Source organism: Vibrio sp. HS-50-1, from assembly GCF_024747315.1.
Taxonomy (GTDB): Bacteria; Pseudomonadota; Gammaproteobacteria; order Enterobacterales; family Vibrionaceae; genus Vibrio; species Vibrio diabolicus.
Genome location: NZ_JAMPZF010000001.1, coordinates 115343 through 346028 on the forward strand (window position 1 = coordinate 115343; position 230686 = coordinate 346028).

Annotated in this window: 219 protein-coding genes, 2 tRNA genes, 1 pseudogene and 1 riboswitch (2 of these 223 cut by a window edge); of the genes and pseudogenes, 90 read left to right on the forward strand and 132 right to left on the reverse strand. The window is 44.6% G+C overall.

What is annotated here, in order from left to right; translation table 11 throughout:
- Positions 1-328: the 5' portion of an EAL domain-containing protein gene (locus NDJ01_RS00515; RefSeq protein WP_258586065.1), read on the reverse strand. It extends 2129 nt beyond the left edge of the window; only the first 328 of its 2457 coding nucleotides appear in the window; it begins with the start codon at positions 326-328; its stop codon lies beyond the left edge, outside the window.
- A gap of 422 nt (positions 329-750) precedes the next feature.
- Here NDJ01_RS00515 and NDJ01_RS00520 point away from each other — a divergent pair, with 422 nt between their 5' ends.
- From NDJ01_RS00520 to NDJ01_RS00530, 3 genes are all read left to right on the forward strand, one after another.
- Positions 751-3039 carry a YgiQ family radical SAM protein gene (locus NDJ01_RS00520; RefSeq protein WP_253644754.1) on the forward strand — a complete coding sequence of 763 codons (2289 nt, stop codon included), beginning with the start codon at positions 751-753 and terminating at the stop codon, positions 3037-3039.
- Positions 3040-3301: 262 nt separating this feature from the next.
- Positions 3302-6823 carry a T6SS effector BTH_I2691 family protein gene (locus tag NDJ01_RS00525; protein ID WP_258586066.1) on the forward strand — a complete coding sequence of 1174 codons (3522 nt, stop codon included), beginning with the start codon at positions 3302-3304 and terminating at the stop codon, positions 6821-6823.
- A gap of 3 nt (positions 6824-6826) precedes the next feature.
- A complete protein-coding gene (locus NDJ01_RS00530) occupies positions 6827-7780 on the forward strand; it encodes a hypothetical protein (RefSeq protein ID WP_048625730.1) in 954 nt (317 codons plus the stop codon).
- Between the two features lie 101 nt (positions 7781-7881).
- On the opposite strand, the gene NDJ01_RS00535 is transcribed toward NDJ01_RS00530, so the two are convergent.
- Positions 7882-9978: a methyl-accepting chemotaxis protein gene (locus NDJ01_RS00535; protein WP_258586067.1), complete on the reverse strand. Its 2097-nt coding sequence runs from the start codon at positions 9976-9978 to the stop codon at positions 7882-7884.
- A gap of 578 nt (positions 9979-10556) precedes the next feature.
- Here NDJ01_RS00535 and NDJ01_RS00540 point away from each other — a divergent pair.
- The 3 genes from NDJ01_RS00540 (at position 10557) to NDJ01_RS00550 (ending at position 13530) form a co-directional block, all read left to right on the forward strand.
- The gene (locus tag NDJ01_RS00540) at positions 10557-11234 is read left to right on the forward strand and encodes a response regulator transcription factor (protein WP_048625732.1); all 678 of its coding nucleotides are present in this window, start codon (positions 10557-10559) and stop codon (positions 11232-11234) included.
- Entirely contained in the window at positions 11231-12532 is a 1302-nt protein-coding gene (locus NDJ01_RS00545) for a HAMP domain-containing sensor histidine kinase (protein ID WP_258586068.1), read from the forward strand. Before NDJ01_RS00540 ends, NDJ01_RS00545 begins: the two co-directional genes overlap by 4 nt.
- Positions 12533-12633: 101 nt before the next feature.
- Complete coding sequence (locus tag NDJ01_RS00550) at positions 12634-13530, forward strand: 1-aminocyclopropane-1-carboxylate deaminase/D-cysteine desulfhydrase (RefSeq protein WP_258586069.1); 897 nt, start codon at positions 12634-12636, stop codon at positions 13528-13530.
- A 39-nt stretch (positions 13531-13569) separates the two neighbouring features.
- Here NDJ01_RS00550 and NDJ01_RS00555 read toward each other — a convergent pair whose 3' ends face one another.
- Together NDJ01_RS00555 and NDJ01_RS00560 are read right to left on the reverse strand one after the other, a co-directional pair.
- Complete coding sequence (locus NDJ01_RS00555) at positions 13570-14112, reverse strand: hydrolase (protein ID WP_258586070.1); 543 nt, start codon at positions 14110-14112, stop codon at positions 13570-13572.
- A gap of 150 nt (positions 14113-14262) precedes the next feature.
- Positions 14263-15123 (reverse strand): LysR family transcriptional regulator, encoded by an 861-nt coding sequence (locus NDJ01_RS00560; RefSeq protein WP_005376746.1) that lies wholly within the window; start codon positions 15121-15123, stop codon positions 14263-14265.
- Between the two features lie 99 nt (positions 15124-15222).
- Here NDJ01_RS00560 and NDJ01_RS00565 point away from each other — a divergent pair, with 99 nt between their 5' ends.
- Entirely contained in the window at positions 15223-16287 is a 1065-nt protein-coding gene (locus NDJ01_RS00565; RefSeq protein ID WP_258586071.1) for an HlyD family secretion protein, read from the forward strand.
- 9 nt (positions 16288-16296) lie between these two features.
- Positions 16297-17316, forward strand: a complete 1020-nt coding sequence (locus NDJ01_RS00570; protein WP_258586072.1) for a DUF2955 domain-containing protein — start codon at positions 16297-16299, stop codon at positions 17314-17316.
- 635 nt (positions 17317-17951) lie between these two features.
- Here NDJ01_RS00570 and NDJ01_RS00575 read toward each other — a convergent pair.
- Together NDJ01_RS00575 and NDJ01_RS00580 are read right to left on the reverse strand one after the other, a co-directional pair.
- Entirely contained in the window at positions 17952-18980 is a 1029-nt protein-coding gene (locus tag NDJ01_RS00575) for a methionine synthase (protein ID WP_258586073.1), read from the reverse strand.
- Between the two features lie 30 nt (positions 18981-19010).
- Positions 19011-19985: a DUF1852 domain-containing protein gene (locus tag NDJ01_RS00580; RefSeq protein ID WP_258586074.1), complete on the reverse strand. Its 975-nt coding sequence runs from the start codon at positions 19983-19985 to the stop codon at positions 19011-19013.
- Positions 19986-20989: 1004 nt separating this feature from the next.
- Here NDJ01_RS00580 and NDJ01_RS00585 point away from each other — a divergent pair.
- Positions 20990-21907: a leukocidin family pore-forming toxin gene (locus NDJ01_RS00585; RefSeq protein ID WP_053809756.1), complete on the forward strand. Its 918-nt coding sequence runs from the start codon at positions 20990-20992 to the stop codon at positions 21905-21907.
- Between the two features lie 68 nt (positions 21908-21975).
- Positions 21976-22659 carry a topoisomerase I gene (locus NDJ01_RS00590; protein WP_145532930.1) on the forward strand — a complete coding sequence of 228 codons (684 nt, stop codon included), beginning with the start codon at positions 21976-21978 and terminating at the stop codon, positions 22657-22659.
- Positions 22660-22725: 66 nt separating this feature from the next.
- Here NDJ01_RS00590 and NDJ01_RS00595 read toward each other — a convergent pair whose 3' ends face one another.
- From NDJ01_RS00595 to NDJ01_RS00635, 9 genes and pseudogenes are all read right to left on the reverse strand, one after another.
- Positions 22726-23430, reverse strand: a complete 705-nt coding sequence (locus NDJ01_RS00595; RefSeq protein ID WP_130545155.1) for an ABC transporter ATP-binding protein — start codon at positions 23428-23430, stop codon at positions 22726-22728.
- A gap of 22 nt (positions 23431-23452) precedes the next feature.
- A complete protein-coding gene (locus NDJ01_RS00600) occupies positions 23453-24736 on the reverse strand; it encodes an ABC transporter permease (protein WP_145532928.1) in 1284 nt (427 codons plus the stop codon).
- Positions 24737-24738: 2 nt separating this feature from the next.
- A complete protein-coding gene (locus tag NDJ01_RS00605) occupies positions 24739-25953 on the reverse strand; it encodes an ABC transporter permease (protein WP_145532926.1) in 1215 nt (404 codons plus the stop codon).
- A complete protein-coding gene (locus NDJ01_RS00610; protein ID WP_258586075.1) occupies positions 25950-27221 on the reverse strand; it encodes a TolC family protein in 1272 nt (423 codons plus the stop codon). Before NDJ01_RS00610 ends, NDJ01_RS00605 begins: the two co-directional genes overlap by 4 nt.
- A complete protein-coding gene (locus NDJ01_RS00615; protein WP_258586076.1) occupies positions 27214-28347 on the reverse strand; it encodes an efflux RND transporter periplasmic adaptor subunit in 1134 nt (377 codons plus the stop codon). Before NDJ01_RS00615 ends, NDJ01_RS00610 begins: the two co-directional genes overlap by 8 nt.
- Positions 28348-28574: 227 nt before the next feature.
- Positions 28575-29135: a GNAT family N-acetyltransferase gene (locus tag NDJ01_RS00620; RefSeq protein ID WP_258586077.1), complete on the reverse strand. Its 561-nt coding sequence runs from the start codon at positions 29133-29135 to the stop codon at positions 28575-28577.
- Positions 29136-29138: 3 nt separating this feature from the next.
- Complete coding sequence (locus tag NDJ01_RS00625) at positions 29139-29564, reverse strand: GNAT family N-acetyltransferase (RefSeq protein WP_258586078.1); 426 nt, start codon at positions 29562-29564, stop codon at positions 29139-29141.
- 19 nt (positions 29565-29583) lie between these two features.
- On the reverse strand, positions 29584-30339 hold the full coding sequence (locus NDJ01_RS00630; RefSeq protein WP_258586079.1) for a class I SAM-dependent methyltransferase: 756 nt from the start codon (positions 30337-30339) through the stop codon (positions 29584-29586).
- A 25-nt stretch (positions 30340-30364) separates the two neighbouring features.
- Positions 30365-30578: pseudogene (locus NDJ01_RS00635) on the reverse strand (class I SAM-dependent methyltransferase); the annotation flags it as partial.
- Between the two features lie 398 nt (positions 30579-30976).
- On the opposite strand from NDJ01_RS00635, the gene NDJ01_RS00640 reads away from it, so the two are divergent.
- Positions 30977-31510 (forward strand): hypothetical protein, encoded by a 534-nt coding sequence (locus NDJ01_RS00640; protein ID WP_258586080.1) that lies wholly within the window; start codon positions 30977-30979, stop codon positions 31508-31510.
- Between the two features lie 49 nt (positions 31511-31559).
- Here NDJ01_RS00640 and NDJ01_RS00645 read toward each other — a convergent pair whose 3' ends face one another.
- The 5 genes from NDJ01_RS00645 to NDJ01_RS00665 all read right to left on the reverse strand — a co-directional run bounded on the left by NDJ01_RS00645 (position 31560) and on the right by NDJ01_RS00665 (position 37213).
- Positions 31560-32075, reverse strand: a complete 516-nt coding sequence (locus NDJ01_RS00645; protein WP_124008325.1) for a protein disulfide oxidoreductase — start codon at positions 32073-32075, stop codon at positions 31560-31562.
- A complete protein-coding gene (locus tag NDJ01_RS00650; RefSeq protein WP_258586081.1) occupies positions 32072-34183 on the reverse strand; it encodes a protein-disulfide reductase DsbD in 2112 nt (703 codons plus the stop codon). The genes NDJ01_RS00645 and NDJ01_RS00650 overlap by 4 nt, the downstream gene beginning before the upstream one ends.
- Positions 34184-34248: 65 nt before the next feature.
- Complete coding sequence (locus NDJ01_RS00655) at positions 34249-34647, reverse strand: hypothetical protein (RefSeq protein WP_256952928.1); 399 nt, start codon at positions 34645-34647, stop codon at positions 34249-34251.
- Between the two features lie 102 nt (positions 34648-34749).
- Positions 34750-35352: a response regulator transcription factor gene (locus NDJ01_RS00660; RefSeq protein WP_258586082.1), complete on the reverse strand. Its 603-nt coding sequence runs from the start codon at positions 35350-35352 to the stop codon at positions 34750-34752.
- A 25-nt stretch (positions 35353-35377) separates the two neighbouring features.
- Positions 35378-37213 carry a sensor histidine kinase gene (locus NDJ01_RS00665; RefSeq protein ID WP_145532912.1) on the reverse strand — a complete coding sequence of 612 codons (1836 nt, stop codon included), beginning with the start codon at positions 37211-37213 and terminating at the stop codon, positions 35378-35380.
- 179 nt (positions 37214-37392) lie between these two features.
- Between NDJ01_RS00665 and dsrO the strand changes: the two genes are divergently transcribed.
- The 9 genes from dsrO (at position 37393) to NDJ01_RS00710 (ending at position 48531) form a co-directional block, all read left to right on the forward strand.
- The gene (dsrO, locus tag NDJ01_RS00670; RefSeq protein WP_145532910.1) at positions 37393-38160 is read left to right on the forward strand and encodes a sulfate reduction electron transfer complex DsrMKJOP subunit DsrO; all 768 of its coding nucleotides are present in this window, start codon (positions 37393-37395) and stop codon (positions 38158-38160) included.
- A complete protein-coding gene (nrfD, locus tag NDJ01_RS00675; RefSeq protein ID WP_145532908.1) occupies positions 38157-39287 on the forward strand; it encodes an NrfD/PsrC family molybdoenzyme membrane anchor subunit in 1131 nt (376 codons plus the stop codon). The genes dsrO and nrfD overlap by 4 nt, the downstream gene beginning before the upstream one ends.
- A gap of 17 nt (positions 39288-39304) precedes the next feature.
- Positions 39305-42397: a tetrathionate reductase subunit A gene (locus NDJ01_RS00680; RefSeq protein ID WP_258586083.1), complete on the forward strand. Its 3093-nt coding sequence runs from the start codon at positions 39305-39307 to the stop codon at positions 42395-42397.
- 208 nt (positions 42398-42605) lie between these two features.
- Positions 42606-43169, forward strand: coding sequence for a cytochrome c (locus NDJ01_RS00685; RefSeq protein WP_373925339.1), 564 nt, complete (start codon positions 42606-42608; stop codon positions 43167-43169).
- A gap of 8 nt (positions 43170-43177) precedes the next feature.
- Positions 43178-44230, forward strand: coding sequence for a c-type cytochrome (locus NDJ01_RS00690; RefSeq protein WP_258586084.1), 1053 nt, complete (start codon positions 43178-43180; stop codon positions 44228-44230).
- Positions 44231-44534: 304 nt separating this feature from the next.
- A complete protein-coding gene (locus tag NDJ01_RS00695; protein ID WP_258586085.1) occupies positions 44535-45866 on the forward strand; it encodes a paraquat-inducible protein A in 1332 nt (443 codons plus the stop codon).
- Positions 45859-47505, forward strand: a complete 1647-nt coding sequence (gene pqiB, locus NDJ01_RS00700; RefSeq protein WP_047010030.1) for an intermembrane transport protein PqiB — start codon at positions 45859-45861, stop codon at positions 47503-47505. The genes NDJ01_RS00695 and pqiB overlap by 8 nt, the downstream gene beginning before the upstream one ends.
- Positions 47505-48083: a membrane integrity-associated transporter subunit PqiC gene (locus tag NDJ01_RS00705; protein WP_047010031.1), complete on the forward strand. Its 579-nt coding sequence runs from the start codon at positions 47505-47507 to the stop codon at positions 48081-48083. The genes pqiB and NDJ01_RS00705 overlap by 1 nt, the downstream gene beginning before the upstream one ends.
- A gap of 208 nt (positions 48084-48291) precedes the next feature.
- On the forward strand, positions 48292-48531 hold the full coding sequence (locus NDJ01_RS00710) for a hypothetical protein (protein WP_005397103.1): 240 nt from the start codon (positions 48292-48294) through the stop codon (positions 48529-48531).
- 65 nt (positions 48532-48596) lie between these two features.
- Here NDJ01_RS00710 and NDJ01_RS00715 read toward each other — a convergent pair whose 3' ends face one another.
- From NDJ01_RS00715 to sohB, 8 genes are all read right to left on the reverse strand, one after another.
- Complete coding sequence (locus NDJ01_RS00715) at positions 48597-50435, reverse strand: extracellular solute-binding protein (protein ID WP_258586086.1); 1839 nt, start codon at positions 50433-50435, stop codon at positions 48597-48599.
- A 497-nt stretch (positions 50436-50932) separates the two neighbouring features.
- The gene (gene pyrF, locus NDJ01_RS00720) at positions 50933-51634 is read right to left on the reverse strand and encodes an orotidine-5'-phosphate decarboxylase (protein WP_145473689.1); all 702 of its coding nucleotides are present in this window, start codon (positions 51632-51634) and stop codon (positions 50933-50935) included.
- Positions 51635-51717: 83 nt separating this feature from the next.
- The gene (lapB, locus tag NDJ01_RS00725) at positions 51718-52893 is read right to left on the reverse strand and encodes a lipopolysaccharide assembly protein LapB (protein WP_005376665.1); all 1176 of its coding nucleotides are present in this window, start codon (positions 52891-52893) and stop codon (positions 51718-51720) included.
- An 18-nt stretch (positions 52894-52911) separates the two neighbouring features.
- Entirely contained in the window at positions 52912-53208 is a 297-nt protein-coding gene (locus tag NDJ01_RS00730; protein ID WP_258586087.1) for a LapA family protein, read from the reverse strand.
- A 263-nt stretch (positions 53209-53471) separates the two neighbouring features.
- Complete coding sequence (gene ihfB, locus NDJ01_RS00735; protein WP_005385816.1) at positions 53472-53753, reverse strand: integration host factor subunit beta; 282 nt, start codon at positions 53751-53753, stop codon at positions 53472-53474.
- Between the two features lie 213 nt (positions 53754-53966).
- Positions 53967-55637 carry a 30S ribosomal protein S1 gene (rpsA, locus tag NDJ01_RS00740; RefSeq protein WP_005385817.1) on the reverse strand — a complete coding sequence of 557 codons (1671 nt, stop codon included), beginning with the start codon at positions 55635-55637 and terminating at the stop codon, positions 53967-53969.
- A gap of 110 nt (positions 55638-55747) precedes the next feature.
- Positions 55748-56428 (reverse strand): (d)CMP kinase, encoded by a 681-nt coding sequence (gene cmk, locus NDJ01_RS00745; protein WP_005397113.1) that lies wholly within the window; start codon positions 56426-56428, stop codon positions 55748-55750.
- Between the two features lie 208 nt (positions 56429-56636).
- A complete protein-coding gene (gene sohB, locus NDJ01_RS00750; protein WP_005385819.1) occupies positions 56637-57698 on the reverse strand; it encodes a protease SohB in 1062 nt (353 codons plus the stop codon).
- Positions 57699-57952: 254 nt separating this feature from the next.
- On the opposite strand from sohB, the gene NDJ01_RS00755 reads away from it, so the two are divergent.
- From NDJ01_RS00755 to NDJ01_RS00770, 4 genes are all read left to right on the forward strand, one after another.
- A complete protein-coding gene (locus NDJ01_RS00755; RefSeq protein WP_006743161.1) occupies positions 57953-58699 on the forward strand; it encodes a YciK family oxidoreductase in 747 nt (248 codons plus the stop codon).
- Between the two features lie 129 nt (positions 58700-58828).
- Complete coding sequence (gene imuA, locus NDJ01_RS00760) at positions 58829-59521, forward strand: translesion DNA synthesis-associated protein ImuA (protein WP_005397119.1); 693 nt, start codon at positions 58829-58831, stop codon at positions 59519-59521.
- A 4-nt stretch (positions 59522-59525) separates the two neighbouring features.
- Positions 59526-60929, forward strand: a complete 1404-nt coding sequence (locus NDJ01_RS00765; RefSeq protein WP_258586088.1) for a DNA polymerase Y family protein — start codon at positions 59526-59528, stop codon at positions 60927-60929.
- Between the two features lie 27 nt (positions 60930-60956).
- The gene (locus NDJ01_RS00770) at positions 60957-64031 is read left to right on the forward strand and encodes an error-prone DNA polymerase (RefSeq protein ID WP_085343539.1); all 3075 of its coding nucleotides are present in this window, start codon (positions 60957-60959) and stop codon (positions 64029-64031) included.
- A 75-nt stretch (positions 64032-64106) separates the two neighbouring features.
- Here the strand turns inward: NDJ01_RS00770 and NDJ01_RS00775 are convergent, their stop codons facing one another.
- On the reverse strand, positions 64107-65060 hold the full coding sequence (locus tag NDJ01_RS00775) for a chemotaxis protein CheV (protein ID WP_005398212.1): 954 nt from the start codon (positions 65058-65060) through the stop codon (positions 64107-64109).
- Between the two features lie 370 nt (positions 65061-65430).
- The gene (locus tag NDJ01_RS00780) at positions 65431-66648 is read right to left on the reverse strand and encodes an ROK family protein (protein WP_258586089.1); all 1218 of its coding nucleotides are present in this window, start codon (positions 66646-66648) and stop codon (positions 65431-65433) included.
- A 412-nt stretch (positions 66649-67060) separates the two neighbouring features.
- Here NDJ01_RS00780 and pyk point away from each other — a divergent pair, with 412 nt between their 5' ends.
- Complete coding sequence (pyk, locus tag NDJ01_RS00785; RefSeq protein ID WP_258586090.1) at positions 67061-68503, forward strand: pyruvate kinase; 1443 nt, start codon at positions 67061-67063, stop codon at positions 68501-68503.
- A gap of 121 nt (positions 68504-68624) precedes the next feature.
- On the opposite strand, the gene NDJ01_RS00790 is transcribed toward pyk, so the two are convergent.
- Both NDJ01_RS00790 and NDJ01_RS00795 read right to left on the reverse strand, forming a co-directional pair.
- Positions 68625-69776, reverse strand: coding sequence for a patatin family protein (locus NDJ01_RS00790; RefSeq protein ID WP_005398215.1), 1152 nt, complete (start codon positions 69774-69776; stop codon positions 68625-68627).
- A gap of 44 nt (positions 69777-69820) precedes the next feature.
- Positions 69821-69913, reverse strand: coding sequence for a YnhF family membrane protein (locus NDJ01_RS00795; protein ID WP_005372970.1), 93 nt, complete (start codon positions 69911-69913; stop codon positions 69821-69823).
- 127 nt (positions 69914-70040) lie between these two features.
- Here NDJ01_RS00795 and NDJ01_RS00800 point away from each other — a divergent pair, with 127 nt between their 5' ends.
- The 3 genes from NDJ01_RS00800 to NDJ01_RS00810 all read left to right on the forward strand — a co-directional run bounded on the left by NDJ01_RS00800 (position 70041) and on the right by NDJ01_RS00810 (position 72760).
- A complete protein-coding gene (locus NDJ01_RS00800; protein ID WP_047010036.1) occupies positions 70041-70631 on the forward strand; it encodes an outer membrane beta-barrel protein in 591 nt (196 codons plus the stop codon).
- Positions 70632-71201: 570 nt separating this feature from the next.
- Complete coding sequence (locus NDJ01_RS00805; RefSeq protein ID WP_005398219.1) at positions 71202-72668, forward strand: sodium-dependent transporter; 1467 nt, start codon at positions 71202-71204, stop codon at positions 72666-72668.
- Positions 72665-72760: a MetS family NSS transporter small subunit gene (locus NDJ01_RS00810; RefSeq protein WP_005372963.1), complete on the forward strand. Its 96-nt coding sequence runs from the start codon at positions 72665-72667 to the stop codon at positions 72758-72760. The genes NDJ01_RS00805 and NDJ01_RS00810 overlap by 4 nt, the downstream gene beginning before the upstream one ends.
- Positions 72761-72821: 61 nt before the next feature.
- Here the strand turns inward: NDJ01_RS00810 and NDJ01_RS00815 are convergent, their stop codons facing one another.
- The 15 genes from NDJ01_RS00815 to yceD all read right to left on the reverse strand — a co-directional run bounded on the left by NDJ01_RS00815 (position 72822) and on the right by yceD (position 85972).
- Positions 72822-73223, reverse strand: a complete 402-nt coding sequence (locus tag NDJ01_RS00815) for a hypothetical protein (RefSeq protein ID WP_005396996.1) — start codon at positions 73221-73223, stop codon at positions 72822-72824.
- Between the two features lie 210 nt (positions 73224-73433).
- Positions 73434-74864, reverse strand: a complete 1431-nt coding sequence (gene ptsG / locus NDJ01_RS00820) for a PTS glucose transporter subunit IIBC (RefSeq protein ID WP_006743155.1) — start codon at positions 74862-74864, stop codon at positions 73434-73436.
- Positions 74865-75308: 444 nt separating this feature from the next.
- On the reverse strand, positions 75309-76076 hold the full coding sequence (locus tag NDJ01_RS00825) for a TatD family hydrolase (protein ID WP_258586091.1): 768 nt from the start codon (positions 76074-76076) through the stop codon (positions 75309-75311).
- Positions 76067-77029 carry a DNA polymerase III subunit delta' gene (locus tag NDJ01_RS00830; RefSeq protein WP_046874426.1) on the reverse strand — a complete coding sequence of 321 codons (963 nt, stop codon included), beginning with the start codon at positions 77027-77029 and terminating at the stop codon, positions 76067-76069. The genes NDJ01_RS00825 and NDJ01_RS00830 overlap by 10 nt, the downstream gene beginning before the upstream one ends.
- Before the next feature lie 27 nt (positions 77030-77056).
- Complete coding sequence (tmk, locus tag NDJ01_RS00835) at positions 77057-77689, reverse strand: dTMP kinase (RefSeq protein WP_031780597.1); 633 nt, start codon at positions 77687-77689, stop codon at positions 77057-77059.
- Positions 77686-78702, reverse strand: a complete 1017-nt coding sequence (gene mltG, locus NDJ01_RS00840; protein WP_258586092.1) for an endolytic transglycosylase MltG — start codon at positions 78700-78702, stop codon at positions 77686-77688. Before mltG ends, tmk begins: the two co-directional genes overlap by 4 nt.
- Positions 78699-79514, reverse strand: coding sequence for an aminodeoxychorismate lyase (gene pabC, locus NDJ01_RS00845; protein WP_170902938.1), 816 nt, complete (start codon positions 79512-79514; stop codon positions 78699-78701). The genes mltG and pabC overlap by 4 nt, the downstream gene beginning before the upstream one ends.
- A gap of 107 nt (positions 79515-79621) precedes the next feature.
- Positions 79622-80872 (reverse strand): beta-ketoacyl-ACP synthase II, encoded by a 1251-nt coding sequence (gene fabF / locus NDJ01_RS00850; protein WP_005396984.1) that lies wholly within the window; start codon positions 80870-80872, stop codon positions 79622-79624.
- 93 nt (positions 80873-80965) lie between these two features.
- On the reverse strand, positions 80966-81199 hold the full coding sequence (gene acpP / locus NDJ01_RS00855; RefSeq protein ID WP_004406112.1) for an acyl carrier protein: 234 nt from the start codon (positions 81197-81199) through the stop codon (positions 80966-80968).
- A gap of 246 nt (positions 81200-81445) precedes the next feature.
- Positions 81446-82180: a 3-oxoacyl-ACP reductase FabG gene (fabG, locus tag NDJ01_RS00860; protein WP_031780596.1), complete on the reverse strand. Its 735-nt coding sequence runs from the start codon at positions 82178-82180 to the stop codon at positions 81446-81448.
- Positions 82181-82226: 46 nt separating this feature from the next.
- Positions 82227-83150: an ACP S-malonyltransferase gene (fabD, locus tag NDJ01_RS00865; protein WP_012841591.1), complete on the reverse strand. Its 924-nt coding sequence runs from the start codon at positions 83148-83150 to the stop codon at positions 82227-82229.
- Positions 83151-83225: 75 nt separating this feature from the next.
- Positions 83226-84176: a beta-ketoacyl-ACP synthase III gene (locus NDJ01_RS00870; protein WP_005396980.1), complete on the reverse strand. Its 951-nt coding sequence runs from the start codon at positions 84174-84176 to the stop codon at positions 83226-83228.
- 5 nt (positions 84177-84181) lie between these two features.
- The gene (gene plsX, locus NDJ01_RS00875) at positions 84182-85207 is read right to left on the reverse strand and encodes a phosphate acyltransferase PlsX (RefSeq protein WP_012841590.1); all 1026 of its coding nucleotides are present in this window, start codon (positions 85205-85207) and stop codon (positions 84182-84184) included.
- Between the two features lie 10 nt (positions 85208-85217).
- A complete protein-coding gene (rpmF, locus tag NDJ01_RS00880; protein ID WP_005396978.1) occupies positions 85218-85388 on the reverse strand; it encodes a 50S ribosomal protein L32 in 171 nt (56 codons plus the stop codon).
- A gap of 59 nt (positions 85389-85447) precedes the next feature.
- Entirely contained in the window at positions 85448-85972 is a 525-nt protein-coding gene (gene yceD, locus NDJ01_RS00885; protein ID WP_005387307.1) for a 23S rRNA accumulation protein YceD, read from the reverse strand.
- Positions 85973-86121: 149 nt separating this feature from the next.
- On the opposite strand from yceD, the gene NDJ01_RS00890 reads away from it, so the two are divergent.
- Complete coding sequence (locus NDJ01_RS00890; RefSeq protein ID WP_145532880.1) at positions 86122-86703, forward strand: nucleoside triphosphate pyrophosphatase; 582 nt, start codon at positions 86122-86124, stop codon at positions 86701-86703.
- A gap of 59 nt (positions 86704-86762) precedes the next feature.
- On the opposite strand, the gene rluC is transcribed toward NDJ01_RS00890, so the two are convergent.
- Entirely contained in the window at positions 86763-87707 is a 945-nt protein-coding gene (rluC, locus tag NDJ01_RS00895) for a 23S rRNA pseudouridine(955/2504/2580) synthase RluC (protein WP_005396975.1), read from the reverse strand.
- A gap of 639 nt (positions 87708-88346) precedes the next feature.
- On the opposite strand from rluC, the gene rne reads away from it, so the two are divergent.
- Together rne and NDJ01_RS00905 are read left to right on the forward strand one after the other, a co-directional pair.
- Positions 88347-91421, forward strand: a complete 3075-nt coding sequence (gene rne, locus NDJ01_RS00900; RefSeq protein ID WP_258586093.1) for a ribonuclease E — start codon at positions 88347-88349, stop codon at positions 91419-91421.
- Between the two features lie 332 nt (positions 91422-91753).
- Positions 91754-93313 (forward strand): SulP family inorganic anion transporter, encoded by a 1560-nt coding sequence (locus NDJ01_RS00905; RefSeq protein ID WP_005396973.1) that lies wholly within the window; start codon positions 91754-91756, stop codon positions 93311-93313.
- 60 nt (positions 93314-93373) lie between these two features.
- On the opposite strand, the gene NDJ01_RS00910 is transcribed toward NDJ01_RS00905, so the two are convergent.
- Entirely contained in the window at positions 93374-93823 is a 450-nt protein-coding gene (locus tag NDJ01_RS00910; RefSeq protein ID WP_258586094.1) for a low molecular weight protein-tyrosine-phosphatase, read from the reverse strand.
- Between the two features lie 117 nt (positions 93824-93940).
- Here NDJ01_RS00910 and cobO point away from each other — a divergent pair, with 117 nt between their 5' ends.
- A complete protein-coding gene (gene cobO / locus NDJ01_RS00915) occupies positions 93941-94546 on the forward strand; it encodes a cob(I)yrinic acid a,c-diamide adenosyltransferase (protein WP_005396966.1) in 606 nt (201 codons plus the stop codon).
- 62 nt (positions 94547-94608) lie between these two features.
- Here the strand turns inward: cobO and NDJ01_RS00920 are convergent, their stop codons facing one another.
- From NDJ01_RS00920 to apbC, 3 genes are all read right to left on the reverse strand, one after another.
- Positions 94609-96696 (reverse strand): AsmA family protein, encoded by a 2088-nt coding sequence (locus tag NDJ01_RS00920; RefSeq protein WP_258586095.1) that lies wholly within the window; start codon positions 96694-96696, stop codon positions 94609-94611.
- 188 nt (positions 96697-96884) lie between these two features.
- Positions 96885-97526, reverse strand: coding sequence for a uridine kinase (gene udk, locus NDJ01_RS00925; protein ID WP_005396962.1), 642 nt, complete (start codon positions 97524-97526; stop codon positions 96885-96887).
- Positions 97527-97706: 180 nt separating this feature from the next.
- Positions 97707-98783 (reverse strand): iron-sulfur cluster carrier protein ApbC, encoded by a 1077-nt coding sequence (apbC, locus tag NDJ01_RS00930; RefSeq protein ID WP_258586096.1) that lies wholly within the window; start codon positions 98781-98783, stop codon positions 97707-97709.
- 162 nt (positions 98784-98945) lie between these two features.
- On the opposite strand from apbC, the gene metG reads away from it, so the two are divergent.
- Both metG and NDJ01_RS00940 read left to right on the forward strand, forming a co-directional pair.
- Positions 98946-101021 (forward strand): methionine--tRNA ligase, encoded by a 2076-nt coding sequence (gene metG, locus NDJ01_RS00935; RefSeq protein WP_065646637.1) that lies wholly within the window; start codon positions 98946-98948, stop codon positions 101019-101021.
- Between the two features lie 206 nt (positions 101022-101227).
- Positions 101228-102037, forward strand: coding sequence for a hypothetical protein (locus tag NDJ01_RS00940; protein WP_258586097.1), 810 nt, complete (start codon positions 101228-101230; stop codon positions 102035-102037).
- A 118-nt stretch (positions 102038-102155) separates the two neighbouring features.
- Here NDJ01_RS00940 and fadR read toward each other — a convergent pair whose 3' ends face one another.
- Complete coding sequence (gene fadR / locus NDJ01_RS00945; protein ID WP_005396954.1) at positions 102156-102995, reverse strand: fatty acid metabolism transcriptional regulator FadR; 840 nt, start codon at positions 102993-102995, stop codon at positions 102156-102158.
- A 639-nt stretch (positions 102996-103634) separates the two neighbouring features.
- Here fadR and nhaB point away from each other — a divergent pair.
- Positions 103635-105221, forward strand: a complete 1587-nt coding sequence (gene nhaB, locus NDJ01_RS00950) for a Na(+)/H(+) antiporter NhaB (RefSeq protein ID WP_005396952.1) — start codon at positions 103635-103637, stop codon at positions 105219-105221.
- 83 nt (positions 105222-105304) lie between these two features.
- Positions 105305-105841, forward strand: a complete 537-nt coding sequence (gene dsbB, locus NDJ01_RS00955) for a disulfide bond formation protein DsbB (RefSeq protein WP_005396949.1) — start codon at positions 105305-105307, stop codon at positions 105839-105841.
- Positions 105842-105932: 91 nt separating this feature from the next.
- Here dsbB and NDJ01_RS00960 read toward each other — a convergent pair whose 3' ends face one another.
- A complete protein-coding gene (locus NDJ01_RS00960) occupies positions 105933-106550 on the reverse strand; it encodes a YecA family protein (protein WP_005396626.1) in 618 nt (205 codons plus the stop codon).
- 170 nt (positions 106551-106720) lie between these two features.
- On the opposite strand from NDJ01_RS00960, the gene dusC reads away from it, so the two are divergent.
- Positions 106721-107680 (forward strand): tRNA dihydrouridine(16) synthase DusC, encoded by a 960-nt coding sequence (gene dusC, locus NDJ01_RS00965; protein WP_104974980.1) that lies wholly within the window; start codon positions 106721-106723, stop codon positions 107678-107680.
- A 35-nt stretch (positions 107681-107715) separates the two neighbouring features.
- Here the strand turns inward: dusC and NDJ01_RS00970 are convergent, their stop codons facing one another.
- The 6 genes from NDJ01_RS00970 to yfbV all read right to left on the reverse strand — a co-directional run bounded on the left by NDJ01_RS00970 (position 107716) and on the right by yfbV (position 114984).
- Entirely contained in the window at positions 107716-109191 is a 1476-nt protein-coding gene (locus NDJ01_RS00970) for a sensor domain-containing diguanylate cyclase (RefSeq protein WP_145532867.1), read from the reverse strand.
- Between the two features lie 176 nt (positions 109192-109367).
- The gene (malZ, locus tag NDJ01_RS00975; RefSeq protein WP_145532865.1) at positions 109368-111194 is read right to left on the reverse strand and encodes a maltodextrin glucosidase; all 1827 of its coding nucleotides are present in this window, start codon (positions 111192-111194) and stop codon (positions 109368-109370) included.
- Positions 111195-111335: 141 nt separating this feature from the next.
- A complete protein-coding gene (locus NDJ01_RS00980) occupies positions 111336-112130 on the reverse strand; it encodes an ABC transporter ATP-binding protein (protein WP_005396631.1) in 795 nt (264 codons plus the stop codon).
- Positions 112127-113062, reverse strand: coding sequence for an ABC transporter permease (locus NDJ01_RS00985; RefSeq protein WP_012841584.1), 936 nt, complete (start codon positions 113060-113062; stop codon positions 112127-112129). Before NDJ01_RS00985 ends, NDJ01_RS00980 begins: the two co-directional genes overlap by 4 nt.
- 174 nt (positions 113063-113236) lie before the next feature.
- Entirely contained in the window at positions 113237-114202 is a 966-nt protein-coding gene (locus NDJ01_RS00990) for an ABC transporter substrate-binding protein (RefSeq protein WP_012841583.1), read from the reverse strand.
- 329 nt (positions 114203-114531) lie between these two features.
- Positions 114532-114984 (reverse strand): terminus macrodomain insulation protein YfbV, encoded by a 453-nt coding sequence (yfbV, locus tag NDJ01_RS00995; protein WP_005380809.1) that lies wholly within the window; start codon positions 114982-114984, stop codon positions 114532-114534.
- Between the two features lie 346 nt (positions 114985-115330).
- Here yfbV and NDJ01_RS01000 point away from each other — a divergent pair, with 346 nt between their 5' ends.
- Complete coding sequence (locus NDJ01_RS01000; protein ID WP_005396635.1) at positions 115331-116527, forward strand: acetate kinase; 1197 nt, start codon at positions 115331-115333, stop codon at positions 116525-116527.
- Between the two features lie 136 nt (positions 116528-116663).
- Positions 116664-118808, forward strand: a complete 2145-nt coding sequence (pta, locus tag NDJ01_RS01005; RefSeq protein WP_005396636.1) for a phosphate acetyltransferase — start codon at positions 116664-116666, stop codon at positions 118806-118808.
- Positions 118809-118919: 111 nt separating this feature from the next.
- Here the strand turns inward: pta and NDJ01_RS01010 are convergent, their stop codons facing one another.
- Positions 118920-120197 carry a DUF4010 domain-containing protein gene (locus tag NDJ01_RS01010; RefSeq protein ID WP_047010060.1) on the reverse strand — a complete coding sequence of 426 codons (1278 nt, stop codon included), beginning with the start codon at positions 120195-120197 and terminating at the stop codon, positions 118920-118922.
- 300 nt (positions 120198-120497) lie between these two features.
- On the opposite strand from NDJ01_RS01010, the gene NDJ01_RS01015 reads away from it, so the two are divergent.
- Positions 120498-120920, forward strand: coding sequence for a hypothetical protein (locus tag NDJ01_RS01015; protein ID WP_237308107.1), 423 nt, complete (start codon positions 120498-120500; stop codon positions 120918-120920).
- A gap of 114 nt (positions 120921-121034) precedes the next feature.
- Here NDJ01_RS01015 and NDJ01_RS01020 read toward each other — a convergent pair whose 3' ends face one another.
- The 11 genes from NDJ01_RS01020 to moaA all read right to left on the reverse strand — a co-directional run bounded on the left by NDJ01_RS01020 (position 121035) and on the right by moaA (position 131141).
- Positions 121035-121982: a glutathione S-transferase family protein gene (locus NDJ01_RS01020; protein ID WP_258586098.1), complete on the reverse strand. Its 948-nt coding sequence runs from the start codon at positions 121980-121982 to the stop codon at positions 121035-121037.
- Between the two features lie 167 nt (positions 121983-122149).
- Positions 122150-123163, reverse strand: a complete 1014-nt coding sequence (gene oppF / locus NDJ01_RS01025; protein WP_309475419.1) for a murein tripeptide/oligopeptide ABC transporter ATP binding protein OppF — start codon at positions 123161-123163, stop codon at positions 122150-122152.
- Positions 123142-124113 (reverse strand): ABC transporter ATP-binding protein, encoded by a 972-nt coding sequence (locus NDJ01_RS01030; protein ID WP_005396641.1) that lies wholly within the window; start codon positions 124111-124113, stop codon positions 123142-123144. Before NDJ01_RS01030 ends, oppF begins: the two co-directional genes overlap by 22 nt.
- 27 nt (positions 124114-124140) lie before the next feature.
- A complete protein-coding gene (oppC, locus tag NDJ01_RS01035; protein ID WP_005396642.1) occupies positions 124141-125043 on the reverse strand; it encodes an oligopeptide ABC transporter permease OppC in 903 nt (300 codons plus the stop codon).
- A 15-nt stretch (positions 125044-125058) separates the two neighbouring features.
- On the reverse strand, positions 125059-125979 hold the full coding sequence (gene oppB / locus NDJ01_RS01040; protein ID WP_006742810.1) for an oligopeptide ABC transporter permease OppB: 921 nt from the start codon (positions 125977-125979) through the stop codon (positions 125059-125061).
- A gap of 128 nt (positions 125980-126107) precedes the next feature.
- A complete protein-coding gene (locus NDJ01_RS01045; protein WP_005396644.1) occupies positions 126108-127784 on the reverse strand; it encodes an ABC transporter substrate-binding protein in 1677 nt (558 codons plus the stop codon).
- A gap of 532 nt (positions 127785-128316) precedes the next feature.
- On the reverse strand, positions 128317-128772 hold the full coding sequence (gene moaE, locus NDJ01_RS01050; RefSeq protein WP_047010064.1) for a molybdopterin synthase catalytic subunit MoaE: 456 nt from the start codon (positions 128770-128772) through the stop codon (positions 128317-128319).
- A 1-nt stretch (position 128773) separates the two neighbouring features.
- The gene (gene moaD, locus NDJ01_RS01055; RefSeq protein WP_005396646.1) at positions 128774-129031 is read right to left on the reverse strand and encodes a molybdopterin synthase sulfur carrier subunit; all 258 of its coding nucleotides are present in this window, start codon (positions 129029-129031) and stop codon (positions 128774-128776) included.
- Positions 129028-129507, reverse strand: a complete 480-nt coding sequence (gene moaC, locus NDJ01_RS01060) for a cyclic pyranopterin monophosphate synthase MoaC (protein ID WP_005396647.1) — start codon at positions 129505-129507, stop codon at positions 129028-129030. Before moaC ends, moaD begins: the two co-directional genes overlap by 4 nt.
- A 26-nt stretch (positions 129508-129533) precedes the next feature.
- Positions 129534-130046 carry a molybdenum cofactor biosynthesis protein B gene (gene moaB, locus NDJ01_RS01065; RefSeq protein ID WP_005396648.1) on the reverse strand — a complete coding sequence of 171 codons (513 nt, stop codon included), beginning with the start codon at positions 130044-130046 and terminating at the stop codon, positions 129534-129536.
- A gap of 105 nt (positions 130047-130151) precedes the next feature.
- Positions 130152-131141 carry a GTP 3',8-cyclase MoaA gene (gene moaA, locus NDJ01_RS01070; protein WP_006742808.1) on the reverse strand — a complete coding sequence of 330 codons (990 nt, stop codon included), beginning with the start codon at positions 131139-131141 and terminating at the stop codon, positions 130152-130154.
- Positions 131130-131264: riboswitch (molybdenum cofactor riboswitch) on the reverse strand. Its footprint overlaps the gene before it by 12 nt.
- A gap of 175 nt (positions 131265-131439) precedes the next feature.
- On the opposite strand from moaA, the gene NDJ01_RS01075 reads away from it, so the two are divergent.
- Positions 131440-132336 (forward strand): YvcK family protein, encoded by an 897-nt coding sequence (locus NDJ01_RS01075; RefSeq protein ID WP_047010065.1) that lies wholly within the window; start codon positions 131440-131442, stop codon positions 132334-132336.
- A gap of 110 nt (positions 132337-132446) precedes the next feature.
- Here NDJ01_RS01075 and luxU read toward each other — a convergent pair whose 3' ends face one another.
- From luxU to uvrB, 3 genes are all read right to left on the reverse strand, one after another.
- Positions 132447-132791 (reverse strand): quorum-sensing phosphorelay protein LuxU, encoded by a 345-nt coding sequence (gene luxU, locus NDJ01_RS01080; protein ID WP_012841577.1) that lies wholly within the window; start codon positions 132789-132791, stop codon positions 132447-132449.
- Positions 132788-134194: a quorum-sensing sigma-54 dependent transcriptional regulator LuxO gene (gene luxO / locus NDJ01_RS01085; protein WP_005396653.1), complete on the reverse strand. Its 1407-nt coding sequence runs from the start codon at positions 134192-134194 to the stop codon at positions 132788-132790. Before luxO ends, luxU begins: the two co-directional genes overlap by 4 nt.
- Positions 134195-134490: 296 nt before the next feature.
- A complete protein-coding gene (gene uvrB, locus NDJ01_RS01090; protein ID WP_047010067.1) occupies positions 134491-136521 on the reverse strand; it encodes an excinuclease ABC subunit UvrB in 2031 nt (676 codons plus the stop codon).
- Between the two features lie 559 nt (positions 136522-137080).
- Here uvrB and NDJ01_RS01095 point away from each other — a divergent pair.
- The 10 genes from NDJ01_RS01095 to NDJ01_RS01140 all read left to right on the forward strand — a co-directional run bounded on the left by NDJ01_RS01095 (position 137081) and on the right by NDJ01_RS01140 (position 145312).
- Positions 137081-137156, forward strand: a tRNA-Asn gene (locus tag NDJ01_RS01095).
- Positions 137157-137484: 328 nt separating this feature from the next.
- Positions 137485-138063: an electron transport complex subunit RsxA gene (gene rsxA, locus NDJ01_RS01100; RefSeq protein WP_005380762.1), complete on the forward strand. Its 579-nt coding sequence runs from the start codon at positions 137485-137487 to the stop codon at positions 138061-138063.
- Positions 138064-138066: 3 nt separating this feature from the next.
- Positions 138067-138663, forward strand: coding sequence for an electron transport complex subunit RsxB (gene rsxB, locus NDJ01_RS01105; RefSeq protein ID WP_012841575.1), 597 nt, complete (start codon positions 138067-138069; stop codon positions 138661-138663).
- A gap of 8 nt (positions 138664-138671) precedes the next feature.
- Positions 138672-141194 (forward strand): electron transport complex subunit RsxC, encoded by a 2523-nt coding sequence (gene rsxC / locus NDJ01_RS01110; RefSeq protein WP_258586100.1) that lies wholly within the window; start codon positions 138672-138674, stop codon positions 141192-141194.
- Positions 141194-142240, forward strand: coding sequence for an electron transport complex subunit RsxD (rsxD, locus tag NDJ01_RS01115; RefSeq protein ID WP_012841573.1), 1047 nt, complete (start codon positions 141194-141196; stop codon positions 142238-142240). The genes rsxC and rsxD overlap by 1 nt, the downstream gene beginning before the upstream one ends.
- A gap of 7 nt (positions 142241-142247) precedes the next feature.
- Positions 142248-142880: an electron transport complex subunit RsxG gene (gene rsxG / locus NDJ01_RS01120; RefSeq protein WP_258586101.1), complete on the forward strand. Its 633-nt coding sequence runs from the start codon at positions 142248-142250 to the stop codon at positions 142878-142880.
- Positions 142880-143572, forward strand: coding sequence for an electron transport complex subunit E (locus tag NDJ01_RS01125; protein ID WP_005396543.1), 693 nt, complete (start codon positions 142880-142882; stop codon positions 143570-143572). Before rsxG ends, NDJ01_RS01125 begins: the two co-directional genes overlap by 1 nt.
- A 64-nt stretch (positions 143573-143636) precedes the next feature.
- Complete coding sequence (gene nth, locus NDJ01_RS01130; protein WP_005396542.1) at positions 143637-144278, forward strand: endonuclease III; 642 nt, start codon at positions 143637-143639, stop codon at positions 144276-144278.
- Positions 144279-144310: 32 nt separating this feature from the next.
- Entirely contained in the window at positions 144311-144727 is a 417-nt protein-coding gene (gene gloA / locus NDJ01_RS01135) for a lactoylglutathione lyase (RefSeq protein WP_005380739.1), read from the forward strand.
- A gap of 150 nt (positions 144728-144877) precedes the next feature.
- Positions 144878-145312, forward strand: coding sequence for a DUF2753 domain-containing protein (locus tag NDJ01_RS01140; protein ID WP_005384886.1), 435 nt, complete (start codon positions 144878-144880; stop codon positions 145310-145312).
- 120 nt (positions 145313-145432) lie between these two features.
- On the opposite strand, the gene motY is transcribed toward NDJ01_RS01140, so the two are convergent.
- A complete protein-coding gene (gene motY, locus NDJ01_RS01145; RefSeq protein WP_012841571.1) occupies positions 145433-146314 on the reverse strand; it encodes a flagellar protein MotY in 882 nt (293 codons plus the stop codon).
- 263 nt (positions 146315-146577) lie between these two features.
- Here motY and rnt point away from each other — a divergent pair, with 263 nt between their 5' ends.
- Both rnt and NDJ01_RS01155 read left to right on the forward strand, forming a co-directional pair.
- Complete coding sequence (rnt, locus tag NDJ01_RS01150) at positions 146578-147222, forward strand: ribonuclease T (RefSeq protein WP_005396536.1); 645 nt, start codon at positions 146578-146580, stop codon at positions 147220-147222.
- A 28-nt stretch (positions 147223-147250) separates the two neighbouring features.
- Positions 147251-148576 carry a Na+/H+ antiporter family protein gene (locus NDJ01_RS01155; protein WP_258586102.1) on the forward strand — a complete coding sequence of 442 codons (1326 nt, stop codon included), beginning with the start codon at positions 147251-147253 and terminating at the stop codon, positions 148574-148576.
- A gap of 75 nt (positions 148577-148651) precedes the next feature.
- Here NDJ01_RS01155 and NDJ01_RS01160 read toward each other — a convergent pair whose 3' ends face one another.
- The 27 genes from NDJ01_RS01160 to NDJ01_RS01290 all read right to left on the reverse strand — a co-directional run bounded on the left by NDJ01_RS01160 (position 148652) and on the right by NDJ01_RS01290 (position 168043).
- A complete protein-coding gene (locus tag NDJ01_RS01160) occupies positions 148652-149281 on the reverse strand; it encodes a DsbA family protein (protein ID WP_047010070.1) in 630 nt (209 codons plus the stop codon).
- Between the two features lie 779 nt (positions 149282-150060).
- Positions 150061-150594, reverse strand: coding sequence for a hypothetical protein (locus NDJ01_RS01165; protein WP_258586103.1), 534 nt, complete (start codon positions 150592-150594; stop codon positions 150061-150063).
- Positions 150595-150828: 234 nt separating this feature from the next.
- Positions 150829-151143 carry a hypothetical protein gene (locus NDJ01_RS24775; RefSeq protein WP_258586104.1) on the reverse strand — a complete coding sequence of 105 codons (315 nt, stop codon included), beginning with the start codon at positions 151141-151143 and terminating at the stop codon, positions 150829-150831.
- 73 nt (positions 151144-151216) lie between these two features.
- Positions 151217-152470, reverse strand: a complete 1254-nt coding sequence (locus NDJ01_RS01175; protein ID WP_258586105.1) for a hypothetical protein — start codon at positions 152468-152470, stop codon at positions 151217-151219.
- On the reverse strand, positions 152467-152940 hold the full coding sequence (locus NDJ01_RS01180) for a DNA-binding protein (RefSeq protein ID WP_258586106.1): 474 nt from the start codon (positions 152938-152940) through the stop codon (positions 152467-152469). Before NDJ01_RS01180 ends, NDJ01_RS01175 begins: the two co-directional genes overlap by 4 nt.
- Entirely contained in the window at positions 152934-153824 is an 891-nt protein-coding gene (locus NDJ01_RS01185; RefSeq protein WP_053306644.1) for a hypothetical protein, read from the reverse strand. Before NDJ01_RS01185 ends, NDJ01_RS01180 begins: the two co-directional genes overlap by 7 nt.
- Entirely contained in the window at positions 153821-154222 is a 402-nt protein-coding gene (locus NDJ01_RS01190; protein WP_048625789.1) for a hypothetical protein, read from the reverse strand. The genes NDJ01_RS01185 and NDJ01_RS01190 overlap by 4 nt, the downstream gene beginning before the upstream one ends.
- A gap of 3 nt (positions 154223-154225) precedes the next feature.
- Positions 154226-156004, reverse strand: a complete 1779-nt coding sequence (locus NDJ01_RS01195; RefSeq protein ID WP_258586107.1) for a phage tail protein — start codon at positions 156002-156004, stop codon at positions 154226-154228.
- A 6-nt stretch (positions 156005-156010) separates the two neighbouring features.
- Entirely contained in the window at positions 156011-156607 is a 597-nt protein-coding gene (locus NDJ01_RS01200) for a phage tail protein (RefSeq protein ID WP_017635434.1), read from the reverse strand.
- Positions 156600-157805, reverse strand: coding sequence for a baseplate J/gp47 family protein (locus NDJ01_RS01205; protein WP_258586108.1), 1206 nt, complete (start codon positions 157803-157805; stop codon positions 156600-156602). The genes NDJ01_RS01200 and NDJ01_RS01205 overlap by 8 nt, the downstream gene beginning before the upstream one ends.
- Positions 157802-158143, reverse strand: coding sequence for a DUF2590 family protein (locus tag NDJ01_RS01210; protein ID WP_258501052.1), 342 nt, complete (start codon positions 158141-158143; stop codon positions 157802-157804). Before NDJ01_RS01210 ends, NDJ01_RS01205 begins: the two co-directional genes overlap by 4 nt.
- Positions 158133-160112 (reverse strand): phage tail tape measure protein, encoded by a 1980-nt coding sequence (locus tag NDJ01_RS01215; RefSeq protein WP_258501053.1) that lies wholly within the window; start codon positions 160110-160112, stop codon positions 158133-158135. Before NDJ01_RS01215 ends, NDJ01_RS01210 begins: the two co-directional genes overlap by 11 nt.
- Before the next feature lie 30 nt (positions 160113-160142).
- Positions 160143-160295 carry a DUF6890 family protein gene (locus tag NDJ01_RS01220; RefSeq protein ID WP_017821181.1) on the reverse strand — a complete coding sequence of 51 codons (153 nt, stop codon included), beginning with the start codon at positions 160293-160295 and terminating at the stop codon, positions 160143-160145.
- A gap of 32 nt (positions 160296-160327) precedes the next feature.
- A complete protein-coding gene (locus NDJ01_RS01225; protein WP_017821180.1) occupies positions 160328-160609 on the reverse strand; it encodes a putative phage tail assembly chaperone in 282 nt (93 codons plus the stop codon).
- Positions 160602-160790: a hypothetical protein gene (locus tag NDJ01_RS01230; protein WP_017635439.1), complete on the reverse strand. Its 189-nt coding sequence runs from the start codon at positions 160788-160790 to the stop codon at positions 160602-160604. Before NDJ01_RS01230 ends, NDJ01_RS01225 begins: the two co-directional genes overlap by 8 nt.
- A 22-nt stretch (positions 160791-160812) precedes the next feature.
- Positions 160813-161154: a hypothetical protein gene (locus NDJ01_RS01235; protein ID WP_052764199.1), complete on the reverse strand. Its 342-nt coding sequence runs from the start codon at positions 161152-161154 to the stop codon at positions 160813-160815.
- Complete coding sequence (locus tag NDJ01_RS01240) at positions 161129-161719, reverse strand: lysozyme (protein WP_017635441.1); 591 nt, start codon at positions 161717-161719, stop codon at positions 161129-161131. The genes NDJ01_RS01235 and NDJ01_RS01240 overlap by 26 nt, the downstream gene beginning before the upstream one ends.
- Entirely contained in the window at positions 161706-161915 is a 210-nt protein-coding gene (locus tag NDJ01_RS01245; protein WP_017635442.1) for an HP1 family phage holin, read from the reverse strand. Before NDJ01_RS01245 ends, NDJ01_RS01240 begins: the two co-directional genes overlap by 14 nt.
- Positions 161916-161919: 4 nt before the next feature.
- Complete coding sequence (locus NDJ01_RS01250) at positions 161920-162126, reverse strand: TraR/DksA C4-type zinc finger protein (RefSeq protein ID WP_042522474.1); 207 nt, start codon at positions 162124-162126, stop codon at positions 161920-161922.
- 20 nt (positions 162127-162146) lie between these two features.
- Positions 162147-162599 (reverse strand): phage protein, encoded by a 453-nt coding sequence (locus tag NDJ01_RS01255; RefSeq protein WP_017821175.1) that lies wholly within the window; start codon positions 162597-162599, stop codon positions 162147-162149.
- Positions 162600-162602: 3 nt separating this feature from the next.
- On the reverse strand, positions 162603-163733 hold the full coding sequence (locus tag NDJ01_RS01260) for a DUF2586 domain-containing protein (RefSeq protein ID WP_193837614.1): 1131 nt from the start codon (positions 163731-163733) through the stop codon (positions 162603-162605).
- 2 nt (positions 163734-163735) lie between these two features.
- Positions 163736-164395 carry a phage virion morphogenesis protein gene (locus NDJ01_RS01265; RefSeq protein WP_042522476.1) on the reverse strand — a complete coding sequence of 220 codons (660 nt, stop codon included), beginning with the start codon at positions 164393-164395 and terminating at the stop codon, positions 163736-163738.
- Positions 164388-164876 (reverse strand): phage tail protein, encoded by a 489-nt coding sequence (locus NDJ01_RS01270; RefSeq protein WP_042522477.1) that lies wholly within the window; start codon positions 164874-164876, stop codon positions 164388-164390. The genes NDJ01_RS01265 and NDJ01_RS01270 overlap by 8 nt, the downstream gene beginning before the upstream one ends.
- Positions 164873-165337, reverse strand: a complete 465-nt coding sequence (locus NDJ01_RS01275; RefSeq protein ID WP_243328287.1) for a head completion/stabilization protein — start codon at positions 165335-165337, stop codon at positions 164873-164875. Before NDJ01_RS01275 ends, NDJ01_RS01270 begins: the two co-directional genes overlap by 4 nt.
- A gap of 108 nt (positions 165338-165445) precedes the next feature.
- Positions 165446-166162, reverse strand: a complete 717-nt coding sequence (gpM, locus tag NDJ01_RS01280) for a phage terminase small subunit (RefSeq protein ID WP_065646494.1) — start codon at positions 166160-166162, stop codon at positions 165446-165448.
- On the reverse strand, positions 166155-167177 hold the full coding sequence (locus tag NDJ01_RS01285; protein ID WP_258586109.1) for a phage major capsid protein, P2 family: 1023 nt from the start codon (positions 167175-167177) through the stop codon (positions 166155-166157). Before NDJ01_RS01285 ends, gpM begins: the two co-directional genes overlap by 8 nt.
- Complete coding sequence (locus tag NDJ01_RS01290) at positions 167177-168043, reverse strand: GPO family capsid scaffolding protein (protein WP_053808826.1); 867 nt, start codon at positions 168041-168043, stop codon at positions 167177-167179. Before NDJ01_RS01290 ends, NDJ01_RS01285 begins: the two co-directional genes overlap by 1 nt.
- Positions 168044-168208: 165 nt before the next feature.
- On the opposite strand from NDJ01_RS01290, the gene NDJ01_RS01295 reads away from it, so the two are divergent.
- The 3 genes from NDJ01_RS01295 (at position 168209) to NDJ01_RS01305 (ending at position 171341) form a co-directional block, all read left to right on the forward strand.
- A complete protein-coding gene (locus NDJ01_RS01295) occupies positions 168209-169996 on the forward strand; it encodes a terminase large subunit domain-containing protein (RefSeq protein WP_213908080.1) in 1788 nt (595 codons plus the stop codon).
- A complete protein-coding gene (locus NDJ01_RS01300) occupies positions 169993-171024 on the forward strand; it encodes a phage portal protein (protein WP_258586110.1) in 1032 nt (343 codons plus the stop codon). Before NDJ01_RS01295 ends, NDJ01_RS01300 begins: the two co-directional genes overlap by 4 nt.
- 65 nt (positions 171025-171089) lie before the next feature.
- Complete coding sequence (locus NDJ01_RS01305) at positions 171090-171341, forward strand: ogr/Delta-like zinc finger family protein (RefSeq protein ID WP_080773762.1); 252 nt, start codon at positions 171090-171092, stop codon at positions 171339-171341.
- Here NDJ01_RS01305 and NDJ01_RS24745 read toward each other — a convergent pair.
- Positions 171336-171743, reverse strand: a complete 408-nt coding sequence (locus tag NDJ01_RS24745; protein WP_306431717.1) for a hypothetical protein — start codon at positions 171741-171743, stop codon at positions 171336-171338. The two genes, NDJ01_RS01305 and NDJ01_RS24745, sit on opposite strands and share 6 nt — an antisense overlap.
- A gap of 259 nt (positions 171744-172002) precedes the next feature.
- Between NDJ01_RS24745 and NDJ01_RS01315 the strand changes: the two genes are divergently transcribed.
- Both NDJ01_RS01315 and NDJ01_RS01320 read left to right on the forward strand, forming a co-directional pair.
- Positions 172003-172161, forward strand: a complete 159-nt coding sequence (locus tag NDJ01_RS01315) for a hypothetical protein (protein WP_206225608.1) — start codon at positions 172003-172005, stop codon at positions 172159-172161.
- Positions 172139-172669 (forward strand): type II toxin-antitoxin system YafO family toxin, encoded by a 531-nt coding sequence (locus tag NDJ01_RS01320; RefSeq protein WP_258586111.1) that lies wholly within the window; start codon positions 172139-172141, stop codon positions 172667-172669. The genes NDJ01_RS01315 and NDJ01_RS01320 overlap by 23 nt, the downstream gene beginning before the upstream one ends.
- A 511-nt stretch (positions 172670-173180) precedes the next feature.
- Here the strand turns inward: NDJ01_RS01320 and NDJ01_RS01330 are convergent.
- The 10 genes from NDJ01_RS01330 to NDJ01_RS01375 form a co-directional block, all read right to left on the reverse strand.
- Positions 173181-173756 carry a hypothetical protein gene (locus NDJ01_RS01330; RefSeq protein ID WP_025605273.1) on the reverse strand — a complete coding sequence of 192 codons (576 nt, stop codon included), beginning with the start codon at positions 173754-173756 and terminating at the stop codon, positions 173181-173183.
- Positions 173756-174487, reverse strand: coding sequence for an AHH domain-containing protein (locus NDJ01_RS01335; protein WP_258586112.1), 732 nt, complete (start codon positions 174485-174487; stop codon positions 173756-173758). The genes NDJ01_RS01330 and NDJ01_RS01335 overlap by 1 nt, the downstream gene beginning before the upstream one ends.
- Before the next feature lie 184 nt (positions 174488-174671).
- Positions 174672-176759 carry a hypothetical protein gene (locus NDJ01_RS01340; protein WP_258586113.1) on the reverse strand — a complete coding sequence of 696 codons (2088 nt, stop codon included), beginning with the start codon at positions 176757-176759 and terminating at the stop codon, positions 174672-174674.
- Positions 176746-176985, reverse strand: coding sequence for a hypothetical protein (locus NDJ01_RS01345; protein WP_054576242.1), 240 nt, complete (start codon positions 176983-176985; stop codon positions 176746-176748). Before NDJ01_RS01345 ends, NDJ01_RS01340 begins: the two co-directional genes overlap by 14 nt.
- Positions 176982-177209, reverse strand: a complete 228-nt coding sequence (locus tag NDJ01_RS01350) for a hypothetical protein (protein ID WP_054576243.1) — start codon at positions 177207-177209, stop codon at positions 176982-176984. The genes NDJ01_RS01345 and NDJ01_RS01350 overlap by 4 nt, the downstream gene beginning before the upstream one ends.
- Complete coding sequence (locus NDJ01_RS01355) at positions 177191-177412, reverse strand: hypothetical protein (protein WP_258586114.1); 222 nt, start codon at positions 177410-177412, stop codon at positions 177191-177193. The genes NDJ01_RS01350 and NDJ01_RS01355 overlap by 19 nt, the downstream gene beginning before the upstream one ends.
- Positions 177409-177696, reverse strand: coding sequence for a hypothetical protein (locus NDJ01_RS01360; protein WP_225495477.1), 288 nt, complete (start codon positions 177694-177696; stop codon positions 177409-177411). The genes NDJ01_RS01355 and NDJ01_RS01360 overlap by 4 nt, the downstream gene beginning before the upstream one ends.
- 62 nt (positions 177697-177758) lie before the next feature.
- Entirely contained in the window at positions 177759-178094 is a 336-nt protein-coding gene (locus tag NDJ01_RS01365; RefSeq protein ID WP_258586115.1) for a hypothetical protein, read from the reverse strand.
- Between the two features lie 9 nt (positions 178095-178103).
- Positions 178104-178643 carry a phage regulatory CII family protein gene (locus NDJ01_RS01370; protein ID WP_225495479.1) on the reverse strand — a complete coding sequence of 180 codons (540 nt, stop codon included), beginning with the start codon at positions 178641-178643 and terminating at the stop codon, positions 178104-178106.
- 110 nt (positions 178644-178753) lie between these two features.
- Positions 178754-178966, reverse strand: coding sequence for a hypothetical protein (locus NDJ01_RS01375; RefSeq protein ID WP_017821157.1), 213 nt, complete (start codon positions 178964-178966; stop codon positions 178754-178756).
- 148 nt (positions 178967-179114) lie between these two features.
- Here NDJ01_RS01375 and NDJ01_RS01380 point away from each other — a divergent pair, with 148 nt between their 5' ends.
- From NDJ01_RS01380 to NDJ01_RS01395, 4 genes are all read left to right on the forward strand, one after another.
- Positions 179115-179759, forward strand: a complete 645-nt coding sequence (locus NDJ01_RS01380; protein ID WP_258586116.1) for a phage repressor protein CI — start codon at positions 179115-179117, stop codon at positions 179757-179759.
- Positions 179760-179784: 25 nt separating this feature from the next.
- Positions 179785-180288 carry a PH domain-containing protein gene (locus NDJ01_RS01385; protein ID WP_258586117.1) on the forward strand — a complete coding sequence of 168 codons (504 nt, stop codon included), beginning with the start codon at positions 179785-179787 and terminating at the stop codon, positions 180286-180288.
- A 77-nt stretch (positions 180289-180365) separates the two neighbouring features.
- Positions 180366-181484 (forward strand): DUF262 domain-containing protein, encoded by a 1119-nt coding sequence (locus NDJ01_RS01390; protein WP_258586118.1) that lies wholly within the window; start codon positions 180366-180368, stop codon positions 181482-181484.
- Positions 181481-182134, forward strand: coding sequence for an MAE_28990/MAE_18760 family HEPN-like nuclease (locus NDJ01_RS01395; RefSeq protein WP_258586119.1), 654 nt, complete (start codon positions 181481-181483; stop codon positions 182132-182134). The genes NDJ01_RS01390 and NDJ01_RS01395 overlap by 4 nt, the downstream gene beginning before the upstream one ends.
- A gap of 47 nt (positions 182135-182181) precedes the next feature.
- Here the strand turns inward: NDJ01_RS01395 and NDJ01_RS01400 are convergent, their stop codons facing one another.
- Complete coding sequence (locus NDJ01_RS01400) at positions 182182-183459, reverse strand: SAM-dependent methyltransferase (protein ID WP_258586120.1); 1278 nt, start codon at positions 183457-183459, stop codon at positions 182182-182184.
- Between the two features lie 224 nt (positions 183460-183683).
- Between NDJ01_RS01400 and NDJ01_RS01405 the strand changes: the two genes are divergently transcribed.
- The gene (locus tag NDJ01_RS01405) at positions 183684-184706 is read left to right on the forward strand and encodes a tyrosine-type recombinase/integrase (RefSeq protein ID WP_258586121.1); all 1023 of its coding nucleotides are present in this window, start codon (positions 183684-183686) and stop codon (positions 184704-184706) included.
- A gap of 28 nt (positions 184707-184734) precedes the next feature.
- On the opposite strand, the gene NDJ01_RS01410 is transcribed toward NDJ01_RS01405, so the two are convergent.
- Complete coding sequence (locus tag NDJ01_RS01410) at positions 184735-185100, reverse strand: Rap1a/Tai family immunity protein (protein WP_170891184.1); 366 nt, start codon at positions 185098-185100, stop codon at positions 184735-184737.
- Between the two features lie 494 nt (positions 185101-185594).
- Entirely contained in the window at positions 185595-185930 is a 336-nt protein-coding gene (locus tag NDJ01_RS01415; protein ID WP_017635833.1) for a Grx4 family monothiol glutaredoxin, read from the reverse strand.
- Between the two features lie 284 nt (positions 185931-186214).
- On the opposite strand from NDJ01_RS01415, the gene sodB reads away from it, so the two are divergent.
- The 3 genes from sodB (at position 186215) to NDJ01_RS01430 (ending at position 188333) form a co-directional block, all read left to right on the forward strand.
- Positions 186215-186799: a superoxide dismutase [Fe] gene (gene sodB, locus NDJ01_RS01420; protein ID WP_005396533.1), complete on the forward strand. Its 585-nt coding sequence runs from the start codon at positions 186215-186217 to the stop codon at positions 186797-186799.
- Between the two features lie 155 nt (positions 186800-186954).
- Positions 186955-187458 (forward strand): VC2046/SO_2500 family protein, encoded by a 504-nt coding sequence (locus NDJ01_RS01425; protein WP_170891181.1) that lies wholly within the window; start codon positions 186955-186957, stop codon positions 187456-187458.
- A gap of 191 nt (positions 187459-187649) precedes the next feature.
- Positions 187650-188333 (forward strand): SDR family oxidoreductase, encoded by a 684-nt coding sequence (locus tag NDJ01_RS01430; protein ID WP_046874522.1) that lies wholly within the window; start codon positions 187650-187652, stop codon positions 188331-188333.
- Between the two features lie 141 nt (positions 188334-188474).
- On the opposite strand, the gene adhE is transcribed toward NDJ01_RS01430, so the two are convergent.
- Entirely contained in the window at positions 188475-191177 is a 2703-nt protein-coding gene (adhE, locus tag NDJ01_RS01435) for a bifunctional acetaldehyde-CoA/alcohol dehydrogenase (protein WP_046874521.1), read from the reverse strand.
- A 650-nt stretch (positions 191178-191827) separates the two neighbouring features.
- On the opposite strand from adhE, the gene NDJ01_RS01440 reads away from it, so the two are divergent.
- Positions 191828-192466: a YchE family NAAT transporter gene (locus tag NDJ01_RS01440; protein ID WP_139060837.1), complete on the forward strand. Its 639-nt coding sequence runs from the start codon at positions 191828-191830 to the stop codon at positions 192464-192466.
- 35 nt (positions 192467-192501) lie between these two features.
- Entirely contained in the window at positions 192502-193365 is an 864-nt protein-coding gene (locus NDJ01_RS01445) for an ion transporter (protein ID WP_101911794.1), read from the forward strand.
- A gap of 55 nt (positions 193366-193420) precedes the next feature.
- On the opposite strand, the gene asd is transcribed toward NDJ01_RS01445, so the two are convergent.
- Positions 193421-194536 carry an aspartate-semialdehyde dehydrogenase gene (asd, locus tag NDJ01_RS01450; RefSeq protein ID WP_005396526.1) on the reverse strand — a complete coding sequence of 372 codons (1116 nt, stop codon included), beginning with the start codon at positions 194534-194536 and terminating at the stop codon, positions 193421-193423.
- Positions 194537-194966: 430 nt separating this feature from the next.
- Here asd and nhaC point away from each other — a divergent pair, with 430 nt between their 5' ends.
- The gene (nhaC, locus tag NDJ01_RS01455) at positions 194967-196400 is read left to right on the forward strand and encodes a Na+/H+ antiporter NhaC (RefSeq protein WP_005396525.1); all 1434 of its coding nucleotides are present in this window, start codon (positions 194967-194969) and stop codon (positions 196398-196400) included.
- An 88-nt stretch (positions 196401-196488) separates the two neighbouring features.
- Here the strand turns inward: nhaC and NDJ01_RS01460 are convergent, their stop codons facing one another.
- From NDJ01_RS01460 to yejK, 3 genes are all read right to left on the reverse strand, one after another.
- On the reverse strand, positions 196489-197652 hold the full coding sequence (locus NDJ01_RS01460) for a chemotaxis protein (RefSeq protein WP_065645115.1): 1164 nt from the start codon (positions 197650-197652) through the stop codon (positions 196489-196491).
- A 104-nt stretch (positions 197653-197756) separates the two neighbouring features.
- Positions 197757-199073, reverse strand: a complete 1317-nt coding sequence (locus NDJ01_RS01465) for an Hpt domain-containing protein (RefSeq protein WP_258586122.1) — start codon at positions 199071-199073, stop codon at positions 197757-197759.
- Between the two features lie 81 nt (positions 199074-199154).
- On the reverse strand, positions 199155-200153 hold the full coding sequence (gene yejK, locus NDJ01_RS01470) for a nucleoid-associated protein YejK (RefSeq protein ID WP_005396521.1): 999 nt from the start codon (positions 200151-200153) through the stop codon (positions 199155-199157).
- Between the two features lie 85 nt (positions 200154-200238).
- Here yejK and NDJ01_RS01475 point away from each other — a divergent pair, with 85 nt between their 5' ends.
- From NDJ01_RS01475 to NDJ01_RS01485, 3 genes are all read left to right on the forward strand, one after another.
- On the forward strand, positions 200239-200466 hold the full coding sequence (locus NDJ01_RS01475; protein ID WP_005380722.1) for a YejL family protein: 228 nt from the start codon (positions 200239-200241) through the stop codon (positions 200464-200466).
- Between the two features lie 22 nt (positions 200467-200488).
- Complete coding sequence (locus NDJ01_RS01480; RefSeq protein WP_124008368.1) at positions 200489-202297, forward strand: DUF3413 domain-containing protein; 1809 nt, start codon at positions 200489-200491, stop codon at positions 202295-202297.
- Positions 202298-202451: 154 nt separating this feature from the next.
- A tRNA-Ser gene (locus NDJ01_RS01485) sits at positions 202452-202542 on the forward strand.
- A 192-nt stretch (positions 202543-202734) separates the two neighbouring features.
- On the opposite strand, the gene NDJ01_RS01490 is transcribed toward NDJ01_RS01485, so the two are convergent.
- Positions 202735-203658, reverse strand: coding sequence for a histone deacetylase (locus tag NDJ01_RS01490; protein ID WP_258586123.1), 924 nt, complete (start codon positions 203656-203658; stop codon positions 202735-202737).
- Between the two features lie 271 nt (positions 203659-203929).
- Between NDJ01_RS01490 and NDJ01_RS01495 the strand changes: the two genes are divergently transcribed.
- Positions 203930-204619: an SDR family oxidoreductase gene (locus tag NDJ01_RS01495; RefSeq protein WP_005396517.1), complete on the forward strand. Its 690-nt coding sequence runs from the start codon at positions 203930-203932 to the stop codon at positions 204617-204619.
- Positions 204620-204802: 183 nt separating this feature from the next.
- A complete protein-coding gene (locus NDJ01_RS01500; RefSeq protein WP_114323304.1) occupies positions 204803-205009 on the forward strand; it encodes a hypothetical protein in 207 nt (68 codons plus the stop codon).
- 44 nt (positions 205010-205053) lie between these two features.
- Here NDJ01_RS01500 and NDJ01_RS01505 read toward each other — a convergent pair whose 3' ends face one another.
- Both NDJ01_RS01505 and NDJ01_RS01510 read right to left on the reverse strand, forming a co-directional pair.
- Positions 205054-207021 (reverse strand): DNA topoisomerase III, encoded by a 1968-nt coding sequence (locus NDJ01_RS01505; protein ID WP_258586124.1) that lies wholly within the window; start codon positions 207019-207021, stop codon positions 205054-205056.
- A 104-nt stretch (positions 207022-207125) separates the two neighbouring features.
- The gene (locus NDJ01_RS01510; RefSeq protein ID WP_005396515.1) at positions 207126-207674 is read right to left on the reverse strand and encodes an NAD(P)H nitroreductase; all 549 of its coding nucleotides are present in this window, start codon (positions 207672-207674) and stop codon (positions 207126-207128) included.
- A 173-nt stretch (positions 207675-207847) separates the two neighbouring features.
- On the opposite strand from NDJ01_RS01510, the gene NDJ01_RS01515 reads away from it, so the two are divergent.
- Entirely contained in the window at positions 207848-209164 is a 1317-nt protein-coding gene (locus NDJ01_RS01515) for an MFS transporter (RefSeq protein WP_170891171.1), read from the forward strand.
- 60 nt (positions 209165-209224) lie between these two features.
- Here NDJ01_RS01515 and NDJ01_RS01520 read toward each other — a convergent pair whose 3' ends face one another.
- Complete coding sequence (locus NDJ01_RS01520; RefSeq protein ID WP_168187874.1) at positions 209225-211237, reverse strand: NADPH-dependent 2,4-dienoyl-CoA reductase; 2013 nt, start codon at positions 211235-211237, stop codon at positions 209225-209227.
- Positions 211238-211461: 224 nt separating this feature from the next.
- Here NDJ01_RS01520 and sppA point away from each other — a divergent pair, with 224 nt between their 5' ends.
- A complete protein-coding gene (gene sppA / locus NDJ01_RS01525; RefSeq protein ID WP_104974938.1) occupies positions 211462-213312 on the forward strand; it encodes a signal peptide peptidase SppA in 1851 nt (616 codons plus the stop codon).
- Positions 213313-213476: 164 nt separating this feature from the next.
- A complete protein-coding gene (gene ansA, locus NDJ01_RS01530) occupies positions 213477-214490 on the forward strand; it encodes an asparaginase (RefSeq protein WP_258586125.1) in 1014 nt (337 codons plus the stop codon).
- A gap of 105 nt (positions 214491-214595) precedes the next feature.
- Here ansA and NDJ01_RS01535 read toward each other — a convergent pair whose 3' ends face one another.
- On the reverse strand, positions 214596-214880 hold the full coding sequence (locus NDJ01_RS01535; RefSeq protein ID WP_005380700.1) for a YeaC family protein: 285 nt from the start codon (positions 214878-214880) through the stop codon (positions 214596-214598).
- A gap of 101 nt (positions 214881-214981) precedes the next feature.
- Here NDJ01_RS01535 and NDJ01_RS01540 point away from each other — a divergent pair, with 101 nt between their 5' ends.
- Positions 214982-215803 carry a DUF2989 domain-containing protein gene (locus tag NDJ01_RS01540; protein ID WP_047010129.1) on the forward strand — a complete coding sequence of 274 codons (822 nt, stop codon included), beginning with the start codon at positions 214982-214984 and terminating at the stop codon, positions 215801-215803.
- Positions 215804-215918: 115 nt separating this feature from the next.
- On the opposite strand, the gene msrB is transcribed toward NDJ01_RS01540, so the two are convergent.
- Positions 215919-216329 (reverse strand): peptide-methionine (R)-S-oxide reductase MsrB, encoded by a 411-nt coding sequence (gene msrB / locus NDJ01_RS01545; protein ID WP_005396508.1) that lies wholly within the window; start codon positions 216327-216329, stop codon positions 215919-215921.
- A gap of 337 nt (positions 216330-216666) precedes the next feature.
- On the opposite strand from msrB, the gene gap reads away from it, so the two are divergent.
- From gap to NDJ01_RS01595, 10 genes are all read left to right on the forward strand, one after another.
- A complete protein-coding gene (gene gap, locus NDJ01_RS01550) occupies positions 216667-217662 on the forward strand; it encodes a type I glyceraldehyde-3-phosphate dehydrogenase (protein ID WP_012841556.1) in 996 nt (331 codons plus the stop codon).
- 158 nt (positions 217663-217820) lie between these two features.
- Positions 217821-218705, forward strand: a complete 885-nt coding sequence (locus NDJ01_RS01555; RefSeq protein WP_145473610.1) for a D-hexose-6-phosphate mutarotase — start codon at positions 217821-217823, stop codon at positions 218703-218705.
- A 199-nt stretch (positions 218706-218904) separates the two neighbouring features.
- A complete protein-coding gene (locus NDJ01_RS01560; protein ID WP_258586126.1) occupies positions 218905-220941 on the forward strand; it encodes a methyl-accepting chemotaxis protein in 2037 nt (678 codons plus the stop codon).
- Between the two features lie 96 nt (positions 220942-221037).
- Positions 221038-221865, forward strand: a complete 828-nt coding sequence (gene rlmA / locus NDJ01_RS01565) for a 23S rRNA (guanine(745)-N(1))-methyltransferase (RefSeq protein WP_258586127.1) — start codon at positions 221038-221040, stop codon at positions 221863-221865.
- Between the two features lie 97 nt (positions 221866-221962).
- Entirely contained in the window at positions 221963-222910 is a 948-nt protein-coding gene (locus tag NDJ01_RS01570; RefSeq protein WP_258586128.1) for a ChaN family lipoprotein, read from the forward strand.
- 250 nt (positions 222911-223160) lie between these two features.
- Positions 223161-223520 (forward strand): hypothetical protein, encoded by a 360-nt coding sequence (locus NDJ01_RS01575; protein ID WP_258586129.1) that lies wholly within the window; start codon positions 223161-223163, stop codon positions 223518-223520.
- Between the two features lie 397 nt (positions 223521-223917).
- Positions 223918-225495, forward strand: a complete 1578-nt coding sequence (locus tag NDJ01_RS01580) for an alkaline phosphatase (RefSeq protein ID WP_258586130.1) — start codon at positions 223918-223920, stop codon at positions 225493-225495.
- Between the two features lie 136 nt (positions 225496-225631).
- Positions 225632-225931: a ribbon-helix-helix domain-containing protein gene (locus NDJ01_RS01585; protein ID WP_031780613.1), complete on the forward strand. Its 300-nt coding sequence runs from the start codon at positions 225632-225634 to the stop codon at positions 225929-225931.
- A 134-nt stretch (positions 225932-226065) separates the two neighbouring features.
- Positions 226066-226461 carry a VOC family protein gene (locus NDJ01_RS01590; protein WP_258586131.1) on the forward strand — a complete coding sequence of 132 codons (396 nt, stop codon included), beginning with the start codon at positions 226066-226068 and terminating at the stop codon, positions 226459-226461.
- A gap of 17 nt (positions 226462-226478) precedes the next feature.
- On the forward strand, positions 226479-226763 hold the full coding sequence (locus NDJ01_RS01595) for a putative quinol monooxygenase (protein WP_258431452.1): 285 nt from the start codon (positions 226479-226481) through the stop codon (positions 226761-226763).
- A gap of 69 nt (positions 226764-226832) precedes the next feature.
- On the opposite strand, the gene NDJ01_RS01600 is transcribed toward NDJ01_RS01595, so the two are convergent.
- A complete protein-coding gene (locus NDJ01_RS01600) occupies positions 226833-228431 on the reverse strand; it encodes a mechanosensitive ion channel domain-containing protein (RefSeq protein ID WP_374044948.1) in 1599 nt (532 codons plus the stop codon).
- Positions 228432-228702: 271 nt separating this feature from the next.
- Positions 228703-229143, reverse strand: coding sequence for a YcgN family cysteine cluster protein (locus NDJ01_RS01605; protein ID WP_065645037.1), 441 nt, complete (start codon positions 229141-229143; stop codon positions 228703-228705).
- Between the two features lie 188 nt (positions 229144-229331).
- Here NDJ01_RS01605 and NDJ01_RS01610 point away from each other — a divergent pair, with 188 nt between their 5' ends.
- Complete coding sequence (locus NDJ01_RS01610; RefSeq protein WP_005397239.1) at positions 229332-229580, forward strand: GlsB/YeaQ/YmgE family stress response membrane protein; 249 nt, start codon at positions 229332-229334, stop codon at positions 229578-229580.
- A 126-nt stretch (positions 229581-229706) separates the two neighbouring features.
- Positions 229707-229955 carry a YkgJ family cysteine cluster protein gene (locus NDJ01_RS01615; RefSeq protein WP_025574470.1) on the forward strand — a complete coding sequence of 83 codons (249 nt, stop codon included), beginning with the start codon at positions 229707-229709 and terminating at the stop codon, positions 229953-229955.
- Positions 229956-229973: 18 nt separating this feature from the next.
- Here the strand turns inward: NDJ01_RS01615 and NDJ01_RS01620 are convergent, their stop codons facing one another.
- The gene (locus NDJ01_RS01620) at positions 229974-230633 is read right to left on the reverse strand and encodes a transcriptional regulator (protein WP_005397228.1); all 660 of its coding nucleotides are present in this window, start codon (positions 230631-230633) and stop codon (positions 229974-229976) included.
- Between the two features lie 28 nt (positions 230634-230661).
- Positions 230662-230686, reverse strand: the 3' end of a protein-coding gene (locus NDJ01_RS01625) for a serine dehydratase subunit alpha family protein (RefSeq protein WP_203343213.1). 1253 nt of this gene lie beyond the right edge of the window; only the last 25 of its 1278 coding nucleotides appear in the window; its start codon lies beyond the right edge, outside the window; it ends in the stop codon at positions 230662-230664.

Sequence of the window (230686 nt, forward strand, 5' to 3'; positions counted from 1 at the left end):
CAATACGCTCATTGAGCTTTTCAAAGCTAATTGTGACATGTATTAAGCGAGCTTCATTAAGCATCATGCAACAAGAAAAACGACCTTGCCCACCTAGGAGCTCCACTTCTAAAATTCGTTGCCTTAGTGTTTCCTGTTGCCCCATCAGCATGTGCTCAAACAAATCATCTAAGCAGGTGACTGGCGTATTTAACCCAAAAGCATTTGCCATTCCTTGCTGGTCGCATTCGAATTCGCGAGTATCAATCTTGTAAGACCATTCAATCACTGGAGTCGGATTGGATGTCGGTTGCACTTTTTCATGTGCTATTGTTGTTGAGTCACTCATTCCCTAGCCCCCCTTTTAATTAGCCTCATGCTCAGGGCTCGTAGTCAACGTGCCTTATTCCATTTGGGACCTGCTGATCCTCTTGTAAAATAGATTCTGGCAACGTAAGCCAATCGACTTAGAACCTTTTCAGAGCTTGTTCGGCTTTTTGCATTTTCCTATGCATTAATTTGATTATAGGCGTTGTTTTTAATAAGCACATCATTGCTTATTGGTTGTATTAACATTGCGACATTTTTCACGACTCGACCTATAACCATGAGGCTTTCAAGGTGATATTAGACATAAAATCGCCGATATGGCCTTGATATTTTTGCAAACCAAATAAAACTCGATGAACTAAGCTTGAATAGATGAGTTTGGTATAGATACCTGATCCTCAAATCGCTATAATTCGCGCTCCCTGGAACAGAGAGCAAAATATGACCAATAACATCACTCCTATTCATGAGTACAAAAAATACTGGGCAGAGTGTTTTGGTACGGCACCTTTCTTGCCGACCAGTCGCAAAGAAATGGACGCCCTAGGGTGGGATAGCTGTGACATTATCATCGTAACCGGTGACGCTTACGTGGATCACCCAAGCTTTGGTATGGCTATCATTGGCCGTCTGCTAGAAGCACAAGGTTTCCGTGTCGGTATCATTGCTCAACCAGAATGGCAAAACAAAGATGCATTCATGCAGCTTGGTAAGCCAAATCTGTTCTTCGGGATCACTGCGGGTAACATGGACTCCATGATCAACCGTTACACCGCGGATAAAAAACTTCGTCACGATGACGCGTACACCCCCAATAACGAAGGTGGTAAACGCCCAGACCGCGCGACTTTGGTTTACTCTCAGCGTTGTCGTGAAGCCTATAAAGAAGTGCCTATTGTTTTAGGTGGTATCGAAGCCAGCCTACGCCGTGTTGCGCACTACGATTACTGGTCAGACAAAGTTCGCCGTTCGGTACTGTTTGATGCAAAAGCAGACATCCTACTTTTCGGTAACGCAGAGCGTGCACTTGTAGAAGTAGCGCATCGCATCGCAAATGGTGAAGACATCAGCACCATGACTAATATTCGTGGTACAGCCGTGAACCTGCCAGCCGCGCCAGAAGGCTACACGGTTATCGATTCTTCTCGCATTGAAAAACCTCGTAAAGAAGCGTTCGTACCAAAGAACCCATACGAAGTAGAAACTCAGTGTGAAACTAAAAAAGATGAGCCAGTTGCACAACCAATCACGATTCGCCCATCACGCCACGATGCTGCGACAACTGCGGTTCGCTTACCTTCTTTTGAAAAACTAAGAAACGATCGCATTCTTTATGCCCACGCAAGTCGTGTATTGCATTTAGAAACAAACCCGTACTCTGGCCGAGCGTTACTTCAAAGCCATGGTGATCGTGAACTTTGGGTAAACCAAGCCCCAATCCCATTGACAACCGAAGAGATGGATTTTGTGTTTGGCTTGCCTTACGCGCGTGTTCCTCATCCTATGTACGGCAAAGCAAAAATTCCAGCGTATGACATGATCAAAACGTCTGTGAACATCATGCGTGGTTGTTTTGGTGGCTGTTCTTTCTGTTCGATTACCGAGCACGAAGGCCGAATCATTCAAAACCGCTCGAAAGAGTCAATCATTAACGAAATTGAAGAAATTCGCGACAAAGTTCCGGGCTTTACCGGCACAATTTCCGATCTTGGTGGCCCGACTGCAAACATGTACCGTCTGGGCTGTAAAGATCCAAAAGCGGAAGCGAACTGTCGTCGTCCATCCTGTGTATTCCCGGGCATCTGTAACAAGTTAAATACAGACCATAAACACACCATCGATCTATACCGCGAGGCGCGTAAAGTAGAAGGCGTGAAGAAAGTGATGGTCGCATCTGGCGTACGCTATGACCTTGCGATTGAATCACCAGAATACGTGAAAGAGCTCGTGACTCACCACGTAGGTGGTTACTTGAAAATTGCACCGGAACATACAGAGAAAGGCCCTCTTGATCTGATGATGAAACCGGGTATGGGCACGTACGATCGCTTTAAAGAGATGTTCGAGAAGTACAGCGCAGAAGCGGGTAAGAAGCAGTACTTAATCCCTTACTTTATCTCTGCGCACCCAGGCACAGAAGACGAAGACATGCTGAACCTTGCTCTGTGGCTGAAGAAAAACAACTTCGAGTGTGACCAAGTACAAAACTTCTACCCTTCGCCAATGTGTAACGCAACGTCGATGTACTACTCAGAGACAAACCCTCTGAAACGAGTGAAGTATAAGAAACGTGAAGATGTACCTGTAGCAAAAGGTGAACGTCAACGTCGCCTACATAAAGCGCTGTTGCGTTACCACGATCCAGCAAACTGGCCAATGATCCGAGAAGCCCTAATCAGCATGGGTAAAAAACATTTGATTGGTGACAAACAAGGCTGTCTCGTTCCTGCGGAAGACATTGAAGCACAAACACCTGCACAACGTCGTAAATCTGGTCGTCACGGGGCAAACCGCTTTGCAACCAAACATACCAAAAACCAACCGGGCTTCGGTGGTCATTTGAACAAACGCTCTGAAGGCGGTTCAAAAGGTAGTCAACGCCCTGCAAGCAACGGCCAACGTCCTAGCGGCAACGGTGCAAACCGCCCAGCAGGTAGCAAGCCACAAGGTCAAGGTCGCCCACAAGGACAAGGCAAACCAGCTGGTCAACGTAAACCAAAGCGTCGTTAATTCTTCAGCACTTAAATACTAGAAAGGGCTCCAGAGGTAACTCTGGAGCCCTTTTGTTTTGTCGGTTCATTGAGGTATCACTCACAACTCAAACTTTGATTCAATCAATACAAAAAATGGTAAACACCAACCAACTTATTGGAAAAACAAACAATTATTTGATTGAAGAAAAATAATACAAAACTAACTCATTGATTTTTAATTACTTTATTTTGGTGCGATATTTGCGTAATAGAGTAAAACTCTTAAACATGGGCTAACGATGAGTAATCCACTTCCTCCAAAAACTTCGATGTTCTGGCACGACAACAGCTATACCTATGAGGAGGCCGTTCAGGCATTTGAAAGCGATGGTACGCTGAAATCGCTGAATATCGTCCCAACCACGGAATCCGATGATCTTGCTGGCTCCCCCCCAGAGCGCAGTATGTTTTGGGAGGGAGAAACAAAAAAAATCGCCCCGCCACCGCCGTCAGAACCAGAACCTCTCAATTTAAAAAACGAGAAAGAACCAACAGAGGCTTTACCGGCACACTTCATCCCTGTTCGCTACGCCATCGATCAGCTAGAAACGGAAGAAACACAACCTTTTGGTTTGCCTGAAGAATGGAAAGGCCAAGGCCCAGCCAAACTCAATACCGTTGGCTACACCCTGCGTCAACTACGCGATGGTTGGCTGTATGTCTATGATGCAATTAACAAAAGCTTAGACGAATACGAAATCAAAGGAACGCAATTCACGCTCTATAAGTTGGGAGAATCAGAAAGCCCAAAATCAGAACAGCGTGGGACACCACAAGATGCAAGGCCTTTCCTTACTTACGTCAACGGAAGCGTACTATCGATTTGTTTCTCTGAGCACCGGTGGACATGGCACACGTTCATGCGCGTCCTTAACAATCCGAGTAATCATATCGATCGCATGCAAACCATTGTTCTGTCTGCAAACGAGAATCAGCACAACATTGCACCAATCGATAAGTTAACTCAAGTGGCTGATATTGAACCTTCTGCAGTTGATGATGGGCGTTTTGCAGATTCTGGCATCGCTACCAAAGCTGACGAAGATGGTTCTACCTTTAAACCTGTCGCAGCCGAGAGTGACTTAACCTCTGCGATTCCAGAAGAAGAATCGGGCTACTTCGTCGCGATAAAAGATTACGCCGCAGACATTCAAGACATGTCGCTGCATTTTGTTGGCGCAGCAAGCCCCTACCGCCTTTTCATTGATCAGTTTTCAAACCAGTGGAACTTAATGCAGACCGCCATGCAACTGTGCATGTTCGGGGCAAGTGACGAGATAGACATGCCAGCTAGCGTTAAGCGTAACGGCGAAGAGCTATCGTTTTATACCGACATGGCTGAGTATTATGATTCCTCCCACCAACTTGATTTAGCAGAACAAAACAAAAACTCAGTTCAGTCCGGCTATCCTGCCAAGTTTTCTGCCGGAGCGATTGAATCACACCAACATACTCAAAGTGACATTGCCAAAGCGATACAGGACAAATATCGAATTTCAGCAAACCGATTTGGTAAATACGAACAATGGATAGCGACTGAACGCTGGCGCAAGCAGCTGAACTGGAAGCAAATGCTGAGCGAGATGCAAGAGCTGTCAGAACAAAAAGAAACCATGCTTGCCGAAGTTGTTTCAGTAAAAACCGACTTTATCGCTGTAATGGAGTCTTTGACACCGCATCATCTCGAAAGAACCTTCGACCTATACAGTGAAGACACGCAATACAGCTTGTATCAACTTCATAAGCAAGCGGTTGAGTCATTTACTTTGGTGGTGCAAGAAGAAGACCGCCAATGGGCAGAAAGCCAATGGGAGAAACCAACCAGTTTACTCGCTCTCTACACTTCCGGATTTAGTCGTAGTCTCTTTAAACAAGTGGAGAAATTAATTCCTGAACAAGTTTCAAATCAGGTAGGTGAAGTAGGCGTCGCCAAAATTGTTCCAGACACTGAAAGCTCAGACAAACAGTTTATGGACTACGTTTCGGCAGCAAGTAACCGTGTGGGTATGTATGCAAAAGTAATGGACTTTATTTCTAACCCAAATACTGCAGAAACCGAATTTCTAAGAGATATAGCAAAAGGATTCGATGGGCTAGATAGCATATTCAAAGCGACTAACAGCGCTTTACTCAAGGGGGTAATAGAGGTTGGCGTTAGCCTAACAGCCCAAGCGTCTATCTTAATGATATCTCTATTGTCAAAACCGCTCACCCGAACAAGTTTTTACCTAAGAGCTGCCGTTGTAGAACGTTTGTCGATAGACACTCCAATCAATATCAACAAAGGCTACGCACAAAATTTTGGTTCTTGGAAATCCAATCATGATAAAAAACTCATCGCATCGAACCAAAACAAGGAAGTGTTAGCAGCCTTCAACAAGGGTGATAAAACTATATCAAACACGGAGTATAAGAAGGTTCTCCAGCAACAGCGGCACCTTCAAAAAAGCTTGGCCGTTGCGACGTTGGAATACCCTCAGTACATAGAACTTCCAGATGACGTACTTGAGGCAACAATTCGAATGCGTAAAGACATATGGGATAACCGATTAAACAACCTCAAGAAACGGTTTGAAGATGTAGGCGGTTTGGGCTTCTTAGCTCTGATTTTTAACTGCCTCGCACTTGCTGATGCAATGAACAGTATTCAAAAAACTGGGCTCATTACCCAAGATGATTTCTTAGATATTCAACAAAAGCTGTTTTACACGGCCGGTGCTTGGACGGGCATTCGTACTGGGAAACTATGGGATAAGGTTAAGGGCAGTGACGAGCTCAGAGAGCATTCGCTAAAAACTCTTAAAAATTTAGTAGACAGAAATACAAAAGGCTTTGAAAACCTGATTCTAGATGACTTAAAAGTTTTTAATAAATGGCTCGCGATTACAGGTGCTTTAGGAGCGCTGGCTTCAGGTATTGAGGCTTACCGTTCTTGGCAGAGTGTAGATGACGTTTATGGTCTCGAAAGCAAATTGTATTTAGCAAATACCGTAACGCTTGGTTTAACTGGTGCGATTGGTGCGTTTCAGTTCGTAGGAGCCTCTACTGGTACTTTTTCGACTAACTTACTTTTTGGAGGCCCAATAACGGCAGCTTTAGTTATTCTTACAGTTACATACCTAGCCATCAATTATAAACTCAACAAACTGAAACAAGATGATTTCCAAAAATGGTTAGATAAACTGCCTTGGGGTTATCACCCGAGTCGTACTCAGTGGAGCCAATCTGCAAGCTTGCCCGAAAGAGAGAAGCACAATTCAGCATTGGTGCAACAAGCACTGTTTGACTTACAATCTATTATTCAACAGCCAACGGTATACCATCAGCCTATTGAAAAAATACAGGCTTATCCAGGCTATACGCATCATGAGCTAGTTGGCTTGGAAGTGCATATTCAGCTGCCACATCGTGCTGCAACGAATGGTGTTACAGTGAGTACCAACACCAAGGCAACAGAAGATGATTTGACGTCCGGCTCTTGGTATCAAAACGCAGATTTAGTCACGCTACAAACACAGAGCCAAGCTAGCAAAGAGTTACTGGTGTATAAGGTAACATTGCCGATTAAAGAGACCGATCAATACCTTGCCATGCAAGTAGCGTATGATGTGGAAGATGATGCCCCATCAAAGCGTGAGTATTGGTTCCAAAATAGCGTAAAACAGAGTGCAACTCATAGCGTAATTTCAGACAATACCAAACAAAACATCATTAAAAAGTCACTCACCTCAGTTGTTGGCACATTAGGTTTTAAGGAGTAACCCTTGGCATATTCACCATTTTACGTCACCCCAGAAGAATTAGCAGTTTATCAAGAGGCGCAAGAGCAGGAAATACTCGCAGGTGATAATGTAACAACTTGGCATAAGTATGATGTAGAGGAACCATTTCGCTATTACTTTAAACTTTTTGCGTTTCCATTTGTGATCGCCCCATTCCTATTAACTTTGTTTATACACACGAGTGACACGGTTGGCGTAACTATTTTTTCTTTTATTTTGTCGGTGATGGTGTCTGGAGCTTTTTACCTTACGATTGGCCTCGATTATCGATATGACTACATTTTTTCAGATAAAGGCTTTGTGATGAAAAAGCGTCGCAATATGCCTAAATGGGTAAATACCGCTACGCAAGCTGTTGGCTGGATAGGTGCAGTGGTGTGTGTGATTATGGTAGCACTGGTTGGTCCGATGGCATTAGCTGGAGCAGGTGCCTTCATTTTGCTTTCATTTGGTATGTTAAAACGCCAGCCTGATGAACGAACAGAAGTTAAAGTGGGCGAACGAGAAGATTGGCTTTTTGCGGACTACAACAAGAAAAGGAAAGTGATCCAGTTCTATTTTAAGCATGACATATGCAGATATCGAGATACTGCTCATAAGACTATCTTTCGCTCACAAGATCGATTCGATTGTTATGTTTTCTTTAAAACTGAAGCGGATTTAGAATCCATGGTCGCGCAACTGTCAAAGGTCTACAAACTGAATTGTACCGAGGTCGATGACCATAAAAAGTTGTTTGAAGCAAAGCCAGAATCAAGGCTCTTTAGTATTCCTGTTTGTAGTAAAGAATATCAAACCGATGAGGTATTTGATTTAAGGGCGTCAAATGCCCCGCTTCCTGAGCGTGAATACCTTTACAACGGTAAGTGGCAAACTGAATCAGAAATCGAACGCTTAAAAGCAACTGGTGAACAGCAAGCCACTCCCGCTTCATAGTTCAAAACAAGCATTAAAAAGGGCTCCAGAGGTAACTCTGGAGCCTTTTTTTTGTGAGAAGTAAACGTTTTAAGTTGGGTTAAACTCTCTCACTTACTTGATTAAGACAACTTGAACTTACTCAACTCACCGTGAAGATCACTGGCTTTTACTGTCAGTTCATTGCTGATCGCTACAGAAGATGACATGGTATCCATCACTTCCATCGCCGTATCATTAATCACAACCACATTACGGTTGATCTCTTCTGACACCGAGCTTTGCTCTTCTGCCGCTGAAGCGATCTGATTATTCATATCATTAATCACTTCAATAGCTTGGTTGATTTCGGCCAACGCCAACTGCGCTGCTTGTGTTTCTTCTTTGGTATCCACCGCTTGCTTCTGGCTTTGCTCCATTAACAGGACGATTGATTGCGTTTCTTGCTCCAAACGAGCCAACATTGCACGAATTTCTTCTGTCGAGCCTTGTGTGCGCGTTGCAAGGTTGCCGACTTCATCGGCTACCACAGCAAAACCACGACCCGCTTCACCAGCACGCGCAGCTTCAATCGCAGCGTTCAGAGCCAACAAGTTGGTTTGATCGGCAATGCCACCAATCTCACTCAGAATCCCCTGAATCGCCGTGCTTGAAGCCACCAAATTCTGCGTCTGGTGCTGTGCATCATTCACTTGCGAAGCGAGGTTATCCACCGCGCTTGCAGCATTGTCCATACGCGACATGCCATTCGCACTATTGCTTTGAACTTGGCTTGCCGCCGCTGCTGCTTGTACCGCAGAATTTGCCACTTCTTGTGCGGTTGCGCTCATCTCATTAATCGCCGTTGCTAGCGAGTTGACTTCGTTCACTTGAACGTTCAGTTGATCTCTCGAAGCTGCCGCGCGAGCTTGACCTTCACTTGCACTTTTATCGACTTGATCCGCCGTCGCCATTACGGTTAAAAGCATTTCCTGAATGCGAGCGAGGAAGGTATTAAACCAGTGCGCCAGTTGGGCGGTTTCGTCCTTACCTTTCACCTCAATGCGGTAAGTTAGGTCACCCTCGCCTTGTGCTGCGTCTTTAAAACGCTCCACTAAGTTAGTTAACACTTTGCCCAACGAGGTCGCGATCATCGTCATCGCAACAATACCAATCAGAGCCGCAATAATCCCTGCCCACACTCCCTTTTCAAGAGCTTCTGCACTTTGTTCTTCACTCCATCGCTCGTAGTCATCCACGTTCTTTTTAAGGAAGCTACTGGGAACCGACACCATAACGATCCAAGGCGCATCGCTGGTTTCAATTGCAGTAATCGCATACTCATCCCCGCCAAACGTCACAAGGCCTGCGCCCTTTTGTTTCGCAATGGATTGAATACGAGCCCATTGAGACGCCAATTCATGAGAGACTTTTTTGCCCACTTGATCCGCTTGGCTGCTGTTCGCCAGTGTGATGCCTTTCCACGAAGAAATCAGAATACGGCCTTGTCCATCAAACAAGTCGCTCGCGTAATCTTCACTTTGGCTTTGTAACTCGTTCAATGACAAATCAAAACCGAGAGAGCCTATGATCTCGCCACGTAACTTGATTGGTTGGCTGATGGTCGTGATCAGTTCTTGTTTGCCGCGAACCGGATACATGTACGGTTCCATCACGAACGTTTTGCCCGTTTCGAAAGGCATCAAGTGCCAATCGTCTTTACGCTCACCGTTGTTGTTTAATTCAGTATTGCTAAAGCTATCCATCGCCACGACATCAAAACTGTTGTGCGAATTTGGCGAAAAGAATGGTGCTAAGTAGCCTTCGCTATTAAAGCCAAGGCTTTTGTCTTGAATCGTTGGCTCAACCCACGATGGCTTTTCCCATACCATGTAACCAGCAAACACAGCTTTGTTCTGAGCTTCTAGCGACGCAATAAACTGTTTAACAATAATGTCTGGCGTCGCGGTCGTCTCTGCGCTTAATTCGATAATTGAACGCGCTTGCTTTAAGTTCGCCAACACTGGTTCTAACTGGTTGGAAATATTCAGCCCTTGCTGAATCGCCGTATTACTCAGGTCGGTCGTGGTGGCTTCGGTCAGTTGAGATTTTACTTTTGTAGTGATTTGTTCATTCACTTGAGTGAACGCATTGGTTGTCATACCCATTGCAATCAATAGAGTGAAGGCCATTGCCCCACCCGCACTGACAGCAATTCGAGTGCGTATACTGTTAAACATGATCGCCTCACAAATTGATTTTTATCTGGCATTAAGCATTGGAAGGATCATGGATTTTAAACAAGTAAAGTTAATGGAAAGCTTTCATTTATGAACAGAGCAAGAACAGAAAATGTAGTTTTATTAATAAAAATAAAATAATGCAGATTTTCGCTTATACATGAAGCCATTGATTTAATTGAATTATCTCAAAAAGGAGAATCTAAGCGTTTGTATTTAAAAGCAATAGCCATAATTAAAAAAGGGACTTAAGAGAAGTAAGAACTTTTTCTATGAGTGGGTCAGTAAAAATCAGTAATTACTAACAATGTGCTCAAGGTCACATTAATAATTTAGTATCTACATGTTTTATATAGAGTTAACAGAATCAAATAATCCACCCCATTTATACATCAAGAGAAATTGATAGATATGAACAAAAGATCGTAGATTTACTTGGATAATAAGACGGTATTCAAGCTAGACATTGAAAACCGACACAAAGGTGAGAAAATCATCGTCGACAACTTTTTCACACCTATAGTGAATAATGTTCGTTAAGATCAACATTCGAATTTATCGAGATTGGATAAGAATAAATGAAGCGTGTACTTTTGGTAGAAGATAATCGTGAAATAGCGGGAATGTTGTTTGATTATTTTGAGTGTGCTGGCATGCAGCTGGATTATGCCGACAACGGTGAGCTAGGCTTAAAACTGGCGATGGATAATGCGTTTGACATCATTTTGCTCGACCTCATGCTGCCGCGCATGGATGGCCTAACACTGTGCAACAAGCTACGCGATGCAGGTAATAACACTCCGGTGTTGATGCTGACAGCACTTGATAGCCGAGACGACATGCTCAAAGGCTTCCAACACGGCGCCGACGACTACCTCACCAAACCGTTTGATCTCGATATTCTTGAAGCACGCATGACTGCATTGATTAAACGCTACCGCGGTACGGTTGCATCAACCAAACTCCAGTATGGCGAAGTGTCTATCGATCAAAAAACGCATCAAGCCTACCGTCAAGATAAGCTGTTGGCGTTGAATCCAACCACGTACACGATTCTAGAAATGCTGGTGAAAAACGCGCCAGAAGTGGTCACACGTGAGGAGATTGCTTTCCGATTATGGCAAGAAGATGAGCCAAATAACGATGTGTTGCGTAGCCATATTTATCAATTGCGTGGGCAGCTCGACAAACCATTCAAAGAGCACGTTTTGAAAACTATTCCAAAAGTCGGCTTCCGATTGGAGCCCGGGGCATGATTCGCCGCTTATTTAACAATACACAAAGCTTAACCGGACGCCTTGAACTCTTCTTCCTTCTAGTGTCGGTTGTGATTGGCTTGCTATGCTTCGCATTGGTTAGCGGAGCGCTATTATGGTCGGAAGATCGCGTCGGTGAACGACGCATTATGATCGATAAAAAAGAGGCGATTGAGCACTTTCGAAACCATCCTGATAGCGGAATCATCAAACTAGATTTACTGACAACGGCATACAACGACATCAATCTCGTCCCTGAGCTCTATCAACCCTTCATTCAAGATAAAAAGTACTTTCTCGCTGAAGTTGCTGACGAACCAGACACTCGCATGATTTACATGAGCACCTACACGCAAGATGGAGAGGAACATCCTATTATTCTGATCTCTCTGATTGATGAGATAGAAATTACATCTAACGAGTTCATGTTTGTTCTCGTTATGGTGCTTGCGGTTGTAATCGGGTTACTTTTGATTTTTGGCAGCCTATTATCGAGACTTTCTCTGCGTCTCATTGAACCTGTTAGTGCCCTAAAAACGCAACTGGACCGCCATCAAGGTGACACCACACAAAAATTTGTTGTCCCTGAAGGCTCTGCAAATGAATTCCAAACGCTCGCAAATCAGCTTAATGAATATCGACATCAAATCAATCAAGTGATTAAACGTGAACAAGCTTTTGCACGATATGCCAGTCATGAACTGAGAACTCCGCTCACAGTGATGAAAGGTTCAAGCAGCTTGCTAGCCAGAAGCCCAAGTACGTCATTTCAAGAACGTCAGATTGGCCGTATTCAAGATGCAACTCAGCAGATGTCGACCATGGTTGATGCTTTGTTGGGTTTGGTTCGATATGAACGCAACACCGACGACAGCCCCGTTCGAACCCTCTCAGAGCAAGAGCTTCACAACATCTTGGCTCTTAGCCAAGCGCAAGCCGATGAAAAGTCGTTGGAATTTAATGTACAGATATGGGGTCACCCGCAAACCAAAGCGACCACCGCGGTACTCAACATTACATTGAGTAATTTAATTCGCAACGGCATTGCAGCCACGTCAGCGGGAACAATTCATATCACCATGACCGATACCACACTGTCGGTGAGAGATGAAGGCGAAGGCTTCTCTTCCGTGCCAGATGCCGAAGGCCATGGTTTGGGACTCATGATTGTGGACGACTTATGCCGACGCTATGGCTGGCAATTCACTATTGATACACATCCAAATGACGGCTGCGTGGCTACTATCGATCTTTCAACCGAGGTAACTGATGGCGAGTCGCAAGACGAAGAAATGTAGAACACAAGATCTCGATACTTTTGATCTTCATTCAATAACGGGTACACTGTGCCACCTTTTTAAATGGCAAAGGTGACACGGTTTATTCCGTCAGCATCGACATGAAACTCTCAGAAAGTCCTATCACCCAACATAGCTTTAATGGGCGCAAATTTTTCCTTAAACGTGACGACATGCTCCACTCCCACTTTTCCGGGAACAAAGCACGTAAGTTTATGACGTTAATGGAAGAGCAAAATCCCGATATCACCACGTTAATAAGCTTTGGCTCCGCTCAATCTAATGCCATGTACTCGCTAGCGGCTCTCGCCCAGATTAAAGGTTGGGCATTTGAGTTTTGTGTTCATCACATTCCATCTTGGCTAAAAAGCTCCCCCATCGGAAACTATCGCGGCGCTCTCGATTTGGGTATGAAAATCACCGCCATGCAAGACATAGGTAGCGAACTCCACCCTAGTGAATACATCCACCAAGTACGAAGATTAGATGAGTCGACATTGCTGATTCCAGAGGGTGGACGTTCCCACCTCGCTGAAGCTGGCATCAAACAGTTAGCACGAGAAATTCTTGATTGGACACGATTGAGAGGTAAAGAGCAGTTTACCGTCGCCCTGCCATCAGGCACCGGCACGACCGCTTTATATCTTCATAAACATTTAAGCCCACACGGCATAGAAGTGCTAACTTGCCCTTGCGTAGGCGATGCAGATTACTTAACTGAGCAGTTCAACCAGCTCGGTGAAAACAGCCACCCAACCATTTTAACCGTGCGCAACAAACACCATTTTGGTCGCTTGTACGAAGAAGATTACATCACATGGAAAGCGCTCTTTGAGCAAACCGACCTCGAATTTGACCTGTTATACGACCCGTATATGTGGCAATGCCTCACCCCTTGGTTGGAAGAGAACACAGATAAAACGGTGATTTACATTCACCAAGGCGGGTTACTTGGCAACGAGTCGATGTTGCCAAGATATCAACGAGAATTTGAATAGCGTGTTCAAATAAAGTTGTTGCTGATTACAGTGATTACACTATTTGATGAGCGCCAGAATTTCTTTGAATTCAGGTGCTAGGCAATCTTCGACCATTTCATACAAACACATTTCTAGCCCAGTGAGCACCACACCGTTAGCGGTTAGCTTCGCAAGAGCGAGCGCTTTATTGGCAGCGGTTCGGGAAGATACACAATCCGTGACTAATTCAACGCGATAACCGGACTGGCGCAGAGAAACCGCGGTTTGATAGACGCAAATGTGGGATTCAATACCGCAAACCAACCAGGTATCAACTTTCGCGTTCTCCACCGCGACCTTAAACGTCGCCTCTTTGCAACCATCAAACGTGTACTTGGTAATAGGTAAATGCGTGCTTTCAAGCACTTCACGAATCGGCTTCGCGGTTGGGCCCAACCTTTCTGGATTCTGTTCTAGCCACACAATAGGCAAATCTAGTGCTTTGGCACCCTTTACAAGTTTCGTGATATTTTCAATCAGTGAGTCACTTTCATGCATTAATGTAGCGAGTTTGCCCTGAACATCCACCACAATCAGGCCCGTGTTTCCTTTCGATAACATTTCCATCTCCTATCTTGTGCGACCACAAACCATATTCAATAAGTTGAGCAACAGTTAATGTATCAGAACCCTTTCATGTTAGAGCAATAAAACCTAGAAAGATGACCTTCGCTCACACATTTGCCCTTAGGTAAGGGTGGTTTGAACTGACTATTTAAATTTCTCTCGAATTAGTTCAATCAAGGCTTTGACTTTATTGGGCAGAAATAAGGCCGAGGGATAAATCAGAGTAAGATGCTGCTTCGGATGCGCGAATTGAGGCAGCACCTCGACCAACAAACCGTCTCTCAGTGCAGGCTTGGAATGAATTTGAGGAATAAACGCGATGCCGTTTCCTGCTATCGCCATCGAGCGCAGCAAGTTGAGGTCGTCCGAGCGCAACGCCACATGCAGATCTGAATCGAGCAAATCGGCATTGTAACGATTAGTTAAAAGGCGATGCTGCTTAAGATCTTCCACCGTTTTTACTGGCGGATGCGATTCTAGATAGGCTTTTGACGCAACAAAGTGACTACGATAAGGCAAAAGACTGAACTGCACATAGCTGTCATCGGTGACTTTGACCACGCTCGGAAGAAGCTGTAAATCAAACGATTGACGCTTAAGATCGACACTCTCTTGATGGTTTTCAATCTCGACCGAAATCTCCGGATACCGCGTTGTGTACTCGGTGATGATCGCGTTAAACGCGGCAGAGCTCATCAATGCGGAAGGAATGGCTAAACGCACCTTGCCCGTCAGCTCTTGTTGATATTCGTGCATGGCATTTAAACCTTGCTGAATATGGTCAATAGGCTGCCCCACCAACTCAAACAAGCGTTTCCCGTGCTCCGTCAACTCAATGCTGCGTGTTGTGCGGATCAAAAGCTGTACCCCGAGCGATTTCTCTAATTCTTGCAGGCGACGACTCACTTTTGAGCGTTGTAGTTGATTCGCCTCTGCCGCTGCACTTATACCGCCGTGAACCACCGTCTGAGTGAATAGGTAAATATCATCAAAACTAACGTTCATTGTCCTATTTTTAGGTCACTTATGTTCGTATTATCATTCTACTGAATTGTGCGTGACTTCTCTATAATCCGCTATCCAATATGTTTAACGGAACTTGTAATGACGGCTGACCAAAAATTCAAACACTGGATGCGAACTTTGATTGTCCTGTTCATCGTACTATTTTTGTACATTATCATTGCTGACCGCCACGCCCCCATAACGACCGAAGGACGAGTGCAAGGATACGTTGTCCAAGTCGCGCCCGAGGTATCTGGTAAAGTGACCGACGTTCTCATCGAGAATAACCAGTCCGTTCAAAAAGGCGATGTGTTGTTTACGATTGATGATCGTAAATACAAGATAGCGCTTGAACAGGCGGAGCTGTCTCTGCAATCCGCTTATGAAAAAGAAGCAACGCTGTATTCTCAACGCGAAGCCGCTCTTGCCAATATTGCCCGCGCACAAGCAACATTTGATAATGCACACCGCGAATACAACCGCTTACTGACGTTATCGAAGCAGAAAGTCATCTCTCAATCGACACTCGATAATGCCTTTGCCCAAAATCAGGTATCACGCGCAGCGCTTAAAGCAGAACGACAAAACTTAAAAGTCATTGAGGCGCAATTAGGCGATCAAAAAGGTCAAAGCACCGCCGTTCGAATTGCCAAAAACGGCATCGAAAAGGCGCAACTTGATTTGGCAAATACCGCGGTACTCGCTCCCAGTGATGGTGTCGTGACCAACCTGCAACTAGAAGTTGGCACGATGGCAAACACCAACATGCCATTGCTGACATTTGTACCAACAGGATCACTCTGGGTAGCCGCTGATTTTCGTGAAAAGTCCGTCGCGAACGTAGACAAGACTTTCCACGCCTTGGTCACATTTGATGCCAACCCAGGTTCGGTGTACGACTTTGATTTAGCTAGCCGCGATTACGGTGTAGCAGCCGCACAACAAACGCCTAATGGCGCACTAACCAAAGTGGAAGTGAACAACCGCTGGGTACGTGATGCACAGCGTACACGAGTGAACCTAACCAGCAGCGAAGAGTTACCACCAGCACTGTTTGTCGGCTCTCGCGCTACCATTGTTTTGTACCCAGACAACAACATTTTCTGGCAGTGGATGGCGCAAGCACAGATTCACCTCGCAAGCTGGTTCCACTTCATTTACTAGGCGGCGACAATGAAAACCTTACGAATTTGGTTCGGCTGCTCTTTAGGGCTTGCGCTAAGCATGGTCTTCGGTTGGTCTTACGGATTTTTTGCCATCATGATGCCGTTGTTTATTTTGGGCAGAATGGACCACTTTAATCTTTCGGCTTTATTGATCGTGTTTTTCTCTGCGGTGTGGACAACCATACAAGCCACATTTTTGCTGGAATACTTGCAGTTTCATCCAACATTAATGACCGTTGCCGTCGGAATTATGATGCTGTTCAAGTGCATTGCAATGATGAACCAGAAAGCCTATTTGTTTGGTTACATGGGGTTGTTGGTGGGTTCAATTGTGTTGAACTTTGCCAGCTATAACTTCATGGATATTGAAGAGTTCAACGTCAACATGTGGGTGATGGCGTTCAGCAATATTTTTGTTTGCGCATTCGCGTATTGGTTGTTCCCGGAGCCAAAATCCTCCGCCGAGCACATTGAGATGTCGACCCCAGTGAAAAGCGATATTGACTACATCAGCCAAGTTGCCATGGGTTGGGTAGTGGCGATGGCGGCGTTTATCGTATTCCAAGTAGCGGACTTATATGACTCGTTATCCGCACAAGCTTCCATTTTGATCATCCTAACCCCAATGACTTTAGCGGGCTCGCTCGCCATGGCAAAAATTCGCATCATCGGCACCGCACTAGGCTGCATCGCAGGGATGGTTGTTCAGCTCATATTGGGCAGTTGGTATGGGCATGGGCTACTCTTTTGGCTCGCCTTTACCATTGCCATGGGGCCATTCTGCTTGTGGCTCACAAAGGGGCAAATTAAAGCGGCTATCGCGTTTTCTGCCATGTCTGCCCTATCGGTTCCGCTGACGACCTCATTGGTGCCAGAACAAAAAGACGCGTTCTTTTCAATCTTGTACCGTTTCAGCTCGATTTTCGTTGCGGTTCTGCTCACCGCGATGGTGATGTGGGTGGTGCATCACTGGATTCGTGTGATGTTGCTAAAGCATCCTGAGATGAGGAATGTGGAGTTGAATTAAGCCTTGGCCGAGGGCTGAAAACGGAAAACAAACTATGCCGCTCACTTTACTGCGAGTTACTGCGAGCGGCATTTTTATTTAAAACGGTCATCCTAAACATCGAGGAACGAGCGTGATTCAGGATCTACCCACCGAGAGCTTTGAAGTTCCTAGCTTATCGCCATCTCCCAGCGAGTTGTTAGCAGATTCCTAGTCTCGTCTAGACTCGCTGGAATGACCCAACTTTGAATACAAGCCAAATAGTTGAGTACGTGAGTAACGTATCTCTTAACAACCGTCATACTGAACAACGAGGGACGAGGTGATTCAGGAGCTACCCACCGAGTGCTGTGAAGTTCTAAGGTTATCGCCATTTTCCAGTGAGTTGTAATCAGATTCCTAGTTTCGTTTAGACTCGCTGGAATGACCCAATCTTGGATACAAACCAAATAATTGGGTATGTGAGTAACGTATCTCCCAACATCCGTCATCCTGAACAACGAGGGACGAGGTGATTCAGGAGCTACCCACCGAGTGCTGTGAAGTTCTAAGGTTATCGCCATTTTCCAGTGAGTTGTTAGTAGATTCCTAGTCTCGTTTAGACTCGCTGGAATGACCCTAACTTTAGTTTATGGTGTCGAGCCCAAGTCTTAATATCAACCCACCAACTCTTTACGAATGATCTCCGCGCCCGCACTTAGCGCATTAAGCTTAGCGCTCGATACTTCACGAGACAAAGGCGCCATACCGCAGTTGGTACATGGGTAAAGCTTGTCGGCATCAACGTATTTCAATGCCTCTCGCAGTGTATTCGCCACTTCTTCTGGCGTTTCAATTTCGTTGGTTGCAACGTCAATCGCACCAACCATCACTTTCTTACCGCGAATCAACTCAAGTAACTCAATAGGCACTCGTGAGTTATGACATTCGAGCGAGATAATATCGATATTCGATTGCTGCAATTTAGGGAATACTTCTTCGTATTGTCGCCATTCAGTGCCTAGCGTTTGCTTCCAATCCGTGTTCGCTTTGATGCCGTAGCCATAGCAGATATGCACCGCCGTTTCACATTTCAGCCCTTCAATCGCACGCTCTAAACATGCAATGCCCCACTCGTTCACATCATCAAAGAACACATTGAACGCAGGCTCATCAAACTGAATGATGTCGACACCTGCCGCTTCAAGCTCTTTCGCTTCTTGATTGAGGATCTTTGCAAATTCCCAAGCCAGCTTTTCACGGCTACCGTAATGATCATCATAAAGCGTGTCGATCATCGTCATAGGGCCTGGCAGCGCCCACTTGATAGGTTGCTTAGTTTGCTGACGCAAGAACTTTGCGTCTTCAACAAACACGGGCTTTGTGCGGCTTACTGGGCCAACCACCGTCGGAACACTTGCTTCATAACGGTTGCGAATGGTCACCGTTTTACGGTTTTCAAAATCTACGCCGCTTAAATGCTCAATAAAGGTCGTCACAAAATGTTGGCGAGTTTGCTCGCCATCACTGACGATATCAACGCCTGCCAGTTCTTGTTCTTGCAAAGCGACACGTAACGCATCGCGTTTGCCATCAATCAGTTCTTCACCTTGGAGTTTCCACGGTGACCAAAGTTTTTCTGGTTCTGCCAGCCAAGAAGGTTTTGGTAAGCTGCCAGCCGTTGAAGTCGGTAATAGTGTTTTCATCGTCATTCCTTTCTAGATTCTCGTTGTCAATTACGCGTAGTTTGCAGACCATTGTTCAAGCACAGATTGATAAGGTTTGATGAAATACTCCTCGGCAAATTTCCCTTGTTCAATCGCCAGTTGGCTGCGCTCTTCTCGGTCGTAAACGATTTGAGTTAGCGAGTGGTCTAGGTTTTTTAGGTTTGGCTGGTAGCAATTACCGGCAACCGCGTTGGCATTGTAAATCTCAGGTCGGTAAATCTTCTGGAATGTCTCCATCGTGCTGATCGTACTGATAAGCTCTAGGTTTGAGTAGTCGTTCAGCAAGTCACCGAAGAAATAGAATGCCAATGGTGCGACACTGTTTGGTGGCATAAAGTAGCGCACCTGTAAGCCCATCTTTTTGAAGTACTGCTCCGTCAACGAAGATTCGTTCGGCTGATATTCAAAGCCCAAAACAGGATGTTGATTTTCGGTGCGTCGGTATACTTTGTTGTCCGATACGCTCAAACAAATCACAGGCAGCTTTTTGAAATGCTGTTTGTAAGACTCAGAATTAACGAAAGCTTTGAACAGTTTACCATGCAAATCACCAAAGTTCGCAGGGATGCTGAACTGTGGCTGGTTTTTGTTGTGGTCCAACAGCAAAACGCTAAAGTCGTAATCACGCACGTATGAAGAGAAGTTGTTACCCACAATGCCTTCGATGCGCTCGTTAGTGTTGTGGTCAACAATGTTAGTTTTGAGCACTTCAATCGTTGGGAAGGCTTCTCCACTGCCTTGGATACCCATATCAACAGAGATGATTTCAAGCTCTACTGAGTAGCGGTCACCTTGCGCGTTATCCCAATATGCCAACGCATTAAAACGATTGTCGATCATTCGGAGTGCATTGCGCAGATTCTCTCGGCGGTAGTTTCCGCGAGCCAGATTAGCAAAGTTGGTAGTGATTCGCGTGTTGTCTGATGGTTGGTAATTCTCATCAAAGCGAATGCTTTTGATAGCAAATGTGAAATCGTTATTCATCGTGAGTTGGTATCCTATTTCCTTAGATAAAGCAGACTTTTCCTAACTCTGTGCATGGGGACATTTTTGTTTTTTGGTTTTCCCAATCGTTAGGTTCAACAGCACTTACGACGAACAGTTCGTTCTAAAAATGACGGTCGCAGTGCCTAACACTAGAGCAGTCCTTTTTATACTTGCTTCACGAGTTGAGTAATATTGGTATTGCTTCACATTGAACATGAAAGAAATTCATAGTGGGAGTTCCAACCCAGAGGGCACTATCGTAGATACTGTTTTTCATTGACACCAATACACGTAACTTGGCGAGCATATTGCCAATATGTGTAATTAAGAAACTGATAAGGGATTAACAGTACGTAAACCAGTTTTAAGCCTAGAAAACGCATTGTATAAACGAGACGCTACCTGGAATATAGGACAGCGTAGCTTAAATAGCACTTTTCACACTCCATAATTTATTCAAGCATTCGTTTAATTAAAAGCACCTTACATTTTATATCCTCGGAAAGATGATTATTTATTTCTTTCCTATATTTACCATCTCAAACGTAAAGTTTAATTTTTCCGTTTTAAAAGAACATATAATCTCATACACGAATATGACAAATTCATTGACGGACTTTGTCACCCAACTATTACATTAAGCTCGAAAAACCAATAACAAAAACCTCAACAATAACATGGTTAACACTTATAAATTTCACTTCTGTCAATAAGGAAATTTAAACATAATATTAGAAAATAAAAATTAAGTAACAACTTAAAAAGGCAAGACTTAATAACCGAATTCTTATTTATTATAGTTGAGTAGTGAATTTAAAAACTATGAGACATTAATCCCACGAATCTATACTTTTCCTTTTTTTATTAAAAAACAAGATGCAATATTTCACCGCTCAATTATTGAGCACCAATTAATAACCAGTCCATAATTATAAAACACCCATAGAGTTATTGTTAAAACCCAATAATAACCTTTATGGGCTGACTAATAGGAAACAACAATGGAAAAACAGCATCTTTCCGCGAGTATTATCGCGCTCGCATTACTTGGTTCTCTAGCTCCAGCACATGCTGAAGATACATTAAAAGCTTACACTTCGACCTTGCTACAGCTCGATGATAGCGATGCACGCTCGAAGAAAATCCGCTTAATTTACTCATTAGAAAATGTCTGGAACCAATCTTTGCTGCCGAATGGAGCTAAGGAAGCCAAGTTGCTTCTAAACGGAGGCTCTGGTTTCGACATGACTAATGTACCGAATAAAGAGCAGATCTATGGTTTTGCCACCGGTGGAGACTACCGTTACACAATCCCAACAGCCTTTAAACTGGCACTGAGTTATTTAAATGGTGCCCCTTTACGTCATATGAGCCATGCTCCAGAAAACACTATTGCAACAGCATCTGTCAGTGAGTCTTTGGACTTTAATCTTGGCTTCAGTGCTTCTGATTCTCCAAATATTAGCGGTGGTATCTCCTGGAGCAACCGCGTAACTTACGATCAACCAGAATTTCAGACGGTGGCTGATTTTGATCAGACCAATGAGAGCATTAATTGGCTTATCGAAAACCAGACTATCCGCCACAATACTCCACCTAAAGACTGGTTATTGTACCGTTGGACCAGCTGTGACATGGGCAACTTAATTGACTATAGCGAATTACCTGTCGTGATGCGCTCTGACTTTAAACCGCAAGTCGGTGTTGTATATCGAAAAAATGATATTCAAGATGGCCTAGATACATCAGAAGTCAAGCTGGTTGCAGGTTGGCGAAAAACCAATTACTACTTTGGTCGTGACTGGTGTAGCTGGTATACCACCCCAGAAAATACCTGGAAGAAAAATCGTGATAGCAGTCAATGGACAGAGACTAGCCGAGCCGTAACTATCTCTTGGAATGACGCGCTCTACCACTAACTTATTAGCCTGCGGCCACGGAGTGAATAAGTGGCCGCCGTATTTACTAATGAAATAAACGGTAAGACATGACAAGTAATAAAAAACTCTTGACTGGATCGGCGCTAGCACTTGGTGCAGTACTCGCCATATTTCTGATTAATTCAAATAACAAGAATGCCCAGACCGAACCTGTTGCAAGCCTTGACGAGCAAATCAAGACAGAAGACGCTGCGACAATAAGTGTAACGCCTCCTGAGAGCGATGCTGCTCAAAAGGTGGTTACCACTCCAACACCACAAAGTGGCAATGATGATACTTCCGACGTCATTCCAGCTACACCTTGGATATCTGCCCCATTAAATGAACTGAGCAATGAACTGTACGATTTTATTGAAGCTGAACAGGTAAGTTACATCAGTACGACCGACTATCCATTCGACGAGCAAAAGCAAAAACAATTGCGAACATTAGCTAAGCAAGGGGTTCCTATCTTGTTTGACAATACGGAGTCATCCTATTTGGATAGCTACGGTGTCAGCGAAACCAAAGTCGTATCAGAGTATTTTGGTACGGCGTCTGAAGGTGATGTCATCATCGCTACCGGAGTACAGAATGCAGATGGCAGCATTCATTATCTAGTTTTGCCTTTGAAGAGCAAAGATCTCAACGATAACAGTAAATTGATTGAGGACACTAAGCTCGCAATCACTCTACTTAAAGAACAAAAGCATGACTTGATAAAAGAGAGACAAAACGAACATCGCGAATAAAAAGTAAAGGGAGATAGCCTCTGTATCGCTATTTCCCTTAAAACTCAGTTCTCAATTAAGAAAAGCTCATTTCTCCCTACTTACCGGCACCCTATCCGAAATCACCTTGCCGTCTTTGATGGTGATGATGCGTTTAGTGCGCTCTGCCAGAGCGTTATCGTGCGTCACGATGATCAATGTTCTACCTTCGGCGTGGAGTTGGTTGAACAAAGCTTCAATCTCTGCGCCGGATTTTGAATCCAATGCACCCGTTGGTTCATCCGCTAAGATAATTTGCGGATCATTGACCAAGGCTCTGGCGATAGCAACTCTCTGCTTTTGACCACCAGAAAGCTGGTTTGGTTTATGGTCTAAACGATCCCCTAGCCCGACTTGCTCTAGCAATTTAGCTGCGCGCTGGCGACGTTCTTTGGCTTTGATACCAGAGTAAACCAACGGCAGTGCCACGTTATCAAGCGCCGTCGCGTATTCCAATAAGTTAAAGCTTTGGAAGACAAATCCGATCTTTTGGTTACGAATGCCAGCCAGCTCATTCGCACTTAAACTTGCGACGTTTTGGCCGCCAAGTTGGTACTCGCCATCGGTGGGCTTATCTAAACAGCCGAGCATGTTCATCAACGTTGACTTACCCGAACCGGACGGGCCAAGAATCGAAAGAAACTCGCCTTGATTAATGGTTAAGTCAACGCCGTCTAGCGCGCGAACTTCCGCCTCCCCACTAGAGTAGTATTTACAGATGTTGGTCAGCTCAACAAGCGGCTTGTTCGACATGTTCTTTCCAGAGTTATTGTTGTTATTCACTTTGTAGCGCCTCCAACGGGCTGACTTTTGCGGCTCGGTTTGCAGGTAACCATGCAGATGCCACACCAATGATCACTAAGGTGAGGATGACAATCGCGACAACGACCCACGACAACTCAGGGACAGGTTTACCCAGTTGTTCATAAAAGGCATTGCCCTCTAAAGGAATGGAACTGATGGCAGACACCAGCGCGTACGTCACGGCTAATCCAAGCGCGCCCCCCATCATCATTGTCAATAAAGACTGCACTAAATAGTGCATGCGAATGGCCGTTGGGGTTGCACCGACTGCCATGCGCACGCCGATATCACGCGTAGATCGCTTTACGGTGGCATACATCACATTGGCGATGCCAACGCCAGCAACAGCTAACGTCACGAAGCCGATAATGCCAAGAAAACTCTGCAAACCTATCAGAAACTGCTGCATACTCTTTTGCTTAAGGAACATATCATCGACTTGGACGATCTGCTCATCGCTGACACTTGCCCCGTGCTTACGGGCAATCACTTGCCTGATCGTCTTTGCTAAGGCTTCTCGGTCTACATCGGCTTGTGGTTGCACATTGATGCCACCAATTTCACCGTTGACATGAAATCGCTTCCACGTCGCTAACGGCACAAAGCTGGAATAGTTGATAAGATCCCCCAGCTCTATTTGAGCGCTGTTTTTCTCCAATACGCCAACAACAGTGAACTCCTCATTGCCGATTTTTACCTTTTTCCCCACAGGGTTGACTTGCAATGTGACTGTCGCAAACCAACTAAAGTCCTCATTCGGGTTGAATAAGTCGGCTGCCAGTTCATAACCCAGTACAACGACTTTGCGCGTCTCTTTTTGATCGAGTGGGTTTAACCATCGCCCCCCCGCCATCGGCACCAAATTGGCCATGGATTGAAACTCGCTCGTGACCGCTAACGGCTCTTGCCACGAGCTTCTGTCACCAACGGTGATGCGCTCTTTCCACTTCGCCGTTGGCGCAACGCTTTTTACATCGGGTAACGCTCGAACGACCTCTGAATCGTCCATTTTTAGTGTCAGAAACTTACCTTGGTGAAAAGCACCGTGGTCGACGGTGGCCATCCCTCCGGTCAAATAGATCAAGTTGCCGTTACCATTTTGTGCGGTTTTCAATACGCCCTGACGAATACCCTCACCTACCGCCAACATAGCAGCGATACAAAGGGTCGCCCACGCTACAGCCAGAATGGTCAAACCCAATCTCAGCTTTTCTGCGGCCATTTCTTGGAAAATTTGTCTCATCGGTAACAACATGACTAAGCCCTCGCGCTCAAAGCAATGACTGGCGTGAGACGCGATGCTCGCCTTGCTGGGAAATACGATGCCATCAATGCCAAGATAAGCGTCACAAGTAAAGACCAAGCAATGGAATCTGGCGTGATCACAGGTAAACCAATCCATTCCGGTAATGCCATGCTGCTTAGGACAGACACCACGGCATACGAAAACATCAGACCTAATGCCGTGCCCACGGCTACCAGAATAAACCCTTCAAGAATAAACTGACTGAGTATGGATTTTTGAGTCGCCCCGATCGCCAAACGCACACCGATTTCACGCGTGCGCTCAGTGACAGATAAAAACATGATGTTGGCAACGCCAAGCGCACCGACCGCCATGGTCATCGCACCGCTCGCTCCGAGAAAAATCTGAATGCCACGCAAAATGCCACTGATGACCGCCGCACCTTCACTAAAATCGGGTAATTCGACCGCATCTTTATCACTTGGGTCAAAATGAAGCTGCTTGGCGAAAAAGTTCACGATATTTTGTCGAAACGACGGTGCATCCATCCCGTCTCTCGGCTTCATCAATACCATCCAAGGTTTCGTATCCCACAAATCGCGGTACGTTGTTTGAGGAATGAAAACCGTGCGGCTATCGCCGAATGAAATGCCAGTGTCCTCACCGCCGGTTATCCCAATAACCAAAAACGGAATGCCGTTGACTTTGAGCCTATCCCCGATTTGGATTCCGCCCATTTGCGCAATTTGATCGCCTAACACTGCCAGGCGAGTGTGGTTGTTCATATCACTTGGTGACAGGTTTCTCGAACCGGATTGCAGCTTGCGTTGCATTAAAGGAAAGTAAGACGTATCAATACCGCTGACCGTACTCGATAAGTTCTGTCCTTTGAGATTGGTGATATTCGCATCCCATTTGGCGTAAACGCTCGACGCCTGTTGCACGAAGCCCGACTGTTTGATCATGTCGACTTTTTCTTGTGGAATATCAATTTGTCGTCTTGAAGGTAACCCTTGCCACGGTTTACTGGTACTCGACGGAAACATCACTTGCACATTGTTGATCATAAATGAAAACGACTGGGTCTGATGGCGATAAAAGCCTTCGCCAAGTGCGATTAACACCACCACAGAGATCACGCCCCAAGCAATCGCGATAATGGCTAGCACGCTCTTCATGCGGTGCGCCATCAACGTTTGCCAAGTTTGCTGCAACAGGCTGCTCATGAATGAAAAGCCCGAGAGATCAACGCCATGGTATCGTCATCGAGTTTCCCTGCGGTTTGCAGTAAGCCGATTCTCTTACGCCAATAGCTGTACAAGTTGGTTTGCAGACTGTTTTTCGCCTCAAACAAGCTGTTGTGTGCACTGATAACTTCCGACACTTCAAGCAGACCAGCGTCGTAAAGTTTCTCTTTGCTTTGCAACACTCTGGCGCGCGACTCAACCAGCTCGTTCGCTATTAAAACTTGATTCCAATTGATATCGACCTGCGTAAACTGCTGAATAACTCGTTTCTGAATATCAATTTCCACTCTACGCATATCTTGCTTAGCACTTAAAATGTTCAACGATGCTTCGTCCACTTTCGCTCGCACTGCACCATTGAGGTCAATCGGCAAACTCAAACTAATCCCAGCGTTAAACTCACCGCTTGAACGATTGTCACCATCGTTGTAGCCCACACTTCCTTTGACGGTTGGGTAGTATCCACCTTTAGCTGAATCTTTCGCGAACTCGCTCGCTTTCACCATCTGCGCCGCCACCAACAGCTCTGGACTGCTGTCTTTCGCCAGCTTTAGCCATTGCTCCTGAGAGTCCACCAGCATCGGTGGCTGAATCAAAGAATCCGTTCGAATTTGGTCGACACTCTCGGGCATTTGATTAATTAACGCCGCAAGCTCTGCTTTTTTCACTTCGAGATCGGCTTTTGCATTGAGGATACTTGCTTGCTCAGAGACTTGATTCGCTCGCATCTCTTCAACATCAACCGACTTCACTTTGCCTGCTCGATAGCGTTTCTCGATGATGTTGAGAAGTTCTTTCCCCTCCTCCAGCTTGGACTGCGCCAATTTGAGGTCGCCCAGTGCGCTTGCCACATCTAGGTAAGCAGTGAGAAACTTCTGCGCAAGCTCGTTATGCGATTGAGATAGCTCTAACTGTGCTTTGAGATAATTGGCATTCGCTTGATCCAGTTCCGACCACAAGCTGCTATCCCAAATAGTTTGAGATAAGGTAGCACCGTAACTGTTCGAATGGCTTGAGGACTCATTCCAATCCGCTGACGCACTGGCACTTAAACCCGGCAATAACGCACTGCGGCTACTCTGTACGCCAACCTCGCCAAGCTGGACGCCGATTTTCGCTTTTTCGTAATTTGGATCGTTCTGCTTTGCTTGTTGCCAAGCTTGTTCAATAGAAATTGCGTAGGTCGGCAAACTGAGCGTGGAAGCCAACAATGCAAAGGCGATTGTTGATCGTTGCAGCTTAACCATGCGCCGCTCCCATCATACTGTTGTCGATAACCTCTTCATCAAGCTCCACGCCGTCAAGCACTTCGACATTGATGCCATCTGACAGACCGAGTTTCACAGGTTGTTTATGAAACCCTTGTTCTGAGCTATCAGGGATCAGAACATTCGGTGCGTCACCATCAAATTGCAGAGCGCGCTCCGGTAGCGTGAGCACGTTTTCAGACTTCTTCAGAATGATTTGAGCCGTCGAAGAAAAACCAGAACGAAGCAACACATCTTGTGGGATCTTGAGTTCTCCCACTTCAACCTCAAAACCGTTATCAAAACTTTTTGCCGAAGCGTTGCCTTCTGGTGAGTTAAGGTTTTCAGATTGAATCGCCACTTTGGTTAGCGCACCAGAAATCGCCACATCAGGATAAGGCGCAACCGTCAACATAACGGGCATTCCCGGAGACAACTGCGCAGCATCATGCTCACTGACGCTGCCTTTAAAAATCAGACTGTTCATGTCGGCCAATGACATCATTTCAGTCGCGGCTTGGCTTGATTGAGTCGAGATGATCGGCTCTCCGACCTCAACTTTCTGGTTGAGTACCGTGCCATCAATTGGCGCGTAGATCGTCGACGTTAAACGCGCATCACCGATAGACGCCTCACCACTGCGGATGAGTTCGAGATTCTGGCGCTTTTGCAATACGTCCGCTTGCGCAGATTTGACTGCCGAGCGCGCACTTACGTATTCGTCGTAGTTACTTGGAATAATGTCCTGCTTGACCAAGCTTTCTAAGTTGGACAGTTTTTGTTTGGCGGATTCCAGATCGGCTTCACTACGCATGAGTTCTGCCGATGCATCCGTTAATGCTTGGGGGGTTGGGTTTGGACGCACTTTGATCAGCGGCTGGCCTTGCTTCACCTTTTCACCAACTTTCGCGTAAATTTCACCGACGATACCGTCGATTTGTGACTTGATAGACACGGAGTGTGCAGGGACAATTTTACCAACAGCCACCGCTTGTTTTTCAATCGTGCCTTTTTCCACAATCAATGTAGGCAGCAATTCTGGTTGAGCGGCAGATTGGAGATAGAAATACGTACCACCGCCGAGCAGCGCAATGCTCACAGCGGAGACAAGCCAACGTTTCGTCATTATTTATTCCAACAATTATTGGGTAGTCTAATGACTACTCCTAAAACACAAAGTTGAAGGAATAATATCCTGCTTTAATAGCGGTTTGGTTGTCACAGTTGGTATGGTTTTGTCAGTCGCCTCTGACAATCAAAGACTAAAAAATCTCGACGAATCATTCAGCAAAGACGCTGTCTACGATGGCGACTAACATGCTCTGTAACCGCTCATTTCAACCGCCACCTATTTTATTCTGAACAATGTGCAAAATGGCGCAGTTCTGTATCCTCCAATCGCATATCCATACAGTCTTGCGCCTCACGTCCTAGAGCAGGAAAAACCGCATGCGCTTTTAAAATGCCTTGGCTGATAAAGCCACATTTCTCCAACACACGAATACTCGCGTGGTTGCCAATATGCGGGGTAGTGCGAATGCGCGTTATACCCAAGCTTTGCAGGTAAACAACGCCAAGTTTGCAGGCTTGGGTTGCATAGCCTTTTCCCTGATAGCGAGCAGAAATACCAAAATGGATTTCACTGCTGTCTTGCTCAGGTATCAGCACCAGACAACCAATAGGAGTTTGAGAAGTGAGTTCTTCAATAGCGAAGACTAATAGATTGGGAGACTTTTGATCATATAGAGCGCACCATCTTTCGATGGCTTCAAGGGTTTGATTAGAATTTTGGTGGGCTTGGCGATTGAGGAAGCGGTATGCTTGCTCATCGCCTAAATAGTTTTCAAACAGAGGAGCAGAGTCTGTTGTTTTGAGGTGTCTGATTGCCACTTGTTGAGATTCAACTCTCATCATGATTTAGCTCTGATAAACATTCGGTTTCCAGATTTGCATGAAGTTTTCTACTGGAGCAATAGGAGTGAACCCAAACTGTTCGTACAACCCATGAGCATCGCGGGTTGCAAGCATCATACGGCGTAAGCCTTGTAGTTCTGGATGAGCAACAATTTCTGAGATCAACCACTTACTGATGCCTTTACCACGATGTGCCTCCACAACAAACACATCGGCAAGGTACGCAAACGTGGTACGATCGGTAATTAACCGAGCAAAAGCAACGAGTTGATTTTCGTCATCCAAAACCGCGAAACAGAACGAATTTCGCAATGACTTCTCAAAGCGTTCTCTTGGAATACCCTTTCCCCAATAACTGTTTGAAATGAACTCGTAGATAACGCCTAAATCCATGTCATCTAACAATGTAGTAATTCGAAACCCTTGCATTGTATCCCTCAACATTGGTTTATATTTTCTCAGCCACACAGACAAGCGAGTTGGCATTCGCCTCAAATACTTGTGCTGACCAAGATTGGTACTTCTCTATAATTCTGAATCCCGCTTGTTCAAGGAAAACCTCTATGTCTTCCAGCGGGCGATATTTTAAATCAATGCTGGAATGCTCAATCGTTCCACTTTCAAAATGGCGCTCTTTGTTCAAATACATGATGGACGTTTGCAAGTCATACTCGGCCTTCATACCGAAATAATTCACTTCACCATAGGTTGGAGAAACATAGGTTTGCCACAGCGCCATCTCATGATCCAATTCTAGATTCTCTGGCGTTGGTAACCGCGTATCGAAGACAAATCGCCCACCTTTTTCTAGGTGCTTTGATATTGAGCTCAGTGCGCCTGCCAGCATGTCGTCACTTAAAAAGGCTTGGAATGCATTCCCTGTCATTATGGCTAGGTCAAACTTCTTACCTAACGAAAACTGGGTTGCGTCGAGATGAAGAAAACGTAAGTTACTCCTACTTTTGGCTTTGTCCTTTGCGTGTTTGAGCATCCCTTCAGAAATATCAATGCCAATGGCTTCGTTGAGTTGCTCAGAGACTGGAATCGTGACAATGCCGGAACCACAACAGACATCCAGTACACTTCGAGCATTGGTTTCTTCGATTAACCTTGTGATGAAAGCAATGTCGTAATGGTAATGCTGCTCGTATTGGGCATCGTATTCAATGCCCGACCCGAACTTGGTTAAATCTTGTGTTTTCAAAAACAGTCCTTGTTTGTTACTTATTTCAGCGGTGTGACTTTTTCAGCTCTAGCATCAAGTATCGACACACATAACCAACACCAGATACGTAACCAATCACATTTTCTAAGGAAACCACTTCCAACCCCCGCCTGCTGACAGAGTTGTTCAACTTCACTTTCGGTATATGCCTTATGCACGACCGATCCACTATAAGTATTTCGGGGCAAATCTTGTCCATCCGGATCGTGGTATTGAAACATCCATCATTTCGTCCTTGATAACCAGAACGATGCTCGAATGTAACACGCAATACGCACCTAGGCACTTATTAAATAGCTAATTTTCTATGAAACGTAACCGACTGGTTATTCAGCGATAACCAGTAGAAATAGATGAAATTTTGAAAAGTACTAGCCCGTGATTCCGATGGAATTTTTAAGTGCATAAAGAAAAAATATGTCCTGATAATCTGCTTCGATTATTCAGCGAATCTTATTTCCATCATTCTATTCGCTGTATATAAAAACAATATTTAAATTAACATAACAAACCTATCGCTTATTATTTTCCATTTAAATAATGATTCTTATTTTTAATATCATTCTATAATTAAAGTGCTCAAATTCTCATGTTGTATTAACTTGAGGTTTAATTTATGAAATTAACTCCATATTTAACTGCTGTTATTTCGGTCAGCTGCGCTTTTGGCGCATTCGCAGCCGATGATTCAAAAGCACTTTTAGAAGATGCACTGAGTGCTGCACCACCGACTATTCGCGATAAAGTAACAGTGATGGACTGGAACAATAATGTTCTGCAAGAAGGTTCTAGCCAATACACTTGCTTCCCAACGCCACCTCAATTGGAAGGCATTGCTCCAATGTGTATGGATGGTCCTTGGATGGAATGGGCAGACGCTTGGATGAACAAAAAACCTTTCCAAGCCAAAGCATTAGGCATTTCTTACATGTTAGCGGGTGATGGCGGTGCCAGTAACACCGACCCATTTGCAGAAGGGATGACGGACGATAATCAATGGATTGTGGAAGGACCACACTTGATGATTACTACCCCAGACCAAGCGTTGCTGGACTCTCTACCAACCGACCCAAGTTATGGTGGCCCATACGTAATGTGGAAAGGCACTCCATACGCACACATTATGATTCCCGTTGGAGCGAGAAAATAAAAAGAAAAAATCCGATATTCAGTATTTTGAATATCGGATTTTTATTTAGTTATTGAGCTAACCAAATTCTCGCCAATATTCCTATCGGCGTTGTAACGCCTGTCGTAATAGAGGTCACTTCACCATTTCTTAAAATATAAATGGTTGGAGTCACGCTAATTTTCCATTCACGCATAATATCGCTTGAAGGATCGTTTATGTTTTCAAAACGATATTCTTTTGCCTGCATAAACTGCGCCACACGCTCATTTGGCCCTGATGAGCCAGAAACGCCAACTACGGCATAGTCATCACTCAGCCAGCTCACGCTTGGACTTACAAATTTACAAGCGGGACACCAAGTCGCCCAAAAGTAAACAACGACAGGTTGTTCATGACTTTGCGCGATTGCATCGAAATATTCACCATCGCTCAATACGGAGCTCAATGGTGGAGCCTCCTGTTTAGGAATATCTTTAGTGCGATACCAATCCATCACGATGGAAATGACGGTGACAATGAGCACCATCTGTACGATTTGAATGAGCCAATATCGGAATGTTCTACGCTGCTTTGTCGAACTCATTGAATGGTTCCCCCACTCGCTTGTTTCACCGCGCTTAAAACAACATCATCAGTCAGAATCACAGGTAACGGGATACCTTGTGGCGCCGCCGGGCCATAGACGATGTTAAACGGCACACCGTAACGCCCATGAGCTCGTAAAAAGTCCGTTACCGAGCCGTCCGGATGTGTCCAATCCCCTTTTAACGTCGCCACATTAGGGCTTTGCAGCAATGAGTAGACAGGATCTTGCCAGATCACGCCGATCTTGTTCGCTTTACACGTGACACACCAATCCGCAGTCACATCCACAAACACCACTCGCCCATTACTGACGTGCTCTTCAATTGCTGAATTAGAAAGCTTTTGCCAAGCTAGATCATCCGGAAGTGGCGTTGCCCACTGGTCAGCAGTGACACTGCCAAGTAGTAAGCCGCCAGCTATTAACACTAACGATGCGGTCCCTGATACAGCAAGTACTTTCTCACCATACACACGCTTAACTCTTGCCATCATGACGACAAAAGCAACCACAGCGATGAGTGCAATCCATAACATCGGTACATGATTTGCCATTAATGAAAGTAGCCAAACGCTGGTTGCCAACATCATTATGCCAAACACGATCTTAACGACATTCATCCATGGACCAGGCTTTGGTAGTTTTAGCGCGATACTTGGAAACACAGCGACTAAGATCCAAGGCAGTGCCATACCCAATGCTAATGCTGTAAAGGTTGCAAATAACGTTAATACGTCCGCGCCCAAGGCAAAAGCAACGGCAGTGCCTAAAAACGGTGCGGAACAAGGTGTCGCAAGCAAAGTAGCGAACATACCTTGAACGTAGTGACCCACTAGAGAGTTATCACCTTTCGATGCGAGCCATGTATTGGTACCCGATGACAGACGGATTTCAAATAACCCCAACATATTGGCGCCGAACAAAGCAGTGACTAGTACCATCAATCCTAGGAACCAAGGGCTTTGGAACTGCACGCCCCAACCGATCGCGTTACCCGTAAGCTTCAACACCAAAATGAATCCAGCTATCAGCCAGAACGAAGTGAGAATCCCCAGAGAAGAAGCGATAAACTGGGTACGAATTTGACGGCGCTCTACACCATGCGCAGCCACAATACTGCTGAGCTTCATCCCCAAAACCGGAAGAACACACGGCATGATGTTCAAAATCAAACCGCCTAACAGTGCAAATAAGAAAATACTCGCTAAAGAGGTAGTTGGCAGTGACGATGTAACCGCTCCTGCTTGTGCTTGTGTTACCTCTTCGACCAGCAAGTTATCATCTTTGATAGAAACATATAACGATTGTTCATTAAGCTCTACCTCACCCAGCCAGGTATCAACCGAGTAATTTGCTGTGACGATATCACCTTCTTGCTGAAGTCCATCCAACTTAAAGCTGTAGTCACGAATCGCATCACCAACACCATCCACCAACACTTGAGGATTTTGCCAACCTTGCGTGTTCTTTAGTTTGATTTGTAATTTGGATTGAGTCACATCCCAATTTGTTTGCGTGACCTCAACAAAAGGCGAAGATTGAGGAACATTACTCGCCGCTTGGGCGTAACTGAACATCACGTCTTCGTCCACTTTCAGCTCAGAAGGTAAGAACGTCAATTGGATTTGGTAGTCCGTCAGCACACAAATCGTCGTACAGGAAGAAAGCGTGAGCACTGCATCAATCGTGACGGGTTTCGACATATCGTCGATATGCAGCGTCATTGGGAACAAAGTGTCGCCTTTGTAACCGAGAGTCTCAATGCCCAATAACTCGAACTTTTGCGGATATGGCCATTGCCAATCAACCTTGCTCAGGTTTTGCGAGTTTTGCCAATCTATCGATGGCGCGACACCACCCTCGCCCGGCGATCGCCAATAAGTTTTCCAGTCTCCGGTTAACTTGACATCCAAATAACCTGTAAGTGTTTTGGCTTGCGGATCTTGTTGACCCGTTAGTACAAAGCGCGTTTGCACTGGAGGATGTTGCGGGTTAGTCATCCAACCGGTATCGGTAGTTTGTGCTGAAATATTCAGAGAGAACAAACTCAACGCCAGCGTCATAAAGAACATAGACGCGAACTGAGTCAGTTTGGTAATTTGATTCATAGTAATTCCTAATAATAAAAACAAATGTGCTAAATCGCTGACTTTATTGGTCAGAAAGCACGTTTTTATTCTTGGAATACACAGAAAGTCAGATGGACTCGATACTTACGGCCTATCGGTTCCGTCCAATGTTGCGCACCAATATAGGCACTGCACAACCAAATAGCCGATGCCAAAAGACCGACAAACAGAACAACAATAAATGCATCGAGTTGATGTTGAGAAAATTGAATTAATTTTTCAGACAATTCGCATTTGCTGGTTTCTTTAGCATCAATCGACTTGACGCTCGAACCCTCATCAGTAAGTGAAACAGCAGGCGATACCGTCTCGTACTTCATAGAGCATGACGATGCAAAACCTGAATTTTGCATCAGACACACGACAACCACCCAGCCAATAATCGCTAGTAGCCATTTCACCCGTTTATGTGGCGTGTGATGTCGTTTAGTCAATAAACTCATAAGAATTCAGATAAAGTAAGAACGAAGAAGATAATACGCGAGTCGTCATAAAGCTCAAGTTGTATCCACAAAATAGCATTAAGAAGCTTCACTCACTAAGCTCTAATCTAGCTTGCCATAAATATATGCCAACTCTGCGACGGTTTTCGCTGAGAACTTTTTCAATAGGTTGGCGCGGTGTACTTCAACCGTGCGCATTGCAATGCAAAGTTCGTCAGCGATTCGAATGTTGCGCTTGCCTGCAATGATCAAACGTAAAATGTCTTTTTCTCTGGGAGTGAGCGATTCATACGCCGATTTTGCCGCCGCCATATCAAGGTTTACAGCCGACTGCGCTTGTCCCTGCAAAATGGCTTGTGCCAACTCATCTCCTTTGACTGGCTTTTGGAAAAAATTGACCGCGCCAGCTTGTAATGCATCGACCGCCATCGGGACATCACCATGCCCCGTCAGGTAAATAACGGCCAAGGGGCTGTTGGCTTGATTTAAAACTTGATGGACTTGCTGACCACGAAGATTTGGCATTCGACTATCAAGAATGATACACCCCGCTTGCTGAACGTCCACCTCGTCAAGGAAAGACTGCCCATCAGCAAAAGTGGTGACGTTGAAGTCATGTTCTTCCAACATAAAAGCGAGCGAGTCACGTACCGATTCATCATCGTCGACTACAAAAACAGGTAGCTGCTTTTCACCGCTGCTCATTGAATGCTCCTATGCCTAGTTCAGATTAGTTTTGATATGGAAACACGAGCTCAACCAAACAGCCATGTGGCGCTGTCGAGCTGATGAGAAACTCGCCACCATGCATTTCCATTACATCACGACAAATGGCTAACCCCAGCCCGAGTCCCTCTTCTTTGCTACTCACAAACGCTTGAGTTGGATTCTCTTGCTGCAACCCTGTGCCGTTGTCTAATACTCGAATGGAAAGTTGATTGACTTGGTAGTCACTATGCAGGGCAATTTTACCTTGATAACCTGACGAGTGATATTTCTCTTGGAACAAAGTACACGCATCAATCGCGTTACTGATCACATTAACTAAAACCTGTTGAACGCCCACAGCGTCGACAAGTACCGGACGGACGTTCCCTTCTATACTGGTCACAATCGAAATATTTTGCTTCTGCATTCGAAAATGGAGCAACTCAATCGTGTCATCAATGAGTACTTGAGGATCGCACGGCGCTTTGTCGACACTACGCTTGCGGATCAACGTTCTTAAGCGCTGAATAATTGCATCGGCTCGTTCAACTTGCCCCTGTATTTTCTCAAGCACTGGGACAATATCTTCATGAGGGCGCTTTTTGGCCAAGCGAAGTAAACCGCCTTCACTGTAATTGCGAATGGCCGCCAATGGCTGATTGAGCTCATGGGCAAGACTGGTGCCGATTTCACCGACAATCGCGACTCTTTGTGAATGCTCTAACTGTTCACTTTTCTCTTTTAAGCGTAACGATGTCTGCTCCAACGCTTGCTTGCTCTTGCTAAATCGATACTCAAGCCAAAAGTGGTAAGCGTTCAATACAATCACAAAAATGAACAGCGCCCACGCCCATTCCTGATGACTACGCAGCCAGCGCAGTGCCTCACTCCACCAAGGTTGTTGCAACGGGTGGAGGTCTAGAGCCTGATAGAGTTTGTCGATGCTCAGCAAGCTGACGGGTGACGTCCAACCTGACGCGCCAGCGGCAATAATGGCGGGGTGATCTGGCGGCATAGCAAGCAAGACTTGCGCAATCTGTTTGGCGAGCTGAGCTGAGCCACGCTCTGTTTTGGCAAATGACCAGTTTGGATATAACGGCGTAGAAACAGCGCACGAAGAGTGTTCATTTAGCTGTTGATTTAGCACTAGAAAATCCCCTTGCTGTAACAGACCTTCATTTTGCATCTGTTCCAATAAACAAGCAGGGACGACAGCGGCTTCCACATTGCCATCACGCAATTGATACAGGTTGGCATCAATAGGAAAGCCGAGGTAACGGACATCAGCAAAGAAATCGTTCGGATTAAGACCCATTTCCACGATTTGATAGCGCAACGTTAAGTAACCACCAAAGGCTTTTTCTGATACAGCCGCAACGGGAAGCCCTGAGACATCTTGCAATGTTTGATAGCTTGAACTGGCTCGAACCACCAGCGCCGAACCAATGCCGTAGTTCGAATTTTGCGGCGCTCGGCTGGTTAGCGTTGCCATCCACGATAGCGCGTATTGCCTACCCAATCGCACTGCCTGACCTGGGTTAGTTAAGATGAAATCCACGGTCTGAAACTTCACCGCTTCGCCCATTTCATCCAAGTTAAGGGGATGAAGAACAAAATGCACATCGGAAATTTGCTGATTGAGCCAATCAATGGTCGGTTGCCATCTCTGCTCAGCATAAAGGTGACCACGTATCGCTAACACGCCCACTTCGACTTTCTGCTTGGCCTCTGGCTGCACTGCCTTTTGCTGTTGCATTTCTTGCAGATATTCTTGTTCAGAAACAGCGCCCTGAGCTAAAGATGCAAAGACAACCAAGCAAAGAATCCAAAACTGAAGCAACCGTGGCGTTTTGTTCATGATGAGTCGAATCGTTCCTTCGAAAATAATGAAGCAAGAATAACAGCTACCTTCCCTAAACCACATTTGTTTTAGATCAAGTTTGATCTGGGTATGTGGAAATCCACAATATAAGCCTCGCGGTGCATTTCTCACAATGGAATCAGTCAATTCAAATACAACAAAAAAGCAGGTGAGTTATGGATTCCACCAAACGTCGCTTTCTCAGCGCGGTCACAGCTGGAGCCGCGTTAATTCCAGTCGCGGGCATTGGCACGGCAACCGCGGGAAACATTATTCGCAATAACCAGTCCGCCGATCGAAAAGGACAAGTGGGGAAACGTTATGCCATGGTGGTGGATTTACGAAAGTGCGTCGGATGCCAGGCTTGCACCGTGGGTTGCAGCATTGAAAACCAAGCACCTATCGGTCAGTTCCGAACCACAGTAAAGCAGTACGAAGTCACGCTCAATGACGGTTCCACAACCACACAAGAAGCGAAAGCCTTTATGCTCCCTCGCCTTTGTAATCACTGTGAAAACCCGCCGTGCGTAGCCGTTTGTCCAGTTCAAGCAACCTTTCAGCGAGAAGATGGCATCGTCATGGTGGATAACAGTCGCTGCGTAGCGTGTGCGTATTGTGTACAAGCCTGCCCTTACGATGCGCGTTTTATCAATGAGGACACCCTCACCGCAGACAAATGCACCTTCTGCGCTCACCGCCTAGAACAAGGTCTATTGCCTGCCTGCGTGGAAACCTGTGTTGGCGGTGCGCGTGTGATTGGTGATTTGAATGATCCATCAAGTGAAGTCCGCCGCTTAATTGCGAAGCACCAAGACGACATCAAAGTGCTGAAACCCAATGAAGGTACCAATCCACACGTGTTTTATATCGGCATGGATGAACGCTTTACCAGCCATATCGACGGACAACCAGCTATTTACGACCCACAAGGAGATCGCGCATGAACATCACCGAAGTGTTAGTCCAACCTCAAGCGATGGCTTGGCTCCCGTGGGCGGTACAGTATTTCTTCTACATCGGTTCGGCTTATGCGGCTGCTGTTTTATTCCTAATCGCCCTATTATTTGAAAAACACACCAGTCACAGACTGCGCGCTGCGCTTGTGCTGACGCTAGCCATCGGCGCCATCGTGGGACCATTAGCATTAACTGGTGATTTACACCAACCGGGACGCGCATGGCATTTTTACGCGCACATCACGCCGTGGTCATGGATGTCTTTAGGGTCGCTTTTCTTGCCTGTTTTCTCAGGTTTAGCGGTAGTGACTGCATGGCTGTATCTCCGCCAGAATCTGATCAACTTACGTAATCAGCCAGGGAAAGTACTGCCTCTAATTTCAAAGCTGTCACTGGGTGAATGGGCGCTATCTCGTAGAGCCATGCTTATGGTGTCTGCCATCACGGTGCTATCAGGCATAACCATTGCAGTCTACACAGGCGCTGAAATTGCGGTCGTAAAATCACGCTCGTTATGGCACCAACCAGCGTCACCGATTCTTTGGTTTGTTACTGCTTTTATGGGCGCAGTCGGCTTCGCTCTGCTGATTTGGCTCTTGCTGCCTAGTCAGTCAAAGACGCTGACATCTGGCGATACTAATTTACTGAAAAAATCGGTGGTAACGAGCGGTGTATTAACGCTGATACTGCTACCCATTTGGGCATCCAACAATTCCGCATTTTCGCTCTATTCTAGCGAACAATGGATGCACAACATTGCCTTGCTCACTTTTGTCGTTTTAGGTTGTGTTTTGCTCGCCTTCATCTTCTTGCGCGATACCCAAAAGTCCACATCAGCCAGATTTCGTCACGTCATAGGGCTCGGCTTTGTGTCTGCTGCCGCATTGGCAAGCGCGTGGCTGATTCGCTGGTTCACCATCATGGAAGTACAAACCATCGCCAAGTTCGATGCAGGGCTGTATCCATACCAACTCACTATGGATGGAAATGGCTGGATAGGCATTATCGGCATGCTCGGATTATGGCTTGCAATGGCACTGCTCGGATCAGAGCTGGTTCAACCAAAACGAAATATAGAAGTAAAAGCCTCATCACTCACCTTAACTGAACGCTAATCAAAGAGGATTTCATCATGGATAACAAACGCCGTCAGTTTTTGAAATCAGGCATTGCAGTGGGTGGGCTTGGCGCATTCGCTGCAGGTTACGCCACCACCACCAAACACATGGTAGAAGGTGCGCTGGAAGGCACTGCTGGACAAAAGACCCACGATATTCACCACGGCAATTCCCTCGAACCAGAATACGCCGTCAATGACCAAGGTAATCTGATCCCAAATCCAAACCAGCGTGTTGCTCCATCCATGTGCTTTGGCTGTTGGTCACTGTGCGGGTTGCGTGTGCGCATTGATAACCGTAACGACGAGATCTTGCGCATCACTGGCAACCCATATCACCCATTGTCTCATCAGCAACACATTCCATTCGAAACGCCAGTCAAAGATGCTTATTTAAGTTTGGCAGGAGAAGCAGGCCTTGAAGGTCGTTCAACAGCATGCGCACGTGGCAATGGGATGTTAGAAATTCGCAACAGCCCGTACCGCATTACTCAGCCGCTGAAACGAGTTGGCAAACGCGGCGAAGGAAAATGGGTTCCGATCAGCTACGAGCAATTGATAGAAGAAGTCGTTGAAGGTGGTGATTTATTTGGTGAAGGCCATGTTGATGGCTTACGCGATATTCGCGATTTAACAACGCCCGTTGATCCTGAAAACCCAGAATATGGACCGAAAGCCAACCAATTGTTAATGACCAACGCTGGTAACGAAGGCCGAGACGACATATTCAAACGCTTCGCGTTCAACAGCTATGGTACGCGTAACTTTGGGCATCATGGCTCTTACTGCGGCTATGCATTTCGTGCTGGCAGCGGCGCATTTATGAACGATTTAGATAAGAACGCACACTTAAAGCCAGACTTTGATAATGCCGAATACATTATCTTCATCGGTATGTCGCCTGCTCAAGCGGGTAACCCTTTTAAGCGTCAAGCACGCCAACTCGCCAATGCGCGAACAGAAGGTAGCTTGGAATACACCATCATCACACCAAGTTTACCTGCGGGTTCATCGAGCTTGGCTGCCGGTGACAACAACCGCTGGGTACCAATCAAACCAGGCACCGACTCTGCCCTCGTGCTTGGCATGATCCAGTGGATCATCGAAAACCAACGCTACAACAAAACCTTCTTAGCCCAACCGGGGGCGAACGCAATGAAACGAGCTGGCACCGCGCACTGGTGTAATGCTACGCATCTCGTGATAAGCGATAATCAGCACCCGAGAAACGGCACGTTTTTACGCGCATCTGATCTGAACCTGCCATTTGAGGGCGAAGCGTTGTCTGATTCCGATCCGTACGTCATAGTGGATGATCAAAGCGGCGAATTTGGTGTTCATACCCAGACAGGAGAAGCGGCACTGTTTGTCGATAAAACGGTTTCGCTTGCATCAGGCAAAGTGCGCGTAAAATCTTCCCTACAAAGACTCAAAGAAGAGGCGTTCAAATACAGTCTTGAGTTCTACAGCCAACAATGTGAAATCCCTGTCGAACAAATTGTTGAACTAGCAAAGCGCTTCACCAGTCACGGAACAAAAGCGGTGGTCGATACCCACGGTGGCAACATGCACACCAATGGGTTCTATAACTCGTTTACCATCATGATGCTCAATGCGTTGATTGGTAACATAAATATGAAAGGCGGCGCTATGGCTAAAGCGGGTGGCTACCCAACTTCCGCTGCGGGTCCTCGTTACGACTTCACCAAATTTGCTGACAAAGTCGGCCCGAAAGGCGTCTTTTTGTCGCGCAGTAAATTCCCATACCACAAAACCAGCGAATACAAACGTCGCGTTGAGGCAGGAAAATCCCCTTATCCAACTCGCGCCCCTTGGTATCCGTTTGCCGCGCCACTGCTGACAGAACACCTATCTGCGGCTATTGATGGTTATCCATATCGCGTTAAAGCGTGGATCAACCACATGGCGAACCCGATGTATGGTGTACCCGGTTTGAAAACACTGCTGGAAAACAAGCTTAAAGATCCAAAGCAGCTCGGTTTGATTGTGTCTGTTGATGCATTCATTAACGAAACCACCGCGTTGTCGGATTACATTGTGCCAGACACCGTTACTTACGAAAGCTGGGGTATGGCAACGCCTTGGCACGACGTTCCGGTGAAAACCGTCACCGCTCGCTGGCCGATTGTGGAAGCGCGAACAGAGAAAACCGCCGATGGTCGTTCGATTTGCTTAGAAAACTTTTTGATTGATGTCGCCAAGAAAATGCAACTAGGCGGCTTTGGTGACAACGCGATTCAAGATGCGCAAGGGAATTGGCACGCTCTCCACAGCGCTGAAGATTTCTACTTACGTTCCGCGGCAAACTTAGCGTATGTGAAAGGCGGCGTGCCTGAAGTTTCGGCAGAAGACATTGCGTGGTCCGGCCTAGAGCGTTTAATGCCAGCCATGCAGAAGACGCTGACAGCGGATGAGATGAAACGTGTGGCGTTTATTTTTGCTCGCGGTGGACGCTTTGAAAATGCAACCGAAGCGTATCAAGGTGAGCAAATGAAGCACAAATGGACACGACCAGTTGCGATATGGAATGAACATGTCGGCAGCGCAAGAAACACCATGACCGGTGATTTCTACACCGGTTGCCCAACATGGCATCCACAAAAAATGGCCGACGGCACACCAATGGAAGACCACTTCCCAAGCTCAGAATGGCCTTTCAGCCTGACTAACTTTAAATCCAACATTCACAGTGCAGTATCGAACCTATCGCCAAGGTTGAACTCGATAAAAGGCGTAAACCCAGTATACATCCATCCAATCGATGCCGAACGCGCAGGCATTAAAACGGGTGATGAGTTTGTTATCGAGACTCCATCTGCAAGCACCAAAGCACTTGCGATGATAGTCAGCGGGATTCGCCCTGGCACACTAGGATTTGAACATGGGTTTGGTCATACCGAGCTAGGACAACGCTCGCACTGGATCGGCGATAAACAGCAACCCGTAAAAACTCGCAGCCAAGATGGTGTCAACATTAACGACATCGGATTAATTGACCCAACCCGAGAAGGGAAAGGCGTGTTGTTAGACTGGGTGGTAGGAGCCGCGGCTCGTCAATCATTACCAGCCAAAATCCGCAAAGCTTAGTAGACAACCAAACCTGAAGAGCTGCCATTTAGCAGCTCTTCACATCCTCTAAATATGTGGAAATCCACAATACCTTTCCTTATTGACAAGGCCGACAATATCGTCCCAGTGACTACCAAGTAGCACTTGGACATATTAATAACAATTAAAGTGAGTCAGCATGTCAAAGATTCTTCCTGTGGTGACAGCCTGTTTGCTAGCCACCACTATGGGCGCAAGCGCCTCGTCTATTCCGGAAAAAGCCAGCGTGTGTAGTGGTTGTCACGGCCAAGATGGCATGGGGCAGCCAAATATCGCTCCGATGATCGCTGGTTTAAACGCGAATTATCTCAACACTCAAATCGAACTATTCCTTAGTGGTGAACGCCAAAATGTAGTCATGCAAGGCATGGCGAAGGAGCTTAGCGATCCTGCCGTTCGTAAAGAAGTCATGGATTACTTTGCTAACCTTCCAAGCTACGAGTTCACTAACCCAGAGCAACGCGGCGACCAAGCCGACATTCGTAACCCGTATCGTAAATTAATTTTCCAAGGCGATTGGGATAGAAACATTCCAGCTTGCGCGACTTGTCATGGAGCCAGCGGAATGGGCGTCGACAAATTCCCTCGCCTCGCAAGCCAACATGCTGATTACTTAAAAACGCAATTGATGGCATGGAAAAACGACACTCGCAGTGGTGACCCGCTCAATATGATGGGTACTATCGCGAAAAATCTCACTGACGAAGAGATTGAAAACCTTTCCTACTACTTTGCCTCATTACGTTACTAGGAGCAGACATGAAACGTTTCTATTCTTTGTTCGCATTACCTCTCATCTCTGCTGCTACTTTGGCCAACGAGCCACTGCCGGATCGTCAAACTGAACTGCCAGCTGTGAAAAAAGAAAATCACGGTGAATATTTGCAGCCTCGCGATCTGAGTAAAATTCCAAACACCGCATTTGGTGAGCAAGTAAAACGTGGTTACTCGCTCTTTGTTAACTCGCAACAGATGCGCGGCAAATACGTTGGCAATGAGCAAAACTGTGTGAACTGCCATATGGAAGCAGGACGAAAAGCCAATGCAGCACCGCTGTGGGCGGCGTACATGGCCTACCCGGCTTATCGCAAGAAAAACGATCGCGTAAACAGCTACGCAGACCGTATTCAAGGTTGCTTCGAATACTCCATGAACGGCAAAGCCCCCGCTTACGACTCACCCGAAATTGTTGCCCTCAGCGCTTACGCTTATTGGTTAACAATGGGCGGCTTGCTTGACAAACATGGTATGGCGGATGAACCCGTTCCAGAGCTAGACGCAAAAGCGTTGCAAGTAGGTGGAAAAGTAAAAGACTTCCCGTTGCCAGAAGCCATCGCACAAGCATTACCAATTGAAAAGCGAGGTAATCTCTCTGGACGTGGCTACCCAAAAATCGCCGCCCCTGAGCAAGAACCATCACCAGAGCGAGGCGCACTGGTCTACAAAAAGAACTGTGAGGCTTGTCATCGCGCCGACGGCTCGGGTATCAAAAGCACCGACGGTCATTCATACATTCCACCACTTTGGGGCGAATATGCGTATAACTGGGGTGCAGGTATGCACCGGATTAACACCGCGGCCTATTTTATTTACGAAAACATGCCGCTTGGGAAAAGTGTCCAGTTAAGCAAACAAGAAGCGTGGGATGTCGCGGCATATGTCAATAGCCACGAGCGTCCACAAGATCCTCGATTTAAAGGCAACGTGGGCGCAAACGCAGAGAGATATCACCAACATCAAGGCTATTACGGAAAAACAATTAGTGGTAAGCAAGTCGGCTCGAATGCTTTCAAGAGCGGTACCGTCGAGTAAAAGACAACCATTCATCTTAAATACCAGTGCTCCCACCTCCCTGCTCAGGCTCTCTGGGCAGGGTTGTTTTACTCTCCTGAAGCAATCACTGCCCCCCTCCAAACCAGCAACGTTAAGTAGTTTTCGGCTTCCAACATACCAATCTTCGCAGTAAAATAATGCGCCAAACGCGACTTTGTTTATATCTTAGAGCTTCCATATACTATGATGCCAAAAGTAAGAAACTCGTAAACTCCTGAATCAAAACAAGCGTGTCTAATGAAAAAAGAGTATTCTTAGGACAAATGAATCCAAAACCTACCCGATGAGTATTCAACCTAATTCCCGTCAGTTAATTTCATGCGAAGAATGCGGCCTTGTTGTTCGTATTCCCGATATCGATCAAGGGCAAAAAGCTCAATGTCCTCGATGCGCACATTCTCTGACAAAAGTGAATGCTAAGCCCTATCAAAGCGTGATCGCCATTTCATCGGCATGTTTGATCATGTTGGTGTTAAGCATTTCTTTCCCTTTTATGTCGTTCAGTGTGCAAGGGCTATCGCAAGAAATCACCTTACTGCATGCAGCCAAAATGCTGGCTGAATTTCAAAATGTACTTTTAGGTGTGTTACTTCTCGCAACGGTCGTCGTATTGCCTGCTATCTATGTCGGTCTCATACTCTTTCTTCATCTCGAAGCATTAAAAGCGCGTAAACATACGCCATCCAAAAAACAGCAACGAATGGCGAAAGTTTTATGTCGCCTTCTGTTTCGAGTCGAACCCTGGCTGATGGTCGATGTATTCTTGATTGGCCTATTAGTCAGCTTAATTAAAATCGCTTCTCTGGCAGACATTGGAATGGGGACTTCATTCTGGGCGTTCTGCGTTTATACCGTACTGGTAGTCAAATGTATTTCTATGGTTGACAAAAGCTGGCTCTGGGGACACTTCATTCCAGCCATCGTGCTGCCCGATGTAAATGAGGGCGATACGCACCATAACCACAACCATATTGGTTGCCATACGTGTCACCAACTCAACCCAATTGAAGCGAAAAAGCACCAATACTGCATTCGTTGTAAAAGCCCTATTCATAAATACAACCCAGCAGATAATTTACAAAAAGCTTGGGCGCTTTTGTTTGCGTCAGTCATTTTCTATATACCCGCGAATCTTTATCCAATGATGTATACCGTAAGCCTTGGACATTCAGAAGGTTCAACTATCATGGAAGGGGTAATACTGCTTTGGCATTTAGGTTCTTACCCTATTGCGATGGTAATTTTCTTTGCTAGCGTATTCATTCCAATGGCGAAAATGCTGGCACTCGCGTGGCTGTATTACAATGCGCAAAAAGCGCGATATCTTCCTCCTGAAGAAAGTATTTCACGCTTAAAGATATACCGCTTAACTGAGTTTATTGGTCGCTGGTCCATGATCGATATCTTTGTCGTTGCCATCTTAGTTGCACTGGTTCAGTTGCAAAACTTAATGGCGATTTATCCAGGCCCTGCTGCACTCTCTTTCGCGGCAGTGGTCATTTTCACCATGCTTTCTGCAATGATATTTGACTCACGTTTGTTGTGGCAGTTGCCACAAAACGAAGTGCAGGAGCCGATTTCTGACAACTTAAACGAGAAAGCCAAATATGAGTGATGAGAACAACGTAACCGCTCAAATAAAACCGCAAAAGCAGATTTCTGCGATCTGGATTGTACCGATCCTTGCGCTAGCCATGGGAGCGTGGATGCTGTTCCAATACATCAACAGTACAGGCCCACAAATTACTCTCCAACTGCCAACCGCAGATGGGATTGAGGTTGGTAAAACCGAGATCCGAGCATTGAATGTTAAAGTCGGTCTGATTACCGAAGTCACTCTCAGTGAAAACTACGATCACATCATCGCTAAGGCGCAGATGAATAAAGACGCGAAGCGCATGCTGCGAGATGACACCATGTTCTGGGTGGTGAAGCCTCGTATTGGCCGTGATGGTGTTTCAGGTTTAGAGACCTTGCTCTCTGGCGCTTATATCCAACTTCAGCCGGGTAAATCTAAAGTAGAAAAGGAGCACTTTACGGTATTAGATGTGCCACCGGTCGCTTCTCCTGATGCAGAAGGCCTGCGTCTTGTATTAACGCACCGCGAAGCTGGCAAACTAGGTGTTGGTGACCCGGTTATTTATAAAGGCTTTACCGTTGGTCGTGTAGAGAAAACCAGCTTTGATGTTGATACTCGCAAGGCGCTGTATCAACTCTTTATTTTCAAACCTTATGACAGCTTAGTGCGCACTCGTACTAAATTTTGGCTGAATTCTGGTGTTGATTTACAGCTCAATGCCGAAGGGTTTGAAGTTAAGTTTGGCTCGCTAGAGAGCATGCTAACGGGTGGCGTTACCTTCGATACCGTTCCAGGTCTTGAGTCCGGTGAACAACTCACAGAAGACATGGTTAATTTCCGCTTGTACGATGATATTAAGCAGCTGAGAGAGGGTATGTACGATGACTACATTGAGTTCGTCATGTTATTTGATGAATCTGTACGTGGCTTAAAAGCGAATGCGCCTGTTGAGTACCGCGGTCTTCGTATTGGTACCGTAACGAGAGTACCGATGCGTTTACCAACACCAGAAGAAAACTTCTCTGCGAAAAAAATTCCTGTTTTGGTGCGCGTTGAGCTCGGTCGAGTGTACGGAGATTTAGAATCCCAATCTTTATCTATGTTCAAAGAGAAGTTGAAGGAAGAGTTTGCTCGCGGTCTCCGTGGCACCTTAAAGACTGGTAACTTGTTAACTGGTGCGCTTTATATTGATGCAGACTTTTACCCTAATGATGATCAGTACGTTCCAAGTGAATTTGAAGGTTTAGATGTTTTCCCAACCATGCGTGGTGGTTTTGCCCAAGTCCAGCGCCAAGTCAATGACTTCCTAAATAAGATTAATAGCTTACCAATGGAAGAAACGCTTAACTCTCTCAATTCAACGTTAAAAACGTCGGAAAAGACGTTGGCGTCAGCAGAACGTGTCGCGGACAGTATTGATAAACTTTTAAATCAAAAAGAGACGCAAGAGATCCCAACAGATATTCGCCAAAGCTTGCAGCAGTTGCAAAAAACACTCGATGGTTATGGACCAAACTCAACCATGTACAATGAAATGGAAGCCACGCTCAAAGAACTAGAAAGCGTGATGACAGAGTTTAAACCCGTACTTAAACAGCTAAACGAAAAGCCAAACTCTCTCGTGTTTGGAGAAGATGAAATCAGTGACCCAATCCCAGTTAAAGGCCAAAACTAATGAAACGAGTATTCTTTTTGTCTATCGCTCTATTTGTCGGTCTAACGGGTTGCAGTAGCGCTCCAGAAACTAAAGGGGCTTTGTACCTTCTACCTAAGGCGGAACCAGTGACGCTGAGCTCTTCTGATATCTCACAGCGCCCTACTTTAGTTGTTCGTCCAGTAAAACTGGCAAGTTATTTAAACGACAGTGGTATCGTTTACCGAACCTCTGAGACTCAAGTTATCCAGGCAAGAAACAATCAATGGGCGCATAGTATTTCCGAGCAAATCACTCAGAGAGTCGTCACAGAACTACGCCACAAACAGACTCATTACTGGCCGACTGAAATGAACAACCTGTTGGATCAAAATGGTGAAGCCAAACTACAGCTTACGTTAAATAAATTTAATGGTAGCTACAAAGGCAATATCGAAATTGAGGGGGAATGGTTACTCATCAATGCTGAAGGTAAGGTAGAAAACAGTGCACCAATACAAATCTCTCAGCCTCTACAGGACGAAGGCTATGGAGCACTTGTCGACGCACTGTCCGTCGGGTTGGAAGAAATGACTTCGGAGATTGCCAAAAAAATCTAAGATCGATGTTAATTACAGGGAAGCAAGTTGCTTCCCTTTTTTGTGCTGCAAGAAGTTTTTTCGATCGAAATAGATGTAGATAATCAAGCGAGACAAATTGATCTTAGTCAGACTGCAATCCGTTCTTTGGTGCTACTCTACGGCAAAATATAAAGCCCCATCCTATGACCTTATGTAGAGGTCTTGTTGATAAGGTTCTTGAGTAGCAATGTCGATTAACATTTCCGATTTAACCACCGCCCTAAATAAGGTGGAGCATATTCATAAAGTTCAACTTGAAAATGTGCATCAGTTCTTTAAAGCAAACGAAGCTTTCTCGGTAAAAACGTTCAGCCAACTTATATCTAGTGACTCACTTGATGAGCGATTTAAAACCATCGACAAGGCCTTCTCTTTGCTTGGTGATGTGAAAACCTACCTTTTAGAAGCGTCCTACTTAGTTAAGTAAAAATAAAAAAGCCCCTGTAACTTAATTACCGGGGCTTTCATTTTTATCGCCGCTAAGTTGTGGAGTTACAACTTGTAGCGATCATCAATGACCGTTGTCTCTGGGAAGGTTTTACCCTCGTCCATCGCTTCCTCAGTCTCTTCTTTTACTTTGCTATCGATCCAGAAATTACCAATATCCATTGGATGAAGCACCCATTCTGTCGCTTTTGTCATGCCATCTTTAGGAATTTTAACCCAGCGCCAATGCGCAACTCGAGAATAAGGCACCATGTATCCAGGAACGATGATATTCGCTTTGCTGACATAGTTTTGGATTTGATGCGATAAATCGTAACGCTTCTCCTGATCAAACTCAGAGTCATAAGCTTCAATCAACTTGTCCAACTCAGGGCTGCTGTAGTTGGTGTGAGCATTCGTTTGTGGTCGATTAGCATTATCAGAGTGCAGGTATTCCCAATACGCAGGAATCTCACCAGAACCCATATTCAAGAACGCTAACTGATGCTTTTTCTCAAGAATGTATTTAAACGCAGATGAACCATCAACCAAGTTTAACGTGAACTCAAGACCAGCAAGTTTCGCTTGCTCTTTCAAGTACGCAATACGCGGTGTCCAAGAGTTGTATCCATAGGTGATAGCAAAGCTCAGGCGTTGGCCCTTGTCATTGACACGAATACCATCTGCGCCAACTTTGTCAAAGCCCGCTTTTTCGAAATGTTTAACCGCCGCATCGGCATCAAACTTAGGCGGTGTATTGTTAGGATCATCGTATTCGCCATGACCAAAGCCGAGTCCATGTGGTTTACGTGAATAATCTCCACGCATGATATTTTCAATCATGCCGTCATAGTCAGTGGCTGCCATAACGCCTTTGCGCACTTCTAGGTTATCCAACATCGGCATCGCGGTGTTCATCCAAAGGCCACCAGCGCCTTGTGGTGCTTCGTTAAAGCCCCAGTACTTTTGGATATAGCCTTTTTTGTACACATCACTATCGGTTTTGTCATGCCAAAAGCTTGGTAGCACCATCTCAAAGTAATCTAAGTTACCTTTTTCAAAGTGCTTCATGGCAATATCAGGATCGCGAATCACCTTAATGCGGACTTTTTCTACGTTGTAGCGGTTTTTATAGTAGCGGTTGTTATACCCCCACCAATCTTCACCGACGTGTTTGAATGTCACGCTCTTACCTTTCTTCACTTTATCAATGTAGTAAGGCGCTGCAGTTGGCTCAGATTTAAAGTTGAACTTTCTGACAAAGTTATCAGGCATGCCATCGTTATTTGCGTCCTTTTCTCCTTCAAAGAAGTGTTCCGGACGAGGCTGAAAACCATTACTCGGCATGTTAATCATAACCATGAGCGAGTCATGACTTTGAGCTACAGCAAGATTGACTTTGATCGTGTAGTCGTCAATTTTTTCAACACCAACAACGCTGTTCGTGAAGAAGTCGTTATACCACGGGTCGATAATGTCTTTTGACGTGTAGTACTTCATCATAAAGACGTAATCATCTGCCGTAATTTTTTCACCATCTGACCACTCGGCCGTTTCATCAAGCTTAAAGAATACGGTTTTGTTGTCCTCTCCAAATGCCCATGACTTAGCAAGTTGGGGGATCCATTTACCAGTATTTGGATGACGCTGAGCAAGCTTTGGTGAACCATCCATTAAATATTGGCGCAAGCCGGAGTTCGCATCTGGACCAACACTTCGTAATGTCTGAGGAAAGCTCTGAATGTAAGTACGATAAGTACCACTTCGTACCGCTTCTTCAGAGGCGAACAGAGGTTCATTGTTATTTGAAATCCATTCTATATCAGCAGGTAGCTCTGCCGCACTCAGTTGAAAACTGGCAGCGGTCAATGTTGCAAGTACTGAAAATGGCAGTTTTTTAGTCATGTTTCTTCCTTGTTGTGTTTGCGATTAAGGTCGTAGCAAGGAAGACGGCGTGTGAAAGCTGCAAATAGAAAATACGCAGATAGGAAATAATAGGAGCGTAATATGAAGTGACTTCCTGCCAGCTTCTATATTAATTTCAAAGAGTTTCACTAGGTCATCCTAGACCTTACAACGCAGTGAATGCATCTTCGCCATAGTATTCTTTAGGCTTTTGTAACGCAAGTCATCAATAATACATGGTCGCATTTTCTATGCATCACAGTGAGTTATGTTACAAAAGTGTGATCGATATAGTACCAAGCCCTACTTTCCTCATAATAAACCGTAGAACCTTTATCCGAATAAGATCCCCCCTACACCAATTAAAGCAAGCAAGTAAGCGAGCAGATATAACTGGTAAAAATGAGCAGTTGCTTACTACGGTTGGTATTTTTATTAGATACAAAAAAGGTGAGGCATCACAGCCTCACCTTTCTTTATACAATACAAGACTGTGCTTACATACTAGACAAGCTATCATTGATCGATTTCAACACTGCAGCAGGATCCACAGCTTGAGTAATTGGACGCCCAATAACAAGATAGTCAGAGCCTGACTGAATAGCCTCTACTGGTGTCATGATACGGCGCTGGTCACCTTGCTCAGAGCCAGCAGGTCGGATTCCTGGTGTAACTAACTTAAAGTCTTGACCAAGTTCGCTCTTAAGCAATGAAGACTCTTGAGCTGAACATACGACACCATCTAAACCAGCGTTTTTGGTCAATGTCGCCAGACGAATAACTTGATCCTGAGGCGCAACGTTCAAACCAATACCCGCTAAATCACTTTGTTCCATACTGGTTAGTACCGTTACTCCAATCAGAAGTGGGCGATCTTTACCGTATGGCTCAAGAATTTCACGTGATGCCGTCATCATGCGCTCCCCACCGCTCGCATGCACATTCACCATCCAAACCCCTAATTCTGCGGCTGCGCGGACCGCCTTAGAACACGTATTTGGAATATCGTGAAATTTCAAATCCAGGAAGACTGAAAAACCACGTTTGTGGAGTTCACGTACGAAATCAGGACCAAATAGCGTAAACATTTCCTTGCCAACTTTTAGGCGACATGACGCAGGATCAATTCTATCTACAAACGCAAGTGCGTCTGCTTGGTTATCATAATCCAGTGCGACAATAACTTTTTGGTCGATCATTTCATCTCCTAACTATTTTGGTTCTTATTAAATAAAAAGTTAAAAAAATGCAGCGGACAGAAATTCTGCCAGCTGCATTAAAATTATTCACCATCCAATCCGCGGATTGGCTTAATCGTCCCCCACCCTTTACAGGATGGGCAGTGCCAATAAAGGGAATGAGTAGAAAACCCACACTTCCGGCATCGGTAGTGTGGTTTCACTTTTAACTGTTCACCCACCATCGCTTGTAGCGTCGATAGACTGTCCTTCGCGCGCCCGTCTTCTGCTTCAGCAATATGGTAGTCAATTAATCGATAAAAACCCTTCATGGTTGGATTTTTCAGCAGCTGTTTGGTCAGCAGCTCTTGTGCAGCCCCTACGTTCTCGTGGTGAGCAACCAACTGAGCCAACATTAACTCGGCTGATACGCCTGCTTTCTTATCAATACAAGCTCGCAGAAACTCTACAAGTTCATCTTCCTGGCCCAAATGATGGTAGCACTCTGCAATGGTTGGTAAGACATCGCTGATAAAGTCTTTGTCTTGCTCAAGCACACCCGTTAGGTATTTTATCGTGTGTTTATAATCTTCAGACTCTAGATAAATTCGTCCCAAAGCAATACTCGCTCGAACACACTTTGGGTCTTCTGCTAGGGCTTTTTTAAAGTGCTGTATTGCCTTATTAGTATTACCATCGGCTTGGTCGAGCATGGCAATTTCACACCAAAAATGAGCAATATTCGCACGCATTCTGGAGCGTTTATTACCCAACTTAGCCAATTGATTGGCGTAATAAATTGCTTTTTCCCATTCACGCGTTTGTTGGTAAATGGTTACCAATTGCTGAAGGGCCGCTTCTTTGTAATCTGGCTCTTCGACTAACTGTTCGAAGATTTTCTCTGCACGATCGAGAAAACCAGAGACCATGTAATCTTTCGCCAACTGTTGAAGTGCAAGATTCTTTTGATCCAGTGTTAAGCCAGAGCGAGAAATGAGATTTTGGTGAATTCGGATTGCGCGGTCGACTTCGCCACGAGACCGGAACAAATTACCCAACGCAAGGTGAGTATCGATTGTCTCGTTATCAACTTGGAGCAATTCAATAAAGTGATCAACAGCCTTATCTGATTGGTCAGAGAGCAGCAGATTAAGACCCGTCATATACTGACGAGAGATTTGATGAGATTGCTTCTGCTTGTCTTGCTGAGCGCTGCGATGCCCCATATACCAGCCATACGCAGCAGCTATAGGCAATAACAAGAAGAGTAGTTCAAGCATTAAAGTTAAGCCTTATCCTTATGCCTGTTTTTCGATGGCTGGCTTATCAGCAGGTTTTTTTGCATCTGTAGGTTCGTACTTTTTCAGTTTTTTCTTTAAACGACGAACTTGTAGCTGAGTTTTCAGCTGGATACTACCAAAGATAACCCACGCTAAAGCAAAGCCAACCACAAATACCACACCTAATAGTGTAGATAAGTGGAACTCTCCTTTGGCTAGAAGATAGTTAAAAGTCACGAGCTCTTGGTTTTGGGAACCTAACGCCAATGCAATTAAAAAGAGAGCTAAAACAGCAACGATTTTTATAATTTTCATTTACATCACCCTTCTAGGAGTAAGTCGGTAAGATTATGCAGGAAAATGCTTCTTCAGACTACGTATATTAGCAATAATCTATACCCAAGTAACCTCAAGATGCTTAGTTTGTAGACACGCCTAGAAGTTAAAGTTACTTGGGTGTAGAAAGCTGCAAAGAAAACAGCCAGAATCAACAGCTCGCTTCGTAAACTGCTTGGATACATTACAAAAAAGCGGCATACACAAACGTATGCCGCTTTTTTCAAACTAATAAGAGTGCGTTAGCCAATATTTACACGCTCACGAAGCTCTTTACCAGGTTTGAAATGTGGAACGTATTTACCTTCCAATTCCACTTTATCGCCCGTTTTAGGGTTACGACCTACGCGAGGCTCGCGGTAATGAAGAGAAAAACTACCAAAGCCGCGGATCTCGATACGGTCACCGCTCTCTAGCGTAGAGGCCATGTGCTCTAAAATATCTTTTACAGCATCCTCTACCTCTTTCGCTGATAAGTGTGTTTGCTCAGCGCAGAGTCTTTCAATCAGTTCAGACTTAGTCATAGTTGCCCTCTTTGAGTATCTTTATCACTTATTATAGTAAGTAATACTAATTCCAACAAACACTTGCTGACAATTCTAGACAAATTTTATGCAAAATGCGCAATGAAGAAATGCCTTTTATTAAGATAGTTTACCGTCATTAGTATTACTACTTAAATATGCTCAAATATAAAAAAGGAGCCTTGCGGCTCCTTTTTTGCTTAAGCGAGTATATTATTCGCCTTTAGCAGCTTTGAAAGCGTCAGCCATTGCGTTACCGAATGCATTGTCATCTTGCTTGTTGATAGATGCCATTGCTTCTTGCTCGTCAGCTTCGTCTTTAGCTTTGATAGATAGGTTGATTACGCGGTTCTTACGGTCTACACCTGTGAACTTCGCTTCAACAACATCACCAGCGCTTAGGATTAGAGAAGCATCTTCTACGCGATCGCGAGATACTTCAGAAGCACGGATGTAACCTTCAACGCCTTCTGCGATTTCAACAGTAGCGCCTTTAGCGTCAACAGCAGTTACAGTAGCGTTAACTAGAACACCTTTCTTGTTGTCAGCAACGTAAGCATTGAATGGGTCGTTTTCCATTTGCTTGATGCCTAGAGAGATGCGCTCACGCTCAGCGTCTACTGCTAGAACAACTGCAGAGATCTCGTCGCCTTTCTTGTACTCACGTACAGCTTCTTCGCCAGCAACATTCCAAGAAATGTCAGATAGGTGAACTAGACCGTCGATGCCGCCTTCTAGACCGATGAAGATACCGAAGTCAGTGATAGACTTGATCTTACCAGTAACTTTGTCGCCTTTAGCTTGTGCTTCAGCGAATGACTGCCATGGGTTAGCTTTACACTGTTTCAGACCTAGAGAGATACGACGACGTTCTTCGTCGATTTCAAGAACCATAACCTCAACTTCGTCGCCAACATTAACAACTTTAGAAGGGTGGATGTTCTTGTTAGTCCAATCCATTTCTGAAACGTGAACTAGACCTTCAACGCCTTCTTCGATTTCAACGAAGCAGCCGTAGTCAGTTAGGTTAGTTACGCGACCAGTTAGTTTGTGACCTTCTGGGTAACGCTTAGCGATTGCTACCCATGGATCTTCGCCTAGTTGCTTAAGACCTAGTGATACGCGAGTACGCTCACGGTCGAACTTAAGAACTTTAACTTGGATCTCGTCACCAACGTTAACGATTTCAGATGGGTGCTTAACGCGCTTCCAAGCCATATCAGTGATATGTAGAAGACCGTCAACGCCACCTAGGTCAACGAACGCACCGTAGTCAGTAAGGTTCTTAACGATACCTTTAACTTCAGAACCTTCTTGTAGAGTTTCTAGAAGCTCGTCACGCTCAACGCTGTTTTCAGATTCGATAACAGCACGACGTGAAACAACTACGTTGTTACGTTTTTGGTCAAGTTTGATAACTTTGAACTCTAGCTCTTTGTTTTCTAGGTGAGCAGTGTCGCGGATTGGGCGTACGTCTACTAGAGAGCCAGGAAGGAAAGCACGGATACCGTTTAGTTCAACAGTGAAACCGCCTTTAACTTTACCGTTGATGATACCAACAACAGTTTCAGCTTCTTCGTAAGCTTTCTCAAGTACGATCCAAGCTTCGTGACGCTTAGCTTTCTCACGAGAAAGTTGAGTTTCACCGAAACCATCTTCAACAGCGTCTAGAGCTACGTCTACTTCAGCGCCAACTTCAACTTCAAGTTCGCCAGCAGCGTTCTTGAACTGTTCAGCAGGGATAGCAGATTCAGACTTAAGACCAGCGTCAACAAGAACGAAACCGTTCTCGATAGCTACTACAGTACCTTTAACGATGCTGCCTTGTTGGAATTCTGTTTCGTTTAGAAACTCTTCAAAGAGTTGAGCAAAAGATTCAGTCATTTAGTTAATCTTCAATAAATTAAACTTCCACGGGTATCCTACCGCATGGGGTTATTAAATTCGCCAGTCATCATCCTTGCGACCAACGCTCTTAGTCTAGCCGAGTATCATTACTCAGCTAGCTTCGATTCGATATATTGTAGTGCCTTTTCTACTACTTCGTCGATAGTCATCGACGTAGAATCTAGCACAAGCGCATCCTCAGCAGGGCGTAGTGGCGCCACTGGGCGGTTACGATCTCGGTCGTCACGCTCTTGGATCTCGCTTAAAAGGTCAGCAAATTTAACATCTAACCCTTTCTCTTGCAACTGTTTAAGGCGTCGATTTGCACGCTCTTCTGCGCTCGCATCAAGGAAGATTTTCGCTTGTGCACTTGGGAATACAATTGTGCCCATATCACGACCATCAGCCACTAGGCCCGGAGCGGCCTCAAATGCACGCTGACGACGTAATAATGCTTCACGAACACGTGGCAGAGCCGCAACTTTAGATGCTGCCATACCCGTTTCTTCTTTGCGAAGCTCCCCTGACACATCTTCGCCTTCTAGAACGACCTTAACTAAGTCACCCTCTGCGATAAATTGAACGTCTAGGTGTGTTGCCAGTGGGACAAGTGCGTCTTCTGACTCTGTGTCGACACCGTGGTGAATCGCAGCGAGTGCAAGTACACGATAAATTGCGCCAGAATCTAAGAGTTGGAAACCCAACTTTTTCGCCAGCAACATACATAAAGTGCCTTTACCTGCACCACTAGGTCCATCTACGGTTACAACCGGAGTTTGAGAGGACATGTTCTTCTCCACCTATAGTTTCTTTTCAGCAATTTGCTCGGTTTTCGAGGCGCGCATTATACGGGTAATCGCCCTTTGGAGCGAGGAAAAATGTCGTGTAAAGCATTACACCTAATGCGCAATTGGATTCATCAATAAACATAAGGTTCAACAAAAACGGCGAGAGCTTCCACCCTCGCCGTTTCAAATGTCATGATCTTAGGTTCGATTAAACAATCGGTTTTTGACCACGCTCAGCTAACTTTAAGATCACACTGTCAGCAACTTTGCCCGCGACACCTGCTAGCTTGTCTGCCAGCTTTTTCTTCTGCACATAATGCACAGAAAGTACGGTTTTATCTTTGCATGCCGCAACAACGATATCATCAGATGTACTAATGTCATCCACCAAACCAAGCTCTTTCGCTTGTGTACCGAACCAGTGCTCACCTGTGGCTACTTTGTCTAGGTCCAAACTAGGACGACGCTCGCGAATGAAGTCTTTAAACAAGACATGTGTTTCTTCAAGCTCTTGCTTAAACTTATCGCGCGCTTTATCGGTATTCTCACCAAACATCGTTAGCGTGCGTTTATATTCACCCGCGGTTAGTTGTTCGTACTCAATGTCATGTTTCTTCAACAGTTTGTTGAAGTTAGGAATTTGCGCGATAACGCCAATAGAGCCCACAATTGCAAACGGTGCAGAAACAATCTTATCTGCGACACATGCCATCATGTAACCGCCACTTGCCGCAACTTTGTCAACAGAGATGGTCAGAGGAAGACCCGCAGCTTTGATTCGGTCCAGTTGAGAAGAGGCAAGGCCGTAACCATGAACCATACCACCGCCAGATTCTAAACGAAGTAATACTTCATCACCTTCACGTGCGACAGCCAAAATAGCAGTGATCTCTTCACGTAGAGACGCGACTTCTTTTGCGTCTATGCTGCCGTTGAAATCAAGAACGAATAGGTGTGGTTCACGCTTGCTATCTAATGAACCGTCTTTGCTCGCTTGTTTGATCTCTTTTTCACGAGATTTGTTTTTCTCTTTCTCTTCTTTCTTGACCGCTTTATCTCGAGCCTTGATGAAAGCATCGTCATGTAAATGATGTTCTAACTGCTCAACAGATTGTTTGTGTTGCTCTGAAAGGTTGGTAATCTCTAACTCCCCTTTCGCCGCACCCGATTTGCCACCAGCCGATTTTGCAATAATGAGCAGAACAATTATCGCAGCAACCACCGTGATAATTTTGGCCAGAAACAGACCATAATCTAATAAAAATTCCAACGAGAGCTCCTTTATCTCATTTCAGATGACGTTAGTATGTTACGCAGAAACATCAGCGAGAAGGCAGCGCGGTTTGTAACCACTTGTTCTGATTGATAGCATACCTAACGAAAGTTCTGGAATTGGTATAACACATGAATTGGTGTATTGTAACCATCTTGTCACGATTACCAAGATTTTCCATTGAGAAACAGGCGTTTTTTAGCGTCAATTAACTATCATGGACCCTCTTACAATAATAAGGATTTATCGCCGTGAACTACTCCGTTTCAGCTGATGCTCTAAAAGGTAAAGTCATTCTTGTTACTGGCGCTGGTAATGGCATCGGCCGTCAAGCCGCGCTTTCTTATGCCGAGCACGGTGCAACTGTTATTCTCTTGGGTAGAAATGTGCAAAACCTTGAATCTATCTATGATGAGATTGAAGCCGCTGGCTACCCACAAGCTGCTATCATTCCTCTGGATCTCAAGGGCGCAACTAAGCAAAATTACATTGATATGGCAGAGACAATCGAAGGACAGTTTGGTCGTTTGGATGGCCTATTACACAACGCAGGTGTCTTGAGTTCGCTGTGTCCATTTGATCAAATCAAAGAGGAAGATTTCGACGATATCATGCAGATCAACGTGAAAGCAGAAGTGTTAATGACTCAAGCACTACTGCCTGTGATGCGTAAATCAGAAGCTGGGCGTATTATCTTTACCTCTTCGACCGTCGGCCACTCTGGTCGCGCTTTCTGGGGGCCATACGCTATCTCTAAATTTGCCGTAGAAGGCATGATGCAAGTTTTGGCTGACGAGCTGAGTGATACGCCGATCCGTGTTAACGCAATTAACCCTGGTGCAACTCGTACTCGCATGCGTGAAAAAGCATACCCGGGTGAAGATGCAAATACTCTCAAAACGCCATTGGATCTCATGCCGCTATATTTGCACTTAATGGATCCAGCGGTTACCGATGTGAATGGTCAGTGCATCGACGCTCAACCGAAGCGTAAATAACGAATTCAGGTTACCTCACATAATCGATTGAAAAGGCAGCAAACGCTGCCTTTTTTCATTTCTCTCTTCATAAAAATCTTGCGACTTTCTGCCATAGAAATATACTGTACATATATACAGGTATTTATTATGCACGATATTATTCAGCACTTAAAAAGCCAGCACCTTGTTTGGCAAGCAAATTTAACGAAAACAGATCCTCAGCAGTTGCGGACTAGTTCCGGGTTTTCTGAATTAGATGATTTGCTCGGCGGAGGCTTTCCACCTCATGGCGTAGTGGAGATGGAATCTATTGGTAGTATTGGTGAATTGCGTTTGCTCGCTCCTTATTTAAAAGCCACCCAGACCAATGGTGTGACTGCATTTATTCAACCTCCCGCGTTAGTGAATTCTCTGTTCTTACACTACATCGGTTTGGATATAAACCAAGTGTGGGTCGTTAATCCAACTCACCCCAAAGATGCTCTTTGGGCTGCAGAGCAATGTCTGAAAAGTGGGGTATGCAGTAATGTTTTGTTATGGCAAGAGGAGCTTGAAATACATCAAGTGAAACGCTTACAGGTAGCGAGTGAACAAGGTACTTGCCCTCTTTTTATGCTTAAAACAGAGACTATCAACCGCTTGTCTTTGCCTGTGTCACTCAGTTTAAAACTGAAAGGTGACGAGCAAGGGATTAATGTTGAAGTACTAAAAAGGAAAGGAGGCTGGAATAGAGGTAGTGTTAGTATCGGCTTCCAACACCATTACCCGCAACTGGTGAAACCATCATCTAAAACTCTGCACTCGACTGTGGTCAATTTCCCACTGGCGAACCAAGGTTAGTGATATGGCTTTGTGGATTTACTTGCACTTCCCTCGCCTACAGCTAGACGCACTCTTTGGTGATAACCAAGCTCAACCCGTGGTGATTGTCGAAAGCCAACGTTGTCAGATCATTCAATACAACGGCATTGCCGAGCAACAAGGTATTAAGCCTGGTATGGGCTTAGGCAGTGCTGCGTCCTTGTGTCGAGATTTACAAGTGCATCCTTATCATCCACAAACCGAATTAAATAAATTACAAGAGGTAGCTCAGTGGTTGTATTTGATCACATCTGACGTTGTGTTGATGCCAAACCAAGGTATTTTGCTACGTGCCACACCGATGCTCACCCTATATGAAGGGTTGGACAATTACTGGAATAAAGTCAGTGCTCACTTAACTAAACTGCAGTTAAGCTTTCAATTTGGTTGTGGTTTTTCACCTCTGTCAGCCAAGTTAATGGCATTGGCAGGAGCAAATGTTCTTAGTGACGACAAATCTCTTATCGAACAAATGTTATTCCCATTACCTCTGCCTCTAACCGATTTATCGAGCTCTATGGTTGAAAAGCTGCACCGCGTAGGCGTTACTTCCTTAAAAGGGTTACTTGAACTGCCGTTGCAAGACATCGCTCGACGCTTTGATATCGATTTGGTGAACTACGTTGGTCGACTGACTGGGCAGTTTAAGCATCCTGTCGACTTTTATCACCCGACCGAATCCTTCCAAGTTTATTTAGAACTGCTGTTTGAGTTCGAAAACGTTCAGTGGATTGAAAAGCCGCTGGCCAAGTTACTTCGTCAACTCGAAACCTTTCTTAAATTAAGAGATAAGGTCGCTTTTGAGCTGTGTTTAACACTCCACCAGCGTGAGAAACAAGAGCAACACCTTCAACTCACTTCTGCGCAAGGTGATTACCTATGTCAGCGTTGGCAGCAGTTAGCGAGTTTAAGCTTAGAGTCACTCTCGCTCAATGGCCCAGTCACAGGGCTAACGTTAAAAGTCGTCCGTCAAGGTGAGCCTCTTAGTGCATCACGCGATCTCTTTGCTGGGCAAAAAGGGAACATGAATGCTTTAGAACTGCTCTCTTTACTGCAAGCTAAATTGGGGAAAAGTGCCGTGTTAAAACCCAACATCGCTTGCGATCCTAGACCAGAAAAGGCCAGTCAGTATCGCCCTGCTGATGCTCCAGATGAAAAGGAGCACGCCATACCATCCATACTACGCCCCGCAATGCAATTGCCCACTCCCATTGCATTGCAAGAGCAAGTCTCTTTGGTCCACGGACCTGAGCGAATCGTTTCTGGATGGTGGGATGGTGATGAGATCATGCGTGATTACTACATTGCACACACCAAGCAAGGCCGCTGGTTATGGATATTTCGCGATCAGCACAAGCACTGGTTTCTTCATGGCTATTTTTGTTAAATCGACAGTTATTTTTGTTGGATCATTATGAGTTACGCGGAACTATTTTGTCAGTCTAACTTCTCTTTTTTGACTGGGGCTTCTCATGCAGAAGAACTGGTACTCCAAGCTGCTTTCTATCGCTATCAAGCTCTAGCCATAACTGATGAATGTTCGGTCGCGGGCGTTGTCAAAGCCCATGCGACCATCGAACAACATAAACTCGATATCAAACAAATCGTTGGAAGTATGTTTTGGTTAAATGATGAATGCCAAATCGTACTGCTTTGCCCTTGTCGCAAGGCTTATGCCGAGTTGTGTCGTATCATCACAAACGCAAGAAGACGAAGTGAAAAAGGCAACTATCAACTGTTCGAATGGGATTTGATGTCGATTCGACATTGCTTGGTATTGTGGCTGCCCACACATCAAGAGAGTGACCACTATTGGGGACGCTGGCTCAATCAACACCACGCTAATCGTTTGTGGGTAGCGATTCAGCGCCATTTGAGTAACAACGATACTGAGTACATTGCGCACTGCGAGCAGTTAGCACATGAATTTCAATTACCTATAACTGCCTGCGGAGGCGTTCTCATGCATGATGTTGAACGCTTGCCATTACAGCATGTACTTACCGCTATAAAGCATGGGTGTAGCGTCGATAAACTCGGTTTTGATCGTATTTCGAATACAGAACGAGCGCTTCGTCCTTTTAAAAAACTGGTTCGGATTTACAAACCAGAATGGCTGGAAGAAAGTACTTACATCGCCGATTTATGCGAGTTTAAGCTCTCCGATTTAAAATACGAATATCCTACCGAGCTGATCCCAGATGGTTATACACCCGACTCTTACTTACGTATGTTAGTCGAGCGTGGTAAAAAGCTGCGTTTTCCTGAAGGCGTGCCAGCAGAAGTCAATCAAACCATCGAGAATGAACTTGCGCTTATTCAAGAGCTGAAATACCACTACTACTTCCTTACCATCCATGACATCGTAATGTTCGCGAAACAACAAGGCATTCTTTACCAAGGTCGAGGTTCCGCCGCAAACTCTGTGGTGTGCTATTGCCTGGAAATTACCGCCGTCGACCCTCGACAAATCGCAGTCTTATTCGAACGATTTATCAGTAAAGAACGTAAGGAACCGCCGGATATTGATGTGGACTTTGAACACGAGCGCCGTGAAGAGGTTATCCAATATATTTACAAAAAATATGGCCGTGAGCGTGCAGCACTTGCTGCAACAGTGATCAGCTATCGCTTTAAAAGTGCCGTGCGTGAAGTCGGTAAAGCGCTAGGGATTGAAGAGACCCAATTAGATTTTTTCATTAAGAACGTTAATCGCCGAGATCGCAGCCAAGGCTGGCAAGCTCAAATTATTGAACTTGGCTTACAACCAGAATCTCTCAAAGGGCAGCAGTTTATCCAATTGGTCAACGAGATAATTGGCTTCCCACGCCACTTATCTCAGCACGTGGGTGGTTTTGTAATTTCATCTGGCCCTTTATATGAGTTAGTACCTGTTGAAAATGCCTCGATGGAAGATCGCACTATCATTCAATGGGACAAAGACGATTTAGAAAGCTTGAAGCTATTAAAAGTCGATGTGCTCGCACTCGGCATGTTAAACGCCATCAGAAAGTGCTTTCAACTGGTCGAGAAACACCACCAGCGCTCCCTCTCTATTTCCGAGATCACTCGCCGACAAGATGATCCACACGTGTACCGCATGATTCAAAAGGCCGACACGATAGGCGTATTCCAAATTGAATCTCGTGCACAAATGAGCATGCTCCCTCGCTTAAAGCCCGCTTGTTATTACGATTTAGTGATTCAAATTGCGATTGTTCGTCCAGGCCCTATTCAGGGTGATATGGTGCATCCTTTTTTAAAACGGCGTGATCACAAAGAGCCTGTCAGTTATCCATCGGAAGAAGTAAAAAGCGTTCTTGAGCGGACTATGGGCGTCCCAATTTTCCAAGAGCAAGTCATCAAGCTAGCCATGGTAGCAGCTGGGTTTAGCGGCGGCGAGGCCGATCAACTCCGTAGAGCGATGGCATCATGGAAAAAGAATGGCGATCTCGCTAAATTCAGGCCAAAACTGATCAATGGTATGCAAGAGAGAGGTTATGACTTAGCGTTTGCTGAGCGCATTTTCGATCAGATTTGCGGCTTTGGTGAGTACGGCTTCCCTGAAAGTCATTCAGCGTCTTTCGCAGTGCTGGCATATTGTTCTGCATGGTTAAAATATTATTACCCAGCAGAATTTTACACAGCACTGTTGAACAGCCAACCAATGGGGTTTTATAGCCCATCGCAATTAGTACAAGATGCCCGCCGACATGGCGTCGAAGTATTGCCGGTGTGCGTCAATCACTCAAAATATCAGCATCATCTCGTCTCACGCCCGAATGGCAGGCTCGGCGTGCAACTTGGTTTTCGCTTGGTGAAAGGCTTTAACGCAGAAAGTGCGCAAAGGCTTATTGAGCGCAAACCACTTAATGGTTACCGCTCGATTCAAGAAGTAAAGCAGATATTAAGAAGCCGAAGTGACATTGAATTATTGGCTTCAGCCAATGCATTTCAGATCCTATCGGGGAATCGTTATAACGCACGCTGGGCAGCAATGGATTCCTTATCTGACCTACCATTGTTTCACAAGGTCGAAGAACCCAGTGTTAGCTACCAAACTCAGCCCTCAGAATATGAAAATTTAATTGAGGATTACGCGAGCACGGGACTATCTCTTAGCCGCCACCCGATTAAATTATTAGAAGAAACGGGCAAACTCCCTCATTTTACCCGCATGAGGCAACTGGCAGAGAAACCGCATAGGTCATTGGTCACAGTGGTAGGCGTGGTAACGGGAAGACAATCTCCAGGCACCGCCGCTGGCGTGACATTTTTTACGTTAGAAGATGACACAGGCAACATTAATGTGGTCGTTTGGCAAGCGACAGCACGAGCCCAAAAGCAAGCTTATTTAGGCGCTAAAGTATTAATGGTGAAAGGCATTCTTGAAAGAGAGGGAGAAGTCACGCACGTTATTGCTGGCAAGTTGATTGATTGCACGCACTATTTGAATAATCTACAAAGTAAATCTCGCGACTTTCATTAGTACAGAGATATTAATAAGCGAGGCGTTAAAAAATCAGAGGGAGAGCTGCTCCCCCTCTGATTTCACTATATCTAATCATGCACTTTTAGAAAGCATCTGGCGTAATCGGTCTTGAGCAACTTCAACCAGCAGATCCGGTTGGAATTTAGATATAAAGCGATCACAGCCTACTTTTTGCACCATGGCTTCATTAAAACTACCGCTCAGAGAAGTGTTCAATGTGATAAACAACTTAGACATACGTGGATCTTGGCGCACTTCATGAGTCAGTTTATAACCGTCCATTTCAGGCATTTCAGCATCCGTAATCATCATCAACAGCTCTTTTTCTACGTCTTTCCCTTCATCACACCAGCGCTTTAAAACTGTTAGCGCTTCTAGTCCGTCACGACACTCGATGATATTCATACCCAATTGAGAAAGCGTATCGCGAACTTGATTACGAGCTGTAGATGAATCATCCACAATCAGAACATTACGCCCGACCATTGCTTGGGCAAGTTCTTGATCCAGAATGTCCGCTGAAATCGTGACGTCGTAATGCACGATCTCTGCTAAAACTTTTTCAACGTCAATAATTTCGACAATTTGAGAGGCATCCCCCTCTTTGATTTGCGTGATAGCTGTGAGGTAATTCGAGCGACCAGACGTAGAAGGAGGCGGCTGAATTTCAGTCCATGCCGTATTAATAATATTCTTGACCGGACCGACTAAGAAGCCCTGCACCGTGCGGTTGTACTCTGTCACGATCAAATTTTCTTCTTCCGCTTCACCACGCAAAGCTGGGAAACCTATCGCGCCACGCAAATCAATCACTGGCACTGCTTCACCTCGTAGAGAAGCGACCCCACGAATGTTGTAGTGTGAGCCAGGAAGCTTGGTTAACGGTGGCAGCTTGATGACCTCTTTCACTTTGAACACATTAATCGCAAACAATTGGCGACTATTTAAAGTGAACAGCAGAAGCTCTAGTCGGTTTTCACCAACCAAGTTTGTACGCTGGTCAACCGTATTTAACACTCCGGACATACTACTACCTAAATTATGGATAATTCTTATTTTTACTCGAAATCAATACAGACACATCAATGTTCTAAACCCAAATAACCTTAAGATATTTGTTTTTCGAGCATGGCTTGAAAGTACAACGGTTTCAGCGCATTACTTCCCTTCTATTTGTATCAGACACAAAGTCACTCTACACATTGAAAGCCATTTGGGTTTATTTACTTGAGCTTTTTAGGAAATTACATGAATGGCGCAGATATAGCAATGCAGCACAACTCAAATTCACCTTCTAGTAATAGGCGATCAAAAAGGGTGAGCTGTTAAGCCTCACCCTAAATCATCTAAAAATGTATAGGCTCGACACCTAAGCACTTCATCATGTTTGAAGCAATTAGCCTTCCACAACCTTCATCAATAACTGACCATCGTACAACGCTTGCTTGATCAACGCGGCACCAGGCATTGTTGCTTGCTTATAGAAACGAGATTCCACCAGCTCAAGATCTTGGTGATAAACCGGTAAACTCTGCTCTTCGATACAGCGACGCACCGCAGGATAAAGTACATCTTTTGCTTGGTTAATCACACCACCGATCAAGATCTTCTCAGGGTTAAATAAGTTGATCACAATAGCTATTGCAGAGCCTAAATAGCGTCCAAGCTTTTCAATCACATCAACTGCCAACGGATCACCATTCGCTGCCGCTTCACAAATGCTCTCAATACTCATTTCTTCTTGCTCAGCAAGAATAGACTCTTCGCCATCAGCAATTCGTCTTACGACTTCTTCACGAATGGCTTGAGAACTGGCAACGGTTTCCAAACAACCAATGTTGCCACAATGACAACGTTTTCCATTTGGATCGATTTGAATATGCCCAAGCTCACCAATGTTGCCGTGACGGCCTTGCAAAACGCGCCCATCCAGAATGATGCCGGCACCTAAACCATGGTGAATAGAGATAAGAACAGAGTTGTCATTGTCTTGAGAGTGGCCGAAAAGCTTTTCTGCTAATGCCCAAGCTCGCGTGTCATTGGCAATGAAAACTGGCAAGCCCGTTGCTTTATATATCTCTGGTCCAAGAGCAAGATTTTCGACATTGTAATGAGGCATTTGCAGCACGACACCTTGCTCTGAATTCACAAGGCCAGGCAGCGTAATTGCAATACTGGTAACACGGTCAAGTTGATCCGCGTAAGTTTGGAAGAATTCATCAATTTCGTAGAGCAGACGCTCAAGCACATCGTCTTGGTCACGTTCGTGTATCTCGATTTTAGTATCGATCAACACATCGCCACCTAGCTCATGCAGAGCAATAGTTAAATAACCTCGCCCCAAACGCATTGACAGAAATTGCCACCCTTCGTTGTTGACCTGCAAACCGACGGCAGGTCGACCACGACTCGTCGCTTCTTGTACTGTGGTTTCATGAATCAAGTGCGCTTCAATTAATTCTCGAGTGATTTTGGTGATACTGGCAGGAGCAAGCTCACTCTGCTTGGACAAATCAATTCGAGAAATAGGACCTTTTAGGTCAATTAGTTTATATACACGACCAGCATTGACCTGTTTGATATGATCAATATGGCCCGGTTGAGCCATGTACATCTTGCACTCCGAAATTCTATAACGAGACAATTTTTTTACTTTGCGAACTAATTGTGAAGTGAATTAATAAATCCCCGTGACAAGCATCACGTATAAACCTGTTTGTTTGTGTATTCAATCAAATAACGAAGAATCTACTCCTGTTAAATTGTTTGAAAAATAACTTATTTTTATTCACTAAATTATGAAGCAACTCCTGTTACAACAGCGCATTCTCTCCAATAGAGGCTGAAGCCTATGGAATATCTGTCTGTTTTACCGGGATTACTCTTAATGTAAACATTCTGTGCATATACTTATACTCAAGCAGCTTTAAGGTGTGGGCTCAGCAACGAGGCGGACCTTGAGAGCGATTGAGGAAAGTAAGGATAGAGTTCAAGTTACCTTTACACATACATTCATCGGAGAATCTATGACTTCCAAACTAAGACGAACAAAAATTGTCACCACGCTTGGTCCTTCAACGGATAAGGACAATGTACTTGAGGAGATCATCAAAGCCGGTGCAAACGTTGTCCGTATGAATTTCTCACATGGAACCAGTGAAGACCACATTCAACGCGCCAAAAAAGTCCGTACTATTGCGGCAAAGCTTGGGCGTCAAGTTGCTATCCTCGGCGACTTGCAAGGCCCTAAAATCCGCGTATCGACCTTTAAAGACGGCCAAGTCATGTTAAATGTGGGCGATAAATTCACATTAGACAGTGATTTACCAAAAGGTGAAGGCAACCAAGAGTCCGTAGGGCTAGATTATAAAGAACTGCCGCAAGATGTGTCACCAAACGACATTCTGTTACTCGATGATGGACGCGTTCAACTGCAAGTCACCAGCGTCGAAGGCAATAAAGTGCATACCCGTGTGATTGTTGGTGGCCCACTATCTAATAATAAAGGTATCAACAAAAAAGGCGGCGGACTGTCAGCCGATGCGCTCACAGAGAAAGATGAAGCCGACATTCTTACCGCCGCAGAAATTCAAGTGGACTACCTTGCTATTTCGTTCCCACGTAACGGCGAAGACATGCATTATGCTCGACGCCTAGCCAGAGATGCGGGCCTCGAAGCCATGCTGGTGGCCAAAGTCGAACGAGCAGAAACCGTCGCGACCAATGAGTCTATTGACGATATTATTCTCGCATCCGATGTGGTGATGGTAGCGCGTGGCGATCTGGGGGTAGAAATCGGCGATCCTGAACTTATTGGCGTCCAGAAAAAGCTGATTCGCCGCGCACGCAGCTTAAACCGCATCGTGATTACTGCGACACAAATGATGGAGTCCATGATTACTAGCCCGATGCCGACGCGTGCTGAAGTGATGGACGTGGCCAATGCGGTTCTAGACGGCACTGACGCCGTGATGCTGTCTGGAGAGACCGCAGCAGGTAAATACCCTGTAGAAACGGTCAAATCCATGGCCGAGGTATGTGTGGGCGCAGAAAAAATGTCTGAGGCAAGCCTATCCACTTATCGCTTAGATCGCACCTTCGAAACCGCTGAAGAAACCATCGCAATGGCAACCATGTACTCTGCGAATCACATGGAAGGAATTAAAGCGATGATCTCGTTAACAGAATCTGGCAGGACTGCGTTGATGATGTCTCGCTTAAGCTCTGGCTTACCAATATTTGCCTTATCACGTAATGAATCAACGCTCAATCGAGCTGCACTATACCGAGGCGTGACACCGGTATATTTCGAGTCAAAAAGTGATGCAGGTTTACCGACAGCTCAAGCTGCGATTGCCAGCCTTAAAGAACAAGGGTTCTTGCACAAGGGTGATTTAGTCATGATCACTCAAGGCGATGTAATGGATGTCGTTGGTTCAACCAACTGCATGAGAATTCTGCAAGCATAACCTTTATACCTAACCCTATTAACCACAGAGATTAGGTACGCACACGAATGAGGCTCCGAAAACGGAGCCTCATTTATTTACACTTCACTTTGTATTTAGCTTATGTCGTTAATACAAAAGGTTATGCACTCTCTCTGCCATCAATTTCAATATTCAGTTGGTCATAGAGTTGAACCAGATTAAACCCCGCCTGAAGTCCGAGTTGATAATCATGCTCTAGTGATTCTTGGTCACTTAACAAAGAAGAAGAACGAAGCCCCTCTTTAGGCGCGATTTGTAAAATGAAAGTATCGTCAGGTGGAGCAGATATAAAGGCCTGAGTGAGCTCAAATGTTTGATAGTGAATCATCAGCATGTCGGCTAAACCTGAGTCAAAATTCTCACCGATTAAATGGCTTAAACGATACAAATTATCAGCACCGAACAACCAACGGCCTCCATTCAATAGCATTTTTCCGGCAAGCTTCGATTGATGGGCGGCATTAATTTTTTGTTGGAAGAACGAAGCCCAATCCAACTTCCATCGATTCACTTTTTGCTGCCATGATTGCTGCACCGAATTAATAGACTCTCGATACCACTCGACAGGCACATCCCCTACTTCACTTTGCGCTCTCGCTTCAATCTCCGAGAACGGTTCTGTTCGGATGACAATAATGTTGCGAGCATTCTGACGCCACGCTTCTTGAACAGGGATAGAAGCCGACACACCACCATCAACAAACTTATTGCCATTAACGTCGACAGGTCCGTGGTACAACTTAGGAATCGCGCATGTTGCTAACATGGTGTTAAACCACGTGTCACCCAAGATTGGTAAATATTGATCCGATAGCGTCTCCACATTTGTTACCGCTGCAAACGCACCTCGCCCTCCTAGTGCACTGCGGCCTAAATCAAGATCAAGCTTGTAAGGGAAATCTTGAATCCGCTCTAACGCCCACTCTAAACCCAAGTACTGCTGTTTTCGAATATAACGAAACAGATTAAAAAACTCAGGAGACGTTGTCAGTTCGGTAATAAAAGCTTTGCCCATACCGTGTTGACGACATAAGTAAGAGCATAAATTGAGTGCCCCAGCAGAGGTACCGTAGAATTCATCGAAAGGATCAAAGTTGGAAAGTAAAAATGCGTCTAATACGCCAGCGGTAAAAATCCCTCTCTGCCCTCCACCTTGCGTGACTAAAGCAGTTTTTCCGTGCCTGAAATGCTCATAAACTTTGACATCAAGCTCAGTGTGGCTTTCTGTGATTATACCGCTGTTACGTATCATAGGCTCACGCCATTTTGTTAAAACGTTTGGTAAAAGTAGTTATCTTAGGCCGTTGTAATCGCAATGATGCCAAACGACAAAAGTACTGCAAAAACAGTCACCACGATGATTAATGCGGATTTTAGATCGTGTTCCATAAACACCTCCTTAATATGTAACAAATTAATAACACCGGTGTGAAATATGTTCAAGATTTGCTTAATTTAGTCGCGCAATTTTGACTAACCCATCACAATTAGCTTAGTCATAATAAGGAGATAGGACATGAACCAAAAACTCAGCTGGCTGGTAGGAAGCATACTGCTCAGCACCGCGGTAAGTGCACAAGCCAATATTATCGTTACTCCATTCATAGGCTATACAGGTGGCGGTCAAGTAGAAGACGAAGGTGGCAATACATACGACCTCGATCCCGCAGTGAACTACGCACTTTCAATCGAGACGCCTTTTGAGAAAGGAAGAATTGGATTATTTTACTCCAACCAATCAACAGAACTTGAAAAGTTATCAAATTCGGCAGACATCCATTACCTGCAATTTCAAAGCAGCATGTACTACCCTGTTGCAGAAAACTGGCAAACCTATATTGGTGTTGGCTTGGGAGCCTCTTACACCGATGTTGATTGGGTAGACAAAAAATACGGATTTTCGGCGAGCGCTTTTGCAGGGCTGGAATATGAATTTTCAAAGAACTTTGCGTTGACAGCCCAACTGAGATGGTTAGGAACGGTCGTTGATAACGATACCTCTGGAGCCTGTACCCTACCTAATGACGGCTCAAACTGCATCATTAAGTTCGATACCGATTGGATGAACCAATTCCAATCAAATATTGGTTTTAGTTTCCGTTTCTAATTTTTTGTACACTTCACTTCGTAGGGCTCGCCACAAAGAGTGCTGGGCGAGTCCTATACAAAGCAGATAGAGAATATCATCTAAACATCATCGCTTAGAAAAGTAACGGAGCATTCTCTAGCGGGGTGCGCAAAAGATAGCCGTACGCCCTAGTTCATCAAAATAGTTTTAAACACCAAGTAGATTATTGGATTCTAGTCATTTATTCCATACAACCAACCAATTCCCCAAACAAAACCACAATCAAACTCAAATTTAACAAGATTAAAACCAGACAACGCATCTGAGTTAACATTTAGATTCTATTGCGCTAAGTATTATTAGAAGTTAGTCTGATCAGTGAAAACAGATAAATATTTCAGTTTTATCAAACACACATCAAAACTTTAAGATTAATAATCTACTTTCTCTCACAGTAACCAGAATATAGCTCTAGAAAATTATAATAAGCTAGAATTAAGGATAGAAAAGCTGATAGATAACAGCGGTCCTTTCTTCCAACAGTTTGCGCAAATATTACTATGTTACGGAGAGAGCTTCATTCCTCAGGGAGTCGTATAGGAGTCAAATATGAAGCGAGAACAATGGGGATCCCGAGCGGGATTCATCTTAGCAGCAGTCGGTTCTGCTATCGGTTTGGGAAACATTTGGCGTTTTCCATACATGGCCTATGAAAACGGTGGCGGCGCATTTTTTATTCCTTACATTTTTGCCATGATCACGGCCGGTATTCCATTTATGATCCTTGAGTTCAGCATGGGACAAAAGTACCGAGGCTCGGCACCCAAAACGCTAGCGAAAATTCACTCCAAATTTGAATGGCTTGGCTGGTTCCAAGTTGGTGTTGCAGCAGTTATCGCCGTTTACTATGTTGCAGTTATCGGTTGGTCGATTTCTTACTTTGGGTTGTCGTTCACTCAAGGTTGGGGAACCGATACAAACGCATTTTTCTTTAGCGAGTACCTAAAGTTAGGTGATAACTCACCAACAGACTTAGGCAGTATTCAATGGAAGATAGCCTTATCTATGGTGATTGCTTGGGCCATTACTTATACCGCCATTGCCAAAGGCGTGAAATCAGGGATTGAGCGCGCATCTAAAATCATGATGCCAATACTATTCTTGATGGTGATTTTTTTAATCGGACGTATGGTTTTCTTGCCAGGAGCTTTGGATGGCGTTAACTACATGTTTGAACCCGATTTCAGCAAAATTTGGGATGTGAAAGTATGGGCAGCTGCGTACGGTCAGATCTTCTTTACCCTAAGCATCGGCTTCGCGATCATGCTGGCTTACTCTAGTTATCTGCCAGAAAAATCAGACATCACGAATAACGCGTTTATGACCGTGTTGATCAACTGTGGCTTCTCCATCCTAGCTGGTATTATGATCTTCTCTGTCTTGGGTTACATGGCTCAAGAACAAGGTAAACCGCTAACAGAAGTGGTATCTGCAGGCGTTGGCCTTGCTTTTGTTACTTTACCTGCGGCAATTAACTTATTACCCGCACCATATATTCTTGGTCCTCTGTTCTTCTTTGCACTGGTGGTTGCTGGTCTAAGTTCGCACATTTCTATCATGGAAGCCGTAACATCCGCCATCATCGATAAGCTAAAGTGGAGCCGAAAAAAAGCTGCAAACGTTGTAATTGGAACTGGTTTTGTGGTTTCTATGGCGTTCGCAACAAATGGCGGTCTATTGCTGCTAGACCTAGTAGACCACTTTGCAAACAACGTTGGCATTATGGTAGGCGGCTTGGTTGAGATTGTATTGATGGCGTGGCTATTGAAACGCGTGCCTGAAGTACGTAATTACGTAAATGAGCGCTCTGATTTCTCTATTGGTCAATGGTTTGAGATCTGTTTACGCTTCGTAACACCGATTATGCTCGCCATTATCTTAGCGACTAAGCTTTATGCTTTATTTACTGAAGGCTACGGTGGTTATGATCTAACTGTAGGCTGGGCACTTATCGCCGCACTATTTATCTTTGGTCTAGTGATTAACGCAGTGAATCGCAAGGAGACAGCGAAATGACAATCAGCGCAATTATTATGATGGTTATTGGTTTAGGTATCACTTGGGGCGGCGCAGCCGTTTGTATCAAGCGAGCCATGGATAAACAATAGCAGTATTGCATTCCAAACAAAAAACGCCGGTATTTACCGGCGTTTTTATGTTTCTTTTATTCTAGAAACTGTATTTGATGCCAACGGCACCACCAAGTTGTAAGTCAGCACCTTTGTAAAGATCTAGCTCTGGGTGTATTTGACCATAAAGATCCCAGCCGCGTGATAAATCCCAGTTCACACCGAGAGGCACACGCACGCCAAACTCATCATCCCATTCATACCAACCACCAACGCCAACATACCAAGTCACAGGCATGTTTTGATCGAATGTTCCACGTTTAGCGATGTAATCAAACGCCATACCATCGTTACCTATAATGCCGCGATACTTATTATCTAACTCAACAACAACACTCAACTGTTGATCGACAGCCATACCAACAGACAAGTTCGTTGGCTCATTTGCCGCCATTGCGGTACTAGAAACTAGTCCTGCTAATAAAATTAATTTGCTCTTCATACACGTTATCAATTATTAAAAAAACATCATGCGCTATTCAAACATAGTGGTGTTTCAATATGTCAACGATGAGTAAGCGCGATGTATGAAAAGACTGGCAAAAGTAAAGATGAGTTTAGGATCACACTCAGAAAGCACTTTTAGCAATGGGAGAGGAACTAAAAAAGGAGGCCGAAGCCTCCTTTTATTCATTGTTATGAATGACGGTGATTAGCCGTGGTTACGGATCCACTCATCCATTTCAGTTTTTAGGTTGTCAGACTTAGTACCGAAGATAGCCTGTACACCACCTGCAACAACTACAACACCAGCAGCGCCAAGTTGTTTCAGTTTGTCTTGGTCAACAGCTGCTGTATCTGCAACCGCGACACGTAGGCGAGTGATACATGCGTCTAGACCAGTAATGTTAGCTTTACCACCGAACGCTGCAACCAGTTCACCACCCATGTCAGAGCCAGAAGTTGCTGCCGCACTTTCTGTTTCATCTTCACGACCAGGAGTTTTTAGGTCAAGTGCTGTGATTACGCCACGGAACACTACGTAGTAAATCACTGCGTATACTAGACCAACAGCAATCATTAGACCCATCTTCTGAGCGTTACCAGATAGAACTAGGAAGTCGATCAGACCGTGAGAGAAAGAAGTACCGTGTACAAAGCCCAGAGTGTTAGAAACAATGTATGCAGAACCAGCTAGTAGAGCGTGGATACCGTATAGTAGTGGAGCAACGAATAGGAATGAGAATTCGATAGGCTCAGTAATACCAGTTAGGAATGAAGTCAGTGCAGCTGACGCCATGATACCCATTACTTTTGCGCGGTTTTCTGGTTTAGCACAGTGAGCAATTGCGATTGCTGCAGCTGGTAGACCAAACATCTTGAACATGTAACCACCCGCTAGCTGACCGAAGCCATTACCAGCAGCACGAGATGCTTCATCAGCAACTAGGTAACAAGTTAGTACGCCGTTTTGAGCTTCACCAGCAGCGTTAACACAAGAACCAGCTTCGAAGAAGAACGGTACGTTCCATACGTGGTGTAGGCCGAATGGGATTAGAGAACGCTCTACAACACCGTAGATACCGAATGCTAGTTGTGGGTTTTGGTGCGCAGCCCAATCAGAGAATGCAGAGATTGCACCGCCAATTGGTGGCCAAATTACAGAAAGGATAACACCAAGGATGATCGCTGCAAAACCAGTGATGATAGGCACTGCACGCTTACCAGCGAAGAAGCCAAGATACTCTGGAAGTTGAATTTTGAAGAAACGGTTGAATGCCCAAGCAGCCACACCACCGACAAGGATACCACCTAGTACACCTGTATCGATTTTCTCAACACCCATAACACCCGCCATTACACCTAGCGTTGCCGTCATGATGCCGTAACCAACGATTGCTGCAAGACCAGCAACACCGTCGTTATTAGTGAAGCCTAGAGCTACACCTACTGCAAATAGAAGTGCCATTTGGCCGAATACTGAACCACCAGCTTGTTCCATAAGATTAGAAACGATCTCTGGAATAAAGCTTAGATGGGCAGCACCCACACCTAATAAAATACCTGCAACTGGTAAAACTGATACTGGAAGCATCAGCGCCTTACCAACTTTTTGCAGGTTAGCAAAAAGGTTCTTAAACATGTTTATGCTCCTGATAAATTTATAAGTATTATTTGGGCACTAACGGCACACCCCCGTAGCCTAAAGGTTAGCACCCAATGAAAATGTAACCACAACTGCATTATATTTTCCGGCTCTAAATATATATTGATGACCCTCAAACTTTCCACACAGTTACGAAATTTAGTTTCAAAACAAGTCTTGGATCACACCCAAAAACAGCTGATGAAAAGGTTTGCATTGCAGTTATATTACTGTTTTATAAAGAGTTTATTATTTATATAATTAATTTTAAGGCGTAAATAAAATACGCTCCAATGTTATTTTTAGTAACAAAATTACATTTGTGATTTTTGAATGTTATTAAATCAACATTTTTAGTAAACATTAAACTCATGAGTATATCTGTTGTTTTTATCAACAAAAAAGGAGCATGCGCTCCTTTTTTATGCTCTTATTGATTTTTCATCGCAAAAAAAGATTTCGGAAATTTTCGGTGGTTTTTTGTGCCACTTCAGAAAGAGAGCACGATTTGAGTTGCGCAATATAAGAAGCCACCTCGACAACATAAGCAGGTTGATTCTCTTTACCTCGGTGAGGGACTGGAGCCAAGTAAGGAGAATCTGTCTCAATGAGAAGCTTCTCTAGAGGTAGAGTCTTCACCACTTCTTTCAACTCTGTAGCTTGACGGAAAGTGACAATCCCCGAGATAGAAATATAAAACCCCAGCTCAAGTGCAGCTTCAGCAAATGGAAGATCTTCTGTAAAACAGTGGATAACACCACCACATTTCTCCGCCCCACCCTTACGCAAAATATCTAGAGTATCCGCACGTGCGTTTCTAGTATGGATAATTAAAGGTTTGTTAAGCTCCACCGCAAGATCAACGTGTTGCTCAAAACGCTCTTTCTGTAACGCTGCCGTTTCTGGCTTATAATGATAATCCAAGCCTGTTTCACCAATGGCAACGACTTTTTCATTCGATGCGTGGTGACGTAGCACGTCCATCGAAAAGTCGCTTTCAACATCAAGTGGGTGTACACCGCACGAAGCATAAACATTCTCATAAGGCTCAATCATTTCCATCATTTTAGGGAAAGAATCCAGCGTAACTCCCACAGAAATCAGCTCGGTTACCTTTGCTTGTTTAGCTTTGTTAATAACGTCTTCCACATTGATGTGGAGATCGTCGTAATTCAATTTGTCTAAATGACAATGAGAATCTACGAACATAATACCTCTCGTGATTCAATTAACCAGTTCATTGATAGTAGCTCAAGGTTTAGACCAGGAAAGGCTTGCACCTGAGCTTTGAGGTCCATCAGCGCCTTCGCTGATGAGTACAAACCGTTGTAGTTGTTCGGCTGAAACTTTATAGCGCCAGGAAGCATTTGTGCTTCTGATACACCAAACTGCGCTTTCTGAGCGTCTGTCAGTAAATACCACGCCCAGTCTAGTGATTGCTCCGAGTGTTTAGCCATTAAAGAAGCACACTCAGAAATGTCTGAGGCAGGAGAAGACATCGCCTTAATAAAAGTGCGCTCAAAAGCCAAGTAAGCATCGAGATCGCCATTATTTAACGCATCCAATGTTTTTATCGGAGAGCCCATATTCAGTTTTAAGGCGTAAGCAGGAACTTGCTGCGCCCCTTGTTCGCGCATCCATTGCATCGCTTGTTCCGTTGACGGCGGCGCAACAACCCAGTGTTGGCAACGGCTACGAATCGTTGGAAGCAGGCGCTCCTGATTGTGGGTAACGAGCAAAAACAAGCACTTTGCCCCAGGCTCTTCTAGCGTTTTTAACAATGCATTCGATGCCGATTCATTCATAGAGTCCGCTGGCTCTATAACAAATAGGCGATAACCATTAAGCTGTGATGATTCCTGAGCAAGACGGTTGCAAGCTCGAACTTGGTCCACCGTTATCGCTTTTCCTTCTTTTTCTGGTTTGATCCAGTGTAAATCTGGGTGGTTGTGTGATTGATTTAATTGACAGCTATGACAAAAACCGCACGCTTCACTGGCGTAATTTTGGCAAAGAAGTGCTTGGCTAAAAAACTCGATAAGTTTTTCGATGCCTAAGCCTTGCTCGCTTTGCAATAAAAGCGCACCTGGTATTCTGTCCGACTCTAGCCCTACTTTGAGGTTATCCCATACTGGCTGCAACCATGGATAATCATTTAACATGAGTCACCTAAATTTAAGTTTCACTTATTATTGACGAGCTAACCACTCGTTAAGAGCGTCCCGAATATCACGCGACACGTCTTCGATCGCCTGCTCAGCGTTAATGATAATGATAGAAGGATCAGCATGAGCAATCTCCAAATAACGCTCTCGTGTACGTTCAAAGAAGCTGATATCCATCTTCTCGATACGATCGAGCTCACCACGCCCACGCGCACGCTCAAGCCCAACGCGAGGGTCGATATCCATATAGAGAGTGAAAGCAGGTTTAAAGTCACCAAGCGTTGTGTCTCGAAGGTTTTTCATTAGCGACGCGTCAATCTGACGGCCACCACCTTGATAAGCCTGCGACGACATATCGTGGCGGTCACCCACCACCCACTGACCGTTCGCCAAAGCTGGTTTGATCACGTTCTCAACCAACTGGACACGTGCAGCATATAGAAGAAGCAACTCCGTCATGTCTTTAAGTTCTTCGCCTTCATGCTCTTCTTTCACCAGAGCGCGCATCTTTTCTGCTAGCGGCGTGCCTCCTGGCTCACGAGTATTTACGATATTTTCAATACCTGCCGCTTTTAGCGTATCTAAAACGGTTTTAATCGCAGTGCTTTTACCCGCGCCTTCTAGGCCTTCAACGACAATAAAGTTTGCTTTCATCATTTGTTCTTTCTTAGTTCTCTTAAATAGGCTCGAACAGCACGATTGTGCTCTGCAAGGGATTTCGAAAATACGTGTCCGCCCTTTCCACTTGCTACGAAATATAAATAGTTGCTGCTTTCTGGATTCAAAGCCGCTTCAATAGAGGCTTCACCTGCCATCGCGATTGGGGTTGGAGGTAAGCCATTGATGGTATAGGTGTTATATGGTGTCGGCGTGCGCAAATCTTTCTTACGAATATTTCCGTCGTAAGCATCACCCATACCATAAATAACCGTCGGATCCGTTTGTAAACGCATGCGTTTGTTCAATCGGTTGATAAACACAGAAGCGACGCGCTCACGCTCAGAGTCAATGGCCGTCTCTTTCTCGATGATAGACGCCAGAATCAAGGCTTCATATTTGTCTTCCAATGGCAGCTTTTCTTGACGAGCTTCCCAGTTAGCATCCAGAATCTTATTGAGTTTTCGATGCGCTCGTTTTAATAACTGGCTTTCACTTGCACCCGCCGTGTAATGGTAGGTTTCTGCTAAAAACAGTCCTTCCAGCTTTTCTCGCTCAATACCCAACTTTGCTGCCATGTCTTTTTCTGAGAGATCGGTTAAGTCATGCTCTAAATAAGGAGCACTTTTCAATTTCTCTACCCACTCAGAAAAGCGGCTGCCTTCAACAAAAGTGATCGCAAACTGGTATTCTTTTCCGGTATTCAGGTGCTCCAATGCTTGCGAAAGCGACATACCAGGCTCTAGTTGATAAGTACCCGCTCGCACTTGCAACAGTTCTGGATATAAGTGAGGTATTAAACGGATGTACTCCGATGTTTCAATTACCTCATCTTCAACTAAGGCGCGCATGACATGATGAAAGCTTGTACCACTTTCTACAGTAAACAGCTGAGGTTGTTCCAATAGAATAGGCCTTTCAACGTATTGTTTAGCCTGTGAAATTATATAAAAAACAGCTGCTGCGCCTATCACTGCGATCAGCACAACAAAAGCCAACAGTTTTTTAATCACGTAGTTAAATTCCCTTGCAGTCGTTGAGTCAATTTTCCTATCGGAAATATAGTCTTAGAGTTAGATGCCACTATGCTTCGAATTGGTGCGACACCTAATATTGAGTTACACATGAAAGCTTCGTCTGCGCTCAGCAAATCTGGAAGTATAAAACGCCCCTCGATGACTTCAATATGACTTACTTTTAGTAACTCAAGCACCTTACGACGCATTACGCCCGCAACGCCAGATAAGGTGAGATCCGGTGTAAATACTTTATTACCTTTAACCCAAAAAAGGTTGGCCATTGTAGTTTCAATGACATGGTTTTGCACATTTAACGTTATTGCATCTGCAAACTCGGTATCGTCGATTTCAGCCTTGGCGAGAATCTGCTCTAAACGGTTGTTGTGCTTGTGTCCAGCAAGTAAAGGTTGAATCCCGAGACGAGTCTCACAAACGCCCAAATCCACGCCTTTTTCTTGCCAAGAAGAGTAATGAGAAGGAAACGCAAAATTGGAGATCGTCACGATAGGGCCTTCAATCCCATTAGGACTATACCCTCGCCCACCAATACCACGGCTAACGTGAATTTTCACCCCAGCTTGTGCATCAGATAAAGCCGCTTTGCTTGCCCAATCACGCACAACTTGCCAGTCAGGGGAAGAGATCTTCAATACGTCAAGGCAGGACTTCATACGCTCAATGTGTTCTTGCCAGTAAACCAACTCTCCGTTTTGGGTCAGAATGGTGGTAAAACCTCCATCACCGTATTGGAATGAGCGATCACCCAGTTCTACATGCGTTTGTGGAACTCCATTTACCCAAAACATTCGCTTACCTTCAAATTAGCAGACAACAAATAAAACAAAACGGCTCAATGCTAAGCATCGAGCCGTTAGAATACAAGTTTCGCTTATCTAAATAAGGTTAGATAGTGTTACTCAGCGAACTTTTTGAAGATCAAAGAACCGTTTGTACCACCAAAGCCAAACGAGTTACAGATAGCGTATTCCATACCTTCAACTTTGCGCGCAGTGTGCGGCACAAGGTCAATGTCTAGACCTTCTTCTGGATCATCAAGGTTAATCGTTGGTGGAACGATTTGGTCAACCAAAGACATAACCGTGATAATTGCTTCAACAGACCCTGCTGCACCTAATAGGTGACCAGTCATAGACTTAGTTGATGATACAAGTACTTGCTTCGCACCTTCTTCACCAAGAGCACGTTTCACGCCCTTGATTTCTGCAACGTCGCCAGCAGGAGTAGATGTACCGTGAGCATTCACATAACCTACTTGGGTACCTGTGATGTTCGCGTCACGCATTGCCGCTTCCATCGCAAGTGCACCACCAGAGCCATCTTCGCTTGGAGAAGTCATGTGGTAAGCATCACCAGACATACCAAAACCAACCAGTTCTGCGTAAATCTTCGCGCCACGTGCTTTCGCGTGTTCGTACTCTTCAAGCACCATCATGCCAGCACCATCACCTAGAACAAAGCCATCACGGCCTTTATCCCATGGACGAGACGCTTTTTGAGGTTCGTCATTACGAGTAGATAGCGCTTTAGCTGCACCGAAGCCAGCCATGCCAAGAGGCGTAGACGCTTTTTCTGCGCCACCAGCAACCATCGCATCTGCATCGCCGTACGCAATCATTCGTGCAGCATGACCGATGTTATGTAGGCCAGTAGTACATGCTGTAGAAATCGCGATATTTGGACCACGAAGACCACGCATGATAGATAGGTTACCTGCAACCATATTTACGATGGTCGAAGGAACAAAAAATGGGCTAACTTTGCGAGGGCCTTTTTCTACTAATGCAGTGTGACCTGTTTCGATCAGATCTAGACCGCCAATGCCTGAGCCGATAGCAACACCAACTCGAGCCGCATTTTCTTCGGTAATTTGTAAGCCAGAGTTATCAAGAGCTTGAATACCCGCTGCAATGCCGTACTGGATGAAAAGATCCATCTTACGAGCATCTTTTTTAGACATGTACTCTGTGCAATCGAAATCTTTAACAAGACCTGCAAAACGAGTTGAGAAGTTCGTAGCATCAAAGTGCTCGATATTCACGATACCACTTTGACCTTCTAGCAGGGCTTTCCAAGATGATTCTACTGTGTTGCCTACCGGTGACAACATACCCATGCCAGTGACAACTACACGACGCTTGGACACGATATAATTCTCCGGGAATTGAATATTTCTATGAGAGGATAGAAGAAGTTAGAAAGAACACAGGCGGTCTAGGAGACCGCCTGGGAGAGCTAATTACTGAGCGCTGTTTACGTAGTCGATTGCAGCTTGAACAGTAGTGATCTTCTCAGCTTCTTCGTCAGGAATCTCAGTGTCGAATTCCTCTTCTAGAGCCATAACTAGTTCTACAGTGTCTAGAGAATCAGCACCTAGATCGTCAACGAAAGAAGCTTCGTTTTTAACTTCTGCTTCGTCTACACCTAGCTGTTCAACAATGATTTTCTTTACGCGTTCTTCGATGTTGCTCATTTTTCTTTTCCTTTACAGATTTCGCCTAATGCGATGATTCCGTAGTTTATTCGAACTATTGAAAGTTGCAAGGGGGTCCTTGCTGGTCAAACCACAAAATTAGCGAATTTAACCGAATTTCAATACATTTTTGACTTAAATCATGCACAAATCTTGCGCATAAGCATGACAAGTTCATGACAGTTAACTGCAACTATAGGCTATTTTTCACAATGTAAAATAGCTTATTTTGCACAAACTGTCTCATTAAACCATGTACATGCCACCATTTACATGCAAAGTTTCACCAGTAATGTACGCTGCTTCAGGAGAAGCAAGGAAAACTACTGCTGATGCAATTTCACGTGGGTCACCTAAACGACCAGCTGGCACGTTCGACAACGTTGCCGCACGTTGCTCATCATTTAGTGCCTTCGTCATGTCAGTTTCGATGAAACCAGGGGCAACAGTGTTCACTGTTACACCACGAGACGCAACTTCACGAGCCATTGATTTAGTAAAACCAATCACGCCCGCTTTCGCTGCTGCGTAGTTAGTTTGACCTGCGTTACCCATGGTACCAACAACAGAGCCTACGTTGATGATACGACCCGCACGTTTTTTCATCATGCCGCGTAAAACCGCTTTAGACATGCGGTAGATAGGCGTTAGGTTGGTATCGATGATGTCGTTCCACTCATCATCTTTCATACGCATCAATAGGTTGTCACGAGTAATACCAGCGTTATTCACCAGAATATCGATCACACCAAATTCTTCGTTGATCGTTTTTAGTGTCGCTTCGATAGACTCGACATCGGTCACGTTCAGTGCCAGACCTTTACCGTTATCACCAAGATACTCGCTGATAGCAGCAGCGCCACTTTCAGAAGTAGCCGTACCGATAACCGTCGCACCGCGCTCTACAAGAAGTTCCGCGATCGCGCGGCCAATACCACGGCTTGCGCCGGTAACTAGCGCGATCTTACCTTCTAGATTCATCATGTTGTGTTTCCTTTTCTTATCGCAAGTTTTATCGCTTGATGGATTACTTCGCCGCGTCTAGCGACGCAACATCATTCACTGCTGCTGCAGTTAGCGTTTTCACGATACGTTTTGTTAGACCTGTTAAAACCTTACCAGGACCAAGCTCAAGAAGCTGTTCTACCCCTTGCTCGTGCATAAGCTCGACTGTTTCAGTCCAGCGAACTGGGCTATGTAGCTGACGAACAAGCGCATCTTTGATTTTTGCAGGATCTGTCTCAGCGACCACATCAACGTTGTTGATAACTGGAAGCTGTGGTGAGTTAAATTCGATAGACTCAAGAGCTACTGCAAGTTTTTCCGCTGCTGGCTTCATAAGCGCACAGTGTGATGGCACTGAAACAGGAAGAGGAAGCGCACGTTTCGCACCAGCTTCTTTACATAGTGCTCCCGCACGCTCTACTGCATCTTTGCTACCCGCGATAACTACCTGACCAGGCGAGTTAAAGTTTACTGGAGAGACCACTTCACCTTGCGCTGCGTCTTCACACGCTTTTGCAATCGCATCATCAGCCAAACCGATAATCGCGTACATAGCGCCAGTACCTGCTGGTACCGCCTCTTGCATTAGCTTACCGCGTAATTCAACCAGCTTGATTGCTTCTTTAAAGTCAATGACACCCGCACATACAAGTGCTGAGTATTCACCTAGGCTGTGACCGGCTAGGTTTGCTGGTTGCTCTAAACCGAGCTCCTGCCATACACGCCAGATTGCAACAGATGAAGCTAGCAAAGCTGGTTGAGTGCGGAAAGTCTCGTTTAAATCTTCTGCAGGTCCATTTTGAACAAGCGCCCATAGATCGTAACCTAGTGCGTCAGATGCTTCTGCAAATGTTTGTTTTACTACGTCATATTGTTCGCCTAGTTCTGCAAGCATACCTACAGCTTGAGAACCTTGACCTGGAAATACGATAGCAAACTTGCTCATGTTGTTTTCCTTTAAGCAAAGTAAAAAGAAATAAGATGCACCAAGTGCACCTTAAATTTTGAATTCTCGTGAAACTTAGAACTTCACCAGAGCAGAGCCCCAAGTGAAACCGCCACCAAACGCCTCTAGCAATAAAGTCTGCCCGCGTTTAATGCGACCATCGCGCACAGCTTCATCCAGCGCAGACGGTACTGTCGCCGCAGAAGTGTTCCCGTGTCGGTCTAATGTCACTACGACTTGGTCCAAAGACATTGAAAGCTTTTTCGCTGTTGCCGAAATAATTCGATAGTTCGCTTGATGCGGTACTAGCCAGTCTAGTTCAGACTTATGCATGTTGTTGGCTTCAAGCGTATCTTTTACTAGTTTCGATAACTGAGTGACAGCGACTTTGAATACTTCGTTACCTGCCATATGAAGCCATTTGTCAGCATCTTGACCACGCTCAGGTACAGGTAGGCTTAGTAGCTCACCGAATTGACCATCCGAGTATATGTGGGTAGAAATAATACCTGGCTCTTGGCTAGCGCCAACGACAACGGCTCCAGCACCATCACCAAATAGGATAATGGTTGAACGGTCTGTCGGATCACACGTTTTAGACAAAGCATCTGAACCAATAACAAGTACGTTTTTACACATACCCGATTTAATATGTTGGTCTGCAACAGATAATGCGTACACAAAACCAGAACAAGCAGCGGCTAAGTCAAAAGCTGGACAACCTTTAATGCCAAGCTTTGCCTGCACCTGACACGCAGATGAAGGGAAAGTATGGCTACTGCTCGTTGTGGCTACGATAATCAGGTCGATATCGTTTTTATCAATACCCGCCATATCGATAGCGTTTTCAGCTGCGTAGAATGCCATGTCCGCTACAGTCTCATTTTCTGCAGCAATTCGACGCTCTTTAATACCCGTGCGAGCAACGATCCACTCATCACTTGTATCTACCATTTTCTCTAGATCTGCGTTTGTACGCACCTGAGATGGCAGGTAGCTGCCAGTACCTAAAATTTTGCTATACATGAAGACTAATAATGCCTCTCGAGTAAAACCGCTTCCAAACGATCGCTAATACGGCTTGGTACTTGTCGTTTGACCTCGTGTACTGCCTCGCCAAGTGCATTGACAATCGCAGATACATCCGCACTTCCATGGCTTTTTATGACAATGCCGCGCAATCCTAGCAAACTTGCGCCGTTATACTGGTCGGGGTTCAGTGTTTTTAGTTCATTAAATAGCCGAGAAAACAACTTTCTAGCAATCCAACCCTTTATCGTTGACGCCATCATACTGGTTTTAATTTTTTCGATAAAAAGTTGAGCTGTTCCCTCACTGGCTTTTAAGCATACGTTGCCGACAAACCCATCACATACAATGACGTCTGCAACATCATGCAAAATTTGATTACCTTCAATATAACCAACAAAGTTAATCGCGTCGGTCTGAGAAAGCATTTCTGCGCAACGTTTGACTAAATCGTTACCTTTAATCTCTTCTGCGCCAATGTTGAGTACAGCAACGCGAGGAGGACAACCTAAGTGTTCTTCTGCTAATGCACTGCCCATTACAGCAAATTGGAACAAACTATCAGCATCGCACGATACATTCGCACCTAGATCTAGCATCCAAGTACGCTTTCCAGTAATCGTCGGTAAAGCTGAAACTAAAGCAGGACGTTCAATACCAGGAAGTAACTTAAGAATGAAACGCGATAGTGCCATTAATGCACCGGTGTTGCCACCACTAACACAAGCATCCGCCTTCTGCTCAGAAACCAAATCGATAGCCATACGCATGGAACTATTTTGGCTATTACGTAGTGCCAATGAAGGTTTTTCTGAGTTCGAGATAACTTTCTCACTATGAAGAATAGTCAAGCGGGAACTGGTCGAGGTACCGAGTTGAGATAATTGAGACGTGATCAGAGATTGATCACCTATAAGAATCACTTTTAGCTCTGGGAAATGAGACAGTGCCTGCACGGCGGCAGGCACTGTTACGCGTGGACCGAAATCCCCGCCCATTGCATCAAGTGCAACGGTAATACTTTGCAAAGGTTCAACCTTACTTGTTGATAACCTTTTGACCACGGTAGTAACCTTCAGCAGTTACGTTGTGGCGTAGGTGAGTTTCACCAGAAGTCGCGTCTACAGATAGAGCAGCTGTAGTTAGCGCATCGTGTGAACGACGCATACCGCGCTTAGAACGAGTTTTACGGTTTTTCTGTACGGCCATTGACCCTACTCCTATACTATTGGGTTAAAAACCTGAAGAAGAATCGGTTACCACACCTATTACTTTTTCAGACTTTTCAAAACGTCGAATGGATTCGGTTTTTCTTCCTCAATTTCTTCAGGAATCTCACCAAAAACCATGTTATTTGAATCAACGCTACAATCCGCTTCATCGTGCATCGCAATTTGAGGTAATGCTAAGATGAACTCGTCTTCAACCAGTTGTATAAGGTCTAATTCACCATATTCATTTAGATCTACCAAATCATAAATTTCTGGTGCTTCCTGTTCCGTTTTCTCACCATAGTAAGGAGTAGAAAGGAATTCAACTTCGCACTCATGTGCGAATACCTCATTACAACGCTGACACTCTAAATCGACTTCGATGTTAGCTTTACCAGAGATAACAACGAGTCGCTGTTCATCCATCCCAAATGACAATGAGACTTCTGCGTCGCGTTTTACGCCTTCAGTTGTTTCCACTAAGCGCTTGAAAAGACTAGCTTGGATGATGCCATCGTAATCCAATCGTTTCTGTGCAGCTTTAGCTGGGTCAACCGTTCGCGGTATTTTTACCTTTTGCATAGGGCGCGAATATTATCTTCCAAATCAAAATTAGTCAAAGAAAAAGGCAAAAAAGTTGTACTTTTTTACGCTTAACATACAGAGCATTAGCCAGAATCATTTTTGATCGATTATCCTATTGGAAATGCTCCCACGAATTGTAATTCAAAATGAAAAATTACCAACTGGTTTTAGCTTCAACCTCCCCTTTTCGTAAACAACTGCTTGAAAAGCTTTCACTACCGTTCATTTGTTTATCACCTGATTGCGATGAAACACCGTTTGACCAGGAAAGGCCTCTTGAACTGGTGCAAAGATTGGCCCAAGAGAAAGCAACATCTTGCCAGACGGATAAAGCAAGTTTAGTTATCGGCAGTGACCAGGTTTGTGTCATTAATGGTGAAATCGTTGGCAAGCCTTTAAATAGAGACAACGCAATAAATCAACTTTTGTCTCAAAGTGGAAAAGTCATCACGTTCTATACCGGTCTTGCGGTACATAACACCGTCACAAACCATACAGAAGTCGGCTTTGATTCTTTCGAAGTACACTTTAGAGATTTGACGCTTGAACAAATCGAACGCTACGTCGACAGGGAAGAACCTTTTTACTGCGCAGGCAGCTTTAAAAGCGAAGGAATGGGAATTTGTTTGTTTAACAAATTAGTGGGTAAAGATCCGAATACACTTGTCGGGCTACCACTGATTGATTTGATTGATATGTTGCATGTTCAGGGACTCGATGTCCTTTAATCCAAAGACTATAAAAGGGAGCCACAGGCTCCCTTTTTATGTCCGCGAGGAAAACATGGTTACGCGTTTCTTAAACCCGCCAACACTTTTTCTAGCTTCGGTTCCATCGGTGCGTTGATTTCCATCCACTCATCATTTGATGGGTGTTGGAACTTGATGTTCGCCGCGTGTAGGAACAAACGATCTAAACCAACTTGACCTGTGTAAGCATCAAAGCGACGATCACCGTAGCGATCATCCCAAGCGATTGGGTGACCAGTGTATTGCGTATGAACTCGGATTTGGTGAGTTCGACCAGTAATCGGACTCGCTTGAATCAATGTTGCTTGTTCAAACTTTTCCAAAATCTTAAAACGCGTTTCAGACGGCTTACCGTTAGGGTTAACACGAACAATACTGTTCACTTCGTTTTTAAGCAGTGGCGCGTTCACAACCTTACAACTGCTTTTCCATTGTCCCATGACAAGAGCTAAGTAAAACTTCTTCACTGTCTTTTCACGAAACTGGGCTTGCAAGTGACGAAGTGCAGAACGCTTCTTAGCAACCAGCAAGATACCTGAAGTATCACGGTCAATACGATGCACAAGTTCAAGAAAGCGAGCTTGAGGACGAAGAGCTCTAAGCGCTTCAATCGCGCCAAACTTTAAGCCACTGCCACCATGCACAGCGGTACCAGATGGTTTGTTTAGAATCAACATATGATCATCTTCGAAGATGATCATATCTTCCAACTCTGCGACTTTGTTTAGTTTCGTACTTGGCGCGACATCGTCATCTTTTTTCTCGACTGTCACCGGTGGAATACGAACGAGATCGCCTGCTTTTAACTTGTACTCTGCTTTTATACGCTTTTTATTTACACGTACTTCGCCCTTACGCACGATTCGGTAAATCATGCTTTTAGGGATGTCTTTTAATTGGTTGCGCAAAAAATTATCAATGCGCTGACCCGCCATATCTTCGTCAATGTCGACGAACTGGACTTTTGTTCTTATTTCGCTCATGGGCGGTATTGTAAACTCAATTTCGCGCGACTTCACATTATTCTTGTCGTAAAAGAAACACTTGATAGTACAAACTGGTCTAAATTTCGCCAAGCTTTTGTTTAAATTATTAAAACTCTCAATCGAGTTCTCAATTTGTTTTCTGTCTTGATCAGTTTGCACATCTCAATTGCTTATGAAACAGCCAGTTATAAATTAGAAATTTTGAGTTTAGCGGCAAATTTTCTATCGTTTGCGTGAAAGCAGATTGCTGATAGCCACGCGCACTGCTATAGTTCACAGCTGCTAAGGAAGGTTTGGTTACATTTTATTCATTACCAATCATTTATCCTCAAGCAATGTGAGTAGATCGTTGAAGGTCGAGTGCAGCATTGGCGTGAGACACATCGAATTCAACACTCTTGCCACCCTACTCCTCGCATATTCACGTTGAGTACCTACCGCCCAAATAGCGGGTCACAAGTCTACGTTTCCAACAGAAACCACAAGAGGCTTGTGATGACTGAAGTGCCCGAGAGCATCCCCTTCCAGCCGGGAGGCTGCAAAATACAAGCCATGGGATCAGGCACCGTGAAAGAGCGAAAAAACAGTGGCAAGTCGACAAGAAAGATATAAAAGAAAAGACAACGAGAATTTTCAATGAAAAGAATGTTAATTAACGCAACTCAAAAAGAAGAGTTGCGTGTCGCTCTGGTTGATGGCCAGCGACTTTTCGATCTTGATATCGAGAGTCCAGGTCATGAATCTAAAAAAGCGAATATCTACAAAGGACGTATCACACGTATCGAACCAAGCTTAGAAGCCGCATTTGTTGATTACGGCGCCGAGCGTCACGGTTTCCTCCCTCTCAAAGAAATTGCCCGCGAATATTTCCCTGAAGGTTACACCTACCAAGGTCGTCCAAGCATCAAAGAAGTGCTAACGGAAGGCCAAGAAGTTATCGTTCAAGTGGAAAAAGAAGAACGTGGAAGCAAGGGCGCAGCTCTTACTACTTTCATTTCTCTTGCTGGTAGTTACCTTGTTCTGATGCCTAACAACCCTCGCGCAGGCGGTATTTCTCGCCGAATCGAAGGTGACGAGCGTACTCAACTAAAAGCCGCATTAAGTACTTTGGAACTGCCTCAGGGCATGGGCCTAATCGTACGTACTGCTGGCGTTGGCAAGAGTGCTGAAGAACTTGAGTGGGATTTGAATGTACTACTTAACCACTGGGGTGCAATCAAAGGTGCAGCGGACTCGAACCCTGCTCCATTCTTAATCCACCAAGAAAGTAACGTTATCGTTCGTGCAATCCGTGACTATTTGCGTCGTGATATTGGCGAAATCTTAATTGACAGCAACACCATCTACGAACGTGCAAAAGAGCACATTCAATTGGTGCGCCCTGATTTCCTTAACCGCGTTAAGAAATATGAAGGCGAAGTTCCACTATTCAGCCACTACCAAATCGAAAGCCAAATTGAATCAGCTTTCCAACGTGAAGTGCGTCTGCCATCTGGTGGTTCTATTGTTATTGACCCAACCGAAGCACTAACGTCTATCGATATCAACTCTGCTCGTGCAACCAAGGGCGGCGATATTGAAGAAACAGCTCTAAACACGAACCTAGAAGCAGCCGACGAAATTGCTCGCCAGTTACGTCTACGTGACTTGGGTGGCTTAGTGGTTATCGACTTTATCGATATGACACCTGTTCGCCACCAACGAGAAGTAGAAAACCGTCTACGTGAAGCCGTTCGTCTTGATCGCGCTCGTGTACAAATCGGTCGTATTTCTCGCTTTGGTTTATTGGAGATGTCACGTCAACGTTTAAGCCCTTCTCTAGCAGAAGCAAGCCACCACATCTGTCCTCGCTGTAGCGGTACTGGAGTCGTTCGCGACAACGAATCTCTAGCACTTTCTGTACTTCGTTTAATCGAAGAGGAAGCACTGAAAGACAATACAGCGCAAGTTCTCGCAGTTGTACCTGTGCCAATCGCTTCTTACTTGTTGAACGAAAAACGTCGTTCAGTTAACCATATCGAACGCATTCAAGAAGTGAAGATTACGGTTGTTCCAAACTCTGACATGGAAACGCCGCACTTCGAAGTTATCCGTGTTCGTGAAGGTGAAGAGTTCGATCTGATTTCTTACCTACTTCCTAAAAAACTGGAAGCAATGAAAGAAGCGGAAGGTAAAGAGCCAGCGGAAGTTGACGTAAAACCTAAACGAATCGAAGAACCTGTTCTTAAAGGCTTTGCGGCTCCTTCTCAAACGGCACCTGCACCAGCAGCTAAACCTGCCCCTGAGGCGAAGAAGAAAGAACAGAAAGTTGAACAAGAAGAAAAACCTGGACTGTTCAGCCGTTTGTTTAAAGCACTTGGTAGTTTCCTATTCGGCGGTTCTGAAGAAGTAAAAGAAGAACCGAAACCTCAGGAAGAGAAAAAGCCAAATCGCGATAATCGACGTAACAAACGTGATCGCAATGATCGTCGTCGCAATAACAACCAACGCGATAATCGTGAGAACCGCGACAATCGTGATAACCGTGATAACCGACGTCGTCGTAAGCCTCGTGATGAGCAAGCGAATGAGCAAAACGAAGCTCAACAACAAACCAATAAACAGCAAAACCGCAACCAAAAGCGTAAGCCTAAAGCTCAACAAGCAGACAAAGCCCAAGAGCAAAAAGCAAATGCAAAAGTAGCGGAAAAAGGCCTGCAGCTAGCGGCGGAAGCTCGAACTGAAACAAAACCAGAAGAGAGCAAACCAAAGCAACAAAACGCGAAAGCAGAAAAAGTGAAGGAGCGTCGCCAACGTCGCAAACTGAACAAGTCTGTACGCGTTAAAGACCAAGAAGCGGTTGAGAAGAAAGCAGAAGAAACGGCGGTTAAGACTCAAGAAACGGTTGAAACCAAAGTTGAGAAGCCAACAGAAGCAGCGGTAGAAGCACAGCAAGACAACAAGCAAGCAGAGTCTAAGCAACGTCGTAACCGTCGTTCGCCACGTCACCTGCGTGCAAGCGGTCAGCGCCGTCGCCGTGGTCGCGATCGCCGTCCTAACCCGTTCCGCCTGCGTAAAGGTGGTGTAGCTTCTCCTGAGATGGCTATGGGTAAAGTAATGCCGCGCTACATTCCGAAACCAGCACCTAAGAAAGAAGAGCAAGTTAAGGAAGAAGCAATACCTACAATGCAAGGTGGTTTTGCTTGCCCAGAAATGGCTATGGGTAAAGTGATTATTCGCCGCGAGCAACCTGTTGTAACAGAAGCACCAGTTGTTGAATCAAAGGTTCAAGAAACAGTTGAAGCGAAAGTTGAATCTCCAGCAGTAGAAGCACCTGTTGTGGAAGCAGTAATCGCAGAAAAAACTGAATCGGCAGTAGTAGAAACAGCCTCTGTAGAGCCTATCGTTGAAACTCCTGCAACTGAACATGCTGAACCGGTTGATGCCATTGTAGAAACGGCACCAGCTGAAGAGCCTGTGGTTGAAGCAGCAAAAGAGATTGCAGCCGAAGCGCCAGTAGCTAAACCAGAGCCTAAAGTCGAAGCCATTAAAGTTGCGGCTAAGCTAAACGCTAGCGCACCGATGACGAAAGCACCTGGCCCTCAAGAGCTACGCGAAATCACGGTTGCAGCAGCGCCGTTCAAAACCGAACGTTACCAAGCTAAAGGTGCGGGTAGCCAAGTGGCAAAAAACCGCGCATCGGCAGAGATGACAAAGCCTAACTTTAACTAGGCTAAATCATTACGTTCAACTGCTTAACGGCATAAATAAATGAAAGGCTACCATCTGGTAGCCTTTTTTATCTTCATATTTTCCCAATAAATTGTTCATATAAATACCAATTCGTGATCACATTTGTACGCCATTATTCGTATCATTCTTGAACTTAATCACACTTTTCGGTAGCATGCGCCGACTCAAGTTTTCGACACCATTCTGATGCTGCTCTTTTAATACTACGGTTTACACTGCAATGTTTGATTAGAAATCAACCACTCAGTGGCTTGTGCAAATACGAATATGTGTCGGGTTTAACTCATTGCAAAGAGAACTTAAAAACAAACATGTTCGAATTTCCCCAATTTTCTAAGCACTCCGTAAAAAATGATGTGCTATCAGGCTTAACCGTTGCGCTAGCATTGGTTCCTGAAGCTGTCGCATTTGCGTTCGTCGCAGGCGTAGATCCGATGGTCGGTCTTTACGCTGCATTCATCGTTGGTCTTATTACTTCCATTTTCGGTGGTCGTCCCGGCATGATCTCTGGTGCAACAGGTGCCATGGCAGTCGTAATGGTTTCGCTTGTCGCGACTCACGGTGTCCAGTACCTATTCGCAGCCATCATGCTCGCTGGTATTCTTCAAATTGCCGCTGGTATGTTTAAATTGGGTAAGTTCATCCGTATCGTGCCTCACCCTGTGATGATTGGTTTTGTGAACGGTCTGGCTATTGTTATCTTCCTAGCTCAGCTGGGTCAGTTTAAAGCGCCAGATATCAACGGCATGCTTACTTGGCTACCACAAGACCAAATGCTGCTAATGCTTGGTTTGGTTGCGCTAACTATGGCAATCATTCACTTTCTACCAAAAATCACAACGGCTGTACCCTCTTCACTTGTTGCAATCGTAACGGTGACTGCTTTAGTGGTTGGTTTGGATCTGGAAACTCGCACTGTTGTTGACTTCTTGCGTACAATGTCTGGTGATGAAGCGGCAACACTCGCAGGTTCACTGCCGACCTTCTCTATTCCGGCGGTGCCATTTACGCTAGAAACTCTACAAATCATTCTTCCATACGCGATCATTCTAGCGGCCATTGGTCTAATTGAATCTCTGCTAACGCTGACAGTTTTAGATGAGATGACGAACACTCGTGGTCAATCTAACCGCGAATGTATAGGTCAAGGTATGGCAAACATGACGTGTTCTGTGTTTGGTGCTATGGGTGGTTGTGCAATGATTGGTCAGTCGATGATCAACGTAAACTCAGGTGGTCGCGGTCGTCTATCTGGTATCGTTGCTGCTATCGCTCTATTGATGTTTATCTTATTCGCTTCTTCGTTAATTGAAATGATCCCACTCGCTGCTCTGGTTGGTGTGATGTTCATGGTTGTAATTGGTACATTCGAATGGGCAACATTTAAACTAGCGCGTCGCGTACCGAAGCAAGACTTCTTCGTTATTGTTCTTGTGACCGTTGTTACTGTTCTTACTGACCTAGCCGTTGCCGTAGCGGTTGGTGTTATTGTTTCTGCATTAATGTTTGCATGGCAACACGCTAAGCATATCTATGCCGACACGTGCTTAAACGAGGAAGGTTCAAAAGAGTACAAGATTCACGGTCCTATTTTCTTTGGTTCTGCCGCTAACTTCTTGGAGTTGTTTAACGCGCCTGAAGATCCAAAAGATGTGATTGTCGATTTTGCAGACTCTCGCGTGACGGATCACTCCGCAATTGAAGCGATTGAAACACTAGCAGAGCGTTACAACTCTCAAGGTAAAACACTACACCTTCGCCACCTAAGTCCAGATTGCCGCAAGCTTTTAGATAAAGCGGGCAGCTTGGTTGAAATAAATGTGAAGGAAGACCCAAGCTACAAAGTGGCAACCGACATTTTAGCGGGTTAATACAAATAAAAAGGGATGGGCTCAGCTCATCCCTTTTCCTATTGTCTTCAAGCCCGGCGATTATAGCTTCTTCAAAATCTCCTCTGATGCCTCTTCGATTAAATCAAGCACCAGTTCAAAGCCATCTTTTCCACCATAATATGGATCAGGGACTTCATCATAATCTGACCCAGAATGACTTAAAAATAACGATACTTTGTGTCGATACTTCAACGGACAAATATCCAATAAATCGGCTAAATTTGCTTTATCTGCGGCTAATATCAGGTCAAACTTTTCAAAGTCATCCATGGTAACTTGACGCGCACGCATTCCTTTAAAAGAGTAACCTCGCTGCTTTCCTGCGGCCATTGCCCTTGAATCCGGTGGGTTTCCTGCGTGGTAGCCAATCGTACCTGCCGAATCAACCTCCACGGCAATACCCAACTCTTGAGCTTTCGCTCTTAACACTGCTTCTCCGGTTGGTGACCGACAAATGTTTCCCATACAAACAACAAGTATTTTCTTCATTTTATTCCCTGAATTATCGGTGGTTTTTCTTCACGATATGTTGGTCTATCATAGCGAGATAAATCAATGAACCCAAATTAGCTTGGGCACAGCACGAAAAGGAATTGAGGAAGTATTATGTCTATCGAAGAAAATAAAGAAGCACGCCATAAGGCTCGCCAACAAAAAGTCAAAGAACAGGTAGACGCAAAAATTGCTGCTGCTCAAGAGGAAAAAGGTCTGCTACTGATCATTACCGGAAATGGTAAAGGTAAATCGACATCAGGGTTCGGTACGATAGCACGCGCAGTGGGTCATGGTTTGAATTGTGCTGTCGCGCAGTTTATTAAAGGTACTTGGGATAATGGTGAGCGCAACCTACTTGAGAAACTCGGCGTTGAGTTCCAAGTAATGGCGACCGGCTTTACATGGGAAACTCAAAACAAAGCCGCTGATACCGAAGCAGCGCAAGGCGTATGGCAAGAATGTAAGCGCATGCTCAAAGATGAATCTATCGATGTGGTTCTTTTTGACGAGCTGACGTACATGGTGAGCTACGGCTACATTGATTTAGACGAGGTCGTTGAAGCGCTGAACAACCGCCCTAAAATGCAGTCGGTTGTCATTACTGGTCGTGGCGCTCATCGCACTCTGATTGAAATGGCTGATACCGTTTCTGAAGTGAAGAATGTAAAGCATGCATTTGAGTCAGGCGTCAAAGCGCTGAAAGGTGTCGACTGGTAAAGCTCACCAGCAGAATTAAAAAAGGGTTGGCTAATGCCAACCCTTTTTGCTTTGGCTCGAATCTAATTGAATAGATTCTTTATCAAACCATCGACTGCTTCTTTGGTTTTTTCGTCTTTGATCTTGTCCGTTAGCTTCTCTACACCACGGTCAATTTCTTTCTGAGCTTTCTGCTTCAGAACATCATCAAATACGAGCTTGAATTTAGGATCCGCCCACTTACCAGACACATTGATTGGAATCGTGATATCTTTCAGCTCATCTATATCTTTGCCGCCTTGGCCTTCTAGGCTGCCTACAACTGACGTGCTGATAGTAAAGTCGACTGTTTCATTGATGTAGTTTGCGGTACCTTTACCACGAACACGTAACAATGGAGACTGAGCTTGCATATTATCCGTTGATACTACACCTTTGTTGAGTTTCAATGTCGCCGTCATCGCACTAAAGTCTGTTTTCTTAACTTCATTGGTGCCTTCGACTTTTTGCCCTTTAAATTTTGCGTAGTTTTCACGAATCAACTGAGCAACGTTGATGCCATTTACCGCACCGTCAGCAAAATTGATAACAACCGTACCAGAAAGATTCTTCTTGATACCGGTAGGCGTTAGACTCTTACCGGTAACATTCACATCAATGTTACCCGTCCCTTCAAGCTTGTCGTTATCAGCGACATCAATAAGTAACGGTTGAACTTTCACGCCTTTGATTGACTTTTTCACACTGTAAGTCGCTGGTGATTGGCGTGCATCTAACTTCGCTGTCGCTGAGATTGTGCCTTGGTACAGCTTCGAACTAAATGAAGTAAGCTCAAATACGCCACGATTTACAGTGAAGCTCGTTTTTACCGCTTCCATCTTCGCATTTGCCGCTTTGAATTTGTCGATGGTAATGTCACCCTTTACATCTAACGTTTTCAACGCAGACAAATCAGGCTCAACCTCAGACCCAGCTGGAGCACTCTCGCCACCAGAAGCAGGCTTATTACCTTCGGAATCTTGCTGATCTAATCCTAAGAATTCATCAAGATCGATATTTGGGCTATGGAGAGCAAATCGTACTTTAGGAATATCACCAAGTGTCACATCTGCTTTACCATCTAAGGCAATAGCATTCGCTGTTAACTTCTCTAGGACAAAACTCAGGTGGTTTTTCGTCAGGTCGAAAGACAGATCAGACACCATGTCGACTTTCATCGGTGACTGAGGTAATGCATCACCCTCAAAAGTCGATTTAAGAGTTAACTTATCCAACTGCACTTTGCTGATAGCCTTGTCCACGCTAAGTTGACCAGCACCCTGCATATCTAACTTCATACCACCAGCGTCGCCTTTCATTGCATAAGTCAGGTTATTTACTTTATCGAATTCAAAAGTATCTAAACCGATCGTTGCCGATTCAATCTTATTGGCAGGGTCAGAGTATGTCGCATCAAAGTTGATGTTCTTTAGCGCGTAGTTTGCCAAACCTTTTTCTAGCTTAAAGTCGGCCTGACCTTTCGCTGTGAACTTTTGGTCATTCATTTCGCCCTTCACGCCAAAATCAGCCGTTGTCCAGTTGTCAAAAGCGAATTCGGAAAGGTTTAATGAGATATCATAAAGTTTGGTATAACTACCGGCTTGCTTATCCTGCATTTCTAATGAGCCATTAGAAACCGTAACACCAGCAAGATTAATGCTCCAATCAGAGCCAGAAGGCTGCGTTTCACCATTTTGCGTAGGCGCAGTATCGCTCGCTTGCTCTGCTTGTTGTGTTTGGGCTTTCGTCAATGCATCAATATTCTTGCTGCCATCTTTCTTGGTTTCGATATAGAACTCAGCCCCATCAAGCGTGACGTTTCCAATTTCAAGCTGTTGACTAAAAAGTGGCATGACAGAGATATCTACACCAACGGTATCAACTTTGAATAAATTGGGTTTACTAAAGCCTTGTGGGTTTCGCAATTCTGTATGTCCCAACTCAAAGCCGATCGATGGGAAAAATTGCCAACTGATATCTCCTTCAATCACTAGTTCTAAACCGGTTTGCTTTTGCGCTTGCTCAACAATAAGGGGCTTAAACTGGTTAGGATTGACGAAGATGGTTAACGCTAAAATTGCGACTAAAATGACCACAATCGGTATTGCTAGAATTAAGAGCAGTTTCTTCATTTGTTTTTCCTTGCTCGAGTGTTTTTACAATTATAAGCGCAGACTCCATTTACCGCTGACAGTTCCACAAAAGCGTGAAAAATGTCTGGTTTTAACCTGCAACTGACTAATTTAAAAACAAAAAAAGAAGTGGCACTTAAGGTGCCACTTCTTCTCTTAAAAATAAAGCGATATAGCCGTCTAAAGGCTTAAGCTTTCAAAAGTCTTGCAATGTGAGCTTTTAATACATCGATTGCGATACGGTTTTTACCACCGCGAGGAACAATAATGTCCGCATATTGCTTAGAAGGTTCGATAAACTGCATGAACATCGGACGTACTGTTTGTTGATACTGCTTGAGAACAGATTCCATAGTTCGGCCTCGTTCTTCCACGTCACGCTTAACACGACGAAGCAAGCAAATATCTAACGGTGTATCCATAAATACTGTCGCGTGCATCAAATCACGAAGACGAGGGTCAGTAAGAAGAAGGATACCTTCTAGAATGATCACCTTTTTAGGCGTCATTGTAGTCGTGTTACTTGTTCTTGTGTGTTCAGTGTAGCTGTACTCAGGTACTTCTACTGCTTCACCACGTACCAATTTTTCAAGGTGCTCACACAGTAGGTCGTGGTCCAACGCACTCGGGTGATCGTAGTTCGTCTTTACTCGCTCTTCCATGCTTAGGTGGCTTTGGTCGTTGTAGTAGCAATCTTCCGTGATGACACCGATTTGATGATCGCCTACTTTCGCGCGAAGCTCATTATAAATAGTGCTCGCGATCAGACTTTTTCCAGAAGCAGAAGCGCCAGCAATACCTACGATGACGCATTGATTATTATCAGACATTAGTTTGCACCCGATGATGATTTCTAGTCACATAAAAAGATAAACTGCCTGATTATAGGGAGTTCACCCCATAGTTACTAGCTGGAATTAGGGTTTAGTCATAAGTTTCTGCCTGCTCAGAGGATTAACCTCCGAGCAAACGTTAAAATGTGCAATTATCAACCAACAGGCATAGTAAACTTAGTTCACCATTGTAAAGCTAATCACATCTGGTTTTGCCTTGCCTTGCCAAAACATCGTGCTACATACGCGATCGGCAAGCTGCTTATAATACCCTGCATGCTCACTTTCTGGACGCCTTGCTACCGTTGGCACGCCAGCGTCAATATCTTCTCGCATAGAGATATGAAGCGGAATTTGTCCTAGCAGTGCTAAGCCAAACTCTTGCGACATTTTTTCTGCACCACCCATGCCAAAAATATGCTCTTTCGCGCCACATTGACTACAAATGTGATAACTCATGTTTTCCACAACACCGATAACCGGGACATGGACTTTGTTAAACATTGCCGCTCCCTTTCTTGCATCGGCAAGCGCCAAGTCTTGCGGTGTCGTGACTAACACACTACCTGTCACCGGAATCTGTTGTGACAACGTCAACTGTATATCACCCGTACCTGGCGGCATATCAATCACCAAATAATCTAAATCGGGCCAGTCTGTTTCCGTTAATAACTGCGACAACGCTTTTGAAGCCATTGGACCGCGCCATATTGCCGCTTCTGATTTGTCCACTAAATAGCCGATAGAGTGAGTATAGATGCCGTGAGCGAAAATGGGCTCCATCCACTTGCCATCACGAACTTCTGGTTTTGCATCTTCTTGCCCCAACATCATAGGTACAGACGGGCCATAGATATCCGCATCCAACAATCCCACTTTCGCCCCAGATTGAGCAATCGCCAACGCTAAGTTAACCGCAGTCGTTGATTTACCGACCCCACCTTTCGCAGAACTAACGGCAATGATGTTCTTAACACCTTTAACCGGATTGGCCACTTGAGTTTCTAATGCTTTAACTCCAAGGCGAATATTGAATGGGAATTCAGGCACTTTATCTGCGGTTTGTTGCTGTTTAATCCAGTCATGCAATATGGTTTGAAGCTCATTACTTGCGAATGGTAACGTTATCTCAACAGAACCTTGTGCCGTAATCGAAATTGCGCCATGAATATCTGCCCAATTTTCCACCAACTGTGGATGCTGGAATTGGTTAAACCAGTGACAAAAATCTTGTTTTGAAGTGAACTGATGCATAAGTCCTCCTTTTAGATGTCATGCTAACACCGTCCTGCCTCAACCAGAACCCCAAAAAAACTAAGGCATTCCGCAGTTTGACACCTTGGAGTTAGTGAGTTCATGGGGTAGTATTATCCATCAAAATTTATTTATACCTATCAAGAAAAGCGAATATTAAGTATGGCAAACGATCCAAGAAACTTTCCGTCAAGGAAAATGCTGGTAACTTGTGCCCTTCCGTACGCTAACGGTTCGATCCACCTTGGTCATATGCTTGAGCATATCCAAGCGGACATTTGGGTTCGTTACCAACGCCTACGCGGCAACACTGTAAACTTCATCTGTGCTGACGATGCTCACGGCACGCCAATCATGCTTAAAGCGCAACAGATGGGTATTACTCCTGAAGAAATGATTGCCGCAGTTAGCGAAGAGCACCAGAAAGACTTTGCTGGCTTTGATATCAGCTTTGATAACTACCACAGCACACACTCAGATGAGAACCGTGAGCTAGCGTCACACATTTATCTTGAGCTGAAGAAAAACGGCTTTATCTCTAGCCGCACTATCTCTCAGCTGTTCGACCCAGAAAAAGAGATGTTCCTACCGGACCGTTTCGTAAAAGGTACGTGTCCAAAATGTAAGTCAGAAGACCAGTACGGTGACAACTGTGACAACTGTGGTGAGACTTACAGCCCAACAGAACTGATCAATCCTAAATCTGCGGTTTCTGGTGCGACGCCAGTAATGAAAGATTCTGAGCACTTCTTCTTCGACCTACCTCAGTTTGAAAGCATGCTAAAAGAGTGGACTCGCTCTGGCTCGCTACAAGCTGAAACAGCGAACAAAATGCAAGAATGGTTCGAATCTGGTTTGCAGCAATGGGATATCTCACGTGATGCGCCATACTTTGGCTTCGAAATCCCAGGAGAGAAGAACAAATTCTTCTACGTATGGCTAGACGCACCTATCGGCTACATGGGCTCTTTCAAAAACCTATGTGACAAGCGCGACGACCTAGATTTCGACGAGTACTGGAAGAAAGACAGCTCAGCAGAACTGTACCACTTCATCGGTAAAGACATCGTTTACTTCCACAGCCTATTCTGGCCAGCAATGCTAGAAGGTTCCGGCTTCCGTAAACCAAACAACGTATTCGTACATGGCTACGTAACGGTAAACGGCGCGAAAATGTCGAAGTCTAAAGGTACTTTCGTAAAAGCAAGCACTTACCTAGAGCACCTAGACCCTGAGTGTCTACGTTACTACTACGCTGCGAAGCTAAACAGCCGTATCGACGATCTAGATCTTAACCTTGAAGACTTCACTCAGCGCGTAAACGCTGACGTTGTTAACAAGATCGTTAACCTGGCATCTCGTAACGCAGGTTTCATCGCGAAACGTTTTGAAGGCAAACTGTCTGACAACTTTGCAGAGCCTGAACTTTACAACGAATTTGTTGCTGCTGCTGACCGTATCGCTGAGCTTTACGAAACGCGTGAGTTTGGTCGTGCAATCCGTGAAATCACGGCATTGGCAGACAAAGCTAACCAATACGTTGATGAAAAAGCACCGTGGGTTGTAGCAAAAGAAGAAGGCAAAGATCAGGAACTACAAGACATCTGTTCTGTCGGTATCAACCTGTTCCGCGTACTGATGACTTACCTGAAACCAGTAATGCCATCGCTAGCTGCGCGTACTGAAGCGTTCCTAAACCAAGAGCTAACTTGGGAAAACATCGCTGCTCCACTAACAGGCCACGAGATCACTAAGTTCAAAGCACTGTTCAACCGTATCGATCCGAAGAATGTTGAAGCGATGATCGAAGCGTCTAAAGAAGATGCGGCGGCAGAAATGGCGGCGAAAGAGAAAGCAGAAGCGGAAAAGAACAAGGCTAGCCAAACTGAGCTAGACAAAGAGCCAATCGCTGAAGAGATTGAGTTCGACGCTTTTGCAGCAGTAGATATGCGTATCGCTCGTATCATCTCTTGTGAAGAAGTGCCAAAAGCAAACAAACTGCTTAAGTTCCAACTGGACATCGGTGGTGAAACTCGTCAAGTGTTCTCTGGCATCAAGTCAGCGTACAAACCTGAAGAGCTAGAAGGCAAACTAACGGTAATGGTAGCAAACCTAAAACCTCGTAAGATGAAGTTTGGTATGTCAGAAGGCATGATCCTAGCCGCTGGCCCTGGTGGTAGCGACCTATGGATTCTTGAACCGCACGAAGGCGCTCAGCCTGGCATGCGCGTAATGTAAGTCGCATTCCAAATATAACACTATAAAATCCCTGCCAATTTGGCAGGGATTTTTTGATCATATTCACAACTTTGGTGAATCCATGCACCAATAACGACCGTCCCAAAAGAACATTTAATATAACTAATTGTTTTAATTTAATTTTTGTTTGGCATCAAAACTGCAAACCTTCCTTGTTAGGTCCAAACACTAACAAGGAGTGGGTTATGTTTGTTTTGATTTCCACACTATTGTCCATCGCTATTTTAGTCGGAATATATCACTTATCTTCTAAACGAGAGCAGCAACACGCGCGTAAATATCAGCTGTTAACATTATTGCGAGATGTTGTTCATCTGCTGAGACGCCATCGAGCTGCGACACACTACTCACTTCAATTTCAACAAAATAACGAACAAGAATTAGAAGTCCTTCATAACGATCTCACCAACAAACTGCATCTTTTGGTCGAAACCTCACGCTTTGAAAATAAACCCATGTATCGCGTGCTGCAGATCAAAGTAGGAAAACTGCTTGAACAATGGAACGATCACAGTGTTGCAAGGAACCAGATGGAGCATGGTAAGTTAATTCGTCATTGCTTGTTCTTGATGGATGAAGTCACGATTGCTTGGTTAGCGGTAGAACAACGAGATGATCTACATAATGAGTACCACATGAACTGGCAAAACATCATGGATAGCTTAGAAACCCTGACTCAATTGAGAATTAGCATTCAAGACTTGGGAGGGCAAGGGGGGAATGAGCGTTTCAAAAATTACGCATCGGTTATGACACGTAAGCTAAATCAATTAGCAGTTATCGCTCCGCTTAGTATCGTTTCTCCTGCTTCCACACGCTCAATACAGACATTAAATAACTATGTGACAGGAAGTCATGTCGATTTAACAGAAGCAGAGCTTTATGGAGTCACATCAGACTTATCGTTGACCATCTTCAATACTTACGACCACGTCCTTTCAGACATCGTTGAAGCATTGTATCTACCGTTGCCCAAACTCTCTGTAGCAAGATAAGCTCTATACAGTGCCGTGCCAATTGTCACAACAGGAACGTAACTGGTATCTATGGTAAAAACAAAAAAACCGCAGACCTTAGGTTCTGCGGTTTTTCATTCATCTAACTTCTCAGCGCTTAGCTGTCATCTTCTGTGAAGTTCGTTGGTAATTGCTTTTTCATCTCGTTCCAAATTAGCGCGCTTTCCATACCATAGTGACGAATCACAACTGGCAGTTGTTCACGCTGACCACTTTCACAAGTTTCTAGCAACTGATGGTAAAACTTCAGCGCTAGCTCACGAGAGGCTGGGTTTGAGAAGTAATAGCTACCAACGCGATCATAGAGCTTCTTCAAGCCATTAAAAATCAAACCGTAAATCTGATTCCCTGAATGGAATGCTAGGCGTTGGAACAACATGTAGTCGTAAAAGTTGAACGTTTTAGCAATCAAGATTTCTTGACGCTTCGCTTCATCTTTCTCGTTGTCTTCTTTCACGTTCTGTAAGACTTTCTCAGCATAAGGTGAAGAAGCGATGAAATCGTCCCAAGAAGCAGCATTCATTAAAGCTTCACAAGATTCAATTACATTCTTGATCGTGCGCTCAGAGTTCTCTTTATTTGCTTTAAATGCATAACGCATAAAGATAGGGCTGATGTTGGTACGTGCTGCAAGCAAATCTTCTACAATGTTTGTTGCGTTATCTACGTCCAACGTCATCAACGTATCCAAAATATGCAGACCAGAGGTCTCCATAAATTGGTTTACCTTCGTTGGTTTACCGTGTTGGATTGTTAACCAACCATCACGGGCTAGTCGTTGAAGAACCTCTCGTAAAGTCGTTCGAGTAACACCAATTAGCTCAGACAGCTCGCGTTCAGCAGGTAAAATAGAGCCAGGAGGAAAACGGCCGTTCCAAATGCTCTCGATAATATATTTTTCTGCGAATCCCGCAGGGCTTTTCGCCTTTATGACCATTCTACTTTTTATCCAATATTGATTTCTGAGGGTCGATACTACTCATCATACCACTACTTAACGGTTTGAGAAAATTTACGATCAATAATTGAAACGATTCTACAATATAGAGTTAATACTCTATATGTTATGTCAATTTAGGATGGTCTGACGTGCGAGTGAAAGCGGTAAAATCTGATTTTTCGTTTAATTAAACAGCTCACAAATTGCGGAGAAATAAAGACTACTGCGTCACAATTTTATATTCAAAATATGAAAAATTACTTTGTATATCACAGTTAATATTCTTTCTTAATTTGCCTTTTCTCGTCACTGACCGTCATTTAAAATCCAAGAGGATTTTTTTGAGCCTTTCATGATATAGTAACGCCGTTTTGATCGCGTTATTACATTTAAAAAGTCATTTTAGTCGGTAGCATCACGTTTTGTTATTGACTAATAAATGCCTGAGTGTAGAGTTTGCGGTCGAAAGTGAGCGGTGCTTGAGTTCAGGGGAAGTAACTTGGCAAGACTGCAATAAACAAAGGATTGTTGTTTTACTAAGTTATTGTTTTAAAAGACTAGTTAATAAGTCTAACAAACAGATACTTAAGCACTATTGTAGTGTCTATTCATAATTTTGTTATAAAGAGAATTATCATGCCGATATCGCTCGGAAACGCTTTTATCAAGAACTTTCTTGGTAAAGCGCCTGATTGGTACAAAGTTGCCATTATAGCCTTCTTAATAATTAACCCGATTGTATTCTTCCTAATAAACCCATTTGTTGCTGGGTGGTTGCTGGTTGCTGAATTTATTTTCACGCTTGCAATGGCATTAAAATGCTACCCATTACAACCTGGTGGTTTACTTGCTATTGAAGCCATCGCTATCGGCATGACTAGCCCTGCGCAAGTTAAGCACGAGTTGGTGGCAAATATTGAAGTATTACTGCTTCTGGTATTTATGGTTGCGGGCATCTACTTCATGAAGCATTTATTGCTGTTCATTTTTACCAAAATTTTACTTGGCATTCGCTCCAAAACCCTTCTATCACTTGCGTTTTGCTTTGCCGCTGCATTTTTATCTGCGTTTTTGGATGCTTTGACGGTTATCGCCGTTGTTATCAGTGTGGCGATCGGTTTCTACTCTATCTACCACAAAGTGGCGTCAGGCAACCCGATTGGTGACCATGACCACACACAAGATGACACGATCACTGAGCTAACGCGTGATGACTTAGAAAACTACCGCGCCTTTTTACGCTCATTGTTGATGCACGCTGGTGTAGGTACTGCGTTAGGTGGCGTAACCACTATGGTGGGTGAACCTCAGAACTTAATTATTGCAGACCAAGCGGGTTGGTTATTTGGTGAATTCCTAATCCGTATGTCTCCAGTGACGCTACCCGTATTTTTCTGCGGTCTCATCACTTGTGCTCTAGTCGAAAAGCTTAAAGTGTTTGGCTACGGTGCAAAACTTCCTAACAACGTTCGTCAAATCCTCGTTGACTTTGACAATGAAGAGCGCAAAACGCGTACCAATCAAGACGTTGCAAAACTATGGGTTCAAGGGCTTATTGCTGTTTGGTTGATCGTGGCATTAGCCTTGCACCTGGCGGCGGTAGGCTTAATTGGTCTTTCAGTGATCATCTTAGCGACAGCTTTCACTGGCGTCATTGAAGAGCATTCCATGGGTAAAGCGTTTGAAGAGGCTCTGCCTTTCACTGCACTACTTGCGGTATTTTTCTCGATCGTTGCGGTAATCATCGACCAAGAGTTGTTTAAACCAGTTATCGATGCGGTGCTTGCCGTTGAAGATAAAGGCACTCAGTTAGCTCTGTTCTATGTCGCGAATGGCTTACTATCAATGGTGTCGGATAACGTATTCGTCGGTACGGTTTACATCAATGAAGTAAAAACAGCACTCATTGAAGGTCTCATTACTCGCGAGCAGTTCGACTTACTGGCAGTTGCTATCAACACTGGTACTAACCTACCATCTGTTGCTACGCCAAACGGTCAAGCGGCATTCCTATTCCTACTCACCTCGGCTCTCGCTCCATTAATTCGTCTGTCTTACGGTCGAATGGTTATCATGGCGCTGCCTTACACCATCGTTCTTGCGATTGTCGGTCTAATGGGCATTATGTTCTTCCTAGAGCCTGCAACGGCTTCTTTCTACGATGCAGGCTGGATTTTACCTCATAGTGGTGATCTGACTCCCGTAGTCTCCGGCGGTCACTAAAATTTGAGTTGATTAGGAAACTTATCCACGTTAAAAAGCTCTGAGTATTCAGAGCTTTTTCTATTTCAGACAGGAACAAAAACGTGACTATTTTAAATTCACTTAACCAGTTTTCGAAGGGACGCTTATCGTGGCTGCTGCTTCTGCTGTTCGTCGTTTTCTTTGAAGCATGTGCCCTCTATTTTCAGCACGTCATGATGCTTGCACCATGTGTCATGTGTATCTACGAACGAGTCGCGATGATGGGAGTGGGTGTCGCTGCAATCGTTGGTCTTATGGCACCAAATAACCCAGTTTTCCGTTGGCTAGGTTTGATTGGCTGGGGATTAAGCTCTTACAAAGGACTGCTGCTTGCTCAGCAGCACGTTGATTATCAGTTTAACCCATCACCATTCGCGACTTGTGATTTATTCGTAACATTCCCTAGTTGGGCTCCGCTTAATCAGTGGGTTCCTTGGATGTTCGAGGCATACGGCGATTGCTCGAAGATTGTTTGGCAATTCCTCGATTTATCAATGCCACAATGGTTAGTAGTTATTTTCGCGGGCAATTTAATTGCTTTAGCATTAATTGTGATCGCACAATTCTTCCCAGCAAGACGCACTAATCCGATTCGTTAATCCTTCAGAGAAATGATAACGAAAAAAGCCGACCAGATGGTCGGCTTTTTACTGAGTAAACATCGCGGCTATTTAACTTAACCACGTTAACTCAACCACGTGATTGACCACAACACTGCTTGAACTTTTTGCCGCTCTCACAAGGACAAGGATCATTGCGCCCGATACCTTTGAATGGGTTTAGGCTTTGAGCCTTATTGCCTACCATCAACTCATCCGCTCCTAACGCCACTTCACCAACCATCAAATCAAGCTGGTCGACCAAGTCTGCAAGAGCTGGAGGCGTTTCAATACCGGCGTCGCGCATCTGTTGCTGCGTTGCCGACTCATCGATAGCCAGCATCAAAGTGGTCAGTAATGCTTGTAGCATACGTTGCAATCCATCATTGAGCTCAACGTCTTGCCATTGTTCTTCAATCATTGGCCAAACAGACATAAAGCCTTCGGCAAAATCAGCAAGTTGTTCAGGTTCTTTGCCTGTTAGCTCTAGCACGGAATATTCGTTTCGTTGAATTCGGTTGTGCTGCTTGTGAATTTGCTCTTCTACTGCCGGTTGAATCGCTTTGAATCCTTCACCTAATAGCGGCTCTAACCACTTTTCAGGAGCGAGTGGTTTTGTCGTCAGATTAGCAGCGAGCACTGCGCCTTCGATAAATAGGCAAGATTCATCGATGTGAATTTCGCCTTTCTCAATCAATGTGTATTGCATGACATCTGGTTTCCCATAAATTTGGCGGCATTATACCTCAGAGCATAAAAGCACGTAACCGGGAGTTGCGAGTTTGACTGTATTGAGTGCTTTGAGTCTTTTAATGACAAACTTAGCTGACATCGCTACAATCGCCCTCCTTTTTATCACCAAACTGTATTAGGCAAACTATGCGAGTTGTACTAGGCCCAATGGAAGGCGTTTTAGACCATTTGATGCGCCAAATCCTGACCGAGATAAACGACTATGACCTATGTGTTACGGAATTTGTTCGAGTCATCGACCAGTTATTGCCCGATCATGTATTTCACCGTTTATGCCCGGAGCTGTTGCAAGGTTCTCAAACCGCATCAGGTGTGCCAGTACATGTGCAATTGTTAGGACAAGAACCAAACTGGATGGCTGAGAACGCAATTAAAGCGGCAAGCCTTGGCGCTAGAGGCATCGATATAAATTTTGGTTGTCCAGCCAAAATGGTCAATAAAAGTAAGGGCGGTGCTGCTCTACTTCAGCACCCTGAGCTAATTCACCGTGTGGTTAAAGCTTGTCGAGAAGCCGTTCCAGAGGCTATTCCTGTGACCGCAAAAATTCGTCTTGGCTGGGAAAACCCTGAAGATTGCTTTGAAATTGTTGATGCCATTCAATCTGCTGGTGCAAATGAACTCACCGTTCACGCTCGGACTAAGCAGGGTGGTTACAAAGCGTCTGAGATAAAATGGGATTACATCAACCAAATTCGCGAACGTTTTGATATTCCGCTTATTGCGAATGGCGAAATCTGGAATTACCAAGACGGTCAACGTTGCATTGAAACGACTGGCGTTGACTCTTTGATGGTGTGCCGCGGCGCTTTCAATATCCCTAACTTGGGCAATATGGTAAAACACAACCACCAGCCAATGTCATGGCCCGAAGTGGTTGAGCTACTGATCTACTACTCCAAGTTTGAGATGAAAGGCGACAAAGGCTTGTACTATCCAAACCGCGTAAAACAATGGTTCTCTTACTTACGTCAGGCCTATCCTGAAGCAAAAGATCTATTCAGAGAAATCCGAACGTTTAACAAAGCCGCGCCGATTGTTGAGCATATTCAACGTTATCGTGATGAGTTAAATTCTCAGGTTGCATAAAATCTGAGCATTGCAAAGGGCGAACTGCTCGCCCTTTAAGCGCTTAGATCTTCGTAGCAAATCTTATTTTTGCCTGTACTCTTGGCTTGATATAACTTTTCATCCGCCGCTTTAAATAACTCATCAAAGCTTTCCACTCGGTTCTCTTTACTGAACACCACACCGCCAGAGATCGTAAAGCCTTCTTTAGTCACGCGTGTCGAGCGTTCGTCTATGGCTTTTTTTACCCGCTCTAAAATTAGCTTAATGCCTTCCGAGTCTTCGTCGTAAATCGCCAACACAAACTCTTCGCCACCAAATCTTGAGGCGACATCTGTGTGGCGAATATTTTCACGTATACATTTTGCAACTAGCTGAATCGCAGAATCGCCGACATCATGACCATAGGTATCATTGATCTTCTTGAAGTTATCAATATCGAACACTGCTAATGCAACCTGTTTTTTCGTCATCTTATTGCGCCACACGGTTTGCATTCCTCGACGGTTCAACAAGCTCGTCATCGGATCTCTGGCGGCGAGATCTTTAAAATAACGTCGCTCACTATGCATATTCACATAGAACAATACGACTGTGCTCAAAACGTAAATAGAGATCGCAACAATAAGGCTGTATTTTTCGAACACCGCTAGGTTCTTAGCTTCATCCCAAAGGTTGTACTCGTAATACATGCTGTGATTCGCACTCAATCGCTCTAACTCGACTGGTTTGATTCGTGTACTGTTTGAAGGAATGGATTGTAAATTGGAAACCAAATGAAACTTACCAACAAGACCTAGCGACGAAGCCATCAACGCATTGACATCAAAATCAATGGACAGCACACCTTGATGACTCCCTTTTTCGTAAACAGGCACCGTCATACTAATGATTTGACCTTCCATCGAATCCAACATCGGCCCAGGTCCGGCCAAGGTGATGTTCACTTTATCTTGTGCGGTTTTTTGCCAAAATGGGCGCGCTTTTAGCGTTGACCAAAGCTCTCTAGTGAAGTTTTTCGCGTACGTGTCAGGAGACGAAATGACGTAACCACGTTTATCGATGTAATGAATACCAACGATATGGGATTCAATATCGTGCAGAAAAGACAATGACGGCGCAAAACCCGCCTTTTGTTCAGCTAATTGGTTAATCGTTGAACCTTGCTGACATAAGCTTTCATCGCCCACAATCATGTAATCAAGATCAACCGCAGGTAACCCCTCACTGTAGACACTCTCTAGCAACAAGACGTCTATCGGCCAAATATAACAAAGCCCCTTTTTGACTAAAGAATTGTGCTCTTCAGACAATGGGTTAGCGTAATTCGTATAGTTAGTAAAACTATAATCTAAGGCGGTGAGGACTTTAATACCACGGGACATGGCACGATCAATACGTGCATACTCAGAATCAATATAGCGATTGACCGCATCGTAGTAGTTTTTTGTCGTAACAAGCAAAACCACTACAAATAATGCGAGGGGAAAAAAGATGACAAATGAGAGACTAAATCGCCTTTGGTTAACCATTGAGTACCATGTATGTGAAAGGTAGATCGTCTCTTATCAAACAATGGGATTACGCTGTCTTATCAACTGGCAATGCGTAGTGCGCATCGCCAGATAATCAGATAACCAACAAATGTGTACGCATTGTAGGAGACTGTTTATATATTAAAGAAGTTTAATCAATATAGAATGTAGTGTCACTTCAGTTGCCACAATTTGAAGCTCTGTGCAGGTATATTGACAGAAAGATGACCCTTATAATCAATAAGTTCGCGTTCATCAAGCAGTGACGAAAGATGGGTAGCCTCCAAACCAAGTTGCCACAGAGGCAAGTCAATTGAACGCTCATCGCCACTTAGATTCATCACAACAACGATCGCTTCACTTCCAAGTACGCGCGCATAAGCCAGCACGTTGGTATCGCAATGCAGCCATTGAATACTACCAGACTGTAAAGACTTGTACTGTTTACGTATCGAAATCCATTGCTTGTAAATCGACAGCCATGCTGAGTTTTCGATTTCATTCCAAGGGAAACAGCGACGATTATCCGGGTCCAGCCCTCCCTCTAGTCCGACTTCACTCCCATAGTAAATACAAGGTGTACCGACGTATGTCATGAGCAGAGCAAGTGCGATGTTCATTTTACGCTTATCACCATCAACCAGTGTGATAAAACGAGCAGTATCATGACTATCGAGTTGATTTAGCTGCGATAGCTGATTCGAAAATGGAATTTTTGCTCTGGCTTCGTCCAACCATGCTTTAAACTCCAAACCATCAATGTTGATCGGTTCATACATAATATCTTGCTGCGCGATAAAAGCTCGAACTGGATGAGCAAAACCGTAGTAGTTCATCGCCCCATCCTCTTGATCACCTTGCAGCCACTGTGTTGCTTCAAAAAAGTGCTCACCTAGCACATAGGCATTCGGATTGACTGACTTCGTCGCATGGCGAAACGCTTCAACATAATGAGCATTGTTTTTCGCTCCCTCTCCTTCGCCAAGCATATGAATAACATCAAATCGCCAACCATCGACTGAGTATGGAGGCTTAAGCCAGTGCTTAATGACAGATGCTTCGCTTTGATAGATATAGTCACGCACTTGTTCATTTTCGAAGTTCAGAACCGGTAAGTTACCAATGCCCTTCCAACCAATATAGTGATTGGTTTCGCCTTCAAAAAAGTAGTAATCGCGGAACTTTGACTGCGGATTGCTATACGCCCCTTCTCCTTTTTGTTGGATATCAAACCAAGGATGATGCACTGACGTGTGGTTAAACACAGCGTCTAAGACAATCTTCATATTCTTACCGCGAATCTTCTCACACAGTTCCGCAAACTGAGCATTGGTGCCAAACATAGGATCAACAGTGAAGTAATCCGTAGTGTCGTATTTGTGGTTACTTGGTGAAGAAAAAATCGGATTAAAATAAAGCGCAGTAACGCCGAGCTGTTCAAGATAGTCCAACTTTTGTTCCACACCTTTGAGATCGCCGCCAAAAAACTCTCTTGCCCCGGTATTTTTGTGAGACCCCACCGCTTCTCCCCACGATTTAATGATCGCTTCTGAATCATGCTGAGCATAAGCTTTACGAATGTCAGATTCACTTTTACTAGCAGAAAAACGGTCAGGAAAGATTTGATAGAACACTTGCTCTTGGACCCAGCTTGGTGGTTGATGGTTTACATTCAACTTAAAGTGGAACTCTTTGGGTGGAATACGCTTTTGTACGCCTCGTGCATCGAGCCAGTATTGTTGTCCGTCTTTGAGGAGCTTAAACACATAATGTGTGACATCTCGATCTCGATTTGGTCGGAACGATGCTTCCCATAGTAACAATTCCCCAGTTGTTCCAATTTGAGCCATGTCGACCAGATATTCTTCATTGTCCGGCTCAAGACGCACATATACGGAATCAAAATCCAATGTCTCGGTTTTCAGTCTGACTGTGACTTGCTCGTGATTAAAAGCTAAACCATCAATGGTTTGACTATGAAAAATAAATGGCAGGTTCATTATGGGCACTCCTCGTCATCGGATATGCCACTATGTTATTGAAGAATGAGAGACAAGAAATCCTCCTTGCGAGTTGACATATCAGCCAATTTTCCCAAGGAGGATCACACTTAGTAGGCGTAGTAACTAGTAGGATACTGCTTAGTTCAACAAGAGACTGTCATCTGCAAGCTCTTCACCACGCACTTTGGAGAACATATCCAACAAGTCTGGTACTTGCATGTTAGCGCGCTGCTCTCCAGCCACATCTAGCACAATTTCACCTTGGTGAAGCATTACGGTCCTATCGCCACATGCTAATGCGTCTTTCATCGAATGCGTCACCATCATCACGGTTAAATCGAACTCATCGACAATACGCTTAGTTAAGTCGATAACAAACGCCGCCATACGGGGATCAAGCGCAGCCGTGTGTTCATCAAGCAGTAACAACTTACTCTCCGATAACGTCGCCATCACAAGGCTAACGGCTTGTCGTTGCCCACCAGACAGCAACCCAATGCTATCGCCCAAGCGGTCTTCTAAACCAAGCCCTAGGATGCTAATTCGCTCTTGGAACAGCTTGCGACGTTTAGCTGAAAGCGCCAAACCCCAACTGCGTTTTTTACCACGCATGTACGCTAAAGCCATGTTCTCTTCTATCGTTAGCTCTCCACAGGTTCCGGCCAATGGATCTTGAAACACCCGTGCGCATTGCGTCGCACGCTGGGCAACCGTCTGCTTGGTGACGTCTTTGCCATCAATGATCACCTGACCACCTATCATCGGCGTCTCACCTGTCACCGCACCAAGCAACGTCGATTTTCCTGCGCCATTAGAACCAATCACGGTAAGAAATTGATGCTCTGGAACCTCTAAAGAGACGCCTTTCAATGCACGATTTTCTAAAATCGTCCCTGGGTTGAACGTGACCTGAATGTTATTAAGTTCAATCATAACGCCTCCCCCGAACCATTTTTTGATGCCGCTTGTTTAGCATCGGTAACGCGTTGTTTCGCTCTCATGCTCTGTTTTAGCTTTGGAGCAATAAGCGCGACAGCCACCAATACTGCGGTAACAAGGTTGAGGTCTGAAGCTTGTAAACCAAACATGCCAGAGCTCAAAGCGAAAGCCACTGCAAGACGATAAAGTACCGAACCGATGATGACAGCAAATACCGCAACCCAAATTTTTCGCCCGGGAATAAGGGTCTGGCCCAAAATCACAGCAGCCAAACCAACCACAATGGTGCCCACGCCAGAGGTCACATCTGCAAAGCTGTTCGTTTGTGCAAACAACGCGCCTGCGAATCCGACAAAACCGTTGGATAAAGCCAACCCAAAGTAGGTATAAAAACCAGTGCTCGCCCCTTGCGCAGAAACCATACGCGCATTCACGCCCGTGGCTCGTAAACCAAGACCAAAGTCGCTGTTCAGCAGGCGAATGACAAAGAAAGCGGACAGAAGAACTAAGACCCCAACAACCAGAGGGCGAATAAACATCGCATCGCCTAATGCTTCAAACGGAGTGAGAATCGTATCCTCTCCAAGCAACGCCATATTAGGTTTGCCCATAATACGAATATTGATTGAAAATGCCGCGATCATGGTAAGAATGGAAGCTAACAGGTGCAAAATACCACATCGAACAGCCAGAAAAGCGGTTACCCAACCCGTCATACTACCGGCTATCATCGCCATTATTGTCGCAAGCCAAGGATTAATACCTGCGACAATCGCCGTTGCAGCCACCGCCGCTCCCATTGGAAAGCTGCCATCCACACTCAAATCGGGGAAATCGAGAACACGAAACGTAAGATACACACCCAAGGCAACTAGGCCATAAATTAAGCCAATTTCGAGTGCGCCAAAAAAAGCAAATGCAGACATAACTGCTCCTTTCTGCATGTTCAGGCTGACGAATACCAACCTGAACTTAAGACTTCTAACGTATACTCCCATTCTTCTCTAGCAGAATGCTCTACACGAGAAGTCCGGCGAGTATCAATTTTGGGGCAAGCCTCTACCAACCAATGTGACAGGCTTAACCCAAAAAAGCGTTACTTATTGCATGCTTGTCGCACGTTCAACCACAGAACTTGGCAGCTTGATACCGAGCTTAGATGCTGCGCTTTCATTAATTACGAGGTCAGAGCCCGTCGCGACTTTTACATCCAACTTGCCTGGTTCTTGACCATCAAGAATCGCCGCAACGTAATCCGCGGTTTGTACACCAACCTGGTAGTAGTCAAAACCCAGACCGGCGATCGCACCTTTTTCGACATATGACGTCGCACCACCAAAGACAGGTTTTTTCGCTTGATTCGCTGCCACAATCATCCCTTCAATCGCACTTGCAACTGTATTGTCTGTTGGGGCGTAAAGAATGTCTGATTTCGCTGCAATCGCTTGAGTCGCAGACTGAACATCAGCACTTTTTAGTGCGGTCGCTTCAACCACTTGTATGCCTTTTGCTTTTGCGCTTTCTTTTAGTAATTCAACCAAAGTCACGGCATTAGCTTCACCTGGATTAAATACAACCCCGATGCTTTTCACCTGAGGAAGAATTTCTTGGATGAGATCGACATGCTGAGCGACGGGCGAAAGATCAGATAGGCCAGTTACGTTTTTGCCTGGTTGCTCCATCGACTTAACCAATTTCGCACCAACCGGATCTGTTACCGCAGTAAAGACAACAGGAATAGAGCGAGTAGCCGACACCAAGGCTTGTGCCGAAGGCGTCGCGATACCCACTAACACATCAGGGTTTTCTCCGACGTACTGACGGGCAATTTGCACTGCAATCGCAGGGTTACCCTGTGCGGTCTTATAGTCAAATTCTAGATTTTTGCCTTCTTCGTAGCCTTTCGCTTTTAAACCATCAAGCAATCCTTGACGCGTCGCGTCTAACGCGGGGTGTTCGACAATTTGTGAAACTGCAACGGTTGCAGTGGCGGCCAGTACATTGGCAGAAGAGAAAATAGCAGTAGCAGATAGAACGGCAGTGGCTAATAAACGTTTCGTTTTCATCATAACTCCTTGATGTGACTTCGTCCTTGTTTCGCGAGCATTCAACATGAATATCGACTCGTGAATTCAAATGTTTGAAGGGGGTAATGTTGTGTTCGTATAACTGTGCACTTCTTGCGCATCTTGTTTTTATTATTACTACTAAGTCTTAGTAAAGAAAAGAAAGATTTAACACTAAAGCAACATTTGTGATCGGGGGACTTCTTCATCCGGAAAGAATCTTTGGTAAACAAAGCTTCGCTCGCTTCATCAACGACCGTCAAAGTAGGTAATAGAGGCAGGATCAAAAATGGAGCGGCTAGTGCACACTCCATTTCAAACAATTTAAATTAGAACCAACGCTCTAGTGACGATTTATCGAGCTGGCGAAACGCTCGGTTCAGTATTATCGCAAGCTCTTTATAACGAGGGCGAGCTTTAACAGGCTCTAGTGCAAAACCTGTTTCCACAATTTTTTGATGCAGCTCCCGATACCAAGATGCCAGAGAAGGCGGCAGTTTCGTGTTGGATCGAGCACCAAGCCACCAAATCCCTTGGAGTGGCAAACTAATCGCAAACAAGGCGACAACAATAGACTGAGGTAACGCGTGGTAATTGTTGAATGCCATTTGAGTGAGTACGCTGATCGCAGCAACGGCTGGCATGACTTTAATGCCAAAGCGAGTCGCCTTAATGATACGCTGTTCCGGAAATATGGCGCTTAGCTCTTTACGAACCGGCCAGATCTCCATGTAATTCTGGCCATCTTTCAGGCTATGGATCAATCCGACTTTATTACTCATACCGCTCTCTCACTAAAAAATAGTTGAACATTTCAACTGAAGGTACAAAAAATTGATGAAAGTTAATATTCTTTCAAATTTTTTTTGTTATCATTGCTTATTATCGCTATCCTTTGCAGACCCTCAATCTCATTGTTGCTGTTATTTACAATTTAAGCAACTCCGAGATATCTATCTGCACGGATCGCATCATAGTGATGGATGGGTTCATCACTATTTCTTTATATGGAATTAGAACAATTTTTGACCAGGATTAGTACGCAGCCTTCTGGGTATCGGCTATTCTTGTGATTAATTTTTCATTCTTTAACTGATTTTTTATCAGACGAATAACAGGTAGTCATACATGTCTAAGCTAGTTTTAGTTTTAAACTGCGGTAGTTCTTCTCTTAAATTTGCCGTTGTTGATGCCGAGAACGGCGACGAGCACTTATCAGGTCTTGCTGAGTGTCTTCACCTTCCTGAAGCTCGCATCAAGTGGAAACTTGATGGCAAGCACGAAGCTCAACTAGGCAATGGTGCAGCTCACGAAGAAGCACTAGCGTTTATGGTAGAAACTATTCTTGCTTCTAAGCCAGAGCTTAAAGCTAACCTAGGCGCAATCGGTCACCGTATCGTTCACGGCGGCGAGCAGTTCACTCAATCTGCACTAATCACTGATGAAGTTCTAAAAGGTATTCAAGACGCTGCAACATTTGCACCTCTTCACAACCCTGCTCACATCATCGGTATCGAAGCGGCTAAGAAAAACTTCCCAGAGCTGAAAAACGTTGCTGTATTTGACACTGCGTTCCACCAAACTATGCCTGAAGAGTCTTACCTATACGCTCTTCCATACAACCTATACAAAGAACACGGTATCCGTCGTTACGGTATGCACGGTACTTCTCACTTGTTCATCACTCGTGAAGTTGCTGGCCTACTAAACAAACCAGTTGAAGAAGTAAACATCATCAACTGTCACCTAGGTAACGGCGCGTCTGTATGTGCAATCAAGAACGGTCAATCTGTAGACACTTCTATGGGTCTTACTCCACTTGAAGGTCTAGTAATGGGTACTCGCTGTGGCGACATCGACCCTGCGATCATCTTCCACCTGCACGACGCTCTAGGTTACTCTGTTGATCAAATCAACACGATGCTAACTAAAGAGTCTGGTCTTCAAGGTCTAACTGAAGTGACTTCTGATTGTCGTTTCGTTGAAGACAACTACGGTGAGAAAGAAGAAGCAACACGCGCAATGGACGTGTTCTGCCACCGTCTAGCTAAGTACGTAGCTGGCTACACTGCTTCAATGGACGGCCGTCTAGACGCAATCACTTTCACTGGCGGTATCGGCGAGAACTCTGGCCCTATCCGTGAAATGGTTCTAAACCGTCTTGGCATCTTCGGTATCGAAGTAGATAGCGAAGCTAACCTTAAAGCTCGCTTCGGCGGCGAAGGCGTTATCACGACTGAAAACAGCCGTATCCCTGCAATGGTTATCTCTACTAACGAAGAGCTAGTCATCGCTGAAGACACTGCACGCCTGACAGGTCTTTAATTGAATTACTGGCTAGCCACTCGGCTAGCCAGATTTTCATTCAAACGAATTTCTTAGGGGCTCAACTCCTATTCTTCGAGCTTCATGGAATAAGAGTTGAGCTTTTATCCCCCAAATAGCTAAAGGTACTCTACGAATGTCTCGTACTATTATGCTTATCCCTACTAGCGCAGGCGTTGGCCTAACAAGCGTTAGCATGGGTGTTCTTCGCGCTATGGAGCGTAAAGGCGTTAAAGTTTCTTTCTACAAGCCAATCTGTCAGCCACGTTCAGGTGGTGATCAGCCAGATCTGACTTCAACTATCGTTGGCCACAACAGCGATATGAAGATCGGTGAACCAATGGCGATGTCTGTTGCTGAAAGCCTAATCGGTAACGACAACATGGACGAGCTGCTAGAAACCGTTGTTGAACGTTACAACCAAATCAACAAAGACGCAGACGTTACGCTAATCGAAGGTCTTGTACCTACTCGTAAGCACCCATTTGCAAACCAAGTAAACGCGGAAATCGCGGCAACACTTGGTGCAGAAATCGTGCTAGTTGCGACTCCTGGTACTGATAACCCAGCGCAACTGAAAGAGCGTATCGAAGTAGCATGTTCTAACTTCGGCGGCACTAAGAACAAAAACATCTCTGGCGTTATCATCAACAAGCTAAACGCTCCTGTTGACGAAGCTGGCCGTACTCGCCCTGACCTATCTGAAATCTTTGACGATGCAGATAGCGCGAAACAAAACGAATTGAAAGTGATGGAAATCTTCAACACTTCTCCAATTCGTGTACTAGGTTGTGTGCCATGGAGCATTGATCTGATTGCGACTCGTGCAATCGACATGGCTAAGCACCTGAAAGCAGATATCATCAACGAAGGTGACATCAACACTCGTCGCATCAAGAGCATCACTTTCTGTGCACGTTCTCTGCCAAACATGATTGAGCATTTCAAACCTGGCTCTCTACTTGTTACGTCTGCAGACCGTCCTGATGTTATCGTTGCTGCTTCTCTTGCTGCAATGAACGGTGTGGATATTGGTGCTGTACTGCTAACTGGCGGTTACGACATCCCTCGCGAAATCGAAGGTCTATGTAAACCAGCGTTCGACACTGGTCTACCTATCTTCAAAGCACAAGGTAACACTTGGCAGACATCTCTAAACCTACAGAGCTTCAGCATCGAAGTACCTGCAGACGATAAAGAGCGTATCGAGTTCATCAACGAGCACGTTGCTGGTCACATCGACGGTAACTGGATCGAGTCAATGACTGAAGGTACTCAGAAGTCTCGTCGTCTAAGCCCACCAGCGTTCCGTTACCAACTAACTGAACTTGCTCGTAAAGCAGGCAAGCGTATCGTTCTTCCAGAAGGTGACGAACCACGTACTGTTAAAGCGGCAGCCATCTGTGCTGAACGCGGCATTGCAGACTGTGTGCTTCTAGGTAACCCAGATGAAATCCGTCGCGTAGCAGCTCAACAAGGCGTTGAGCTAGGTACTGGCGTAACCATCATCGATGCCGATGCTGTTCGTGAAAACTACGTTGCTCGTCTAGTTGAGCTGCGCGGTGCGAAAGGCATGACTGAAGTTGTGGCTCGTGAGAAGCTACAAGATTCAGTATTCCTAGGCACAATGATGCTTGAGAACGACGAAGTTGACGGCCTAGTTTCTGGTGCTGTTCATACTACAGCGAACACTATCGTTCCTCCGTTCCAAATCATCAAGACTGCACCAAATGCGTCTATCGTATCTTCAGTATTCTTCATGCTTCTGCCTGATCAAGTACTGGTTTACGGTGACTGTGCGATCAACCCAGATCCAACCGCTGAACAGCTTGCTGAAATCGCTATCCAATCTGCTGATTCTGCAGCCGCATTCGGTATCGACCCTCGCGTTGCTATGATCTCTTACTCTACTGGTGAATCAGGTAAGGGTGCAGACGTTGATAAAGTACGTGAAGCAACTCGCATCGCGAAAGAGAAGCGTCCTGATCTAGTGATCGACGGTCCTCTGCAGTACGACGCAGCTATCATGGAAAACGTGGCAGCGTCTAAAGCGCCTAACTCTCCAGTAGCAGGTAAAGCGACAGTATTCGTATTCCCAGACCTAAACACGGGTAACACGACTTACAAAGCGGTACAACGTTCAGCTGACCTAGTTTCTATCGGTCCAATGCTGCAAGGTATGCGCAAGCCTGTAAACGACTTGTCTCGTGGTGCGCTAGTAGACGATATCGTGTACACAATCGCTCTAACAGCAATCCAAGCAGACCAAGAAGCTAAATAATCGCTTCTGACATCTAGTTGGACAACTATCCAAAGCCCTCGATTCGTCGAGGGCTTTTTCTATTGTTGGCCACACAGCAAAGAGGCTATGAGCAATAGCACTAATACGCTCTTATGAATATAGCGCCATAAATACCCCAGCCCCAACCACAACACAACCTGTCATCACGGGTGCGATTCGGTGCCAAAGCTTCTTATCCCCTATCGCGATAACCATCCCCATTTTCACAATGGTATTAACCGAAGCGGCAATCAAAATGCCTAATGCAGCAGTGGTCACGCTTAATGTTTGCGTACTTTGACGTCCGAGGGTTAACGAGATCGCATCAACGTCAGTAATCCCTGATAAAGCAGAAAGGATCAACACCCCCGCATTGCCGAACCAGTCAGACAAAGCGTGAGCGAGCAGCATAATCACCGCCAACACGAGGCCAAAGAACAGTGCCGACTGCAAAGCAAGAGGGTTCGTTTGCTTATTTGATTGCTCAATCTGCTCAACTTCACTTCTGCGCCAAATCCACCATGCCGGAATGTACAGCGCAACCATCATCGCCATCACAATTGGCCAAAGCAGTTTCACTAATTGTGGATTGATAACGGACAGTACGATAAGTAAACGAGGGAACATGGTTCCGCAGCTCAGAAGAATACCACTAGCGAGTAACGGGCTGATGCTCGCTTGCTCACGAGAAAGATGGGAAAACTGCAACGTTAATGCTGTCGAAGAGCTAAGACCAGCAAATACAGACGTAAACAAAATACCTCGCTTCGCCCCGCCGATCTTTATCGCAAAATAACCGACAAAAGAGATACTAGCGATCAGCACAACCATCCACCAAATCTCATACGGGTTAAGTGCATTCCAAGGGCCGTAAGATTGATTTGGTAACAGTGGTAACATGACTATCGAGATAAGTAATAAACGCAGTGCTGCGTCTAACTCATACTCTTGCAGTTTTTGTAGTGCTTGATGTAGCTCTCTTTTGTTATCGAGCACCACAGCGGTTATGACGGCCGCTGCTGCAGCTAAAACAGCCTCACCCGACACGGCAAGGTTACCCAGAACAAACACCACCATGATACTAACCACGCCAGTGATGCTCACATCTCCGCTCTTTTTCTGCTGTATAACAAAAGCGATGCAAGTGAGGATGACTAAAGCGATAAGCGCAAAACCAATGAGTAAAGGTGTATAGATGTTGGCGAGAATGCCAACTAAACCACCGAGTAAACCGACTAAAGAAAAAGTACGAATGCCCGCGACACGACTGCCTTCTACGCTATTGCGCATCACCCAGCCACGTTGGGTGCCAACAATTGCCCCCAGTAATAGAGCAATAAGCAGATTCCAAATTAGATGCTCGCCACTGACAAACTCATTGATATCCATGCATCACCCCCGTTAAAAAGCGGTTGTTATATCATTAGTTTATTTCAATATGGGTAATAAGCTGTGACGATGAGAGGATAATCAGAAAATGGCCCCGGCTCCCGGCTTACCATTGCGTCTTATAATTTCATTATTCTTTTACCTACCACCAAAACGTAATAGAACGAAGCGATCCTCCCTGTTCAATTTATCAGCATTATTTACATTCATTATTTACATTTCAACTGAACTTTCTTACTAGAACTACGTAACGAAGATGGACCGCTATTAAGCAAACTCACACATAAGTAAGGAATACATATGAACAACTCCATCAACAACTCACTGCTAAAGCTTGGTTTAGCTGCATTTCTGTTCAGTTTTTCTTCATTCAGCTTTTCTGCCCCAAGCATTAAAGGCGTTGATCAAGATATGTCCGGAGGAACGGTAACCGCAAAAATGGCTCATGCTGACGACAACGGATGGATGGTAGTCCACCGAACAGACGAATCAATGAAGCCTGGCCCTGTTATCGGCTATGCCCCATTAAAGATGGGACAGAATGAGAACGTGAATGCAATTTTGATGGAACCGGTTGAGTCTGGCGACATGCTGATGCTAATGGTCCACGGAGAAAAAGGGGGAATGAAGACTGGCGTATTTGAATATACACTCGGAGCCAAAGAAGATGGCCCTGTAAAAGTCGACGGAAAACTAGTGATGGACGTCGTACGCGCTAAGTAAGACGAGCGCACACTTAAAAGTCACTCTCCTACTCCTAGTATTTAGTTAGCATAAAAGTACTTAACGACATTGCTAACCGTTAAGTACTTTTTCATTTCTGATGGAGGCAGCAAACTAGCCAATTATTTCTCTTCCATGAGGAGAGTTTAAGTCTAAATCAGGCCCTTTGGGTACGACTTGCGTCGGGTTAATCCCGGTGTGGCTGAAATAGTAGTGACGTTTAATATGGTAGAAATCCGTGGTTTCTTCGACGCCTTCGACTTGATACAACTCTTTTAAGTATCCTTGAATATTCTCGTAGTCTGCGATGCGCTGCTTGTTACATTTGAAGTGGCCCACATACACGGCATCGAAACGGATCAGAGTCGTAAACAAACGCCAATCAGCCTCAGTAATAGTATTCCCCGCTAAATAACGATGCGTCGCTAGGTGCGAATCGATTTTATCTAGCGCAGCGAATAAAGAATCGTATGCTTCTTCATATGCCTCTTGCGTGGTCGCAAAACCACAGCGATACACTCCATTGTTGACGTTTGGATAAACAAAATCGTTCCACTCGTCAATAACATGCTTTAACTGTTCTGGATAATAGTCATCGTGGTTTCCTGTTAACTCATTGAACTCCGTGTTAAACATACGAATAATTTCTGACGACTCATTCGACACAATCGTATTGGTCTTTTTATCCCAAAGCACAGGCACAGTTACACGGCCTGTGTAATCTGGTTTGGCCTGCGTGTAGATTTGGTGCATACGAGTGTGACCAAATAGTGGCTCAGGAAGCCCCATTTGCCAGCCTTGGCTTAACATATCAGGGCAAACAACCGTGACATCAATATGGGGCTCTAAGCCTTTCAGCTTGCGGAAGATGAGCGTTCGGTGTGCCCAAGGACAAGCAAGAGAGACATACAAATGGTATCGACCAGACTCTGGTTTAAACTCCGCATCAGGTTCGTTTTTAACCCAGTTACGGAATCCGGCATCTTCACGCACAAATTTGCCACCATTTGATTTTGTGTCATACCAGACGTCATGCCAAACACCTTCGACCAACTTACCCATGATTGCGCTCCTCTCATTCTGTTTATGTCTATATTAGCGTTTCCTATCAAACAGAAAATCACTGAACTTAGGACATCATGTTCAAGAATTTCGAATGTATAAATCAGATGCATAAAAAAAGCGCGACCCGATGAAGGTGTCGCGCTTAAGCCCGTCACAGGCTGAATTTATACACTAACGTGCAAACAAGATACCGCGTGAACGTCGTTGCCTTGAATCGTTGGCTTCGTCTTCGTACACTCTTCGGTTGCTTGCGGGCAACGAGTGCGGAACACACAACCCGATGGTGGACTGATCGGCGAAGGAAGGTCGCCTTCCAGCATCTGGATTTTCTTACTGCGTTCAATGTTCGGGTCCGGAATCGGAACCGCTGACATCAATGCGCGTGTATATGGGTGCTTAGGATCAGCAAACAGCGCCTCCGCCTCACCAAGCTCGACAGCATTACCTAAGTACATGACCAAAACACGATCTGAGATGTGTTTAACCACTGACAAATCATGCGCAATGAATACCAGAGAAAGGCCTAGTTCTTTTTGAATCTCTTTAAGCAGGTTAACAACCTGAGCTTGAATAGATACATCAAGCGCCGATACTGGCTCGTCACAAATGATCATCTTAGGCTTAAGGATAAGCGCACGCGCAATCCCGATACGCTGACACTGACCACCCGAGAACTCGTGTGGGTAACGGTTAATAACGTTAGGTAATAGGCCAACTTTCGCCATCATCTCTTTAACGCGGTCTTTCACTTCCTGCTTAGACAGTTCTGGGTAGAACGTTTCAAGAGGCTCAGCAATAATGTCGCCAACCGTCATACGTGGGTTAAGAGAAGCCAAAGGATCTTGGAAAATCATCTGAATTTCTTTACGCGTTTCACGACGTTGGACGTCTTTCATCTTAGTTAGATCTTGACCTAACCAAACTACTTCGCCATCCGTCGCTTCAACAAGACCGATGATGGCGCGCGCAAACGTCGATTTACCACAACCTGACTCGCCTACTACACCAAGTGTTTCCCCCTCGTATAGTCGAACGTTCACCCCATCAACCGCTTTTAGGCTTGAAGGCTTTGACCACGGCCATGCCGATTTTGACGCAATGCTGAAGTGAACTTTCAGCTCTGAAATGTCCAGAATTAGCTTTTTATCTACTGCGTTCATTTGTTCCAAGCCTCCCATTCAGAAAAACATGCGCGCTGACGACCATCACCAAATGGAGTCAGAATTGGCGCTTCACGCTTACAACGATCCATCACTCGATGGCAACGCTCTTGATAAGGGCAGCCCGGTGGTAGACGAAGCAAGTTTGGTGGATTACCGGGAATGGTTGGCAGAATTTCACCTTCCGTATCAAGGCGAGGAATCGCCTTCAGCAGACCCTCTGCATAAGGGTGGCTTGGATTATAGAAGATTTCGTTTACGTTGCCGTACTCCATCGTACGACCTGCATACATCACCAGCACTTTGTCACACGAACCTGCAACAACACCAAGGTCGTGCGTGATCATGATGATCGCCGTGTTGAACTCGTCTTTAAGCTCATTAAGCAGGTCCATGATCTGTGCTTGAACCGTCACATCAAGTGCTGTTGTTGGCTCATCGGCAATAAGCAGTTTAGGGCGACATAACAACGCCATCGCGATCATTACACGCTGACGCATACCGCCTGAAAACTCATGCGGGTACATCGTGATACGCTTACGCGCTTCAGGGATTTTCACCGCTTCCAGCATGCGTACTGATTCTTCAAATGCTTCCGCTTTGCCCATGCCTTTATGCAGCATAAGCACTTCCATCAACTGGTCACTTACCTTCATGTAAGGGTTCAGCGATGTCATTGGGTCTTGGAAGATCATGGCGATCTGTTCAGCGCGAACTTTGTTCAGTTCTTTTTCTGGTAAGTTTAAGATTTCTTTGCCTTCAAACTTTGCGCTACCAGAGATAATACCGTTTTTAGCCAACAGGCCCATGATTGCGAATACGGTTTGAGATTTACCTGATCCCGACTCTCCAACGATGCCTAAGGTTTCGCCTTGGTTGAGAGAGAAGTTCAAATCGTTTACTGCGGTTACGATACCATCTTGCGTGGTGAATTCGACGCGCAGATCTTTGACATCTAATAAGCTCATCATTGCTTCCTTAATCTTATCTTTTAATTATCTGTCTTTTGGATCCAGCGCATCGCGCAGGCCGTCACCAACGTAGTTGAAGCAGAATAGCGTCACAACCATGAACACGGCTGGGAATGCCAGCTGCCAGATTGCCACTTCCATTGTCTGTGCACCTTCTTGTAGAAGGGCTCCCCAACTTGTCATCGGTTCCTGAACACCAAGACCAAGGAATGATAGGAATGACTCCGTCAGGATCATGCTCGGGATAAGTAGCGTAGAGTAAACCGCTACGATACCCAGTACGTTCGGCACGATATGACGAGTGATAATTTTCCAGTTGCTAACACCACACACATGTGCAGCTTCGATGAACTCTTTGCTACGTAAGCTGAGTGTCTGACCACGTACGATACGCGCCATATCTAGCCATGCGATAGCACCAATCGCGACAAAGATCAGCATGATGTTACGACCGAAGAATGTCACAAGTACGATAACTAGGAACATAAACGGTACCGCGTACAAAATCTCTAGAATACGCATCATCACACGGTCAACTTTACCGCCGATAAAACCAGATGCTGCGCCATAGAGCGTACCAATCAGTACAGCTACAAATGCACCCATGACCCCCACCATCAACGAAATACGACCGCCGATTAGCGTGCGTACGTATAAGTCACGACCTAAGCTGTCGGTACCAAACCAATGGTCAGCATTCGGTGCAACGTGCATCGCGTACCAGTCAGTATCATCAAAGGTGTGCGGTGCGATCATTGGCAGAATAATCACCGCCAACGTCATTAGAACAAGAAGGAATAAACTCACCATTGCCGCTTTGTTGCGCATAAAACGGATACGAGCATCTTGCCAAAGACTGCGACCTTCAATCTCCAAGTTTTCGGAGAACTTCTCAATCGCTTCTAGGTTTTCTTTTTTCGTTAACATAACCAAACGTCCCTGTTAGTAGCGAATTTTCGGGTCAATCATTGCAAGTAGAATATCTACAATCGCGTTGAATAAAATGAATAGGAAACCAATCAGGATGGTTACACCCATTACTAGCGAGTAGTCACGGTTAAACGCAGCATTAACGAATAGCTTACCAATACCTGGTAGACCAAAAATGGTTTCGATAACAACAGAACCGGTGATGATACCTACGAAAGCAGGACCCATGTAAGAAACAACAGGAAGAAGTGCCGGCTTAAGGGCGTGCTTGATGATGATGTAACGGTAGCTTAGACCTTTAGCACGAGCCGTACGAATAAAGTTACTGTTCAGTGTCTCGATCATCGAGCCACGCGTAATACGAGCGAAGGTTGCAACATACAGTAGTGACATACCAATGACAGGAAGCACTAAATACTGCCAGCTACCATCTTGCCAACCGCCCGCAGGGAAGATATTCCAGTGAAGCGAGAACAGATAGATAAGAGCAGGTGCCAATACAAAAGAAGGCATTACCACGCCGAGCATCGCTGTCGACATGATGGTGTAATCAATCCAAGTATTCTGCTTGAGCGCAGCAATGGTACCGACGGTAACCCCCATAATCAGGGTAAAGATAAAGGCGATGAAGCCCACTTTAGCCGAAACCGGTAAGGCAACCGCGATCAGCTCGTTAACCGAGTAATCAAGGTATTTAAATGACGGTCCGAAATCCCCTTGGATAACATTGGTCAAATACGTGGTGTATTGTTCAAATACAGGTTTATCTAAGCCATATTTAGCTTCGATATTTGCCATTACTTCGGGTGGCAATGGACGCTCTGTCGAGAAAGGGTTTCCCGGTGCAAAGCGCATAAGAAAGAAAGATACGGTGATCAAAACCAACATTGTTGGGATCGCCTCAAATATCCTTTTTGCGATGAATTTAAGCATAAACTCACTCTTTCAGTCTGTGACAGTTAAATTAAAGAAGTCGTCCAATTCTTTTGGACTAAAGATAGGCGCTACATGCAATTTCTCACATGTAGAGCCTCATTTTTATAGTTCTATCGAGTTACGAATTACTCTGTGATGTAGAGATCTTTAGAGTAAATCTTGTCTTCCGCGTTATTGACTGGGAAGCCACCAACTTTCGGTGATAGTAGACGTGATTTCACGTACTGGTAGATAGGTGCGATTGGCATATCTTTTGCCATCAACTTCTCTGCTTCTAGGTAAAGCGCTTGACGCTCTTCGTCAGAAGTTGAAGCAAATGCTTTGTTCATGATTGCATCGTACTCTTTGCTGTCGTAGTGAATACCACCAGTAGTGTTATTACTCATCATCAGCGTTAGGAAAGATGAAGCTTCGTTGTAGTCGCCACACCAACCTGCACGAGCAACCTCAAAGTTGCCAGAATCTTTGGTAGATAGGTAAGTTTTCCACTCTTGGTTTTCTAGCGTAACGTCTAGACCAAGCGTCTTCTTCCACATTGAACCCAGTGCAACCGCAAGTTTCTTGTGGTTCTCTGACGTGTTGTATAGAAGGTTAAATTCAAGAGGGTTGTCTGCACCGTAACCCGCCTCTTCCAATAGACGCGCCGCTTCAGCGTTACGCTCTTCTTGCGTCATTTTGCCGTATGCAGGGATTTCTGGGTTGAAACCCGCCGTGATTTCAGGCGTTAGGAAATAAGCTGGCTTTTGACCCTGTGCTAGGATCGCATCAGTCACGATATTACGGTCAATCGCATAAGAAATCGCTTTACGTACGCGAACATCATCAAACGGCTTTTTCTTCGTGTTGAAGATGTAGTAGTAAGTACACAAGTTACCCGACACAGACACGTCTTCTGGATGCTCTTGCTTCAAACGCTTGAAGTGCTCTGTAGGCAGTTCATTCGTGAAGTCGATTTCACCTGCTAGGAAGCGGTTCATTTCCGCTACTTGGTTTTCGATTGGTAGGAAAGTAACTTGATCAAGCGTCGTGTTTTCGTTGTCCCAGTATTGTTCGTTACGTTTTAGAACTAAACGCTCGTTTACAACCCAGTTGTCAACAACATAAGCACCGTTACCTACAAAGTTCTCAGGCTTCGTCCATTGATCGCCGAACTTTTCAACGGTTGCTTGGTGAACAGGCTTCACTGTTGTGTGGCCCATCATCATCACAAAGTATGGTACAGCAGTGTCTAGCTCAACCACTAACGTGTGGTCGTCAACCGCTTTAACACCCAACTCACTCTTGTCTTTTTTACCCGCAACAATGTCTTTTGCGTTCTTCATCTTGGTGTATTCCATGTACCAAGCGTATGGAGAAGCGGTTGCTGGGTCGACTGCGCGTTGGAAGCTGTATACAAAATCACCTGCAGTAACAGGATCACCGTTAGACCATTTTGCGTCTTCACGTAGGTGGAAAGTGTATGTTTTGTTGTCTTCAGTTTCCCAAGATTCTGCAACACCAGGGATAGTGTTACCGTCCGCATCTTGGTTTACTAGGCCTTCAAGAAGATCGCGAATCACGTGGGATTCTGGAACACCTTGAGATTTATGAGGGTCTATTGTCGCAACTTCTGTACCGTTACCACGCACCAATTCTTGAACAGCAGCAAGTTTTGGCTCTTTAGAATCAGATTTAGCTTCAGGGGCTGGAGCCGGAGCAGGCTCAGCAGCTTGTTTCTCTGCAGGCTTTTCGCCACAACCAGCTAAAGCGAGAGAAAGACCAGCACCAATAAATAAAGCGCGCGTGATTTTATTCTTATACATGCGTAAAACTCCAAATTTTTTCGTTAGCATCCATGACTTCTTTGTAAGGGCCTGGAACGGTCAGAGTTTTAGATTTTTTTAGTGCACTTTCTGAGCACAAAAGCCTAAAACCTTACAAAGACTGCGGCACACATTAGCAATCATTGAAGTAATTTGCCATAAAAATGTAGCAAAAAAACCAATAATCCTGACTAAACCACACATATCTAGCAGTAAACTCTAATCAAAAAGTATTCACCAGCCAAATGGAGACCAGAAGCGACATTCCACAGACAAAACTTTCGATTAATCTACATTTAAACCATTTAATAGCATCTTATGCTAGATATTTACATATTATTTAACATTTATGACAAATGAAGTCTAACAAATAATTGTTTATATATTGGGCTAAAAACTTTTATTGTGAAGAATATCACCAGAGCGAGCACGGGTTGTGTTGAAGTCAAATGAGCAGAATTATGAAGATAAGTACAAAAAAAGCTAAGTGCCATTGACACTTAGCTTTTTTCACTAGAATGAGGAGTGGGTTCTATTTTTCCCAACGCTGTGCAGCTTGGTGATCAGTATCGCGCGACTCAATCCAACGATCTTCACTCGTCGTGCGTTCTTTCTTCCAAAATGGTGCTTTGGTTTTCAAGTAGTCCATGATGAACTCGCAAGCATCAAATGCTGCTCCGCGGTGTGCACTTGAAACACCAACAAAGACGATTTGATCACCGCTATCCATATCACCAACGCGATGAATCACGCGTACGCCCAATAATGGCCAACGTGATTCAGCTTGATCGCAAATGTCGCTCAAGCTCTTCTCAGTCATGCCTGGGTAGTGTTCCAAGTGCAAACCAACAACATTATCGCCAAGGTTCATATCTCGAACTTTACCAATGAATGTTACGACAGCACCAGCAGCCGTACTTTCGGATAAACGTTGATATTCGTGATCAACGGAAAAGTCTTCAACTTGTACAGAGACGCGTGGATCCATCTTAACCTCCTGTTACCGGTGGGAAAAATGCAACTTCATCCCCCGCTTTTACTTCGGTATCAAGTGGGACAATAGATTGATTAACAGCAGCAAGTAGCTTTCCTGGCTCTAAAGCCAAATCCCACTTACCATTTTTATCAGCGCCCTCTTCCACGAGATGTGCGCGAATCGCTTCAACCGTTTCAAATTGATCATCTAATTCGACACTGTCGATACCAATCAGCTCACGAGTCTGAGCAAAAAAAAGTACTTTAATCATGATTCCGCCTTGAAGTGTCCAGATTTTCCACCCGTCTTTTCTAGGAGACGAACTTGACCGATAACCATGTCTTTTTGCACCGCTTTACACATATCGTAAATCGTCAGTGCAGCAACAGAAGCCGCCGTGAGCGCTTCCATTTCTACGCCCGTTTTACCTGCAAGCTTACAAACAGATTCAATACGAACTTTGTTTTCTGACTCAATAGCCTCCAACTGAACTTCGACTTTAGAAAGCAACAGAGGATGACAAAGTGGAATCAAATCCCACGTTTTCTTTGCAGCTTGGATACCAGCAATTCGAGCCGTCGCGAACACATCACCTTTATGATGCTGCCCGGAAACAATCAGTTGCAAGGTTTCTGGGGCCATGTGAACAAATGCTTCTGCACGTGCTTCACGAACCGTTTCTGCTTTTGCAGACACGTCGACCATGTTGGCTTCGCCAGACGCGTTGATATGGGTAAATTGAGTCATTGTTTTTCCTTCGCTTTTAGGAAAGGTTATACAGATAGGTGCGGCATGAAGTTACAAGGGCGATGGCTTGCATCTAACTGCTGCTTGATGATCTTCGTCCAGCCAGTGCGGCACGCGCCAGTTGAACCAGGCATTGCGAAGATAACTGTATGGTTAGCAAAACCTGCAATTGCACGCGATTGGATCGTTGACGTACCAATTTCTTCGTAAGACACCATGCGGAATAACTCACCAAAACCTTCTACTTCTTTATCAAACAGAGGCTTCAGCGCTTCTGGCGTGCTGTCACGTGACGTGAACCCTGTACCACCAGTAATCATGATCGCTTGAACATTGTCGTCCGCAATCCACTGAGAAACAATTGCGCGAATTTTGTACATATCATCAATAACAATTTGCTTATCGACAACATTGTGACCCGCTTCTTGAGCGTGTTCAACAAGGTAGCGACCAGAGGTATCGTTTTCTTCGGTACGAGTGTCAGATACCGTTAGAACGGCAATATTTGCAGGTTGAAATTTGCTTTCAGCGTGACCCATGTGTTCACCTATTCTCTTTTAACTTTGATACGTTTGGTATCGATTCTAGAAAAGCGAGGGAAAGCTAGCCTATAAATAAGCTTTCCCTACAAAATTTGAGTTGATTTAGCCGCCGATAGACGCCAGATGTGGCGTCATACCCGTATTACCATCATGCAAGAAGTGGCTCACCGACTTAGTTTGTAACTGCGCTTGGATGCGTTCAATAAGCTCACTTTCTTGCTCATCACGTTCCAGTAGATCACGCAGTTCTACACCGTGATCTCCAAACAAACACAGATGCAGCTTACCCATCGCAGAGACGCGTAGTCGGTTGCAGCTCTCACAAAAGTCTTTTTCATAAGGCATGATTAGACCAATTTCACCCTTGTAATCTGGATGAACAAACACTTGCGCGGGGCCGTCATTATGAGAGCGCACTTTAAGCAGCCAACCGTTCGCAATCAACTGATTACGAATTGCTACGCCGGACACATGATGCTTATTGAATAAATCATCCATCTCACCCGTTTGCATCAATTCGATGAAGCGCAGTTGGATTGGACGATCTTTTATCCAGTTAAGAAACGCTGGCAGCTCGTGATGGTTCAGATCTTTCATCAACACCACATTAACTTTGACTTGCTCATAACCGACCTCGAACGCACGTTCGATACCATTCATGACTTCAGTAAACTTATTTTCACCTGTGATTTGATGAAACATACGCGGATCAAGGCTGTCCACGCTGACGTTGATGTGAGTTAAGCCCGCTTCACGCCAGTCTGCTACTTGCTTTGCCATGCGGTAACCATTGGTCGTAGTTGCAACTTTTTGGATACCAGGTGTCGTCGCCACTGAGTGGATAATGTCGGTAAAATCTTTGCGTAAACTTGGTTCACCGCCAGTAATGCGCACTTTTGACGTGCCACAATCAGCAAACGCTTTTACGACCCGTTTGATTTCAGGAAGAGATAAAAAAGACGAGTTTTTATTGCCCGAAGGCTTATAGCCATCAGGAAGGCAATAGGTACATTTGAAATTACATACGTCGGTCACAGACAGACGCAAGTAATAGAACTTACGATGAAATTTGTCTTCGAATTGTTGCGCCACGGAACACCTTTCCAAACACGGGAGGCATGGCCATTTCCAATCATGCCCTTGTGACAGTACGCCACTGGCTCAAAACGCTTATCCTCGGACTTAGCAATAGTGAGCTCGGAGTTATGGCAACCAGAGATATGAAACCTCTGATAGCTTTGCGGTGTAAAATACTTAATATTTGTACTGGAATCCAGACTTGAGTGATAAAAAACTCTCTAGAGACACAATTTACCGCTAAGTGAGTACCTTTCAAGCACTCCTTAAGATAAATTGTAGCCGTTTTTTACAAGATTATTAGAAGAACGTAATGAATATCTACACGGATAAAAAAGTGGTCGCTGTTGGCGGTGGTCATGGCTTAGGTCGAATGTTGGCCGCACTACGGGATTTTGGCGGCAATGCAACTGGCATTGTCGCCACAACAGACAATGGTGGCTCAACAGGAAGAATTCGTCACTGCCAAGGTGGAATCGCCTGGGGCGACACACGGAACTGCATTAATCAGCTGATCACAGAACCGTCGATCAGTTCAATGATGTTTGAATATCGCTTCAAAGGTACTGGCGAGCTTGATGGTCATAACCTCGGTAACTTGATGCTTACGGCGCTCGATAACTTATCGGTCAGACCGTTAGATGCCATCAATCTGATTCGAAACATGTTAAAAGTCGACGTTAACATTCTTCCTATGTCTGAACACCCTTCCGATCTTTCCGCGTTATCCGTGGATGGAAAGTGGGTCACGGGAGAAACGAATGTAGACGAGATGGACACCGATTTACGTCGTCTCGATCTATCACCAGAAGTTCCTGCAACTAAAGAAGCAGTGACTGCACTGGCAGAAGCAGACGCTATTATTCTTGGTCCTGGCAGCTTTTTAACCAGCATCATGCCTCCTTTGCTGTTGCCTGAGCTCGGCAAAGCCATTGCCTCCAATGAGAAAGCAAAAGTCATTTTCGTTGCCAACTTGAGTCCAGAGTACGGCCCAGCCGGACGAATGACCATGGCACAAAAATTAGAATGGTGTGAGCGTGCCTGCCAAGGTAGGAAGATAGACGTGGTTCTAGCAGAGGAAACCGAGCAAGAAGTATTGAGCCAGTGGAATGTAGTGACGGAATCGTTAGCTTCGTCGAACCGAGATTGGCGTCACGACCGAGATAAACTCAAGCTCGCTATTGAAAGCCAGCTAAGGCTTTCAATTTAAAAAAGCCCTCTAAAGCTAGGGGATAGCTTCAAGTTTACTCGCTGTCAGCAATGAAAAAACCCTTCACTCAAGTGAAGGGTTTTGTGTAAGAGCCTCATTAGAACAGCGCATTACTGCTGCCAATCACGGTAAGCGTCGCGTGTTTCATGCAAAAGATCGAACATCGTTTTTAACTCGTCTGACTCTTCAGCTAACTCACCTGCTTTGGCTTTTTTATCTATCGACATCGCCAATTGACAAAGACGGTCTGCTCCAAAGCTCGCTGCACTGCTTTTTAACGCGTGACTGATTTCTTTTAGGTAACGCAATCGCTCTGTCCCTTGAAACTGAGATAAATTCTCGATGTAGGTATCCATCTCCCCTAAGAAAATATCGAGTAAAACAGGAACATTATCACTGCCAATCTCCATCGACAGTTCATCGATTTTTTGCTGATTTAATACATTCACACTCATACTTTTTGCCGCTCTTCCTTGCCATTCCAAGCCTGTAACTTGCGGTAAATCGTCGACGGACTGACATCAAGGTATCCCGCCGCTCGGGGGATATTGCCATCACACGCTTCAATCGCTTGCTCTATCGCCATTTTTTCTGTCATCCACAACGGCATAATCTCAGACGCAGTCATCACTTTCGGCTCAATGAATTTCGCCACAGAAGACGGACGGTCAAGCGGTTGATTCAGCGGTGGCGGTAACATATCCAACGTGATTTCTTTACCGTTGTTTAGAACAACGATATTGCGCAGCACGTTTTGTAACTGACGAACGTTGCCTGGCCACTCATAGCTATTAAATCGGTCGATTACATCAGGCGCAAAACGCACGAAGCTTTTTCCTTCTTCGTGCGACATATAGCCTAACAGTGAGTATGCAATTTCAATGACATCTTCACCTCGTTCACGTAAAGGTGGCAAATGCAAAGGAATGACATACAAACGATAGTACAAATCTTCACGGAATCGACCTTCTTGTACCTCTTTCCATGGGTCACGGTTAGTTGCACAAACAAAGCGAACATCCACGCTCTTCATTTTTGAAGAGCCCACTTTTTGGAACGTGCCGGTTTGAATAAATCGTAGCAATTTAGTTTGCAAATCTAAGTCCATCTCACACAGTTCATCAAGGAAAAGTGTGCCACCATCCGCTAATTCCGCTGCCCCCTGACGATCATTTGCTGCGCCGGTAAAAGCACCTTTCACGTGACCAAACAGTTCACTCTCAATCAAATCTTTTGGAATTGCAGCACAGTTAATCGCAATAAAAGGCTTGTCACCACGCTTGCTTGCCGCATGGATTGCCTCGGCGCATACCTCTTTACCCGTACCACTTTCACCAGTGATGAAGATGCTCGCTTTACTGCTCGCTGCTGAATCAATCGTACGGTAGACCTGTTGCATAGTTTGGCTGCTGCCAATAAAGCCTTGATAACTTTGATTACCCGGGTTATCAGCCTCGTTTTTTAACTTAGTCGCTTTACGAATCGCATTGTTAACCGTGACACGTAAGCGGTCAGCTTCACACGGTTTGATCAAAAAGTCTTGAGAGCCATGACGCATTGCTTCTACCGCGGTATCGATAGAACCGTGAGCGGTCATAAAAATAATAGGTACGTCTGGATGACTCTTTTTAACAGCGTGTAAAACGTCCATCCCCGTCATATCTGGCAGACGAAGATCGAGCAGAATAAGATCTGGAATTCTATGGTTGAGACTTTCAATGGCATCCCTACCTGTACCGACAATATTGATATCTATACCAAGCGGTGTCAGGTATGAGCGGTACAGTGCCGCAACAGATGCGGTATCCTCAACCATTAAAAGGTAACGAGATTTAGGACCTTCAGATTTTTGTTGCATAACCTAGCTAATATTTTGTTGTGTTTTAAACAATAATCGCATTACGCTTTGCATTTTGCAAATAACATTAGCTAAATTATGGGTAAAAGAAAGGATTCAAAAATAATATCAATTATTTAAAAAATGGCATAAACCATGCTGATAGTTTAGTGACCCCTCGGGTCACCTAGCCAACTGACGTTGTTAGTGAACGAGATGTTCACAAAACAAGCCAATAGACCCGACTGCCTATTGGCTTCTTTTTTTTCTGCAAGCAATCTAAAACACTTGGCTAAGCTAGATCATTAAGCTTATTTTTAACTATTTGCGATGAACTGCGCTCTTAGTTTTTCAATCTCGTCACGCTTTTGCGCCGCCAATTCAAACTCTAAATCTTGCGCGTGCTGATACATTGCCGCCTCAAGTCGACTGATTTCTTTTTCCAACTGCTGAGGAGACATGACCTCGTATGTTTGCGAAGGCTCCGCCACTTTCGACAACGGTACCTGTTTAGTATTACGCTGACGTTTAGACTTGGTAATATCGCCCAATTCCATAATATCTTTGATATTTCGTTTGAGCGCTTGCGGCGAAATGCCCATTTCTTCGTTGTACGCTTTCTGCTTCTCGCGGCGGCGGTTGGTTTCATCCATCGCCTTTTTCATGGAGTTGGTGATTCGGTCAGCATACAAGATCGCCTTACCTTCAAGATTTCGCGCAGCACGACCAATGGTCTGAATCAGTGAACGCTCGGAGCGCAAGAAGCCCTCTTTATCTGCATCCAATATTGCAACCAGCGAAACTTCAGGCATGTCCAAGCCTTCTCGTAGCAAGTTAATTCCCACCAGCACGTCAAACTCACCAAGACGAAGATCACGGATGATCTCCACACGTTCTACGGTATCAATATCTGAGTGTAAGTAACGTACCCTAACATCATGTTCGTGCAAGTACTCAGTGAGATCTTCGGCCATCCGTTTGGTCAATGTTGTCACTAGAACTCGCTCATCTTTAGCAGAACGGAGACGAATTTCAGACAACAAGTCGTCTACTTGGGTCGCTACTGGGCGAACTTCCAATTCTGGGTCAAGCAAGCCTGTTGGACGAACAACTTGATCCGCCACATCACCAGCCGATTTTTCTAGTTCATAATTTCCTGGCGTCGCAGAGACAAAAATCGTCTGCGGTGCTAACGCTTCAAACTCTTCAAACTTGAGCGGACGATTATCCAACGCAGAAGGTAAGCGAAAACCAAACTCCACCAGCGTTTCTTTACGAGAGCGGTCACCTTTATACATGGCACCAATCTGCGGCACCGTCACGTGAGATTCATCGATGATCAACAAACCGTCATGAGGCAAGTAATCAAACAATGTCGGTGGCGGCTCGCCTTCCGAGCGTCCGCTGAGATAGCGAGAATAGTTTTCGATACCTGAGCAAAAACCTAACTCATTCATCATCTCGATATCGAATTGAGTCCGCTGGCTAATACGCTGTTCTTCCAGTAGCTTGTTGTTGTCTAGAAGCTGTTTTTTGCGTACTTCTAATTCAACCTTAATATTTTCAATCGCTTCAAGAATACGATCTCTTGGTGTCACGTAGTGCGTCTTAGGATAAATGGTGTAGCGTGGTAAATCTCGCTGTTTCACCACACCAGTCAATGGATCAAAAACACTGATGCAGTCAATTTCATCATCAAACATTTCGACACGAACTGCGTCTTGGTCAGATTCCGCTGGAAAGATATCAATCACTTCGCCACGAACCCGAAACTGTCCTCGCTCAAATGCCACGTCATTTCTTGAATATTGTAGCTCTGCCAAACGTCGTAGCATGTCCCGTTGATCAATCACGTCACCACGACGTAAATGCAACATCATTTGCAAGTAAGATTCTGGGTCACCCAAACCATAGATAGCAGAAACAGACGCAACGATAATCGCGTCTTTACGTTCCAATAGTGCTTTCGTTGCGGAAAGGCGCATTTGCTCTATGTGAGCGTTAACTGATGCGTCTTTTTCAATGAAAGTATCCGTCGTCGGGACATAAGCTTCAGGCTGGTAGTAATCGTAGTAGGAAACAAAGTATTCCACCGCATTATTGGGAAAGAATGATTTCATCTCGCCATATAATTGCGCTGCGAGCGTTTTGTTTGGAGCAAGTAATATTGCAGGTCGCTGGGCTTGAGCGATAACATTCGCTAGTGTGAACGTTTTACCCGATCCCGTTACCCCCAATAGTGTTTGATGTGCCAGTCCAGCATCGAGCCCCTCAAGCAGCTGCTTGATCGCTCCCGGCTGGTCACCCGATGGCTGATAATCGGAGACCAATTCATAGACTTTACTCATACCCTTCCTCAACTTTACTGCGCTTTGGCTGTATATATATACACCTTAGCCAATGAAATCTACGTCTATTGAAAATTTACCCACCATTGTTAATAAATTTTCTTGTTTGTCTAGAATGCTATAGCCATACAAAACCTACTCTGATATAGTACTTCGCCCTAGCTGAAGAGCCACACCCATTCTTCACATTGCAGTTTCCACAACTTTTCCCCAAAAATTGGCCTAAACACTCTTTATCCCCAAAAGCTAGATTTTTATCCACCTTGAATACATTTTGCTTAATATCAATAAATCTATGTTTTAATTGCATATTATCTGTATAACCCTGATTAAAAATTCACTGAATAAAAACCAGGTTGCATATAAAAGATCTTTACTCAGATCTCATCAACATAGTTATCCACAAAATTAGTGGATAAGTAACCTCACCCCTTTACGGACAAGCAGTACAGAAAAGTAAAGCCCTTCCCCCAATATTTTTTGCTAAAAATGTATTTTTTTACTGTTGACAGTAGTTTGGCTGCTCGGTAAGATTCGTCCCGCTTTCAAGCAAAGCAATTCCTCCTTAGCTCAGTTGGTAGAGCGACGGACTGTTAATCCGCAGGTCGCTGGTTCGAGCCCAGCAGGAGGAGCCAAATTCCAGAAAAGCCGTGTCGCAAGACACGGCTTTTTTCGTTTTGAAATAAAAAACTTCTTTCACCATCAATATCTCAAATGACGACTTAAAATTACTCGCTAAATGTAATTCCCGCCTTCTGAGCAAAAGATTCTTTGAGGAAAGGCAGCACCAGCGTCTTTGTAAAATCCATTCAGCAAACTGTTCAATTTCTTATTAATTCATCAAAATACCTCACATAGACGACTATTTTTCCATCGTGTATGTAAAACCACATCGTTCACTGGTTGTTATTGGTGTCACAAAACACGATAATATCAAGATCGGATTTTAAGAACGTAATAACTATGACCGAATATGTTTTGTTGTTGGTCGGCACTGTGCTGGTGAACAACTTTGTACTGGTGAAGTTTTTGGGCCTATGTCCTTTTATGGGTGTGTCCAAAAAACTGGAAACAGCAATAGGTATGGGCTTAGCGACAACTTTTGTGCTAACGCTCGCGTCAGTGTGTGCGTATTTAGTGGAAAGCTACATTCTTCGTCCACTGGGTATTGAGTACCTTCGAACCATGAGTTTTATTTTGGTGATAGCCGTTGTGGTGCAGTTCACCGAAATGGTTGTGCACAAAACAAGTCCAACACTTTATCGCTTGCTTGGTATTTTCTTACCGCTGATCACTACAAACTGCGCGGTATTAGGCGTCGCGCTTCTTAATATTAATGAGAACCATAACTTTATCGAATCGATTATCTACGGCTTCGGCGCCGCTGTTGGTTTCTCATTGGTGTTGATACTTTTTGCATCCATGCGTGAGCGCATAGCTGCCGCCGACGTACCAGTGCCTTTTAAAGGTGCATCGATTGCAATGATTACAGCGGGTTTAATGTCACTAGCCTTTATGGGCTTTACAGGTTTGGTGAAGTAAACAATGAGTACGATTTTAATTGCGATCATCGCGTTAGCGGTTCTTGCTGCGATTTTCGGCGCGATACTTGGTTTTGCTTCTATTCGCTTCAAAGTCGAGGCAGACCCAATTGTGGATCAAATCGACGCAATCTTACCTCAAACTCAATGCGGTCAATGTGGCTACCCTGGTTGCCGCCCTTATGCTGAAGCGATTGCAAATGGCGACCACATCAACAAATGTCCGCCAGGCGGTCAAGCAACAATCGAAAAGCTCGCCGACTTAATGGGTGTTGAGCCAGAAGAATCTGCGCACGATCTCGACAACAAAATTCCAACCGTTGCGTTTATCCATGAAGATATGTGCATTGGCTGTACTAAGTGTATTCAAGCGTGTCCAGTGGATGCAATTGTAGGCGGTACAAAAGCGGTTCATACCGTAATTAAAGACGAATGTACGGGGTGTGACTTATGTGTTGCACCATGTCCAACTGATTGTATTGAAATGATTCCTGTGGCAACCACCACGGAAAGCTGGAAGTGGCAACTTAACTCCATTCCAGTACTCAACATTACGGATGCTGCCGACGATGCAGCGAACGTGAAAGATTCAATTAAGTAAGGTTTCGCATGTTGTCTTTGATTGAACAAATTCGTACAGGCTCGCTTTGGGATTTCCCTGGTGGTGTGCATCCGGCAGAAAACAAAAAGCAGTCCAACAAAACTGAGCTCGTTCACGCGGCTATCCCATCAGAAATTGTATTACCGCTAAAACAGCACATTGGTAAGGCTGGTAACTTATTGGTTGCCGAAGGTGACCATGTATTAAAAGGTCAGCCATTAACGCAATCCGAAACTGGTTTTACCGTTCCAGTGCATGCTCCTACATCGGGTACGATCACCGCAATTGAGCCTAGAACCGTTGCTCACCCTTCAGGTCTGAGTGAACTCTGTGCGGTCATTACCCCTGATGGTAACGATACATGGTGTGACAGAAAACCCGTCGCGGATTACAAACAAGAAACACCTGACGCACTGATCGATATTATTCGTCTCGCAGGCATTTCAGGTATGGGTGGCGCAGGTTTCCCTACCGCAAAAAAAATCCAATCAGGTTTTGCTCGCACAGAGATTCTTATCGTCAACGCAGCTGAGTGTGAGCCATACATCACATCAGATGACAAGCTCATGCAAGAGCATGCCGAAGAGCTCATCCAAGGTATCGAGATTGTCGAACATATCCTGACACCAAAGCTCACGATTATTGGTATTGAAGATAACAAACCAGAGGCAATTAAAGCGTTAGAAGCTGCGGCTCTAAACAAAGATATCGTCATTCGCGTTATCCCGACTAAATACCCTTCTGGTGGTGAAAAACAGCTGATCAAAATTTTGACCAATAAAGAAGTACCAAGCGGCGCAATCCCAGCCGATATTGGTATTTTGGTTCAAAATGTCGGTTCTCTTTACTCAATCAAACGCGCAATCATCGATGGTGAACCGATGATAAAACGCGTGGTGACTCTCACCGGTAAAACATTCAAACAACCACGCAATGTTTGGGCATTATTAGGTACACCAGTACAGGCGTTATTGGATGAGTTTGGCTATAAAGCCGATAAGAAGTTACAACGTTTAATCATGGGTGGACCAATGATGGGCTTCACCCTTCCCCACTCTCAAGTGCCGATTACCAAGACAGCAAACTGTATCCTTGCTCCGACTCGTCGTGAGATCTCTCCGCACCAACATGAGATGGAATGTATTCGCTGTAGCCAATGTGCTGAAGCTTGCCCTGCTTCACTACTACCTCAGCAACTGCAATGGCATGCAAAAGCTGAAGAGTATGACAAACTCGAAGAACTAAACCTAAAGGATTGTATCGAGTGCGGTGCTTGCGCGTTTGTGTGTCCAAGTGAAATTCCTCTCGTACAGTACTACCGCCAAGCAAAAGCGGAAATTCGCACCAGAGCACAAGAAGCGGAAGCTGCGGAGCGAGCGAAGCTGCGTTTTGAAGAGAAGAAAGCGCGTATGGAGCGCGAAAAAGCAGAACGTGAAAATCGCTTTAAGAAAACAGCCGATCAGCGCCGTAAAGACATGAAATCTTCTGGTGGTGATGATGCGATTGCAGCAGCGATCGCACGAGTGAAAGCTCAGAAGACAGAAACAACAGAAAAAGCAGAGCCAGCCGTGAAACCTGCCGTCGCTGCAGCCATTGCCAAAGCGAAGGCAAAACAGGCCGCAGCCGCTAAAGCAGGCTCTAGTGAACCTGATAACTCAGAAATGGCAAAACTGCGCGAAGAACGCAAACGTCTAGCCCGCGAACGTAAAGCACAAAAAGAACAAGGCGAAACGCCAGATAACAACGCTGATGATAAGAAATCGGCAGTTACAGCAGCCATCGCCCGAGCTAAAGCGAAAAAAGCACAACAAGAAGATTCAACTGAATCTGTAGAATCAGAAACGTCTGCACAGCAAGACGGCGATCCGAAAAAAGCCGCGGTTGCTGCTGCGATTGCACGTGCCAAAGCGCGTAAAGCGAAGCAAGCAGACTCAACTGAAGCGGAAGAAGCTGAAGCACCTGCTGAGCAAACCGACGATCCGAAGAAAGCCGCCGTTGCTGCTGCCATTGCACGCGCTAAGGCCCGAAAAGCGAAACAAGCAGACTCAACTGAAACCGAAGAAGCTGAAGCGCCCGCTGAGCAAGCTGAAGATCCGAAAAAAGCCGCGGTTGCTGCTGCCATTGCACGCGCTAAGGCCCGAAAAGCGAAACAAGCAGACTCAACTGAAACCGAAGAAGCTGAAGCGCCTACTGAGCAAGCTGCAGACCCGAAAAAAGCCGCGGTTGCTGCTGCCATTGCGCGTGCCAAAGCGCGTAAAGCTAAGCAAGAAGAACCAGCCGAAACGGTAGAAGCTGAAACGCCTGCTGAACAAGCTGAAGATCCGAAAAAAGCGGCTGTCGCTGCGGCTATTGCGCGTGCCAAAGCGCGTAAAGCTAAGCAAGAAGAACCAGCCGAAACGGTAGAAGCTGAAACGCCTGCTGAACAAACTGAAGATCCGAAAAAAGCGGCTGTCGCTGCTGCTATTGCGCGCGCGAAAGCTCGCAAAGCGCAGCAAGAAGCTAATAAAAATAATACTGAGGAGAACGAGTAGTGTCGTTTTTTATTGCCAGTTCACCGCATACCCACAGCCGTCGTAGTACACCTGACTTAATGAAATGGGTGGCACTTTGTGCTCTCCCAGGTTTAGCGGCTCAGACCTACTTCTTTGGGTGGGGAACGCTTATTCAGCTGATTTTTGCCATCGCAGTCGCTGTATCACTTGAAGCCTTAGTTATGGTCTTCCGTAAACGTTCGCCGATGCGAGCACTACGTGATAACAGTGCGATCGTTACCGCTTGGTTATTAGCCGTTGCTATTCCACCATGGTCTCCGTGGTGGATTATGGTGATCGGACTTATTTTCGCGATCGTAATTGCTAAACACCTATATGGTGGCCTTGGTCAAAACTTATTCAATCCTGCCATGGTCGCTTATGTGGTCTTGTTAATCTCATTCCCAGTGCAAATGACGAGTTGGAGTGCCCCGACGTCACTCATACCTGATCACGTAAATTTTGCAGATACACTCTCTTTAATTTTTACGGGCTATGATTACGACGGCTTATCGCTTCAGCAAGTTCGAACAGGGGTTGACGGTGTGACAATGGCGACGCCACTTGATGCATTTAAGACCGGCATTCATACAGGTGCAACCCCAAGCGAAGTACTGTCGCAGCCAATATTCGATGGATTAGCTGGCATTGGTTGGCAATGGGTAAATCTTGCCTACTTACTTGGTGGTTTAGTGATGATCAAAAAACGTATCATCCAATGGTATATCCCCGTAGGCTTCCTAGCGAGCCTGACGCTATTTAGCCTCGTGTTCAGCTTGCTGACCCCAGGGGAAACTGCGTCGCCAATCTTCCACTTGTTATCAGGTGCAACCATGCTTGGCGCATTCTTTATTGCAACCGATCCCGTGTCGGCGTCTACCACCGTTAAAGGACGTTTGATCTTTGGCGCGCTTATTGGTGCTTTGGTCTTTATCATTCGCAGTTGGGGCGGCTTCCCTGATGGTGTTGCATTCGCAGTGTTACTTGCAAATATGTGTGTGCCACTGATCGATTACTACACCAAACCTAGAACTTACGGTCACTGAGGTAAACATGTTAACCGCTATTAGAAAAAATGGTCTGACACTTGCGATCTTTGCCTGTGCAACAACCGGATTAGTCGCCTTTACTCAGTACCTAACAAAAGACCAAATCAAGATACAAGAACAACAACAATTGCTTTCTGTTTTGAATCAAGTCATTCCAGAAAACATGCATGACAACGCACTCACGCAAGCCTGCACTATGGTCACGTCACCAGAACTGGGGACATTGCGTGCGATGCCAGCCTACCTCGCCACAAAGAATGGTGAACCGACAGCAATCGCAATAGAATCCATCGCGCCAGATGGCTACAATGGTGAGATAAAAGTTATTACTGGGATTGACAATCAGGGCAATATTTTGGGGACACGCGTCTTAAGCCATCAAGAAACCCCTGGCCTGGGCGACAAAATTGATCTTCGTGTCACCGACTGGATCCTGAGCTTTACGGGCAAACAAGTCACGGAAAGTAACTGGAACTCATGGAAAGTTCGTAAAGATGGTGGTGATTTCGATCTATTTACTGGTGCAACGATCACGCCTAGAGCCGTCGTAAAAGTGGTGCGAAATACCGTTAACTACGTAAACCAATCTCGTGAAGACATTCTTAGCCAGCCTTTGGGCTGTGAAGGAGAGCAGTAATGAGTGAAAATAAATTGCTGATGAAAAACGGTATGTGGAGCAATAACCCTGCTCTCGTACAGCTGCTGGGTCTGTGTCCACTACTAGCGGTTTCTTCCACGATAACCAATGCCTTAGGTCTTGGTATTGCAACCTTATTAGTGCTGGTCGGCTCCAACGTCACGGTTTCTCTTATTCGTAATTACGTACCAAAAGAGATCCGCATTCCTGTGTTCGTGATGATCATTGCCTCTCTCGTTACCTGTGTTCAGTTATTGATGAATGCCTATGCGTATGGTTTATACCTATCTCTTGGTATCTTTATTCCTCTGATTGTAACCAACTGTATCATTATTGGTCGAGCTGAAGCATATGCTTCAAAAAATGATGTTGCGCCTGCAGCATTAGACGGTTTATGGATGGGGCTTGGTATGACAAGCGTTTTGGTCGTGCTAGGTGCCATGCGTGAGTTAATTGGTAATGGCACACTATTCGACGGGGCAGATCTGCTATTAGGAGACTGGGCATCCGCTCTCCGCATTCAAGTTTTCCAATTTGACAACAGCTTTCTGCTAGCGCTTCTTCCACCCGGTGCATTTATCGGTGTTGGTCTGTTGATAGCGCTTAAAAATGTCATCGATAATTCAGTCCAGGCACGTCAACCAAAAGAAGAAAAACCAACCATAGAACGTGCTCGCGTCACCAACGCATAACAAAATAAGGCTCTGTCATAGGAGCCTTTTTCATAAACCGCAGAGACGGTATTGGAAGTCAGCAATGAACAAAATAAAAAGAATCGAAATTCTTGAGCGATTACGAGAAAACAATCCGAATCCTCAAACTGAGCTTAACTGGAGCTCCCCTTTTGAACTGCTAATCGCGGTATTACTATCAGCGCAAGCAACCGATGTAAGTGTCAATAAAGCCACCGACAAGCTTTTCCCTGTCGCTAATACACCGAAAAGTATTCTCGATTTGGGAGTTGATGGCTTAAAAGAATACATAAAGACCATCGGTTTATTTAACTCAAAAGCAGAAAACACTATCAAGACTTGTAAGATCTTGTTGGAAAAACACAATGGTGAAGTTCCTGAAGATCGTGCAGCGTTAGAAGCGCTACCAGGCGTAGGTCGCAAGACCGCAAACGTCGTGCTCAACACCGCTTTTGGTTGGCCAACCATTGCCGTCGATACGCACATTTATCGCGTGTCGAATCGTACTAAGTTTGCAATGGGCAAAACGGTTGATGATGTCGAGCAAAAGCTATTAAAAGTTGTGCCAAAAGAGTTCAAACTCGATGTGCACCACTGGCTCATTCTTCATGGCCGCTACACGTGCTTGGCGAGAAAGCCTCGCTGCGGTAGCTGCATTATTGAAGATTTGTGCGAATATAAAGAGAAAGTATATCCAGATAGCTAACGCTATTTGAAAATCAAAGCTAGGAGCAAAAAATGTCAAATGGTCGAATTCTCCACACTATGCTTCGCGTAGGTGATCTAGACAAATCCATCAAGTTTTACACTGAAGTTATGGGCATGCAGTTGCTTCGTACGAACGAGAATAAAGAGTACGAATACACACTGGCGTTTCTTGGCTACGGTGACGAATCCCAAGGTGCTGTGATCGAGCTAACTTACAACTGGGGTAAAACTGAATATGACCTAGGTACTGCTTTTGGTCATATCGCCATTGGTGTTGATGATATCTACACAACTTGCGACGCTATCAAAGCGGCGGGCGGTAATGTGACGCGTGAACCAGGTCCAGTAAAAGGCGGAAGCACGCACATTGCATTCGTAAAAGACCCAGATGGTTATATGATTGAGCTTATCCAAAACAAGCAAGCTTCAGCTGGTCTTGAAGGCTAAGCGGCACTTCTAATAATCACTTGTACTGCAAGTTGAACATCGATTACAGGCAGGTCTGCGATCTGCCTGTCCTTTTATAAACAAAACACTTTACTTGATAATAATTATCGTTTAGATTTGTTCGCAACTTCGAGATGCGGGATTACGATAATGATCAGTGAATGGGAAAAACACACACTTCTAGCCGATACGGCACTTCAACTAGATGACCCTGTTCGCAGCATTCTTCATTACCAGCAAGCCCTAAGCCTGAGTGAAGATATTAGCGAATGTGTGGAAATTGAAGCAGACGAGCGATTATTAATTTCTGTGATTTCTTGTCATAACTTAGCTCAGTTCTGGCGTTGGGCCGGAGACACTGACTATGAACTCAAATACCTTCAGCTGGCTTCAGAGAAAGTCTTAACACTCATCCCACAATGCCCAAATAAAGAATGTGCAAGCTTTATCGACTCAATAGGATGTTGCACTAAAGCATTAATAGACTTCATGAAACGTCATCCTAATCCGGCTATTGCCAAACAGGTTGAAAAAATAGATACCGCAACCAATTGCGAAGTCATTGCCAAATTCCGCTTAAACTAACATCCAAATGATACAGCCGGAATCACCGAAAGGTACTTAGCAAAATCCCATTAAAATATTATTAACAACGTCAGTAAATTAAAAACGCCGAAGCTTTCAGCTTCGGCGTTTTTATATTCGTTACACTTGGGTTCGCCCGAGTGATATTACGACTCGGCGGTTTTTGTCTTTTCCTATTGGCGAGCCATTATCTGCAATAGGACGACGCTTGCCGTACCCTTGCACTTGAATTCGATCTTCCGGTAGCCCTAGAGACTGAAAATAATCACGAAGTGACTCTGCACGTCGCTCAGATAAACTTTGGCTCGCACTTTTGCCATCGGTTGAATCGGTGTACGTCGCCACCAGCACGAGATCGATATCTTGATTATGTCGGATATAATCTGCAATTTGTGATAAACGCTTTTTGGAAGCCTTGGTTAACTGATCACCTTGTCTTTCGTAGTGCAAAATCGTAAAGGCAATGTCTTCAAAACTGTATTTCAATAAATTGGAAATACAGTCGCTAAACGCGTTGTACTTATTTTGAAACAGCACGGATGACAATGCGACTTCAATTCTCTGATCTCGGCTCTGCCAATCCTGATAACTAAAGGTCGGATAACGCCCTTTTTCCAGCTCAGACAAAATGCCCCATGCTGTTTGCCCTCCGACATAACCATCAAACTGTTTAAAAAACTTTAGGTTTGTAATTCGATCGGCGTGTTCACCTGGTCGCCAAGGTGGCGGCATAGAGATGAGACTGACGTTACGTGTTTCTCCCATCGGACGACGCATTTTTAACTCAAAGTCTAAATTGATTTTTTTATTCGCACGAGATGAAAATACCGCATCTCCAAAACTTGGAATAGGGTGAACAAGTTGGCATTCTAACGGTGTGTTGACCACCATTTCCCATTGAGATTGCTGTGGAGTGGCAACATAACGTTTGCCCATCACAGCAAAACTGCTTGTGCTAAACAACGAAAATACAACGCCACTAGTAATCAGCCATTTCTTCATCTAAGTACTGTCTCTTAAACGGCAGTCTGTTGCCGTCAATTTGAATCAATAAAACCACTTCACCTGGCATGCAAAAACCTCGCCAACGTGCGAAATATCGTGATATTACGATTAACGTTAATCATGGTAACTCAACCACCCGAAATGCGATCGAGCGTATTGATGAGATGCAAAATAGAATTCCGTTTTTCTCCTAAATTGCGGTTTTTCTCGTCGGTATAATCTGCAATAATGCAGCCTTCGTCACACAAAAATAAGCCGACATGACAATAGAAAATGAAGCTCTGACCTTGAAAAAACGCTTTCGTGGTTATTTCCCTGTGGTAGTAGACGTTGAGACCGCAGGTTTCAATGCTCAAACTGATGCACTTTTAGAAATTTGCGCCGTTACGTTAAAAATGGACGAAGATGGCGTGTTGCATCCGGCCTCCACCATTCATTTTCATGTTGAGCCATTTGAGGGCGCTAACTTAGAAAAAGAAGCGCTAGAATTCAATGGTATTCGTGACCCATATAGCCCTCTTCGTGGTGCAGTTTCTGAGCAAGAAGCGTTAAAAGAGATTTATAAACTTATTCGCAAAGAACAAAAAGCCGCAGATTGCTCGCGTGCAATTATGGTTGCCCATAACGCAGCATTCGACTTAGGTTTTGTAAATGCAGCCAATGAGCGCTGTAAACTAAAAAGAGTCCCTTTTCATCCCTTTGCTACTTTTGACACGGCAACATTGAGTGGCCTTGCTTATGGTCAAACGGTTCTCGCGAAAGCATGCAAAACGGCCGGGATGGAATTCGATAATCGTGAAGCACACTCAGCGCTTTACGATACACAAAAAACAGCAGAATTATTCTGCGGTATTGTCAACAAATGGAAGGCCCTCGGCGGTTGGCCGCTTGCTGACGAAGAATAATAAGTAAACACAACATATTAGGAAAAGTATGAATCCTGTCGTTATATCAGTGTGCGTCATGCTCGTGTTAGCATTGATGCGCGTAAACGTGGTGGTTGCCCTCACGTTTAGTGCCATCGTTGGTGGCCTTGTCGCAGGCATGAGCCTTGGAGACACAGTTGCCGCGTTCGAAAGTGGTTTAGGTGGCGGTGCGACTATCGCTCTAAGCTACGCAATGTTAGGTACTTTCGCCGTTGCCATCTCTAAATCTGGCATCACGGACCTACTGGCAAAAAGTGTTATCAAGCGCTTAAATGGTAAAGAAAACTCGGCGTCAACTACCGGGTTAAAGTACGCGGTGTTAGTCGCGCTCGTTCTTGTCACTATGTCATCTCAGAACGTAATTCCGGTCCATATCGCCTTTATTCCAATTTTGATTCCACCTCTTTTGGGCGTATTTGCGAAACTTAAGCTCGATCGACGTTTGGTTGCGTGTGTTCTTACCTTTGGTTTGATCACACCTTACATGATCTTACCTGTTGGTTTCGGCGGTATTTTCTTAAACAACATTCTATTAAAGAACCTACATGACAACGGTTTGGAAAACGTGGTTGCAAGCCAAGTTCCAACTGCAATGTTACTGCCAGGTGCTGGTATGTTGTTTGGTCTATTGCTGGCAATCTTTGTTAGCTACCGTAAACCACGCATCTACGAAGAAACGGAGTTGACTGTCGTTCACGAGACAGATCATGCTATCAATAAAAAGCACATCTTGGTGGCCGCTCTTGGTATTGTCGCCGCATTGGGTGTTCAGCTTTACACTGGCTCAATGATTATTGGTGCTCTAGCTGGCTTTATGTTGTTTACTTTTGGCGGTGTGATTGCCTGGAAAGAAACGCACGATGTCTTCACAAAAGGCGTGCATATGATGGCTATGATTGGTTTCATCATGATCGCTGCCGCAGGTTTTGCTGCGGTAATGAAGCAAACAGGTGGCGTTGAGACATTAGTACAGTCTCTCTCTACCAGCATTGGTGATAATAAGCCGCTTGCAGCACTACTGATGCTGATCGTTGGCCTGCTAGTAACAATGGGCATTGGTTCATCGTTTTCAACCATTCCAATCTTGGCGACAATCTACGTTCCACTCGCGTTGGCATTTGGTTTTTCGCCAATGGCAACAATCGCGCTAGTTGGTACTGCTGCCGCTTTGGGTGATGCAGGCTCTCCTGCTTCTGACTCTACATTAGGCCCTACATCTGGTCTAAATGCCGACGGTCAGCATGAGCACATTTGGGAAACGGTTGTTCCAACCTTTATTCACTACAACATTCCACTGATCATCTTTGGTTGGATTGCTGCAATGGTGCTTTAGTACCGTTGTTTGATGGATATTCTTAGTTACGAAAAAGCCGCTCATTGAGCGGCTTTTTGTTATTTGAAATCGCGATTATTGCGCTGGCATATTGTCAATAATACGCTCACGTATCAGTTTCAAGGTAGGCTCTGTTGACAGATAATCCACGGCAATCGGGAAATAAGCGTCGTTAATTTGAAGAACCAAGCTAGGGTAAGAATCCACGCCTAGGCTCTTTGCAAGACTCAGTTGATCTTGGAACACACCTTCTAAGAAAGAGCCGTCCATATCGTTCTTGAACTGCTGAACATTCAAACCAATTTCTTTAGCTAGCTGCAAGTGAGTCGCTTCTTCATGAGGAGGCATCGCACGTAAATAATACGCATGTTGAATCGCTTCTAGCATCTGCTCATAAGAATCTTGAAAGCCCGCAGCGATAACTGCGCGACAAGATTGGTAAGTGCTTCTTACTGGCGTACAAAGCTTCCAGAAATCGTAGTTAAACTTGGTGCCCAACTGACGCTCAATCTGCTTCCAAATACCTTCGAGTTTTTGTTGCATCTCTGGTGGCATCGGCAAACTAGTATCTGGCGCAAGACCACCCACCACATACTCAAACTGAATAACGCCTGGCAGTTGCTGTTTCAATTTATCAAGCGTCGGTTTGTAACCCCAACACCAACTGCACATTGGGTCATGCACGTAGTAAAGCTTTATATCCACTTTAATTTTTTAACCTATAAAATCAATTAGTTAAATGAAACAAGAATAATAAATGGCGATAAAGTGGCGACACATTTAAATCTTATTGCTTGGTTTCTGCTTAAGAGTTAACGAGTTTTGCTTGTAACCCTGATAACAATATAGGTCCAGCACTCACTCGTTCCCCTCTTCTTCATCAACACGTAAACAGCGGTTTTGTCCCGTTAACTGCACAGTGATTTTGACATCTGAGTTTAATTATACCGTCTCATAAATTGAAAAACTGCTTTATCTTAATAATTCGCTCTAAAGCCTTATCGAGTAAGGCTCTATGCCCTCTTAATCAGATCTTATCTTCGCTCACCTGATCATCTACATTTCTCACAAAATTCTGAACAACACTTATTTTTCATGCACTTATAAAAGTCACTTTGATCTTTCCAGATCATTAAAATTGGAATTTACTGAAAATATTTTCAATCTTTGAAATTTTCAAAACACTCTCAGTCTAGGCTCTAAGTTGCTCTATTCTCTCGCAAGCCCCGCTATATATATGGTTTCCCACGAGACACTCTAGGAACTCTCCCCACTAAATTTCAGTACACAAAAACTGAAAAAAAACTGATCGAAAAACCTCGCAGGCGGGTGAGGAGAGTGCGGATTTTGTCATCCGCTCAGTCTGTCCCGCGAGTTCATAACCGTTCATCGCCATAGGGCTTGTAGCTTTAGTTTGAGACCAACATAAAAAACGCAGCCGTATGGCTGCGTTGATTGTGTGAAAATCAAGTTCTTTATGTGTGCTAATATGCCTTAAACTTGCTTTCATCATCACCTTGTCCTACGGACTGCATTTCAGAGCAGCTCCATAGCAGCTCGAATTGGTTCAGATCTTCATCGTCTTCGGGAAGAACAATGGTTGAATCTTGAATAACTAGCTTCACGCAACTTGATTGTTTAGTTGGGATACAGTGGTAAAGCTCAGCAACTTTTTTATCATCTTCGACTCCCCCAAGCACAAGCGTTGAAGCGTCTAGAATGAGACACTGGCAAGGTACAAAGTCCGGCAATGCCCCAAACTTAGTTTCTAGATTATTCAATAACTCCGTATCTAAACTATCTCTCTTCAAGCAACCAACGATAGCAAACTGGTAATTTTTCGATTTTCTAACCACCTTACCAGAGAGCCAAGGTTTGTGGTCTTCGTTGACAATTTCTACCCACCAATTCCAGTCCTCAAACATTTTGTAGATCCTCTTATTTTGAGTGTTTTTTTTAAACGCGAGACACAAACCCACCACTACAAATGCTGCAGCTACTAGAGTACTGATTGTCATCCCCTTGCCCCTACTTAATGGTTCTTTAAATACAAAAATAGGAAAGAGAATAACAATAATTTCAAACAGTTATTATTCTTAAAGGAATATTCCAGCGAATCTCCCTACAAAATGGTTATTTTGTCTATCAAAAACATGGCATAAGAAGGTAATAAGCCTAATTAATATATGGATAACAATTGTTAAGCTATCAACATTAAAGTCCAAGTGGGTTATCCCCCACCCGTTGGGCAACTAGCTTGTTTGTGTTATCGGTTCGAGTCTTCCCTTCAATTTCATACTATCCTCCCCATGGCCAACAATATCATTCGCTTGGACTGGTGTTTTGGTGCTTGCTCGTCCTGGTGCTACACCGCTATGTGTATGCGTTGCTAAAGTGTCGGCCAATTCTTTAACCACCTGCATTAGCTCCGATAAAAGAATCAACACATTCTCTTGCTTAGAGCCTATCCAAGTCTTAGGTGATTGAAGCCATTGGTGCTCAGCGGCAATACTTCGGCGAAATTTTCCGATAGTCTCAATCAGTTCGCCAGCGGTAGCCGTTTGCATGTTACCCAAGCTTCCTAACACCAGATCATCTCCTGACAACAAATTAATAGCGCCAAGCGCTTCAATAAGCTTCTTACCAATTCACTTCTTCAGTGCTGTGCTCATTTACAAAAAGCTGATGCTGGCCAAACTCACCTTTATACCGTTCAAATTGGTCTAACTTACCAAACGCTCTCTGATTTTGAGTTTGGTCAGTCTGCAGTGTTGTATTTCCTGCGGCATCGACTCGATAACTCACTTCTTCACGTTGCTGTTGTAGTTGTTCACCAGGCTCTATTGAGGGAAGCGCATATTCACGTCCATAAACGCCACGTATGATGGGTCTATCGCTTCGACCATAAGCGAAAGCAATTTCAACCAATGTCCCTTCTAATGGATACGCTAACAATCCGGACTCATGTCCGCTCATGTTAACCGGCAGTGGAATCGAGCGATAAACCGGTACGTTACTATCTGGTTGCAAATTCTCATCTAGAACTTGCACATCAACAGAGAGTCTTGGCCGAAATGGATCAGATACTTTACCCGCCGTCGCACTGTCTCTGACCGTTTCGACTCGCCCGAACTTTGGCAAGTGAAAGCCCGCAGCTAATTCAGGAAAATGCTGTAGTGTTTCTCGCTTTTTAGGTATGACTTCAGACTGCTCAGCTTTCCAATATGCGGTCATATCATCCTGTATTAAGTCAACCCGATTAACTCGCTTACCATTCACAACACGACCTGGTCTAAGCATAGGAAACGGAACAAAGGTGACACTGTTACCATTTTGACGACTCGTAAACTCTTCAGGTAGTGGCATTGGTTTGCCGTTGAAATGGCTATCTTGATAGGAGCCAAAGTAAACTACCTGGTCAGTATGTTGAAACCAAACACAGTCAGGAATAGAAAAAGCCTTAGCGACCTGATCTAAACATTGATAACCCGTTCCCTGGCAAACAAAGTTTGGGATCGCGGTCTTCATGTATTCTTTATTAGGCAGATGAAACTCAAGACCAGTAAGGTGAGAGAGCGCATCAACAACTTGCTCGGCATTTGGATGCTCTAAGCTGAGAGACCAACGTTTACTCAAAATACCTGTCAGTTCTTTTACTGTGATTTTTTGGTAGCCATTGACTGTAGATTGGATTTTATCAACATAGCCCTCAAACCAAGGCGACGTTTTGTTTTCATATCCAATATCAAAACGCACTGGCTCGAATAATTTCAGGGGTTGCGTTGCTTCAATTTCAAAGATGGCCACACTACCCAAAGAAAGCTTTAAGCTCACCATGTTACTTGTCAATTTGACTTCTTCGCCGCTTATATACAAGCGCTTCTCTAACTTCATTGAGTCGCCTCCTCTGCGGTGATGAGTGCCTGTTTCAACCGAGTATTTTCTCGCTGCTCAGGCTTGCTTTGCGCTTTAATCCGCTGCTCTTTTTGTTCGGCAACACTGTTGTACTCCCGAAGCTCAAAAGAAACATTCCAAGCCTGTAGAGTTTCATGTTCTCTTGCTTGAATACGCCCAGTGAACTTCACATTGCGAATTTTAAGTGCGAGCGCAATGTCATTGCCGATTCGATAAATACGCCTAGCATTCGACTCATCTTTATCTGAAGCAAACGTATAAAGTTGGGTCAGTGTTTCTATACGAATGAAAGGAACACGACCACTAAAGGTAAGCTTTTTGCCTTTGTCACCCTGCTCTGCCACATCAGTACCAGAAGACTGCCCACTCATGTCCTGGTCTTTAAACTCCATGGACATTTCAACGGTCATTGAGTCTAAGTTAATTGGCACACCATCTAGAGCTAGCATAATAGCTCCTCAAAAAACGTCATAGGTTCATAGCTAAGCAATAAGCTTGCTAATGTAAATTGATGATTGTTGGGCGTTCCCGCTTGATTCAATCGTGTCGCTATACTTTCCGCATTGCCCTCCACGGAGAATGCATAGATACTTCCTTTCAAGTTCTTCAGGGCGTTGAGCTGAGCCTTGATTTCTTCCATCTTTTTATTGCGTTTCGCTGCTAGTAACTGCAACTTGTCAATTACGTGATGGTCATCGTCTGCTAATGACTCTAGCGTAGCTACTTGGGCACCTTGCCAATGTAAAGCATCATGTAATGGGTTAGCGTTGAGTAAAGCCATCGGCTTAAAGCGTGGTAGAGCGATCGCTGCAGGTTGATGGAACTTATCAACGTCATTGGTATTTAAAGCATGACTTTGCCTAGCTACTTGGCACCACTCAGGCATTGGAAACAATGATGTAAGCTCAATGAGCTGCCGAGAGAATTGATTCAATTGAGAGGCCGTTACCATTATCGCAATGCCATGAAGATGGCCATTTGGTCGGTGCCTATCAGCGTAATCCCGCAGCTTATTAGATAACGTTTTAATTGCAGTACTAGGATTGAGATAACACCCCGAGTCCAAACGGGTCCCCACTTGAAACTGATATGGCGACACTGTAAGTACGGTTCCTGAGACAAGTAAGGATTGAAGTTCACTACGCAGCTTAAGCAAAGCGCTCGCCTCTTCACTTAAAGAGTGACGCCCGTAATTGGCGTCACTTGTATGGTTGGTTAACCGGTTAATCGCTTCATTCATTACGGCGCCGACTGCGTCTGTCACTGACTCAGTCTTGGTTTGAATGCTCTGCGAGTAACTTGGCCAATTTAATGGGGATAAGTGCCAAGTCATAAGCGGCCTTCAATTGTCATGGAGTTCTCTGTAGGGCGTTGTGGTCGAATGGCCATCGTTACTACACCATCCTTTACGTAGTCGCGCAGCGCTCTCCGGTAACTTCTCCAAACTGAAGCAGTTAGCGTAGAACGAGGATCGGAGTCTTCATGTAATGTGACTTGTCTATCCACATATACCATTTCATGTGCCACCCACTGATTTTCTGCTTCAGCAAAAATGGCTGGCTCTTCTCTACCAGAAACTGCATCTGGATATGTCCATATGCCATTTGATTGCAAGACAGCGGGCAACTTTTCGGGTGGTGAAGGGATCTCTATCCATCCATGCGGAGGGGTACCTCCGATAACTTGAAAGCACCCCGTTCCCACTAATCCATATATTTTCTCTTTATCCATGCCTTACACCTTAACGCCCACAATCTTTCTCAAATAATGCTGACCTGAATAGGCGGTCACACCATCGTATTTTAGAGAAGTACCACCTCTAACTGATTGAACTTCTTTACATGTCAAGGTAAACCCGTACTTGCCATCACTCTGCAAGATGACATAAAACTGGCCCAGCTCCATTGCTAATTGAACATCAACAATCGCGCTCAGACTTAGCCCTGACGCTGCTGCATAACCACCTTCGGCTGTCACTATCAAGAAGTCGAAGTTTGTAATAGGCTCTGACGTTTTTAGCTTCGTATTACCTGGCGCTCTTCCATTCCACAAAATTGACCGCTTTGTATTTGATTTACTACTGAGTGCTTCTTGTAAACCTCTAATAGTAGAAATCGCTTGAGTGCCCGTATGATTAGCTCGGTTCTTTAAATGTGCATCTGTTTGATTTTTCGTAGCTTGAGTGGCAACTCCATCGAGCTTTTTCTTATCTGCTGCCGTCATTACCCCTGCATGAGATGCCGTCACGGCACTTAAAACCGCATCTTTACCTGTAGAACTCTTGATCGTTTGAGTTGTGGCATTGCGAGATGCCGTCAAGTTAGTTGCGATATTCGCTTGCGCTCCAGCTTGTATGCCATCCAGCTTCTTCTTGTCTGCTGCGGTCATCACCCCGGCGCTCGATGTTGTTGCGGCACTTAAAGTGGCATCTTTACCCGTAGAGCTATTAACCGTTTGAGAATTGGCGTTGCGAGACACGCTCAAGTTAGTTGCTACATTGACTTGAGCCCCACTCTGAATCCCGTCTAATTTTTTCTTATCGCTTGCACTCATCCAACCGGAGGCTGTTTTAGTGGCATTCTTAACATTCTTGTTGATGTATGACGCGACAGACTGAAAGACTCGTTTTGCACTCCATAGGCTACGGTGTTCATCCTCACCAGCTTCAGCTTGTTGCTGAGTGATAACATCCCACACGCGCCAATCAGTAACATTGCCATGAGAATCAATGCCAGCAAGTCGGGCGATGTAATGCTGTTGACCGTTTTCATCAACGTAATTACTGAGTTCTGTTTTTGAGCTTTTTACCGTTGCTATGTTTTCCCAACGAGAGAGTGCGCTGCCTTGGCGTACCACATCTAAGTACAAGCCGCAGGGAACGCCATCACTGACCACCACCTCTTTTTTTGACAGCTCAACACGTAACCCTGAGACATAAACAACTCCGGGACTAACAACAAACGTGTTTGACTTTCCTTTAGCGACGACCGAGCAGCCACGAACAAAGGCCGAATGGCCATAATGGTCGAGATTCGCCAAACGTAAATCATCATCAATGCCCATTAAGCGCCCATGAAAATCTATCTGCCAAGTTCCTGGATCAACATGAATATTTGCTATCGCTGCAGCGCCACTGTACTCCTGCGCGACGGACTTAATAGTGGTCATGTTTTCTTCTTTAGTTTCCGTGTTCTTATACACGATCAAGCCACAGGAGTTCTCAACATGCTTGTCATGGAGGTAAATCGCATTGAACTTAAAACTCGGTGTGGTTGACTGAAGAATGACGGAATACACCAACGTATTACTATTAAGTCGCGCAGCCTGGTCCACTTTTTGACGATGCACGATATACGCTTCACTAGGCAGACCTAGGGCACGGTCAATCGGTGATTCAGCGTCTAAGTTAGGAATATGAGCAAACACAAACTCGTTCATGTCTGTTGTACTACCCGCTGTAATTTTATCCACTAAATAGCGCTCAAACTGAGCAGGGATAATGGTTTGGCTCATACTGTATTATTCCTCTAGTTTTGCACTAAATAGCTGCTGACTTTGGCTGAAACAGGCCGTACGAATGTGCACCTGAATGGGATAAACAACTTCAAATCGATATCGACGGCAAGTTCTCCCATACTGCTCTATGAGCACTTGAACCAACTTGCTGTTTTGCGAGATATCGCCATCACTTAGCTCAATAGTACAAACGTCCCACTGAACTTCGCTTTGACGCTCTTTGAACTTAACGATGCCAATGCCTAGCCTTTCAAAAATCCGCTTGAAACCCGCTACGCTACCTGCGTCTTTGGCGTTCACTTCTGCGTATTTCACTCGCTTTCGAAACAGTGAAAGTGGCTCACTCTCAAACCTTTTGATATCTCTATCCCATGCCATTAATTCCAATGCTTTTTCGTTACAGGTCAACGCATCCATTTGGCGAAGCGGAAATAGCAGACTGCTCCAAACTATCTGGAAGAATGAAAAAACGCCTTTAGATAAAAAGTGAGGTTCTTTGACTTCATCCGCCGTCGTTCTTCCGTCCTGCCACCATGGGATCACAATTTCTGGTAAGCGAGGGGAATGTCGGCTTTGGTCGTAATTTCGAGACTCAGACATCCACGAGTTCCTTAACTGTGAGTGATTTCAAGCGAGGCTGTTCTAGCTTGCTGATAATGTCTTTTTGGATTTTTCCGTCTACGGTAAACCTTACCGATTCAACTTCCGTCATGTTGGTATGTATCTCAGAACCAAGCAAAGATAAGCTAAAACGATGCTCAGGTTTCGCGCGTGTCATTTCTGGATAAGCTGCTGTTTCTCGAAAAGCCGCTCTAATCCTCTCTTCCACTTCAAGAAGTTCATTCACTTTGGTGGCGCTGTCTAAGTTCTCAGCTAAGACGACATCCGCCGTGATCTCATGTTTCGTATCGGGAATGGCTTTACAGGTAAGTACATCACCGTGACCGTGATGCCCTTTAGACATTATATGGTCATTTAGCTGTTCAAGAACGGTTAGCGGGGTTGGCCCCACTTCCATCAAAATCAATGCTTCTGCTGAACCAGGAGTTATGTCCCCTGTATTTCTAAAATAGATGTTATCACTTCGGATCCCCGCTACGCTGGCGATGATAGAGCGATACACATCATCGATGTGCCATTCACCAGAGCTAGTAAAGGCATTTTGAATACGAAGCGCTAACTCTTCATCAGTCTCTGCGTCAGCACCGAGTACAGAGAGCCAGTCAGGTTCATTCACCGCATCAACAATGCCCGGTATCGCTTCAGGAATAATGTTGAAATAGCCCGCCGGCAAGTTAAACGCGGAGCCCGCTTCAAGCGCTTCGACAAGTACCTTACCCTTTAAGTGACCAGCCTCGATGATTCCAGGCTCGATAACTCGAACTTTATACATAACGCCATCTATAGGTAGCGTTTGAATAACCGCTCCTTTTTCAATCGTCACCGCATCAGCAGCATTTGCTTTAGTTAGTGTGATGTAGCCTTGTGCTCTTTGAGCTACTTTCGGCGCGATATTGTGCTCCCAAGCCTTTAGGTCCAGAGCCCAACGCTCAGCGGTTGCCACGAACATATTGGGCATAACGTGCTGAGCCAATAGATGTCTAATCAGCCAAACACATGGCGTGACCACTGCAGCGCGAACCCAACGCCAAAACGGTGACATTTCGGAGTCATTCGAAACCTTACTACCAGCCCCCACGACTTCTTGTTTTAGTTTGGTTTCAAAGTCCTTTTCGGTAACTGGAACACCCGATTCACTTAGCACCTGAACAAAATCCGTACTTGGTCGTTTACTCATACTTTCACCTCAAGTTCCCCATATTCATAAGCCTTAGCGGTTAAGGTGATATCACCAGTTTCTGTTTCTCTTGCTGTCGCTGAACCCGGTACCACTCTTACATCTCTCTCAGCAAGTTGCTCAATTTGCACCATTACATCAGCGCGTAACGCTGGGTTTCTTTCTGCAACCAATTGGCGAGCCAATCCTGATTCCATGATCGCGTGCTTAATGTCCTGCGCGATGCTGTATAAATCACTGCACTCTTTAGGCTGTTGGCCTGCGTCCATATCCCAGCCACCCTCGACCACTTTGATATCGTTGTAGTGCTTGCGTTCTGTTAAGTCGTTACCCCACATTGAGCTCATCCCACTCGGCTAATTGGTCTGGTGTTATTCCGTTAGGGGCAGTGATATACACGTCGCCAAAAGAGCTAACTCGACTAGCATCACTGTGATTGGTTGTTTTCATATTGTTCACCACTTGAGGAGGCAATCGTGGCTCGTTGCTCTTCCCTTTGTATTCGATAAACGGTTGAGGCGATTGAGTATCTAGATTTGGAGCTTCAACGTTGATGCTTGGCTGAGAAATAACCTGGCTTTCTGCAATTTTGAACGGCGCCATTTGCTCTGGCTTATATCCATAAACGTCTTGGTTCGTCGCTATCGCAGACTCGTAACTCATTTGAGGTTGAAGTAGTTCTAATTGCTTAACTTCTGACGCATCACCCGGAGTTAGGTTCTGTGATATAGGAGTACTGTGTTCAGCTTGGACGGCCGTTGTCATCTCTGGCGTTTCAATTTGGCTCCCCAGTTCAATATCAACACCTGGGATCATATTGAGTAAATCAACGAGCCCTTCGATAGCATGAGCAATAACATCAAACCAAGCCGTATCTTTAAACGCGGAGGTTAAGTCGTCCCACCAATAAATTGCCGCAGCAATACCACCTATAAGCAGCGCTATACCAGCGACAACCCAAGTTAGCGGGTTGGCCCAAAGCGCGGCGTTAAATAGCCATGCAGCAGCAGTACTCGCCAGCGTACTAATACGCAGTAGTTTCATGATGCTATTTAAACTCGTCATGGTAACCGTCCAACCAGCAGACATCATTTGCCCGATCCCCATGGCAAGCGACAATGTTGCAATCACCCCGCCAAGAGACAGGCCTGCGATAGCGACATAGCCAAGAATTTCAGCAAGCCAAGGAAATTGGTCCGTCCAACCAACAATCACCATTAAGCCGTCAGCCATGGTGCCTACAACTGAATTGATTGAAGGAAGAATCGCACCAAATACCGCAGCACGAACCGCAAACCATGCCGCTTCTAACCGTTCCCACTGATCTGTCATGGTGCTGGCCATTTGCTCAGCCTTCGACATTCCCTCGATTTGACCAAGTTGGTCAATACTGCCTGCGAGTCCTTCGGTATCAGCCATTAATAACTTAATCATGCTAACGGCTTCTTCTGAGCCGAATGCCTTTTTCAAATCAGCCGCTTCAGCAACACTTAAGGTGTCACCATATTTACCTTTCAATTGTTCAAGAATATCTAGCATAGGCAGCATCTGACCTTGGCTATCGGTAAACGACAAATTGAGCTTATCTTGAGCGTTGGCCACACCCGCTAAGAATGCTTTGTATTTGGTACCCGCTTCGCTGCCACTCATGGTTGATTGAAGGGTGCCTAAAATCGCCATCTGCTCTTCGATAGCAACTCCTGCACTGGTCGCATTCGCTCCGATGCTAGTGAAAGCACTACTCATGCCTGCGCCTGTAGTCTTAAACATTTCAACAGACTGCGCAGTCATGCCGGCAATTTGTTTGGACCAAATTCCAACCCCAATTTCATCAGCTTGATTTTTGAAAACACCATACATGGTGCCCATATAATCCGTAATGGTTGCTGTATCAGCCTTAGTCGCAGCAGCTAAAACGGCAGAGCTTTTGGTGATGTCAGAAAGGTTGTCTCCATCAATATCACCAAATGCTGACTTGATATCATATGAGGCGCCGACAATATCTGTGGCGGATTTCCCGTACTGTGCCGATGTCCAAAGTGCGGTCTTTGAAAGCTTAGTGAGATCCTCATCCAGAACCCCTAACGACTTCACTTCGCCTAGCTTTCTATCCATTTCAATCGCTGGCATCAGCGCATTTTGAATAGCAAAGCCCGTGGCGACTAAACCAGCACCACCTGCCGCCATGTTTTGCATGCCTTGCTTACCAGCATCCATCGAAGCTTGTACTTCTTTAGTAATCCCCTGCAACGGCTTGGTGACTTGATCAACCAACGCTATGTGCATCAACAGTTTTTCCATGCTCATCGCGTAATACTCACTCGCTCTTTATGTCTGTTAATGACTAAACAGTCGGCTGATAGCACTCATTACCGCTCTTTCTTCGCGTTCGAACTGGTGTTTGTCCAGCCAGATAGCGCGACTTAAACTTCTTTCGTCGTCTGGCTCACTCGGCAAAAAATGACGACGAAGGGCAAAGGCTTGTTCCAAAGGATTATCTTCAATCCGCTTTGCCCTATCTGTTATTTTTTTAGTGTGATTTCGATACCACCTTTAGAAGCGTTACTGACCGTGGCATAAAGCTCGATAGTTAAGCCAGGAACGCTATCAAGTAACTCAGTGAGCTCATCTTTTTGCTCTGGGTTCACGGTACGCGTTAAGTACGTATAGGCAGGCGCGACTTTGTTGTTAGGCATCATGTCATTGGTATAGTTATTTGCATCCTGTACCGTTGGCGTAAATACGAAGTCAGTGCCACCGATAGCGACTACGACAGGTTTTGATGTAAAGGTAGGTTTAGTCATTTTTACTTCTCTTCTTGTTTTCGTGCTTAGCACGCCATTGCAAATAATCTTCAATCTGGTTATCACACTCAGTCAGTGCGTTTTTCAGCTTGGGAATGTCGTCGGTAACCACTTCTGGCCATGTCCCTTGAACTTGTGGTTTTGAACAGGGCACCAACATTCCAGCAGGTGGCAATTTCATGAACACCTGCGTTGCGACGGTTTCAGTAGGGTTCGCGCAGGCGGTCAGTAACAGTGGCAGGGATATGGCACTGAACGTTTGCCAGCTCTGTTTTAAGTGCTGCCAGGTCTGCATTGAGTTTTTCCTCTGCTGCTATGTGTTGCCGTTGCCGCTGAACTAACATGTTGTTAGCTTGCTCACTTTCACCCTTCAAAAATTCAATGGTGGTTAAGTTGATTTGGTTGTCTGCTTCTGCCTTGGTGAGCTTTTCACTTAATGTGGTTTTCTCTGCTTTGACGGTATGAAGCTGCAGCTTCAGCACCGCGATGGTCGTCACCAACACCGCAAGACCAATCCACTTAATCCATTTCCATGCAGCGATCACGTTCTAATCCTCTTCGAGTGACGAGTCCTTTAAGTACAACGCCCTGACTCTTTACCCACTCCGTAATGTGACCGCAGGCTTTGGGATAATTGCCATGTTTGATTGCTGCGTAAATCCGAGTGTCAGAGCCGTCCTTATTTTTGCGAAACTTGGTACACCCGAAGTTGAAAACAAAGCTGGTAAATGCGTCAAATTGACCCGTGCTCATTTGCGCTCCTGAAATCCTTTCTGCATTGGTCACACATCGTTCGGCCGATTGAATATTTTTCACCCAGTCGATCGCGACTTGCTCCAATGTGATTGGCGTATCTGGCACACCATGAGTATTCCCAATTCCATTCGTAGGAATACCTCCCGGACAAACGTAAGGGTTCTGCCGGCATCCCTCTGCATCACCAATCAACTTCAGTCCTTTAGGGGTGATGCGCAGCGTTCCTAAGTCTCGTTCCGATACCACAACTTGCCCAATGGGCTGCGTCAATTCAGGTCCATAAACAGCCGTACCACCTGTTACCAAGCCGATCACAGCGACGACAGAACAAATGATGCGCTTAGTCAGTTTCACTCAGTGCTACTCCTTTTTCGCTAGCAATACGTTGCATTGCTCGCTTGTGCCAATAGTTCAATCCCAGCGCTGCAAGGCCAATCACTAGTGATAAAATGAAATACCACTGTTCAAATGTCAGCTTGCTGAAAGTCATTCCTGCCAATGACACAAGGTAAGCAACTCCACTGGTTAATTTGTCGAACCAATCTTTCATATCGTTACTCCAAATTAGCCTGGCAGGGGGCGCAAAACTGGCACCCCGCTATAGCTATCTGACGCCCTTCAGGGATAGGGTCACCACACTCAAGACATTCTTTTGCACTCTCTCGTTCGCTTGTCTTCACAGACTGTTTAAGCTGGTTTGCGATTGCCATTTCAGTAAACTTGGTTTCGTTACTACTAGCATGGTCGATAAAGTCAGGCATTCATTCTCTCTCTGATAGGCTTAAAGCAAACCGCGGGTATCATCATTACTTAGGTATGAGATGCCATTAATGCGAACAAAGTGAGGGCTCGTCACAAAGCCTTTAAGCTTGCGCTTGGTTTTATCACTGCTGTTTGGATCAACACTAAGTAAATCTGAGATTTGAAGCTTCACACCAAACAGCTCTACTTTGTCTTCATCATCGCCAGTATTTGCATAGAACATACAGTCGTGTGGCTTAATACCGCGCCAACTGCCAGCTTCGCGAGCTTTTTGTTGAAGCTTACGGAAGTTGTTCAAGTCCAGCTCATACTCAACATCGCAACTCACAGCTCCATGAGTAAATCCAGTGGGAATGCCGCGCTCTTTATCAACAGCAGACTCATCATTGATGGTTGCTGTAGCCGACTCCACATGAACCAAAATCCCCAGCATGTTTATGTCGAAGCTTCGCCCTGTATAACGAGAATTCATTGTTTACTCCCCTAGTCGTTGATTGAGCATGATGCCGATGGTGATTTTCACTGGGCACTCGTAAGGTGTAACTGCGAGTAGAATTTCAACTTCTTCACTATTAACCCATGTAATGGTGATGTCATCGTCTTGAGGTGGTTTGATTTCACCAGGGAACTCGTAATCACCAATTTTTTTCACTACCGCCATTTCACGGAGGTCTTGAGTAAAATACAGCTTTGCGCTGGCTTCACTGCCTGGTGTGGAATTGAATTCTCGATCAGCAATTCGTGCAATTGCTCGTACCCGCACTTTACGTGCTGCTTTCATGGCGACACGAATGTGACGAATATCTTGATAATCACCACCAGGGACATCTAGCGTACGTCCAGTTGTCCAATATTGCCCCGGATAGTCCGGATACCACATCGGTACAGCGATTCGAGCAGCTTCTAGTGCTTTAAGTGTTGCTAGCTCTAATGGCTTTCCATCCTTATCTTTTGCTAATGCCATACTGCCGAGAATGCTGCCTGTTTTTACTCGTGCCGGTGAGTCAGCAATAGATACTTCTTGATTGGCCAACCGACCTGCATAAATGCCAACTGTAGAGTTTCCTTCGTGTACTTGTGGCACTACGGTGATGTATTCACTTGCAATGTTCTTTGGCACATTCACCGTTTGCGCTAACCACTCGGCCCATGTTTCACCGTCCTCGGAATCATTAATTCCTGGTAAGGAACAGATCATGAAAACTTCTCGTCCAAGCTTGGCTTTAAGTTCATGGCGAAATGCGACTGCATCTTCAAGAGTGGACGCTCCAGTATTTGGCTTATCCAACACAACAGCTTCAAAGCTTGATGTCTCATTGGCTTTAAAAACCGCAGCCTGCCAACTATCTGATGGGTTTAAAACGATCACACCGGCAGTCCAGTTCTGTTTCCCATTTAACTGAGCAGCTTTTAGCGTGAGCATGTGTACAGGGTCGATGTTATCGAACGCGCTGTCTGAAAAATCCGTGGTGTTATCCACCATAATTAGGTTGCGCTCTGTTCCTGCAACTGTGCCGTACACAACAAACAGAAAGTGAAATTCAACGCCCGGGATCGGTCCGCGCATCATGTTCAGAATGTTAATAATGACGGTAGGCCATGCCATGTTTAGTTGCTCCTATTTCGATTCATTTCCCGCTTGATAATCATTGCTGCCCGTTTCGGACTAATGCCTATCAATCGGCGTTCTGGGCGATCTACTTCCCACTTACGTGATGGCGTTTTATTTTCCAGATCACTAATCAGTTTTGCGGCTTCAGCGACGGTCATATTCTGAGTAATGAATTTGAGCGTTGGCTTTTTGCCTCTCTTCTGCCTGCCTTGGGGCGGAAGTCTGTAACCTAAATCGCGTAACTCTTTTGCTTGCTCTCTCGTTGCCGGGTCGGTTTTCTTTGGTTCTTTCGCTTTCTTGGCTTGCTTGAATCGCTGCTGCAATCCGCTTTCCTCTGCTTCACCTGTATGGTGAGCCAGTGCAACGGTTCCTCGTCTTGATGGCCAACCAACAACCAAAACCCGGTTATTGTCTTTTTGAAAATGCTTTAGCTTCTTAGTGAAACCTCTAAGCATTTTTCGCCTGCCGTTTTTGCGCTTTGACCACGCTTTACCGTCTGGGTCACGCTGTGCTCGAATGTTTTTTTTGGTCGTTTTGGTGATGTATTTACCAAGCTCTTTCAGCACTCGGGCTCTGGCTTTTTTCTCAAGCTTTAGCAGCTCGAATTGCTCTTTAACTCGCAAATAACTGCGCTTATCGGCCCGTATCTCATACATTGCGGAGAACTACATGTGATAGCCTTTCCGCCTGCCAAATCTCGTACTCTTCAATCTTCCAGCGTTGACCATTCCAATAGATTGGCCCGTCGGGGTCTGCAGCCACTTTGACGGGTTCTTCAAACATGACTGAGACCAACACTTCGGCGTTTTTCTCATCTTCCAGTACTACGTCTACGTATGGGTCGTCTAAGTCTTCGATGCGGAAACGGTCAGAATCGTTGTCCATCAACCACGCTCCAACATTAGCGAACAGCACCGCTGGGTCGTATTCTTTGAAAGGGAATTTGTCGAAGTAGAAGTCAGCAACATAACGCTGATACAGCAGGTCAAAACCATGACCCATGTGCTTGGTTTCTAGTTTCAACTCAACCTTGCCCATTTCACATTCCATGCGCTTGGCTATCTTGTCGCCCACAACGCTGATTAAAAATGCGTTTAGGTCACGCAGCTTGTAACCTGCTTGGTATTGCGTTCTCATAGCAAATCCACCGATGAACGGTTCAGCCCTTTCATATTTCTAATAATGCGCTGGCTTTCTGAAAGTAATTCAGTGCGCACCTCTACGCTTCTGTCTGCGATGTGATCGCCCTTGTCCTTGGTATGAACAGTTGCAATGTCCGGCAGCAAATCAGCTTTGGCTCTCGCAAATACTGCTGATTCGTATTGATATACAACACGGTTTTTATCATTCATTTTCGGAAATGTAGGAACATCGCCAGCAGTGGCATGCCCCTCTTCCTGATACTTAACTTTTAAGTCTTCGAGTTGCTGATTAACTTCCGAAACAGCATTAACTAGAGCGATAGCAATACGTTCTGAGTCTTGAGCAGCAGGAATACCGCGACGCTTTTCAAAATCACCGGCATTGATATTCGGCCAAAAACCGTCATTAGTGATTTCTGTCGCTTGATAATCCGAACCGGAAGATCCCGTAAACATCGTTATTCCTCTTTTAATAAGTGAGCCTCTAGCCACTGGGTCGACGGTATTGAGTTAGCCTATTGGCACTCTTACCTCACCAGCCGAGGCTCGGCGGCGTAGGAGCTGTTACAAGTTTTTGTTGTCTTTAATCGCTCGAATACGTTGTTCTACCTGACCAATTTTGGTTTTCACCCCAATTTTGGCGTACTTCTCATGAGCACACTGCAGTAGCAACAAGGCCTTTTCCAAGGTATCTAAACAACCGATAGACGTCGGTTGCGGTTGTCCTTCGTCATTTCGAAGTAAGTGCAACCCAGCAAATCGATACCACTTAGCATGCACTTCTTCGTGTAGTCGCCATTCGCTCTCAACCTTTTCAAAAACCGCGCTGAAATAAGGCTCAATAGAATGTCCTCTGCCAGACTCTTTTTCCGCCCAAGCTAAAACTTCATCGGCGCACACGGTTGGCCAGTCACGTCGGAAGTTATCTGGTGTAGGTAAATCAAGCGCTATGGCTTTCAAGCACCAATCAATCGCGGTTTCCATGTCGTTGACATCGAACAACCAGATAACCATATTAGTGAAAATTGGGTTCTCGAATACTTCGCCTTTTGCTAGGTAAGCTTCCACGTACGGTTTGTACTTGGGCACCAAAACATCACGCTTATGTTTCACCTTGTCTTCGATAGCATTGAGCTGTTTTAGATACTTGCGGTCTTCTTCAAAATCGATCAGCTTGATGTGCAGGCTTTCGGTATTTGCACTAGCACTCAACTTCGATGCAGAATGACTGACTTGATTTTCTAGAAGCTGACGACGCTGCCTTGCTAAAGGACTAGCCATTAATCACCCCTTCAACGGCTGATTCGACGACTGAAACAGATTCGATAGCCGCGAACTTTTTAAGATTTCCCACAGCGTAACCTTCCATACGGATATGGTTTTGCTTGAAACGAAGCTCATCTTCATCGTTTTTCTGCTTACGCCACTGAGTGCCTTCTTGCGTCAGAATCTGTAGGTTCTTAGTATTGGTAACCCAAAGTTGATCAGCCGGGAAAAATGGTGGTGTGTAAGCCTTTTTGCCAGCAATTGTCTTGGCTAGGCTTTGGGCCGCTTTATGCTCTGTTGGACTATCGGCAGCCTCAAGTAAGCGGTGCTGCTCAGCCGCGACTAGATTCGACCCAACTAAAACAACGAGATCTGGGTCTTGACGATGTTCGGGAGCAATCGTCGTGTTGATTAGATCTTGCGTAAGTGAATCAAGATTCTTGTATGAATCAGTCGCAGTACCTGTTGGGTCAAGCTTTGCTGATGCGAGTACCTGGCTAGATCTCTTCTCTTTAACAATCGTGAGCCAGCCTTTATTTACATCCTGGCCTAATGGATTTTTAACCGGGTCCGTATTAGTTGCGATAGACGTACCGTTAAAACCGACACGCAACATATCCAATGCAAAACGACGGGAAATCGCGCTTTTCATCATGCTCAACCAGTGACCTTTAGAGCCAGAGTTTGCCCATTGCGTCATAGTTTCCCAAAGGATATGTGCTCCTGAATCTGTCTTTGTAAGCTCGTAGGTATTACCACTTTGGCCCACTTCCACGCTAAAACGTCCCGAACCAGATCGACCGGTCGAAAGGCCATCATCACCAACATCAACAACCTGACCTTTGATTTGCTGAACTGGCAGCAATGAAACCATGCCTAGGAAAGCATCCGATTCCATAATTGCTTGACGTAGCTTAGTTTCCATTGGGGGCGTCAAGTTAAACGACTGTGTACCTTGCGGAGCATTTGCGGCGGATAACGTCGCTGTACAAAACTCTTGTAAATAACTGGTAGATAGTGCGTTCAGCATTAAAACATCTCCTTAGATGAGAAAGATTCACTAGCACCTGATGGATCTGGTTCCTGGTCAGGGACTTCTTGTGATAGTTCAGCAAACTTAGTTTCTAGTCCGTTCACTTTCTCAAACAACGGATTTAGCTTTTCTTCCAGCGCAGCGGAAAACTGCTCGACCGTCGCATCTTTGGTTGCTACTTCTGGTGTTTCTGGTTGATCGGGTGTGTTTTGCAAATTGAACTCTTCTTTTAGTTCTTGCTTAAACTCACCTTTGAAAGCAGAAAACTGCTCTTTTAGTGCGACTTTTAATTGTTCTTCGGTCACGTTGGTGCCCTCTGCTGTTGATAGCGTTTCTGGCTCTTCATCGTCAGAAGAGAAAAATTCATTGAATGCCGCAAAAAAGCGGTCTTTGCGAGTAAAGCAATCTGAAAAGTCCACCTCTTCTAAATGGCTTGCTTTGATCTCGGTGGTTTCCCCATGTACACGAGAGAATTGAAGGAGCGATGTTCCTGTGGAGGCTGGGGAGTCAGTCGCAGCTAGGCCCATTAGATAGCAACGCCCTTCCCCCTTGTAGTCGGGATTTGGCTCAATAGATGTGAATAGTTTTTGTTTTTTACGGTTGGCTTCAAGCAGATAGTCATTCGGCTCTAGCTTGGCGAACAGACGTAATTTCCCGCCTTGTTCCTCCGCTTTTACTTCAACCACTCGGCCCCAGTTTTCACCGTAACCGTAAAATCGACGATGCTCAGGCCAAATTAGTGCGGTGTACTCATCCATCGAATAACTAGCGGCCATTTGCTCAATCCAATCACGGGTTATTTTACGCCCGTCGACGGTCGGTCCTTCTGTCGCGATGATTTTCCACTCACTAATCTTTGGCATTTTTGTACTCAAACTTGTCAATCACATACGGTTCGAGCAAACAATACGCCTTTGAATGTGTCGTTTCAGCTACTTCAATTCCTTGTAATTCGGATACATTTACTATCCGAATTCATCCGAACTTTGCTTAGTCATCTGCAAGTTTTCGGCGCGTATGATGCGCTTATGGCATATTCTCCCGAAATACGACAAGCCGCCCGAGCACTCTATTTGAAAGCTTGGACGCCACGTGAAATCGCTACCGAACTGAACCTGAATAATGAGCGCATCATTTATTACTGGGCAGACAAATTCGGTTGGCGCGATATGTTGCGTGAACAAACCATTGATGAAGCGATAGCAAATCGAATTCAAACACTGCTTGAACTTATTGACCCCACTAAAAACCAACTAGACATGCTCGATCGGCTTATCAAGCATCACGCTGCATTAAAGAAACAAAGGGCACAAGAAAAGCAGCAAGGTGAGCAACCTTTAAATACAGGGAATAAAAAGCACGACGGTACAAATAGCCGTAACAGCCAGAAATCTAGCAGTAATTCAAAATCGACCAAGAAACGTAAAAGTAAAAAGAATGACATCAGCGAACTGAGTGAAGATGACTTTGTCACATGGCATGACTCCCTGTTTGCCTATCAGCATGTAATGCGCAACAACATAAAACAGCGTATTCGAAACATTCTTAAATCCCGCCAAATTGGTGCAACTTACTACTTCAGTGGCGAAGCGTTAGAAGATGCGATTCTGACCGGCGATAACCAGATCTTTTTGTCAGCATCACGAGCTCAAGCAGAAGTATTCCGCAGCTACATCATTGCTATTGCAAAAGAGTTCTTAGACATAGAGCTGACTGGAAACCCGATCATTCTCTCCAATGGCGCTGAACTTCGCTTTTTATCTACCAATAGTAAAACCGCGCAGAGTTACCACGGCCATGTCTATGTTGATGAGTATTTCTGGATACCGAAGTTTGACGAACTAAACAAACTCGCTTCAGCAATGGCTACCCATAAAAAATGGCGTAAAACCTACTTTTCGACACCATCATCGAAAATGCACCAGGCATATCCATTTTGGACGGGCGACCAATGGCGAAAAGGCAGAGACTCACGCGCCAAAATTGAGTTTCCAACGTTCGATGAATATCGTGATGGTGGTGTACTTTGCCCTGATAAGCAGTGGCGATATGTCGTCACTATTGAAGACGCTGCAGCAGGCGGCTGTGAACTATTTGATATTGAAGAACTGAAGGACGAATACAGTAAAGACGATTTCGATAACCTGTTTATGTGTATCTTCGTCGACGGCTCTTTGTCTGTATTCAAATTCTCTGACCTCGAAAAAGGCATGATTGACTCTGCCCACTGGCAGGACTTCAAGCCGAAAACAAAATCACCGTTTGCCGGGCGTGAAGTATGGCTGGGTTATGACCCCAGCCGAACGCGAGACAATGCTTGCTTAGTAGTAATAGCTCCGCCGGCAGTTGCAGGTGAAAAGTTTCGTGTCTTAGAGAAGCACTACTGGAAAGGGCTTAACTTCCAGTACCACGTGAGTGAAATTGAAAAGGTATTTCAACGCTACAAAGTCACTTACATAGGCGTTGATACTACAGGCATTGGTGGCGGTGTTTGGGACTTAATTAAGAAAAAGCACCCTCGTGAGGCCCACGCCATACATTACAGCAACGAAAACAAGAATCGCCTAGTAATGAAGATGATCGATATCGTAGAAGCAAAACGACTGCAGTTTGATGCCGAACACAAAGACATTGCTATGGCATTTATGGCGATTAAACGAGTGCCGACCAATAGCGGTAACGCTATGACCTTTAAAGCAGAGCGAAGTGAAACAACAGGCCACGCTGATGCGTTTTGGGCCATTTCACACGCCATTATCAATGAGCCGCTAGACCACAACACACCAACGAAATCAACCTGGGCGACTGCAGCATGAACAATCAAAAAGACAAACTAGTACAACAGGAGCAACATGCGGAATCTGTTTATCACCTTGACTCCACACCTGAGGCAATTGACTCAACCAGTTGGATGACTTCATATTCTGAGCTTTTCTATAACGACACTGATGGTTACTGGGAGCCTCCAGTTTCACGCCAAGGCTTAGCAGAAACTTCACGAGCAAACGCCTATCACGGGTCTTTACTTAAAGCTCGAGCAAATTATGTTGCTGCCCGTTTTATTTCAGGTGGCGGTTCAAGACGTCGGCAGATTCAATCTTTTTGTAATAACTACTTCACGTTTGGTGATGCCGCATTCTTAAAAATCCGCGACCACTTCAAACGTGTTGTGCGCTTGTTTCCTCTACCGACCATGTATCTACGTAGACGTAAAAATGGGGACTTCGTTTTGCTAGAGCGAGACAACAAGCAACGAGTATACAAAGAGAATGACATCATTTTTTTGCCTCAAGAAGATCTGCAGCAGCAAGTTTATGGACTACCTGACTATCTAGGTAGTTTACAAAGTAGCTTACTAAACCGTGATGCAACGCTATTTCGTCGTCGCTATTACAAGAACGGTGCACACATGGGATTCATTTTTTACGCCACGGATCCAAACCTTAGTGATGACGACGAACAAATGCTGAAGGAAAAAATCGCGAGCTCCAAAGGGGTGGGTAACTTTAGAAGTATGTTTGTTAATATTCCAGGCGGTGCAGAAAAAGGGATTCAGCTAATCCCGGTGGGCGATATAGCGACAAAAGATGAATTTGAGCGAATCAAAAACATCACTGCGCAAGACATTCTCGTAGGGCATCGCTTCCCTATAGGAAAAGCAGGAATCATTCCCCAGGGAACGACTAATCTGGGTGACCCCGTCAAAATTGGCAGTGAGTATGCCAAAGACGAAATCATCCCCGTATGCGAACTAATTATGGATGAAGTTAACAACGATCCCGAGATAAAAAATATCAAAAATCTACATTTAAAATTTGATACTACGTTTGGAGAAAGCCCATAAACCTGTACAAAAACACAGCCCTTTGACGTATCATTATTAAGTCAGTCAATAAGTTAGGTGCTTGTATGAGAGTATTGTGTCCGGAGTGTGGTTGTAAAAGCCGAATTCAAAAATCCAATCGACTATCCAATAGTCATGCCGATTTATATTGCAGTTGTAGTGACCCAGAATGCGGGCATAGTTTTGTGATGAACTTGTCTTATAGTCACACTTTAAGCCCATCGGCAAAAACAACTAGTCAAATGGCTTTTGATTTATGTAAGGCGTTGCCGCCAGAGGCACGACAACAGCTCAAACATCAACTCTCGATACTATAGTGAATCTTGTATAAACGCCGTGCTATCTACTTCAGAAGCCATCTCGACAATGCTCAAGATGGCTTTTTGTTTTTCGGAGTCCAACTGCCCTTTTGTATCAGCCAGTATTAAGCCAGCAATATATGCACCTGCCGCTCTAGTCCTCTCTGTTGCCTCACTATTAGCCACACCATCAATGACGATTTCTAAAGCAGACAACAAGATATCGTTTTGATTTTTATTCGACATATCAACACCCTTACCAATCATCAGTGAAATATACTGTATATCCATACAGTTTTCCACAGTGGTTTTTAGATACAATTCACTCATTAAGAATTTTCCTTTGCTAGCACAATTCCATAGCAATAAGGCTACCGCATCTTTAAATTCCCAAACCGTCAAAAAAGAAGAGCCAAACAAAAATCTCTGCTTCGAAAAAATATACGGTATAACGCTTAGTAAAAAGTCTAAGTTTAAGAGTTAGAGCACAAAAGGAGTGAGTCAGATCCGGGTGAAAACGAAGGAAACCGATATTTACTGATATGTAACGTTACTTTATAGTAAATATCACATATTCGATTGACCTATTGGTCAGAATGGTTAAGAATTATACCTGAAAGTACGCATTGCGTACCTCTTCTCCACACATAACGCAGCTGTCGCTGCAAGGAAATGCCAAATGAAAACTGAAAGTAAGTCGCCAAGACGTATCGTCTTTACGGATGCTGAACGTATGCTGGCTTTCAACACATTAGAACAATCTCGCGCTCGACGTGCAGAAAGATCACCTCGCAGAAAAAGGAATAGTGGTTCAAATGAAGCTCAAGGTTGTCGTTGATAGAGACTTGCTACCATTAAATCAGCAACAAACGCTTCTTAAAGACGAATTTGAAACCTATAAGAGATTGAGCTTATCTCAAAGCCCTAAAAATTTCATCACTCCATCTATTGGTGATCAAATGGCTATGCCTTCGGATCACCCGTCGTTTGGTCGAGATACTGAGTTCGAAAGACCCGAGTCTTTAATAACCGATATTCACAAGTATCGATTGACCAAAGTTCACGTAGATACAAAAGCAGCTTGGAAACCGTACAAGAAACAATGGTACTGTACAAGTAACGAAAGTATTGTTTATTCAGGCTTCGTAACGCCTGATGATACTTACATTTTCGTAATTATTGAATTTCTAACTGCTGAAAACGCTACTAACCCAGAAGACTTCGACGCACATAAAAGCTATACCGCTAAAGATGTAGATGGATTTTTGGATATTGCCGCTGAGAATGAAGAAGACTTTCTTAAAGGTTTAGCTCACGACGACTCTGAACCACCCGTAGCAAGTTAATTCTAGAGATTGGCAAATTTAACACCCACTTAATTTTACCAATTCAATTCAACGGCCAATCATCTTCCATCTCTGGGAAGAACGACAGGTCTGGTTGTTGATACTCTTGCTGTTCTGGCTGGACTAATACCTGGTCCCAACCTTCAAAATTCATCCAACTATTGTTTTCTGCAGGTGTGCGGGTAACTTCAACCAGCTGAGCTGGACGAGCGTTGCCGTACTCATCGACCTCCGCTGCGCGGATTTGGATATTAGTCTCATTATCAATGCGTAAACTGCTGCCTTTTAACAGTGCGGCCTGTGCCGGTTCATCAATATTCGCGGATTCTTCGCCCGACTATTCACAGGGTCTAAAACTCTGGTTAGCTGATCGCTGGCCTGTACCTCGTGATACTCCGTACAGTTATTGACAGAACTCCGAGAATTAAACCCTAGGTTTCTAATATTGAATATAAGCAGAGCTCTCGCTCTGCTTTCTTTGCGGAAGGGTTGTTTAAAATCAGGTTATTCGTTAACTGAATGGATCTGTCAGATTAGAAGAGAATACGAGCCCATTAAGCTGGTTTTGTTCACACATAGCCTTGAGCCTCTCTGTACAATATAAGTTGCTAGCCCCTTCTAATCTTGATTTAAAGATCACTTTATCTTTCACATCATCATCAATGAATGCAAGAACCTCTAACCCATCAGGGCTTCCATATGAGATCTTCTCTACACACTTTTGTCTATCTTCTTTTCCAAAAGTCAGCGATGTATATAAATACCATTGTTCACCTTGATAGTTGACAGGTAAAAAATCCCCGCTTTCAGATAAGCAACTATTTAGAGCTTCATATGCCCTCGGAGATAAAACAAGATATGTTCGTAACCATAAGCTAATATCAGGCAATACAGAGTTATCGGTTAATACATCTTCAAACTCGACCTCCGCAGGCTTCCAAATATCTTTCAGAGATTTATTTTCAACAGCCTGCAATAAGATTCTCTCAAAATAGTCGAAATCCCCCAACTGGGTAGCGATTTCATCTGGGCCAGAACATACCGACTGAAACTTAGTTAAATCATCTGTAATTTTATAAACCGTCATCATCCTTTCCAAACTTCATTCTTAGCTTCCAAGACCTCTTTAGGGTAGGTGCCACTCTTTAACTCCATTTTGACCCGAAGTAAGTTAGCCTCAAAGTGCTGTTTACTCGGAATACCCTTCGAAAATTTGGAACTAATCCAAGTTTCATAATTAAATGTATGGATCGAACGGTGAGCCGGAGACTTAGGTGCTTCCCAGTTAAAGTCCGTATGCTTCGCATAATTTGTTAACCAAACACCATTTACGGGCGCATTTATGCCAATTTTATGCATGTGCAAATTTAATCTTGCGGCTCTCATTTCTGCTTTTCTAAACCTTCCCGAGCCAGGAATGATATGGTGAGGCTCATGGTTTTTAGTTGGTTTAGGCTCTCCTGCAGCGGTTAGATTATTAGCTAGTTTCGTCGTCGGATGATGCTTTTCAACGAACAACTCTTTCGCATTTTTTTTTAAGTTTTCTGTAGAGTACGATTGCAACTTAGCTTGCATATCTTCAACTCGAGCATGAGCAATGAGTTCAATCCTCATTTTTTTCAAAAACCTCAAGTCTTGTGCTTCAAACTGCAATCGTTTTGCTCTTTGCTGTTCAGTTTCACCCGCAGGTGGAGCCACACGATACTTGCTATAGAAATCGTCGACTAACGCATCAAAACGATCTAAGGCCAACTCAGCTGCAGTTGGATTACTTGGACGATTCGTTTTTCGTCCAACTATACTCAAATTATGCTTCATACTCGTATCCCTCGAACAAACAAAGCCGTTGGATAACATTCACATAACTGACGAGCAAATAATCAATAGCCTTTATGTGGCCTACAGCTCAGATTTTTATGCAAGCAATAGCACTTTAAATCAACTTTAAGAAATAGCGGTTCACTACTCTAACCTTTAAGTTCTTATGACGACACAAACCGGACTAACTCAATATTGGAAAAAGCCGCCCCTCAAGATAATCTGCCGTAATGCTATGCCAATAAGAAAGCTCACTTTCATCAACTTCCATGTGTGGTATAGATTCATGTAATAGTGATTGCCAATAGGACTGATTCTCCTTAAATCGCTGATATTCAGATTGATAGAAGTGACTCGCGTCTTGTTTTATATCGCTCAGGTCCAAATCCCTGCAGTTCAATGACCACCCTCTTGCACCAGCAGCCCAAACCATAAACTTGTCTACTTTATCCTTAGCCAGTTCTCCCTCAAACGTAATGCAGAAGCGATTGCTCGTATTCACGTGTACTCCCCTGCTATGCAAGTTCTGACTCAGCTTTTCGGCCTGCTTTTCCAAACGGATGATTCTCTGATAAAGCTTGTTCTGATACTCCTCAGATTTCTGCTGCTTTTTGGCGATCGCTTTGGCCTTGATGGTTTGCTCTTTGGCATTTCGTAGCTTGCGGATTTGCCGCTTAATTGGCTTTTTCCACTGCTCAAGTTTGTAGCCCAACTCCTTAATTATTGCGGTCATATTGCCAGCTTCAAACGAAGCAAGAGTTTCCCAGGCAGGAGCTCTTGAGCACTTCGCGATATTGTATCTATTTCCCTTGATTAGCCCTTGATCAGCATTTTCACCTTTCGCGGCATAGCCAACAGCCTTGATAATGTAGGAACCGGCGGCTTTTGGCTTTTTGATTCGCTCTAGTTTCGCAAATCCATGTCCCCATATTTTTTCAAGTCGCTTAGCCCAAGGGCTAAAGAGATGCTCTGGTACCGTCCAGCGTAGCAAAATATGAACGTGCGGATTAGGCTCTCCATCTTCATTAGCTGGACACTCGGCTACCCATATGTAATGGAAATCAGCAGGCAAGTAAGTCGGGCCAACATCGCCGGGCTGAACATGTTTAGCAACTTTCTCCTGAGATAAGTCGCAGTACTTTCGTCCACTATCTTTATCAACTTGGATGGTATGGTCCGCAACCCAGCCGCGTTGATACATTTTCTTTGCGCCATCAAGAAAACGAGAGACTTCTTTACCTATTGTTGTCTCTAAAGTTTTTTCCATCGAGAACTCTTGCTTGGGCTTTTGTTTAAGATCGCAATATGGGCCGACTATGACATTGCCCTGGTTCATAGCTTTAACACGCTTACTATCTGAGGTTGGAAACAGCCAGTATTCTCCACCAATATCCGTGATTGGTTGGTCAACTTTCTTTTCGCCACGCTTGGGATATATTGTCACCATGTTGTGCTTATAGATTATTGGGTGATGCGATCCCATACTGACACACTCACTTCCATCCAACATTCCACCGAATATGGCCATCCGTTGTGCCTTGGTGAAAGTCAGCGTCAGAAAAGTAGAGAAACCACCATGGCAAGCTGCAGTGTAAGCCCCTGCCTCAAAGATTTTAGAAACAGAACGGGACGTCAGCTTTTCCGAGAACCTCTCACCACTGTTTTCCGCAGGCGCAGCACTAGATGGCGTTTCGGTTACCGCCTGAAACTTATAAGTTTCATTCCAAGACCGGTGCATTAGCTGCATTGAAATAGGAATCTTTTTAGGTTCGCCTTGTCCTCGTTTTCCATTCTGATTGAGAATGGCAGGTTTGGAGCGCTCGTTCGTTTCATACAAAGCATCATGGCTAAAGTTGGCGTCGGCATTGCTGATGATACTTTTAGGGCGTAGAGACTTGCTCAGACTCATCAACTGCTTAATTTGCTTGTCTTTTCTGTGGCGAAATTTCTCTGTCGGACTTTTGCGCCCTTTGACTAGCCTATACTCTTCGGCGATTCTCGCCGCCGCTTCGCGGTCGTGTTCCGAGAGATAATTTACAGATTTATAAAAGTCAGTTCTCTCATGAAGATCTCGTTCGCGCTTGGACTTTCGGTTGGGAACGCGGTCATATATCGCTATTTTTTTGACCATTCCACTATCTAGAAGTGCTTGTTCTTGGTCTGAGTAAATTTTGGAACCTAAAAAACCAGCATTATAGCTGGCGTCATTATTTTTGATTCGGTCGAGGGGCATCACTGCCCCGCCGATATATAGAAGATCAGACTGGTTCATACTCTATCCCTAATTTTTCTTTCGAAAACTTAACGAATAGTCTCTGTGTATCAGGAGACTTCAGAAAACCTTCGACCTCTTCGAGTCGAATAGTCATGGTTATGCCCCATCCTTCCGGCCCAGCAAAATATGCAATAGCACACTTTTCATATGTCTTTGTTCGTCCTTCCAAAATTTGAATGACATCATCACCGACACTAACTGAAGTGATCCTTTTATTTTTCATACCGCCTCCAGTTCTTGGGTCGTTACCAACATAAAGCCGCCTTTCCCATTGCCTTTGCTCAAAACGCCTTTGGTTAAATGAGTGCAACTGAGGGATACACACGCTTGTTCGATCGCTTGGTCTAGTGAGTCAAAGTCGCCAACCATTACATTGGCGACTTCTTTCGTGTCTTCATGGCGGATGATGCCGCCATCTGGGCAAAGCATTATTGCGGCGTATTGCATGACGCACGCTCCTGTTCTTCTAAGTAGCGACTCGCCTCATCAATAAAAGAGCGCCCGTCTTCCACCGTTAACTCTGCATCAATAGTCGTGTATCCGGCAGAACGCGTAATCTCATAGCCAGCTTCGATGCAGTCACAACACTCTTCCAATCGGTCCTTCAACATTTCAATCAACTGGCTGGATTCACTCGAACTATTGTTCATGCTGCATCCTCCGCTTCAACTGCATCACGACGAACAGCAATGCGTTCAATCAGGTAATCTTCAATATTCAGTAGTTCTTCTAGCGCACGCTCTTTATCAATCAATACAACGTTATGAGCTTGATTCGTTGTGTTCTCATCAAACACAATCACGTTGAGAAGGCTCATTTTTGATGAGTACTCAATACGAATACTGATGACATCTGAGCTATCCAACGCCAAAGCGAACAGACTATTAATAGTTGTTTGGATCGCGAGTTTGTTTGCGACTTCATTTAGATTCATCTTTTATGCTCCTACGCTAAGACGAAAAAAGCCCCCTGTTAAAGGGGCAAAGGCTTGGAGAATTAATGGGTACTACTGAATTGGTAATGTTTGAGGCGTCGAACGTCACCAAGATTGCGATCGAACAACGTCGCAATTTCTTTAATCTGTTGCATGCCGCTACGGATTTTTTGGAGCTCCAAATCATTAAAGCTTTCAAACTCTCGCACATGCTCCGAGGCTTTCAGATCACCAGCGACTAAAACCATACCGCGAAAACGCGGTGGCATAGCGCCCCACAATTTTTTCAACTTGCCGCGTGTAGCGGAACCATTGAACAAGGCTTTACAAGCGGCGATGCTCTCGCTGGCGTTAGGTATTTGCTTTTGTTGTTCTTGTTGAATAGCTAGCTGACTCATTAGTTCTCCTTAGGCTAAACCCGGAAGTGGCGCACCATTGGCGAGAAAATCTGTGCCCATTTGCATGAGTGGCTGAAAGCCGGTGGTGCGGTTTTCTAAATCGTTGACGAGCAAAACTAAGTTGCCGATGGCCGCTTGAACCTTGGCAATGGTTTTGCGCTTTTGACTGCGGGGTAAACGGTCTGCGCTGCACATGTGCATTGCATCGCTAGACAGCTCACCTGAATATTGGTTGTTAAGTAACGTGCGCTCTAAAAGGTTCTTATCTTCCCCGTCTTGAGGTAACTGAACCGTCACCACACCTAAGTCAGCAAAGAGTGTATTCACAATGGTGTAATCGCCGGATTCTTTACTCAGCAATGCCAAATCCACAGGGTCCAGTTTGTGAGGCTGTTCTGGATTTAGCTTGTTACGCAGCATTCTCCCAGTCAGGCCAATGCGTGGAGCCAGCTTTTCCATATTGTGATTGATGGCGAAGTCGCAGCATGCAGCGTTAAAAGATTGCTGTTTGCGTTCGCGGAATCCGCACATAGCGATATTTGCGTCCATGATCCACACTCTTACATGAAAGGCGGTACGAGAATGACAACCAACGCGAACACATTTAGCCACATTGGGCAGTGCGTTTTAGTTGGAATAAGAGAAAAAAAGCCCATTACTTACCCAAGCGCAGCAATGGCTTCACGTGCCGCCATTTCGTGCATAGCAACCATGTTAATCAGCGGCTTATCGCGGCGTTTGTCTTTTGGCTTGATGATCACGCGACCTTCAGTCACGTATTGCTTGATGGTGCCCATAGGCAAACCAGTAAGGCGGGAGTATTCTTCGTAAGTCACATATGGACTCAGTGGAGGTATCTTGTACGTTAACATGGTGATATCCTTGTATTTATGTCTATCTTCATCGGCTGTCTCTTGCTTTGGTCGGCGTGACTTCCGAAACACAAATACATTTTTGATCCACTTTTACATTTAGTCAATACACAAAAGCAGATCAAATCCACAAAAGCGTATACGAACTATGAAAATGGAAAAGATTCCACCATTCGATTATTTGAAAGGCGAGGCATTTACGGAAACTCTAAAAGAAGTGACTGGCTGTAAAACACTTTTGGAGATGGCAGAATTATTTGACGTACCTAAAGCTACTTTTAGCGCTTGGAATACTCATGACAGAACTTCGCATGAACTTATAGTTAGACTTCATTTGGCCAAAGGTATCCCAATTAAGAAGCTGGCATTAGGAATCGACGAAGAAGAATCAAACGACGCTAAAGCTCCATACTTGAGTAGCCACTTACCCTCTCAGTATGCAGGCGAGCAGAGAGGAACAATCATCCTTGAAAGTTTTTGCCTCACAAACGGGGAACTACTTGATACTGGCGAAGTGCCTTACTCTATCCGTCGTATCAATGGCTACGGACTAAGTGGTTATTCACTTATGGAAGTTGAAACGAACGAAGCGATTTATATAGTAGATAAAGACACTCGCAACGCAGTATCGGGTAAGTATCTAATCGACATCGACGGAAACTTATCAATAAACCAAATTCAACGCCTGCCTGGTAAGAAGCTTGCGATTGCTTTTGGCGAAACAACAATGGAAGTATCCGACAGTGATATAAAAGTAATGGGCAGAGTGGCCGTTACTTCAAAAAAAGACTGATTGTTATTTGGCTAGGAGAAATAGAATGGCTAAAGAATGTAAACACGTGAAGGCTTTTCGAGAAAAACACCTAAAACCGAGTGAAACGATTATCGCTACTGGCGAAGGCTATATCGGTGAAATGATGGGCTCTGGTGACAAAACCCAACACAATGGTGCCTTGCTCATCACTAATGAGAAAGTGTATTTCTATCGAAAAGGATTTTTTGGCGAAGTTCTAGAAAATATCCCGCTGAAAAGTATTACCTCTATCGAGCGTAAATCTATTCTTGGCCACTATACGATTAGCCTTCATACAAGTCATGATGACCTTACATTTAAATGCTTGCAAGAAAAGGAAATTGTCCAAGCTCTTGTTGATGCAATCGAAGACGGTCGTTCAAGCACATCTAGCCAACCAAGCACTTCTTCAGGCAATGCAGAATCAGCTATTGATAAACTAAAAAAACTAGGTGAACTTAAAGACGCTGGCGTCCTTACCGAAGAAGAATTTCAACAGCAAAAAGCTAAATTATTATCAGAAATATAAATTCATGAAAATGGTTTCGTTTGAGATCAACCAATTATACTTACTAACACAAATAATTTTAACGATTAGAGGCTACTATGTCTGAATTACAAACTCAAATAGATGCTGCTCGAATGCAGGTCCATACCGACTCTTACCCTATGTCTATTGGGGAGTTGGTTAACTTGTATGAAGATGGCGAATTAGACATACATCCCGAATTTCAACGTGTTTACCGTTGGTCTGAAGAACAAAAAAGCAAACTAATTGAATCAATTATATTAGGGATTCCTCTACCATCTATTTTTGTCGCTCAAAGAAGAGATGGTGTTTGGGACGTTGTAGATGGCCTTCAACGTATTTCAACTATTCTTTCATTTATGGGGAAACTAAAAAACCAAGAAGGTGAGATAGTTAAGCCTCTAAAACTACTTGCAACCAAATACTTACCTGCACTAGAAGGAAAAGTATGGGAAAACCCACATGAGCCAAACTCCGAAATCGACCTTGATATCAAACGAGTGTTTAAACGCGAAAAGCTAGACATAAAAATAATCAAAAGAGAAAGTGAAGGCGATACAAAGTTTGAACTTTTTCAACGTTTAAATACTGGCGGTTCAAAACTATCAGATCAGGAAGTTCGTAACTGTATGTTATTAATGTTGAATGAAGATAGCTACACCTGGTTGAAAGATCTAGCTAGTGATAAAAACTTCATCAACACTACTCCATTGTCAGAAAAACAAAATGAGGAATGCTACAACCAAGAGCTAGCTCTTCGCTTTATAGTACAGCGCCATTCTGATGAAAATATCAAGAAAGAACATTCTGATGTAGCGCCTTATCTAAACGCCGAAATGACTCGCTTACTCAAAACTGATTCCAAGTTAGACCTTGATAAGGAGAAAGCGACGTTTACTCGCACATTCAAATTACTGAATCAAGCGTTAGAAGATTGCGCATTTAAAAAATACAACCATCAGAAAAATCGACATGAAGGCGCCATCTCACTACCAGTATTTGAGGCTCTTACCGTTGGAGTTTCTTACCTTGTAGAAAACAGCCAAAAGTCAAATAACGATATAATTGAGCTAATTAGAACTCAATCAAAAGCTTTAACTAATCATGAAAAATTTATTGCAGTGCTAGATAAGCGCTCTCGACCAATTGAGAGAATGACTATTATGGCCGACTTGGGTAAGGAGTTATTTGCATGAAAGTTAGGTCTTTAGGGGAGCTTGAAGACCTACTAGACAAGGACTTAGCGTGGCGGAGAAAGGAATTTACCACGCTAAAGTTAATGGTCGGAGCTAGTCGCAAGCATGAGAAAACAATCTTAATGCGTGCCTCTGTTGCAATGCTTTATGCACATTGGGAGGGACATATTAAGTTTTGTGCTCAAGTTTATCTTCTTTATCTTAAGCATGTCGCACCTAGCTACAAACAAATGACTGATAATTTTGTTCAGATGAGCTTAAGTGAAAAGTTCAAACAAGGCTTCTCCATAAAGCGCTTTTCCTCCCAACAGGAGGTTTTTAACTACCTTACTCAAGAACGAGACGAAAAATTTGATGTAGACGAAAGTGTTGTTATTGATACTGAATCAAACCTTAAATATGAAGTAGTCTTTAATATCCTTGGTCAACTAGGGTTAGATACTTCTATTTATGAACTAAAAGAGCACTTTATAAATTCAAAATTGTTAAAGTGTCGTAATGCTATCGCACATGGAGAGAGACTAAATGATTTGGAGTTAGAAGACGCGCACAGTGAACTGGAAACAGAACTTTTAACTATGATAGAAACTTTTCAAAATTTAGTCAGAAACGCGGCAGAGAATAAACTCTATCTTAAAAAAGCAAGCTAACAGATTGCTCCAAGCTAATTAAACCGCATAAAACTAATTTATGCGGTTTAATCCAAAGGTATATCTTTTATGACACCTACCGTCAGATGCCTCATTCGAGTTCTGTTGTTTAAAAAATCATTGGTTTTTGACGATTTAAGAACCTTTAGCAAAGAAATACAATCCGCCAATCTCCCACTTTTTGGACTTACTACAATCATATGATTTTCTACTGCGGTCAACTCTTTCGTATTTATGACCGTAGCTGCTGCTCTATACCTATCAGACGGACTCGACGTACGCTTAATTACAACAAATGGAGGCTTACAGACGGTACCTTTGAACCTTCTTCTTTCTCTAACATCTTTGCTCTCCACTCTTCCCCAAGTCGGACTATTTTTGGGGTGAAAATAAGGATATTCACATCCTTCTTCGGGATCACGATATGCAACTAGAGGACCTATGCGAACATCATATTTATCAGAAAGCTTAAGATATTCATTTAGCTCTTCGTACCACTGAATTTCACTTGTGCATAAGTCAGAAACGTAACCAATTAACAGAAAAACATCAACATCCGTCTTAGTGTTAAAACGTCCCCAAACTTCACAAGAAGCAACAAGCTTACTATTCAAAAAATCTCTAAAACCTCCATATCTAGAGCCAGAGCGAAGTACATCTGGCAAGATAGCACTAACAAGGCAACCTGTAGGTAGAATGCGTAAATACTTGTCAAAAATAACTCCAGCGGCGTTAACTTTTCCGTTTTTCCAATAATTGTCTCTTGGTGACGGCCAGTCAGAAAATGGAGGATTCATTATCACATGCGTAACTGGCTCAAGTTCATTGGCTTCTACTAACATCGCATCTTTGCAAAGAATATGATTTAGTAAATCAAAGGCATCTTCTATACAGCAATCTTTGCGTGCTCCTCGATACAGAGCTTCTACTATTAATCTTAATTTAGTAGTTTCAATAAAGGACTCATGAATATCAAACCCCCAAAGCACCTGCCCCCAAATTTCGAGCGTTGCAGATAAGGTAGCCTTCACTTCAAGCTCTCTTGAACATACGATAAGTAAGTTTCCTGCGCCACATGTTGGATCTAAAACAACAGCTTCACTGTTAACTGGAATAGTAAAGCTATCTAAAGCTTTTTTAGCTAAGGTTGACCCTGTGAAAAAGCTTCCAGCCTCTCGCATGTCTTCTATGGTTAAGCACTTTCTCAAAACAGTGTCGATTAAGTCTAAGTCCACCATTTCCCGTAAAGCATCGGAATCCCTCGCGCTATCATCTAGCTCGAGATAATCACGAAGGGACAAGTTATGAGAATTAAGTTGATTCATTTTAGAACTGCAGAAATTATTTTCTTAAATATACCATATAGAAACACCTTAACCTAATAATTATCAACTCTAACATGCTGATATAAATGGATTATTTTATATTCTATTGTTTGTTTTTCTGCAGAAAAAACATAGGGTTAGAGTGTTCAAACTAGCATTGATAGGATAGATATAATCTTTCATTCGCGCTAACATTACCCTGTATATATAATCAGTTAGTTCATATGACCATCAGAAACCTTAAAGACGGCAGTAAAAAGCCATGGCTTTGCGAGTGCTATCCTCAAGGCAGAACGGGGAAACGCGTTCGTAAACGCTTCGCTACCAAAGGCGAAGCCACTGCTTTTGAACTCCACTTGATGAAAGAAGTGGATGACAAGCCGTGGTTAGGTTCTAAACCTGATCACCGTCGATTATCTGATTTAGTCGAACTATGGTTTAAGTTGCATGGTAAGAATCTCAAGTCCGGTGTTCATACTCGCCTGCGTTTAGAAAGTATGGTTTTAGACTTGGGCAATCCTATCGCTTCACACCTAAATTCCAAGCAACTCGCGACTTACCGTTCTAGCCGTTCTAACAAAGGTCGTGGCCAGCAACACAAAGAGCTTTCCATTGCTTCGAATAATGTGGACTTTGGGTTGCTCAAAGCGTTGTTCAATAAGTTGATAAAGCTTGGAGAGTGGAAACTGCCTAATCCGGTTGATGGTATTGAGGCAATCAAAAAGCCAGAGTCCGAACTTGCGTTCCTGACCGAACAGGAAATTCGACACTTGTTTGAAGTTGCTCAACAAAGTCCGATTGGTGATGAGCTAACGAAGATATATAAGGTTTGCCTGGCGACTGGTGCGCGTATCAGGGAAGCAATTTATCTGAAGGGTTCTAACCTGACGAAATACCGCATTACTTACAACAATACCAAAGGCAAACGAAACAGAACGGTACCGATTTCTGAAGAGTTGTATAACCAAATCTATAAGCCAACCAATGATCGCCTTTTCACTTGCGGTTATGGCGTAGCATACAAATGGTTAACTAAAGCCCTGCCCCACTTACCAGAAGGACAAGCGACTCACGTTTTACGCCATACTTTCGCAAGTCACTTCATGACCAATGGAGGCAACATTCTCGTACTGAAGGAAATCCTCGGCCATCAGCATATCGATCACACGATGATTTACGCCCACTTTTCACCAAACCATTTAAGTGATGCGGTGAGGTTTAATCCACTTACAGCGCTAGACATCTAGTGCTGAGAACAAAAAGGCTTGTAGCGTTCTATTTGCAAGGATATGCTTCGCCAAAAGCGGCCATGGTCAAGAGCACCTCGTCATAATGCAATATCGCGGGATTTCTCTTTAAATATGACACTACGATTCGCGTTGCTTGTCCGTTAGTAATACCATTCTTGGGAAGACATGCTTCTACTACTTTATTCTTCCCAAGAATACTCATAGTGTTCCTGACGCCTTGTACCATCCCGAAACAGACACCTATACCAAATGGATTGTTCATTTCTTGTGTGTCCATAAACTTCTCCGCTGCTAAGCAATTATCTAACAAGTCATTACCATCGGCATAAGAAGGAAATGAGAATGTTAATAGCATCGCAATGCTTAACATGTAGGGGTTAATTCTTTTCATTACTCCTCCGCTAAACTGAGTAACTCAGTAACATTGTCAACATATATCGATAGATGTGTTCAGTATATAAAACCTTGCTCAACATGATCAGGTATCTTGTAAAAAAACCAAACTGTATCCATAGATTTACATTAACAATGGGTAAACACCGAAACTAGTAATATGAGTCGTATCCACAAACAGTTAATGAAGTACTTCATCATTCTTTTAGCACAGGCTTCAGAGAGCTCGCCCTCTTAGATTGCAGTAAAGCACTCGAATAAATGTATGGCGACAAAATGGCGGCAAAGGTCAGCTTTTGTCGTTATTCATAGGTCACAGTCGGATTGATGAGTTACTAATACTCTATATATAGCAAGGGATAGCAACGATTAGGAAGGTTAGGCAAATTAGCGGCACATAATAAAGCTTTATGTTCATTCCACTAACCTAAAAAGAAAAAGGAGCCAGTACGGCTCCTTCGTATTCTATCGCTAAATGTGAGTATTTACGAATTACTCAGCTTGATCTTCAGCGCGCGCTGCAGCTTCTTTGATTAGAGGCTGAAGTTCACCTTTTTGGAACATTTCTAGAATGATATCGCAACCGCCGATAAGCTCGCCTTCAACCCATAGTTGAGGGAATGTTGGCCATTGTGCGTACTTTGGTAGCTCAGCACGGATATCTGGGTTTTGCAGAATGTCTACGTAAGCGAACTTCTCACCACATGCCATTAGAGCCTGTGACGCTTGAGAAGAGAAACCACAGCTTGGCAGTTTCGGTGATCCTTTCATGTACAGCAGGATTGAGTTTTCAGAGATCTGCTGTTTGATTTTGTCGATAGTTTCCATCGCTTCCTCATTCATGGGTTTGAACTTTGTTTATTTGCCACATTCTACTCAATAACGACAGAATAAAAACCATATAATTAATAAGGCTTAAATTCAGGTTGCTTGATGGCGAACAATTCAGCACTTCACAGCCGCTAACCCCTTAAAATATTTTCATATCGGGGTTTTAATAAAGTAAAAACTTGCTAAAATACTTAGCAAGTCAGCCTTAAAGGCTACATAGCTATAAAAAACACTGGAAGCAATCGAAAGGTCATCCTTTCAAATCAATGGAGAATCGAGTAATGGCATTTGAACTACCAGCTCTTCCTTACGCGAAAGACGCACTAGAACCACACATCTCAGCAGAGACTCTAGACTACCACCACGGTAAGCACCACAACACTTACGTTGTTAAGCTAAATGGTCTTATCCCTGGCACTGAGTTCGAAGGCAAAACTCTAGAAGAGATCATCAAGACTTCTACTGGTGGCGTATTCAACAACGCAGCGCAAATCTGGAACCACACGTTCTACTGGCACTGTCTTGCTCCAAACGCGGGCGGCGAACCAACTGGCGCAGTTGCTGACGCAATCAACGCAGCATTCGGTTCTTTCGAAGAATTCAAAGCGAAGTTTACTGATTCAGCAATCAACAACTTCGGTTCTTCATGGACTTGGCTTGTTAAGAAAGCTGACGGCTCTCTAGAGATCGTTAACACTTCTAACGCTGCTACTCCTCTAACAGAAGAAGGTACAACACCACTTCTAACTGTTGACCTGTGGGAACACGCATACTACATCGATTACCGCAACGTACGTCCTGATTACATGAACGGCTTCTGGGCACTTGTAAACTGGGACTTCGTAGCTGAGAACCTAGCGAAGTAATTTTACTTCCCCCTAAGTTCAATTTAGTCTTATTTTAAAAGCTCGCTGAACCAGCGAGCTTTTTATTTTTCGCTTAAAAACTCCAATTTAATCTCTTCTTTTTCCTAAAGTTCTTCTCAGACACGCCGTTAAAATGGCATCGAGCGAGGAACATCATGCAAATTCATACTTTAGACAAAGCGGCAATTATTAACGAGCTTCAGTTCGGCAATGGTATCAACCATGCTGTCCACGAAGGACGTCGTGCCGATTTTGCACTGATTTTGTCGATGTTTTCTAGCGATGTACGCGACGTTGTACCTGTAGAGGAAATCAAAGAAGTAGCCACTAGCGAAGATATACTCCGTCAACAACTTGAATTGTCAACGCCTCAAGCTCTTCGTTCTGATAGCAGCAGCTATGAGCTAGCAGCACAGCAAGCAAAACAATTCCACGGTGCAGGTCTACCCTCAGCGAAACTGAGTCACTACTTGAAACCAGACGCCCTGACCTACTTGCCGGAAGATACGTTTAACCTTCCTGAAGACGTTTATCACAACCTATCCGGTCATGAGCGACGCAAATTGGGCGAGCGCAACAAAAACCTCATCCCAGATGCAGGGCTATACAGTCAACTAGTGACGGCTCAACGTCAGTATCAAATTCAACTGCAAGTATAGAGATCATTGTTCAACCAACAGCTTGCAGTATCCACAGTCAGAAATGTGACGCCTTACAAATTACCGCACAATAGTCCTCATCCAAAAGCGTTAGTTTGAAGTCTTTCACACTGAGCCTTTCTAATTTCAACCATGCTAATAGCACAAACCACTGGTGTATTTTTTTCACACAGGGATACAGTGAAGGTGTTATGGATATTAAAGAATCAATTATTCTCGTCACGTCTGCAGGTTCTGTTATAGGAAGGACTTGTGCTAGTCACTTTGCTCACCTTGGAGCGACGTTGATTCTTTGTGACCAAAACTCTAGCGCTCTAAAAGCGAGCTATGAGCAGATTAGTGCCTTCACAGATAAAGTCTATGCGATGAATGTGTGCAGTGATAACACAACGTCCATTAACTTACTGTTTGATCAAATAGAATCGCAGCTGCGTGCGACACCAGACGTGATAGTCAATTGCTGGACGAGCTCTCCCATGCCAGGCTTGATGGCTCCCGAACCTATGAGTACTTACATTGATCACTTGTCTTCTGCAGCACGTTTCCTCTACACCTATGGCCAGGTGGGAGCCGAACGATTTCGCGCTAGAAATAAGAAAGGGGTAATTGTTAACGTCATTTCCCATGACAGCCATGAAGATTTAACGGGAGTCGAAAGCATGGCTGCTTTGGTGTCAGGTTTTACTCACAGTTGGGCAAAAGAGCTCACTCCATTTAATATTCGGGTGGGTGGCGTCATTCCTTCGGTAAACCATACAAGAGAAGAACTTAACGAAAGACACTGGGCCGAGATCCAAGATGAATTGGTTCGCAATACCGCATATATCGTATCAAATGAGTATTTTAGTGGCAGAGTGGTTGCTACAGAAGTATGAATGGACAACGTGTTTGTTGCGTCAATGGATCGCTATTACTCAACTTTCTCAACAAAAAAGCCCCAGTCAAATGACTGGGGCTTTTACTTTTTCCCGGTTAAGGTTTCGTGCTAGCGAAAACCTTACTCACACGACTCTTGATTACGCGTCAGCTTTTTCTTTCTTTGCTTTAGGCGCCGCTTTCGCTGCTTCTTGGTCTGCTTTCTTCTTGATAACTGTTGTACCTTCGAAAGTTTCACCTTCAACGAATGCTTTACCGTAGTAAGAAGCCATTAACACATCTTTAAGTTCGCTAATTAGTGGGTAGCGAGGGTTCGCACCAGTACATTGGTCATCGAACGCTTCAACTGCTAGCTCATCAAGTTTCGCGATAAAGTCTGCTTCAGCTACGCCTGCCGCTTGGATAGACATTGGGATGTCTAGGTTCACTTTTAGCTCATCCAACCATGCTAGTAGACGTTCAATTTTCTGAGCAGTACGGTCACCAGCTTGGCTTAGACCTAAGTGGTCAGCAACTTCAGCGTAACGACGACGTGCTTGTGGGCGGTCGTATTGAGAGAACGCTGTTTGTTTAGTTGGGTTATCGTTCGCGTTGTAACGTACAACGTTAGAGATAAGTAGTGCGTTTGCTAGGCCATGTGGAATGTGGAACTCAGCACCTAGTTTGTGCGCCATTGAGTGACAAACACCTAGGAATGCGTTAGCAAATGCCACACCAGCGATAGTTGCTGCGTTGTGTACTTTCTCACGAGCGATTGGGTCGTTAGCGCCGTTCGCGTAGCTTGAAGGTAGGTATTCTTTTAGCATCTTAAGTGCTTGTAGAGCCTGACCGTCAGAGTATTCGTTCGCAAGAACAGATACGTAAGCTTCTAGAGCGTGAGTTACTGCATCGTAACCACCAAATGCTGTTAGAGACTTAGGCATGTTCATCACTAGGTTAGCATCAACGATAGCCATATTTGGCGTGATTTCGTAGTCAGCTAGTGGGTATTTAGCGCCAGTTTTGTCGTCAGTAACAACCGCAAATGGTGTAACTTCTGAACCAGTACCTGAAGTTGTAGTGATACATACAAGCTCAGCTTTTTGACCCATTTTAGGGAACTTGTAAATACGTTTACGGATGTCCATAAAGCGCATTGCTAGTTCTTCGAAGTGAGTTTCTGGGTGCTCGTACATTACCCACATGATCTTCGCAGCATCCATTGGTGAACCACCACCTAGCGCTAGGATAACGTCTGGTTGGTAGCTAGCCATTTGAGCCGCACCTTTCTCTACTACAGAAAGCGTTGGGTCAGCTTCAACATCGAAGAATGTTTGAACTTCCATGCCTTGAGCTTTAAGTAGGCTTACTACGTCATCTGCGTAACCGTTGTTGAATAGGAAACGGTCAGTGACTAAGAATGCACGTTTCTTACCTTCTAGGTCGCCAAGCGCGATTGGAAGGCTACCACGACGGAAGTAGATTGACTTAGGTAGTTTATGCCACAACATGTTTTCAGCTCGCTTCGCTACAGTTTTCTTGTTGATTAGGTGTTTAGGACCTACGTTCTCAGAGATAGAGTTACCACCCCATGAACCACAACCTAGAGTTAGAGAAGGCGCAACGTTGAAGTTGTACAAGTCACCGATACCACCGTGAGTTGTCGGGATGTTGATTAGGATACGAGCTGTCTTCATCTTGTCACCGAAGTAACGGATACGGTCAGCGTTAGTATCTTGGTTAGTGTAAAGACCAGATGTGTGGCCGATACCACCAATCTCAACCATAGTTACCGCTTGAGCAACCGCGTCTTCGAAGTTGTCAGCACGGAATAGACCTAGAGTTGGAGATAGTTTCTCGTGAGCGAATGCGTCATCGTAAGAAACTTTACCCAGACCTTCACCAACAAGAACTTTCGTGTCTGCTGGAACTTTAACGCCTGCCATTTCAGCGATTGCTGCTGCTGGTTGGCCTACGATTTTCGCGTTTAGCGCGCCATCGATAAGCAGTACTTTACGAACTTTTTCTGCTTCTGCTTTGCTTAGTACGTAAGCTTTGTGAGAAGCAAAACGCTCTTTCACTTCGTCGTAAACTTCGTCAACTACAATTGCAGCCTGCTCAGAAGCACATACTACGCCGTTGTCGAAAGTCTTAGACATCAGGATAGAAGCCACTGCACGTTTGATGTCAGCAGTTTCGTCGATAACAACAGGAACGTTACCTGCACCTACACCGATTGCTGGTTTACCAGAAGAGTAAGCTGCTTTAACCATGCCTGGGCCACCAGTTGCAAGGATAAGAGCAATGTCATCGTGTTTCATAAGAGCGTTAGAAAGCTCAACAGAAGGTTGGTCGATCCAACCGATGATGTCTTTTGGTGCACCCGCTGCTACCGCTGCATCTAGAACCAGTTTAGCTGCGTCGTTAGTCGAGTTTTTCGCACGTGGGTGTGGTGAGAAGATGATACCGTTACGAGTCTTCAGAGAGATTAGAGATTTGAAGATCGCTGTAGATGTTGGGTTAGTTGTTGGTACGATACCGCAGATGATACCTACAGGCTCAGCGATAGTCATAGTACCTAGGTTGTCATCCTCTTCTAGGATGCCACACGTTTGTTCGTCTTTGTATTTGTTGTAGATAAACTCAGAAGCGAAGTGGTTCTTGATTACTTTATCTTCAACAATACCCATACCAGATTCTTCTACCGCTTGTTGCGCTAGAGGGATACGAGCTTGGTTAGCTGCAAGAGACGCTGCACGGAAGATTTTGTCTACTTGCTCTTGAGAGTAAGTAGCGAACTCTTCTTGCGCTTTCTTAACGCGAGCGACCATTGCATCTAGTTCAGCCATATTAGTTACAGGCATAGGGAATCTCCTAAAATTAACAAATATTAAAAACTTTTTACTAAGGCTATTACTTATCGTTTTTACTGTTTATCAGTCACTTAGAAAACAAACGTCTTAGTAAATTGCTTTCAGGACTGAGTATAATATTTCAGAGTGTGAAAAAAATTGACTTGGATCAGTTCTCACGACCTAAATACCACCAAAGTGGTGCCCCATCACACTAAAACGATATAACTCACTGATAAACAAATAAATTAACCTTCAATTTTTATTGAACAAAAAAGAAGCAAATAGACAAATAAATAAAAGAAACTACAACAACCTGTAAAAAAGTTTCATTTTTAGCCAACAAAATTACATGTAGGCCCAATTCCTTGTGCTACTGAGAGTATATCGAACCGAATACATCTCTCTACAAACCACCTTAGTTTTTATCAAAAGTGTGCGAATGTTAACGTTTATGTAAAACAGCACGCTTTGACAGCAACTTTATACGCAACAATTCTTTTCCAGATTAGATACAGTTTATTAAAGAATTAGTTTTTCTCACTAAAACAGTAGGAAATGCGTTAGTTTTTTTCATTTCTTCCAACCCAACTTTTGCCTTACATTACGCCCAAATTACCCCTTCGCCTTTTCACTAATGTGAACTTTAATGAGTACGCAACATGCAAACTTTTGAACTTGCTATCTTCTTGCAGTTTTTTCTTGGTTTGGTCGCCGCAGTAAACCCTGTTGGTATCATGCCTGTGTTTGTGTCACTAACCGGACATATGACACCAGACGAAAAGCGCAATACGGCAACCACAGCGAACGTGGCTGTTGCTATCATTCTGATCATCTCGCTCTTTTCTGGCCAGTTACTATTAGATATGTTCAGCATTTCTCTGGATTCGTTTCGTGTTGCAGGTGGGCTACTGCTGCTTAGCATCGCGTTCTCGATGATGAGCGGTAAACTGGGGGAAGATAAACAAAACAAACAGGAAAAATCAGAATACGTGAGTCGCGAGCAGATCGGTGTTGTTCCTCTTGCGATGCCGCTGATGGCAGGACCAGGCGCAATCAGTTCGACTATTGTTTACGGTGCACGCTACCCAAGCATGTTTGATACGGTAGGCATCAGCATTACAATTGGCTTGTTCTGTCTATGCTCGTGGCTGTTGTTCCGCTCTGCCCCACTGATCGTGCGATTTTTGGGCCAAACTGGTATCAACGTCATTACCCGTATCATGGGTTTGATATTAGGCGCATTGGGTATTGAGTTTATCGCCAATGGTTTACGTAACTTATTTCCAGGATTAGCCTGAGTTTCTATAAAATTGTATGATAGAGCGATTCAACAATGGATCGCTTTGTCATGACGACTGACTCTCTCAAACATACTCTTTATGTCACCATTTTTGGTACTCATACCAAAGCTGGTCGAACCTTCGATATTGCACTCATTATCGCGATTATCAGTTCTCTAATCGTACTGGTCTTAGACTCAATACCATCCGTGCGCGCCGAATGGGCAAAAGAGCTAAAATACTTGGAGTACACTTTTACCGGTTTATTCACTATTGAGTATTTTCTCCGGCTTTATTGCTCTCCAAAACCAGCCGCCTATGCGAAAAGCTTTTATGGCATCGTTGATTTACTCGCGATTTTACCTACTTACTTAGCACTGTTTTTCCCTTCTGCCTCCTTTATGGGTGTAATAAGAGCACTGCGAGTCATGCGAATATTCCGCATACTCAAGTTGGTCCGCTATCTTCAAGAGTCCAACATCCTCTTACGCTCTCTACTGATGGCGCGCAGAAAGATTTTTATCTTCTTTAGCTCTGTCGCCATTATGGTCACGATCTTTGGGTCACTGATTTTTGTCATTGAGGGGCCTGAAAACGGATTTACTAGCATTCCGAAAAGTATTTATTGGGCTATTGTGACCATCACAACGGTTGGATATGGTGACTTGGTACCTCAAACAGATCTCGGAAAAGGACTTGCCTCACTCACCATGTTGTTGGGTTATTCAATTTTGGCGGTCCCTACTGGTATTTTCACAGCAGAGCTTCACCAAGAAATGCAATCGCACAAAGTATTAGTGAAGTGTCCTAACTGTTCTCACGCCGGGCACGACTCTGATGCGACTTACTGTAAACACTGTGGTAGTGAACTGGCCGATCCTGACAAACGCGTTGTTCGTGGAGAAGACGAAGCATAAAAAAGAGCTCCCTAGGGAGCTCTTTTATTTTGTCATCAAACAAAGATTGATGTGATTATGCTTTCTCAGAAAGAATAATGCGTAACGTACGACGCAATGGTTCTGCTGCGCCCCAAAGTAGTTGGTCACCAACAGTGAAAGCATTTAGGAAGTCATCACCCATTGCCATCTTACGTAGACGACCTACTGGTACGGACATAGTGCCTGTTACTTTTGCAGGTGTAAGTTCTTGCGCAGTAATGTCACGATCGTTAGGAATCACTTTAACCCAGTCGTTATGAGTGGCGATGATTTCTTCGATTTCGTCCATTGGGACATTTTGCTTAAGCTTGATAGTGAGTGCTTGAGAGTGACAGCGCATCGCACCAATACGGACACAAGTACCATCAATTGGCACAGGCGAGCTTTGTGAGCCCAAAATTTTGTTTGCCTCTGCGCCCGCTTTCCACTCTTCTTTACTCTGACCGTTATCACGTTTCACATCGATCCACGGAATAAGCGAGCCAGCTAGTGGTACACCGAATTTATCGGTAGGGAAAGAACCGCTGCGCATTGTGTCTGCAACTTTTTTATCAATATCTAGGATAGAGCTTGATGGGTTTGCAAGTTCGGAACTTACAGAGTCATTGATAACGCCCATTTGCGAGATCAGTTCACGCATGTTTTGCGCGCCAGCACCAGAAGCGGCTTGGTATGTCATGGCGCTTGTCCACTCAACAAGGCCTTTCTCGAATAAGCCACCTAGACCCATTAGCATTAAACTAACCGTACAGTTACCACCAACAAATGTGTTCGTGCCACCGTGGATGCCTTGTTGGATTTGCTTTAAGTTCACAGGATCAAGCGTGATGATGGAATCTTCCGCCATACGTAACGTAGATGCTGCGTCAATCCAGTAGCCTTTCCAACCGGCTTGTCGAAGTGCTGGGTAAACTTTTTCTGTGTAGCTACCACCTTGACATGTAATTACCGCATCAAGCTGTTTTAAGCTTTCAATATCATACGCGTCTTGCAGTAAGCCTGCGTCTTTTCCTAAGTTAGGAGCAGGAATACCAACTTGAGAAGTACTGTAGAATACTGGTTCGATTAGGTCGAAGTCTTTCTCTTCAACCATACGCTGCATAAGGACTGAACCAACCATACCGCGCCAACCAACTAAACCAACTCTCATCGTATTAACTCTCCATGTATTAAAAAACCTACCCCATAGTTAATTTTTCGCATCAAAATCTCAACCCCTATTTTGTAAATAAGCCTATTTTTTAACCTTTTCCTATGAAAATTCGTGTTAAACGAGATTTTTTAGTGTTTGGTTTGCGATTTCGGCCATTTTTCAAGTAGGGAAAGCCCTGTTGCTCCAAATTGGTCTTACCACTCAGTGATAAAATAACACATGAAGCACAATAATTTCACATTACACAACATTTAAAACCAAAAAAGTTAAAACAAACTAACAGTTAATTTCACAAGCAAACGTTTTTGCCGACGAACATCAAGATAAAACACCAAATATTCGAAATATAATTTTTGTTAATGTATGTTATGCGCGATTACAACAAGGAGCGCCTTCCTCTATTGCTCCAAGATTGACAGAGGCACATATGAAGCAAGTTACACCACGCCTACCAAGCTTGATACAGGTATTTATCTCGCTCGGTTTATTTCTACTGCTGGCATTTTCGTTCACTGCCAAGCTAGACCTACCGATCCAGCTAGCGCTGTACATCGGTTGGTTCATTATCATGATATTAGGCATTAAGCTTGGTCATCAGTACAAAGATCTGGAAAAAGCTGCACTAAATGGCATTTCCAATGGACTTGGAGCCGTCTTAATTCTTCTTGCCGTTGGCGCGCTTGTTGGTACGTGGATCTCTGGTGGTATTGTTCCAACCATTATTTACTACGGCCTTAAAGCAATTCACCCTTCTATCTTTTTGCTCGCTACCATGATCATCTGTTCATTGACTGCGCTAGCGACTGGCACCTCTTGGGGCGCTGCAGGTACTGCTGGTATTGCGATGATGGGTATTGGCCAAGGCCTTGGCGTTCCTGCACCAATTACAGCTGGTGCGGTGCTTTCAGGTTGTTACTTTGGTGACAAAATGTCGCCTCTATCGGACTCCGTCATCCTTGCTTCATCTATGTCTAATGTTGAAGTGATGGAACATATTAAAGGCATGCTGCCGATCGCACTCATTAGCTACATTATTACAGGCATTATGTTTACTGCATTTGGCTTCCACTACGCAGGTCAAGTTGACATGAGCCAGGTAGACTCTGTAATTAAAGCGATGGAGCAACAATTCTACATCACCCCTTACTCATTTGTTCCTGTGATCATCGTATTGTCACTTCTAGCAATGCGTATGCCTTCATTCCCAGTGATCAGTTTTGGTTCTCTGCTCGGTATTATTTGGGCAGTAATGATTCAAGATGTGGACTTCCTAACCGCGTTCAACACCGCTTGGGCTCCGTTTGCGATTTCTTCAGGCGTAGATTTCATTGACTCAATTCTTAACCGTGGCGGCATGTCTTCAATGCTTGGCTCGGTAGCAGTTATCGTATTCGGCCTTGGTTTTGGTGGTCTACTAGATAAAGTGGGTGTGTTAGAAACTATCGCTAAGCTATTTGAAAAACGCGTTCAAAGTGCAGGTTCACTGGCAACAAGTACAATCGGTACAGCCTTTATGGGGAACGTATTTGGTTCAGCGATGTACGTTTCACTTATCCTGACACCAAAAATCTGTGCGAAGAACTACGATCGCCTAGGCTACAAACGTAAGAACTTGTCTCGTAACGCAGAGTTCGGCGGCACATTAACATCTGGTATGGTTCCATGGAGTGACAACGGTATCTACATGGCAAGTATTCTGGGTGTTGCGACACTGTCTTATGCACCGTTCATGTGGCTAAGTTTTGTATGTATCATTGTGACCATCATCAGTTCCTACATGGGTTGGTTTGTTGATAAATGCGAACCAACGGCGGAAGCAGTTGAACAAGCAGAAGGTGAACTGAAGCAGCAAACCGCTTGAGTTCGCATAGATAGGAAGAATCTCTCTTCCGAGTGAAAGACAAAGAAAAAGAGCGCATGAGCGCTCTTTTTTATATCTCAACCAAACGTTAACTTTGTTTGACTTGCGTTTTCACTGCTGCACGCTTACCAAACCAATAGCCCAAGCCTAGTGGCGCAAAGAATATAACGGCAATGAACAAGATGAAGTAGATAATGGTACTTTTAACGAGCTCAATCAGCTTGGTCATCGCTAAACTGACCACTTCCTGCGAGACTCGGTCCATATCTTGAGCAAACTTCTCACGCTCATGGGTAATGATCTGCGCGATTTCTTGGCGCTCTCTGGCTACCATCAGCTCTAAAGCTTGGCGCTCCTCACCCAATTGAGATAAACGCGCTTGCGTTTTTTGGTCAATATCATCAACCAAAGGTTGTAACTCTACCGCCATTTGCTCTGCTAAATAGCGCATGTACTCTGGATTGTTATCAATAAAGTCCTTCATCGAATCAGCCGTAACTTGTAAGCTATTTAGCGCAGCATTAACTTTTTCGATGCTGGCAGAGCTATTTAATGCTAATAACTGCGCCTTCCAAGTCATAATTTTGGGGGTCTGTTCTGATACAAGGCTTAGACGATCCGAGACATCCCCTAATGCTTCTGGCATTGTACCTAGCGTAGTCACTGCCTCTTCCTCGCTAATTTGATTCGCATCTAACCACCCACGGTAAGCTGGCGTCCTGATCATACTTAAGTCCGCGAATGGATGTTGCTTAACGAACTCTGCAACAAACGCTTGTGTCTTGATGTACGCTTCTTGTTTCAACAGAGATTGAGCCAGTTTATCCACCTCTTTCGCTAAGTGAGCAGAAACTAACTTTGCCTCATCTGTCGCAAATAGTTCATTACCAGGGCCAGTCGTAAAGAATTGATCCATCTGTAGCGTAAAAGTCCAAGTATCAATCAGTGCTGCCATTGGCGAGACTTGGTATGCTGCGGCTTGAAGACCTTCTTCAGCATTTATCTTCCAAAGCAAAATATAAGATTGATGGACTTTATCATGCGGCTCATATTGATCGTGCAATGCATCAGCAGCTTGCTCTACCTGAGCAAAAAACTGTTGCGCATACTCACGAGTCAGGAGACGCATATTAAGCTCTTGTTTGGTAAGAGGGACGGTTTGACTCTCGATTTTCACTTCTAACAGGGAGCACCCTGAAAGCATCACAACCAACCCTATCAACATCATTGAAGACAATCGACGAACGGACATGAAAGTACCTTTAACAAATTGTATGGAACAGGAATAAAGCGAACTAAGTCATATAGTTCGGGCCTTTAATACCCCAACTCTGATGATTGTAAGTCAGAGCAATATCAATCTGTTAGCGCTTCTTGTATCTTTTCACTATTGAGAACGTGGTTAGCGAAAAGTATGGTTTGCTTTAGGACATCATCTAAACGTGTCAGTTTCTCTTCCGGCACTTTTTGCCCTTGTTTAATCAACAGTTCAATATCACCCGAAATGCAGTGCAATGGCATTGCCCCTAAACTTCCCGAGACCCCTTTAAGACTATGAGCCGCTCTTTGCGCTTGCTCTTTATCCTCTTCTAATAGCCGATGCATTTTTGAACCATCGCCAGAGTGATCCTGAATAAAGACTTCAAGTAACATTCGCACCGCGCTTTCATCTCCCGATAGCGAGTCCAGCATCTTATTGATATCTATATACGGCTCACGTTCCACGACTTCCACTTGCGATGTGTTCGGCTCATTAGGGCTCTGTTCGTTAACTTGGCTGCTTTGAGCGCTTTCGGACTGAGCAGAAAAAATAACGTAAGACCCACCAACTTGCTCAGACTCTTTATCCTCTGCTCTTGATGGTATTAGCGGCTGAACGGTTCTTTGGGAGAAAAGCCCCCATGAAATAAGAGAAAGAAATAAACCACTGATTACTGACAACCAAGTAACAAAGGTCATCAACTTTTGTTCCAACTGGTCATTTATCGAAGTCAACTGGTTCGGGAAATCAGGGTTAAGCAGTTGATTAACTAGATAGCTGCCTTGCGCCTTGGCAGATAGCGCGCTTGAAGTCTGGGCAAGTTGACGCTGAAAAGCACTTCGCTCTTGAGGAGAAAGCGTGTCCGACTCGATAAAAAGTCGGTCTAAATCACGATAAGTATCGCTATTCGTTGCTGAGTCACTAAAAATAGACTCCAAAACAAGTGCGCCTAAGCGATAGTACATTGATTGAATTTGCTCAGAGTTTTCAGCTCGGGCACGGCTCCTTCGCAACTGCTCGGCTAATGAGACTAGCTCACTGTCACTTCCTACAAAGGCTCGAGCACTTTCTAAAAATCGATCGGTCGCATAAAGCAATTGAGTAATATCTGGTGTGATTTTTCCTTCAGAAAACTCACTTTCAAGCTGTAAGCGAACTGCATAGGCTAACTGAAGTTTTAGTGAAACTTGGTCGACGTGCTTAACACGATAAGGCAGATCAAAGTTAAAAAAATGTCTGACTTCTTCAACTTTGCTTCCTAGCTCATTCACCGTTGAAATGGTTTGAATCGTTTGTTTGGCTTGCAACCAAATCCCTAGCGCTAAAACACACCATAAAACGAACCAGAACCAAACAAACCGCCTCATTCCTTCTTTTAGCTTCAGCAACACTCGCCCCTCGCATATCTCCATTAATTACAAGCATATACTATGGATGTTTCTTATTCACATAAAAAAGAGAGCCATTGGCTCTCTTAATTTGACGATACGGTTTTAGTTGCGACTCAGCTGATCTTTTAGATTTGGAGGCGTACCTTTAATCGTTAAGGTATCCGTCTCTGGGTCATAAAAAATACGCTCGCCAAGCAATAGGCTATCAAAGCTAATATTCAAGCCACCGCCAGCACCAACAAATTTAGTCAGTTTGCGAACCGTCGCACGGTCACCAGGGAAAGATTCTTCAAGCTCGTACCCTTGCTCTTTGGTAAAATCCATAAAGCTTGTGCCATCTTGGCTTGGAGGAAGCTCTCCAGAAAGCTCTGAGATTTGAACCTCATCACCAGATTTAATTTGCTCATTACAGTAGTCGTAAACTTGCTTTTTATACTCGTTCACTTCTTGCTTTTCTAGCTTCGAATCAGCACAAAAATCATCCACCGCCTGCATTAACACTAAGTTTTGTTGTTTAGTATCTAAGCCGATGTCCGCTTGCAGGAAATCTAGGAAGAAATCCGCTACTTTACGGCCGACGCGTCCCTTGATGTATTGCAAGTAACGATTAGATTCCTTGTCAGTGTCGTAGCTCGACAAGTCAATTCGTGCCGCAATATCCATTTTGGTGATATCTAGGTAATCCGTCGCACTGATGTCCAAACCTTCGGTCACTTTTAAACTTTGGTTCATTGGTAAGATACCGATGAACAAGTAGTCCGTTGCTAAACTCTGATACTCAGCGAAAACCAAAATACCTTCATCCGCAAATGGGTACTTAATCAACTCTTCTTTCAAGCGATTTGCACTAATTTGTGAGAAGTCGTAAAAATCTCGCTCTCCTTTGCGCATTTCTTGAAGCCAAAATTGAAATTCGCTGTCTGACTGGAAAGAGCCAAAACCTTTACCAGCTTTAGAATGGAATACTCGGTGAAGCTCAGCGACTAAGTTTTCAGTAGATGCATCGTTCTCTAATGATGCTGGACGAAAGTTTACAACTAGCTCGTCCTGATCGTTTTTGCACAGTTGATGCAGAATAACGTTTGAAAGATGAAGGCTCATAGTGATTTTATCTTGCTACAAGGTTTTAGTTGATGGGCATTGTAGGTTATCATAAGCCGCTTTTACTATCATTATTAGAGTCTTTATGCCGATTACATCTAAATATACTGACGAGCAAGTAGAGAAAATTCTTGCTGAAGTAGCAACAGTTCTTGAAAAACACGCTGCTTCTCCTGAGTTGACGCTAATGATTGCCGGAAATATCGCAACCAATGTCTTAAATCAACGTGTTGCTGCTTCACAACGTAAAGCGATTGCTGAAAAATTTGCTCAGGCGCTGATGTCTTCTTTAGAAACACCAAAAACACACTAATAACGGACAATAGAACACATACATGGTAGACAGCGGAAACTCATACGGCGAACGTGTATCTCGACTGGTTGGTTGGGGTCACTGGTTTGCATTCTTCAATATCGTTGCATCGATGTTGATAGGCACACGCTACATTGTTCAGTCTCCTTGGCCCGAGACGTTACTTGGTCAGTTTTATCTGGCGGTTTCTTGGGTTGGTCACTTTGGCTTTCTAGTTTTCGCGCTTTACTTGCTCGTTCTATTCCCGTTAACGTTTATCCTGCCATCGCGGAAATTGTTCCGTTTGGTGGCAGTGATTTTCGCGACCGTTGGGCAAACCATATTATTGATTGATACCCAAGCGTATCAGTCGATCAATTTGCACTTAACTCCTGTCGTTTGGGAGTTACTATTCAGCGAAGATAAAAGTGCACTCAGCACTGATCTACAACATCTGTTTGTTGTAATGCCGCTGATCTTCCTTATTCAGCTCGCTCTATCCGAATGGGTATGGCGAAAACAGCGCAAACTATCTCATAAGCACGTAGGACGTCCTCTAGCAGCTGTATTTTTCCTCAGCTTTATGACCAGCCATTTGGTTTATATTTGGGCAGATGCATACTTCTACAATCCAATTACCAGTCAGCGTTCAAACTTCCCATTGTCTTATCCGATGACGGCGAAGAGTTTTATGGAAAAACATGGTCTACTTGACCGTGAGGAATACCTAAAACGCTTAGCGGAAAATGAAGGCAACGTAGAGTTAGTCAATTACCCTCTGGAAAAGCTAGAGTTTAACCGTCGAGTCAATAAGCTCAACGTATTGATGATCAGCGTAAACAACCTGCGTGCAGACGCGCTGAATCCAGAAGAGATGCCTAACCTCTATGAGTTTGCCGAAAACAATCAGAACTTCCGTAATCATTACAGTTCAAGTAATGATACTTACGGGGCTTTTGGTTTGTTCTACGGCTTACCAACCAGTTACGCCTCAAGCATCAAGGCGCAAGGTGCTTCGCCAGTGTTACTCGATGTACTGAAAGATCAGGGTTACAACTTCGGCCTATTCAGTGGCAGCGGGTTTGAAGATGATCTCTACTCAGAGATTATTTTCCGCGACTTAAAACTAGCGGAAGACCTCGATGGCACACAAGCTCATACCGATAAGCAATCTATCGCGAACTGGAATACATGGTTAACAGAGAAAGCGAGTCAACCATGGTTTAGTTACATCGAAGTCACCACCGTTGATAATTTTGAATCGATCCCTTCAAATAATGACGAAGAAATGTCCGCAAGTGATCGCTTCAAAAAAGCTTATGAATATGCGGTGAAATCAGCGGATAAAACCATCGCTAGCATTATTGGTGAGCTTGAAAAAAATGGACTATTGACAAACACCATCGTGATTATCACTTCTAATCACGGTAGTGAGTTTAATGAAACAAACACGAACAGCTGGGGCGCAAACAGCAACTACAGCCGTTATCAGTTACAAGTTCCTATGGTCATCCAATGGCCAGGAATGTTGGCTGGTGAATTTAATCACAGCACAAGCCACTTGGACCTTTCGGTCACGTTGTTGCAGGATATGCTCGGTGTATCTTCCAACCCATATGATTACAGTAGTGGTCGTAACCTATTTGACGAAAGTCGTCGCCGTTGGATCCTAGCGGGTGACACTCGTGAGCTTGCCTTAATTACTAGCTCGCAAACCACAGTGATCGATAAGTTTGGCAACTACAAGTTGTATGACAAAAATTACAAACGACTTCGAGATGATGCACCGAAGTTGCCAGTTTTGATGCAAGGTTTAACTGAGTTACAGCGTTTTTATTCTAAAAACGATTAATACCTAGCAATCCATACACTATTCAAACTCCCCTTTTTGGGGAGTTTTTGTTTATTTAAACAACACAAACCACAAATTTGCGCAGTAAACATCCAATCAGTTCAACTAGGGGTTTACAACATTTTCAAAGCCTTATATTATGCGCCTCAGCAACGGAGAGATGGCTGAGTGGTTGAAAGCACCGGTCTTGAAAACCGGCATACGTTAATAGCGTATCTAGGGTTCAAATCCCTATCTCTCCGCCACATTTAGAAAAAGCCCGCTAAGAAATTAGCGGGCTTTTTCGTATATCCAGAATTGAAAAGATTAGTACAAATCCCTTCTTTGAACACAACTAAGCACTCCGCAACATTCAGAAAGAGCACGCTTAGAAATTAACGACCTTTTCGTTTCAGTGTCCCGTTCTGAATCAGGTTGATACTTACGTCTAGTTGTATTTACTTACCAACAAAGACTTCTTTAGCGGCATTAATGAGCTGCAAATGAATTGGGACAAGGTCTGCATGATTCGTTCGATATCCACCTCCGACGACAGCTGCGACAGGGATACCTCGCGATTTCATTGTTTGCATTAAAAATCTATCACGCTCTAAAATCCCTTGCGTCGACACATCAAAATATCCAAGCTCATCGTCTTGATGTATATCAACACCAGCATCGTAGATAACCAAATCAGGACGATGAAGATTAAGCGCCATATCGACCACTTCCTTAAACGCCATTAAAAAATCCTCATCACCTGTTCCTCGCACCAAAGGCACATCTAGATCAGACTGAGGCTTCCTCGCTGGGAAATTTTTATCACAGTGGAAAGAAAGCGTGATGATATCTGGCTCATCGTGACACAAAGTTGCTGTTCCATCCCCATGGTGAACATCACTATCAATGATCAATACTTTATCGACATGCTCGACTTCGAGCGCTTGCCTAGCCGCGATCACTAAGTCATTAAATAAACAAAAACCACTGCCAAACTCTTTGTGTGCGTGGTGGTACCCGCCACTCAAATGAATGGCAACACCATACTCAAGTGCTTTATTTGCGGTCAAAGCCGTGCCCGCTGCTGAAGTTAGCGTTCTGGTAATGAGAGACTCACTCCAAGGAAAACCTATTCGGCGCATCTTCGCAGCTGGCATGTTTCCATTCACAAGTAAGTCGACGTATTCCTGGTCATGAACACGTTTTACTTCCTCAACAGTTAATGCTTCTGGCTGGAAACACTGCACGTGTTCTTTCCAGTTATCTTTCTCCATATGTACCAATACCGATTCATAGAGGTACTGGTACTTCATAATTGGGTAACGATGCCCCTCTGGCAACTCAAGTTGAGAATAAATCGGGTGGTAGATAAATGGCAGCATGAGAAATTCTTAATAACAATGGTAACGAAATAGTATCAACTTCAAGGGTTGAATAAAATGCAATTTAATTGATAATGATTTTCAATATCAATTAAATTTAATATACATATGAATTCTACTTTCTTTGCTATTCTCGGCGCACTGTTTGGCTCTCTTTGTGCTCTGTCCCTATTTTCATCTTTCGTTGTTGGTGCGTGGTGGCTGGTTGATTTTATTGCGCTTAGCTAACACAATGACTTTCAACTGAAATCAAAAAAATATAGGTGTTTGTATGAGTCAAACCGTCTTTATTACCGGAGCAAATCGCGGCATTGGCCTTAGCTTAACTGAGCTGTACCTGAAGCAAGGCCATCAAGTACACGCTACTAGCCGTTCCTTAGAGAACAGTTCTGAACTACAAACTCTAGCCTCACATTACAGCAATCTAGTTTTGCACGAACTGGATGTCACTCACTACGAACAAGTCGCTCTGCTTGCAGATAAGCTCCCCGCCATCGACTTACTCATTAACAATGCGGGATATTACGGCCCCAAGGGATATGGCTTTGGAAACACTGACGTAGAAGAATGGCGTAAAGTCTTCGAAGTAAACACCATTGCACCGTTAAAACTGGTTGAGCACTGTTACCCTCGCTTACAACAAGGCAAGATGAAAAAGATTGCTTGTATCTCATCAAAAGTGGGGAGCATGACGGAAAATACGTCCGGTGGCGGTTATATTTATCGTTCATCGAAAGCGGCGCTAAACTCGGTTGTTAAAAGCTTGAGCAATGATTTAACACCTGAAGGATTTACCGTTTTAGCGCTTCATCCTGGTTGGGTAAAAACGGCAATGGGCGGGCCAAATGCATTGATAGATACGCAAACCTCCGCGCAGGGCCTAGCGAACGTGATAGAGCTGAGTACACCGCAACTTTCAGGTCGATTTATTAACTACGATGGTACTGAGCTACCTTGGTAGCGGCGTTAAGAAACAACCATCAATAAACCAAATAACACCTAAGCTAGGCTTCATAATCGTGACTTGGTTGGCAAACATAATGTTCACCAGTGATCCACCAGCATAATTCGCGCAATCTAACTTGAATTTATCTATATCCAATCCAGACTTATGAAAAAGTAGAACAATTAAGGAGAAGGCACGATGGCAGCAGATAGGGATTTGGTTAATTTTAGCGAAGAACACGAGCTAAACTACTGCTTGAGAAGTGCTGGTAAACGCCAAACTCAAGCAAATCGAGATACATTAGTTGACTTGGGCAAGCAGGTGAAAGAGGTACTGGACAAACGCGTGTTAACTCAAGGAGAAGTAAGAGGCGCGATCCAAAACCACGGTGACCTGTTCGAGTAATCTATTTTCAAGCATGCGCGGTGTTTAATTACGCCGCGCTTGTCCTATGCCCGCTTACCTTTGGTTGCACGAGATTTAGCCGCGCCACCACTCTTTGAATAACTACGCTTTTTACGTTTAAACGCTGGACGTTCCACCTTGGGTAGATGACGCAATGAATCAGGGATCGGCCCTGCTTTTACTTGTGCCATCAAACCATCAATGCGTTGCTCTAGTGCTTGCATAAACGGCTGATATGCCTGATTTCTCTCTGCCATACCTTGTAACTGGTGCTCCCAATGAGCCGTCATATCTGGGTACGTTGAATCCTGTGGCAAGGCATGAATGAGACCTCTTCCCGCAGGAGAGCTGAGAATTGATTTACCTTGACGCGTGAGCAGTTGGCGTTTGAACAGCGTGTCCAAAATACCAGCGCGAGTCGCTTCCGTACCTAGCCCATCAGTATCACGAAGGACTTTTTTCAGTTCTTTATCCGCAACGTAACGGGCGATCCCGGTCATCGCTTGCAACAGCGATGCTTCGGTAAAGTGCTTTGGTGGCTCGGTTTTTCGGTCTTTTATTTCCCCTTCACGACAAGTTAACACGGTGCCTTCGGGTAACGGTGGAACGGCATCAATACCTTCATCTTCCTTGTCAGTTTTGCCCATTAGCGCTTTCCAACCCGGCGAAACTAACTGACGACCTTTCGCGATAAACGTACCACCAGCGATATCGAAAACCAATTTCGCTTCTGCGTAAACCGCCGCCGGATAAAACTGCATGAGATACTGGCGCGCAATCAATTGATACACTTTCATCTCATTACCCGAAAGCGCATTCACATTAGCTTGTTTTGGTGTAGGGATAATCGCATGGTGCGCATCCACTTTTTTATCATTCCAAGCTTTGGACTTTAATGTTAAGTCTGCTCCCTGAACGGCACCTTGCAGCTCTTTTGCGTTATTCGCAATAGCAGTTGTCACTGTCCCTGCTTGCGAGTAGTGTTCCATCGGTAAATAGCGACAATCTGAACGCGGGTAAGTGATCAGCTTGTGCTTTTCATACAATGCCTGACAAGTATCTAGTACTTGTTGCGCACTCATACCATAGCGCTTCGCTGCATCGATCTGTAAAGCAGATAATGAATAAGGTAATGGTGCTGATTGCTTGGTTTGCTTTTGTTCCGACTCCGTCACTTTAGCGGGTTGATTTGCAATACGGTTTGCAACGTTTTCCACTAACTTACGGTTTAACACTCGCCCTTCTTCATCCTGCCAAGGCTTGCATGCCTCACTTGGCTTCCAACGAGCACGAATATCAAAAGTACCATTGGCATCTTGATATGGGATCAGAGCATGTAGGGTAAAATAGTCTTTCGGGACAAAGTTTTCGATTTCTTCATCACGACGCACCACTAAGCCAAGAACTGGCGTTTGCACTCGCCCTACCGAGAGAACACCTTGATACCCTGCTTTTTGACCAAGCAAGGTATAAGCACGAGACATGTTCATACCATACAGCCAATCAGCCCGAGAGCGAGCCAATGCAGAAACTGAAAGTGGGATAAACTCTCGATTACTGCGCATAGAACTGAGTGCACGTTTAACCGCAGGTAAGTTCAAGTCGGAAATCAGCAAACGCTGTGTGGATTCCTTCTTGGTTTTAGATAACTTGCAATAGTCGAGAACTTCATCAACTAACAGCTGACCCTCTCGGTCTGGGTCTCCTGCATGAATGACTTCGTTAGCTTCTTTGAGCAATTTACGAATCACTGTTAATTGCTTACTTGCGCTTTTCCTCGGTCTGAGCTGCCATTGCTGCGGAACAATTGGTAAATCTGCCATATTCCACTTTTTATAACGCTCATCATAAGCGTCAGGTTCGACTTGTTCGAGCAAATGGCCGATACACCAAGTAACGATATCCCCGTTCCCACAGCGGATGAATCCTTGATCTTTCTTTTGAGGGTTTGGCAGTGCAGCGGCAATCGCACGGCCTAAGCTTGGTTTTTCAGCAATAAACAGACGAGACATAACGTTTTGGAAATAAATATAATTAGGGCCACATTAACGAATGTAGCCCTAATAAATCAAGAAAAACTGTATAAATAAACAGTCAAGTTTGTTTAAGTTTTCAGTTATAGAAATTCAACAAACTGAGAGAGGTCACGCTCAGGAACTTTCATCGGTGTGCAACCAGGCGTACCTAGGTACAAGAAACCAACAATCTCATCGTCGCCTTCTAAACCAAACGCTTGATGAACTTCTGGATGGAACATCCACTTACCTGAGCGCCAAAATCCTTGAAAGCCTTGCGCTACCGCTGCCATCTGCATGGATTGTACGGCACATCCCGCAGATAAGTGTTGCTCTAGTGCAGGCACTTTCTCATGTTCCGTAACTTTAGCAATCACCGTGATCACCATTGGCGCACGAAATGGCGCATTTTTCACCTTTTCGACCACCGCTTCATCACTATTTTCAGCTTCTGCCGCTTTTACCAAGATATCTGACAGTTTTTTCAAACCATCGCCCTGTGCGATAACGAAACGCCAAGGGGTTAATCCCGCATGGTCAGGCGCACGAAGGCCTGCACGAATGATGTTCTCAAGCGCTTTACCTTCTGGTGCAGGCGCAGATAACTTCGCGATAGATCGGCGATTGAGCAAAAGATCGAGAGCGTCCATGAAAGAATCCTTATCGAATATCGTTGTTATTTTGTTTACGCCACTTTAGCACAATCTGCTCCTGCGAATAACAACCGGTTTTCTGTGGGCTTGATAACGTGCTTCACTTAACATCAAACTGGATTTAATGTTAATTTATTCGCGAAATGAATAAGTTGAACATAGGCAGGTTGATGAACAAGGATAAACAAAACAGCATTTACGAAAAGATCGTTAATGACGAAGATGCCCGTGCCTGTAAGGCGATTCCTGAATCAGCTTGTCATCAAGTTCCCGGCAACTTTCTTAAAATCATTCTTGCTCAGTTTTTAACGAAGGTCGGCGATGCGTTAATCAACCCCAAAGTCACGTTGCCGTGGATACTACAAAGTCTCGGGGCACCGGTTTACTTAATTGGTTGGCTCGTTCCTATTCGTGAATCAGGTTCCCTTATCCCACAACTTAGCATCGCGCACTACATCCGACGCATTCCAGTAAGAAAATGGTTCTGGGTAATTGGCAGCATCTTGCAGGCTCTTTCCATATTTGCAATCGGAGTGGTCGCATTAACTCTGACAGGAGCTGCTGCGGGTTATGGTGTAATTGCATGTCTTGTGATCTTCAGCCTCTCACGCGGTTTAAATTCCGTCGCATCAAAAGATGTGTTGGGAAAAACCATCCCCAAAAACCAACGAGGTCAAGTCAACGGCTGGTCTTCAAGCGCTGCTGGCCTTGTTACGTTGCTTTTCGCTAGCCTTCTGGCACTAGCCTGGCTATGGGACGTAGAGCCGACGGAGCGCTTTTACAGTCTGAGTTTAGGGTTAGCGGGCGCCATATGGCTTATTGCGGCATTAGTTTATGCACGAATTAATGAGTATGCCGGTGAGGTAGACGGTGGTCGAAATGGCGTCCTTGAGGCATTTAAACAACTCGCGTTACTTAAAACAGACGTGACCTTTCGTCGATTCGTTATCACGCGGACACTATTTTTATGTTCTGCGCTGAGTGCACCGTACTACATTGTGCTGGCACAGCAATCTCTCGGTGGACAGCTCTGGGTGCTAGCTCTCTTTATGTTTGCGAGTGGCTTGGCCTCCTTTGTGTCAGGTCCTTTCTGGGGAAGAATGTCCGATCGCTCTAGCCGCAGTGTGATGGTCATCGGCGCAACGATGAGCGCGCTACTTGGCGTTGTTTTATTTGTTTACGATACGTGGGTCACCGCTAGCCAAAGCTTCCTATTCGTGATTCCTCTGCTCTACTTTTGTGTGTGCATTGCCCACGACGGAATACGAGTCGGACGAAAAACCTACTTAGTTGATATCGCAGAAGGTGACAAGCGGACAAGCTATGTAGCCGTGAGTAACACGGTGGTTGGAATAATGCTGCTTCTAATGAGTTCTCTTGGTGTTATGTCGAACTTTTTGAGCCTTTCAGCAGTGGTGTTAGTGTTCTCTTTTATTACTCTTGCTGGCGTAGTAATGGCCAAACAACTGCCAGATATCAGTGACTAGTTCTATACAAAAAAAGCTGCGCTCAAAGCGCAGCTTTCATGGTAAACACACATTAAAAAGCTAGAGTTTTACCGCCAATTTAACACCTTGACGAATCGCACGCACAGCATCAAGTTCACCCGCATGGTCAGCTCCGCCAATGATATGAATCTTCTCTCCGAGTTCAGACCATTTATCTTCAAATGGACGAACAGACTCTTGCCCCGCACAAATGACGACTTTGTCCGCGTTCAATAATTGTTCTTTTCCATCTACATGAATGTGCAAACCTTGATCATCAATTTTATCGTAAGACACGCCACCGACTAAATGTACGCCCCTTTTTTCAAGGGTACGTTTATGGATCCAACCTGTCGTTTTACCCGGACCTTTACCTACGCGACCTTTACGACGCTGAAGCACCCAGACTTCTTTATCGCTGACCGCATCAGGGTAAGGGTATAAACCACCCGGTTGAGACATCTCTTTGTCGATTCCCCATTCATGCAACCAGTCATCCAACGTTTGCCCAACTGGCTCTGTGAGCATGGTCGCGACATCTACGCCAATACCACCTGCACCAACGATAGCCACTTTCTCACCGACTGGCGTTTTGTCTCGAATGAGTGTTTGATAGTCGACGACTTTTTCTGGGTTCTCAATTCCATCAATATTGACTTTACGTGGCTCGACACCCGACGCCATCACGATCTCATCGTATTCTGTTAGTAGGTCATAGTTCGCTTCCGTCGATAAGTGCAGATTCACGCCTGTTTCATCAATACGATTAGCGAAATATCGTATCGTCTCTCGAAACTCTTCCTTACCAGGGATCTGCATAGCAAGACGGAACTGACCGCCGATGCGGTCGTTCTTTTCGAACAAATCAACCTTATGGCCACGTTCAGCCAGTGTAGTCGCACAAGCCAAGCCCGCCGGACCTGCTCCGACAACAGCAATGTTTTTCTTCTTAAAGGCTGGTTCAACAACAATTTCGGTTTCATAGCACGCAAGTGGATTCACTAAGCAACTGGCGCGCTTACCTTTAAACACGTTATCTAGACACGCCTGATTACAACCAATACACGTATTGATAAGCTGCGCTTTCTCCTGTTCGGCTTTAGCAACAAAGTAAGGATCAGCCAAGAATGGGCGCGCCATCGAAACCATATCGGCATGCCCAGAAGATAGAATACGTTCTGCTTCGTCTGGCGTATTTATTCGGTTACAAGTGATGATAGGAACCGAAACGTGAGGTTTAACTTTTTCCGTAACCCACGTAAACGCACCGCGTGGTACTTGAGTCGCAATGGTCGGAATTCGAGCCTCGTGCCAACCAATGCCAGTGTTAATAATCGTGACGCCAGCCTCTTCAAGCGCTTTCGCCAATTCGATAACGTCTTCAAATGTGCTGCCCTGCTCGACAAGATCCAGCATAGAGAGACGGAAAATGATGATGAACTTGTCGCCCACCGCCTTACGAACCGCTTTGACAATTTCTAGCGGAAAACGCATACGTTTTTTGTAACTGCCACCCCATTCGTCGTAACGCATGTTCGTGCGCTTACATAAGAATTGGTTTATCAGGTAACCTTCCGAGCCCATTAACTCGACGCCATCATAACCAGCAAGCTGGGCTAACTCAGCGCTGTTCGCAAAGGCATCAATGGTTTTCTTAATCTGGCGGTCGCTCATTTCACTCGGAGCAAACTTTGCAATTGGCGCTTTAATGCCAGACGCACTTTGCGAGAATGGATGCATGGCATAACGCCCAGCATGAAGAATTTGTAGGGCAATTTTGCCACCGTGCTTGTGCACCGCTTCTGTCACAACTTTGTGGGCCTTGGCATGCTTTGGCTTGCTGAACTCAGCACTCAATGGGTGCAAACGACCGCGTAAGTTCGGAGAAAAACCTCCGGTTACAATCAGTCCAACACCGCCTTTCACGCGTTCTTCATAGAAAGCCGCGAGCTTCTGTAATCCTTCTTTGTGCTCTTCTAAGCCCGTGTGCATTGATCCCATCAGGACTCGGTTTCGTAATTGTGTAAAACCGAGATCCAGTGGCTTTAATAGGTTTGGGTACATGGCAGACATCACTTAACATCCATTGTTATTATCATGGTCTGACCAGATTAAGCCCGCTCAACCAAAAAATCAAACAAGCGTTTACATTTTTGTAACACCGATCAATCTCGCGTGAAAATATGCCAATTGTTGAGTGGTCGTGATAAGCTAAAAAAATGTTATCTTTTGAGATCTTAGAGATAAGAACCCATACTTTGTTAGACTCGGCGTAACTATCTCGTTATGGAGACAAAATGAAAAAACTCTTCAAATTTATTGGTTTGATATTTAAAGGGATATGGAAGAGCATCACCTTTATCAGACTCGCACTGGCAAACCTGATCTTCTTGCTGATGATTGCCGTTTTCTACTTTGCTTTTACTTATACCGGAGACGGTCAACCCGTCGTCGAAAAAGAGTCGGCATTGGTGATGAACCTTTCAGGTCCGATTGTCGAACAAAGACGCTATGTAAATCCAATGGACTCTTTTGCTGGTTCCCTTTTGGGCAATGAGTTACCGAAAGAAAACGTTCTTTTCGATATCGTTGATACTATTCGCTACGCGAAAGACGATCCTAAAGTGTCTGGATTAGTGCTAGCACTGCGAGACATGCCAGAAACAAATCTCACGAAATTACGTTACATCGCGAAAGCGTTGAACGAATTTAAAGCGTCAGGTAAACCCGTTTACGCCGTAGGTGATTTCTACAACCAAAGCCAATATTACTTGGCAAGTTACGCTGATAAAGTTTACCTGGCACCTGATGGTGGTGTATTGATTAAAGGTTACAGTGCCTATTCAATGTACTACAAAACGTTACTTGAAAAGCTTGACGTTTCTACTCATGTTTTTCGCGTAGGTACTTATAAATCCGCTATCGAACCGTTTATTCGTGATGACATGTCCGATGCGGCGAAAGAGTCTGCAACACGCTGGGTTACTCAATTGTGGAGTGCTTTTGTTGATGACGTAACGACAAACCGAAATATTGATGCGAAAGTGCTTAACCCAACCATGGATGAGCTGATTGACGAAATGAAGTCAGTGGACGGTGATCTTGCTCAGCTAGCGGTTAAACTGGGCTTGGTTGATGAACTCGCGACACGCCAAGACATTCGCACTCTATTTGCAAAGCAGTTTGGTAGTGACGGCAAAGACAGCTACAACGCGATTGGTTACTACGACTACCTTGCAACGATTCGTCCTGATTACACACTACCTCAGCACGATATCGCCGTTGTTCTAGCAAGTGGCGCGATTATGGATGGTCAACAACCTCGTGGTACTGTCGGAGGTGACACCGTCGCAAGCTTGCTGCGTCAAGCACGCAATGATGAAAAGGTGAAAGCGGTCGTGTTGCGAGTAGATAGCCCTGGGGGTAGTGCCTTTGCCTCTGAAGTGATTCGCAACGAAGTAGAAGCACTGAAACAAGCAGGCAAGCCAGTTGTTGTATCCATGTCGAGTTTAGCCGCTTCTGGTGGTTATTGGATTTCAATGAGCGCAGACAAGATCGTTGCTCAGCCAACAACACTGACGGGTTCCATTGGTATTTTTAGTGTCATCACCACGTTTGAAAAAGGCTTTAGTAAGTTAGGCATTAATACTGATGGCGTTGGCACATCGCCGTTCTCTGGTGACGGCATTACCACTGGCCTTTCTGACGGCGCGTCTCAAGTATTCCAATTAGGTATCGAGCACGGTTACAAGCGCTTTATTTCTCTAGTTGGCGAGAATCGCGATATGTCTCTAGAGGAAGTTGATAAAGTTGCTCAAGGTCGAGTTTGGACTGGCCAAGACGCACTATCCTTTGGTCTTGTCGACCAGATGGGTGACTTTGATGATGCCGTAGAACTAGCGGCAAAACTGGCGAATGTGACCGATTACGGCATTTACTGGGTAGAAGAACCGCTTTCTCCCACTGAACTATTTTTACAAGAGTTCATGAAACAGGTGAAAGTCTCTCTAGGTATTGATGCAACCAGCTTGCTACCAAAAAGTCTTCAACCCGTAGCTCAACAGTTCGAACAAGACGCAAGCTTGCTACAAAGCTTTAACGATCCTAAAGGTCAATACGCATTTTGTTTGAACTGCCAAGTGCAGTAGCTTTTTCACTAATATTACAAAGGGTATCTCTACTTGAGGTGCCCTTTTTATTACGCTCAACATCTCCTCAGATGACTTTCTGATGCTGTGCGCATAGCCTCGCATCTCAAGGTTATTTAGGTATATAATCCCCGCCTCTGTTCCCCTACATGAAAGAAAAAACGATGACTAGAAAACACATCTACATCGCTTACACCGGTGGCACCATCGGAATGCAAAAATCGGATCACGGCTATGTGCCTATTGCTGGCTTTATGGAAAAGCAACTAGCAAGCATGCCAGAGTTTCACCGTCCTGAAATGCCGGATTACACTATCCACGAATACGATCCTCTGATTGACTCATCAGATATGACGCCTGCCGACTGGCAGCAGATTGCGGATGATATTCGTGACAACTATGACAAATACGATGGTTTCGTCATCCTACATGGTACTGACACCATGGCATACACAGCATCTGCATTGTCTTTCATGCTTGAAAACCTTGGCAAGCCAGTGATTGTTACGGGTTCACAGATCCCTCTTGCGGAGCTGCGTTCTGACGGTCAAGCCAACCTATTGAATGCTCTGCATATTGCCGCAAACTACCCGATCAACGAAGTTACTTTGTTCTTCAATAATCAGTTGATGCGTGGTAACCGCAGCACAAAATCTCATGCGGACGGTTTTAATGCCTTTACTTCACCAAACCTTCCTCCACTACTGGAAGCCGGGATCAATATTCAAGTAAGCAACAGCGTAACCGTTGGTGCACAACCAGAAGGTGAATTTAAGGTTCACAACATCACACCACAACCAATCGGTGTGATCACCATGTACCCTGGCATTTCACACGAAGTTATCCGAAACACGCTTCGTCAGCCCGTGAATGCGATGATTCTTCTGACTTTTGGTGTCGGCAATGCTCCTCAGAACCCTGAGCTGCTTGGTCACCTGAAAGAAGCCTCTGAGCGCGGCGTTATTGTCGTGAACCTAACTCAATGTTTGGCAGGCAAAGTGAATATGGGCGGCTACGCCACGGGTTGTGCACTGGCAGACTCTGGAGTTATCAGCGGCTTTGACATGACGCCAGAAGCGGCACTAGCAAAACTGCATTACCTTCTAAGCCAAAACCTTTCTTACGAAGAAGTGAAAGAGAGAATGCAGCAAGTACTGCGTGGTGAGATGAGCCTGTAAATTCAAACTTACTACGATCTAAAAAGCCCAATAGAGATTGGGCTTTTTTCTTTTAAAGTCAAAGTAGTAGCGGTAAACGACACCCTGCAAAAATCAAAGGTTCACTTAATCAATGTTCGGATTGACACGAACAATGTCGCTCTCTTCTCCGCTAAATTGTTTTTTAAGTTCTTGCTTCGATTTAAAGCTGATTTCACCGCCAGCTGCAACCGTCATATGCTGCGCATCAGTATTATGTTTTGATTGATACAACATCACAGCTTGCATACACGAATCTCGCTGCTCTTTAGAAAGTGTTGTACCCTCAGGCCATCTTCCCGTTTCTACTGCATAGACTAAGCGATCATAAACTTCTGGAGTCATCGCTTGTAATAGTTGTTCTGCGTCCATAATGTACCTTCTTATTACATTCTATTTACAGAACATAACGGGTTAAGAAACTGAGTCAAGAATACGAAAATGAATTGGTGTAACGGATCACAAGCAAAGCCATGAAAAGAACACACTGGTTACTTCTCAGCCTCACAAGTCTCGCACTAACGGGCTGTTTCGAAGGTAACGTGACAACCGAAGAGTTGTGCCAAAAAACACCAGAGCTGCGCTGCAAACAGCTCAATATGGATGACGGGCAATGTCGAGTTCCCAGAACAAATTTAGTATGGCATCGGTTTGAGCAATTGAAAAAACCATCAGAAGCCAACCAAATCATCGAATACGGTCTGGTCGCTGAATATAGAAAATGCTTAGAACTCGCCTCTCAGATCACACCTATTGATCAAAGTGCTCTCAAGAGACAGCGTTTTAACGCTTTGGTACACAGTATTGATGAGCTAGAACGCATCGTAAACGAGTTAAAAGGCTCAGAAGACCCCGCTACTTTGTATTTTTTGTGGTCTCAAACGGGTGACATCCAAGCTCGTCGCGCATTTTTACAAATGGAAGGCTCACCTAAGTTAAATACTGCTGAGATGCAATATGCATTAGCTACTTTCTATACTAATCGAGATGCTAAGAAAACGTTGATACTGCTGAATAAAGCGTTGTCTTTATCGGATGAAGACAACCTTAATCCGATCATTCTCAAATCAATGGCAAGCATTCATCAAGGGCTTGGAGAAAAAGAGCGCGCATATCTGTGGGCAATGGTTGCAAAAAGATTCGACGTCCCGCTTGCTGATGAAAAGCAGCTCAAGCGTATGTTTAATTTTAGTCATGCAGAGCAATATCAGCTGCTAGATGAATTAGCTGAATCGGTGGCAAAAGCCATAGAGAGAGGGAACTACTCTCCAACAATGATACCCAAAGAGATATAAACGAAAGAACTCCCGCAATTGGCGGGAGTTTTTCTTTGGGTCAAACTACACTCTGTTTTCTACTTACAACAAATCGTATTGAAAGGATAAAACACTATCGAGCACAATTTTGTCGTTATTGTTCTGATTTGTTGAAAATTAACGACACTGAATTAACACAAAAACGCTCACCCGTGGTCTGTGGGCCATCTTCAAAAACGTGCCCTAGATGGCTATCACATGTGGCACAACGAATCTCTGTACGTACCATTCCGTGACTCAGATCTTCTAAATAGCGCACCGCTTGATCATTGATGGGCGCATCAAAACTTGGCCAACCACAGCCAGAGTCATACTTGTTATCAGAGACAAAGAGAGGGGCATTGCAACAGGTACAAGCATAAACACCCGTCTCTTTATTATGCAGTAGTTTACCGCTGAAAGGCGGTTCTGTACCTTGCTCTCGGCAGACACGAAACTCTTCTTCAGAAAGTTGCTCACGCCACTGCTCATCTGACTTCGCCACTTTTTTCCCGTTTTGTTCCACGACTTTCTGCTCCTTCTTTACTGTTTTTGGTATTGACTTTTTTAGCAAAAAACTTGCTTCTCTTAACAGTTGTAGCACATACTTTCTCACCAGGACACCATGCGTAATTAATTTGATAAGAGCACTTATCTCACCAGTTATATTACGCCAACTGGACTACAGAAGAATCAGTTAAAAGTTTAAAAAACGAACATTTGCGAAGAATTGTTAAAAAAAGCGTCGCTTTTTTTTGACTTTAAACAAGTTAAGTCCGATTATCACTTGCAGATGTTTACTGGATTCTGTAATTTTACTACCAGTTATCTTTAATCAGAAATTAAGTTGTGGAGCAACTATAATGACTATCAAAGTAGGTATTAACGGTTTTGGCCGTATCGGTCGTTTCGTATTCCGTGCAGCGCAAGAGCGTGCTGACATCGAAGTTGTAGGTATCAACGACCTTATCGACGTAGATTACATGGCATACATGCTTAAGTACGACTCAACTCACGGCCGTTTCAACGGTACTGTTGAAGTTGAAGGCGGTAACCTAATCGTTAACGGTAAAACTGTACGTGTTACTGCAGAGCGCAACCCAGCGGACCTTAAATGGGACGAAATCGGTGTTGACGTTGTTGCAGAAGCAACTGGTCTTTTCCTAACAGACGAGACTGCACGTAAGCACATCGAAGCTGGCGCGAAGAAAGTTGTTCTAACTGGTCCTTCAAAAGACGCTACTCCAATGTTCGTAATGGGCGTTAACCACGCTACTTACGCTGGTCAAGACATCGTTTCTAACGCTTCTTGTACTACTAACTGTCTAGCGCCTATCGCTAAAGTTCTTAACGACAAGTTCGGTATCGAATCTGGTCTTATGACTACAGTTCACGCTACTACAGCAACTCAAAAAACTGTAGACGGTCCTTCTGCTAAAGACTGGCGCGGTGGTCGTGGTGCTTCTCAAAACATCATCCCATCTTCAACTGGTGCTGCTAAAGCTGTAGGCGTTGTTCTTCCAGAACTAAACGGCAAACTAACTGGTATGGCTTTCCGCGTACCAACAGCTAACGTTTCTGTAGTTGACCTAACAGTTAACCTAAAAGAAGGCGCATCTTACGAAGCTATCTGTGCAGCAATGAAAGAAGCTTCTGAAGGCGAGCTAAAAGGTGTTCTAGGTTACACTGAAGATGCAGTAGTATCTCAAGACTTCATCGGTGAAGTTCAAACTTCTGTATTCGATGCTAAAGCTGGTATCGCTCTAACTGATAACTTCGTTAAAGTTGTATCTTGGTACGACAACGAAATCGGTTACTCAAACAAAGTTCTAGACCTAATCGCTCACATCTCTAAGTAATTAGATAGTTAGCAATTAGCGAATAACTTCGTTAAAGAAAAGGCGGCTCTAGAGTCGCCTTTTTTGTATCTGGAATTTGAGAGAATACCTCGGCGCTGTTGCATTGTATTTGCGACGGATGTCGAAACCCTACTTTCCCCAATGATAGGAAACAGCACATGGATTTAAAAACTCTCCCAGCTCTAACCGTGTTATCTGATAACGTTACTGTCGTTGAAATTGATCAGGTCAAAGTAGTACGTGTTATTCATGAGAAAGCGACAGCAGGCATCTCCTTACATGGTGGTCACGTTGTTTCGTTCACTCCTGCTGGTCATGAAGATTTGATTTGGATGAGCGAGAAGGCAATTTTCGACGGGAAAAAAGCTCTGCGAGGCGGCATTCCCGTTTGCTGGCCATGGTTTGGGCGTATTGCAGCACCGGCTCATGGTTTCGCACGTACTGCTGAATGGGAGCTGGTTGAACATCGCGAGAACGATAACGGCGTGATTGTTGAACTTGCTCTGTTCCCGACAGAAGAAATCCACGATATTTGGCCACATATGTTTGACGCTCGTTTGGTGGTTGAAGTTGGCGATGAGCTAAAAGTGACACTCAAAGTCATGAACATCGATGACGAAGCTTGGACCTTCTCTGGCGCGTTACATACTTACCTAAACGTTGGAGACATTAAGCAAGCACAAACGACAGGCATGGGTGCCGAGTACATTGATAGCTTGAAAGCTGATGCGGTATGCCAAGGTGGTGATGTTCTGCAACTCACAGACACCATTGATCGCGTTTACACGCAACCAGAAGCGAAAATTTTGGTAAAAGATCCGGAACTGAATCGTACATTAAGCGTGGAAAACCATGGTCATAACTCCGCGGTACTTTGGAACCCTTGGGCAGAAGGTGCACAAGGTATGGCTGATATGGCTGACGATGGTTACCAAACCATGCTCTGTGTTGAATCTACTGTTCACGCTCCAAGAATCGAGCAAGGTAAAACGCTCCAGCCAGGTGAGACTCATGAACTTGTCACTGTAATTTCAGTGCAGTAGTTGTAACCAGCTCAAAGGTCGGGAATACCCGGCCTTTTTTGTAATCAAAGCCCCACTTAGATGGTCCTCTCTCAACTAACTTATTGGTTATTAGTCACTTTTGACTATTTCATTAATAAATATCAAAAAATTCGATCATATAAACCGATAGCATGCCGATACAAAACTCATAAATAATAAAAATATCAGGAACTAATCTATGTTAGAGAGATACCGAAATCAAAGTGTCGGATTCCAGTTAAAGCTGGTTATCACTTTGTGTCTATTCATTGCTTTCAGCAGTATTGCTGCGCTTGTTTACCGTAACGCTTCCGATGTTCTATTGGAAAGCACCCTTAAAGAGCACCAATCTAAAGTAGAGTCGATGGCTAAAACCATTGCTGGCCAATTCGATGCTTATCTGCATACCGCTAAAGTGCTCGAGTCCACTTTTCGTAATGGTTACCTTGCCGGTGTTTATGTCGAAAACTATACCGTTGATTTCATGGGTCATGAAATACCAAACATCACTCAATACAGTGAAAGCTTAATTAACGACACAAAGCTGGTCGATAGCTTCACACGTGATACCGGTGCTATCGCGACTTTATTCGCGCCTTTGGGAGATGACTTTATCCGTGTATCTACCTCACTAAAAGATCCTCAAGGTCAACGAGCAGTGGGAACCACACTAGGTCTCGACCACCCAGGTTATCAGCAACTAAAAGCTGGTCAGCCATATTACGCTCAAATAAAGTTGTACGGCGAACGCTACATTACCTATTACTCTCCAATTAAAGATGCAACAGGAAAAGTTGCAGGGTTATCGTTTATTGGTTTACCCGTAGATCAAGCAACACAAACGCTATTCGATGCGCTAGAAGAGATTAAATGGGGCGATACTGGCTATACCATCATTGTCGACAACGACGACAACAATCTTGGTAAGTACCTACTCCATCCGACCAAAAGTGCAACCGACCCTTCAATCACAGAAGTTCGTGACTACGAGGGTAATAAGCCTTTCCATAAAATTTTTGAACAAAAGAGCGGATTAATTCTCTACCCTTACCAATTCGGCTCAACAGTCGGCGAAAAGTACTTAGTGTTTACCGAAGTACCAGGCTGGAACTGGAAACTACTGGGTGGTACGTTCATCAAAGAAGTGACCAAAGGCAGTGATACACTACTCAAACTTATCGCCATCATTTCTTCGGTAGCGGCAATCATTACTTTTGTTGTACTGACACTTTTCTTGAATCGCAGCTTACAACCTCTGACCGTTCTAAACTCCTATATGACTCGCTTGGCGGGCGGCGAGGTCAGCTTGAACGTCCCATCGTCTCGTAAGGCATCAAAAAATGAAATTACGAACCTGAATAAGGGTGTCGCCAGTATGGCAAGTCAACTCAATGAACTTGTTGGTAAGATCCGTTCCACAAGCGACTTAGTAGAGAGCAACTCCACCAGCGTTGCCAATGATGCCCATAGCAATTTAACCCAAGCTGACCGCCAACAAGAAGAAGTAGAACAAGTGGTAACAGCAATCGAAGAGATGGCCTCTTCTGCTCAATCGGTTGCCCAACAAGTCGAAAGTATTGCGGAAAACGTACGCTCAGCGAATACCGATAGTCAATCTGGTCTCGCGATTGTTGAAGGCGTATGTATCGATGTTGCTCAACTTAACGATCAATTGGATCAATCAGCAGCGGCTATCGAGCAAGTCAATCGCGATAGTGAGAGTATTCAAACCGTCACGAAGATGATTGATGAGATTGCAGAGCAAACCAACCTACTTGCGTTGAATGCAGCCATTGAAGCCGCACGAGCAGGTGAGCAAGGTCGTGGCTTCGCAGTTGTAGCAGATGAAGTGCGTACACTTGCGCACCGTACACAAAGCTCAGTTCAGGATGTAGTTGAAATTATTGAGAAGCTAAAAGGCTCTACTCATAATGCAGTTAATATGATGACCGACAGCCAACGCAGTGCCAATCAGGTCTTAGACAAAGCACAAGACGCGGGTACAGCATTAGAAGCCATCGCAGTACAAGTCCAGTCGATAGCATCTCAAGCCGACGCCATTGCTGCGACCTCAGAAGAGCAAGCGCAAGTATCCCAAGAAATTGCTGCAAATGCCCATTCTATCAGTGAGCTAAACCGAGAAAGCCGCGACACCAGCGCGAAAACCTCGCAAAGTGCCATTGAACTGCAACAACAAGCGCGGAACTTGAAAGAGCAAGTCGACTTCTTTCATTAATACTTAATAAGAGCCGATTCCATCGGCTCTTATTGTTTCACTTGAGACCACGCTTTTTGATAGAATTTGCCGCACTACTTTCTGTTCGAGATCGTCATGAACTATCAATGCCCTTTATGCCACCAAGCTCTAGCGTTAAATGAAAAAACGTTTAAGTGCGAAAACAATCATCAGTTTGACTTAGCAAAAGAAGGCTACGTTAACTTGATGCCAGCGCACCACAAACGTTCTAAAGATCCTGGTGACAATAAAGAGATGATGCAAGCTCGTCGTCGATTCCTTGAGGGGAATTACTACAACCCAATGCGCCAAGAGGTTGCGCAGCTGTGTGCGAAATACACAGAGGGAACCGATCATCAATTATTAGATATTGGTTGCGGCGAGGGTTACTACACGGATCAAGTGCAGAAGACGATACAAACGCAAACGGACGATGCGACGATATATGGATTGGACATTTCAAAAGTTGCGATTCGTTATGCGGCGAAGCGCTACACACGGTGTCACTTTAGCGTCGCTTCTAGCCATCGGCTTCCTTTCGCGAATGAATCCTTAGATGCTATTTTGCGCATTTATGCCCCTTGCAAGGCAGAAGAGCTTCAGCGCGTTGTAAAAGAGAACGGTGTGGTCATCACGGTGACACCTGCAAGCCGTCACTTATACCAACTACGTGAACGCATTTATCAAGATGTTCGTCTTCACAGTGAAGAGCCAGAACATATTGAAGGATATGAATTAGAGCATCAACAACATCTTAACTATGTTATGAATTTGAAGGACGGGGCCGCATTCGATTTATTGCAAATGACGCCATTCGCATGGAAAGCAACCGATGCACTTCGTGAAGAGTTGAAGTCCGCTACACTCTATCAGTGTGAGGCTGATTTTATGCTGCGCGTATATCGCAAAAAGTCCACTCAGTAATAATAGTGGCAGGCAACAAACGCAAATAGTTATCATTTATATTGATTCATTGTTCAGCCTCCATTAATATCATCCGGACATTTTTGGAGGCTTTTCAATGCGCTTTTCTATTTTAAGCTTGCTCTTTGCTGGCTTACTTACTGGTTGTTCTTCTGTTCCATCAACCAACTCTGACCCTACCTCTGCGGAAGTCACTACTTTTTACGACTACCAACTTTACACCCCTTCTGGCGAACATATCGCTCTAAGCGAACTACCAAAAGAGCTGCAACAAGCAGATGTCATTCTTATTGGTGAATGGCACACACATGCCGGCGTTCATCGCTTTCAAACCGATATGCTCAAACAACTTTCATCTTATGACCGCCCACTCGCGTTATCAATGGAACAATTTACCCGCGACAAACAACCTGTTGTTGACGCTTACCTGCGTGGGGAAATCGGTGAACAGTACTTGATGAAACAAGCCAATGCTTGGCCCAATTATGAGAGCGACTATCGCCCTCTCGTTGAGTTTGCTAAGCAGAAAAATCTCCCGGTGATTGCTGCGAATGCACCAAAGGGCATTGTCCGATGTATTGGTCGTCAGGGGATAGACTACGTTAACAAGCTCGATGATGAGCAGCGGATGTTCATTGCACAAGCCATCAACACTGGTAGTAGTCCGTACAAAGAAAAGTTCATGGCATCCATGCATCACGGTAAGCCAGAGCAGACGGAAAAACAGTTTGCAGCTCAAGTTACTTGGGATGAAACTATGGCGGAATCTATCGTTAGCTACCTAACCGCCACACCAGGTGCCCAGGTTGTTCATGTTGCAGGCAAGTTTCATACCGAGCAAGGACTAGGTACAGCTGCATCCATCTTAAGCCGCAACCCGAGCTTAAAAGTGGTTGTAATTAGCCCAACAGATAATGTGCTTGCTGATCATACTGATTATCAGTTAGAGGTTCTTGCACCACCAGTACGGTATGTACAAGATGCTCACCGCATGGCGGCATATCAACACCTCACTAAGCGCAATAGCGATCTTCAATGTAAGTAGCTGGTCTCCAATTTAAGTTACTGCCTTTTAGTTGCGCTGTAGCATCACACTGCTCCGAGTTCATAGAGTGACAACGGTCTGCTTCTTGCTGGTCTATTTTTTGCTAATGATCACGAATAGAAACCAGAAGCGGCAAAAGCAGACCTGTTTTTATCCAAATAGCTTCAGAAATAGACTTTGCCGCCGATAGTAATATAACTGCTTTTTACCGCACTCAGTGACCGAGTGTCGATGTTCCAAGGAGTATTCGATGAATCCAGTAGGAAGCACTTCTGTTAATAACTATGCCAAACAATCTGTCGCCTCTAAGCAAACAAGTATTGCACAAGAGGAAGGCAACGCTTCGCCGCTAAAAGTCGAACACAATAAGGTGACACTGTCTACGGAGGGCAAAGCGCTCCTCGCCGCTCTGCGGCAAATCGAACACGACAGTAAGAGAGTAGAAGCAGAAGATAAATCTGTTGGTAAAAAAGTGGAGTCCTTTACACATGGTGCACTTGGCATGGATCACCCTGACAAAATCGAGGAAGAAGAAGACGGCTCATACTCTGCGGGTCAATACCTTTCTGCGGCCCTCACTGTCGGTGGCATCATATTAGCGTTGGTCTAATAATCGTTACGACAATAAATCCTATTTGAGTAAATCACTAACTGCAGCCCATAATTTGATACGTCAAAGAACGATATGTCGTAAACGTAGGTTATATACTCCTCAATTCGACCGCTCTTATGACCTTAGAACGCATACTCGTTTATTGCTCCCTAAACTAGGTTTCTTGTGAAGGCACTGAATGGATAACTTTAGTCCATGCTTTCAACTCCTAAGCGTAATCCAAGCCCACGTTTGTGGGCTTTCTTCTTTCTAAATTCACAAACGTTAGAGGTTGATTCACTTTTTCTACAAACCCAAGCAAAGACGACAATTTAGTTAAACTTTTATTACCGACACAAAATCGTCATAAATCATTGTTTTAATGCCAGCGCTTTCAATAAACAAGGAAAATATAATGAAGCGCTTAGTATCTCCAATCGTTACCGCAGTGGCAGCATCAACCCTCTCTTTTAATGCACTCTCGGCCGAAATCAAAAACGTTATTTTGATGATCGGCGATGGCATGGGGCCTCAACAAGTTGGTCTACTAGAGACTTACGCCAAACACGCACCTAACTCGATTTACAAAGGCGAAACTACCGCTTTGTATAAACTCGCTCAAGAAGGTGTCATTGGCTCTTCACTGACTAATCCAGAAGACGCGATCGTCGTCGACTCTGCGTGCTCCGCAACGATGCTAGCAACAGGAATACCTACCGCTTCTGAAGTCATTGGCATTGATAGCCAAGGCAACCACGTTGAAACCATTTTGGAAAAAGCCAAAAGCAAAGGTAAGGCTACGGGTCTCGTCTCTGATACACGTATGACTCATGCAACGCCAGCCGCATTTGCCGCTCATCAACCGCACCGTTCTCTAGAAAACAGTATTGCGGCGGACATGCTAGAAACTGGCGTAGACGTGATGATGTCTGGCGGACTTCGTCATTGGATTCCAAAGTCGACAAACGACAAGGGAGAGACATACGAGCAACTTGAAAAGCTCACTGAAGGTAATGTCTACCTAAAGTCGAAACGTAAAGATGAGCGCAACTTGCTCACTGAGGCGCAAGACCAAGGTTACAACCTGGCTTTCAGCCGCGATATGCTCACACAAGCTAAAGGTGACAAATTACTTGGACTTTTTGCTTACTCTGGCATGAACGATGGTATTGCCTACAGTCAAAGCAAAAACGATCCAAAACGTACGCAGCCATCACTGAAAGAAATGACCACCAAAGCGATCGACATCCTTTCAAAAGACAAAGACGGCTTTTTCTTAATGGTTGAAGGCGGTCAAATTGACTGGGCTGGCCACAGTAACGATGCGGGTACGATGCTGCATGAAATGATCAAATTCGACGAAGCGGTAGACTCGGTTTATGAGTGGGCAAAAGGCCGTGATGACACACTGATCATTGTTACCGCTGACCACGAGACCGGTTCTTTCGGCTTTAGTTACTCATCAGCAAACTTGCCTAAACCGCAAAAACGCGACGGCGAAGCATTCAAAAATCAAGATTACGCGCCAAACTTCAACTTCGGTCAGTTCGAGATCCTTGATGGTTTATACAACCAAAAGAAAAGTTACTACGGCATGATCAGCGAATTCCAAGCGCTTGATAAGAAAGCTCAAACACCAGAGAAGTTTGCGGAAATCGTGAACGCAAATAGCGATTTTTCGATTACGCCTGAGCAAGCAGAACGCGTATTAGCAAGTAAACCAAATCCATACCGACTCGCTGGACACAAATACTTAAGCGAAGAGAACGTTCCTACAATCAATGACTTTGATGCGTTCTTTCCTTACAACGACCGTGGCAACTTGCTAGCGCGTGAACATGCAACAAAGCAAAACACAGTATGGGGAACGGGTACTCATACGCATACCCCAGTCAACGTATTTGCTTGGGGACCTGCAGAAACTATCCTTCCGGTATCAAAAATCATGCACCACTCTCAGTTAGGTGAGTACTTAAAGCAACAAATCAAATAATCGGCTTGCACTTACTTCACGACTCGTGATGTTCAAACGCTCTCGTAAGGGAGCGTTTTTTTATACATGAAAATAGTTGACGTTTTAAACAATAAACCTCAATAATTATAGGTCTTTGATTATATGAATGAAGAAAATGTGCGAAATATTTGCTAAGCAGCCCCAAGACAACTATCAGTTCATCACCCGCTCTATCCGTATTGATGGTCACGCCACAAGTGTAAAACTTGAAGCGAGCTTTTGGACGATTCTTGAGGAAATTGCTAACGCTCAAAACATGACTGTTCCTAAGTTTATTAGTACGGTCTATCAAGAAGCGCTCGAATACAATGGTGAAGTAAACAACTTTGCCTCCCTACTCCGCTGCGCCTGTCTCACTTACGCTCGCCAGCCTAAAGAGACGATTCGTCAAGCACTGACACAACTAAACACTTAACAACCTACCAATAACCTTCATAAGCTATGCAACAAGAGTTGTAAGCCATTGAGCATGTTCTAATTTGTCGTACTAGAGTACTACCCAGACTTCTTTTGAACTCGCTAACCTATGCGGACTATCAAGGAGTACCCATGACAAAAATGATTCATACCATGATCCGAGTCAGCGATCTGGACCGTTCTCTACAATTTTACCGCGACGTACTTGAGCTAGAAATCAAAGACCAATACATCTTTGATGGTTTTTCTCTGACCTATCTAGCCAACGAAGAAACTCGCTTTGAATTAGAGTTGACACACAATCACGATCAAACTGAGCCTTACACTCACGGCTCAGGCTACGGTCACCTTGCTGTCAGCGTAGAGGACATCGAACAAACTCACAAACGCATTAAATCTCTCGGTATTGAAGCGGGTGACATCAAAGCCTTTGATCACCAACAAAAGCATTTGGCAACGTTCTTTTTTGTGACTGATCCTGATGGTTACAAAATTGAGTTCTTACAACGCCAAGGGCGTTACCTATAACAAAAAGAGTAAACATCATGATTCACTTGACTGCTACCTTTCACGCACAACCGGGAAAAGAACAGGAACTGAAAGTAGTGCTCACCCGAGCACTTGAACCCACTCGCAATGAAGAAGGTTGTGTTCGTTATCAGTTATTCCAAGATAAAGACAATGCGTGCCACTTCGTTTTTCAAGAGCAATTTAAAGACCAACAAGCGTTCGATCTTCATGGTAAAACAGAACACTTTTCTCTTTTGATTAGCCAAATCGACAACTTGTTAGAATGCGAACCGAAATTGGCGTTCTTTAACGAACTGTAAAAACACCGCTTAATGCAAATAAAAAGGCACTCTTTACTAGAGTGCCTTTTCGTACTGTTGTGGCTGTGATTACGCGTCTTGCTTCTCTACCATGTGCAAATGCACATCTTGTTGTGGGAAAGGAATCGAAATGCCTTCTCGGTCAAAGCGCAGTTTCACTTCTTTTGTCACATCCCAATACACGTCCCAATAATCATCAGTTTTTACCCAAGGACGAACAATAAAGTCTACAGATGATGTGTTTAACGTATGCACTTTGATCATCGGCTCTGGTGTACGAAGTACTGCAGGGTGAGAAGTAATGATATCAGACAGCACTGACTCGGCTTTCAGCAAGTCATCCGCATAACCAATGCCAAACACCATATCCACACGGCGAATGCGCTCGTGTGTGACGTTCTTAATGACATCTCCCCAAATTTTACTGTTAGGTACAATAATAATTTGGTTATCAAACGTACGGATTGTGGTGTTCACCAAACTCATATGGCTTACCTTACCATCCACGCCACCAGCATACACAAAGTCACCAACATCAAATGGACGGTAAATAAGCAACATCATACCCGCCGCGAAGTTGGACAAGGTGTCTTGCAAGGCGAAGCCGATAATCACACCAGCAATACCAAAACCAGTTAGGATCGGTGCTAGGTTCAATCCAAGCTGAGATAGGCCCACCATGATACCAATCACCCACACGAACTTGCCGGACATTGAGATAAAGAAATCCTGCATCAAGTGTGAGAGTTTTAAGTTTTTCGATGAAACCGCCTTGCTGACCACTTTGCGCGTTAACTTCGCGAGCCCACGAGCTATCAATAAAATCAGCGCAAATACAAACAACTGGAAAATGTGCTGTGGCGCATTTTCGGCAAACCAGTCTAGTGCCGAGTTGGACCAATGGCTCAGTATTGACCACACTACTTTGGTATTCAGTAAATCGTGGGTGATATTCCCTGTCACTTCGAAAATTTGGCGTTTGTATTCGGACGTTTCTAAACCGACTTTATCGCCAATCGAAATTAAATTGCGTAGGCTTTCCGTCGCAATATTCAGTCTTTGCTTAGTAATAAGCTGACTTAGCTGCAGTGACGCTTTTTCCGATTCAGGGCTTGACGAAAGTTGAGAGCCGATGATCTCACTTTGCTGACTCAAGTACTCAATTGAGGCAGACAGCAAACGCATGCGTTTATCAACTTTATCCTTTAGTTCCACCTCTGCGCGCTCATTTTGAGCCCCTAACTCTTTCAGCCAAGCAAGGTTTTGCCAACTTGAATCGAAGCTGACATCGAGGTAATGCTGTAACTCTCGGTAATCATTAACAAGAGCAAGTTTCTCTTCATCCTTGGCTTTATTTAAATCTTCAACGACTTTCTTTATTTTTTCCGACAGATAGTTCGTGGCGTCCTCGGAGTATTTTTCCTGCTTTTTAACCAAGGAGATCAATTTGTCACGAGGGATAGTTTCACGTTCAATCGCTGATGCTAACTGACTTCTTAACTCTTCATTTTTTTGGAACAGCTGCAGTTGAAGCGCATCGCGCTCATCACCACTCGCTTGCGAGAGACCTTGGGATAAATCCACAATTTCTCGATTCAAGTTATCAATAGAAGTTTCGGCAGCAGAGGGCTCTGGCGTATCCTGAATATCTTTCGCATTGATGACCATCGGGGCCATCATACCGAGGATGAGCGCGAATAATGCCACCCAAGATGTCAGGCGTATTTTCTGGGGGAAATGAAACGTCATGTTTACCTCTTAGGGAACAGTTCTGATCAAAACGACCAAGAATAGAAGTGTAAAGCCTTGAAATTATATACCTAAGTTTACAACACTAAATAATAAACTGAGCAGCATTTCGTTAGTTGGGCGTCAAAGTTGAGAAACCCAATAACAAACAAGCCTTTCATTATTAGATGAAAGGCTTGTGTACATTTAACTACTGGCGATTGGGGTGATTCAGAATGTGGTCTTCCCAATCCACCACATCAATCTCGTATACCACTTTATTGCGGACACTTTCGCCCGCCGCGTGCATCGCAGATTTCGAGCCCGTAATCAACGGATGCCATTCTGGTAAAGGCTGTTTTTCAGCCAACAGGCGGTAAGCGCACGTATGCGGCAGCCAAGTAAAATCGTCGATGTCTTCGCGCGTCAGCTTGGTGCACTCTTCACCCGAAGTAAAACGATTTGGGTAATCCTTACAAGAACACGTTTTGCTATTTAACCAGCTACAGGCCACATTGGTGTAATAGATTTCGTCGGTATCTTCGTCCATTAGCTTATGCAGGCAACATTTACCACAACCATCACAGAGAGATTCCCATTCCTCTTCTGTCATCTGCTCTAACGATTTACTTTGCCAAAATGGAGTGCTCATACTTCAGGTCTCACCAAGGGAATTTAGGGGGCGATTTATACCCCTCTCAACGCAAAAGTTCAAGTTTTGAGAAGATCTCGAATCATTCACACATAACAGTAGAGATATTCAACTACTTTCGCTTTACTGTTCTATCCTTAAACGAGTTTCCATTACTCAATTGATCAAGAAGGCATTAAGGAGTTTTCATGGGTATTATTTCTTGGATTATTTTGGGCTTAATCGCCGGTGCACTCGCAAAATGGCTCATGCCAGGAAAAGATGGGGGTGGCTGGATTGCGACAATGCTACTCGGTATTGCTGGGGCGTTTGTCGGCGGCTTTCTTGGCGGTATTCTGGGTTTCGGCGGGGCAACTGGCGTAAATATCGGTAGCATCATCACCGCAACGCTAGGCGCATTTATTCTGCTGTTTGTTTACAACCGCTTCTTGAGATGATCACAACGGTTTAGAAGCCAAAAGGAGCACTCTATTGAGTGCTCCTTTTTATTTTTTCTTAGGCGACTCTTCCAATCCACGTCAAAATGACCATAATTGCCCCTCAATTTTTAAGAGGTTTACATTATGGATTGTCGACTAGGATGCGGAGCTTGCTGTATTGCGCCAAGTATCTCTTCACCGATACCTGGAATGCCCAAGGGCAAACCAGCAGGTGTTCGTTGCGTACAACTCAACGATGATAATTTGTGTAAGCTGTTTGGTAAGCCTGAGCGCCCTAACGTTTGTCACGATTTTAAACCGTGTCCGGTTGTGTGTGGCAAAACCAACCAAGAAGCGCTCGACAACATCACTGAGCTAGAGCAACTTACTTAATCTATTCAGAGCCCCCGTTTAATCGTTACCAAGCTCTCGTAAGTACAAGTAGATGGTATCGCGCGAAATGCCAAGATGGTTTGCAACCATTAAAACAGCATCTTTGTATTTAAAAATGCCTAAGCCGTGCAGTCGCGTCACCAGTTCACGGTTACGTTTAGAAGGCGCAATGGCTTCATTTTCCCACACTTCTGTTTGCACGGTTTCTATCGTGCTGATGATGGTTTCATCAATATTACGCGCAAACGTTTCTGGTGAGCGAGCACCACCAACACAACACTCAGTGTGTTGCTGAGGCAGCATTGCCTTTAAAAACGCCTGCATCGGTGCATCCATATCTACGTTGATACACAGCAGACCAATCGGTTTGTTTTTTGGATTTCTGACAATGGTCGTAATGGAGTGCAAGGTCTTTCCGTTCGACGTTTTCGTCAAGTACGAATCAGAAACGTCCTTGCCCTCTCTTAACTTCATTCTCGCTAAGTTGGTAATTGGGGCACCTTCACTGCGTTCCGTCACGTGCCCGTTTGCGATTTTGATGATTTCCGGCGCTTCGGCATCTAAGCTGTGGAGAACCACTTCAGTGTGTTCACCATACATACGTGCAATGCCATCCACCACGTTTTTCATAGAGTTCAAAATATCGAGATCACTCTTGGTGAGTTTCTTTAGTAGCAATGTTACTTCCCTTAGCAAAAACTGGAGGTTAGGCCGACATAATATCGATAATA

What these genes read in the sequence shown, in the direction of transcription:
- NDJ01_RS00580 (WP_258586074.1), bottom strand. Translation starts at nt 19,985, where the DNA reads ATGAATAACGATTTCACATTTGCTATCAAAAGCATTCGCTTTGATGAG.
- NDJ01_RS01350 (WP_054576243.1), bottom strand. Translation starts at nt 177,209, where the DNA reads ATGCAATACGCCGCAATAATGCTTTGCCCAGATGGCGGCATCATCCGC.
- nrfD (WP_145532908.1), top strand. Translation starts at nt 38,157, where the DNA reads ATGAACATCACCGAAGTGTTAGTCCAACCTCAAGCGATGGCTTGGCTC.
- NDJ01_RS01400 (WP_258586120.1), bottom strand. Translation starts at nt 183,459, where the DNA reads ATGAATCAACTTAATTCTCATAACTTGTCCCTTCGTGATTATCTCGAG.
- rpsA (WP_005385817.1), bottom strand. Translation starts at nt 55,637, where the DNA reads ATGACTGAATCTTTTGCTCAACTCTTTGAAGAGTTTCTAAACGAAACA.
- nhaC (WP_005396525.1), top strand. Translation starts at nt 194,967, where the DNA reads ATGAAGCAAGTTACACCACGCCTACCAAGCTTGATACAGGTATTTATC.
- NDJ01_RS01020 (WP_258586098.1), bottom strand. Translation starts at nt 121,982, where the DNA reads ATGGGTAAGTTGGTCGAAGGTGTTTGGCATGACGTCTGGTATGACACA.
- NDJ01_RS01165 (WP_258586103.1), bottom strand. Translation starts at nt 150,594, where the DNA reads ATGACAATCAGTACTCTAGTAGCTGCAGCATTTGTAGTGGTGGGTTTG.
- NDJ01_RS01540 (WP_047010129.1), top strand. Translation starts at nt 214,982, where the DNA reads ATGAAAAGAACACACTGGTTACTTCTCAGCCTCACAAGTCTCGCACTA.
- malZ (WP_145532865.1), bottom strand. Translation starts at nt 111,194, where the DNA reads ATGAACCTGCCATTTATTTTTCATAGTCAAACCATTGATGGTTTAGCT.
- NDJ01_RS01360 (WP_225495477.1), bottom strand. Translation starts at nt 177,696, where the DNA reads ATGAATCTAAATGAAGTCGCAAACAAACTCGCGATCCAAACAACTATT.
- NDJ01_RS00565 (WP_258586071.1), top strand. Translation starts at nt 15,223, where the DNA reads ATGACGGCTGACCAAAAATTCAAACACTGGATGCGAACTTTGATTGTC.
- NDJ01_RS01515 (WP_170891171.1), top strand. Translation starts at nt 207,848, where the DNA reads ATGAACAAGGATAAACAAAACAGCATTTACGAAAAGATCGTTAATGAC.
- NDJ01_RS01330 (WP_025605273.1), bottom strand. Translation starts at nt 173,756, where the DNA reads ATGACGGTTTATAAAATTACAGATGATTTAACTAAGTTTCAGTCGGTA.
- pabC (WP_170902938.1), bottom strand. Translation starts at nt 79,514, where the DNA reads ATGTTTTGGGTAAATGGAGTTCCACAAACGCATGTAGAACTGGGTGAT.
- NDJ01_RS01430 (WP_046874522.1), top strand. Translation starts at nt 187,650, where the DNA reads ATGGATATTAAAGAATCAATTATTCTCGTCACGTCTGCAGGTTCTGTT.
- NDJ01_RS00540 (WP_048625732.1), top strand. Translation starts at nt 10,557, where the DNA reads ATGAAGCGTGTACTTTTGGTAGAAGATAATCGTGAAATAGCGGGAATG.
- NDJ01_RS01610 (WP_005397239.1), top strand. Translation starts at nt 229,332, where the DNA reads ATGGGTATTATTTCTTGGATTATTTTGGGCTTAATCGCCGGTGCACTC.
- rsxC (WP_258586100.1), top strand. Translation starts at nt 138,672, where the DNA reads ATGTTGTCTTTGATTGAACAAATTCGTACAGGCTCGCTTTGGGATTTC.
- NDJ01_RS01010 (WP_047010060.1), bottom strand. Translation starts at nt 120,197, where the DNA reads ATGGATATCAATGAGTTTGTCAGTGGCGAGCATCTAATTTGGAATCTG.
- NDJ01_RS01225 (WP_017821180.1), bottom strand. Translation starts at nt 160,609, where the DNA reads ATGACTAAACCTACCTTTACATCAAAACCTGTCGTAGTCGCTATCGGT.
- ptsG (WP_006743155.1), bottom strand. Translation starts at nt 74,864, where the DNA reads ATGTTTAAGAACCTTTTTGCTAACCTGCAAAAAGTTGGTAAGGCGCTG.
- pyk (WP_258586090.1), top strand. Translation starts at nt 67,061, where the DNA reads ATGACTTCCAAACTAAGACGAACAAAAATTGTCACCACGCTTGGTCCT.
- NDJ01_RS01600 (WP_374044948.1), bottom strand. Translation starts at nt 228,431, where the DNA reads ATGGTCATCAATGCGAAAGATATTCAGGATACGCCAGAGCCCTCTGCT.
- ihfB (WP_005385816.1), bottom strand. Translation starts at nt 53,753, where the DNA reads ATGACTAAGTCTGAACTGATTGAAAGACTCTGCGCTGAGCAAACACAC.
- NDJ01_RS00590 (WP_145532930.1), top strand. Translation starts at nt 21,976, where the DNA reads ATGACAAGTAATAAAAAACTCTTGACTGGATCGGCGCTAGCACTTGGT.
- NDJ01_RS01555 (WP_145473610.1), top strand. Translation starts at nt 217,821, where the DNA reads ATGGATTTAAAAACTCTCCCAGCTCTAACCGTGTTATCTGATAACGTT.
- rne (WP_258586093.1), top strand. Translation starts at nt 88,347, where the DNA reads ATGAAAAGAATGTTAATTAACGCAACTCAAAAAGAAGAGTTGCGTGTC.
- NDJ01_RS01520 (WP_168187874.1), bottom strand. Translation starts at nt 211,237, where the DNA reads ATGTCTGCCATGTACCCAAACCTATTAAAGCCACTGGATCTCGGTTTT.
- NDJ01_RS00625 (WP_258586078.1), bottom strand. Translation starts at nt 29,564, where the DNA reads ATGCAAGGGTTTCGAATTACTACATTGTTAGATGACATGGATTTAGGC.
- fabG (WP_031780596.1), bottom strand. Translation starts at nt 82,180, where the DNA reads ATGAATCTAGAAGGTAAGATCGCGCTAGTTACCGGCGCAAGCCGTGGT.
- NDJ01_RS01585 (WP_031780613.1), top strand. Translation starts at nt 225,632, where the DNA reads ATGTGCGAAATATTTGCTAAGCAGCCCCAAGACAACTATCAGTTCATC.
- NDJ01_RS00650 (WP_258586081.1), bottom strand. Translation starts at nt 34,183, where the DNA reads ATGAATCAAATTACCAAACTGACTCAGTTCGCGTCTATGTTCTTTATG.
- dusC (WP_104974980.1), top strand. Translation starts at nt 106,721, where the DNA reads ATGCGAGTTGTACTAGGCCCAATGGAAGGCGTTTTAGACCATTTGATG.
- NDJ01_RS01445 (WP_101911794.1), top strand. Translation starts at nt 192,502, where the DNA reads ATGGATCGCTTTGTCATGACGACTGACTCTCTCAAACATACTCTTTAT.
- NDJ01_RS01205 (WP_258586108.1), bottom strand. Translation starts at nt 157,805, where the DNA reads ATGAGTAAACGACCAAGTACGGATTTTGTTCAGGTGCTAAGTGAATCG.
- NDJ01_RS00550 (WP_258586069.1), top strand. Translation starts at nt 12,634, where the DNA reads ATGAAACTCTCAGAAAGTCCTATCACCCAACATAGCTTTAATGGGCGC.
- NDJ01_RS01275 (WP_243328287.1), bottom strand. Translation starts at nt 165,337, where the DNA reads ATGTTTACGGGATCTTCCGGTTCGGATTATCAAGCGACAGAAATCACT.
- NDJ01_RS00920 (WP_258586095.1), bottom strand. Translation starts at nt 96,696, where the DNA reads ATGAAGAAACTGCTCTTAATTCTAGCAATACCGATTGTGGTCATTTTA.
- NDJ01_RS01045 (WP_005396644.1), bottom strand. Translation starts at nt 127,784, where the DNA reads ATGTATAAGAATAAAATCACGCGCGCTTTATTTATTGGTGCTGGTCTT.
- NDJ01_RS01300 (WP_258586110.1), top strand. Translation starts at nt 169,993, where the DNA reads ATGAACAATCAAAAAGACAAACTAGTACAACAGGAGCAACATGCGGAA.
- NDJ01_RS00980 (WP_005396631.1), bottom strand. Translation starts at nt 112,130, where the DNA reads ATGATTGAACTTAATAACATTCAGGTCACGTTCAACCCAGGGACGATT.
- NDJ01_RS00525 (WP_258586066.1), top strand. Translation starts at nt 3,302, where the DNA reads ATGAGTAATCCACTTCCTCCAAAAACTTCGATGTTCTGGCACGACAAC.
- NDJ01_RS01250 (WP_042522474.1), bottom strand. Translation starts at nt 162,126, where the DNA reads ATGCCTGACTTTATCGACCATGCTAGTAGTAACGAAACCAAGTTTACT.
- NDJ01_RS00730 (WP_258586087.1), bottom strand. Translation starts at nt 53,208, where the DNA reads ATGAAAATTATAAAAATCGTTGCTGTTTTAGCTCTCTTTTTAATTGCA.
- NDJ01_RS00655 (WP_256952928.1), bottom strand. Translation starts at nt 34,647, where the DNA reads ATGAGTTTATTGACTAAACGACATCACACGCCACATAAACGGGTGAAA.
- NDJ01_RS00815 (WP_005396996.1), bottom strand. Translation starts at nt 73,223, where the DNA reads ATGAAGAGCAAATTAATTTTATTAGCAGGACTAGTTTCTAGTACCGCA.
- NDJ01_RS00765 (WP_258586088.1), top strand. Translation starts at nt 59,526, where the DNA reads ATGGCTTTGTGGATTTACTTGCACTTCCCTCGCCTACAGCTAGACGCA.
- NDJ01_RS00985 (WP_012841584.1), bottom strand. Translation starts at nt 113,062, where the DNA reads ATGTCTGCATTTGCTTTTTTTGGCGCACTCGAAATTGGCTTAATTTAT.
- NDJ01_RS00940 (WP_258586097.1), top strand. Translation starts at nt 101,228, where the DNA reads ATGTTTGTTTTGATTTCCACACTATTGTCCATCGCTATTTTAGTCGGA.
- NDJ01_RS01185 (WP_053306644.1), bottom strand. Translation starts at nt 153,824, where the DNA reads ATGACTTGGCACTTATCCCCATTAAATTGGCCAAGTTACTCGCAGAGC.
- NDJ01_RS00680 (WP_258586083.1), top strand. Translation starts at nt 39,305, where the DNA reads ATGGATAACAAACGCCGTCAGTTTTTGAAATCAGGCATTGCAGTGGGT.
- NDJ01_RS24775 (WP_258586104.1), bottom strand. Translation starts at nt 151,143, where the DNA reads ATGCAAACGGCTACCGCTGGCGAACTGATTGAGACTATCGGAAAATTT.
- yfbV (WP_005380809.1), bottom strand. Translation starts at nt 114,984, where the DNA reads ATGAGTAATAAAGTCGGATTGATCCATAGCCTGAAAGATGGCCAGAAT.
- NDJ01_RS01260 (WP_193837614.1), bottom strand. Translation starts at nt 163,733, where the DNA reads ATGGCATGGCCTACCGTCATTATTAACATTCTGAACATGATGCGCGGA.
- rsxB (WP_012841575.1), top strand. Translation starts at nt 138,067, where the DNA reads ATGAGTACGATTTTAATTGCGATCATCGCGTTAGCGGTTCTTGCTGCG.
- NDJ01_RS01200 (WP_017635434.1), bottom strand. Translation starts at nt 156,607, where the DNA reads ATGTCTGAGTCTCGAAATTACGACCAAAGCCGACATTCCCCTCGCTTA.
- yejK (WP_005396521.1), bottom strand. Translation starts at nt 200,153, where the DNA reads ATGAGCCTTCATCTTTCAAACGTTATTCTGCATCAACTGTGCAAAAAC.
- cobO (WP_005396966.1), top strand. Translation starts at nt 93,941, where the DNA reads ATGTCTATCGAAGAAAATAAAGAAGCACGCCATAAGGCTCGCCAACAA.
- rluC (WP_005396975.1), bottom strand. Translation starts at nt 87,707, where the DNA reads ATGAGCGAAATAAGAACAAAAGTCCAGTTCGTCGACATTGACGAAGAT.
- NDJ01_RS01335 (WP_258586112.1), bottom strand. Translation starts at nt 174,487, where the DNA reads ATGAAGCATAATTTGAGTATAGTTGGACGAAAAACGAATCGTCCAAGT.
- NDJ01_RS00910 (WP_258586094.1), bottom strand. Translation starts at nt 93,823, where the DNA reads ATGAAGAAAATACTTGTTGTTTGTATGGGAAACATTTGTCGGTCACCA.
- NDJ01_RS01180 (WP_258586106.1), bottom strand. Translation starts at nt 152,940, where the DNA reads ATGCTAGCTCTAGATGGTGTGCCAATTAACTTAGACTCAATGACCGTT.
- NDJ01_RS00800 (WP_047010036.1), top strand. Translation starts at nt 70,041, where the DNA reads ATGAACCAAAAACTCAGCTGGCTGGTAGGAAGCATACTGCTCAGCACC.
- NDJ01_RS01125 (WP_005396543.1), top strand. Translation starts at nt 142,880, where the DNA reads ATGAGTGAAAATAAATTGCTGATGAAAAACGGTATGTGGAGCAATAAC.
- NDJ01_RS00825 (WP_258586091.1), bottom strand. Translation starts at nt 76,076, where the DNA reads ATGTTCGTAGATTCTCATTGTCATTTAGACAAATTGAATTACGACGAT.
- NDJ01_RS00615 (WP_258586076.1), bottom strand. Translation starts at nt 28,347, where the DNA reads ATGACGAAACGTTGGCTTGTCTCCGCTGTGAGCATTGCGCTGCTCGGC.
- NDJ01_RS01510 (WP_005396515.1), bottom strand. Translation starts at nt 207,674, where the DNA reads ATGGACGCTCTCGATCTTTTGCTCAATCGCCGATCTATCGCGAAGTTA.
- NDJ01_RS01505 (WP_258586124.1), bottom strand. Translation starts at nt 207,021, where the DNA reads ATGTCTCGTCTGTTTATTGCTGAAAAACCAAGCTTAGGCCGTGCGATT.
- NDJ01_RS00605 (WP_145532926.1), bottom strand. Translation starts at nt 25,953, where the DNA reads ATGAGCAGCCTGTTGCAGCAAACTTGGCAAACGTTGATGGCGCACCGC.
- NDJ01_RS01245 (WP_017635442.1), bottom strand. Translation starts at nt 161,915, where the DNA reads ATGAAAGATTGGTTCGACAAATTAACCAGTGGAGTTGCTTACCTTGTG.
- fadR (WP_005396954.1), bottom strand. Translation starts at nt 102,995, where the DNA reads ATGGTCATAAAGGCGAAAAGCCCTGCGGGATTCGCAGAAAAATATATT.
- NDJ01_RS01255 (WP_017821175.1), bottom strand. Translation starts at nt 162,599, where the DNA reads ATGAATTCTCGTTATACAGGGCGAAGCTTCGACATAAACATGCTGGGG.
- NDJ01_RS00810 (WP_005372963.1), top strand. Translation starts at nt 72,665, where the DNA reads ATGACAATCAGCGCAATTATTATGATGGTTATTGGTTTAGGTATCACT.
- oppF (WP_309475419.1), bottom strand. Translation starts at nt 123,163, where the DNA reads ATGGGAGGCTTGGAACAAATGAACGCAGTAGATAAAAAGCTAATTCTG.
- NDJ01_RS01210 (WP_258501052.1), bottom strand. Translation starts at nt 158,143, where the DNA reads ATGTGGGGTAACGACTTAACAGAACGCAAGCACTACAACGATATCAAA.
- NDJ01_RS01140 (WP_005384886.1), top strand. Translation starts at nt 144,878, where the DNA reads ATGATCAGTGAATGGGAAAAACACACACTTCTAGCCGATACGGCACTT.
- NDJ01_RS01615 (WP_025574470.1), top strand. Translation starts at nt 229,707, where the DNA reads ATGGATTGTCGACTAGGATGCGGAGCTTGCTGTATTGCGCCAAGTATC.
- NDJ01_RS01595 (WP_258431452.1), top strand. Translation starts at nt 226,479, where the DNA reads ATGATTCACTTGACTGCTACCTTTCACGCACAACCGGGAAAAGAACAG.
- NDJ01_RS00990 (WP_012841583.1), bottom strand. Translation starts at nt 114,202, where the DNA reads ATGAAAACGAAACGTTTATTAGCCACTGCCGTTCTATCTGCTACTGCT.
- NDJ01_RS01305 (WP_080773762.1), top strand. Translation starts at nt 171,090, where the DNA reads ATGAGAGTATTGTGTCCGGAGTGTGGTTGTAAAAGCCGAATTCAAAAA.
- NDJ01_RS00695 (WP_258586085.1), top strand. Translation starts at nt 44,535, where the DNA reads ATGAGTATTCAACCTAATTCCCGTCAGTTAATTTCATGCGAAGAATGC.
- NDJ01_RS00905 (WP_005396973.1), top strand. Translation starts at nt 91,754, where the DNA reads ATGTTCGAATTTCCCCAATTTTCTAAGCACTCCGTAAAAAATGATGTG.
- NDJ01_RS01570 (WP_258586128.1), top strand. Translation starts at nt 221,963, where the DNA reads ATGCGCTTTTCTATTTTAAGCTTGCTCTTTGCTGGCTTACTTACTGGT.
- NDJ01_RS01395 (WP_258586119.1), top strand. Translation starts at nt 181,481, where the DNA reads ATGAAAGTTAGGTCTTTAGGGGAGCTTGAAGACCTACTAGACAAGGAC.
- NDJ01_RS00870 (WP_005396980.1), bottom strand. Translation starts at nt 84,176, where the DNA reads ATGTATAGCAAAATTTTAGGTACTGGCAGCTACCTGCCATCTCAGGTG.
- NDJ01_RS00685 (WP_373925339.1), top strand. Translation starts at nt 42,606, where the DNA reads ATGGGCGCAAGCGCCTCGTCTATTCCGGAAAAAGCCAGCGTGTGTAGT.
- NDJ01_RS01425 (WP_170891181.1), top strand. Translation starts at nt 186,955, where the DNA reads ATGCAAATTCATACTTTAGACAAAGCGGCAATTATTAACGAGCTTCAG.
- NDJ01_RS01605 (WP_065645037.1), bottom strand. Translation starts at nt 229,143, where the DNA reads ATGAGCACTCCATTTTGGCAAAGTAAATCGTTAGAGCAGATGACAGAA.
- NDJ01_RS01030 (WP_005396641.1), bottom strand. Translation starts at nt 124,113, where the DNA reads ATGAGCTTATTAGATGTCAAAGATCTGCGCGTCGAATTCACCACGCAA.
- NDJ01_RS01075 (WP_047010065.1), top strand. Translation starts at nt 131,440, where the DNA reads ATGAATATCTACACGGATAAAAAAGTGGTCGCTGTTGGCGGTGGTCAT.
- NDJ01_RS01265 (WP_042522476.1), bottom strand. Translation starts at nt 164,395, where the DNA reads ATGTATGAGATACGGGCCGATAAGCGCAGTTATTTGCGAGTTAAAGAG.
- oppB (WP_006742810.1), bottom strand. Translation starts at nt 125,979, where the DNA reads ATGCTTAAATTCATCGCAAAAAGGATATTTGAGGCGATCCCAACAATG.
- pqiB (WP_047010030.1), top strand. Translation starts at nt 45,859, where the DNA reads ATGAGTGATGAGAACAACGTAACCGCTCAAATAAAACCGCAAAAGCAG.
- NDJ01_RS00560 (WP_005376746.1), bottom strand. Translation starts at nt 15,123, where the DNA reads ATGAACGTTAGTTTTGATGATATTTACCTATTCACTCAGACGGTGGTT.
- NDJ01_RS00780 (WP_258586089.1), bottom strand. Translation starts at nt 66,648, where the DNA reads ATGTACATGGCTCAACCGGGCCATATTGATCATATCAAACAGGTCAAT.
- NDJ01_RS01500 (WP_114323304.1), top strand. Translation starts at nt 204,803, where the DNA reads ATGGCAGCAGATAGGGATTTGGTTAATTTTAGCGAAGAACACGAGCTA.
- NDJ01_RS00790 (WP_005398215.1), bottom strand. Translation starts at nt 69,776, where the DNA reads ATGATACGTAACAGCGGTATAATCACAGAAAGCCACACTGAGCTTGAT.
- udk (WP_005396962.1), bottom strand. Translation starts at nt 97,526, where the DNA reads ATGTCTGATAATAATCAATGCGTCATCGTAGGTATTGCTGGCGCTTCT.
- NDJ01_RS01380 (WP_258586116.1), top strand. Translation starts at nt 179,115, where the DNA reads ATGAAAATGGAAAAGATTCCACCATTCGATTATTTGAAAGGCGAGGCA.
- NDJ01_RS01405 (WP_258586121.1), top strand. Translation starts at nt 183,684, where the DNA reads ATGACCATCAGAAACCTTAAAGACGGCAGTAAAAAGCCATGGCTTTGC.
- NDJ01_RS01375 (WP_017821157.1), bottom strand. Translation starts at nt 178,966, where the DNA reads ATGTTAACGTACAAGATACCTCCACTGAGTCCATATGTGACTTACGAA.
- NDJ01_RS01390 (WP_258586118.1), top strand. Translation starts at nt 180,366, where the DNA reads ATGTCTGAATTACAAACTCAAATAGATGCTGCTCGAATGCAGGTCCAT.
- NDJ01_RS01370 (WP_225495479.1), bottom strand. Translation starts at nt 178,643, where the DNA reads ATGGACGCAAATATCGCTATGTGCGGATTCCGCGAACGCAAACAGCAA.
- sodB (WP_005396533.1), top strand. Translation starts at nt 186,215, where the DNA reads ATGGCATTTGAACTACCAGCTCTTCCTTACGCGAAAGACGCACTAGAA.
- luxU (WP_012841577.1), bottom strand. Translation starts at nt 132,791, where the DNA reads ATGAGTGTGAATGTATTAAATCAGCAAAAAATCGATGAACTGTCGATG.
- NDJ01_RS00645 (WP_124008325.1), bottom strand. Translation starts at nt 32,075, where the DNA reads ATGAGTTCGACAAAGCAGCGTAGAACATTCCGATATTGGCTCATTCAA.
- fabD (WP_012841591.1), bottom strand. Translation starts at nt 83,150, where the DNA reads ATGAGCAAGTTTGCTATCGTATTTCCAGGTCAAGGTTCTCAAGCTGTA.
- NDJ01_RS00690 (WP_258586084.1), top strand. Translation starts at nt 43,178, where the DNA reads ATGAAACGTTTCTATTCTTTGTTCGCATTACCTCTCATCTCTGCTGCT.
- motY (WP_012841571.1), bottom strand. Translation starts at nt 146,314, where the DNA reads ATGAAGAAATGGCTGATTACTAGTGGCGTTGTATTTTCGTTGTTTAGC.
- NDJ01_RS01410 (WP_170891184.1), bottom strand. Translation starts at nt 185,100, where the DNA reads ATGAAAAGAATTAACCCCTACATGTTAAGCATTGCGATGCTATTAACA.
- cmk (WP_005397113.1), bottom strand. Translation starts at nt 56,428, where the DNA reads ATGTCCTCTCAAACTCCGGTTGTAACCGTAGATGGACCTAGTGGTGCA.
- NDJ01_RS00705 (WP_047010031.1), top strand. Translation starts at nt 47,505, where the DNA reads ATGAAACGAGTATTCTTTTTGTCTATCGCTCTATTTGTCGGTCTAACG.
- NDJ01_RS01460 (WP_065645115.1), bottom strand. Translation starts at nt 197,652, where the DNA reads ATGTCCGTTCGTCGATTGTCTTCAATGATGTTGATAGGGTTGGTTGTG.
- NDJ01_RS01215 (WP_258501053.1), bottom strand. Translation starts at nt 160,112, where the DNA reads ATGAGCATGGAAAAACTGTTGATGCACATAGCGTTGGTTGATCAAGTC.
- NDJ01_RS01490 (WP_258586123.1), bottom strand. Translation starts at nt 203,658, where the DNA reads ATGCTGCCATTTATCTACCACCCGATTTATTCTCAACTTGAGTTGCCA.
- nhaB (WP_005396952.1), top strand. Translation starts at nt 103,635, where the DNA reads ATGCCGATATCGCTCGGAAACGCTTTTATCAAGAACTTTCTTGGTAAA.
- NDJ01_RS00775 (WP_005398212.1), bottom strand. Translation starts at nt 65,060, where the DNA reads ATGTCCGGAGTGTTAAATACGGTTGACCAGCGTACAAACTTGGTTGGT.
- NDJ01_RS00665 (WP_145532912.1), bottom strand. Translation starts at nt 37,213, where the DNA reads ATGAACAAAACGCCACGGTTGCTTCAGTTTTGGATTCTTTGCTTGGTT.
- NDJ01_RS01190 (WP_048625789.1), bottom strand. Translation starts at nt 154,222, where the DNA reads ATGGATAAAGAGAAAATATATGGATTAGTGGGAACGGGGTGCTTTCAA.
- NDJ01_RS01000 (WP_005396635.1), top strand. Translation starts at nt 115,331, where the DNA reads ATGTCTAAGCTAGTTTTAGTTTTAAACTGCGGTAGTTCTTCTCTTAAA.
- NDJ01_RS00620 (WP_258586077.1), bottom strand. Translation starts at nt 29,135, where the DNA reads ATGATGAGAGTTGAATCTCAACAAGTGGCAATCAGACACCTCAAAACA.
- NDJ01_RS01475 (WP_005380722.1), top strand. Translation starts at nt 200,239, where the DNA reads ATGCCGATTACATCTAAATATACTGACGAGCAAGTAGAGAAAATTCTT.
- NDJ01_RS01385 (WP_258586117.1), top strand. Translation starts at nt 179,785, where the DNA reads ATGGCTAAAGAATGTAAACACGTGAAGGCTTTTCGAGAAAAACACCTA.
- NDJ01_RS00570 (WP_258586072.1), top strand. Translation starts at nt 16,297, where the DNA reads ATGAAAACCTTACGAATTTGGTTCGGCTGCTCTTTAGGGCTTGCGCTA.
- rsxA (WP_005380762.1), top strand. Translation starts at nt 137,485, where the DNA reads ATGACCGAATATGTTTTGTTGTTGGTCGGCACTGTGCTGGTGAACAAC.
- adhE (WP_046874521.1), bottom strand. Translation starts at nt 191,177, where the DNA reads ATGCCTGTAACTAATATGGCTGAACTAGATGCAATGGTCGCTCGCGTT.
- NDJ01_RS00555 (WP_258586070.1), bottom strand. Translation starts at nt 14,112, where the DNA reads ATGTTATCGAAAGGAAACACGGGCCTGATTGTGGTGGATGTTCAGGGC.
- NDJ01_RS01590 (WP_258586131.1), top strand. Translation starts at nt 226,066, where the DNA reads ATGACAAAAATGATTCATACCATGATCCGAGTCAGCGATCTGGACCGT.
- NDJ01_RS01155 (WP_258586102.1), top strand. Translation starts at nt 147,251, where the DNA reads ATGAATCCTGTCGTTATATCAGTGTGCGTCATGCTCGTGTTAGCATTG.
- acpP (WP_004406112.1), bottom strand. Translation starts at nt 81,199, where the DNA reads ATGAGCAACATCGAAGAACGCGTAAAGAAAATCATTGTTGAACAGCTA.
- NDJ01_RS01465 (WP_258586122.1), bottom strand. Translation starts at nt 199,073, where the DNA reads ATGGAGATATGCGAGGGGCGAGTGTTGCTGAAGCTAAAAGAAGGAATG.
- NDJ01_RS01270 (WP_042522477.1), bottom strand. Translation starts at nt 164,876, where the DNA reads ATGAGAACGCAATACCAAGCAGGTTACAAGCTGCGTGACCTAAACGCA.
- NDJ01_RS00890 (WP_145532880.1), top strand. Translation starts at nt 86,122, where the DNA reads ATGAAAAATTACCAACTGGTTTTAGCTTCAACCTCCCCTTTTCGTAAA.
- uvrB (WP_047010067.1), bottom strand. Translation starts at nt 136,521, where the DNA reads ATGAGTAAAGTCTATGAATTGGTCTCCGATTATCAGCCATCGGGTGAC.
- moaB (WP_005396648.1), bottom strand. Translation starts at nt 130,046, where the DNA reads ATGGGTCACGCTGAAAGCAAATTTCAACCTGCAAATATTGCCGTTCTA.
- rnt (WP_005396536.1), top strand. Translation starts at nt 146,578, where the DNA reads ATGACAATAGAAAATGAAGCTCTGACCTTGAAAAAACGCTTTCGTGGT.
- NDJ01_RS00545 (WP_258586068.1), top strand. Translation starts at nt 11,231, where the DNA reads ATGATTCGCCGCTTATTTAACAATACACAAAGCTTAACCGGACGCCTT.
- dsrO (WP_145532910.1), top strand. Translation starts at nt 37,393, where the DNA reads ATGGATTCCACCAAACGTCGCTTTCTCAGCGCGGTCACAGCTGGAGCC.
- imuA (WP_005397119.1), top strand. Translation starts at nt 58,829, where the DNA reads ATGCACGATATTATTCAGCACTTAAAAAGCCAGCACCTTGTTTGGCAA.
- gap (WP_012841556.1), top strand. Translation starts at nt 216,667, where the DNA reads ATGACTATCAAAGTAGGTATTAACGGTTTTGGCCGTATCGGTCGTTTC.
- NDJ01_RS00575 (WP_258586073.1), bottom strand. Translation starts at nt 18,980, where the DNA reads ATGAAAACACTATTACCGACTTCAACGGCTGGCAGCTTACCAAAACCT.
- moaD (WP_005396646.1), bottom strand. Translation starts at nt 129,031, where the DNA reads ATGATTAAAGTACTTTTTTTTGCTCAGACTCGTGAGCTGATTGGTATC.
- NDJ01_RS01315 (WP_206225608.1), top strand. Translation starts at nt 172,003, where the DNA reads ATGAAAACTGAAAGTAAGTCGCCAAGACGTATCGTCTTTACGGATGCT.
- NDJ01_RS00660 (WP_258586082.1), bottom strand. Translation starts at nt 35,352, where the DNA reads ATGAGCAGCGGTGAAAAGCAGCTACCTGTTTTTGTAGTCGACGATGAT.
- NDJ01_RS00805 (WP_005398219.1), top strand. Translation starts at nt 71,202, where the DNA reads ATGAAGCGAGAACAATGGGGATCCCGAGCGGGATTCATCTTAGCAGCA.
- NDJ01_RS01495 (WP_005396517.1), top strand. Translation starts at nt 203,930, where the DNA reads ATGAGTCAAACCGTCTTTATTACCGGAGCAAATCGCGGCATTGGCCTT.
- NDJ01_RS00520 (WP_253644754.1), top strand. Translation starts at nt 751, where the DNA reads ATGACCAATAACATCACTCCTATTCATGAGTACAAAAAATACTGGGCA.
- NDJ01_RS01440 (WP_139060837.1), top strand. Translation starts at nt 191,828, where the DNA reads ATGCAAACTTTTGAACTTGCTATCTTCTTGCAGTTTTTTCTTGGTTTG.
- NDJ01_RS01560 (WP_258586126.1), top strand. Translation starts at nt 218,905, where the DNA reads ATGTTAGAGAGATACCGAAATCAAAGTGTCGGATTCCAGTTAAAGCTG.
- NDJ01_RS01365 (WP_258586115.1), bottom strand. Translation starts at nt 178,094, where the DNA reads ATGAGTCAGCTAGCTATTCAACAAGAACAACAAAAGCAAATACCTAAC.
- NDJ01_RS00585 (WP_053809756.1), top strand. Translation starts at nt 20,990, where the DNA reads ATGGAAAAACAGCATCTTTCCGCGAGTATTATCGCGCTCGCATTACTT.
- rpmF (WP_005396978.1), bottom strand. Translation starts at nt 85,388, where the DNA reads ATGGCCGTACAGAAAAACCGTAAAACTCGTTCTAAGCGCGGTATGCGT.
- gpM (WP_065646494.1), bottom strand. Translation starts at nt 166,162, where the DNA reads ATGGCTAGTCCTTTAGCAAGGCAGCGTCGTCAGCTTCTAGAAAATCAA.
- metG (WP_065646637.1), top strand. Translation starts at nt 98,946, where the DNA reads ATGGCAAACGATCCAAGAAACTTTCCGTCAAGGAAAATGCTGGTAACT.
- luxO (WP_005396653.1), bottom strand. Translation starts at nt 134,194, where the DNA reads ATGCAACAAAAATCTGAAGGTCCTAAATCTCGTTACCTTTTAATGGTT.
- tmk (WP_031780597.1), bottom strand. Translation starts at nt 77,689, where the DNA reads ATGATGAAAGCAAACTTTATTGTCGTTGAAGGCCTAGAAGGCGCGGGT.
- NDJ01_RS01345 (WP_054576242.1), bottom strand. Translation starts at nt 176,985, where the DNA reads ATGAAAAATAAAAGGATCACTTCAGTTAGTGTCGGTGATGATGTCATT.
- NDJ01_RS01535 (WP_005380700.1), bottom strand. Translation starts at nt 214,880, where the DNA reads ATGGACGCAGAACAACTATTACAAGCGATGACTCCAGAAGTTTATGAT.
- NDJ01_RS01285 (WP_258586109.1), bottom strand. Translation starts at nt 167,177, where the DNA reads ATGCTGAACGCACTATCTACCAGTTATTTACAAGAGTTTTGTACAGCG.
- NDJ01_RS00595 (WP_130545155.1), bottom strand. Translation starts at nt 23,430, where the DNA reads ATGTCGAACAAGCCGCTTGTTGAGCTGACCAACATCTGTAAATACTAC.
- NDJ01_RS01290 (WP_053808826.1), bottom strand. Translation starts at nt 168,043, where the DNA reads ATGCCAAAGATTAGTGAGTGGAAAATCATCGCGACAGAAGGACCGACC.
- rsxG (WP_258586101.1), top strand. Translation starts at nt 142,248, where the DNA reads ATGTTAACCGCTATTAGAAAAAATGGTCTGACACTTGCGATCTTTGCC.
- lapB (WP_005376665.1), bottom strand. Translation starts at nt 52,893, where the DNA reads ATGCTTGAACTACTCTTCTTGTTATTGCCTATAGCTGCTGCGTATGGC.
- NDJ01_RS00830 (WP_046874426.1), bottom strand. Translation starts at nt 77,029, where the DNA reads ATGTTAAATGATTATCCATGGTTGCAGCCAGTATGGGATAACCTCAAA.
- rlmA (WP_258586127.1), top strand. Translation starts at nt 221,038, where the DNA reads ATGAACTATCAATGCCCTTTATGCCACCAAGCTCTAGCGTTAAATGAA.
- NDJ01_RS00715 (WP_258586086.1), bottom strand. Translation starts at nt 50,435, where the DNA reads ATGACTAAAAAACTGCCATTTTCAGTACTTGCAACATTGACCGCTGCC.
- asd (WP_005396526.1), bottom strand. Translation starts at nt 194,536, where the DNA reads ATGAGAGTTGGTTTAGTTGGTTGGCGCGGTATGGTTGGTTCAGTCCTT.
- nth (WP_005396542.1), top strand. Translation starts at nt 143,637, where the DNA reads ATGAACAAAATAAAAAGAATCGAAATTCTTGAGCGATTACGAGAAAAC.
- NDJ01_RS00600 (WP_145532928.1), bottom strand. Translation starts at nt 24,736, where the DNA reads ATGTTGTTACCGATGAGACAAATTTTCCAAGAAATGGCCGCAGAAAAG.
- NDJ01_RS01175 (WP_258586105.1), bottom strand. Translation starts at nt 152,470, where the DNA reads ATGAAGTTAGAGAAGCGCTTGTATATAAGCGGCGAAGAAGTCAAATTG.
- gloA (WP_005380739.1), top strand. Translation starts at nt 144,311, where the DNA reads ATGTCAAATGGTCGAATTCTCCACACTATGCTTCGCGTAGGTGATCTA.
- yceD (WP_005387307.1), bottom strand. Translation starts at nt 85,972, where the DNA reads ATGCAAAAGGTAAAAATACCGCGAACGGTTGACCCAGCTAAAGCTGCA.
- NDJ01_RS00640 (WP_258586080.1), top strand. Translation starts at nt 30,977, where the DNA reads ATGAAATTAACTCCATATTTAACTGCTGTTATTTCGGTCAGCTGCGCT.
- NDJ01_RS01320 (WP_258586111.1), top strand. Translation starts at nt 172,139, where the DNA reads ATGAAGCTCAAGGTTGTCGTTGATAGAGACTTGCTACCATTAAATCAG.
- NDJ01_RS01575 (WP_258586129.1), top strand. Translation starts at nt 223,161, where the DNA reads ATGAATCCAGTAGGAAGCACTTCTGTTAATAACTATGCCAAACAATCT.
- NDJ01_RS00710 (WP_005397103.1), top strand. Translation starts at nt 48,292, where the DNA reads ATGTCGATTAACATTTCCGATTTAACCACCGCCCTAAATAAGGTGGAG.
- ansA (WP_258586125.1), top strand. Translation starts at nt 213,477, where the DNA reads ATGACTAGAAAACACATCTACATCGCTTACACCGGTGGCACCATCGGA.
- NDJ01_RS01415 (WP_017635833.1), bottom strand. Translation starts at nt 185,930, where the DNA reads ATGGAAACTATCGACAAAATCAAACAGCAGATCTCTGAAAACTCAATC.
- NDJ01_RS00970 (WP_145532867.1), bottom strand. Translation starts at nt 109,191, where the DNA reads ATGGTTAACCAAAGGCGATTTAGTCTCTCATTTGTCATCTTTTTTCCC.
- moaE (WP_047010064.1), bottom strand. Translation starts at nt 128,772, where the DNA reads ATGGATCCACGCGTCTCTGTACAAGTTGAAGACTTTTCCGTTGATCAC.
- NDJ01_RS00610 (WP_258586075.1), bottom strand. Translation starts at nt 27,221, where the DNA reads ATGGTTAAGCTGCAACGATCAACAATCGCCTTTGCATTGTTGGCTTCC.
- NDJ01_RS00960 (WP_005396626.1), bottom strand. Translation starts at nt 106,550, where the DNA reads ATGCAATACACATTGATTGAGAAAGGCGAAATTCACATCGATGAATCT.
- NDJ01_RS01580 (WP_258586130.1), top strand. Translation starts at nt 223,918, where the DNA reads ATGAAGCGCTTAGTATCTCCAATCGTTACCGCAGTGGCAGCATCAACC.
- apbC (WP_258586096.1), bottom strand. Translation starts at nt 98,783, where the DNA reads ATGCATCAGTTCACTTCAAAACAAGATTTTTGTCACTGGTTTAACCAA.
- NDJ01_RS01295 (WP_213908080.1), top strand. Translation starts at nt 168,209, where the DNA reads ATGGCATATTCTCCCGAAATACGACAAGCCGCCCGAGCACTCTATTTG.
- NDJ01_RS01195 (WP_258586107.1), bottom strand. Translation starts at nt 156,004, where the DNA reads ATGAGCCAAACCATTATCCCTGCTCAGTTTGAGCGCTATTTAGTGGAT.
- NDJ01_RS00770 (WP_085343539.1), top strand. Translation starts at nt 60,957, where the DNA reads ATGAGTTACGCGGAACTATTTTGTCAGTCTAACTTCTCTTTTTTGACT.
- sppA (WP_104974938.1), top strand. Translation starts at nt 211,462, where the DNA reads ATGAAAAAACTCTTCAAATTTATTGGTTTGATATTTAAAGGGATATGG.
- pta (WP_005396636.1), top strand. Translation starts at nt 116,664, where the DNA reads ATGTCTCGTACTATTATGCTTATCCCTACTAGCGCAGGCGTTGGCCTA.
- NDJ01_RS01355 (WP_258586114.1), bottom strand. Translation starts at nt 177,412, where the DNA reads ATGAACAATAGTTCGAGTGAATCCAGCCAGTTGATTGAAATGTTGAAG.
- moaC (WP_005396647.1), bottom strand. Translation starts at nt 129,507, where the DNA reads ATGACTCAATTTACCCATATCAACGCGTCTGGCGAAGCCAACATGGTC.
- NDJ01_RS00535 (WP_258586067.1), bottom strand. Translation starts at nt 9,978, where the DNA reads ATGTTTAACAGTATACGCACTCGAATTGCTGTCAGTGCGGGTGGGGCA.
- NDJ01_RS01015 (WP_237308107.1), top strand. Translation starts at nt 120,498, where the DNA reads ATGAACAACTCCATCAACAACTCACTGCTAAAGCTTGGTTTAGCTGCA.
- NDJ01_RS00795 (WP_005372970.1), bottom strand. Translation starts at nt 69,913, where the DNA reads ATGGAACACGATCTAAAATCCGCATTAATCATCGTGGTGACTGTTTTT.
- NDJ01_RS01340 (WP_258586113.1), bottom strand. Translation starts at nt 176,759, where the DNA reads ATGAACCAGTCTGATCTTCTATATATCGGCGGGGCAGTGATGCCCCTC.
- pyrF (WP_145473689.1), bottom strand. Translation starts at nt 51,634, where the DNA reads ATGATCGACCAAAAAGTTATTGTCGCACTGGATTATGATAACCAAGCA.
- oppC (WP_005396642.1), bottom strand. Translation starts at nt 125,043, where the DNA reads ATGTTAACGAAAAAAGAAAACCTAGAAGCGATTGAGAAGTTCTCCGAA.
- NDJ01_RS01480 (WP_124008368.1), top strand. Translation starts at nt 200,489, where the DNA reads ATGGTAGACAGCGGAAACTCATACGGCGAACGTGTATCTCGACTGGTT.
- NDJ01_RS01230 (WP_017635439.1), bottom strand. Translation starts at nt 160,790, where the DNA reads ATGAAATTGCCACCTGCTGGAATGTTGGTGCCCTGTTCAAAACCACAA.